Here is a 171,656-nt window from a genome sequence, read left to right as displayed (position 1 = left end):
CGAAGTCGGTGTACCCGTCGTCGAAGGTGAGCCCGACCAGGCGCCGGCCCTCGCCCCGGGCGCGGGCGGCGAGCAGGTCGGCCACGGACACGCCGCGCAGCCCGCGCCGGCGCAGCCAGGCCAGCTGCTCCTCGAGCCGTTCGGGCGTGACCGTGATGCGGTACGGATCGTCGGAGCAGTCACCCACCGAGTGGTACATCGCCACCCACGGGACGGGGCCCGGGGGCGCGGCGGGAAGTCTGCCGGTGCCGACGGAATCAACAGAGCCGGCCGAACCAGCGGAACCGGCGGAGCCAACGGAATCAACGGAAACGGTCATGAGTGAGCTTTCGGGTGATGGTGCGTACGGAGCGCACCGCGGATGCGGAGCCCTGGACGCCCAGGGCCAGGGAGAGCGCGACGAAGACGGCGGTCACGGTGAGACAGCCGGCCGCGAGGCCCGTCAGGGGGGAGTCGGCCCGGCTCGCGGCGAACGCCCCGGCGACGGTGGCGCCGGCCGAGGCGAGCACCGGCCGGCTCAACTCGGCCAGCACCTGACGGACACGGAGACGGACACCGCCGGCGCCGCCGCGCCGGGCCGTCCGCAGACCGGCCAGCATCAGGGCGGCCGTGACGGTGATGCCGACGGCGTTGGCGGCGGCGATCCCCGCCACCCCCCAGGGGCGCACGGCGACGGCGCCGATCAACGACGTCGCGGCGATGCCCACGCCCATCGCCGCGAGGGGGTACCAGCTGGGCCGGCCCGCCGAGAAGTACGAGCGGATCAGCGTGCCCACCAGGGTCTGCCCCAGCAGCCCGAGGGCGTACACCCGCATGACGTCGGAGGTCGCCGCGGTGTCGCTCGCGGTGAACGCGCCGCGCTGGAAGAGCAGTTCGATCATCTGCGGGGCACAGGCGATCACCGCGCACATGCCCAGCAGCACCACACAGGAGGACAGCACCAGATCCCGCTCCACGCGGTCGCGGGCCCGTTCGGTGTCACCGTCGGCGAGCGCCCGCGCCACCACGGGGAAGGTGACCGTGCACACCATCAGCGACAGGGTCATCGGGATCTGGGCGACCTTCTGCGCGTAGTTCAGGTGCGAGATGGCCCCGGCCGGCAGGGAGGAGGCGAGGAAGCGTTCGACCAGGACCTGCGACTGGCGGCACAGGGCGAACAGGAGGACGGCGGCGATCAGGGCGAGCCGCACCGGCCGTTCCTCGCCGCCGGCCTGCGTCCCGCCGACCGTCGGCGCGCGTGATGCCAGTTGCCGCCACAGCGACGGCAGTTGCACCGCCACCATCAGGCAGCCGCCCACCGCGACCCCGACCGCCGCGGCACGCACGCCCCACTCACCGCCGAGCAGGAACATCGCGGCGATGATGCCCGTGTTGTACGCGATGTAGATCGCCCCGGGCGCGAAGAACCGGCGGTGGGCCCGCAGGGCGGCGCTGCAGTACCCGGCGAGCCCGAAGGCCAGCAGGCTGATCGCGGTGAGCCGGGTGCAGTCGACGGCGAGCCGGGGGTCGGGCAGGCCGGGCGCCAGCACCTCGACCAGGAAGGGAGCCGTCCCGGCGACCAGCGCGGCGACCGCGGCGAAGGCGAGGCACAGACGCGGCAGGGTGGCGGCGACCAGCTCGCGGACCGGATCGCCCGGGACGCCCCGGGCGCGACGGGCCAACGCCATGCTGAACGCCGGGATCAGCGCGATCGCCAGCCCGTCCTCGATCAGCAGCGTGGCGGCCAGCTCGGGCACGGTCCACGCGACCAGGAAGGCGTCCGTGTCGCTCCCGGCACCGAACAGCCGCGCCAGCGACTGGTCGCGCACCAGGCCGAGCAGGGAGCCGCCGATGGACAGCGCCGCCGTGACGAGCGTGGCTCTGGCGAGGAACTTCCGGGAGGCCGAGGGCGACGACGGGTCGGTGCCGTCCCCGGCCGAAGGCGCGGCACGCGCCGCGGGGACGGTCGAGGCCCGGTCGGTTCCGCGTCCGGGAGTCTGTGAAGGAACCACTGTCATCGCGCCGTGGCCTCCTCGAGGCGCTCTTGCGGGCCACCCCTCGGCACGAGGCGTCCCCGCTCACCGTCGCCCAGCGCCCACCACGCGGCGAGCCCCAGGGCCAGGGCGGTCAGCACCGTCGAGGGGCCGCCGATGTCTCCGTACACGTAGTCGGTCAGCAGCCAGACCAGCAGCCCGCAGGCGACGAGCCCGCAGTCCGGTCCCGGTCCGCGACGACGGACGCGCAGCAGCCCGCGCAGCCCGAGCACGAGCAGCGCCAGCCAGCTTCCGGCGAGGGTGAGCAGCCCGATCAGGCCCTGCTCGCTCAGCACCAGCAGGTACATGCTGTGCGGCGAGAGCAGCGCCTGCTTGTGGTACTCCGATCCCGCGCCCGCGATGTCGCTGCCCGAGGACAGCGCCAGGGTGGCGTGCCCGTCGCGATGCTCGGGAAAGCCCTTCAGACCGACACCGGTCAGCGGGTGCTCGCGCCACATGTCGCCGGCGGACGCCCACAGGGCGTACCGGTCCACCACGGACTGGTCGGGGTCGTCGGCGACCTGCGTGATGCTGTCGATCCGCTCGGTCAGCTGCGTCGTGCCGACGCCGAACCCGCCCATCAGGACCACCCCCGCGGCGGCCACGGCCGCGGCCGCCTTCAGCGCGCGCCGCAGCCCGGCCAGCGCCAGCTGCACGGCGCACGCCAGGACGGTCGCGATCCAGGCACCCCGGCTGAAGGAGAGCGCGAGCGGCAGCAGCAGCGCGAGCGCGCAGCCGGTGGCCGCCGCCCGTTGCCGTACCGGCGCCCGGCCCAGCGCGATCCCCACCGCGCACACCAGACCGAGGGCGACGGCCGACGCCATGCCCATCACGTCCTGCGCCCCGAAGGTGCCGACCGCGCGGATCGGCTCACCCTGGTAGGAGGCGCCGGTCCCGGTGGCGTACTGGTGCACGCCGATGGCCCCCTGCCACAGCGCGAGCCCCACGAACGACCAGGCCAGCACCCGGAAGTCGGCCCGGCCGCGGAGCAGCGTCAGCACGGCCGCCGGGACGAGCACGAAGACCTGCAGATAGCGGCCGAAGCCGGTGAGCGAGGCCTCGGGCGAGGACGCCCCCATGGCGGACAGCGCGAGCCCCACCACCGGCAGGCCCAGCACCACCGCCGCGGCGGGCGACAGCGGGCGTCGCCGCTCGCGCAGCAGACGGATCACGCAGTACACCACCAGCAGCCCCGAGACCACGTCGGCGGGCCCCGCCCCTTCGTACGTCAGGGGCAGGGCCAGGAGCGCGAGCACCGCCACCAGGGGCAGGACCGGCGCGAACGCGGCGGCCTGGCGCGGCAGGGGTGCGAGAGCAAGGCTCACGTCGGTCAGCTCCCCGTCGGGCGTACCAGCGACGCCGCGGTGCGCAGCAGGATGCAGACGTCCTGCCACAGCGACCAGTCGTCGATGTAGGCGCAGTCGAACCGGGAGCGGTCCTCGATCGAGGTGTCGCCGCGCAGCCCGTGGACCTGGGCGAGGCCGGTGATCCCGGTCCGCATGCGGTGGCGGGCCGCGTAGCCCTGGTAGGTGTGCGAGAACTGCGCGACGAAGTAGGGGCGTTCGGGACGCGGTCCGACCAGGCTCATGTCGCCCCGGAGCACGTTCCACAGCTGGAGCAGCTCGTCGAGCGAGGTGCGCCGCAGCATCCGGCAGAACCGGCGCATCTCGTTCTCGTCGGCCACGCTCCACCGGGTCGCCGACTCGTGCTCGTCGGCGGGGCGGTAGGTGCGGAACTTCAGCAGGGTGAACGGCTTTCCGTTCCGGCCGATGCGCTCCTGCCGGAACACCACGCCCGGCCCGTCGCTGATCCGCAGGACCGCCGCGCACATCAGCAGCAGCGGGCCGATCAGCATCAGCAGCGTCCCCGACACGAGGATGTCGAGCAGCCGTTTGCCCACGCTGTCGCGGCGCACCGGAGACAGGTCCAGCCGTCGGCAGGCGAACCCGGCCAGCCGCTGTCGCGCCGTGTACGAGGGGGAGTCGGCGTCGAGCTCCCAGATCACGCAGCCCGACTCGGCCAGGGTGCGCAGCAGCGGCCCCTGTTCGGCGCGGACCGAGGGGTGAACGGCCAGCACGGCCCGCACCCCGTTCTGGATGACCGCACGCTCGACCTCCTCACCGGTCCGCAGCACCGGGACGCCCTCGGCGTCGTCGGGCTGCTCGGCGACGACCCCCACCGGCCGTACGCCGCACCGCGGGTGGCGCAGCACGGCGGCGGCCACGCGCTGCGCGGTCGCCGCCGGGCCGATGACGAGTGCGGCGCGCGGGTGGCGCAGCAGTGCGGCACGGCGCCGTCCGTGCACGGCCGCGCGCAGCGCACAGGCCGCCGCCGTCTGCACGGCGAGGCCGGTCAGCACGGTGCCGACGGACAGCGCGTGCTCCGGCCGGTACGCCGCCCACAGCGCGGCGGGTGCCAGCCAGGCCACGGCGATACGGCCGCACACGGCGGGCAGTTCGTCCAGCAGCCCCGGCACCGGCGGCCGGCCGTCGCGCGGGCGCAGCAGCAGCGACGCGGCGACCAGCATGAGGACCAGCGACGGGTGGCGCTGGGCGCCGGTGAGGGCCAGCGTGCCCAACAGGACGGCGGCACCGTCCGCGAGGAACAGCGGGACCGGGGAGGGGGGCCGGGCCGGGGGCCGCCTGGCGGGGGACCGCTCCCCGGCGGCGGGGCCGCGCGGCGGCACGACGGAGACGGTTGAGGGGCCGTGCTCCCCCAGCGGTACGCCGGGGGAGGGCACGGTACGTTCGGCAGTCACGAGCGGATGGGCTCCCTGTGCTTGGTGGGCTCGACGCGTTGTGTCGTCCGGTTCGCCCCGGCGCCACAGCCCGCGTCGAGCGGCTGTCCGGGTCCGGCGAGATGGGCCTCGCCGTGCTCGACGGCCCCGGACGGACGCGTCCTTTTCCTGGCGGGCCATGTGCCGAGCAGGTCGCGGTAGACGTCTGCGACCTGCTCGGCGGTGTGCCGTACGTCGTGGCGGGTCAGCACGTGCCGACGGCCCCGGTCGCCGAGGGACTCGCGCAGCGGCGGGTCGAGCAGCAGCTTGGACAGGGCCTCGGCCAGCGCCGCCGGGTTCTCCGGCGGGACCAGGCACCGGGCGGCGAAGGAGGAGGGCAGGCTCTCGCGGGCGCCGTCGACGTCGGTGACCACCACGGGGCGCCCGCAGGCCATCGCCTCCAGCGGGGCCAGGGCCATGCCCTCCCAGCGGGAGGGCAGGACGACGAGATCGGCGGCCTGGTACCAGGGCGAGGCGTCGGGCACGGCTCCCGCGAACAGCACGGACGGCGGGGCGGCTTCGCGCAGCCGGTCGTGGTCCGGGCCGTCGCCGACCAGGACCAGCCGGGCGTCCGGCACCCTGCGCACGACGGCGTCCCAGGCCCGCAGCAGGACGTCCTGCCCCTTCTGCCGGCACAGCCGCCCCACGCAGACCGCGAGCGGCGTCGCCGGGTGCAGTCCGACGAGCGGTGCGAGCCCGGCCCGTACGGTGTCGGCGCCGGCCGGGTGGAAGTGCTCGGGGTCGATGCCGTTGGGGACGACGGTCCACCGGCCGGCGATCCCGGCGTGCACCCCGGTCGCCCGTTCCGCCTCGCTCACACACACCACCCGCGCGGCCCAACGCGCACCCCAGCGCTCCCACCTGAGGGCGAGGGCACCGGTCCGTCCGCCCACCGCCTCGAACGACCAGGCGTGCGGCTGGAAGACCGTCGGGATCCGCCCGCGCACCGCGAGCCGCCCGGCGAGCCCGGCCTTCGCGCTGTGCGCGTGCACCAGATCGGGGCGCACCTCGTCGATGAGCCGCGCGAGGTGCCGCACCTCCCGCACGAGCGACGGACCCGGCGAGCGCGTCGCCCGCCAGTTCCGTACCTGCGCGCCGAGCACCCGCAGTTGGGTGGTGAGGGCGCTGTCGGGGCAGACCGCGGTGACGTCCAGGCCGTCCGCCAGCTGGGTGCGGACCAGGTCCGTCACGACGCGCGCGACCCCGCCCTCCACCGGCTGGGTGAGATGCAGTACCCGCGGCCGGCGGCCGGAGGGAGACAGCTCCATGTACACGGTTTCCTCACTGGCGAAGGCGTTCGGGACGGGGGACGGCGCGTTCACGGCCGCGCGTCGGCGGCGAGGAAGAACACGCCGGCCCACGCCGCGTTCCGTTCGGAGCTGAGCCGGAGGGTCGCCCGGTCACCTGCGTGCAGCAGGCCCCGGCCGAGAGTGAACACGTCGGAGTCGTAGCCGAGGGTGTTGGCGTGCGCCGGCACCCGTGCCGGGACAGCCCCTCCGGGCCCGCTGATGGTGGAGTTCAGGACGTCGTCGGCGGGGTTGGCGGCGTCGGCGAGGACGACGGTGGAGGCGGGCGCGCCGGTGGTCAGGGTGAGCGAGTCACCGGTGGTGCCGCGGTCGCCGTTGTACGCCACCATCCCCACCTCGCCCTCCACCCCCGCGGGGAGGTTCAGGCCGCTCAGACCGATCTCCGCCCCGGCGGTGGACGCCAGCGGTGTGAAGCCGTCCCAGAGCGAGAGGTGCCGCAGCGGTTCCGCCGGATTCTCGTACGCCACCACCAGCGTCCAGCCGCCCCACGCGCCGGCCGTCGACCGGCCGGAGGCCACGTTGACATCCGCCACGGTGTACAGACCCGGCCCGCTGTCCCGCACCAGCGAGGTCACGTCCGCCGAGGCCTGGAAGGCGTCCGCGCCGTCCGCCACCCGGTGTCCGACGACCGTGTCGGCGAGGAGCTCCTTGTACTCCCCGCCGGGTTCGGCGATCAGGACCCGTCCGTTGGCCTCCCACGGTTTCTGCTCGCCCACGAGCAGGTTGCCGCCCCAGTAGAGGCGTGCGTAGGTCACCCGGGAGCCCGAGGGCAGCCGGACCTCCGCGCGGGAGGAGTTGTAGGTGTTCGGGTCGCGGTCGACGTCGACGTAGAACATGTCGAAGTCGCCGTTCACCCCGAGCGCGCCCGCCTGCACGTCCGCGCACGCCGGGTGGCTCGCGCGGCAGGTGGCCGAGGAGTTGGCGGCGCGCACGATGCCGCCGTGCTGGAGTGCGCGGTACCGCTCCACGAACGCGAGGCTGCTCGCCTCCGGCGCGGGCGGCGCGGTCGGCGCGGCGGCTGAGGGTCCGCAGGGGGCCCACGCCGTGACCAGGGTGAGGACGCCCACCGTTGCATGACGAAGCAACTGGCCCAGGGAATGACGCATGACCGACGAAGCCTTTCGGGAAGGTGGCGGTGAACAGGTAGCGCGAAGAGCGCGGTGCGTCCGCCCAGGGGGTACGTCCGGAGGGTCGCAACTCTAGCTATCTAACGGACAAAATCCCTGAAACTCCTTTAAGTCGGACAAGTGTGTTGGAATCGTGAAGCCCCTTCTCAGCGGGCGACGCCCACGTGATGCCGGTCCGCCGCGGGGCCCGGGGTTCGAGCGCCCGACCTGTGGCCTCATCAGGCAGGACGGGGCAACGGGGGGAGAGGGGACCCCGAAGGGCCCATGCCCGGTTGCGGGACGCCGGGGGCGCTCTCACGGTGGGCTCAAGATCCGAGGTCCGTGGAAAGGAACTCCCATGCGCGCTCTGCCTGTACGGCGCATCGCATTCGGCGCACTGTGCGCCGTCCTCCTGGTCGGGGTCACCGGCCCCACCGCCCTGGCCGCCGACTCGGCCGGTGGGCGCAGCCAGGTGGCGTCGCCCGGCACGCCGCTCGTGCAGATCAGGAACTCCGACGTGCGCAGGGACGAACTCACCCCGGTCGTCGACCTGCTGACCGCCGTGACCCGGGCGGACGACGGCCGGCTGTCCGCGGCCGAGACGAGGACACTGGGCAAGGCCGCGAAGGACGCGCTGAAGGAGGCCGAGGCGAAGCAACAGGCCACCAGGGCCATGCCGTTCGCCTCGGCCCCCGCGCCGGGCGTACTGCTGCCCATGGCCGAGACCGACCCCATGGGCGACGCGCTGGACGCCCTGTGGGACGCGGTCGACCGCCTCCTGGACCTGTTCCTCCCCGGTGACGACGCGATCGGCGACGCAACCGAAGAGGAAGCCGCCGACGAGGAAACCACCGACGCGAACACCGGCGCGAACACCGACGTGGTCGACGACGAGACCACCGAAGAGATCGACGAGATCTTGGGCGAGAGCGCGGACGGGGCCGACGACGCAGTCGATGACGCAGCCGACCCGACGCTTTCGTGGCTCGACGACCTGTTGACCGAGATGGGGAAGCTCATCGACGAGCTGTCCGCCGGCGACCCGCAGGTGTCGGTCGTGACCACGCAGACGACGCCGTCCACCACGACGTCCTCCAGCGTGGCCTCGTCGAGCATCACGCTGTTGACGCCCTCGCCCTCGACCTCGCCTGCGGTCCCGGCCGCCACATCGCCTGTGGTCACGCTGCCCGCGACCACTCCACCGGCGCCGGCGGCGGTGCTGTCGGCTGATTGATCTCATATGAGGACTCGTCAATCCGTGGTCCCCCGGTTTCCGGTCCGGCCAGGGATCGTTAGGCACGGCGACAGAAACCCTCCGGCGACCCGCGTTGCCGAAGAAAGGAACACGATGAAGTCCCTGAAGGCTGCCGCCGTCCTTGCCGGGTCCTTGATCGCCGCCGCCATGGCCGCGCCTGCTTCCGCCCAGGAACTCGACCTGGCGTCCACCGGCCTCGACACCGGTCTGAACACGCGCACTGCGGTCCCCTTCGAACTGATGCCGCTGCACGACGCGTCGGACGGTGAGGAGCACGACACCTCGGTGTTCGGCACGGCGCACGAGGCCGCGGCCGTGGTGAACGAGGCCAAGCCGGTGCACGGCGACCTGGGGCTCCACGCCTGAGGCATGCCATACGAGAGTCGGCCCCCGGTGGAGACCGGGGGCCGACTCTCGTATGCCCACTCTCCCGAGTACGCGCGGGGGACGCGGGTTCTCGACGTTCATGCCGAGAGCCCCGGCACTCGGGGGTGCCGGGGCTCTCGGGTCACGACGACGGATGTCAGTAGCCGTATCCCTTGTGCTGCTTCTTGTGGCTGTTGTTCACGCAGGTGTTGCCGACGGCCGAGTTGAGGGCGCCGATCCCGTCGACGGTGTTTCCGCACACGTTGACCGGTACGTGGATCGGGGCCTGGACCACATTGCCGGACAGGACGCCGGGCGAGCCGACCGCCGCGCCCTGGGCGCCGGCGTCCGCCGTGGCGATACCGGCCCCGCCGAGCATCACGGCGCCCGTGCCGAGAGCGACGGTGGCCGCCTTCGCGATGCGAGACATCACGTTCTCCTTAACTGGTCTGGTGAGCGCGGCAGCATGACGCGCGGCCGCACACCCCGCTCAACGCGGCGATCTCACCCTGGTCACGGCGATCCTCCCGGGATCACCCGTTAGAAAAGGGACTTCACCGGACGAGTAGGGGTTTTCAGTCGCGGAAGCTGACTTTCCGGCGTCTCGGGCGCGCCCGGGCGGAGGGTGGCCGACGTCCGGTTCGGGCTGTCCGAGGTGTGCGGCTGGGCCGCAACCGACATCTTCGCGAGAAACTTACGCGTTTCGGCGTTTTGCCTACCCAAAGCCGCAAAACCTCGCTTAAGTTAACCACTGACGGTGACCAACCCGACACGGGTTGTGTCCACTCGAGAAACGGAGAGGTAATGCGCAAGTACCAGAAGGCTGCTGTCGTCATGGCCATGCTCGGCAGCGTCGGCTTCCTCGGCGCCGGTGTCAGCCACGCCGGTGGCGAGCCCGAGTTCGAGCTGAACAACAAGCAGAGCACGACCTGTGCCCAGGACAACTCGACCAAGGGCCTCGTCAACGTCGACGACGTCAACGTGGGCATCAGTGCCCTGCTGGGCTTCACCAAGCAGGAGGCCAACGACGCCAACTCCGTGGCCTGCGCCACCAGCTTCAACCTCGGCGGCAAGAAGCACTGATCACTGTCAAGTGATCTGGGTGGGTCCCGGGGTTCGGAGGCACGTGTTCGAGCCCCGGGCCTGCCCGGCCGGTGTGGCCGGTCCGATCGTTTGGAACGGCTTCGCCGCTCAGCGGCGGGTCGACCGTCAAGGAAACAGGTAGATGTTCAAGTCGAAGAAGATCGCAGCGGTGGCGGGAGTCCTGGGGGGCTTCGCCCTGATCGGTGCCGTCCAGGCCGTGGCTGCCGAGGACCCGGGCAACTGCGTCAAGGACGGCAAGGGCGCCGTTCGCTGTGAGCAGGTGAGGCAGTATCAGCCCCCGTCGGACGGGAGCGGAGAGGCCCGCTTCGTCAACGAGTCGACGATGACCTGCTCCGGCTCGACGGCCCGGCTCTCCTGCGTGAACAGCGTCGATCGGTGACGGGAAGTCCTGACGTCCTCACCGGCGATGCGCGATGAACCCCCTTTCAGAAAAAAGCGCGTTTCGGCGTTTCGCCTAACAACTGCCGCAAAACGTCGCCTAGATTTGCGACTGTCAGTGACTCGGTCAACACGGACCGTGTCCGGATGAATGGAGAGGTAATGCGCAAGTACCAGAAGGCTGCTGTCGTCATGGCCATGCTCGGCAGCGTCGGCTTCCTCGGCGCCGGTGTCAGCCACGCCGGTGGCGAGCCGGAGGTTCTGCTGAACAACAAGCAGACCACGACCTGCGCCCAGGACAACTCCACCGAGGGTCTCATCAACATCCAGGACGTCAACGTCGGAGTCTCCATCCTGGGCATCACCAAGCAGGAGGCCAACGACGCCAACTCCGTGGCCTGCGCCACCAGCTTCAACGTCGGCGGCAAGCACTGATCACTGTTAGGTGATCCGGGCAGGTCCCGGGGCTCGGACCAGGTGGTCGAGTCCCGGGCCTGCCCCGTTTGTTGGCCGGTGTGTCCGATCCAGGTGTCAGGAACGGCTTCGCCGCTCGGCGGCGGGTCGACCGTCAAGGAAACAGGTAGATGTTCAAGTCGAAGAAGATCGCAGCGGTGGCGGGAGTCCTGGGGGGCTTCGCCCTGATCGGTGCCGGTGCCGTCCAGGCCGTGGCTGCCGAGGACCCGGGCAACTGCGTCAAGGACAGCAACGGCACCGTTCGCTGCGCGCAGGTGACCAAGCACGAGGCCACGTCGGAGGAGTACGGAAAGATCCGCTTCGTCAACGACTCGAGGCAGACCTGCTCCGGCGGGCCCGGGGTTTCCTGCACGAGCAGCGTCACCCTCCCGGGCCGGAAGTCCTGACGTCCGTACCGCGAAGACGCTCGCACAGCGGAGAGTGGCCGGAACCCGATATCGGGTTCCGGCCACTCTCCGTATGTCCTTCATCGGCTCGGCGTCACGTCGACGAGTTCGGCGCCCGGTGACTCCACGGGGGTGCAGTACGGCAGGTCGTCGATGGGGAGGTCGGTGCAGAACCGGCCGATCAGCTCCGACGACTCCTCCCTGCGTTCGACGGTGACCAGGTGGTCCGCCTCCCTGACGGTCGTGAACCGCGCCGCGGGCATCGTCGCGGCGAGCTCGCGGCCCATCTCGGGGGTGCACAGGGTGTCGTACTCCCCCGTGAACACCAGGGTCGGCACGTCGGGGACGGGCAGGGGCTCGTAGCAGCCGTGCGTCATCAATCTCGTGTTGTGCTCGAGCGCCTTCTTGATCTCGTCCGGCGTCTGGTTCATGAACTGCCGCTGGAGGAGGCGTGTCACGGCCGCGTGCCTGCGGACCTTGCCGGCGCCCGGGTTCGACATGAACAACCGCACCAGTCCGCCGACGGCCGCATCGGTGTCGCCCCGTTCGAAGGCGTGCGACAGGCGCGGTACGACGTCGGTGTAGATCTCGGGGAGGCGCTTCGCCGCGCCGCAGAAGACGATGCGGCGGACGAACTCGGGATGCAGTTGCGCGAAGCGGAGGCCGACCACTTCGCCGAAGCAGCCGCCGAAGAGGTTCACTTGCGGCATCCCGGTCTCCACCAGCATGTGCTTGACCGCGGCGGCGAGGAAGTCGATGCCGTACCGGGAGGGCAGGAAGTCCGCGCTGCCGTATCCCGGAAGATCCACGGTGATCAGCGTGCAGAGCGGAGCCAGCCACTTCTCGTGTGCCTGCCAGGAGTACCGGTCCTGGGAGGAGCCGCCGAGCAGCAGCAGCGGCGCCGTTCGTGGGGCGCTCTGATGGACGATCCGGCACCCGTACGCGAAACCCTCGAAACTGAGGCTCCGCTCCTCCACCCGCTCCGACGGCTCCGACGGCTTCGAGGGTGGGGGAGTGGACCCGTGGCGCTGTGCGTTCAGTGGAATCTGGGCGGTGGGGGCAGTGCGCATGGACGGCTCCGGTACAGGGGAATGAGGGCGAACCAGTCCATGATTACCAGCAATCGCGCCTTTTCCCCGCAATCATTCGTTTATGGGCGATCCCGGCAATGGGGCATATTCAGCCCGAACGGCCCTGATAAGTTCCCCCGACTGCCCGGTCAGGTGGACGTGACGGGGCGGTAGCGCACGTTCACCGGGGCCGAGGGGGGCGTCGCCGTTCAGCAGTGCGAGCCGGACGGGAGCGCTGCCGGGGCGGCCGAGCAACCGGATCCCGTCACCCAGCAGTACCGGCGCGACGTGCAGGTTCACCTCGTCGACCACTCCGAGTTCCAGCAGTTGCCGGCCGATGGAGGGCGAGAAGACCTCGAGGTTCTTGCCGTCCGCGGCCTCCAGCCCGATCCGGACCGCCTCGGCGATGTCGCAGCTCAGGAACGTCACACCCGCGGCGGGCTGCGCGTCCTGCGGGTGGTGGGTGAGCACGAACACCGGTCCCCGTCACGCGCCCCCGTAGATCGCCCCGGTGTCCGGGTGGAAGTCCCAGCCGTCCCGGCCTCCCAGAGCGAAGCCAGAATGAAGCCAGAATGAAGCCAGAATGAAGAAGGACCAGCGTTTCCGCTGGTCAGAAGGTACTTGCGCCCCCGGCAGGACTCGAACCTGCGGCCAAGCGCTTAGAAGGCGCCTGCTCTATCCACTGAGCTACGGGGGCCCGGGTGTGGTGGCCACTGTCGTGGTGCCCGGGTGTGGCCGGTTCCTGACGTTGCCGGGGACAAGGATAGGGCTCCCGTGCCCTTGCCCCTGTCGCTTCGCCTCCGCGGCTCGATGTGGAGGTCCGGTGAAGCGGTCCCGATAATCGCAGGCGGGTACGAATCGTGCACCGCTTTCGGCCTCTCGCGCATCGGGTGTTGTGCACTCGTTATGCCTCGACCGCACCCGCGCCCCAGTCGTCCCTTCCATCCCTTGTGTCCGACCGGCGCGCAGACATGCTCATATGCTTCAGAATTCCCCTGAAATTGGGCATTCTTCGCATGTGGTGACCTTGGACGTACGGCCTCAGCTGCTCGACGCACTCTCCGCCCTGCGCGACCGTGTCGCCGCCGCACGCTTCCCGCTGCCCCTGGCGGGGGCCCCACGCGCGCGTGCCAACCGCGACGAACTGCTCGCGCAGCTCGATGACTATCTGGTGCCCCGCCTGAGAGAGCCCCAAGCGCCGTTGCTGGCCGTCGTCGGGGGATCCACCGGGGCCGGAAAGTCCACCCTGGTGAACTCTCTCGTCGGGCGGCGGGTCAGTGAGGCGGGGGTGCTGCGGCCGACGACACGCACACCGGTGCTTGTCTGCCATCCGGAGGACCACCACTGGTTCAGCGGGATGCGGGTGCTGCCCGACCTCACCCGCGTGTGGGTGCCCCAGCAGGAGGCCGAGGACCACCTGCTCCCCGGCGAGAACCCCGCACGCGTGCTGCGCATCGAGACCACCGACAGCCTCCCGCCCGGCCTCGCCCTGCTCGACGCCCCCGACATCGACTCCCTCGTCTCCGACAACCGCGTCCTCGCCGCCGAACTCATCTGCGCGGCGGACATCTGGGTCATGGTCACCACCGCCGCCCGCTACGCCGACGCCGTCCCCTGGCACATGCTGCGCGCCGCCAAGGAGTACGACGTCAGCCTCGTGACCGTCCTGGACCGGGTGCCCCACCAGGTCGTGTCCGAGGTGTCGCGGCAGTACGGCGCCCTGCTCACCAAGGCCGGACTCGGCCACGTACCGCGCTTCACCGTGCCGGAGCTGCCCGAGTCGGCCTGGGGCGGCGGGCTGCTGCCGGCCTCCGCGGTGGCGTCGCTGCGGACCTGGCTCGTCCACCAGACGCAGGACCCCGCCGCCCGCGAGCACGTCATGGCACGGACCGCCCAGGGCATCCTCGACTCCCTCGACTCCCGCATGCCGGAACTCGCCGGTGCCGCCGCCGCGCAGCACGCCGCCGCGCTGCGGCTCACCTCCGCCGTCGACGGGGCGTACGACAGCGAGCACTCGCGGCTGCGCGGCCGACTGCAGGCCGGGGCCGTGCTCGCCGGTGACGCGCTCAAGCGGTGGCGCGCCTTCCCGCTCGACTGCACTCCCGCTGAACTCCTCGACACCCTCGTGGAGAGCCTGGGAGCCCTGCTGCTGTGCGCCGTCACCGCCGCCGACGAGCGGGTCGACACCGCCTGGCGGCGCGAACCGGCCGCGAACGCCCCCGAGTTCACCGACCGTGACGGGGCGGTGGAGGGCGCCGAGCACCGGATCGGGCTGGCCGTACGGCGGTGGCGGCGCGAACTGGAGGAGTACGCCGAGGAAGAGGTACGCGAACTCGACCGTGCCGCAGCGCCGGACCCCGAGACGGTCGCCGCCCTGGCCGCCACCGCGTTGCTGAGCGGGCGCCGGGAGTGGGCCGCGGGGGAGAAGCTCGCCGAACGGATCGGCGCGCACGGGGCGTTGCGGCTGCGCGACCGGGGCGGGCGGATGCTTCTCCAGCACGTGAACCGGATCATGCACACCGAACGCGAGCGTCGGCTCGCGCCGCTCGACGCGCTCGAGGTGCACCCCGAGCCCCAGGCCGAACTCATCGCCGCGTTGTCCGTACTGCAGAAGGAGAGGTGACCGGTGACCGCCGTCACTGACCAGGACCACACCGAGCACCCCGAGCGTTTCGACCGCCCGGACGCAGAGGCCGGGTCCCCCGGGGCCCAGGAGGCGAAGGACGAGTACGGGGACGAGGGAGGCGACGGGTACGGGGACGACGAGCACGGGGGCGACAGGGGCGGGGGGCCCTCGGAGGGGCCGGCCTCGCAGGCCCCCTGGGACGACGGGCTGATCGCGCGGCGGGGGACCGGGACCGCCGGGACCGGGACCGCCGGGATCGAGCGGTCCACCGTGCTGGAGGCCCGGAAGCCCGCGCCGCAGACCGTGACCCCCCTGACGTACGACCCGCCGCTGCTCTCGCGGCTGGACGCGTTGCACGAGCTGGTGGGACTGTCCCGGGCCAGGCTCGACAACCGGACGCTGGCCGGGGCGAGCCGGGTCCTCGACGCGGCCGCCGCGCGACGACGGCTCTCCGGGCAGCACACCGTGGTCGCCATCGCGGGCGCGACGGGCAGTGGCAAGTCGCAGCTGTTCAACGCGCTGGCCGGGGTCGCCATCTCGGAGACCGGCGTACGGCGGCCGACCACCGCCGCGCCCGTCGCGTGCAGTTGGAGCGACGGCGCCGCGAGCCTCATCGAACGGCTCGGCATCCCGCCCCGGTTGCGCCGCCGCCCGCTGCAGGCGATGGCGGACGCGGACGACCAGCTGCGCGGACTCGTCCTCGTCGACCTGCCGGACCACGACTCGGCGGCCGTGCAGCACCGCGAACAGGTGGACCGGGTGCTGGCCATGGTCGACGCGGTCATCTGGGTCGTCGACCCCGAGAAGTACGCCGACGCGATGCTGCACGAGCGCTATCTGCGGCCCATGTCCGCCCACGCGGAGGTCATGTTCGTCGTCCTCAACCAGATCGACCGGCTCCCCGGGGAGGCCGCCGAGCAGGTCCTGGACGATCTGCGGCGGCTGCTCGACGAGGACGGCATCGCCCTGGGCGAGTACGGGGAACCCGGCACGACGGTGCTCGCGCTGTCCGCGCTCACCGGCGAGGGGGTCGACGAGCTGCGGGAGGCGCTCGGCCGGTTCGTGGCCGAACGCGGAGCCGCGGGCCGCCGTATCGGCGCGGACGTCGACGTCGCCGCCGCCCGGCTGTGGCCCGTCTACGCCAACCGCCGGCGGGCCGGGCTGAGCGAGGAGGCGCGGGAGGAGTTCTCGGACCGGCTCGCGGACGCCGTGGGCGCCGGCGCGGCGGGCGAGGCGGCCGAACGCGCGTGGCTGCGCAACGCCAACCGCGCGTGCGGCACCCCGTGGCTGCGGCTGTGGCGCTGGTGCCAGGGCCGGGGAGGGCCGCCCACCGGGAAGTTCCCGCAGCGGACGCAGCCCGATCAGGAGGTCACGGCCCGGCAGCGGGTGGAACAGGCGGTGCGCACGGTGTCCGACCGTGCCTCGGACGGCCTGCCCGCGCCCTGGGCGCAGGCGGTGCGCGAGGCCGCCGTACGGGGCTCCCAGGGGCTGCCCGAGACGCTGGACGCCCTCGCCGTGCGCGCGAGCCTGCCGCCGGGGCGGCCGCCGCGGCCCGGGTGGTGGCCGGTGGCCGTGCTCGCCCAGGCGTCCATGACGATCCTCCAGTTCGTCGGCGGGCTGTGGCTGCTGGGCCAGATCATCGGATTCATGTCGCCGAACCTGGGGGTACCGGTGCTGCTGATGGTGAGCGGCATCGTCGGCGGGCCGCTCATCGAGTGGAGCTGCCGGATGGCCGCCCGCGGTCCGGCCCGGCGGCACGGGCAGGAGGCGGAGAGACGGTTGCGGGAGGCGGCCGCGGGGTGCGGACGGGCCCGCGTCCTGGACCCGGTGGCGGCGGAGCTGCTGCGGTACCGGGAGGTACGGGAGCAGTACGGGCGGGTGGTGGGGGCGGGTGCCGGGGTGAACTGAGGCCTCCGGCATCGCGACTCGTACGGGTGGCGGAGTTGTCCACAGTGCGGTGGTGGTCCACAGGCCTCAGCGGGACCGGCCCGAAGGAGGCAGTCTGACTCGCATCCGTACGGGGCGGGCCCGTACGCGTATCCGCCCGGCGCCGGTGCCGGCGTCAGGACGGGGGAGGCAGGCACGATGAACGAGACGACGATCTGCGCGGTGGGCAACGTGGCGACGCGGCCGGTGTACCGGGAGACGGCGTCCGGACCGGTGGCGAGGTTCCGGCTGGCGGTCACCTCGCGGTACTGGAGCCGGGAGAAGAGCGCGTGGGCGGACGGCCACACCAACTTCTTCACGGTGTGGGCCAACCGGCAGCTCGCCACCAACACCATGGCCTCGCTGTCGGTGGGCGAACCCGTGCTGGTGCGGGGGCGGCTGAAGGTCCGCACGGAGACCCGCGAGGGGCAGCAGGGCCGCACCTCGGCGGACATCGAGGCGGTGGCGATCGGCCATGACCTGGCCCGGGGCACGTCGGCGTTCCGGCGCTCGGGCCGGCCGGAGCAGCAGGCATCCCCGGACCGGCCGGAGCCCGCCTGGGAGACCGGAGCGGGCGACACGGCCGCCTCCGGTGGGGGAGCCGAGACGGCCGAAGCCGCGGGTGCGGTCGCCGGGTCCGGGACCGTCGCCGCCCAACGAACACCGGAACCGGCCATGGTGACGTGATGTCACCGGTCGGGCCCCGGCGACGCGGCTGACCGAAGTGCGGCTTATCGACGGTTGGATGAGGAACGGTCCCGGGTGGATTTGTCGACAAGCCCTGTTCGTGCCCGCGTCGGCGATAACGATTGCGAGTCGGATCATGCCTCCGAGCTGATCATCGACAGGCGTGCTCCGAGGCGTACTTAGGATGCCGGGCATGGCTCCCGGGGCTCTCGGGGCCGGTGATTCTGCTGGTGGGGCCCGTCCCCCCACGTCTAACGGGTCCCGCTCGGAGGGGAAATCGGTGTTTGCGGCGTTCTCTGAGTTGTCTGCGTGCTCTGTGTTCTCTGCGTGCTCTGTGTCGTCCGTGCTTCGGCGTGCGACGGTGACCCGTCTCGCCGCCGGGACGCTGGTGTCCGGACTCGTCGCCGCCGGTGTGCTGGCCGGCGCCGGGACGGCTGCCGCCACTCCTGGCGCTCCCGGCGTGGCGCGCGGTGAGGGCGGGGCGGCCGCGACGGTGGAGGGCCTGAAGACGTACGGCGAGGCCGTGATCCACGGCGCCGTCGGGGACCAGCGGGTGTCGGCGGGACTGTTCGAGATGTCCGTCGAGGGCGGCGGCATGCTGCAGACCTACTGCGTCGACATCCACACCCCCACGCAGACGGACGCGAAGTACTACGAGACCGCGTGGAACGGCACCTCGCTGGGCGCCAACGAGGACGCCGGCCGGATCCGCTGGATCCTGCGCAACTCCTACCCCCAGGTGAACGACCTCGCGGCGCTCGCCGACCGGGCGGGCGTCCGGGGCCAGCTCACCGAGCAGGACGCGGCGGCCGGTACGCAGGTGGCGATCTGGCGCTACTCCGACGACGTGGACGTGGAGGCCGTGGACCCCCAGGCGGAGCAGCTCGCGGACTACCTGGAGAAGAGCGCCCGGAACCAGCCGGAGCCGAGGGCGTCGCTGACCCTGGAGCCGCCGGCCGTCTCCGGCCGTCCGGGTGAGCTGCTCGGCCCGGTGACGGTGCGCACGGACGCGGACAGCGTGACGGTGTCACCGCCGGCGGACGCCGCCACGAGCGGGGTGCGGATCGTCGACCGGGACGGTGAGCCCGTCACCACGGCGACGGACGGCGGCAAGGTGTTCTTCGAGATACCCGAGGACGCGCCGGCGGACACGGTCGAGCTGACCGCGCAGGCATCGACCACCGTGCCGGTCGGCCGGGCCTTCGCCTCCGACAGCCGCAGCCAGACCCAGATCCTGGCCGGCTCCAGCACCTCGACGGTCTCCGCGACGGCGAGCGCGACCTGGGCGGAGCGGGGCGCGATACCGGCGGTGTCCGCCCGGACGAACTGCGCCGAGGGCGGCGTCGACGTCACCGCTGTCAACCAGGACGACGAGCCCTTCACCTTCGAGCTCGCGGAGCGCGAGTACACCGTCGAGCCGGGCGAGTCCCGCACGGTGACGGTCCCGCTGGCCGAGGACCGGGCGTACGACTTCACGGTCCGGGGCTCGGACGGCTTCGAGAAGCGGTTCACCGGCATGCTCGACTGCCGGACCCGGGCCGCCGAGACCGGCGTGGACGTCCAGACCCTCAGCGGGCCCACCCCCACCCCCGTGGGCGGCACGGCCACCGACGTCAACCTCGCCGAGACCGGCGCCTCGGGCATCACCCCCTGGATCGTCGGCACCGCCATCACCCTGGTCGTCCTCGGCGGCGCGGCCCTGGTCATCACCCGCCAGCGCGAGACGGCCCGGGAGAGCTGAACCGGCACGGGCGGTGTCCGTCCACAGTCGGACCGGAGACGGCACCCACTTCGAAGGCCGGGGCGCGGCCGTGAACGACGAATCGGTCACGCCCCGACGAACGGCACCGCGAGCGCTGCTCCGTCCCGGTGAGCTCCGGGGCAGGAGCAGCCCGGTCAACACACCTGGACGGTGCCGACGGCTCACAGCCGTCCCCCGCGTCAGGTGAACGGTGAGCGGTGGGCTCAGGTGGAGTTCTCGTCGAGCGTCAACATGATGTGCTCATGCTCTCCGTACCAAACCGTCCCGGTACGCCGGAAGCCGTGTTTCTCCAGCAGTCGCACCGAGCCGGTGTTCCCGACGAAGGGGTCGGCGTGCAGGGGGCGGGCCTTCTCCCGTTCCAGGAACAGCGCCAGTGCCCGCGTACCGATGCCCCGCCCCCAGTACCGCCTGCCGAGCCAGTATCCGATGAAGCGCCGTCCCTCGCCCCACCACGCCACCACGTTGCCCGCCAGTTCCCCGTCGACGGTGACGGCCTGCACGAAGACGGTGGGGTCCCCGAGGACCTTCGTCGTCCAGTGGGTCATGAAGGCTTCCCGTTCCCGGGGCGGGAAATTCGACCGCTGGACGGCCTCGGGATCGTGCTCCTGCGCGAAGAACTCCTCCAGACCGGCCTGTCCGACGTCTCGTAAACGCACCTGATCGCCCATGCCGAGGGAGTCTGCCACCAGCCACTGACACTCCCGGGAGGAGGAAGCCGGCCGGCTGACGCCGACGACGCCGGACGGCAGTACACGGCAGCGCCCCTGAGCGACCGTCGGACCAGCCGATGTCGATCGGTACGGCGACCGCTGGTCGCGGCCGCCGACGATCAGTCGTGGCTGTGGTGAAGGGGCGCCCTCGGGTTCACCAGGAGTGAGAGCGCGTTCGGCCACGGCCGAGAAGTCTCCGGATCAGCAGGAACGCGGCCACAGCGATCAGGGCCATCCCCATGAGGGTCAAGGCAGCCCCGAGGACGATCAGAAATGTTCCGACAAGGATCAGAAGTACCCCCATCAGGACCAGGAGTGCCCCGATGATGAGGAGAAAGATCGCGAGGACGGTCACAGTTGCCTCCTGTCCTCCCTCCCGCTCTGACCCCTTCCCCGCTCCCGCGCAAACACTCTGCTCCACGATCAGCGACGGCTCGCCGCGGCCGGGAGGCCGGCCCGCGGTCCGCTGGTTTCCCTCAGGACCGGCGTCGGGCCGTCCGCGGGCCGTGCGAGGTTGCCCGGGGCCGACCGACGGCGACCGACAGTGACGGTCGAGCCGCGGTCGCCAGTGGCGAAACCGCAGGTCAGCGCCCCCCGGCCAGATGGGTTTCCCCTGGGGGTGGCGGTCGGGCAAGATGGGGTGTATCTGCCCACTGCCAGATTTCAAGCTGCCGGACGGTTTCTCTTGGCTGAGTTCATTTACACCATGCGCAAGGCGCGCAAAGCGCACGGCGACAAGGTGATCCTCGACGACGTCACCCTGAGCTTCTACCCCGGGGCGAAGATCGGTGTCGTCGGTCCGAACGGTGCCGGTAAGTCGACCGTTCTGAAGATCATGGCGGGGCTGGAGCAGCCGTCCAACGGCGACGCCTTCCTCACTCCCGGTTACACCGTGGGCATCCTGCTCCAGGAGCCCCCGCTGAACGAGGAGAAGACCGTCCTGGAGAACGTCCAGGAAGGTGTCGCCGAGGTCAAGGGCAAGCTCGACCGGTTCAACGAGATCGCCGAGCAGATGGCGACCGAGTACACCGACGAGCTCATGGACGAGATGGGCAAGCTGCAGGAGCAGCTCGACCACGCCAACGCCTGGGACCTCGACGCCCAGCTGGAGCAGGCCATGGACGCCCTGGGCTGCCCGCCCGGCGACTGGCCCGTGGCCAACCTCTCCGGTGGTGAGAAGCGCCGCGTCGCGCTCTGCAAGCTGCTGCTCGAGGCGCCCGACCTGCTGCTCCTCGACGAGCCCACCAACCACCTCGACGCCGAGTCCGTGAACTGGCTGGAGCAGCACCTCGCCAAGTACGAGGGCACCGTCGTCGCCGTCACCCACGACCGGTACTTCCTGGACAACGTCGCCGGGTGGATCTGCGAGGTGGACCGCGGCCGGCTGCACGGCTACGAGGGCAACTACTCCAAGTACCTCGAGTCCAAGGCCGCCCGCCTCAAGGTCGAGGGTGCCAAGGACGCCAAGCGGCAGAAGCGCCTCAAGGACGAGCTGGAGTGGGTGCGGTCCAACGCCAAGGGACGCCAGGCCAAGTCCAAGGCGCGTCTGGCCCGCTACGAGGAGATGGCCGCCGAGGCCGACAAGATGCGGAAGCTGGACTTCGAGGAGATCCAGATCCCGCCGGGCCCGCGGCTGGGCAGTGTCGTCGTCGAGGTGAACAACCTCAGCAAGGGCTTCGGCGACAAGCTGCTGATCGACGACCTCAGCTTCACGCTGCCGCGCAACGGCATCGTCGGCGTCATCGGCCCGAACGGCGCCGGCAAGACCACGCTGTTCAAGATGCTCCAGGGCCTCGAGGAGCCCGACTCCGGGTCGGTCAAGGTCGGCGAGACGGTCAAGATCTCCTACGTGGACCAGACCCGCGCGAACATCGACCCCAAGAAGACGCTGTGGGCCGTCGTCTCCGACGAGCTGGACTACATCAACGTGGGCCAGGTCGAGATGCCCTCGCGCGCCTACGTCTCCGCCTTCGGGTTCAAGGGGCCGGACCAGCAGAAGCCCGCCGGTGTCCTCTCCGGCGGTGAGCGCAACCGACTGAACCTCGCGCTCACCCTCAAGCAGGGCGGCAACCTGCTGCTCCTCGACGAGCCGACCAACGACCTCGACGTCGAGACGCTGTCGAGCCTGGAGAACGCGCTGCTCGAGTTCCCGGGGTGCGCCGTGGTCATCTCCCACGACCGGTGGTTCCTGGACCGCGTCGCCACGCACATCCTCGCCTACGAGGGCGAGTCCAAGTGGTTCTGGTTCGAGGGCAACTTCGAGTCGTACGAGAAGAACAAGATCGAGCGGCTCGGCCCGGACGCCGCCCGCCCGCACCGCGCCACCTACAAGAAGCTGACCCGGGGCTGATCTCTTGCGGCACATCTACCGCTGCCCGCTGCGCTGGGCGGACATGGACGCGTACGGCCACGTCAACAACGTGGTCTTCCTCCGCTACCTGGAGGAAGCCCGTATCGACTTCCTGTTCCGCCCGGACAAGGACTTCCAGCAGGGGTCCGTGGTGGCACGCCATGAGATCGACTACAAGCGGCAGCTCGTCCACCGGCACACGCCGGTGGACATCGAGCTGTGGGTCACGGAGATCCGGGCGGCGTCCTTCACCCTCACCTACGAGGTGAAGGACGGCGACCAGCTCTACGTCCGGGCCTCCACGGTGATCGTGCCGTTCGACTTCGAGGCCCAGCGTCCGCGCCGTATCACCCGGGAGGAGAAGGAGTTCCTCCAGGAGTACACGGACAGCACGGACAACGGGGACGGCGAGGACGACGGGAACGCCGACGCCGATCAGGAGGAGGCCGTCGCGGCATGACGGTGCTCCACCTCGCCGACGAGGGGGAGGCGGCGGATCTCGCGGCCTTCCTCTCCCGGCTGCTCCACTACGATCGTGCGGCCGCCGTGCGCCTTCAGGCGTCGGGCACCGCACTGGCCGTGTTCGGCCGCCCTCCCTCCTTCGAGGTGCTGGCGATCCGCGCCGTGCGGCTGGCCAAGCCGTACGAGAACGGTCTCGACGTCACCCTGGACGTGACCGTGTCCGCCGGTGAGCTGCTGGAGTCGGTGGACGAGTCCGCCGGCACCGCCACGGTGCCGGGCGCGGTGACCGGGCCGCCGTGGGCCGGCGTGCTGCCCCCGCGCGGGGGCTGGCAGGCCGAACCGGGGCTGCCAGCACCGGACGCCCTGCGCGCACTCGTCGCCGCCGCGGTCACCGAGTTCCGGGCGCGTACCGAGGCGTTGACCGCCGAGTCGCGCACCCGGGCCGAACTCGACCGGATCGGGCGGGAGATCTGGTCCCGCACGGTCGGCCGGACCGACCTCCCGGTGCGGGCCGTGCACGCGGCCCAGTCACTGGGCTTTCTCCGGCCCCTCCAGCCTGCCGACGCGGACGGCGCGCCGGTGCTGCTCGTCTCCGGGCCCTGGCTCCGGCTGCGGACACCGTACGGGTCCGTCGCCCTGCGGCGCGCGGGGCTCGGGGCGCTCGGCCTCAGCGTGCGCTGAGGCGGCCCCGCCGGCCCTCGGTCCTCAACCCTCGGCGCGCTCACTGTCGTCCGGGCGGACGGCTATGTGATCCGGTTCCAGTTCCAGGGCGACGCGGTCGCGCATGCCCAGGGTCCGGGTGTAGTCGGCGGGGAGCTGGAGGCGGCCGGCCCGGTCGAGCATGGCGTACTCGCGGGCGACGACGGTCTCGTGACCGGTGGCGGCGTCGACCTCGCTGCGGCGCAGGACCTCGGTGGAGGTGCGGCCGTCGCGGATGGCGACCGTGCGGCGGACCTCGCTCGCCACCGCCTGGTCGTGGGTGACGATCACGATGGTCGTGCCGAGCCGCTCGTTCGCGGTGCGGAACGCGGCGAAGATCTGTTCCGCGGTGTGCGAGTCCAGCTCGCCGGTCGGCTCGTCGGCGAGCAGGACCGACGGATCGTTGGCGAGGGCCACGGCGATGGCGACGCGCTGCTGCTGGCCGCCGGACATCTGGTGCGGGTGCCGGTCACGGCAGTCGGCGGCCTCCAGCAACTCCAGCAGTTCCACGACGCGTTCGGCGCGGGCCCGGCGGGCGGACCGCCCCCGGGCGGCGGCGCGCAGACGCATCGGCAGGGCGACGTTCTGCGCCGAGGTCAGATACGGCAGCAGGTTGCGGGAGGTCTGCTGCCAGACGAAGCCGACGACCTCGCGGCGGTAGGCGAGGCGGTCCTTCGCGGTCATCGCGAGCAGGTCGCGGCCCGCGACCCGGGCCGCGCCGGCGGTGGGGGTGTCCAGCCCGGCCAGGATGTTCATCAGGGTCGACTTGCCGCTGCCGGACGCGCCCACGAGAGCCATCAACTCGCCCTCGCGCACCAGGAGGTCGAGGCCCTGCAGGGCCTGCACCTCCACGCCGTCCGCGGTGAAGACCCGGACGAGACGGTCGCAGGTGATGAGCGCGTCATGGCCGAAGGCGGGACGCTCGCGGTCGGCGGCGACACGGTGGGCCAGCTCGGCCAGCGTGGGATTCGGGGTCAACGGGGTCAACGGGGTCTTCGGGGTCGTCGGGGTCATCGTGCAGCACCTCCTGGAAGGGGCCGGGTTCGTCGGGAGCAGGGCCGTACGGTCAACGGGCGTCACCCGCCCGCAGTTCGCGCACCGCGTCCCGGCGGCCCGTCCACCAGGCCTGTGCCGCCGCGATCCCGACGGTGAGCACGACCACCGTCAGGGCGGGTACCAGCAGCGACACCGGGTCGGTGAGCAGTGTGGCCCGTCCCGCCGGGGACCTGGTCGCCGGGAGGGCGACGGTCGTCAGGTCGATGCCGGGGGCGAGCAGCCGGATCGTCGCCCACGCCGTGAGGGTGCCGCCGGCCGCCGCGAGCAGGGCCAGGGGGAGGGACTCCAGGACGAGCAGGCGGCGGCCCTGGGCGCGGGTGAGGCCCATGGTGCGCAGGCGGGCCAGGAGCGCGGCCCGTTCGGGGGCGGCACGCACCAGGGTCAGCAGCAGGGCGAGCACGGCGTACCCGGCGCCTGCCGCCACCGCCGCGGTGTAGACGCGTTCGGCGCCGGACTGGAGGGGCGATTCGACGTATCCGGCGCGTTCCTCGGCGCGCACCTGGACCGACGTCCCGCTGCCCGCCGCCCGGCGCAGCGCGGCCCCGTCCACCCGGTCGCCGGTCACCAGCAGCGCGGTCGGGCGGGCGGCACGGGCCGAGAGCGCGGACCGGTCCACGACCAGGAACTCCTCGCCGACGACGGCCGGGGTCCGCTCCCGCACCAGCACGATCCGCACGGTGATCGAGCTGCCGTCCTCCATGCGCACCGCGAAGGGCCGGGTGCCGTGGCGGTCGGCGACCTCGGGGGAGGCCACGGCGGGCAGGGTGTCCGACCCGCCCGGCGCCAGGACGTCCCGGTCGAAGGCGCCGATGCCGGTGTGCCGGGTGAGGGCCGCGTAGCCGGCCGGGTCGACGCCGGCCACCGGAACCGTGTCCTTGGGGGACTGGGCGTGATGGGCGACGCTGACGGCGGTGACCTCCTGGACGCCGGGTGCCCGGCGGACCCGGTCGGGCAGGTTGGCGGGAAGTACGTGGAGCGCCCCCACGCGGGCGTCGGCGCCGACGGTGAGCAGGGCCGCCCGGTCCCGGGCGTCGGCCACGCCGCTGAGCACGGAACCACCGAAGGCGGCCGTGGTCAGCGCGGTGAGCAGGGCCAGCAGGGGCAGCACCGCGGAGCCGGAGGCACGGCCCGCGCGGGCCAGGGCCAGCGGACCGACCACGCCCCGCAGCCGTGCCGCGGGGCGGGCCAGCCCGCGCAGGGGCAGCGGGTACAGCCGTGCCAGCACCAGCGCGGCGATCACGCCCACCAGCACCGGGGCCAGGGACACCAGATGGTCCCCGGAGGCATTCGGCCCGTCCGACGTGCCGCGGGTGCGCAGCGCCACGACCGCGCCCACCGCCAGTGCGAGCAGGGTGAGTTCGGCGACCGTGCGGCGCCGTGCGGGGCGGGCCGTGGCGACGTCCCGGCGCTCGGTGTGCGCGCGGACGGCGCGGTGCGCGACGAGGGCCCGCAGGGGCAGGGCCAGGCAGGCGAGGAGCGCGACGGCGCCGGCGGCGGCCACGGAGTACGCCGGCCGGGCCTCGCGGACCGTGAGCCAGGCCGCGGCCAGTCCGAGGACGGCCGCGGGCACGGCGACCACCGCGGTCTCGGCCAGCAGCCGGCCGGTGACGCCGCGCAGGGAGCCGCCGCGGGCGCGCAGCAGCGTGAGTTCGCCGCCGCGCCGGTCGGCGGCGAGGCCGCCCGCCATGAGCAGGACGACGACGGCGACCGTGCCGGTGCCGAAGGCGGCGACGGCGACCAGCGGACCGATGGCGGTGCGCAGCCCGGTGTGGGCGGTGAGCACGTCGTCCAGCTCGCTGCGCGCCCTGATGTCGAGTGCGGTGGCCTCCCGCATCCGCTGGAGGACCGGACCGGACTCCACGGAGACGACGGCGGACGTCAGCCGGGGTACGGCATAGCCGTGCAGGTCGGGGACGGACGGGGCGAGCCCCCAGTACCGCAAGGGCTCCCCGGCCGTGCTCAGCAGGGCGGGGGCCGCGTCCGGCGGCAGCAGCAGCGCGCCCATCCAGTACTGCCGGACGTCGGGGTCGCCGGGGAGGATCGTCAGGCCCGGGGTGCGCATCAGGGGGTCGGCCGACCAGTACGCGCCCCGGGGATCGCGCGGTTCGACGATGCCGGTGATCCGCACCACGAGGGGAGCGCGTGCCACGCCGGGGAACGTCAGGACGGAGCCCACCTCGATGTTCAGGTCCCTGGCCGTGTCGGTGGAGACGGCGCCCTCGACCCGGGTCGTCGCCGCGGTCACGGTGTCCGGGACCTTCGGCAGCCGGCCCTCGCGCAGCCGAGAGTGGTCGGCGAGCCCGTCCTGCGCGAGGAGGTGGAGGTGTGCGGGCAGCCCGTCCGGACGGGGCAGCCAGGGCTCGGACATCTTCTGGGGCTCGAAGGTGCGCACGCCGGAGGAGGACTGGTGCGGGTCGAGGGGCAGGGACCGTCCGGCCAGGGCGAGGAACTCGGACCGGTGGGCGCGGAGCGCGTCCCCGCGCACGGCCGCCTCCCGTTCCTCCTGGGGCAGGCCGGCGTCGGGCGCCGGCGCGGCCAGCTGCACGCCGGTGCTGTCCGGGCCGGCCGACTCGAGGGCCCGGTGCAGGCCCGCGTCGCCGTACCGGTCGACCGCGCGCGGCAGCACGGCGGCCAGGAACGCGGTCACGGCCACCAGCAGCGCCAGCGCGAGCGCGGCCCCGGGCGCGGCCCGCAGGCGGGTGCGTACCCAGGGGGCGGCCACGCGCGAGCCCCGGACGTCGCGCCTGCCGCGCGATGCGGGGGTCGGCCGGACGGTCACCTGAACTCCTTCGGGGGATGCCCCGGCCTTCAGGCCGGGGGGGGTACGTGATCGGGCGAGGTCCCTGCCGTGCGGTGCGAGAACCAAGCGCGCACACCGTGCCGATCGGGGACCAGGACGGCACACCCGAGCTTCGCTCGACGAACCGGGCAGGTCCCGTCCCGGCCGGTGTCGAGGGAGCAGGACCTCACAGGTCGCCGGCCTGCGGGGCTTCCTGAGCCAGGAATCCCCCTGCTCCAGCCGGGGGAGGGTTCAATCACCTCCCCGTTCCCGCAGCGAGGTCACCGGGTCGACCCGGCGCACCGCCAGTACGGCCGTGACCAGCAGCGGAGTGACGGCCACCGCGGCCAGCAGCACGGCCACCCGGCCCACGGGCAGCTCCACCAGCACCCGGGGCACCGGACGGGCGGCGTCCGACGTCAGCATGATCAGCGGGATCACGGCCCGCGCCAGCACCGTGCCCCACAGCACGCCCACCGCCGAGGCCAGAGCGACCAGCACCCCGTGCTCGACGACCACCACCCGGGCCAGCCGCCGCCGTGAGGCGCCCAGGGCGCGCAGCACCGCGAACTCGGCGGACCGCTCCCGCAGCGCCCCGGCCGCGCTCACCGCGAACCCCACCGCCGTCAGCGCCGCCGCCGCGAGGGCCGCCGCGGTGAACGCCGCCTCGGGCCCCGCGCCGAACGGGTCGGCGCGCAGCCGGTCGGCGATCTCGTCCCGCACCACCACCCGGGACGGTTCGACGTCGGGCCGGTCCCGCAGCGCCGCTGCCACCCGCGCCGACGCGCCCGGCGCGGTCCGCAGCCACCACTCGGTGGGCAGCACGTTCTCGCCGTTGCTGCTCTGGAGCACCCGGTTGACGGCCGGCAGGTCCAGCAGCAGGGCCCCGCCGTCGCCGCTCCCCCCGGTCGGTGCGGACGGCAGCGCCCGCACCGCGCGGACGATCCGCACCGGCACGGTGGAACCGTCGATCGTCACGTCCACGCGCTGTCCGGGGCGGGCGCTCGTCGAGGCCAGATAGCGGTCGGTGGCGATCGCGCTGATCTCGGCCACCCCCTGCTGCGGGATCTGCAGCCGGACGGTGAGCAGCGGGGGGTTCCAGAAGCCGTCCCCCGGGACGTGGCCGGTGCCGTAGGCGAAGGTCGGCGGGTCGGTGGCGGTGAGCCGGGGGCGGGTCGGGCCGGTGCTCGCGTCGGGGGCGGACTCCCCGGCCGTGAGCTGCGAGGACAACGCCCAGTCGGTGGGCAGGGCGAGGCGCCGGGCCCGGCCCTCGGTGTCCGTGGCGGTCAGCCCGGCCAGGGTGAGCCGGTGGTTCTCGGTCTCCCCGACCGGCTGGACCAGGTCGAGCTGCAGCCCGGTCAGGGTCAGTTCCCCCGGGGGCGCCTCGGTGGCCGCGGCGAGGTCGAGGGTCAGCGGGTGAGTCCGCCCGTCGGCGCGGAGCCGGCCGAGGCCGAGCTTGTACGGGGTTCCGTAGGGGTCGGTCAGGGTGGTCCTGACATCGGCCGTGGTCCCGGGGCCCGCGCCCCGGATGCGGGCCGTCAGCGTCAGGCGCGCGGTGCCCTCGGGTATCCGTACACCCGCTGTCCCGCCCTTCGGGGCCAGGCCGTCCAGGAGCGGGCGGACCGGCTCGGGGGCGAGGTCGGAACGCATCAGCACGGTGTCCGCCGCACGCTCGGTGTCCAGCGCGAGCACGGTCGCCGTCCGGTTGCCGGACAGCGGCACCGACGTACGGTACGCGGGCGCGGCGGTCTCGACGCCGGGGACGGCCGCGTACGCCTGGGTGCGGCCCGGCTCGCTCTCCCCGGCGCCCAGGAGGCGCACCGGGGCGCCGGCCCGGAAGTCCGCCTGGTCGTCCTGCGAGCGCTGCCACGAGGAGCCCTGGCCGATCGCCAGCATGCCCAGCGCCACCGCGAGCACCAGCAGCAGGACCGGGCCCGCGCCCCGCATCGGCCGGCGGCTGAACTGCCAGCCCGCCAGCGCCCCCGGCAGCCCCCGGCCGCGGGCCGCCCCGCGCTCCGCCAGCCTCGCCAGCGGCGGCAGCAGCCGCAGCGTGAGCACGGTGCCGGCCAGCAGGGCCAGCGCGGGGGCCGTGACGAGCAGCGGATCGACGCCGAGGTGTGCGCCGACCACCCCGGAGGGCTGACGGCTCAGCTGCCAGTACGCCACGGCGGCCACCGCCAGCAGCCCGACGTCCGCGCCCGCCCGGACCACGCCGGGCAGCGGCCGGGCCCGGCCGGCCGTGAAGGAGGAGGTGAGGGCGGGCACCGTGACGGCCAGTGCGCAGCCCACCGCCACGCCCGCCGCCACCAGCCACACGGAGCCGCGTCCGGCGACCGAACCGACCGAGGTCTCCAGGTGCAGCCCGATCCGGGCGAGCGCGCCCCACCCGGCGAGCAGCCCGGTGAGCGGTCCCGCCAGCAGCGGCGCACAGGCCGCCGCGGGCACCGCCAGCAGCAGTGCCTCCAGGGCGGCGAGCCGGGCCACCTGGGCGCGGGAACCGCCGCGCGCCCGCAGCACCCGGGTCTCGCCCGCGCGTTCGGCGCTCAGCAGCCGGGCCACCAGGAACAGGGTGCAGCCGGCCAGCAGGACGAGCTGGAGGGCGATGATCAGCAGGGTCGAGCGGGAGACGAGCAGTGAGCGTTCGACCCGGTCCAGGGCGGTGGGCAGGGCACTCGTCGCGTTCGCCGAACCACCCAGCGCCGGGTCCTCGCGCAGGGCGGCGACGCCGTCCCGGACCGCCTCGCGCAGCGCGCCGATCCGCCCGGTTTCCACCGCCTCGAAGCCGGCCGACGCGAGCCACGCCGAGGTACCGGCGCTGACCCGGTCGCCGCTGAGCACCGAGGGGTCGGCGAGCAGCGGGCCGTACGTCGTGAAGTCCACCTCGACGACGCCGCGGCCGTGCAGGTCGTCCAGTTGCCAGTAGGGCGCGGTGGCGTCCACGGGCCGGTACAGACCGGTGATCCGCACCTGGACGGCGGGGCCGCCGAGCCGGTCGGTGAGGGTGAGCCGGGCGCCGGGCGCCAGGCCGAGGCGGCGGGCGGCGGCTTCGGGCAGCGCGGTCTCGATCACCGGGCCGCCGGACGCCCCGGGCGGCCGGCCCGCGAAGACCCGCACCTGGGTGCGGTCCAGGGCGGCGAGGTGGGTGAGGCCGGAGGTGTCGGAGGCGCCCCGGTCGCCGGCGGGGGCACCCGGGTCCTCGCCACCCGCACCCGGGTCCGCACGGCCGTCCGCGGGGTGTACGGACGCGGGCAGGGCGTACGGGCCGGAGCGGGACAGGGTGCGCAGGGTCACCGGCAGCCCGTCGAAGGCGGCACGGGCGCCGTCCCGTACGGCGGTGCCGGCCGCGGCACGCTCCCGCGCGGGGACGTCCGCCTTGACGACGAGGGTGGTGTCGGCCGCGCCCCGCGGGTCGCGCAGGGCGTGCCGCAGGGCCGCGTCGCCGATCGTGCCGGAGTACGCCGTGAGGGTCGCCAGCACCGCCGTGGTCAGCAGGACCGTGAGCAGCGCGGCGGCGAGCAGCGGCCGGTACGCCCGGGCACGCGCCAGGACGAACCTCACCGTCCCCGCAGCGCTTCCCACCCGAGACTCCCCCTGTCGTCCGGACCTCCGGGCGATCGTGTCAGAGGGAGTCCGTCACGGGGTAGCGCTTGCGGCCCGGACTTGACCGGATCGTGATCGGATTCCGGCGACGGGCGACCGGAATGCGCACGTCCGCGAGGTGCCGGGCCGGTGGGTCAGTCCGGGGAGTTGATCATCGTGGCGGCGGCGTACGTCAGGTACTTCCACATCGTGTGGTCGTGTTCCTCGGACAGGCCGAGCTCGTCGAGGGCGTCGCGCATGTGCTTGAGCCAGGCGTCGTGCGCGGCCCGGTCGACCTTGAACGGCACGTGCCGCATCCGCAGCCGCGGATGGCCCCGGTTCTGGCTGTACGTCGTCGGACCGCCCCAGTACTGGATCAGGAACAGCCTCAGCCGCTCCTCGGCCGGACCCAGGTCCTCCTCCGGGTACATGGGCCGCAGCAGCGGATCGTCCGCCACCCCCACGTAGAAACGGTGGACGAGCCGGCGGAAGGTCTCCTCCCCGCCGACCTGCTCGTAGAACGTCTGCTCCTGAAGCGTGCCGCGCCGAATCTCTGTCACGCCGTCCATGGTCTCAGACACCGCGGCATAGGCCTCAGGACCTAGGTCTTCGAGGTCTCCGGGGCTCCGGCGTTCCCGCCCCTGCCCGTCGGGGGCAGGGGCGGGAACGCCACGGGTGTGCCTTCTCAGCCCCGGTGGATGGTGATCGTCGTCCAGGCGCCCACGTGGACCCGGTCGCCGTCCTGCAACGGGACCGGGACGAAGGGCTGGATCGGTTCCTCCGAGCCGTTGACCGTCGTGCCGTTCGTCGAGTTCTGGTCGACGACCGCCCAACTGCCGTCCGGTTGCTGCACCAGCACCGCGTGCTGGTGGGAGACGCCCGGGTCCTCCGGGGGTGTCGACAGGTCGATGTCGGGGGTGTCACCGGTGGAGTGGCGCCGGCGGCCGATCGTGAGCTGGTTGCCGGTGAGGGTGCGCTGCTGCTCGGGCGAGTACGCGGGCAGGTTCAGGCCCGTGGCCTCGGGGCCGGAGCGGTGCATCATCGCCATGAAGTAGTCACGGTCCGGACCGATCGTCGCGGTCCAGGTCGCCGGAGCCTGGGGCTGCTGCGGGAATCCGCCGGGGCCGGGCGGCGCCTGGGTCGCACCGGGCTGCGGGTAGCCGTAACCACCGGGAGCACCCGGACCACCGGGACCGTTCGGGCCGCCGGGGCCGCCGGAGGGCGGGGGGATCACCCAGTCGTCGTCACCGCCGCCGAAGGCGGGGCCGCCCTGGTGCGGCGGACGGCCGGTCTCCTGCGGGAATCCGGGCGGGGCCGGCGGGCCGCCGAACGCCTGCGGACCACCCGGAGCACCCGGAGCGCCGGGGCCACCGGGACCGCCGTAGCCACCCTGGCCACCGGGACCGCCGTGACCACCCGGGCCGGGCGACGGGGGGACCGGGCGGGAGGGGTCGCCACCGAAACCGGGCGGGCCCGGCGGGATCGGCTCGGCGGGCCGGTTCACCTGGGACGGACGGGAGCCCTGGTACTCGTAGGGGTCACCGCCGTACGCCGGGCCGGGCGGCTGCCGGTACTGCCCTCCGGGACCACCCGGTCCACCGGGACCACCCGGTCCACCGGGTCCGCCCGGTCCGGGGGGCACCGGGCGCGGGGCGGCCGGCGTGTACGAGGTGGCCGTGTTCGTCAGGAAGTTCCACCGGCACTCCTCGCAGAACGGCGCGCCGCCCTCACGCGGCGTGCGGCACTGCGGGCACAGCTCCGCCCGGCCGCCGGGGCCGGCCGGGTCGCCGAAACCGCCGGGGCCACCCGGGCCGCCGGGTCCGGACTGACCGCCGGGAGGCGGGAACCCGTAGCCGCCGCCGGGTGGCGGTGGGGGAGGAGGCGGCGGGGGCACGGACCCCGCCATGCGGTGACCGCACACCTCGCACCAGTCGTCGGAACCCGACTGGTGTCCGTTCGGGCAGGTCGGCATGTCGGCGCTTCCTCCTCTCCTTTTCGGTCGCTTCCGACCGAAGTTCTCCGGCTTGGAGGCCGGGCTCGTTCACTTCAGGTTCACTTTTTTACACGAACAGTCTTGGTGGACCGGGTTTCGAGTGTCATCTCGTCGGCCTCCTCGACCCTCGCTTTCAGTCGCACAGTACCTGTCGAGGCGTCGACCACGTCCACCACCTTCGCAAGCAGTTTCGCGGTATCCGCGTTGCCGGAGGCGCTCGCGAGCTGAACGGCGCGGCCCAGTTTGGACGTTGCTCCATCGAAATCGCCAGCTTTGCGCAAGTCGAGACCTTGTTGGATGACTTGTGCCAGTTCGGCCTGCCCGGTGTAGTGGGCGACTTGGGGGTTCAACGATGTGGAGGCGGCCATGTCGTCCGTCCACACCGCCCGCACGAGACCTTGCGCGCCGAGCTTCTGAACACCCTCCCCAGGCTGCGGGATGACCAGTGAGAGCCGGGCGGCGAGCATCTCCTGCCCGATGCCGGCGGGCGGGACCTCGACGCAGAGGTGGTAGTCACGGGACTCGTCGCCCCAGGAACCCAGCGGGTAGTCGCCCGCCCGCGGGCCGGCTTCGGTACGGCGGCCGGTCAGTTCCTCGACCGTCGGCGCGACCTGTTTGACGAACTTCACAGTCGTGCCCACCGGGGTCCACAGCCGCAGGCAGACGTCCGCGACCTCCTTGCCCATCGCCGTCTCCATCATCCGCGTGAAGTCGGCGGCGAGTCCGGCCGGGTCGGCGACGATGTCGGCGCTGCCGAGGAGGCCGGAGGCGATGGCTGTGACTTCTTTCACTTCCCAGTCGGTGCCCACGCCGCGGGCGTCACAGGTGAACCGCCCGGCGCACGCCTCCAGGGCCGCCTTCAGATCCTCCGGCGACTCGTGCTCGTTGCGTCCGTCGGTCAGCAGGATGCCGTGCCGGATCGCCACGTCCGCCGACGACAGCAGCCGGTCGGCCAGCCGGAGCCAGGTGCCGATGGCCGTGCCCCCGCCGGAACTCAGTGCCCGCAGCGCCTGCTTGGCCTGCCCGCGAGTGGCCGCGTCGGCGACCGCGAGCCGCCCGGCACCGGGATAGACCTCCCGCGCCACATGCGTGCCGCCGACCACCGCGAAGTGCACGCCGTCGCGCAGGGCGTCGATCGCGGCGGCCGTGGCGTCCCGGGCGTTGCGCATCTTGGTCGGCGGATAGTCCATCGAGCCGGAGCAGTCGACCATGAGCACCACGGCCGCCGACGGACCCTCACCGGGTGCGTAGAGGTGGGGTGCCGCCACCGCGCTGCCGATGGTGCCGCCGCCGGTCGCGGTCACCGTGACGATGGCGTTGACCTCGCGGCCGCCCTCCGGCAGGTACTCGTTCTGGTACACGTCCACCGAGAACTGCGGCACGTTGGATTTCGAGAAGTTGGCCATGCCTGTTTCTCTCCCCCTGGAGAACCCCGCGACGGTGCGGGGCGACGACAGATGACGGACCGGTCCCCTCCGGTTCGTTGGCACCTTCCCGCGGCTTCCCGCGGCTTCCCCGTAGTTTCCCCGCGAGGGCCCGCCGTACGCGGCCTCAGGCCGATCCTGCCCCCTGCGGCACGGCCGGGAACGGGACGAGGGCCACCGTCACGTTGTCGTGGCCCCCGCCGTCGAGGGCGTGACCGACCAGGACCCGGGCGGCGTGCAGCGGGCGGACGGCGGCGTCGACGGGGACGACCCGGGCCATCTCCTCGGCCGACTCCGCGTAGTTCCACAGCCCGTCGGTGCAGACCACGACCACACCGGGCCGGTCCGGCTTGAACGACGCGGTGTGCGGCTCCAGTTCGTAGGCGTCCGCGCCGAGCCAGCCGGTGATCGCGTGGGCGCGCTGGTCGGCGTACGCCTCGGCCTCGCCCATCAGTCCCGCGGCGACCATCTGCGCGGCCCAGGAGTCGTCCTCGGTGAGCCGGGCCGGGGGCGCGGCGCGGTCGACCGGCACCCAGTACACGCGGCTGTCGCCGACCCAGCCGACGACCAGCAGGCCGTCGGTCACCACACTGCCGACGAAGGTGCAGGCGGGGGCGTTCTGGTGCGGGGACCGTTCGCGGTCCGTGGCGGGCTCGTCGGCCAGCGCGTTGACCGCGTCCGCCGCGACGACGATCGCGTCGTGCATCGCCTGCTGCGGGTGCGTGCCGCGCGGCAGGGCCGCGAGCAGCGACTCGTTCGCCGCCCGGGACGCGGCCAGCGAGGCCTCGTCGGGCCGGGTCGCGGAGGAGACGCCGTCGCAGACGACCGCGACCGAGGCGGGGGAGCCGTCGGGCAGCGTGGTGGTGCCGATCCCGAAGGCGTCCTCGTTGCGGTGGTGGCGCAGGCCGCGGTCGCTGACCGCGGCCAGCGGGCCGCATTCCTGTTCCATGTGGTCCCGTTCACGTGGCTGGGCGTGGCCGCAGTTCTCGCAGTAGCCGTCGTCGTCCACCCTGCCCGCGCGGCAGGCCACGCACACCGTGGTGTCCGGGACGCTTGCGGTCTCCGGGGTGCCTGTGGTCTCCGGGGCGGGCTGTCCGCGTTCGGCGGACACGCGCGGGTCCGGGGCCTGGAGCAGGTACTCGTCGGGCTGCGCGACCGGCTGGGCGGGGCGATCGAAGCGCACACCGGAGGACCGGGCCGCGCCGGCGGCGGGAGGCGCGGCGGGCGGGGGCGCGGGCGGGGCGGCGGGGCGCGGTGGCACGACTGCCGGTGCCGCGGGTGCGGGGTGGGGGGCGGGGCCGGACAGCGGCAGGCCGGCCGAGTCCGTGCCCGCCAGGTCCGTCGGCCGGTGCGTCGGGGCGGACGCGCCGGAGCCCTCCGGACCGGCGGCGGGCCAGCCCGGTCCGGCCGGCGGCGCGGGCGGCGCCGGGGGCGCCACGGGAGGCGTCTGCGGGGGCCGGACCGCGGCCCCGCGCTCCGCCGGGCTCGGCGCGGGCACCGAACCGTTCATGACGATCGTCGGATGGTCCGTCGGCGGTGCCGGGACCGCCGCCAGGTCGTATCCGCACGCACCGCAGAAACGATCACCCGGCTCGAGGGGTTCCTCGCAGCTCGGGCACTTCGACAGAGCGGCCTGCTGGGGCATTTGCGACATCAACTACACCCATGTCCGGGGGCGGTAACGGTTGGCACGTTCCACCAGGTCGATCCTCTCCTCACCGCTCCGCGCCAGCCGGGCCAGCGTGCGGTACGAACGCTCCAGCCCGAAGCGCAGGTTCCGCTCGTCCAGTCCGCTGCCGAGCAGGGTCCGTCCCCCGGCAGCGCTGACGGCGTTTCGGTTCCCCCGGCCCGGCGGGGCCGGAAGCGGAACGGAACCCTGGCCCCCGGAGAGTACCCAGTCCAGCGCGCAGCCGAGGACCTCGGCCGACAACTGCTCCCGGCGCGCCGGGTCCAGCCCGTACGACTCCAGGGCCTCGACCTGGGACGCGGCGGTGCTCAGGTCGTCCAGGAACGGTACGTCACCGGCGGTGGCGGCCCGCCCCCGCAGTCGGGCGCGTACGGCCGCCACCCGCGCGGCCGTGTAGTGGATGGAGGACTCCGGCACCGACTCCAGCGTCCGTACGGCGCCGCGCCGGTCACCGGTGGCGAGCCGCACGCGGGCCAGGCCGAACGCCGCGCTCACATGGCTCGGGTCGGTCGACCACACCAGGCGGTAGTACTCGGCGGCGTTGTCGAGCTGGCCCAGCACCTCCGCGCACAGGCCGAGCGCCAGCTTGGGCGCGATCTCGCCGGGGAAGGCGTCGTAGATCGCGTCGAAGGCGAGCGCGGCGCCCTCGTGGTCGCCGGTGACCAGGGCGGCGACCCCGCGGTACCAGACCACCCGCCAGTCGTCGGGGTCCTGCTCCTCCAGGGCCCGCAGCGCGTCCAGCGCGGTGTCCGACTCGCCGGTCTCCAGCCAGGCGCGGATCTGCCGCAGCCGGGTCTCGGCCGACGGCGCGGGCGCCGCCGCCAGGGCGTGGACCAGCTCGGCGGGCGCGGAGGCCAGCAGGCCCGCCAGGAAACCGGCGTTGGGGTCGGTGGGGTCGACGTGCGGGACGGGCAGGGCGAGGGCCGCCGCGGGAGCGTCGACGGGCCTGACGATGTCCGCCGGGCCGGAGGCGGCGGTGGTGCCGATGGTGGGGGAGGGGGCGGTGGCGGTTCCTTCGGCGAGCTGCTTCCGTCCCGGCGTCCGTCGTGATCCGGCGCGCTGTACCGCCCGCACTCCGAGGCGGGACACGTCGCCCCGCGACCGGGGGAACAACTCCGTGTCCGTCACCCGCGGTTCCGGGCCGAACAGGGTCGACAGGGCGGGGCGGGCACGGCCCGACCGGAGCGAGACGACCTCGCGCAGGACACCGGTGAGCTGCTCGCTCATCTCCTGCGCGGAGGCGAACCTGCGGGCCGGATCGGGGTCGGTGGCGCGGACCAGCAGCCGGTAGAACGACTCGTACTGCCGGAAGACCTCGATGTGGTCGGGGTCGGGCAGCGAGTCCGCGTAGACGTTCGTGTAGCCCTGGAAGTCGAAGGTGAGGACGGCGAGCGTCCGGGCGACCGTGTAGAGGTCGGAGGCGACCGAGGGGCCGACGTCGGCGACCTCGGGGGCCTGGTAGCCGACCGTGCCGTAGACGGCCGACTCGTCGTCGTCCGCCCTGCGCACCGCGCCCATGTCGATCAGCTTGAGCTCGTCCTCGGTCTGGATCGCGTTGTCGACCTTGAAGTCGCAGTACAGCAGGTTGCGGCTGTGCAGGTGCCCCAGCGCCTCGAGCGCCTCGATGCCGTACGCGCACGCCTGCTCCACCGGCAGCGGGTCCCGTCTGCCGTCCGGCGTCCGGCGGCCGTTGGCGATCTCCTTCAGGGCCTTGCCGCCGACGTACTCCATGACGATGTAGCCGTCGAGGGAACCGGTGCGTGGGTCGAGGTGCTCCACGAAGTTGTAGATCCGCACGATGTTGGCGTGCTCGATCTCCGCGAGGAAGCGCCGCTCGGAGATCGCCGCGGCCATCGCGTCCTGGTCGCCCGTGTCCAGCAGGCCCTTGAGGACCACCCAGCGGTCCGAGACGGCCCGGTCCACGGCGAGGTAGATCCAGCCCAGTCCGCCGTGCGCCAGACAGCCGACCACCTCGTACTGGCCGTGCACCACGTCGCCGGCCCGCAGCTTCGGGACGAACGAGTACGGGTGGCCGCACTTGGTGCAGAAGCCCTCCGTACGACCCGGCCGGCCCGCCCGCGCACGGCCCACCTGAGTCCCGCAGTCCGAACGGGAGCAGAATCGCTTCCGCTCGGGCACTTCGGGGTTGTCCAGCACCATCGCGCGCGGGTCGGGGCGCGGGATCGGCGGGACCTGGACCAGCCCCGCGCCCAGCCGGCCGCGGCCGGAGGAGCCCGCCGACGAGCCGGAGCCGCGCACCGACACCGAGCGTTCGGCACCGCCTCCCGGCAGGGAACGGGAGAGCCGCCCGGACACCGAGCGCCGGGACCGGGACGACCGCGATGGCCGCGACGACTGTGACGGCTGTGACGACGCGCGCGAACCGCGGCCGCCGGACCGGGAGCCGTGGCCACCGGCGGTGAGACCGGTGGGGACCGAGCCGACCATGCCTTCCCCAAGCTCTCGGCTGCGCTCGAGCAGGGGAGACCCCAATGGTGACACGACCGGAGCCAGACCGCAGGTGTCGCAGTACAGCTCGCCGCCGCCGACGTCCTCGTAGACACCCTCGCAGCCGGGACGCTGACACGCCCGGGGAGCGGCGGCCTGCTCCTGCGGCTCCTGCTGTTCCGCCCGCGCTCCCTGCCCGTTCCGCCCCTGGCTGTGCGTCCGGTTCTCCGCCTGACTCATGCCGCTGCCTCCCCGTTGTCGCTCATGCGCCGGGCCTTTCGCCCTCCTCGGGCGTGCCCTGACCGGGCACCCGGGGTGCGGGGCCGAGGAGTTCGGCGGCCGCGTGCTGGTAGCGCAGCACCGCCTCCCGGGCGACGCGCAGATCGCAGGGCGCGCTCCACAGCATGCGGCGCGCCCTCTCGTACCGCTCGACCAGCACGGTGTCCTCCGCGAGACCGTGCCGGGCGACCTTCGCCCGGTACGCGTCGAGCCGGCCGCGCAGCTCGGCGCGGATCGCCAGCGGTGCGGTGACCGCGGTCAACGACTCGCGGGCGCGCTCCAGTTCGTCCTCCGCCTTCTGCTCCAGGGACTCCAGGAGCGGGGACAGGCGGTGCCACTGGGCGTGCCTGCGGTACTCGGCGGCCGTCGCCAGCTGCTCCTGCAGCGCGGTCGGCGGCCCGCTGACGACCGGCACCTCCGTCGCGGCGATCTTCGCGAGCACCTCGCCGCGCGCGATGCGCGCCTCGGCGAGGGTGCGGTCGGCGCGCGACAGGACGTCCCGCAGGCGCACGATCCGTTTCTCGGAGTCCTGACGGACCGCCAGCACCGCGTCGATCTCGCGGCGCACCTCCTCCAGGGCCCGTGCCTCGCGGTCGTACACCGTCGTGTCCGGTCTGCCGCCGCCCGGCGCCGAACTTCCCTCCGCGGGCTTCCAGAACGCCAGCGGGTCGGACACCACCTGTTCGCGCAGCGCGGTCAGGGAGTGGGTGATCCGCTCCAGGTCGTCGCCCGCCGGATGCTCGCCGGGGCGCACACCGACCGGGTGCGCGAGCCGGCGGGTGCGCCGGAGCTCGGCGGCCAGTAGATCGATCCGGGCGGGCAGCGCCGACCACACCGCGTCCGCGGCGACGACCATGTCCAGCGACGACGCGTACAGCTCGTTCATCCGCTCGACCAGCGTGGCCAGCGAGTAGCGCTCGCTGAGCCGGTTCCCCGGCCGGCCTGGGGGCGTCGGCGCGTTCGCGGCGGCGGTGGCCGAGCCCGGGACCGTGACGCACTCGCCGCGCAGCAGCTCCGTCAGCTCCACCAGGTCCTCACGGCTGGACCAGCGGCGCCGGGCACGGATCTCGCGGGCGGTGCGCAGGGCGCCCGTGTACGCGTCGAAGTACGTCCACAGCAGGGTGATCGACGCCTCGGTGGCCGCCCAGCGCTCCTCGGTGCGGCCGGTGAGGCGGGCGCCCTCCAGGAGCCTGCGGCCCGCGTGGTCCTGCAGGGCCAGGAGCGAGGTCTCGACCGCCTCGTGCTCCGCGCCGAGCCGCGCGAGCGCACGGTCCACCTCGTCCCGGTCCATCACCGGCCCGGTGGGGTCCGTGTCGCCCATCGATCACCTTTCGCTGCGGGTCGGTCGTTGAAGGTCGTTGACGGTTCGTCTTCGGCGGTTCGTCTTCGGTGGTCGGTTTTTGACGGCTGGTCAGTCCGTGCGCAGGTACTGCGGAGCGGGTGGCCTCGACTTCGCGGGATCACTGCCCAGTGTCGCCGACAGCCATGTCTCGTAAGCCTTTTGCCACCCGTCCTCGGTGTCCTCGCGGAAGTCCACCAGGATCTGGTTGACCCGGCGCAGCAGGTCCTTCGCGTTCTTCTCCATCGCCACGCCGTAGTACTCGGTCGTGAAGGCGTCGCCCTTGAGTTCGACCGTCGGGTCCTGGGCGGCCTGGCTGGCGGCGAGCGCGCCGTCGGTGACCACCGCGTCGACCTCGCCGAGCTGCAGCCGCACCAGGCAGTCGAGCTGGTTGGGGACGGTGGTGCGGATGTCCGCGGACTTCGGGAGCCTGCCCGCCGCCTTGTCCTCCTCCAGCTTCGCGTACGCGGTGGAACCGGCCGCCGTGCAGATCTTCCGGTCCGCGAGCGTCTTGTCGTATCCCGTGACCGACGACGCCTTCGGGGCCAGGACCTGCTGTCCCGTCCTGAAGTACGGGGCGGAGAACGCCACGTCCCGGAGGCGTTCGCAGTTGATCGTCATCGTGCGGACGACCATGTCGACCCGGCCGTCCTTGATCGCCGGGATGCGCTGGTCGGTGGGGATCGCCTTGAACTGGACCGCGTCCCGGTCGCCGAGTATGTCCTCGGCGATGCGGTGCGCCAGGTCGATGTCGAAACCCTCGAGCTGTGCGCCGCCCCCGCCGTTGGGGTCCCGGTAGCCCCAGCGGTAGCTGTTCTGGTCGATGCCGACGATCAGCTTGCGCTTCTCGCCCGGCCGGTTCTTGATCGCGTCGATGGTGTCGCCGTCCGCGTCGGAGGGGGACAGGGTCTGCTTCTCCGGATCGGTGCACTCCGCGTCCGCACCGACGGCGTCCGTCACGGTGTGCCCCGCGGCCTTCGGGGCCTTGACGGCGGGGGACCCGGCGCGGGTCAGCACCAGCGCGAAGATCAGCGCGAGCACGCACACGGTGGCCATCGCGCCCACCCCGCCCCAGCCCCGCAGACCGGCCCGCAGGCGTCGTGCGTTCCTCATCACGCCCCCTTTCACCGGTACTCCGACAGCCTGCGGCCGATGCCCAGCACCGCGCCGGCCGCGCCCAGCACGGCGAGGCCCGCCGCGCCCTCAGGCAGCCCCTTCAGCGCGTCCCGGCCACCGCCGGCCGCCTCCGTGAACTCGGCCTCCTCGTGGGCGAGCGCGGCCGCCAGGCTGTCGTCGACACCGTCGAAGCACTCGCCGGTCGCGCCCTTGCCGCCGATCACCAGGTCCAGCGCCCGCTGGTAGTTGCCCTTCTCGTCCTGCTCCCGGGCGGCCCCGTGGCGCTTCTTCCACTCCGTCATGTTGCTCACTGCGGCGGTGACCGGCTTCTTGCCGCCGCTGTCGTCCGCGAGCTCTCCGGCCCGGGTCAGGCCCTTGCCGAGGGCGTCCATGTCGCGTTCGAAGTCGTAGTCGTAGGCGTCGTGCGTCTCGTCGCCGACCTTCTTCGTCTCGGCGCCGCGCGACACCAGCGTCAGGTTCTCGTTGCCCCGGGCCCTCAGGGAGGCGATACGGGCGTCGTGCAGCACGTTGAGCGAGCGGACGCCGTGGTCGTAGGAGTCGTTCAGCCCCGAGCGGGCGATGCTGTGGCCGGCGACCAGCCAGAGCAGGACCACCGTGGACGCCGCCGTGGCCGCGACCAGGCCGTGGTTGAGCACGCGGTGGGTGCGCAGGTAGGTGCGGCGCTGCGTCCAGGCGAGCGCGGCGAGGGCGACGGTGCCGAGCGCGATGGCCGCCCACGGGTAGGGGGTCGCGTCCGCGTAGTCGGCCTGCAGGCGCTGGTTCTCCTTCTTGTAGAGGTCCTCCGCCGCCGGGAGCATCTCCTGCTGCATCTTCTCGTTCGCGTACCGCAGGTAGGCGCCGCCCACGGGGTAGCCCTGGCGGTTGTAGGTGCGGGCGCGCTCCACCAGGCCCTTGTACTCGGGCAGCAGCCGGTTCAGTTCGGCGATGGTCGCCGCCGAGGAGGAGTCGGGGTCGGAGTTGGCCGCGGCGTTGACCAGTTTGGCGGCGGCGGTGCGGATGTCCTTCTCGTAGCGGTCCCGGGAGGCGGCGGTCTCCTGACCGCCGGCCAGGAAGCCGCTGGAGGCCGCGGTGTTGGCGTCCGCGAGGGAGCGGTAGATGTCGGCGGCGTCGGAGGTGAGGGGCTGGCTGCTGGTGAGGACGGCGTCGGCCGCCGCGGCCCTGTCGGTCATCTGCCAGGCGGTGACGGCGCCGAAGGCCACGACCAGGGTGGCGAGGACCGCGCCGATGATCCTCAGACGGCCGGGTTCGGTGGTGGCGGCCTCGCGCAGGCGCACGGCGCCCTCGACGAACGCCGTGCGCCGGGGTGCTTCCGGCGGTCTGGGCGCGGGGAGCCGGGAGCCGTCGGGTGTGTGACGGGGAGTCGCCGGCGCGCTGCCGGGCCCGGACTGCGAGGGTACGGCGGGCACGGTGGGCGCGGCCCCGCCCGGCGGTGCCGCGTTGCCGCTCGGCGTGTGTGTCACCCGACCTCCCCCGTGGTCATCCGTCCCGCCAAGTATCGCCGCATGGACCGACATGTGCACCGGCTTTGGCGTGATCTTGAACTGCCCGCCGGTTCGTCTGCCGATCCGACTGTCCGCCGATCCGACCGGCCGACGGCCCGCCGATCCGGCTGTCGGTTCGGTGGTGATCCGGCTGCCGGTTCGACTGCCGGATCGACTACTGGTTCGACTGCCGTGCGGTCGCCGGGAGTTCCGGCTGCCGCGGCGCCCCGGCCCTCCCCGCGGACCGGCCCCCGCACGCCCCCCCGCACGACCCCTGCCCATGAACACGCCGGTGGAATCCGGTTGGTTCCGGGCGCCGGTGAGGGGCCGTCACCGGTGTGTGGCCGACCGGACCGGCAGGGGCCGCCGGACCTGCTTCCCGGGCTGTTCCCGCGAGCGGTCCTCGCGCCGGTCGTCAGGCCCGCTGCCCGGCCTTCGGGCCTGTCCGGCGGATCAGGCCGGGGAAACGGACGGCGCCCACCCGACGAGGGCGAGACGTGTCGGTCGGCCGCGCCGCACCGGCCTGATCCGCCGGACAGGCGGCTAACGCCGCTCGTAGTGGGCCCTCAGCCGGGCGTGGGCCTCCGGTGGGGCCGCCAGGCGGTCCAGGCCCAGCAGGGCCGCGCCCAGGACCGGTGCGGCGGTGACGACTCGGGGGACGGCCTTGGGGGCGCGCTCGGCGAGCAGGGCGCGGATCCGGTCGTCCAGCAGGGCGTGCCGTGCGGCCAGGACGCTGCCGCCCAGCAGGACGGGTGTCTCCTCGGTGAGCAGGTCCAGGCGGGTCAGCGCCACGACGGCCATCGCCACCACCTCGTCGGCCTGGCGGTCGACGATCGCACCGGCGACCGCGTCGCCCCCGGCCGCCGTGGCGAACAGGACCGGGGCGAGTTCGTGACGGCGGGCCGACGGGAGGTGCCCCAGGTGCAGGGCCTCGATGAGGGCCGGCATGCCGGACAGGCCGAAGTGGGCCGGGAGCGTGTCGGCGAGGGCGGTGGCGGCGCCGCGGCCGTCCCGGGCGCGGGCCGCGTGCCACAGGGCCTCCTCGGCCAGCGCCCAACCGCCGCCCCAGTCACCGGAGATGCGGCCGAGCGCCGGGAAGCGGGCGGTACGTCCGTCGGGGCGCATGCCGACGCAGTTGATGCCCGCGCCGCAGACGACGGCGACCCCGCGGGGTTCGGTGACACCGGCGCGCAGGATCGCGAACGTGTCGTTGCGGACCTGCACGGTGGCGCCCCAGCCGCGTGCCGTCAGGGCCGCCGTCAACCGCTCCTCCTCCACGGGGAGATCGGCGTTGGCCAGACAGGCCGAGACGTGGGAGACGGCGGTGACGCCGGCGGCGGTGAGGGCGGTGGCGACGGTCTCGGCGAGGGCGTCCACGGCCGGCGTCACGCCGACGGCGGGCGGCCGGAAACCGGCGCCGCGGACCGTGGCCAGGACCTCGCCGTGCCGGTCGACCACGGCGACGTCCGTCTTGCTGTTGCCGGCGTCGACGGCGAGGACGCCCGCGGTCACGCCCACGTCAGGTACTCCCGGTTGTGCGCGAGGAGCTGGTCGGCGAGCCGCTCGGCGTACTCGTACTGGCCGATCAGCGGGTGGGCGAGGAGGGCGCGGAAAACCCGCTCGCGGCTGCCGTGCAGGGCCGCTTCGAGGGCGAGGTCCTCGTAGGCGGTGACGTTCGCCATCAGGCCCGCGAAGAGGGGGTCCACCCGGGGCACGGGCAGCGGGCTCGCGCCCTTCGGGCCCACGGCGGCCTGGACCTCGATCACCGCGTCCTCGGGGAGGAAGGGGAGCGTGGAGCCGTTGCGGGTGTTCACCACCTGGTACGGGCTGCCGGCGCCGTGCAGCAGGGCCGCCGCCAGGTCCACGGCCGCCTCCGAGTAGTAGGCGCCGCCGCGCTCGGCCAGCAGGGCCGGTTTCTCGTCGAGGGCGGGGTCGGCGTAGAGGTCGAGCAGCCGGCGTTCCATGTCGGCCACCTCGGCGGCCCGGGACGGCTTGGTGCGCAGGTCCCGTACGACCTCGTCGTGGGCGTAGTAGTAGCGCAGGTAGTACGAGGGGACCACACCCAGCCGGTCCAGGACGGCGCGGGGCAGCCGGAGGTCCGCGGCGACGGCGTCGCCGTGGTCCCGCAGCAGGGCGGGCAGGACGTCCTCGCCGTCGGGGCCGCCCCGGCGCACCGCGGTCTCCCAGGTGAGGTGGTTCAGGCCCACGTGGTCGAGGTGGAGGTCGGCGGGGTCGGTGCCGAGGCGGGCGGCGAACTTGCGCTGGAGGCCGATGGCGACGTTGCACAGCCCCACCGCCCGGTGCCCGGCCCGCAGCAGCGCCCGGGTGACGATGCCGACGGGGTTGGTGAAGTCGATGATCCAGGCGTCGGGGTTGCTCCGCCGGACCCGGTCGGCGATGTCGAGCACCACCGGGACCGTGCGCAGCGCCTTGGCGAGGCCGCCGGCACCGGTGGTCTCCTGGCCGACGCAGCCGCACTCCAGCGGCCAGGTCTCGTCCTGCTGCCGGGCCGCCTGACCGCCCACCCGCAACTGGAGCAGCACCGCGTCGGCGCCGTCCACGGCCGCGTCCAGGTCGGAGGTGGTGACGACGCGTCCCGCATGTCCCTGCCGGGCGAAGATGCGCCGGGCCAGCCCACCCACCAACTCCAGCCGGTCCGCGGCCGGATCGACCAGGACCAGCTCCTCGACGGGCAAGGTGTCCCGCAACCGGGCGAAGCCGTCGACGAGTTCGGGCGTGTAGGTCGAACCGCCCCCGACCACGGTGAGTTTCATGTCGTCAACCCTCTGCTCCGGTGGGCGTGACACCCTCGACGAACGCCTCCTGCGCGAGAGGCATATCAGGATCACGGGCGTCATGACCAGAGTGGGCGCGACCACGGCGGAGGGCGGCACCCGGAACTCCCGGGTGCCGCCCTCCGCCGTGGCTCTCCGTGCCGCCGGTCTACTTCGTGGTGTTCGGCGGGGGCAGCGGGGACGCCGCGACGGACTGCGGCGAGACACTGCTCGCGTAGGCGGACGGGGGCGCGACGGCCGCCGCCGGATCGGGGCCCTCCATCTCCACCGGAGCCGTGGCGCCGCCGACGATGCGGATGCCGGCCGCGTCGAAGGCCCGCTTGACGCGCCAGCGCAGCTCGCGCTCCACGGTCAGCGACTTGCCGGGCATCGTCTTCGCCGAGACCCGGACCACCATCGAGTCCAGCAGGACGGAGTCGAGGCCGAGGACCTCGATGGAGCTCCACAGGAGCTCGTTCCAGGGCTCCTCCTTGCTCATCCTCTCCGCGACGGCGACGAGCGTGTCCTTCACCTGGTCGAGATCCTCGTCCGAGCGGACCGTGACGTCGACGTTGGCGGTCGCCCAGCCCTGGGAGAGGTTGCCTATGCGCTTGACCTCGCCGTTGCGGACGTACCAGATCTCGCCGTGGTCGCCGCGCAGCTTGGTCACCCGCAGACCGACCTCGATGACCTCGCCGGAGGCGACGCCCGCGTCGATGGTGTCACCGACGCCGTACTGGTCCTCGAGGATCATGAAAACGCCGGAGAGGAAGTCCGTGACCAGGTTGCGGGCGCCGAAACCGATCGCGACACCGGCGACACCGGCCGAGGCCAGCAGCGGGGCCAGATTGATCTGGAACGTGCCCAGGACCATCAGCGCGGCCGTACCGAGGATCACGAACGACGCGACCGACCGCAGCACCGAGCCGATCGCCTGCGAGCGCTGACGCCGCCGCTCGGCGTTGACCAGCAGACCCCCGAGGCCGGTGCCGTCCACGGTCGTACCGGTCCGGGACATCCGGTCGACGAGCTTGGTGATCGCCCGCCGCACGACCACTCTCAGTACTGCCGCTATCACCACGATGAGCAGGACCCTGAGGCCGATCGCGAGCCACGTCGCCCAGTTCTCCTCCACCCAGCCGGCGGCGTTGGTGGCGCTCTCGTGGGCGTCCTTGAGGCTGGGCACCATCGGGGTCCCGGAATCCGAGGGCGTCGGCGACGACCCCTCGGCCAGTAGGACGGCGGGCAAGGACACGGCAGGTACCTCCAGGTGCAGGTTCTGCCCCCGGTGCGGCGGTCAAGGTCTTCAAGGTCACGAAAAGGTCAGGGGAAGGTCACCGGTGCGGGCAGAAGCACCACACTAACGGTGCATTGTGGGGGGACCGGCGCGATACGTGAAGAAGAGATGCCTCTCACCTGCACCCGGACAGGCCGTGATCCCGAGGCCGGAGGGGGTGTGGTCGAAAACACTTTCAGCCCGTTACCGGGACATGGTGGCGCTACGACCAGGCATGAGGGGAGACTGACTACGGATCGTCCCGGCGCGAGCCACGCGTCGCCGGCGTACAAGGAGGCATCCGTGCCGCATGTCCTGGTTCTCAACGCGTCGTACGAGCCGCTCGGCGTCGTACCGCTCCGCCGCGCGCTCGTCCTCGTCCTCGAGAACAAGGCCGTGTGCCTCGAGGAGTCCGGCGCCTACCTGCACAGCGCGACCGTCACAGTCCCCGCACCCAGCGTGGTCCGGCTCAAGAGATTCGTGCGGGTCCCCTACCGGGGGCCCGTTCCACTGACCCGCCGCGCGCTGTTCGCCCGCGACGGGGGCCGGTGCATGTACTGCGGTGGCGTCGCAACCAGCGTCGACCACGTCATCCCGCGCAGCCGCGGGGGCAAGCACGTCTGGGACAACGTGGTGGCGTCCTGCCGCCGCTGCAACCACGTGAAGGCCGACCGGCACCTGTTCGAGCTGGGCTGGCGGCTGCGCCACAAACCGGCCCCGCCCACCGGCCTGGCCTGGCGCATCATCGGCACCGGCCACCGCGACCCGCGCTGGCTGCCGTACCTCCAGCCGTACGGCGCGGATGACGCGATGGCCCGCATCGACGGCCTGACCCGAGTGGACGGCATCTCCGCCTGACCGGCGGGCCCCGGCCTTCGCGCCGGTCCGGGGCCCGCTGTGCATCGGGTGGGGCGATGGGTCGGCTGGACCCGTTCTGACGGCCTCGCTCGTGCGGTCTCTCCCGCCTCTCCCGTTCCGTGGGAGTCCCGCAGGGGGCGGCGGGAATCGTGGGCCTCCCACTCGGCGTACACCGTTCTGCCCACGGTCCGAGGTCCCCGGCCCCACCGCGTGGTCAGGGCGCCGACCAGGAGGAGCCCGCGCCCGATTGCGGGCTCGAACAGGCCCGGGGCCCGTCCGAGTGTGTGCGGACGGGCCCCGGGCCGCGAAGAGTCGCCGGAGGCGGGGGGTGGTTACTTGAGGTAGACCAGGCCGTCGGTGGTGATGGCCGGGCGGCCGCCGGTGCCGACGACGACGATCTTGACGGTGTGTTTGGCGCTGCTGCTCCAGGTCTTGGTCCAGAGCGCGTCGCGGTACTTGGTGGTGGACGACTTCAGGTCCACGGTGGTGAGCTTCTTGCCGTCGACGTAGATGTGCGCCTGGCCGGAGGTGGCGGCGCGGGAGACGACCCAGGCGACGGAGCGGCCGGTGAAGGTCCAGCTCAGGGAGGCGTTCTTGGTGGAGCTGGTGTACGACTTGCCGCCGAGGTAGCTGGTGGAGGACTTGGTCGTCCACGTCCCGGACTTCGTGGCGGAGCTCTCCTGGAGGATGACCGGGGTGCCGGCGACCGAGGCGGTGGCGGTGTTGCCGGCCTGGTCGTAGGCCTTCATCGACCAGGTGGTGGCGGCGCCGGACTTGGCGGTGTGCTGGGCGCTGGTGACCGTGGGTCCGTAGGTCTTGGCGGTCGGGGCGGTGAGCCGGACCTCCTTCAGTGCGGCGCCGTCGGTGGCCTTCCACTTCAGGGTGAGGGGGACGGCGGCGGTGTTGACGGTGCCGGTGCGCAGGGCCAGGTTCGGCTTGGTGGTGAAGGTGGGGGCGGTGGTCTCGGCGACGACGGTCGCGGCGGCCGTGGTGGCCGTCTTGCCGGACTGGTGGACGGCGCGGACGGCCACCTTGTGGGTGCCCGCGGTCAGGGTGGCCTTGGCGGAGGTGGCGGTGCCGGCGGCGGTGGCGGCGACCTTGCCGTTCACCAGCAGTTCGTACTTCGTGATGAGGGCGGCCGGGGTGGTGGCCGACCAGTTCACGGTCACCGAGCTCTTGGTGTAGGTGGTCGAGCCGGACGCCCCGGTGCCGGTGACCGACTTCAGGGTGAGGCCGGAGACCGGGCCGCCCGCCCAGGCGCGGACGGTGGCGAGCTTGTTGTAGAAGGCGTCGCCCGGGCACTGGGTGTTGTAGCCGTCGCGGTGGCCGTGGATGGCGGGCAGGGACAGTTGGGCGCCCTTGGCCCAGGTCTTCCCGTAGTAGCTGCGTCCGCCGTCGCCCGCGGTGAGGGTGGCGGTGCCGGTGGGGTCGACGCCGTACTGGCCGAGCTTCCAGGCGGCGATGCGGGCGACGGAGGTCATGGCCGCCGTGGAGGGAGCGGTGGAGGTGTAGGTGCCGAGGACGGAGATACCGGTGGTCTCGGCGTTGAAGCCGTAGGCGTGGGCGCCCATCACCGGCCGGTCCACCCCGCCCTTGCGGCCCTCGTAGACCGTGCCGCACTTGTCGACCAGGAAGTTGTAGCCCAGGTCTTTCCAGCCGAGCTGCTTGACGTGGTAGGCGTAGATGCCGCGGACCACGGCCGGGCCCTGGGCGCAGGTGTAGTCGTTGGACTCGGCGGTGTGGTGCACCACGACCGCCTTGACCCGGTCGCCGGGCAGATAGCCGGGCTCCTCCGGGCTGATCGACTCGTCCGCACCCCAGCCGGCGCGGTCGGTGATCGGCGGACGCGGCGCGGTGGAGGGCGGTGCGGGCGGCACGCTCACCGAGGGGCTGGGTGAGGCGGTGGGCGAGGAGGAGGCGGACGGCTCGGACGCCGAGGGCTCCGGCGCCGGGGGCTCAGAGGGGTCGGAGGGGTCGGAGGAGGACGGTGCGGGCACCGTCGGCTCGGGGGCGGGTGGCTCGGAGACGGTCTCGTCCGGCTGCGGAACGGTGCCCGGGTCCGTACCGGGGTCCGTGCCCGGGTCCGTGCCGGGCTCGGTGTCCGGATCGGAGGCCGAGGGGTCGGGCGTCTCGGTCTCCTCGGCCGCGTACGCCGCCGGCTCCAGCGCCGTGACCTTGCCGCTGCCGGGGTCGACCATGTCCAGGCGCAGCCCCTTCGGCAGCCGCGTGGTGCCCTTGCCGTCGACCCGTACCTCGACGCCGTCGGACGGGCCCACCCAGGCCGGTTCGGTGCCGCCGCGCAGGGCTCCGCTCTCGCCCTGACCGCTGTCGCCGTCCAGCCTCAGCCACCGCGACCAGGTCTGCGTACCGGCCTGCCGGGTGCGGACCTCGACCGTGCCGCCGACGCGGGCGGACGGGTCGGACCAGGTCACGCCGAGCATGCTGAACGGTCCGGTGTCCCGCTTGCCCAGAGAGGCGGAGGTGCCGTCCCCGGACATCCGCAGTTCGGTCGTCTCCGCCTTGCTGGTGACGGGCCCCGGTGCGCCGTCGGAGGGATCGCTGCTGGTCTGCTGCCCCGTCATGCTCTGCAGGACGAGTGCTCCGGACAGTCCGGCCGCGACGACGGCGGCCGTCTTCCAGAAGTGACGTGGAGTGCGCATGTCAGTTCGCAGGTCCTTCTTCAGGGGGGAGGAGCAGAGCGGAAGTCGACCATCCGAACGGATGGTCGCACAGGAGACCGACAGCACCGGGTGAAGGTTGCACGAGCGGATCGACGCATCGGCGGGAAGAGCGAAAACCGGCCACGTACGGCACGACGACCAGGCCGTTTCGAGTGATCAAGATCACTTCATCCTGTCGGCGGGGCTGGTTCCGCTTGTGGGTGTCTGGGGCGATTACCTGGGCTTTTTCCTCACGGTAGCTTCGCCGCAACGTCACACCTGTGACGTTGTATGGCAGGCAGAGAAGAACCGGAGATCAGATGATGCGCAAGCCTGCGCCATGGCGACGCAGACGTGCTGGAACTGGCAGAACCACCCGCTGGATAGCGGGAAGCCTGTCTCTCGCATTAGCCGTCACATTGCTCGACGGGGCCCATATGGCATTTGCCGCCCCGCAGGACCGCGAGAAGCCGAAGAGCGCGGCAGCCACGCAAGCCGCCGACATCCCCTCCGCCCGAGTGGCCGCCCGCCTGTCCGGGAAGCGGGTCGAGGCGCTGTCCGAGCGCACCGAGACCTCCACGACGTGGGCGAACAAGGACGGCTCGCTCACCACGGAACTCACCGCCGGGCCCGTACGGTTCGAGGACGGAGCCACCGGAGAGTGGCGCGATGTCGACCTGGACCTCGTCCGGGGCGACGACGGGACGGTCGAGCCCATGGCGCATCCGGGCGGGCTGCGCCTGGCCGGGAGGTCCGGGACCCCGGCGAAGTCACTGAAGGCCGCTCAGCAGGCCAAGGCCACCGACCTGGTGACCCTGGGCGAGGGTGATCAGCAGATCACGCTGCAGTGGAAGGGCGGCCTGCCCGAGCCGAAGCTGGACGGCACCCGGGCGGAGTACGTCAACGCCGTACCGGGCGCGGACGTGGTCGTCGAGGCCACCCGGACCGGCTTCGAGCAGTTCGTCGAACTCAAGCAGCGCCCCGGAACCGGTGACTACTCCTACACGCTGCCGCTGAAGGCCAAGGGCCTGAAGGCGAAGCAACTCGCCGACGGCAGCGTGCTGTTCACCGACAAGAAGAACAAGAAGCGGGCGGTGATGCCCGCGCCGGTGATGTGGGACTCCACCGTCGACCAGCGCTCCGGCGAGCACACCCGCAAGGCCAGGGTCGGCATGAAGGTGGTCCAGCAGGGCGCCTCCGTCGACCTGCTGATCACCCCGGACGCGGACTTCCTCACCGACCCGGACACCAAGTACCCGGTCACCATCGACCCGTCCACCTCCTCACTGTCCAACGTCTTCGACACCTACGTGCAGCAAGGCGAGACCGTCGACTGGTCCACCGACGTCGAGCTGGACTTCGGCAACCCGGGCACCAAGAACGCCGACGGCACCCCGCGCACCGCGCAGTCCTTCATCTCCTGGAACACCACACCCGTCCAGGACGCGCTGGTCCTGGACGCCAAGCTGAGCCTGTGGAACTTCCACTCCGGCAACAACCTCGACTGCAAGGCCTACCCGTGGGAGGTCTGGTCCTCGCCCGCGGCATCCACCTCCAGCCGGTGGACCAACCGGCCGGTCATGACGGCGAAGAAGGCCACCTCCACCGAGACCCGCGGCAACACCTCGTGCACCAGCCAGCCCGACGGCTGGATCAACGCCAACGTGACCACGCTGGTGCAGGAGTGGGCCTCGGCCAAGGCCACCCGCGGCCACATGGGCATCCGCGCCACCGACGAGTCGGTCGTGGCACAGTGGAAGCGCGTCAACTCCGCCAACGCGGCCACGAACCCGCCGAAGCTGGTCGTCACCTACAACTACCGGCCGCGCACCGGCACCAAGCAGGAGGCCGGCCCGCCGTACTTCTCCTACGGCGGCGCCTACACGGTGAACACCCTCACCCCGACGCTGCGGGACACCTTCGTCGACGCCGACGGTGACAAGGTCAACGGCACCTTCCAGATCTTCGACAACGCCACCGACACCCAGGTCGGCAACGTCCTCGTCTCGAAGTACGTGCCGTCCGGGCAGGTCGCCTCCGTCACCGTCCCCTCGGGAGTGCTGACGAACGGCAAGACCTACAAGTTCCGCACCTCCCCCTATGACGGCACGCACTACAACAACGGCTGGTCGGCGTGGAAGACCTTCACGGTCGACACCACGGCGCCTTCCGCTCCCACGAAGATCGTCTCCACGGACTACCCGGCTGATCAGTGGGTCAAGGGCGCCGGCCAGGCCGGCACCTTCACCGTCACCCCGCCCTCCGGCACCGACCACAACTGGCTCGAGTGGTCGCTGGACGACGTGACCTGGACCAAGGTCACTACTGGGGGTGCGAGCACGGCCAAGGCCCTGTCGATCACCCCGCCCAAGGACGGCACCCACACCCTCCAGGTCCGAGCTGTGGACAAGGCGGACAACAAGTCCACGGTGGTCGAGTACACCTTCCACGCGGGTCCCGGCGGCTTCGTGCAGCCCAGCGAGGGCGAGCGCACCGCGCGCCGGCTGTCACTCGTCGGTGAGGGAGACTCCGCCAAGTACGACAAGGTGTCCTTCTCCTGGCGGCGCTCCGCGGCCGACGACTGGACGAGGATTCCGCCCGGCGACGTGACCTCCGGCGACAACGCGCTCACGGCCTGGCCGGTCGCGCTGACCGGCGGCCGGAACGCCCCGCTGGTGTGGGACGCGGCCAAGACCGTCGATCCCGACGGCAGTATCCAGATCAAGGCAGACTTCACCGGCCCCAACAATGCCTCCGGCAGCACCGAGCCGCTGTCCGTCGTCGTCAACGAGGACGGTGACGACGCCGCCGGTACGGAGATCGGTCCGGGTTCGGTCAACCTCCTGACCGGCGACTACACCCTGTCGGCGTCGGACGCCTCGGGTTTCGGCCTGTCCGTGGCCCGAAGTGCCTCCTCGCGCGACCCACAGGCCGCGGCGAAGCTCATCGGTGACGAGGGCGGCCAGGTCGCGGTCTTCGGCAAGGAGTGGCTCTACGGGGCCGCCTCCAGCCAGGTGGCCATTCCTTACGACAGCCTGGTGAAGACGTCTGCCACCTCACTCAGCATCGGGACCACCGCGGGCGACACCGAGTACCACTTCACCGCGAACAAGGACAAGACCGGCTGGGTGCCGGAGGCGTGGCTGTCCGACTACACACTGACCGGCAACTTCTCCGGGAACTTCACCCTGCGGGACACCGAGGGACGCGTCACCACCTTCGCCCCGGTCCCCTCGTCGTCGCCGCCGACCTGGCGTGCGTCGCGGTCCTTCGTGGACGGACTGGACAACTCCACCACCACGACGGTCACCGAGTCGGTGCCCACCGGTGGCAAGAGTCTCGTCCGGCCCAAGATGATCATTGCCCCGACCTCGGCGGTGACAGCCACGGCCTGTGAGTCCGCTCCCGCGACGAAGGGGTGCCGCGTCCTGGAGTTCGTCTACGCCGACAGCACCACGGCGACCGGCTCCGCCATGGGCGACTACTCCGGTCAGGTCAAGGAACTGCGGCTGTGGTCGACCGCAGCCGGCGCGTCCGCGGCGACCGCGGTGGCCGTGGCGACCTACCGGTACGACACCGACGGCCGTCTGCGCCAGCAGTGGGACCCCCGGCTCTCCGCCGACTCCCGCACGGAGTACACCTACGACAGCGCGGGCCGGGTCGTGACCTACCGGGCCAAGGGTGAGAAGCCGTGGACCTTCACCTACGGCAAGGTCGGCTCCGCCAGTAGTGACGGCATGCTGCTCAGCGTCCGCCGTGCCGCCCTCTCCCCGGGCAGCACGGACACCGAGCAGGGCGAGGCAGTCACCACCGTCGTCTACGACGTGCCGGGCACGGGCGCGACGGCGCCGTACGCCATGGGCGGTTCGGACGTGCGCAAGTGGGGGCAGACCAGCGCCCCGGTCGACGCCACCGCCGTGTTTCCCGCGGACGTGGTGCCGGTGTCCAACTCCGGTGCCTCGCTGGCGGCGAGCAACTACAAGCGGGCCACTGTCCACTATCTGGGTATCTCCGGACAGCCGGTGAACACGGCGGCGCCCGGCGGCTCCATCACCGCCACCGAGTACGACCGTTACGGCAACACGGTGCGGGAGCTCTCCGCGACGAACCGCGCTCTCGCACTCGGCACCTCCGGGAGCGACACCGCGACCCTCGCCGAACTGGGCATCGAGGGCCTGTCGACCGCCGAACGCGCGGAACTGCTCTCCACGCGTTCCGTCTACAACTCCGAAGGGACCCGGCAGCTGGAGGAACTCGGCCCGCTCAAGCGCATCGACCTGACGGCGGACCTGAAGTCCGGTTCCACCACCCTGGTGGCGGCCGGCACTTCCGTCACGGCCCGCCCGTGGACCGTCAACACGTATGACGAGGGCCGCCCGACGGACGGCTCCGCCCAGGTGGAGGGACAGCTCACCACCGTCACGTCCGGCGCCCAGGTCCGCGAGCACCCGGCCGTGCAGGGCGAGAAGCAGGTGACCAGGACGGTCATCGACTGGGCGAAAGGGCTGCCCCTGAAGTCCGTCGAGGACCCGGACGGTCTGGCGCTGACCACGACCACCGAGTACGACGCGCAGGGCCGGGTCAGCAAGCAGATCCTGCCCGGGGCCACACCGTCCGAGGCCACCACCCGGGTCTCCGTGTACTGGTCCGGCACCGGCACCGGCACCTGTCAGGGCCGGCCCGAGTGGGCCGACCTCCTGTGTTCCGTCGGCCCGGCCGGGGCGATCACCGGCGGCGGCTCGAACCCCTCCCAGTCGGCCACCAGCAGCTTCGAGTACGACCGCTGGGGCAACCTCACCAAGACCGTCGAGACGGCGAACGGCGTCACCCGCACCAGCACCACGGAGTACGACGGGGCGGGACGTCCGGTCACGGTCAAGGTCGCCGGAGGCCTCGGCCAGGCCGTGCCCGAGGTCACCACCGAGTACGACGCGGCCTCCGGCCGGGTCCTCAAGTCGGTCTCGGCGACCGGCGGCACCATCACCCGCGCCTACGACGCGCTGGGCCGTCAGACCTCCTACACCGACGCCGACGGCGGTACGACGACCTCCGAGTACGACCTGCTCGACCGGCCCACCAGGGTCAGTGACAGCGTGCCGTCCTCGGTGACGTACACCTACGACCACTCGGCCGAACCCCGGGGTCTGGCGACCAGGGTGACGGACTCGGTGGCGGGTTCGTTCAGTGCCACGTACAACGCGGACGGGGCCATCGTCAGCGAGAAGCTCCCCGGCGGCTACACCATGGAGCAGACGCGCGACGACGACGGCGACGTCACCCGGCGCACCTACACGCGGGACAGCGACGGCCTGGTCGTCTACTCGGACAGCGTCGCCCGCTCCGTGCAGGGCCGGGTCACCCGGCACTCCGGGTGGTCCGACCAGTCGTACGGTTACGATGCCGCCGGCCGTCTTACGAAGGTCGAGGACACCGCGGGCACCGTCTGCACGGTCCGCGGCTACACCTACGACGCCCGCGCCAACCGCAAGTCCCTGACCAGCGCCGCGGGCACGTCCGGCGCGGACTGCCCCACGACGGGAGGAACGACCACCAGCCAGACGTACGACTCAGCCGACCGGCTGATCGCCGCCGGCCACACCTACGACGCCTTCGGCCGCACCACGGCCCGGCCCGGCGGTACCACGATCGGTTACTACGCCAACGACCTGGCCCACCAGCAGACTGCGGGCGGGACGCGTCAGACCTGGAAGCTCGACGCCGCCCTGCGCTTCCGCTCCTGGACGGTGGAGACCGGCAGCGGTTCCACCTGGACCCAGACACAGGCGAAGGTCAACCACTACGACAGCGACTCCGACAGCCCGCGCTGGGTCACGGAGAACAGCGGCGGGGCGGTCAGCCGGATCGTCGAGTCCGCGGCCGGCTCGATGGGCGCCGTCACCAGCAAGACCGGTGACGTGGTGCTCCAACTGGCGAGCATCCACGGAGACATCGCCTTGCAGCTCCCCCTGGATGCCTCCGTCGCACCCGTCGCGCTCGACAACGACGAGTACGGCAACCCTCGCGCCGGGCAGGCGGCGACCCGCTACAACTGGCTCGGTGAGAAGCAGCGGTCGAGCGAGACGCCCACCGGGTCGATCCTCATGGGCTCGCGGCTCTATGACCCGGCCATCGGACGCTTCCTGTCGGCCGACCCGGTCTACGGCGGCAGCTCCAACGCCTACGAGTACTGCTCCGGGGACCCCGTCAACTGCACCGACCTCGACGGACGGTGGAGTCGGTCGAAAACCCGCTCCTACTCGTGGGGCCGGGTCACCGCCAAGTTCTGGGCACCGGGCGGCTGGGGAACCGGATGGGGCGGCGTCTCGGTGAAGCTCGTGGTCAACAAGAGGTGGACCTACCGCATCGGCAACTACGGCTGGTACACCTACACCATCATCGGGGCCGTCGCAGGCCTTCTGTCGGTGATCTTCATTCCGGCAGCGCCCATCATCATAGGCGTGGCATCGGTGCTGACCATCTATCTGGCGACGATCCAGGTGATCGCGAACTGGGCCGCCAACCGTGGTCAGTGTCTGCACATCAACATGGGGACCAGCGTCTGGATGAAGTGGTACGTCCCCCGCTACCGCTCGGGAACCTGGGCATACCCCTGGCGTGGCCGCTGCTGATCCTCCTTCCCACCCGTCGCACAGCAAATGAGGTATCCCCCCATGAACAAGTACGGACGTGCCGCACTCGCCTTCGCCTGTATGGGAACGCTCTACGTTCTCATCGGCATCCCGATGTCCGTCATCGGCGGCAGAGCCTTCGGCTCCCCCCTTTTCTGGCTGGCCGCCGCCAGCTTCGCCGTTGCCTGGGGCATGGAGCGCAAGGCGGCGCACACCCGCTAGCCGGATGAGAAGAGGAGCCTGAGCCCGTCCCGCCCCGTCCCGTGAGGGACGGGGCGGCGCGGGGTAGGGGGGCCCGCTCGAAGATGTCGAGAGGCACTTCGAGGCGGGCCGTGAGGCCGCCCGTATCGACGTCTGGGATCGGGCGCGGCGCCGACTCACCTGAGTGGGTCGGCGCCGTTCCGTTTGCCTTCGGTACGACCCCGGCGGGCGCGTTGTCATGGCCGTAGTCGAAGGCCGCTGGCCCGCACCGCGTGCGCGGCCGTCCCGGCGGGGACCCGTCAGCCGGTGGAGGGCGATCGGGCGCGCACGGCCCCGGACCGCTTCCGGGCGCGACGGCCGTGATCCGGCCGGCCTCGGGGAACCCCCGTTCCCCCGGGGCCGGTCGTGTTCGGGTGGGCGAGCGGTGGTCAGGCGTGGCGCAGTTCTGCCGGGTGGGTCGAGCGGTGGAGGAGGGGGAGGGCCGTCGCCGAGGCCAGGAGGCAGGCCGTGTAGGCCGTCGGGGGGATCAGCAGGGCGGCCCAGGGGAGGGACGAGGTGGCCGTCAGGGTGCTGTAGGCGGTGCCGGCCGTCATGCCGCCCAGGCCTGCCAGGAGCAGGGACGGTGCCAGGGGGAGCGCGGTCTCCAGCAGCAGCGCCCGGTTCAGCACCGGGCGCGGTACACCGGCCGCGACCTGCGCGGACAGCCCTCGTCGGCGGGTGGCCAGCGACTCTGCGGTGCCGACGGCGAGGCCGGTCAGGGTGATCAGCAGGGCCACGGCGATCGCCGCGGCGGTCAGGTTCAGCCCGGTCGTGTAGTACGACATGTCGGCGGCCAGGTGCGCATCGGCGCGCAGGGACACGAGCATCGAGTGGCGCACCCCCATGAACGCGGTGCCGACGACCGTCACCAGCAGCACCGCCGCATGCGTACGGGCCGGTGCCCACGGGTCGGCACGCAGCCGTTCCGCCGCGATCAGCACCGCCGCCGACCGGGCTCGGGCCGCGAGCACCCGCCCCACGAACCTGGAGGTGGCCCCGGCCAGCCACACCGCGCCCGCGCCCACCGCGAGCAGCGCGGCGAACAGCGTCAACGGCTTCTGCCAGTCCGCTTGGCGGCCGGGCCCGTTCGCGGACATCGCGGTCGCCAGGCCCATCGCCGCCACCAGGATCGCCGAGCCCAGGAACAGCCTGCCCGGTCCGCGGGCCGAACGGACACCCGTCACCCGGCGCACCCAGCCCAGTGGCGAGGCCACCACGCGGCGCAGCGCCAGCACGCTCGCCACCGCGCCCAGCACGGGCACGGCCACCGCGACCAGGACGACCACCACCCAGGCGAGCGGGGTCGGCCGGTCCCACAGGCGCAGCAGGAGCAGCACCGAGAAGACGGTCGCCGCCGCCGAACCGAGCAGGCAGGCGAGTCCGGTCTCCAGCGCGGCGATCCGCCGCACCTGCCAGGGCGTTGCCCCCGCCAGCCGCAGTCCGGCCAGCCGCCGGTCCCGGTGCACGGCCCCGACACGGGCGCACTGCCCGAGGAACCCGAGCACCGGAATCAGCAGGAGCAGCAGGCCGAAGACCGCCCCGGCGCGCGTTCCGGGCTCGTCGAGCAGGCCCTCGGCGACGGGCGCGGCGTAGGAACCGTTGCCCAGGGACAGCAGGACCCCGGCGGCGAGCGCGAACCCGGTGGCGAGCGCGGCGCCGGTCGCGGTGAGCGTGATGCGCCACCACTCCCGCCGGTCGGACCCGCGGGTGAGCTGCCAGGCCAGGCGGAGATCGGAGCGCAGCGAGGGGGCGGGAGGGGCGGAGAGCGAGGTGCTCACGCGGGCACCTCCAGCGGGGTCACGGTCCCGTCGCGCAGCTGCACCTCGCGGTCCGCGTACGCGGCCACCTGGGCGTCGTGCGTGATCAGCAGGACTGCTGTGCCCGCCTCGCGGGCCGTGTGGGCCAAGGCCGTCATCACCTGTTCGCCCGCGAGCGAGTCCAGGGCGCCGGTCGGCTCGTCGGCGAAGACCACCTTCGGGCCGGTGACCAGGGCCCGTGCCAGCGCCGCCCGTTGGGCCTGCCCGCCGCTCATCTCGCCCGGCCGCAGGTCCCCCTGCCCGCGCACCCCGAACCGCTCCAGCCACTCCCCGGCCCGCTCCCGCGCCTCCGCGCGGTCGGTGCCCGCCAGCATCAGCGGCAGCGCCACGTTGTCGAGCGCGGTCAGCTCCGGTACCAGCTGCCCGAACTGGAACACCACCCCGAAGTCGGTACGGCGCAGCTCGCTCAGCCGCTTCTCCGGCAGCTCCTCCAGCCGCAGCCCCGCATACGTCACCGAGCCGGCGTCGGGGCGGACGATCCCGGCGAGGCAGTGCAGCAGCGTCGACTTGCCGCTGCCGCTGGCGCCGGTCACCGCGAGGATCTCGCCGGCGCGCAGCTCGGCGGAGGCGCCGCGCAGGGCCTGGGTCCTGCCGTGTGTCTTGACCAGGTCGCGGGCCGCGAGCAGCGGCTCCGTCGACGGTCCTCCTGTGTTCCTGTCACTCACGTTGCGTCGACCTCCGCGGTCAGGGTGGTGAGCCGGGCCGCCGTGGTGGTCATCCAACGGAGGTCGGCATCCAGGTGGTTGAGGGCGTAGTCCGCCGAGAGCACGGTCGCCGGGCCGGCGCCGCCCGCGGACTTCACCGCGGTCAGCTCCCGCATCCGCCGCATATGGGCGGCGCGTTGGGCGCGCAGGTACGCGGCCGGGTCGCCGCCGGACAGGATCGACACCACGACCTTGGCGAAGATCTCGTTCGTCACGAAGGGCGCGGGCGGGGCGATCTCTCCGGCCCAGCGGGCCAGTTCACGCGTTCCCTCGTCCGTCGTGCGGTACGCCGTCCGCTCCGGGCCGCCGTCGGACGCGGTGCCGTCGACCTCGGCGAGGCCGTCGCGGACCAGGCGTTGCAGGGTCGTGTAGACCTGGCCGTAGGCCAGCGGGCGGGCTTCGGGGAAACGTTCGTCATGGCGTCGCTTGAGGTCGTAGCCATGGCTCGGCCCCGAGGCGAGCAGCCCCAGCAGGATGTGACGGGTGCTCATGGCGATCATTATGCACTCGGTATATGTACTGAGTGAATAGTGGGCACGAAAAAAGCTCCGCCGCCCGATCGACCAGTCGGCCGGGCGGCGGAGCCGTCGGCTCAGTCCGCGACCGCGTACGCCTCCACCGACCACAGGGAGTAGCCGTACCGGGTGGCGCGGGTCTCGCCCTGGACGCGGACGTGGCGCACGTCGGGTTCGTCCATGCGGACGGTCTCGCGGCCGCCGCCGCTGTCCGGCACCGCCGCCGCCGTGCGCCAGGTGCGGCCGTCCGCCGAGACCTCGACGCGGTACGCCGACGGGTGCGCCTCCTGCCAGTGCAGCGCGACCTTCCCGAGCCGCACCGGGCGTTCCAGCTCGACCTGCCAGAAAGCGTCGTCCTCGACGGGTGACGACCAGCGCGTCTCAGGATCACCGTCGTTGGCCGCCGAGGCGGGGAAGTCGGGCGTCTCGTCGGCCGAGGAGGTCGCCCGGCCGGTGCGGGCCAGGTCGGGGCCGGCGGTGCGGGGGACGGCGTTCACCGTGAGCGTGCGGGTCGCCCCGCCGAAGCCGAGCCGGACCTCGTACGACCGGGTCGGTGTCCCCGGCTCCACCGTCACTTCGACCGGAACCTCCACGGGCGTGCCGCGCGGAACGGTCAGCGGCTCCTTCGGAACCCGTACCTTCACGCCCTTCGGCGCCTCGACGGTCACCTTGCCGCGCACCTCCTCGGGACGCAGCGAGCCGAGGGTGGCCGTCAGCCGCCGGGTGCCGCCGATGTCGGTGTCCGCGGGGGCGTCCGGCAGCTGCAGCGTGGCGGCGGGCGCGTCCGTGAACCACGGGACGACGTGCCGTACCCGGGAGGCGTCCGCGCCGGTGATCCGTACGGCGCCGGCCGGGCCGTCCGCCCGGAACTCGGTGGCGCCGGACGGGGAGAGCGTGCCGAGGCGGCGCCAGCCCGCGCCCGGTACGTGGATCTCGGCCGTCCCCGTGGTGCCGGGCTCGGCCAGCACCGTCACCGTGCTCAGGTCGCGGACCCGCGGCAGGTGCAGGACGCCGTCCTCCGTCCTGCCGCCGGACCCTTCGGTCGGCCTGTGGTCGATGCCGGCCCAGTCCTCGTACGCGTCCCGCGCCCGGTCCAGGAACGGGTCGAGGACGCCCTTGCCGACCGTCACCCGGGCCGTCTTCAGCCCGGCCCGCTGCTCGCTCAGCTTCCGGTACGCGGTCCAGGCGGCGCCCGCGTCGCCGGACTCCTGTGCCCGCAGCATCTCCAGCGCGGTGCCGCCGGCCTCGCCGTAACGGGCCAACTGGCCGGTCCAGGGGGCGACTTCGGTGGCGAGGGCGGCGGAGCGCGGGTTGCCGGACAGGCGCTCGGGCAGCTCACGCAGCACCGTGAAGGCCGCGCGCAGCCGGTCGTCCGCCGCGCGGCCGGCGTCCGTGCCGGCGGTTGCGCGGGTGCGCCAGAACTCCGCCAGCAGCGGCCGCAGGTACGCCGACTCCTCGGCGCCGAGCACCGAGGAGGCGTCGTTGCCCGCCAGCGCGGACAGGGACTTCTCGAGTTCGGCGTCGCCGCCCGCGAGGTCGGCGATCGCGGCCCGCCAGGACTCCTGGGGGCGGTAGTCGCGCGGGTTCCAGGCGAAGTCGGCGGCGGTGAACAGCGGGATGCGGGACGCCTCGGGCTGTTCCATCGCGTTGGCGAGCAGGGCCGCCGAACCGGCGGCGACGGCGGGTTCCCGGCCCTGGTAAGGGCCGAGGAAGATCCGGCCGGGGGCGAAGTCGTTGACCGGGTAGTTGTCCATGGTCACCAGCGGACGCCCGAACACCTCCCGCGCCTTCGCCAGATCACCGCCCGAGATGGTGCGCGGCACCACCCCGACGCCGGTCCACGCCACCTCGACACCCGAGTCCAGAGCGTGCGAGAGGGCCCGCCGGTACGCGGTCGACCCGTCCTCGTAGTACTCGGTCGGCATCAACGACAGGGCGGCGGAGCCCGGATGACGTTCCGCCAGGTGCCGGGCCACCTCGTTCGCCACGTACGCCTGGGCGCGCGCGGCCGCGTCGGGGCCGGAGCCGAAGCGGCGGGCGTCCGCGCGGCAGTGCCACTCGCTGTAGCTGACGTCCTGGAACTGCAGTTGGAAGGTGCGGAAGCCCAGCGCCCACATCGCGTCCAGCTTGCGCGTCAGCGCGCGCAGATCGTCGTCCGAGGCGAAGCACATGGCCTGGCCGGGCGCCACCGCCCAGCCGAGCGTGACGTGGTTGTCCCGGGCCCGCTCGGCCAGCTCCCGGAACTCCGCGCGCCGCCGGTCCGGGTACGGCTCGCGCCAGCGGGCCTGCCGGTACAGGTCGTCACCGGGTGCGTACAGGTACCGGTTCTGCTTGGTGCGGCCCATGAAGTCCACCTGGGCCAGGCGCTGTTCGTGCGTCCACGGGGTGCCGTAGAAGCCCTCGGTGATTCCGCGCACCGCCGTGCCCGGCCAGTCGCGCACGACGACCGCGGTGAAGCTGCCGTCCGGGCGCAGGAGTTGACGCAGCGTCTGGACGCCGTGGAACAGGCCGTCCTCGCCCGAGCCGGTGAGGGCGACGGTGCCGTCGCCGACGGTCAGAGTGTAGCCGCCGGACGGGAGGGAGCGCTGGGGGTCGCTCGTCGGCCGATGCGCGCCCACCCGCACCACGAGCGCCCCCGCGGGCGCCTGTTCGCCGGTGGCGGTGAACCGGCGCGCCCCGGCCTCCCGCAGCAGCGTGCGCAGGGCGTCGAGGGCACGGGGGTCGGCCGTCGCGTCGGCGGTCAGGGCGACCTCGTCGGTCACCGCGACCGGGGCGCCGTTCGCCCGCAGGGAGTGCGGGCGGGGCCAGACGGCCAGGTCCGTCCCGGCCCGGTCGGGTACGGGAGACGTGGTCGTCCCGGGAACGGGCGGCGCCGCCACGGAGGCGGGCGCCGCGCCCAGGGTTCCGGCGACGACTGCGAACGCGAGGGCGGCCGCCCTCTTCCCAGGCCGCAGTTGCAAGGCTTCTCCTTGAGGAGACGAAGACAGACCGAGACAGACACAGAAACGCAGGGAACACGCAGAACACGGAGCCTCTCATTCTGCGCCCCGCCTGCCAACGGGAGGGACCGTTGTGACAGGTTTGTCCTGGTGTGAGACATGGGAACGGGAACAGAATGTGAGCAGGGGCACGTTGTGGGCACGGGTGCGTCTGGTCTCGCGTCCTCTGGGTAGGGGCTGCGGGGAACCCGACCGAGCGACTTGCCTCGATGCCCAATGATCAGTGATCTCGACGAGGAGGCCACCTGTGGCTGCCGCACCGGCTTATGTCCTGTCCCCGGCCCTGTCCAAACCCGTGGCGGAGCTGTCCGCCGGACCCGAAGGGCTGCACGCCTGCGTCTTCAGCGCGGAGGGGCCCCGCGCCGAGGTCCCGCTCACCAGCGAGCCCCCGCTGCCCGACGCCGAACCCCTCACCAGCGAGCCCCCGCTCGCCGACACCGCCCCGCTGACCAGTGAGTCCGACGCCGCCATGGACCCCACCGGACTCGACTCCTTCCCGGCCCAGTACGTCCCGGAGCCCTAGATGGCCGCGCCCGGTCCGGCCGAGCCGCCGACCGAACCGTCGTCCGCCGAGCTTCCGTCCGGGCTCCCGTCCTCCGGGCCCCCGTCCGAGGACCTGGCCCTGCTCGCCGCCCTGCACGGCGTCGCCACCTCCTACAACCCCTCCCCGGACCGTACGGTCGCCGCCTCCGCCACCGCCGTCACCCTCGCCCTGGCCGCGCTCGGCGTGGACGCGAGCACGCCGGAGGCCGTCCGTGACGCGCTCGCCGCCGGCGAGCGGGAGCGGGCCGAGCGGCTGCTGCCGCCCACCGTGGTCGGCTGGGGCCCCGGCGTGCCGCCCGCCCTGGCCGCGCTCCCCGAGGGCACCAGCCTGCTGGTGAGCACCGAGCAGGGCGAGACCCGTGCCTCGGCCGCGCACCTCCCGCCCGGAGTGCACCGGGTCACCGCCACCGCGCCCGACGGCCGCACCGCCGAGGCCCACCTGATCGTCGCCCCGGCCGCGTTACCGGCGCCCCCGGCCCGCTCGTACGGGCTCCTCGTCCAGCTCTACTCGCTGCTCTCCCGCCGCTCCTGGGGCATGGGCGACCTCGGTGACCTCGGCGAGCTGGCCGCCTGGGCGGGCCGTACGCTCGGCGCCGGATTCGTCCAGATCAACCCCCTGCACGCGGCCGTCCCGGGCGCTCCGACCGACCCCTCCCCCTACCGGCCCTCCTCGCGCCGCTTCCCCGACCCGGTCCACCTGCGGATCGAGGACGTCCCCGAGTTCGCGTACGTCGGGGACCACGGTCGGCTGCGGGCCCTTTGCGGACGCGCCGCGCGGCTGCGCGAGGCGGTGCTGGACAAGGGCGCCCTGATCGACCGGGACGCCGTGTGGGAGGCCAAGAAGGCCGCGCTCGAACTGGTGAACGAGGTGCCGCTCGGGCCCGGCCGACTCGCCGCCTACCGCGACTTCCTCGCCGAGCAGGGCCCGGCCCTGGAGGACCACGCCACCTGGTGCGCGCTCGCCGAGGTGCACGGCCCCGACTGGCAGACCTGGCCGGACGGCCTGCGCGACCCGCGCTCACCCGAGACCCGCCGGGCCCGCCGCGAGCTGACGGACCGCGTCGACTTCCACTCCCGGCTGGCCTGGCTCACCGACACCCAGCTCACCGCCGCCCAGCGGGCCGCCCGCGAGGCCGGGATGCCGGTCGGGATCGTCCACGACCTCGCGGTCGGCGTGCACCCCGGCGGCTCCGACGCCTGGGCGCAGCAGGACACCCTCGCCGCCGGCATGTCGGCCGGCGCGCCACCCGACGCCTTCAACGCCCGCGGCCAGGACTGGGGCCTGCCGCCCTGGCGCCCCGACCGGCTCGCCGCCTGTGGTTACGCGCCCTTCCGCGCTCTGCTCCGGGCCCTCTTCCGGTACGCGGGCGCCCTGCGCATCGACCACGTGATGGGCCTGTTCCGGCTCTGGTGGGTCCCCCGGGGCCACCCGCCCACCGAAGGCACGTACGTCCGCCACGACGCCGAGGCCATGCTCGCCGTCCTCGTCCTGGAGGCGTCCCGCGCCGGTGCGGTGGTGATCGGCGAGGACCTGGGCACGGTGGAGCCCGGGGTGCGCGAGGCACTGCGCGCACGCGGGGTGCTCGGCACCTCGGTGCTCTGGTTCGAACGGGACTGGGAGGGCGACCGCCGACCGCTGCCGCCCGGTGCCTGGCGTGCCGACTGCCTGGCCACCGCCACCACCCACGACCTGCCGCCCACCGCGGCCCGCCTCACCGGCGAGCACGTCGAGCTCCGCGACGGCCTCGGCCTGCTCACCCGCCCCCTGGCCGAGGAGCGCGCGGAGGCCGCCGCCGACACCGGGGAGTGGCTGGAGCTGCTGGCCCGGCTCGGCCTGCTGCACGGCACCGGCGGTACCGCCGCCTCCGAGGAGGAGGCGCGGATCCAGGCCGTCCACCGCTATCTGCTGCGCACCCCCGCCCGGATGATCGGCGTCTGGCTCCCCGACGGTGTCGGCGACCGGCGCCCGCAGAACCTCCCCGGCACCTGGGACCAGTACCCGAACTGGCGCCTGCCGATCGCCGACGCGCAGGGCCGTCCGATGCCGCTGGAGGACCTGACGGCATCCCCGCGGCTGCACGCGCTGCTCGACGTCGTCCGCACCCGCACCGCCCCCGCCGCCCGGCCGAGCGGTGCGGGTGGCGACATCTGAGGGCAAACCCGGCCGGATCGGGGTACATCCGGTCCGACCGGGGTCCCGCACGGTACCCCGGGCGCGCGGGCCCCCCGGGCGTTCGCTAGTTTGGGCACCGTGGACAAGACGAACGCCCTGCGCGCCGGCGCCCTGGCAGCCGGTACGACGCTGATGATGCTGCTCATGACGTCCCCCGCGCTCGCGCTCACCCGCGACCACGGGGACGACCCCGGTACGGGCCTGAGCGTCGGCGAGACGCTGGGTCTCTACGTCGTGGCCCCGATCGTGCTCTTCCTGGTCATCACCGGTCTGGTGATGGTCCTCGACAAGTCGCACAAGAAGAAGGACACGACCAGCTCCAACATCGGGACCAAGGCCGACGCCAAGGCCTGACCCGGCGGCCCGCGCGCTTTCCGAGGGCGCCGCACCCACCGTCCGTACCCGCGTCGCGCGGTACGGGGGAGGGGCGGCGCCCTCGACGTATGCACGGCCGGTACGGATGCCCGCCCTGCCCGTCGGCCGAGGGCGGGACGGACACCCGTGGTCCACCGGGCACTGCGGGGGCGGGCGGCGCAGCGGGCCGACGGTTCCGTGGGTCCGCGACGCGCCTGACGCGAGGGGCGCCCGGCGTGACTCGTGCCGGGCGCCCCTGATGCGTACGCGTACGGGTTACGCCCGTTCGGCCGCCGCGTCCGCGGCCTGGGCGCGCAGGGCCCGCTCGATGCCCGCGCGGGACTCGGAGACCAGACGGCGCAGGGCCGGGCTCGGGTCGGCCGAGGCGAGCCAGGCGTCGGTGCGGTCCAGGGTCTCGCCGGTGACCTGGATCGCCGGGTAGAGACCGACCGCGATCTGCTGGGCCATCTCGTGCGAGCGGGACTCCCAGACGTCCTTGAGCACCTCGAAGTACCGCTCCGTGTACGGCGCCAGCAGCTCACGCTGGTCGGTCTGGACGAAGCCGGTGATCACCGCCTCCTGGAGCGCGTTCGGCAGCTTGTCGGACTCGACGACCGACGCCCACGCCTCCGCCTTGGCCTCCTCGGTCGGCCGGGCGGCGCGCGCGGTGGCGGCGTGCCGCTCACCCGCGGCGGTCTTGTCGCGCTCGTACTCGCCCGTGATCTCGGCCTCGTCGTACCGGCCCACCGCCGCGAGCCGCTGCACGAACGCCCAGCGCAGCTCCGTGTCGACGGCCAGGCCCTCGACCGTCTGCGTGCCGTCCAGCAGGCCGTCCAGGAGGTCCAGCTGCTCCGGCGTCCTCGCCGTCGCGGCGAAGGCGCGCGCCCACGCCAGCTGGTGGTCGCTGCCCGCCTCGGCGGCCCGCAGATGGGCCAGGGTGGCCTCCGTCCAGCGGGTGAGCAGGGCCTCGCGGGCGGCCGGGGCGGCGTACAGGTCGATCGCCAGCTTCACCTGGCGGTGCAGCGACTGCACCACGCCGATGTCCGACTCCTTGCCGATGCCCGACAGCACCAGGGACAGGTAGTCGCGGGTGGCGAGTTCGGCGTCCCGGGTCATGTCCCAGGCCGACGCCCAGCTCAGCGCGCGCGGCAGGGACGCCTCGAAGTCGCCGAGGTGCTCGGTGACGAAGGCCAGCGACCGCTCGTCCAGGCGGACCTTGGCGTACGACAGGTCGTCGTCGTTGAGCAGGATCACGTCGGGGCGGGCCTTGCCGACGAGCTGCGGTACGGCGGTCAGCTCGCCGTCGACGTCCAGCTCGACCCGGTCGCCGCGCACCAGCTTGCCGCTCGCCTCGTCCAGGTCGTACAGGCCGACGGCGATGCGGTGCGGGCGCAGGGTGGCCTCGCCCTTGGCGCCGGCGGGCAGCGCCGGGGCCTCCTGGCGGATGGCGAAGGAGGTGATGACGCCCGTACCGTCGGTCTCGATCTCCGGGCGCAGCACGTTGATGCCGGCCGTCTCCAGCCACTTCTTCGACCAGGTGCTCAGATCGCGGCCGGAGGTCTCCTCCAGGGCGCCCAGCAGGTCGGACAGGCGAGTGTTGCCGTACGCGTGACGCTTGAAGTACGCCTGCACGCCCCGGAAGAACGCGTCCTCGCCGACGTAGGCCACCAGCTGCTTCAGGACGGACGCGCCCTTGGCGTACGTGATGCCGTCGAAGTTGACCAGCACGTCGTCCAGGTCACGGATGTCGGCCATGATCGGGTGCGTGGACGGCAGCTGGTCCTGGCGGTAGGCCCAGGTCTTCATGGAGTTCGCGAACGTCGTCCACGAGTGCGGCCACTTCGAACCCGGCGCGTCCGCCTGGCAGGCGGCCTCGGCGTAGGTGGCGAACGACTCGTTCAGCCACAGGTCGTTCCACCACTCCATGGTGACCAGGTCGCCGAACCACATGTGGGCCAGCTCGTGCAGGATCGTCGAGGCCCGCACCTCGTAGGCGGCGTCCGTCACCTTCGACCGGAAGACGTACTGGTCCCGGATGGTCACGGCACCGGCGTTCTCCATCGCGCCCGCGTTGAACTCCGGCACGAACAGCTGGTCGTACTTCCCGAAGGGGTACGCGTAGTCGAACTTCTCCTGGAACCACTCGAAGCCCTGCCGCGTGACGTCGAAGATGGCGTCCGCGTCGAGGAACTCGGCGAGCGAGGGCCGGCAGTAGATGCCGAGCGGCACCGACTGGCCGTCCTTCTCGTACACGCTGTGCACGGAGTGGTACGGGCCGACGATCAGCGCGGTGATGTACGTCGAGATCCGTGGCGTCGGCTCGAACTCCCAGACGTCGCCCCGGGGCTCGGGCGTCGGCGAGTTGGAGATGACGGTCCAGCCCTCCGGGGCCTTCACGGTGAACTGGAAGGTCGCCTTGAGGTCCGGCTGCTCGAAGCTCGCGAACACCCGGCGGGCGTCCGGCACCTCGAACTGGGTGTAGAGGTAGGCCTGGTCGTCGACCGGGTCGACGAACCGGTGCAGGCCCTCGCCGGTGTTGGTGTAGGCGCAGTCGGCGCTCACCCGCAGGACGTTGCGGCCCGGGAGCAGACCCGGCAGGGCGATCCTGGAGTCCGCGAACACCTCGGCGGGGTCGAGGGAGTCCCCGTTGAGGGTCACCTCGTGGACGGTGGGAGCCACCAGGTCGATGAACGACTCCGCCCCGTCCCCGTCCTCGGAGACGTCGAAGCGCACCGTGGTCACGGACCGGTAGGTGCCGCCCTCCTGCGCGCCGGAGAGATCGAGGTCGATCTCGTACGAGTCAACGGTCAGCAGCTTCGCCCGCTGCTGCGCCTCTTCGCGAGTCAGGTTTGTGCCAGGCACGCGGTCATCTCCTCGTTATGTGTGGGTTGTGTCATCCTTCCACGTGACCGGCACGGAACGCGATGACCATTTCCCGCCGGTGGCGCGCCCGCCCCGGCGCGAGCATGGAACCATGACGACGACCCCCACTCCCCGCCCCGTCCCGGCACCGGTCCTGAAGGAACTGCGCGCCGTGGACGACGCGGGCCGCCCCGCGGTTTCCCGCACCGACGACGAGGGCGGCGCCCCGCTCCGCTGCTGCCTGCGCCGCAGCGCGCCCGGCGAGACGATTGCCCTGGTGTCGTATGCGCCGCTGCGCCGCTGGGCGGCACGGACGGGCGCCGACCCGGGCGCGTACGACGAGCAGGGCCCGGTCTTCATCCACGCCGAGCAGTGCGCGGGGCCGGCGCCCGACGCCGGCCTGCCCTTCACCGACGCCCACCGCACCCTCCGCCGCTACTCCGCCGACGGCCGCATCCTGGGCGGCCGCCTGGTGGAGACCCCGGACGCCTTCGCCCCCGCCCTCACGGAGGCCTTCACCGACCCGGAGGTCGCCCTCGTCCACGTCCGTGCGGTGGAGTACGGCTGCTTCTTGTATGAGGTACGACGCGACGACCGTAGTGACCCGGCTCCAGAAGGTCGATGATCCGCCGGTCCGCCCGTAGGTCGCCGCAGCCAGGTGCCGCGTGCGGCGCGAAGCAGACGGCGGGGCACCCGGCCCGCACGTCAAGGGCCGGATCACCCGGCTGAGGAGCGTCGCACCACCACCCGGCAACGCCCCGGCTACCGGATCAGGCCGAGCCAGTGGCGGTACGCCGAGGCGGACGGCAGCCCACCGCGCGCTCAGGCTGCCGTCGTGCTTGCGCACGTCGACCGGCACGGAGCGAGTTCTGCGACCGACTCGCCCAGGTGTCGGCGCGACAGCCCGCAGAAGGAAGGACGGGACATGGCCGCGCGGGCCTGTTCGATCGTCACACACCGGACAGCTCGCGCAGGGGTCTCTCCGTCCCCGCACTCACCGACCAAGATCAGCCGCAGGTCGGTTCGTTAGGGTCGGGGGCATGACGACACCTCTTGCCGGAAGTGCCTTCGACTCGCTCCGCCTCGACGCCGTGTCCGACCGGGAGGCGCTGCGCCGGGTGTACGCACTCCCCGGCGACGCGGCCGTGCGCAAGCAGATGACCGAACTCACCGAGCAGACACGGAAGTTGATCGGATGCTCATCGTTGGTCCTGGTCGCCAGCGCGGACGCCGAGGGCAACTGTGACGTCTCCCCGCGCGGAGGCCCCGCCGGGTTCGTCGCCGTCCTGGACGCACGGACGGTGGCGATACCGGACGCGACCGGCAACAAGCGTCTGGACACCCTGCAGAACGTCATCGCCACCGGACGGGCCGGGCTGCTGTTCGTCGTCCCGGGGCGCACCACGACGCTCAGGGTGAACGGCCGGGCCTGCGTCTCCACCCGCCCGGAGCTGCTGTCGCAGCTGACCGCCGTGGGCAAGCCGCCGGCCAGTGCGCTGGTGCTGGGGATCGAGGAGGTCTACCCGCACTGCCCCAAGTCGCTGCTGCGCAGCGGGGCCTGGAAGCCGGAGCAGTGGCTGCCGGCGGACGCCCAGCCGACCTCGGCCGAGGTGACGCTGGCCCAGCTGCGGATGCCGGAGCTGACGATCGCCGACATCGAGCAGGCGGAGGCGGATTCCCTGAAGTACCGGTACGAGTAACGGCCCGACCGGCGATTGCTGGACCACCGGCCCGCCGAATCCCCGGACCGGCACGCCCCGAGATCAATCGCGGGGCAGCCCGTGACCCGACGGCGCCGACCATGCCGTCCGGCCGCCCGGAACTCGCGATCCCGAAAGTGCGGGGCCCGGTCCGGAGGCCGAGTCCCGGTCGGCCGTCATACGTGCCGCCGGCGAGCTGCTCAGGCAGGCACAGCTGGAGCAGGCCGACACAGAAGCGTTCGCCGAGTGGGACTGCGGTGGGGGAGCCGGTCCGTGGCACCGGGTGAGCGGGGACGGGGTCACCGACGGGGCCTGGTGAACGGAATTCCTGTGCGTGACCCCCGCCTTTTGGTCAGGGGTGTCGCGTTACGGCGGCATCCGGCGCTCTGAACATGCCGAAAGGGGTCCACCCGGCTGGGTGGACCCCCGCGCGGCGAGCGGGTCTGTGGTTACCGCTTCAGCTCGGCCGCCACCAGTTCCGCGATCTGGACGGTGTTCAGGGCCGCGCCCTTGCGGAGGTTGTCGTTGGAGACGAAGAGGGCCAGGCCGTTGTCGACCGTCTCGTCGCGGCGGATGCGGCCGACGTAGGACGGGTCCTGGCCGGCGGCCTGGAGCGGGGTGGGGATGTCGGTGAGGACGACACCGGGGGCGTCGGCCAGCAGCTCGGTCGCGCGCTCCGCGCTGATCGGGCGGGCGAACCGGGCGTTGATCTGGAGGGAGTGGCCGGAGAAGACCGGGACGCGCACGCAGGTGCCGGAGACCTTGAGCTCCGGGATGTCCAGGATCTTGCGGGACTCGTTGCGCAGCTTCTGCTCCTCGTCGGTCTCGTTCAGACCGTCGTCCACGAGGTTGCCGGCGAAGGGCAGCACGTTGAAGGCGATGGGGCGCTTGTAGACGCCGGGCTCGGGGAAGTCGACCGCCGCGCCGTCGTGGGCCAGCTTGTCGGCGTCGGCCACGACCTTCTGTGTCTGGCCGTGCAGCTCGGCCACGCCCGCGAGGCCGGAGCCGGACACCGCCTGGTACGTGGCGACGACCAGCGCCTCGAGGCCCGCCTCGGCGTGCAGCGGACGCAGGACCGGCATCGCGGCCATCGTGGTGCAGTTCGGGTTGGCGATGATGCCCTTGGGGCGGTTCGCGATCGCCTCCGGGTTCACCTCGGAGACGACCAGCGGGACCTCGGGGTCCTTGCGCCAGGCCGAGGAGTTGTCGATCACGACGGCGCCCTGCGAGGCGACCTTCTCGGCCAGCGCCTTCGACGTCGCGCCGCCCGCGGAGAACAGCACGATGTCCAGGCCGGTGTAGTCCGCGGTGGACGCGTCCTCCACCGTGACCCCGTCCAGGACCGTCCCCGCCGAGCGGGCCGAGGCGAACAGGCGCAGCTCGGTCAGCGGAAACTTCCTCTCTTCGAGGATGCTGCGCATGACCGTGCCCACCTGACCGGTGGCTCCGACGATTCCGACCCTCACGGCGTCTCCCTACTGCGTCTCTTCGCGTTCCTGTTACCTGGCCGAGGCTTTTCCATCATGCGGCCGACCACGGCCCGCCTGTCCAATTGTTAACGCCTTCTGCCCGAACAGTGGGACGCCCCGGCGCCGGGCACCGGTCGCGGACCTGCGGTCGCCACCCCTGTGAGCCGCAGGAAATCAGCCGTCGGGGGCCACCGGCCGCAAGGTCCCCTGCCCCGCCCCGCCCCACCCACACGGCGGTGTGACGTACGCCTCTGCCCGGTCCGCGGCACCCGGGCGAACGTTCCGGGCCCGGCCTGCGTCGTAGGGGAAACAGTGCGAGGGGGTGGGCAGTGCTGCGCGGAAGGATCCGGCGTGGCCGGCCGACGTACGGCGCCGCGGACGACGACCCGCTGGACGCGGCGCAGGAACGCCGGGTGCGGGCGGTGCTCGCGCTCGGCGGGGTGCCGCAGGCGGACCTGCCGGACGGGGTGCAGCAGGTCCGCCTGCGGCTGCTGGAACGCGCCGCGAGCGGGCAGGAGGCGCCCCGGGACGTCTCCGCGTGGGCGGCGGTGGTCGCCTCCAACCTCGCCATGGACTGGCACCGGGCCAAGCGCCGCCAGGAGCGGCTCGGCGAACGCCTCGCCGCGCTGCGCCCGGCGGAGCAGCTCCCCGCCGACGAGGAGACCCGCCTGCTCTCCCTCGCCGTCGCCCGCGGCCTGGACGGGCTGCCCGACGCCCAGCGCCAGGTCGTCGTACTGCGGTTCTACGCCGACCTTCCGGTGCGCTCGATAGCCGACCAGCTCGGCGTCCCCGAGGGCACGGTCAAGAGCCGGCTGCACACGGCCGTACGGGCCCTGCGCGCCCGCCTGCACGAGGACGAGGTGGTATGACGTGGCCGCCGCCCACGACCCCCAGGACGACGGCACGCCTCAGGGTGACGGCATGGACGCCCTGATGGCCGCGCTCCTCGACGAGCCGCTGCCCGCGCAGGCCCGGCAGGACCCGGCGTTCACGGCCGCGCGGGACGCGGCCGCCGCCGATGTCGCCGTGCTGAGGGAGCAGCTGGGGCTGATCGGAGACGCGCTGGCCGACGCCGGTGATGAGCTCCAGGAGGCCGAGTCCAGGTCCCCTACGACCCCTCTCGCACCGGAGCGGCCCCTGCCCCTCCGCCCCCGCCGTGCCCGCCGCCCTCTGCGGATCGCCCTCGGGACGCTCGCCGCGGCGGCGGCCGCCGCGGTGGTCGTCGGCACGGGCTGGCTCGTGGCACAGTCCGGGGGAGGAGCGTCCGAGGCGTCGGGTGCCAAGGCCGCCGACGAGGCGGCGAGCAGCGGGCAGGACGGCGGTGTCGCCTTCGGCAGCCCCCGCTACCTCGCCTGCGCCCGACTCGTCGCCGAGGGCACGGTCGCGGCGGTGGAGCCGGTACCGGGCACGGGCGCGGGCGCCGGACAGGAGCGCGTCACGCTGACGGCGACCCGCGTCCACAAGCCGGAGAAGGGAACCCAAGGCGGCGATGACGAGATCGTTCTCCTGCGAGAGGTCGCCGGCCACCCCCCGCTGCACGAGGGCGACCGGGTCCTGGTCGGCCTGCCTCGCGAGGGCGCCGTCCCGGACACCGTGATCGTCGGTGAGGAGGACATCGCCCCCGAACGGGCGCGGATCGCCGCCGCGCTGCCCGTGTCGCGCACCCTGACCTGTGAGTGACCGGCGGAGGGTGCGTACGAGGAAGAGGCGGGCGCCCTGGTGGACGCCCGCCCCTCGGTGGTGGCCGTCGGTTACGGCACGACCTTCTCGATCGTCACGCTGCCGGTGCCCGCGACCGTGCCGCGCGCGTTGACCAGCTGGACCCGTCCGAAGAACTCACGTCCCTCGGGAGCCGCCGCGACCGCCGTGGCGCTGCCGGAGACGGTGGCCGAGTCGCCCGTGCCGAGCTTCACCGACGTGGCCCCGTCGACCGTGACCTCGCCGAGCGTGGCGGAGAAGAACACGTCCCGGTAGTCGTACTCGGCGGAACCGGCCGGGACGGAGTAGCCCACGACCTGGACGGTGTACGTACCGGCGGCCGGCTTGGCGATGGAGACCGACTCCTCCGAGTCGCCGTCGGCGGACTGGGCGACGCGGGTGCCGTTCTTGTCGTAGACCGCCAGGTCCAGGTCGGCGGCGGTGTCGGTGACGTTGCCGATGGCCACGTCGAGCGACGCGGCGCCCGCGGGCACCTCGACCGTGGTGGTGTGGACGTCGCCCGTGCTGATGGTCGGCCGGTCGGTCTTGGCCGAGCCGAGCGGGCCGCCGACCAGCTTGCCGTCCAGGGCGGCGGCCTGGTTGGTCACCTTCCAGGAGACGTCGGCCGGAGTACCCACCTTGGCCTCCGGCACGGTCACGGTCTCCGGGTCGAAGACCGCGCCGAGCACGGCGACGTCCAGCTTGTACGGGTTGTCGAGCAGCGGCGAGGTGCGGCGCGACTCGACCTCGATCTCCCAGACGCCCGGCTGCGGGTCCGCGTACGAACGCACGTCGGGGCGGCAGGTGTTGGCCGGGTTGTTGTAGTTCGGGTAGCAGTTGACCGTCGACGTCGGGTCGGACGGGACGCCGTACGGGTGGATGGCGATGAACCGGGTCTGGCTCGTGGCCTTCAGCCCGCCGAGCGCGATCTCCAGCGTCTTCGCGCCCTCGGGCACGGTGACGAAGTAGGAGGTGGTGCTGTTGCGCTGGGCCGTACCGGAGGCGGAGAAGGTGTGCTTCAGCGGCGCCGAGACGACCACGGTGTTCAGGATCTGCCGGTCGACGCCCTCGGTGCGCGGGTCGTCGACCTCGAGGATCGCGCTCTTCAGGCCGGCCGAGCCGGGCGAGGCCTGCACCTTGACGGTCACCGGCTTGTTCAGCGACAGCTGCACGTCGCGGTCGCCGAGGATGCGGAAGGTGTTGCCGGCGTTGTTCTCGAGGCCGAGCTTGTGCCGGATCGCGCGGTCGGGGCCGGACGTACGGGTGATGGTGATGTCGTACGTCTTCTTCTGACCGGCCTTGAGGCCGCCCTCACGGTCGTAGAGGCCGGTGCCGAAGCCCGGGGTCTTCAGGAACTGGTCGATCGCGGTGTCGACCGGTGCCTTGACCGTGTACTCGTGCGCGGTGGCCCCGTCGCGGATCGCGTCCCAGGCGTCCTCGATGTCGATGAGGCCGGCGCCCTCCTCGTAGGCCTGCACGTCCTTGATGTGCTCGGCGGTGGAGGTGAGGGCGGTGCGCAGCTTCGCGGGCGTCAGGTCGACGCGCTTCTGCTTCGCGGCCGACAGCAGCAGCGCGGCGGCACCGGCGGCCTGCGGGGAGGCCATCGAGGTGCCCTGGAGCATGCCGTAACCGGCGGGCAGGCCGTAGCCCGCCTCGGCGACCGGCGCGCCCGGCGACCAGGTCTGGATGGTGTTGATCGCCGCGCCGGGCGCGACGAGCGTCGGCGTGAAGCCGCCGTCCTCACGCGGACCGCGCGAGGAGAACGGCATCATGGCGTACTTCTTCTTCACCTCGGAGCCGTAGTTGGCGGCCCAGGTCTCCTTGGAGATGGTCGCGCCGACCGAGATGACCTTGTCGGCCAGGGCGGGGTCGCCGATGGTGTTGGCGCCGGGGCCGGAGTTGCCCGCGGAGATCACCAGCTGGACGCCGTAGGTGTCGATGAGGCGGTTGTAGAGCTCGGCGCGGGCGTTGTTGCCGTCGTTCAGCGCCGGCAGACCGCCGATGGACATGTTGACGATGTCGACACCGCGGTTGGCGACGAGGTCGATCATGCCCTCGGTGAGCGCCACGCTGGTGCAGCCGCCGGACCAGGTGCAGGCGCGGGAGGAGACGATCTTCGCGCCGGGGGCGGCGCCGTTCATCTTGCCGCCGAACAGGCCGTTGGCCGCGGTGATGCCGGCCACGTGCGAGCCGTGCGAGCCCTGGATGAGGCCGATGTTGACGAAGTCGGCCTTGGCGCCGGCCGCGTTGTAGACGACGTCCTTGCGGATCTCCACGACGAACGGCTGGCGCTCGGCGACCTCGGTGGCCGGGTCGTCGGTGCCGAAGTACCCGATCTGGAAGCCGTCCTTGTACGGCTTCATCGGGGTGTCGTCGGAGAAGTCCTGGTTGTTGTTCAGGTCGACGCGGACCGTGCCGGCCGCCGCGTCGTACAGCACACCCCAGGAGTCGGTGGTGTCACCGTCGCGGTTGGCGTCGCCGCCCGCGTCACCGCCGATGGTGTAGGACTCCTTGAACGTGCTGATCCGGTACGAGCCCTCGGGCGCCGTCCAGGTCGTGCCCTCGTGGGTGAAGGTGGGGCCGGACACCGATTCGGTCATCTGGCGCCAGGTCTTGTCGCCGTCGACGAGCGGGTCGGTCGCCGTCACCCAGTCGACGATCTTCCGCTCGCCGGTGGTGGTCTTCTGCAGCGCCGGGTGGGCGAGGTCCACACCCGTGTCGAGGACGCCGATGGTGACGCCGCGGCCGTCCGCCTTCGGGTTGTCCTTGACGAAGTCGACGGCGCCGGTCTCGAAGGACGGGTTGTACGGGTTCTTGGCGGGGGTCCGCTTGTCGGGAGCCGAGTAGCCGCCCTTGCCGCCCTTGCCTGCGGCGCCCTTCGTGGTGTCCGCGCCGGGCGTCGGGTCGTCCAGCGGGATCTCCTCGCGCAGGTCGATGCCGTGCACGGTGGAGAGCTTGGCGGCGGCGGCGATGGCCGAGTCCGCCTTGGCGGTGGGGACGGTGGCACGGACGTAGCCGAGCTCGTCGTGGGTCCGGCCGACCGAACCGCCCTTGATCGCGTCCAGCTGCTCGGCGACCTGCTCGGTCTTGCCGGGAGCGGTGGCGATCATCATCGTGACGTTCTTGACGCCGTCCGCCTTGGCCTCGGCGAGCAGGTCCGCGTCCTTCGAACCGAGCTTGTCGGGCCCGGGCTTGACGTCACCGTCGACGGGTGAGGCGGCCGGCGCGGCGGCGGCGACCGCCAGGGGTATCGGTCCGACCGCGCTGAGCGCGGCGACGAGACCGGCGGCCAGGGCGATACGGGCGACGCGTCTCGCGCCCGATACCGCTTCGCGCTGGGAGGAATGGGTCATCGGCATCCCTTGCAGGTAAAGGCACCATCGTGGAGCGACCGGAGCTGATCGACCCTGGCCGCGGTCGTCCGGAATGCGATCCCGGACGATCGCTGAGCTTTACGCAAGGGACAGGTGTTTGGGGAGGGTTGGCCGAATCGAAATGGATGTGTGGGGAAAACCCGCTATGCGCGTATCGGGTGTCGGGTGACGAACCAGGCAAGTCGTGCGTGCGGTCGCGTCGTACGGCGGCGGCCCGTTGTCGGTCACTCGCCTGCCGGTCCGGCGGTCATCGGGGTAACGTCCCCGGGTGCGAGAGAAGTTGCGGGTGGCGGCCTACGCCGTGGTGGTGCGCGACGGGCAGTTGCTGCTGGCCCGGTCCCCGGTGCCCGGAGGCGCCCCCGAGTGGGTCCTGCCGGGCGGCGGCATGGAGCACGGTGAGGACCCCTACGACACCGTGCGGCGGGAGGTCGAGGAGGAGACCGGCTACCGCATCGAGGTCACCGGACTGCTCGGCGTGAACTCCAGTCGGCGCACCTTCCCCGGCGGCCGCCTGAGCCGCCCCGTCGACCACCACGGCGTACGGCTGGTCTACGAGGGGCGGATCATCGGCGGCGAACTGCGCAACGAGATCGGCGGCTCCACCGAACTGGCCGCCTGGCAGCCCCTGGACGCCGTCCCGGAACTGGTCCGGGTCCGCATGGTCGACATCGCGCTGCGGCTGTGGCGGGAGCGGCCGGCCGCGGGGCGGGTCGCGGAGCGCGCGGAGGGCTGACCGCCGGGGGCGACCGGTCGAGGCCTCCGACCTCGACCGGGCAGTTGTGCCGATCATCGCCGTCAGGTTCACATTCTGTGACCTGGCTCTCCCGTGAAGTGAACGCGGAGTGACCGGGTTCGGGCCGGTGCGGAAGCGGGTGCCGACACGCGGGGTGGTCCAAGATCCACGTACGGCGATCGGCGTCGCGCGTTGCCGCCGCGTTCACACGCAGGCCATTCCCGCTGCCAAGCATCCAGTACGAGCGGGACGTTCGCCCGGCGAGCACCCCGCGACCACTGCCGACGCGTTCGCACCCGGGGAGAGAAGCGCCATGCCGCGCATACGCCCAGTCGCCGACTCCACTGGACTCCACCGCCGTTCCGTCCTCGCCGCCACCGGCGCGGTGGCCCTCTCCGCCGGCGTCGGTTACGCCCTGCGGCCCGGCGGCGAGGCCGTCGCGGCGGACGCCGCCACGGGCGGGACCGTGCACGCCTCCTCCCGGCCGGCACCGGCCGCCCCGCTCGCCCCGTACACCCGGGGCACCACCCTCGAAGGGGTGTCCGCCCCGCGCGGTGCATCCGGCTACCGGCGCCTCGACGAAGGGCAGGGCTGGGGGCGGGTGGTGCGCGGCGAACTGGCCGCGGCCCGCCCCGGCCGGGACGACCGCCGCACCACGCTGGCGGCGTTCGTGCAGCTCACCGACCTGCACCTGCTCGACACGCAGCATCCGCTGCGCCTGGAGTACCTGCGCTCCACCGATGTGCGCGCCTGGCGGCCCCAGGAGGCGCTCACCGTGCACGGCGCGGTCGCGCTCGTCGAGCGGATCAACGCACTGCGCGGCGCCCCCGTCACCGGTTCCCCGCTGCACTTCGCGATGACCACCGGCGACAACACGGACAACAACACCCGCACCGAACTGGACTGGTTCCTGACGGTGCTCAGCGGTGGCCGCGTCACCCCCAACTCCGGGGACCCGCGCCACTACGAAGGCGTCCAGAACAGCGGTCTGCGGCAGTACTGGCAGCCGGACACCGCCGTCCGCGACGCCGACAAGCAGCTCGGCTTCCCGCACCTGGACGGTTTCCTCGCGGCGGCCGTCCGCGAGGTCAACAGCCCCGGCCTCAACCTTCCCTGGTACTCCACCGTCGGCAACCACGACACGATGCCGCTCGGCTGCTACGCCTCCCACGGCGACTCCCACCTCACCGAACTCGCCGTCGGCGGCCGGAAGCTGATGGAGATACCGGCGGCCGAGGCGAAGAAGCTCCAGCAGACCATCAAGAAGGCTGCCGACCCCCGGGGCGTCCAGTACGGCGAGTTCCTGAAGTCCCACTCCCGCGCGATGCGTTCGGTCACCCCCGACGAGGCACGCGCCCCGTTCACCCCCGCCGATTACCTGAAGGCGCACCTGGACCCCGCGCACCGCGGATTCGGTCCGGTGGGCCACGGCTACACCGCCGCCAACCTCGACGAGGGCACCCAGTACTACGCGTTCCGCGTCTCCGACGACGTCATCGGGATCAGCCTCGACACCACCGACCCGGGCGGCCACTACACGGGTTCCCTCGGAACGGCCCAACTGCGCTGGCTGGAGCGGACCCTGCGGACCCACAAGGACTCCCGCGCGATCATCTTCAGCCACCACACCAGCGCATCGATGACGAACACGCACCGCGACCCGGCCCGTCCCGACGAACGGCGCCACGACGGCGGGGAACTCCTCGCGCTCCTCGGCCGGCACCGCAACGTGGTGGCCTGGGTCAACGGTCACATCCACCGCAACGCCATCACCCCGCACACCGGTTCCGCCGGCTCCTTCTGGGAGATCTCCACCGCCTCCCACATCGACTTCCCCCACCTCGCCCGCGTCATCGAGCTGGTGGACAACGAGGACGGCACACTGTCCCTCTTCACCACCCTGGTCGAGTCCGCGGCCCCGTCCCGCACGGACCACGACGACCTCACCCAGACCGGCCTGGCCGCCCTCTACCGCGAACTGTCCTACAACGCCCCGGGCGCCCGCACCGACCTCGGCGGTGACCCGGGGGACCGCAACACGGAACTGCTGCTCAAGGCGTAGGAAGCGGGGCCGGATCAGCGGGGCAGCACCACGACGTAGGCGGCGGGCTCGCGGTCGTCCGCGGCCATCAGTGCCGTACGGACCACCGCCGCCTGCTGCTCCGCCGCGTCCCGCAGCTTGCCCGGGGTGACGTGCACGACGGTGATGCCGAGCCGCTCCAGGAGCTCACGCTTGCGGGCGTACTCGAACCACACGTCCTCCTGACGGGGACCTGGCCGGGACGCCCGGGTGTCCAGCTCGAGCGCCACGGCCTGGTCGGGCCAGTAGGCGTCCAGACCGCCGAGGTGGGGGCCGCCCGGCAGGCGCAGGTCGACGTTCCACACCGGGTCGGGCAGACCGTGCTCCCGCACCATCCGGTACAGCCGGTCCTCCGCGACCGCGCGGCCCTCGGCCACCAGTGCGTCCACCGCGTTCACCACGTGCGGCCGGTTCAGGAGCTTCGCGCCGGTCAGCTCCCGCACCACCGTGGCCGCGTCGCAGTGGCCGCCGGCCACCGCCTCCGTCAGCAGCCGGCGCACCGTGGCCGCGTCGTCCAACGTGGCCACCGCGTCGGCCAGCGCCCGCGGGACCGGCGCCACCGGCACGCCCGTCACCTGAGTGGGGACCGGCAGCACCGGCGTGCGGACGATGCGGACACAGCCCGTGGAGCGCAGTCGGCGCAGCCGCGGCACCAGCACGTCGAAGGCGTCCAGGGAGGGCAGCGGGGGAGCGGAGGAGAAACCGTGCAGGGTCAGCGCGGCCAGCCCGGTGATCATCGCCTCCTCGTAGCGGGGCGCCGTCGAGTCGGCCGGACCGGGCTGGTCGGGGACCCGCACGGACCGCTCCCGCGCCGTGTACATCAGCACCGCGTGCAGCCGCTCCTCGCTGGTCGGCGGGCCCGGGTGGAGCAGGACGACGCCGGGGAGGAGCTGTCGCCAGGTGCCGCCGGGACGGCACCGGTCGTCGGCCTCCGCGGCGGAGACGCCGTGCGAGCGGAGCTGGGCGGTCGTCAGCACGCGCCGGGTGCCGGCGGCCAGGTGGTGCAGGGAGCGGGGGAAGAGCGGGGTCTCGTGGTTCATGTCCGGCAATGTCCCCGCGTCGCGTCCGCCCCCGAACCCCTGTTACAGAGCCGTCGACAATCAGGGACAAGACCGTCCTAAAGGACGCTTGTTCGGATGCCGAAAACCCCTGGCCCGTTCGGGTGGGACCAGGGGTTACGGTTCTCATTGACCGAATTCCGTAACGGTCACGGAGCGTGTATCCCAGGGGTGGGATCAAGCCGGGAGCGGGTGGGTGTCAGCCGGTCGCCGCAGCGGGTGTCAGCCCGCCGCCGCGTCGCACGCCTGGCCGCGCAGCGCCCGCGCCAGGTCGTCCCGGGCCTCCAGCACCAGACGGCGCAGCGCCGGGGCCGCGTCCTCGTGGGCCGCGAGCCAGGCGTCCGTCGCGTCCAGCGTCCGGGGCGAGTCCCGCAGATCGGGGAACAGGCCCCGCACCACGTCCATGCCGATCTGGATCGACCGCTCGGTCCACACCCGCTCGATCACCGCGAAGTACTTCTCCGCGTACGGCGCGAGCAGCTCCCGCTGCGAGGGCTGGGCGAAGCCCGCGATCGTCGCCTCCACCAGCGCGTTGGACAGCTCGTCCGACTCCACGACTTGCTCCCACGCCCGCGCCTTCACCTCCGCCGACGGGCGGGCGGCCAGGCAGCGGACCTGGTGGCGCTTGCCGGAGGCGGTGTCGTCCCGGGCCAGCTCCTCGGCCAGTGCCTTCTCGTCGGCGAACCCGTGCGCGGCCAGCGGCTCCAGGAACACCCAGCGCAGCTCCTGGTCGACGTCGAGCCCGTCGACCGTCACGGTGCCCGACAGCAGCTCCTGGAGCAGCCGGAAGTCGCCCGGCGCACCGGCCGACCGGGCGAAGAAGCGGGCCCAGGCCAACTGCTGCTCGCTGCCCGGCGCGGCGGCCTCCAGCTCGCGCCGGGCTCCCTCGGCGAGCAGCCGGCCACCCGTCTCCCGCCAGGCGGGCGCCGCGTAGTGGACGAGCGCCGACTCGGCCCAGGCGTGCAGCATCTGGAGCACACCGATGTCGGACTCGCGTCCGCCGAACCGCAGCACCAGGTCCACGAACTCCCGGGCCGGCAGCAGCGCGTCCCGCGTCATGTTCCACAGCGCCGACCAGCACAGGGCGCGGGCCAGGGGGTCGGTCAGCGCGCCCAGGTGCGCGCGGAGCGTGGCCAGCGAGGTCTCGTCGAAGCGGATCTTGCAGTACGTCAGGTCGTCGTCGTTGACCAGCACCAGCTCGGGTGCCTCGGCACCCGCCAGCTCGGCGACCACCGTACGCGCCCCGTCGACGTCCGCCTCGGCGCGCGCGTACCGCTCGAGCGCGCCGTCGCCCGTACGCCGGTACAGGCCCACCGCGACCCGGTGCGGGCGCAGTTCGGGGTGCGATTCCGCGGCCTCCTGCACCACCGCGAGCTCCTCGACCCTGCCGTCCGCGTCCAACAGCACCTGGGGCGTCAGGGAGTTGACCCCTGCCGTCTGCAGCCAGGACCGCGTCCAGGCCGCCATGTCCCGCCCGCTGGTCTCCTCGAGGACCGACAGCAGGTCACCGAGGCGGGTGTTGCCGTACGCGTGCCGCTTGAAGTAGCGGCGGGCGCCCTCCAGGAAGGCGTCCTGGCCGACGTACGCCACCAGTTGCTTCAGTACGGAGGCGCCCTTGGCGTAGGTGATGCCGTCGAAGTTGAGCTTGGCGTCCTGGAGGTCGCGGATGTCGGCGGTGATCGGGTGCGTGGACGGCAGCTGGTCCGCGCGGTACGCCCAGGCCTTGCGGCGGTTGGCGAAGGTGATCCAGCCGTCGGTGAAACGGGTGGCGCTCACGAGCGAGAAAGCGCCCATGAAGTCGGCGAAGGACTCCTTGAGCCACAGGTCGTCCCACCACTCCATGGTGACCAGGTCGCCGAACCACATGTGCGCCATCTCGTGCAAGATCACGTTGGCCCGGCCCTCGTAGGACGCCTGCGTGACCTTGCCGCGGAAGATGAACTCCTCCCGGAACGTGACGAGTCCGGGGTTCTCCATCGCACCCAGGTTGTACTCGGGCACGAACGCCTGGTCGTACTTCCCGAAGGGGTACGGGTAGTCGACGTGGTCGTGGAAGAAGTCCAGGCCCTGCTTGGTCACCAGGAACACGTCGTCGGCGTCGAAGTGCGGCGCGAGACCCTTGCGGCACATCGCGCCGAGCGGGATCTCCAGCCTCGTGCCGTCGGGCAGTTCACGCTCGTAGGTGTCCGTGACGTAGTGGTACGGCCCGGCGACCACGCACGTGATGTACGTCGAGATCGGCTTGGTCTCCGCGAACCGCCAGACACCGTCGGCGAGTTCACCGGCACCGTTGCTCCACACCGTCCAGCCCTCGGGGGCCCGCACCTCGAAGCGGTAGGGGGCCTTGAGGTCGGGCTGCTCGAAGTTGGCGAAGACGCGCCGGGCGTCGGCCGGCTCGTACTGGGTGTAGAGGTACACCTCGCCGTCCTCGGGGTCGACGAAGCGGTGCATGCCCTCGCCGGTACGGGAGTACGCGCACCGGGCGTCGACGATCAGCTCGTTGTCGGCGGCCAGGTCCTCCAGCAGGATCTGGGAGCCGTCGAACACCTCCCCGGGGTCGAGGTCCCGCCCGTTGAGGGAGACGGCCGTCACGCTCGGCGCGATCAGGTCCGCGAAGCTGCTCGCGCCCGGCTCCGCGCAGCGGAACCGGAGGGTCGTCACCGAGCGGAAGGTGTGCGGCCCGGCCCCGCTGTCCCTTTCGTCCCCGCCGTTCCCTCCGCCGATCGCGGAGCGCAGGTCGAGGGACACCTCGTACCCGTCCACCGACAGCAGTGCGGCCCGCTCCCGGGCCTCGTCACGGGTCAGGTTCTCACCGGGCACGGGCGGACTCCTCATACGTCGTCGTCGACAGGGCTGGACAGCACCGATCCTGCCATGCGCCCCTGACCAGGGGCAGCCGGGAATGACCGGGGGGAGTTCGGGTGTTTCCCCGGGGGAAACACCCGCCCCGAACTTCCCTCCCGAGGAGCGACATGCCCGACACGTCCCCTGCCGCCGCCCCCGCCACCCCTGTTGACTTCTGGTTCGACCCGCTGTGCCCCTGGGCCTGGATGACCTCCCGCTGGATGCTGGAGGTGGAGAAGGTGCGGGACGTCAAGGTCCGCTGGCACCTGATGAGCCTCGCGGTCCTCAACGAGGACAAGCTCGACGAGCTGCCCGAGGAGTACCGCGAGATGCTCGAGACCAAGGCCTGGGGGCCCGTCCGTGTCGCCGCCGCGGCCGAGCAGGAGCACGGCGCCGAGGTGCTCGGCGACCTCTACACCGCGCTCGGCACCCGCATCCACAACCAGGGCGAGGGTCCGGAGAAGGAGGCCGTCGCGGCCGCCCTGAAGGAGGTCGGCCTGCCCGACTCCCTCATGGAGCACTGGGACTCCACCCCGTACGAGCCCCAGCTGCGCGCCTCCCACCAGGAGGGCATCGACAAGGTCGGCCAGGAGGTCGGCACCCCGGTCATCGCCGTGCCCGGCGCGGACGGCGAGCAGATCGCCTTCTTCGGCCCGGTCGTCACTCCCGCGCCCCAGGGCGAGGAGGCGGCCCGCCTCTGGGACGGCACCCTCGCCGTGGCCTCCGTCCCCGGTTTCTACGAGATCAAGCGCACCCGCACGAAGGGCCCGGACTTCAGCAACCTGTGACGGCGACGGGTCGCTCCGGGGCGGGTCACTCGGGGACGGGCACGCGGACGGCCTTGGGGAACGGCTTCATGACGAACCCCGTGCGCAGGTTGCGGCACTGTTTGCCGGTGTCCGGGTCCAGCACGTTCTCGCAGAGCCAGAACTCGTTCACGCCCGTGCGGCCCAGCCGCTCCTTGAGCCAGTCCTGCTCGGCCTTGTTCAGCTGACGATGCTGCTGGTCGGCGTCGCACGTCCAGCAGGGCAGCTTCATGGTCCTGGGTGTCGTCATGTGACACTTTGACCCGGAACGCCGCATACCGGAAGCCCCCGCGAGTCCTGTCCTCGCGGGGGCTTCCCTTTTTCCGCCTGCCGGGTGAACGGTGAGAAGACGATCACGAGGCAGGACGCTCATCGGGGCCTTGCGGGCCCCTGGAGTGCCGGGTCTCACGAACCTCTTACTGCCATGGTGTTGCAACTGCACGCTAGCAGCAGAAGGGGGTGGATCGTGTGCCCGGGACGCACGTGGGCATGGGAAAGGCCCTCGGCCGGACGATGCGTCCTGTCGAGGGCCTTCGCCGCCGCGGGAGGGGGCTTCGGGGAGGGCTTCAGTCCCCGGTGCCGGCTCGTTTCCGAGCCCGCTGCCAGGCGTAGCCCACGGCCGCCAGGACCAGGACCATGCCGCCCGTCGAGTACAGCTGCACGCGCGTGCCCGGTTCCCGCGCCATGAGGACGAAGACGCCCGCCATCCCGGCCAGCGCGATCCACGTCAGCCACGGGAACGCCCACATCCGCACCACCAGCTTCTCCGGGGCCTCGCGCTCCAGGATGCGCCGCAGCCGCAGCTGTGAGACGGCGATGAAGATCCAGACGACCAGGATCACCGCGCCGATCATGTTCAGCAGCCAGGAGAAGACGTCGTCAGGCCGCCAGTAGCTCAGCAGCACGCACAGGAACCCGAAGACCGAGGAGGCCAGCACGGCGAGCCGCGGCACCCCGCCCGAGACCCGGCTCAGCGCCTTCGGGCCCGGCCCGCGCTCCACCAGGGAGTAGGCGATGCGCGAGGCGCCGTAGATGTTGGCGTTCATCGCGGACAGCAGCGCCACCAGCACCACGACGTTCATCAGCTGACCGGCGCCCGGGATGCCGAGCCGGTCCAGGGCGGCGACGTACGGGCCGCTCTCGACCACCGCCGTCGAGTCCCACGGGACCAGGGCCACGATGACCGCCATCGAACCGATGTAGAACAGCGCGATCCGCCACATCGCGGTGCGGACCGCGACGGCGACGCCCTTGACCGGGTTCTCCGACTCGGCCGCGGCGATGGTGACCGTCTCCAGACCGCCGTACGCGAAGACGGAGGCGAGCAGCCCGATCACCAGCCCCTCGCCGCCGTTCGGAAACAGATCGGTGAGGTTCGAGGCGCCCGGGGAGTCGGTGCCCGGCAGCACGCCCGTGAGGGCCAGCACCCCGAGCACCAGGAACAGGGAGATCGCGCCGACCTTCAGTGCCGCGAACCAGAACTCGAACTCGCCGAAGTTCTTCACGGCCGCGAGGTTCGTGCCGCAGAACACCACCATGAACAGCGCCACCCACGCCCACTCGGGCGTGCCCGGGAGCCAGCCGGTGACGATCTTCGCGGCGCCGATGCCCTCCAGGCCGACGGCCGTGCACAGCAGCACCCAGAACGCCCAGCCCACCGTGAAGCCCGCCCAGGGCCCGATGGCCCGCTCGGCGTGCGCCGAGAAGGAGCCGGACGACGGATGCGCGGCCGACATCTCGCCGAGCATCCGCATCACCAGCATGACCAGCAGGCCGGAGAGGGTGTAGGCGAGGACGATCGACGGCCCGGCGGCCGCGATGCCCGCGCCGGAGCCGACGAACAGGCCGGCCCCGATCACCCCGCCCAGGGCGATCATCGACAGATGGCGTTGCTTCAGGCCGTGGGAGAGGGAGGACTCCTCCCGCTGCGGCGGTGTCTCGACGGAGGTGCTGGGAACGGGCACGGCTCGTCCAATGCGGGAGACGATGAAACCCCGTCAGTTTGGGCGGCCGCTCCCGCCCGGCGGAGAGGCTGCCCGCCATGTGGACACGCACCATACGGAGGGTGGCAATCCGGTTACCGGTGGGTGGCCGACGGGTCGCCCGGCGAGGGGCCGGGCGTGGGGCGCGGACGGCCGGTTTGGCGGGACCCTACAGACGCCGGCCGGGCGGCCCTTGTGGGAGGGGCCATGTCACCCCCGTGACCGGTATCACTCCGTTGCCCGGATTGGGCACGTTCTTTGTCCGGAGCCCACCATCCGTGTGGCGGCGCCTTTGTCGAGCGCTGACGGTGATCGGCTCGAGGGCGCTGGGATAGCGTCGCTGTCGTCCCCAGCCTCCTCACCCCGCGGAGTCCCCATGAGCACCGCTGCCGCCTCGTCCGCCCTGCCCCAGGAAGGCGGGGCCCGCGTCGGTCTGGTCCTCGCCGACCTCGTCCCGGCCTCCCGTGTGCGGGACGTGGCCCTCGTGGTCGGCGGTGCCGCGCTCACCGGCGTCGCCGCCCAGCTCGCCGTCCCGGTCCCCGGGTCCCCGGTGCCGGTGACCGGCCAGACCTTCGCCGCGCTGCTCGTCGGCACCACCCTCGGCGCCCGCCGCGGTCTCCTCTCCCTCGCGCTGTACGCGGTGGCGGGCGTCGCGGGTGTGCCGTGGTTCGCCGAGGGCGCGTCGGGCTACGGGGCGCCGTCGTTCGGCTACATCCTGGGCATGCTGCTGGCCGCGGTCGTCGTGGGCTCCCTGGCCCGTCGCGGCGCCGACCGCTCCGCGTGGCGGATGGCGAGCACCATGCTGCTGGGCTCGGCGGTCATCTACGCCGTCGGCGTGCCCTACCTGGCGCTGGCCACCGGCATGTCCGCCTCCGCCGCGATCGCGGCGGGTCTCACCCCGTTCCTCATCGGTGACGCCCTGAAGGCGGCCCTGGCGATGGGCGTGCTGCCGACCGCCTGGCGGTTCGTCAACAAGCGGTGACTTCTCGATCGTCCCCGGAAGGGGGCCGTCCGGGCGCACGTACAGCGCCCGGACGGCCCCCTTCTGCGTCGGTGACGGCCGTGAAGCCGTGTCTCGGAGCTGTGTCTGGGAGCCGTGTCACACGCCCCCGCGCGCCTGCCCGCGATCCCGCGTGTCACACTCGGACCATGCGCGTGTACCTCGGTTCCGACCATGCCGGATACGAACTCAAGAACCACCTCGCCGAGTGGCTCAAGGACGCGGGTCACGAGCCCGTCGACTGCGGGCCCCACATCTACGACGCCCAGGACGACTACCCGCCCTTCTGCCTCCGCGCCGCCGAGCGGACCGCCGCCGACCCCGACGCCCTCGGCATCGTGATCGGTGGCTCCGGCAACGGCGAGCAGATCGCCGCGAACAAGGTGAAGGGTGTACGAGCGGCCCTGGCGTGGAGCGAGGAGACCGCGGCGCTGGGCCGCCAGCACAACAACGCCAACGTGGTCGCGATCGGTGCGCGCATGCACACCTCGGACGAGGCGACGAAGTTCGTCGAGGTCTTCCTGGGCACCCCGTTCTCGGGCGACGAGCGCCACACCCGTCGCATCGACATGCTCGCGGACTACGAGACCACCGGCGACCTCCCCCCGATCCCGCCCCACCACCCCCAGCAGTGACCCGGCCAGGAGGCGGGAGAAACCGGGCGGGGGGCGGGAGGAACCGAGCGGGCTGAGAGAGTCGAGAGGGAGGGGAGCGAACCCGTGCCGGAGGGCCACACCATTCACCGGCTGGCCGAGGATTACGCCGGGGCCTTCTCCGACGGCACCCCTCTTCGGGTCTCCAGCCCCCAGGGCAAGTTCAGCGACGCCGCCGCCCTCCTGGACCGCACCGTCCTGCACACCGCCGAAGCCCACGGCAAGCACCTCTTCCTCGGCTTCCGCGACCCCGACCCCGAGCACACCGACTGGGTCCACATCCACCTCGGCCTCTTCGGCAAGGTCGCCCTGGGCCCGGCCCCCGCGCCCCCGCCCACGGACACCGTCCGGCTGCGCCTCACGCACCACGCGTCGTACGCCGATCTCCGCGGGCCCACCACCTGCGCCCTGATCACGGACACCGAGAAGCGGGCGATACACGACCGTCTCGGTCCCGACCCGCTGCGCCCGGACGCCGACCCGGACGCCGCGTACCGCAGGATCAGCCGCAGCCGTACGACGATCGCCGCGCTCCTCATGGACCAGAAGCTCATCGCCGGCGTGGGGAACGTCTACCGCGCCGAGGTCCTCTTCCGGCACGGTATCGACCCGTACCGCGCGGGCCGGGACATCACCCCCGCCGAGTGGGACGCCCTGTGGACCGACCTGGTCGGGCTCATGCGGGAGGGCGTCCGCAACAACCGGATCGACACCGTCCGCCCGGAACACACTCCGGAGGCGATGGGCCGCCCGCCACGTGTCGACGACCACGGCGGTGAGGTGTATGTCTACCGCAGGGCCCATCAGCCCTGCCACATCTGCGGCGAGGAGATCCGCACCGCCGGCCTCGCCGCCCGCAACCTCTTCTGGTGCCCGGCCTGCCAGCACCGGTGAGACCGGCCCGGCGGGGCGGGGCCGGTGCGCGGCGGGCGGGCGGAGCGGGACGTCCGGCACAATTTCCGCCGGACGACCACACGAGGGCGCCCGGTGAAGTTCACTGTGAAGTCGGTCCCCGGACGGGGGACAACCAGGACCTCCCGTGCCAAGTGGTCGCTCCGATGGATAGGGTCCCGAACTGATGGCAGCAGGACGAGAGAGGCGCGCAGCAGCCGACACGCTCACGGCCCGGGTGAAGAAGCAGTGGCACCGGGCCCGCGTCGGCGTGCGCCGGGCCGCCGTCGACTACTTCCGCGGGGACGGCTCCGACTGGATAGCCCTTGCCGGGCTGCTGCTGACGATCCCGCTCATCTCGGCCGCGACGCTCGCCAACTCCGTCTGGTTCGCACCGTCCGCACTGGTGCTGCCGATCGTCGCCGGCGGGCTGCTGCTCCGCCCGGCGAGTCTGCTCGGCCTGTACGCGGCGGCGGCGACGGCACTGATCGTGGAGGCCGTCCGACTCGGCCCGTACACCGAGGGAGCGTCCAGGGTGACTCCGGGCGTCGTCCTCACCGTGGCCGCCTGCGGCTTCTTCGGACTGGTCGTCGCCCAGTTCCGCAGCCGGGTGGGCGTGCCCTGGCGGCGCGGCGGCACCATGCTCTTCGACCTGCGTGAACGCATCAGGGTGCAGAGCCAGTTGCCGGCCCTGCCGAGCGGATGGCACCGGGAGATGGCCCTGCGTCCGGCCGGCGGCCAGTCCTTCTCCGGCGACTTCGTGGTCGCGGCCCGCACCAACGGCGGGCGCACGCTGGAGGTCGTCCTGACCGACGTGTCGGGCAAGGGCATGGACGCGGGCTCGCGCGCCCTGCTGCTGTCCGGCGCCTTCGGCGGCCTGCTCGGCAGCCTCCCGCCGCACGCCTTCCTGCCGGCCGCCAACGGCTACCTGCTCCGCCAGGAGTGGCAGGAGGGCTTCGCCACCTCCATCCACCTCGTCCTCGACCTGGACTCCGGCGACTACGAGTTGTACTCCGCGGGGCATCCGCCGGGTCTCCAACTCAGCGCGGGCAGCGGCCGCTGGGAGGAGAAGTCGGGCGACGGCCCGCTGCTGGGCGTGTACGACGGCGCACAGTTCGACCCGGTGAAAGGCTCGTTGCGTCCCGGGGACGTGCTGATGCTGTTCACCGACGGCCTGGTGGAGACGTCGGACCGGGACATCGTCGAGGGCATCGACCGCCTCACCGGCGAGGCCGACCGCTATGTCGCCGGTGGCTTCCACGGAGCGGCCTGGCACCTCATCGAAGCGGTCGCCAAGGACGTCAACGACGACCGGGCGCTGCTGCTGATCTGCCGCGAGGGCAGCACGGCCGCCCTGCCCCGCTGACCCCGGCTCCCCGCGCCCGGACCGGCGGCCTCCACCACTCTCCTGCCCCGCCCGGACCGTGCGGCACGGCGGGGGCGGGGACACTGGAGGGGTGACCGAGACACCGCGCAACCTGCTGACCCCCGCCCAGGTCGAGGCCATCGCCCGTGCCGTGCACGAGGGCCAGACCGACAAGGCGGGCGTGCCGTACGCCGAGCACCTCCGGGCCGTCGCCGAGGGCGTCCGGGACCGCGGCGGCGACGAGGAGCAGATCGCGGCGGCCTGGCTGCACGACGCCGTCGAGGACGGCAAGCTCTCGGAGCAGTGGCTCAGGGAGGCGGCACTGAGCCGGCGGACCCGGGACATCGTCCTCGCGGTCACCAAGCGGTCCGGGGAGCCTCCCGAGGTCTACGCGGCCCGTATCCTCGCGACCCCGGGCGCCCTGCTGGTGAAGGAGGCGGACCTGGCGCACAACGCCGATCCGGCGCGGCTGGCGGTGCTGGACGAGGCGACCCGCGGCCGACTGGCCGAGAAGTACGCGCGGATGCGCACACTCCTCGGCCTCGTGGCGGGGACGCGACCCGACCGCCCCGCGCCGGCCGACTAGGCGGAGACCGTCTCCTGCGTCTCCTGTTTTTCCCGGCCGTCCCGCTCCTCGTGGCCGTCCCGCTTCTCACGGGGTTCGCGCTCGCGGTCGCGGGCCGACTGCGCGGCATCCCGCTTGAAGGCCCATTCCATCTTCGGCTCCATCGCGAACCGGAAGACCCGCTGCACCGGCCTGGAGCACAGGAACGTCACCAGGACGGCCGCGAAGACGGTCACGGCGACCGCGCCGATCGGCTCGTGCAGCACGGAGGGCTCGAACCAGCCCCGGTAGTCACCGGCCTTCACCACGAAGCCGTGCAGCAGGTAGCCGTAGAGCGTGCCCGCGCCGAGCGCGGTGAACCACATGTGGCGGCCCGGCACCCAGGCGAAGAAGCAGGCAGTCAGCAGCACGGAGCAGCCGAACATCGCCAGCATCATGACGGGACCGGCCCACCACGGGGCACCCAACTCCTGTGCGGAGTCACGGTGGTAGAACCACCCGGTGTGCATCCGCGGCACCGCCCACCAGCCGAAGGCCAGCGCCGCCGCGAAGACCGGCACCGCCGCGATCCGTACCGACCGGCGGCGCACCAGCTGGAAGTGCTCGGGCTTCATGCACAGGCCGAGCACGAAGTACGGCAGGAACTGCAGGACCCGCTGGAGATCGAGGTCGTCGCCGATCTGGGGGGAGACGCTCGCCAGCATGGCGATGCCGAGCGCGAGCGGCAGCGGGTGGCGCACCGCCTTCCAGATCGGTGTGGTCAGCCGCCAGACGAACAGCGCGCACAGGAACCAGGTGAGGTACCAGGGGTCGAGGAGGCTGATCTCCTGCTGCGGGTCGTTGTCGATGACGCGCTTGAAGAGCGGATACGTCGTCTCGAAGATGATGTACGGCACGGCGACGCCGGTGATCAGTCGCCGCAGCCGGTCGGGACGCATGTCGAAACTGCGCGAGAAGTAGCCGGAGATGATGATGAAGGCCGGCATGTGGAACGAGTACACGACGGTGTACGCGGCTTCCATGGCCCGGTTGTCACCCTTGATGGGCTCCCAGAAGTGGCCCACGGCCACCAGCACGATCGCCAGGTACTTGGCGTTGTCGAAGAACGCGTCCCGCCGCTTGCCGGAGGCGGCCTTCGCCTTCTGCGTGCTCTGTGTGTCCTCCGTGCGCGGGCCCGGCGCTCCGGGGTCCGGCGGTTCGGCCGGGGGAAATGGCGTCCTGCGGTTGCCGTTCGGTTGCAGCGAGTCCGTCACCGAACCACCCGCCAGGAACTCGGGGAGGGGATCGGTGTGCTCGCTGCGCTTGCGGGTGACGAGGCAGCGTGGAACATCTGAGGCACCCTAGCGTTCGGCGTGGGTATTCGTAAAACTCCCACGTCATTCCTGGTCGTCGAATCCGGATACCCGCGATCCGCGAATGCAGACGGCTTTCTGGGAGTGACGGCCGACACATCGCGCGGGCAAGGGTTCCCCGTGCTCCATGGGCCCCTTTTGTCGTCATTGTTCCGGGCGAAGTGGCGCATATGCCCGCCGGGCAGGTCCGGTTGGATGTCCGTTTCGAGTCGCTTCGCGGGCTGCCGGGGGGCTCGTCGGGGTACGCGTGGGGGTAATTCGAAATAGCTGAGAAAGTGTTGTGCGAGGACGGCAACGATACGGTCGAATTCCCCGTGCGGGGGTCACGCCGAATTACTGTGCGATGCCGCGGCGTCGGCTCCGCGCGTGCTCCGCGCGGGCCGGTGCGGGTGCTTCGCGGGGAGGGTGCGCACGCGAGGCGCGGCCGAAGGGGAACGAACGGTGCGTCACTCGCCGCATAGGACGGCCCTGTTGGTGGCACGATGGTTCTGGCGGGGTGCGCGGGGATGCGTCGCCCGGGCCGGCGAAGCGGACCGACCGAGGGTGTGATCAGTTGTGGCCATTTCACTGTCTGTCGTGGTGCTGTTGGCGATCGTCCTTGTGGTGCTGATCAGAGGGGGGTCCATCAAGGCCGGACCCGCGATCGTCGCGATCCTCTTCGGCTTCTTCCTCGCCTCGACCGGCATGGCCCCGTCGATCAACCGCTTCCTGGACTCGATAGCGGACACGATCAGCTCGATCAGCTTCTGACCCCCGAGGGCGTTCGCGCGATGGCGAGGCCGGTGCGTGCGGTACTGGGCGATGTCCGGCTCGACTGCCGGATCTGCCGAGGAGACCTGTCCCGGGACCGGGAGGTCCTGCTCGACAGCTCCGGCATGGAGTTCATGAAGCCGGCCCGGGCCGACGAGAGCGCCACCGGTCTGATCTGCCGACGCTGCGGCTACGTCCACCTCTTCGCCGACAAGGACATCAAGCTCTACCGCGCCGACAAGTGACGAAGGCCGCGGAGGCGGCGGGAACGCGATCAGGGTCGGGCCGGAGGAAAAGTCCTCCGGCCCGACCCTGAGCCGTGTGGAGCGGGCGACGGGAATCGAACCCGCGTAGCTAGTTTGGAAGATCGGGTACACGCTCGCCGCACGACCTGGGAAGTTGCTGACCTGCGTGTTCTTGGTCAGTTCCCCGTGAGTCCCCGCCGTGCCCCGTCTCTTGCCAGCCTGACAGGCACGGGAGGGACACGGCGGGGCACGCTCACATCAGCGTGTTAACCCACGGGTAGGCCACTGCGGCTAGGCTCGCGGCCGCAGCAAGGCACCTCATGACCGTTGTGGCTGACTCCATCCGAGTCTTCCACGTCCGTCGTGCGGGCTTGCAGGCTGGCAGCGGGTGAGTGCACTTCCGCATCACGCGATACGCATTGCATTGCCATGCGTAGCACGGTACGGTGGGCCCCAGCTCGGGCATCGAGACTCCTATGGGTCGATGTTGCTCGGACTAGTTCTGTAGAAGCCGTGCTGCGCGGCCCTTTCCCCAAAGTGCGCGCAGGCACGGCTACAGACGTTCCCTATGAGGGACACCTGTCAGGAGTGTACCTGAGGGACCGTTGGCACTGCTTCGCATGCCTGTTGGCCAACCGCCCACTTCTACCCACCACTTGACCCAGCTCCCATCCCGTCCGCCGTCGACCCACACACCGTGGAGCGGGCGTGGTTCAGGGGCGTCAAGGTGGAGCGCGCCACTGTACGAACGACCTTGACGCCCCTGGGCCGCGTCTGCTCGGCTCTGCCTGGGTCGACGGCGGACGGGATGGGAGCACCCCGCGCACGCCACTACGTGCCCGCGCTCGGCAACGGCGCCCCCTCCATCCCGGTGCCGGCCGATCCCCCGCCGGAGGCATCGTCTTTGACCGCGGGCCGCCCTCTGCGGTGCTCGCCTCATGGCCTCCGGCCCTATCCACCAGTGGGCGCGCGTCGGCGCAGCGCGGGCGGAGCGGGCCGAAGGCAGGAGCGGCGCCCGGAGCGGAGCCGGGAGCGCGCCCGGCGGAGCGGAGCGCAGCCGGGGCTTGATGAGGTAGAGAAACCTGTAACTGGCCTAGCTGGCGCGGCTGAGCGCGGTCAAGTGATCGAGGTACTCCCGGCCCGTCGTCTCGTTGGCGAAGTCTCGGTTGATGATGGCTGCCAGTTCGCGGCTGACCATGAGCAGGGACGGCAGGGACTGCCGGTCGCCCTTCAACGCCCACTCGCCGTATTTCACGGCCTGGTCCAAGTCGCCCTGCCTGGCTGCCACCACACCGAGCGTGATCCTCGCCTCTGCCATGCGCATCGGCGATCGCTCGGACCCGTCGAAGTCTGTGCCCGCCCGGATGACCTCGCGGGCAAGGTTCTCTGCGAACCGGTCCTCTCCGAGCAGCCGGTAGCAGTCCATCGCGTAGAAGTCGAACTTCGCTGGGTCCACCACAAAGTGGTGATCCAGGTTTTCGGGGTACGGCATCCCTTCGAGGAGCTTGCGCCCTCGGTCCAACGCCACCTCGGTCTGTCGCCGGTCACCCAGCCTCGCCCAACCCTTCGCCTCTTGGGCGGCGAGCTGCACGGCCACGCCATGCGAGGGAGCCGACTCCGTCCCGGCCTGGGACGCTGCGAGGATTCCGCGGTAGTCGCCGGTCGTCAGTGCGAACCAGGCCCGCATCTCGTGGGCCCAACCGGAGATCTCCGCGTTGCCGGACTCACGAGCTAAAGACAGGGCCGCCTTCCGGGTGCTCTCGGCTGCGGCCCGGTCGCCCATGTCGTACTCGACGCATCCGATCAGGAGCGCCAGCCACCCGGACAGAGTGAGCACTTCCCGGTGCTGCGCGAGCGTGAGCCGCTGGGACTGGAGCCCTGCAACCCGCTTGAGCCACTGCCTGCCCTCGGCGGCGAGCTGCCCGCTGGGCAGATACGGGTACTCGGAGCACAGCCGGTCGGTGGTGATCCGGAGGGCATCAAGCGTGGCGTTGTCGACGTCGGACGCCTGCAACCTACTGATGATGTCCAGCGTCTCCATGCCGCTGACGGCGGCGATCTCGGCGTTCCCGTCTCGCTGCCCGGCTACCGGGAAGATCGCGTGGGTGACGGTGCCGAAGGTGGCCGCGATGATCGGTTGGTAGAAGTCACTCGGCATCACTTCGCCGGACTCCCACCGCTTCCACTGGCGGACCATGCTGGAACCCTCGGGCAGTGGCTTCGGTGCGTGGGCGCGCAAGGCGGCGACCACCTCCGCTTGTGACCACTGTCGGGCTTCTCGCTCTGAGGCGATCCGTCGCGCCCATGCCGGCCGTTCGTCGCTCATGTGCTGCCCTCCCGTCGGGGTGCTTGCTTCGAGTCTGGCACTCGGGGAGCTGGTGACACGGGGGGTGACAGGGGGTTGGCACCAAGGCTGTCCCCCAGTGACACCATGCCTGTCCCTAGTTACCCGATCGCGCTGACCGCATGGTGGATCACTGTCAGGCACTGCTCGGGGACTGGGAGCGCTTCTCCAACTCGGCTACTCGGGCAGCAAGTTGCTGAATCTCGGAGCGGATGGCGTTGATCTCGTCTCGGTTAACAGGCTCGCTGGAATCCTTCCCGGCCCCAGTCGTGCCCGTCGGGGTCTGTACGAAGTACCCCCGTGTCGGCACCGAGACGATCACGCCTTCATCGGTGAGCACCTTGAGCGCGTTGCCCACGGTCACGGTGGTGACCTTGAACCGCTCCGCCAACTCCCGTAGTGAAGCAAGGCGGTGCCCCGCTGGGAGCGCTGCGATCTCGTCGCGCAAGGCGTCGGCGATCTGGACCTTCTTCGGCCTGGGGTCGTGGGCTTCAACCGTCATGTGGCGAGCGTACCGACTAGCGCGACATAGCACAGCCTATGCCGCGCTACCTCTTGTGCTCTACTCTGCTCTATAGCAAGCTAGGTCATGCGGCTGTCATCGGCCGCGAACCCGGAGGGCGACGCATCTACCGCCAAGCAGTCCGCCGCCCTCCTTCGTCCCTCGAAGGGAGCTTCCATCATGCCTGCGACGTTGACCGCTTCGCACCCTGCGCCCGTGCTGCCCGTGTCGGAGACCGTTTCGCTGTCGGACCTGTCGAATGGTGAGCGGGCCGTGGCGCTATACGCCTCGGATCTGCCGGACGGCTACCGCTACAAGCGCGGGGACGACGCGCAGTTGGTCGCCTGGATCATCCAGGGCGCCACCCGCCTGGGCCTGGACCGGCTTTGCCGCATGGCCGCACTGGAGGCCGGATACCGGCGCCTCCGCGCGCTGAAGCGGGTCACGGCCGAGCAGAAGCGGGCCCACGCCGAGCGGTTCCCCGACCCCAAGCGCGACCGGCGGGCCGGGGAGCTGGCGGCGCTGGTCACGCACCTCGCCTCCATGAGCGATGAGGCCCAGGAGCGGGGCGGCCGGTTCCTGCTGGACGGGCCGTGCCCCGAGTGCAACGACACCCGGCAGGTGTGGGCGTGCTGGGCCGTCGACGTGGACGCGGAATGGTACGAGGAGGGCTACGGCCCGTGCCCGCTGTGCGGGGGTGCCGCGTGACGGTGCTCCCCGTCCCCCCGGAGGCCGTGGCCGGTGCTGCGGCCTCCATGGGCGTTGACCCCCTGACCCTGGCCGACCTGCTCCGGGTCGCCAACACGCCCGGCTTCGACCGCTGGCAGGAACAGGTACGCCGTACCGGCGGCTGCTCCAACCCGATCCACCTGCAAGGATCAACGGTCACCCGCGACGCCAAGTCGGGCGACGTCCTGTACGCGTACTCGACCGAGCAGGAGCCGGGCGGACGGCTCCGGGTGGCCTGCGGCAACCGCCGTGCCTCCCGCTGCCCGGCCTGCGCCTGGACCTACGCGGGCGACACCTACCACCTGATCCGGGCCGGGATCACCGGCGACGAACGCAAGGACGTGCCCGCGACCGTGCGGGATCACCCCCGGGTGTTCGCCACCCTGACCGCCCCCTCGTTCGGCCCGGTCCACAACCGCCCCGACTCCGGGCGCTGCCGCTGCGGTGCCCAGCACGCCGAGGATGATCCGGCGCTCGGCACCGCCCTCGACCCGGAGCGCTACGACTACGCGGGCTCGGTGCTGTTCAACAACTTCGCCGGGGACCTGTGGCGGCGCTTCACCATCTACCTGCGCCGGGAGATCGCCGCCCGCGCGGGCATCACCCAAACCGCCCTGCGGGAGGCGTGCCGGGTCTCCTTCGGCAAGGTCGCCGAGTTCCAAAAGCGCGGGGCCGTGCACTTCCACGCCGTGGTGCGGCTCGACGGCCCGGCCGGTCCCGACACCTCCCCGCCGGCCTGGGCCACGGTGGCTCTGCTGGACGGGGCGATCCGGGCTGCTGCCGGACGGGTCTCGGTGCCGGTGCCCGCAGCCGGTGACTTCCCCGCCCGGGTCCTGCGCTGGGGCTCCCAGGTCGACGTGCAGACCATCGGCGCCCTGGGCCGCGAGGAACTGACCGAACAGGCGGTCGCCTCCTACGTCGCCAAGTACGCCACCAAGGCCGCCGAGACCACCGGCACCGTGGACCGCCGGATCGGGGAGCTCTCCGAGCTGGACAAGCTACCCCTGCCCGCGCACACCCGCCGCCTGATCGAAGCGTGCTGGGCGCTCGATGACGCCTACCCGGATCGGCTGCTGGCCCGGTGGGCTCACATGCTCGGCTTCCGCGGGCACTTCTCCACCAAGTCCCGCAGCTACTCCACCACCCTGGGCGCGCTGCGCCAGGTGCGGGCCGACTACCGGGCCCGGCAGGAACGCCGCGAACGCGGGCTCTCCGAGGACCTCGACGACCCGGAGGGCTCCACGCTCGTGCTCGCCCACTGGACCTACGCCGGGCAGGGCCACACCCCCGGCGAATCCTGGCTCGCCTCATCCATCGCAAGGGAGATCCGACTGAACCGAGAGACAGCACGCGAAGCACTCGCCGACCTGCAAGACCAAGAGACCACGGGGGAGTGGTGATCGTGGAACGCCTTCTCGATGTGCACCAGGTGGCCGAACTGCTCGGCACGACCGTCCGCTTCCCTCGGCGTCTGATCGAAGAGCGGCGGATCGCCTTCGTCAAGATCGGTCGGCACGTCCGCATCCCGGAGAGCGCCGTGTCCGCCTTCATCGCCGAGAACACCGTCCAGCCGGTCACCGCTCGTCCGGGAACGCTCAGGAGGGCTGCCTGATGGCTGCGAAGCGCCGACAGTTCGGCCGTGTGCGCAAGCTCCCGTCCGGCCGCTACCAGGCCCGCTACGTCGGCCCTGACGGGCTACTGCGGCCTGCCCCGGACACCTTCCGCACGAAAAAGGACGCGGACGCCTGGCTGGCCGACAAGCAGACTGAGATGCGGCGCGGCGACTGGCACGACCCGGACGCCGGGAAGGTGCCGTTTGGCCCGTACGCCGCTGCCTGGATCGAGGAGCGGGAACTGACCGCTACCACGCGCCAGCTCTACGGCTCGTTGCTACGGCACCACCTGGAGCCGGTCTTCGGGAGCGTCAACGTCGCGGAGATCTCGCCCCCGTTCGTGCGGCGCTGGCGTGCGGACAAGCTCGCTGCTGGTACCGGCCCGACGACGGTCGCGAAGGCGTACGCCCTGTTACGCGCCATCCTGGGCACTGCGGTCGCTGACCAGATGATCCGGCGCAACCCCTGCACGATCAAGGGCGCCAGTACGGTGCACACTCCGGAGCGACCGACCGCCACAGTGCAGGAGGTCTACGACCTGGCCGACGCCATACAGCCTCGTTACCGGGCGCTCGTGCTCATGGCCGGGTTCCTCGGCCTGCGTTGGGGCGAGTTGATCGGACTGCACCGCCGGGACATCGACCTGGATGCTGGCGCCTTGCGTGTCCGCCGGGCGGTTGCCGAGTTGAACAACGGCGCGCGTGAGATCAAGGCGCCCAAGAGCGCTGCGGGCAAGCGCACGGTGTCGATCCCGGCCGCCATCGTGCCGGACATCCGTGACCACCTGGAGCAGTACGCCGAACCTGGAGCGGGCGGCCGGGTTTTCATCGGCGGCAAGGGAGCGACACCGCGTCGGAACCACTTCAACCGGCTGTGGCACAAGGCGTGCGAGGCCGCGGGGATCAAGGGCCTGCACTTCCATGATCTTCGGCACACAGGGAACACCCTGGCCGCGTCCACGGGGGCCAGCACACGGGAGCTGATGTCGCGGATGGGTCACAGCACCGCCCGTGCCGCGCTGATCTATCAGCACGCGAGCGCCGAGCGGGACCGGCTGATCGCTGACGCGCTGAGCGGCCTGGTCGACAGAGGCCGGAAGCCGAAGGGGCACGCGGGGGACACGGTGGACTGAACGCAGCCCCAGAAACGATCAGGGCCAGGTGGAGGAAAAGTCCTCAGACCTGGCCCTGAGCCGTGTGGAGCGGGCGACGGGAATCGAACCCGCGTAGCTAGTTTGGAAGACTAGGGCTCTACCATTGAGCTACGCCCGCAGGAGCGCACCGCAGGTCGGGAGGACCGCGGCACTGACAGGCATCGTAGCGGGTGGTGCGCCCTCGGCGCACACCCCGTGCCCACTCGGGCCCCGCCGCCGCACCGCGCCCGCGATATGCGGAGGCCGGAGTACGCGGCGGCATGTACCCTACGTGTCGCACCAGACGGGGTGTGGCGCAGCTTGGTAGCGCGTCCGCTTTGGGAGCGGAAGGCCGTGGGTTCAAATCCCGCCACCCCGACCACTCACCCGATCACCGATAGTGATCGGCTTTTGGGCGCTGTAGTCGCTGCCGTTACTATGCAAGTTGCACGCCCGTGTGTCTCAGGTCTGAAGTCTCCGGGCGGCGAATCCGCCGGACCACTCTGGTCCCGGCAGAATCCGAGAAGTCAGCCACAAGGAGACCGAACCGTGAAGAGCGCCGTGGAGACCCTGAACCCGACCCGGGTTCGGCTCACTGTCGAGGTGCCCTTCGAGGAGCTCAAGGACAGCCTCGACGCGGCGTACAAGAAGATCAACCAGCAGGTCACGGTGAAGGGCTTCCGCAAGGGCAAGGTCCCGGCCCGGGTCATCGACCAGCGCTTCGGCCGCGGTGCGGTGCTGGAGGAGGCGGTCAACGACGCCCTCCCGAAGTTCTACACCGACGCGGTCAACGAGGCCGAGCTGAACCCGCTGGGCCAGCCCGAGGTCGACATCACGGAGCTGAAGGACGGCGAGACGCTGAACTTCACCGCCGAGGTCGACATCCGCCCGACCATCGAGATCCCGGACTACTCCGGCATCGAGGTCGAGGTCGACGCCGTCGAGGTCACCGACGAGGACGTCGACAAGGCCGTCGAGGAGCTGCGCGGGCGCTTCGCCTCCACCTCCCCGGTCGAGCGTGCCGCCGAGGACGGCGACGTCGTCACCATCGACCTGGAGGCCAAGGTCGACGGCGAGGTGCTGGAGGACGGCATCGCCAACGGCGTCTCCTACACCATCGGCTCCGGTGAGCTGCTGGACGGCGTCGACGCCGCCGTGACGGGCCTGTCGGCCGACCAGGAGGCCACTTTCACCTCCGAGCTCAAGGGCGGCTCCGCGGCGGGCAAGGAGGCCGAGGTCACCGTCAAGGTCACCCAGGTCGCCAAGCGTGAGCTGCCCGAGCTGGACGACGAGTTCGCGCAGCTCGCCTCCGAGTTCGACACCCTCGAGGAGCTGCGCGCGGACAGCCGCAAGCGCCTGGAGAACATGAAGCAGTACGACCAGGCCACGCAGGCCCAGGAGCGCGTCCTGGACAAGCTGCTCGAGCTGGTCGAGGTGCCCGTCCCCGAGAAGCTGCTCGAGGACGAGATCAACACCCGTAAGCACAACCTCGAGCACCACCAGCTCGGTCAGATGGGCCTCGACCTCGAGAAGTACCTGGAGATCCAGGGCAAGACGGCCGAGGAGTTCGACACCGAGACCCGCGAGGCCGCGATCAAGGGCATCAAGACCCAGTTCGTGCTCGACCAGCTCGTCAACCAGGAGAAGCTGAACGTCAACCAGGAGGAGCTCACCGAGCACCTCATGCGTCGTGCGGCCTCCTCCGGCATGTCCCCCGACCAGTTCGCCCAGGCCGTCGTCGAGCAGGGCCAGGTTCCGCTCCTGGTCGGCGAGGTCGCCCGCGGCAAGGCCCTGGCCGCCGTGGTCGAGAAGGCCACGGTCAAGGACACCAACGGCGAGATCATCGACCTCGAGGACGAGGAAGAGGAGGACGAGACGGAGGCCGGCGAGGCCGCCGCCGAGTCCACCGACGCCGCCGAGGACAAGGCTGAGGCCAAGGCCGACAAGGCTGAGGACAAGACCGACGCCAAGGCCGACGAGGCCGAGGAGAAGACCGAGGGCTGACCCTCGCGCCGCCTCTGACGGACGTACGACGGGCCCCGGACCATCATGGCCGGGGCCCGTCTGCCGTACGGCGGGGCGGGCCCCACCGGCCGGACCGCCCGCGGCGCGAGGAACCCCGTCCCGCCCCGCGGAGCCACCTGCGCTCACAGCGAACACCCCCCGCTGCGGGATTCCCCGAAGGGGCCCGCGCGTTAGGGTCCATGAATACGAGGGCAGGGGAGTCCGCGAGTACGGCCGGACGGCCCCACACCCCGGCAGAACACGTGAGACGGCCCGGCGCCGTCGTAAGACGAGCAGGTGGATACGTGACGAATCTGATGCCTTCAGCCGCCGGCGAGCCTTCCATCGGTGGTGGCCTCGGCGACCAGGTCTACAACCGGCTGCTCAACGAGCGGATCATCTTCCTCGGCCAGCCGGTGGACGACGACATCGCCAACAAGATCACCGCACAGCTGCTGCTCCTTGCCGCCGATCCGGACAAGGACATCTACCTCTACATCAACAGCCCCGGCGGCTCGATCACGGCCGGTATGGCGATCTACGACACCATGCAGTTCATCAAGAACGACGTGGTGACCATCGCCATGGGCCTCGCGGCCTCGATGGGTCAGTTCCTGCTCAGCGCGGGCACGCCCGGCAAGCGCTTCGCGCTGCCGAACGCGGAGATCCTGATCCACCAGCCCTCCGCCGGCCTGGCCGGCTCGGCCTCGGACATCAAGATCCACGCCGAGCGGCTGCTGCACACCAAGAAGCGCATGGCCGAGCTCACCTCCCAGCACACGGGCCAGTCGGTCGAGCAGATCACCCGCGACTCGGACCGCGACCGCTGGTTCGACGCCTTCGAGGCCAAGAACTACGGCCTCATCGACGACGTCATCCCCACGGCCGCGGGCATGCCGGGCGGCGGCGGCACCGGGGCGGCCTGAGCGGCCCACGGGAGCCCCAGCGGCCCCGTAGGACCCCGTCGGACCCGCCCCAGGGTCCGACGGCAGCCCCAGCAGCCCCGGCCGACCGCCTCAGCCCCTTTCCAGGAGACACTGTGAACGACTTCCCCGGCAGCGGCCTGTACGACCGCGCCCGTGCCGAGTACACCGGCCCCGCGGCCGAATCCCGCTACGTCATCCCGCGCTTCGTCGAGCGCACCTCCCAGGGCATCCGCGAGTACGACCCGTACGCGAAGCTCTTCGAGGAGCGCGTGATCTTCCTCGGCGTGCAGATCGACGACGCCTCCGCCAACGACGTCATGGCGCAGCTGCTGTGCCTGGAGTCGATGGACCCCGACCGGGACATCTCGGTCTACATCAACAGCCCCGGCGGCTCCTTCACCGCGCTCACGGCGATCTACGACACCATGCAGTACGTGAAGCCGGACATCCAGACGGTCTGCATGGGCCAGGCGGCCTCCGCCGCCGCCGTGCTGCTCGCCGCCGGTACGCCCGGCAAGCGCATGGCCCTGCCGAACGCGCGCGTGCTGATCCACCAGCCGTACAGCGAGACCGGCCGCGGCCAGGTCTCCGACCTGGAGATCGCCGCCAACGAGATCCTCCGGATGCGTTCGCAGCTGGAGGAGATGCTGGCCAAGCACTCCACCACGCCGGTCGAGAAGATCCGCGAGGACATCGAGCGGGACAAGATCCTCACGGCCGAGGACGCGCTGAGCTACGGTCTGATCGACCAGATCATCACCACCCGGAAGATGGACAACACCAGCCTGCGCTGACGCGTGGGATCCGGGAGGCTGTATTGTCTGCCGCTCCTTGGCATGGTCGCGGACGGTCCACGTCGAAGCGAACCGTGCCAAGGGGGGCCCGGACGGGGGGCCCGGCAAGGTACCGTCGGACATAAGGCAGCACCAGGAGTCGATGGACGTTGACGTCCAGGTGGCTCCCAGGCGAAGGGGAAGCACACCGTGGCACGCATCGGTGACGGCGGCGATCTGCTCAAGTGCTCGTTCTGCGGCAAGAGCCAGAAGCAGGTCAAGAAGCTCATCGCAGGGCCCGGTGTGTACATCTGCGACGAGTGCATCGACCTCTGCAACGAGATCATCGAGGAAGAGCTCGCCGAGAGCAGCGAGGTCCGCTGGGAGGAACTGCCCAAGCCCCGCGAGATCTACGAGTTCCTCGAGGGGTACGTGGTCGGCCAGGAATCGGCCAAGAAAGCTCTCTCCGTCGCGGTGTACAACCACTACAAGCGGGTCCAGGCGGGGGAGAACGGCGGCGCCCAAGGCCGCGAGGACGCCATCGAGTTGGCGAAGTCCAACATCCTGCTGCTGGGCCCCACCGGCTCCGGCAAGACCCTCCTCGCCCAGACCCTCGCCCGCATGCTGAACGTCCCGTTCGCGATCGCCGACGCCACCGCCCTCACCGAGGCCGGGTACGTCGGCGAGGACGTCGAGAACATCCTGCTCAAGCTGATCCAGGCCGCCGACTACGACGTCAAGAAGGCCGAGACCGGCATCATCTACATCGACGAGATCGACAAGGTCGCCCGCAAGAGCGAGAACCCGTCGATCACGCGCGACGTGAGCGGCGAGGGCGTCCAGCAGGCCCTGCTGAAGATCCTCGAGGGCACCACGGCGTCCGTCCCGCCGCAGGGCGGCCGCAAGCACCCGCACCAGGAGTTCATCCAGATCGACACGACGAACGTCCTGTTCATCGTGGGCGGCGCCTTCGCCGGCCTGGAGAAGATCATCGAGGGCCGCGCGGGAGCCAAGGGCATCGGCTTCGGCGCCACCATCCGCTCCAAGCGGGAACTGGAGTCCAAGGACCAGTTCGAGCAGGTCATGCCGGAGGACCTGGTCAAGTTCGGCATGATCCCCGAGTTCATCGGCCGGCTCCCGGTCATCACCTCGGTCCACAACCTCGACCGCGAGGCCCTGCTGCAGATCCTGGTCGAGCCGCGCAACGCGCTCGTCAAGCAGTACCAGCGCCTCTTCGAACTCGACGGCGTCGAGCTGGACTTCGAGCGCGAGGCGCTGGAAGCCATCGCCGACCAGGCCATCCTCCGCCAGACCGGCGCCCGCGGTCTGCGCGCCATCATGGAGGAAGTCCTCCAGGGCGTCATGTACGAGGTCCCGTCCCGCAAGGACGTCGCCCGGGTGGTCATCACCGCGGACGTGGTCCTCTCCAACGTCAACCCGACCCTGATCCCGCGCGACGCCCGCGGCCGCGGACCGGGCGAGCAGAAGACGGCGTAGCGGCAACAGCCGTCCCCGGCACGGGTGAAGGGCCCCGGTCACTCGACCGGGGCCCTTCACGCGTTGCGTACCCCTACGCCGGGACGCGCACCTCGTCGCGGAGCTTCGTGGCGATGTCCGCGGCTGCGTCCTTCGTGATGTCCTTGGTGTTGTCACCGGGGGAGACCACCGCGACCGTGCTGTAGTCCGCCCAGATGCAGAACCAGTTGGTGGTGTCCTGCTGGGTGAGGTTGTTCTTGCCCTTGCCGGCCTGGCACTTCATGACCGCACCGTCGAGGTCGACCGCCTCGGGCTCGCCCACCAGCTCGGACAGGAGCGGGTTGTCCGAGCCCTTGCTCTTGCCGGTCTCCTTCTTGATGTTGGCGAAGAGCTTGTCCACGGCCGCCTCGGGGTCCTCGACCTCGCCGTAGGCGCCGAGGAACGTCACGCCCTTCGCCGTGAGCAGCTCTTCCTTGCTGGGCAGGTCGGCCGGGTCGGGGTTCTTGAGGTCGTACCGGCTGAAGTCGGCCGTCGAGTACTGGGCACCCACCGACTTGCCGTTCTTCACGCCGCCCTCGGCCAGGTCCTTCGTGGTGCTGGAGCTCGAGTCCTCGCCGCCCTCACCGACCCGCGTGTACTCGCCCATCACCTTCTCCGGCGCCGAGAGCTTGTGCGGGCCGTCGTCCTCCAGGCCGCCACCGCCTCCGCCGACCACGAAGTACACGCCGACACCGATCGCCACCACGACCGCCACCGCGCCGACGATCCAGCCGGCCTTCTTGGAGCCGCCGTCCGGTGCCGGGGGCTGCGGGGCGCCGTACGGGGCCTGGCCGTACGGGGGCTGCTGGGGCGGGACGCCCTGGCCGGGCTGGCCGGGCGGGGGCGCCTGCTGGGGGTAGCCGTAGCCGGGCTGCGGAGCCTGCGGCTGCTGGCCGTAGGGACCCGGCTGGCCGTAGGGACCCGGCTGACCGTACGGTCCGGGCTGCTGGGGCTGCCCGCCGTACGGGCCCGGCTGGTTGTGGCTCATCTTCTGGGTTCCCCTCCAGATGTTTACGTGTCGTTGACATCCTGGCGCAGAGGGGACGCGATCAAGCCGGCGGGGGGTGCACCGTTACAAAGGAATCGCGTTTCGGGACTGGGCCGTGACACCCGTAAACTGACGCTCGTGACCGAGAACACTCAGCAGCCGCAGCCAGCGTCCACCCCCGAACTGCCGACCCAGTACGCGCCGGCCGACGTAGAGGGGCCGCTGTACGAGCGCTGGGTGGAGCGGGGCTACTTCGAGGCCGACGCGAAGAGCGACAAGCCTCCGTACACGATCGTCATCCCGCCGCCGAACGTCACGGGCAGCCTGCACCTCGGGCACGCCTTCGAACACACGATCATCGACACCCTCACCCGCCGTGCGCGCATGCAGGGGTACGAGACGCTGTGGCAGCCCGGCATGGACCACGCCGGCATCGCCACGCAGAACGTCGTCGAGCGGGAACTCGCCAAGGAGGGCAAGTCCCGGCACGACCTCGGCCGGGAGGCCTTCGTCGAGCGGGTCTGGCAGTGGAAGGGCGAGTCCGGCGGACAGATCTCCGGCCAGATGCGGCGCCTCGGTGACGGCGTCGCCTGGTCGCGTGAGCGCTTCACCATGGACGAGGGGCTGTCCAAGGCCGTCCAGACCATCTTCAAGCGGCTCCACGACGACGAGCTGATCTACCGCGCCGAGCGCATCATCAACTGGTGCCCGCGCTGCCTGACCGCGATCTCCGACATCGAGGTCGAGTACCAGGACGACGACGGCGAACTCGTCTCCATGAAGTACGGCGACGGGGACGAGACGATCGTCGTCGCCACGACCCGTGCCGAGACGATGCTCGGCGACACCGCCGTCGCCGTCCACCCCGACGACGAGCGCTACAAGCACCTGGTCGGCAAGCTCATCAAGCTGCCGCTGACCGACCGCTCCATCCCGGTCGTCGCCGACGAGCACGTCGACCCCGAGTTCGGCACCGGCGCCGTCAAGGTGACCCCGGCGCACGACCCGAACGACTTCGAGATCGGCCGGCGGCACGACCTGCCCGCCATCGCCGTCATGGACGAGCACGCCGTCATCACCGCCCACGGCCCCTTCCAGGGCCTGGACCGGCTCGAGGCCCGCTCCGCCATCGTCGCCGCGCTGCGCGCCGAAGGCAGGATCGTCACCGAGAAGCGGCCGTACGTCCACAGCGTCGGCCACTGCTCGCGCTGCAAGACCACCATCGAGCCCCGGCTGTCCATGCAGTGGTGGGTCAAGGTCGGCCCGCTGGCCAAGGCCGCCGGTGACGCCGTCCGCGACGGCCGCGTCACCATCCACCCGCAGGAGATGGAGAAGCGGTACTTCGACTGGGTCGACAACCTGCACGACTGGTGCATCTCCCGCCAGCTGTGGTGGGGCCACCGCATCCCCGTCTGGTACGGGCCGGACGGCGAGGTCGTCTGCGTCGGGCCGGACGAGGAACCGCCCAGCGGCGAGGGCTGGCACCAGGACACCGACGTCCTCGACACCTGGTTCTCCTCCGGCCTGTGGCCGTTCTCCACCCTGGGCTGGCCGGAACAGACGGAATCGCTCGCGAAGTTCTACCCGAACTCCGTCCTGGTCACCGGCTACGACATCCTCTTCTTCTGGGTCGCCCGGATGATGATGTTCGGCCTGTACGCGATGGACGGCACCCCGCCGTTCCGCACCATCGCCCTGCACGGCATGGTCCGCGACCAGTTCGGCAAGAAGATGTCGAAGTCCTTCGGCAACGCGGTCAACCCGCTGGACTGGATGGACAAGTACGGCAGCGACGCCCTGCGCTTCACCCTCGCGCGCGGCGCCAACCCGGGCGTCGACGTGCCGATCGGCGAGGACTGGGTCCAGGGCTCGCGCAACTTCGCCAACAAGATCTGGAACGCCACGCGCTTCGCGCTGATGAACGGCGCCACGGTCGAGGGTCCGCTGCCGGACGCCTCGAAGATGTCGTCCACCGACCGCTGGATCCTGTCCCGGCTGAACTCCGTCGTCGCCGAAGTCGACGCGCTCTACGACGACTTCCAGTTCGCCAAGTTGTCCGACGCGCTGTTCCACTTCGCCTGGGACGAGGTCTTCGACTGGTACGTCGAGCTGTCCAAGACGACGTTCCAGGCGGGCGGTGAGCCGGCCGAGGTCAGCAAGCGGGTCCTCGGCGAGGTCCTCGACGTCACGCTGCGGCTGCTGCACCCGGTGGTCCCGTTCGTCACCGAGACGCTGTGGACGACGCTGACCGGCGGCGAGTCGGTCGTCATCGCCGACTGGCCCGAGGACAGTGGCTTCCGGGACGCCGACGCCGAGCGGGAGATCGAGACCCTCCAGTCGGTCATCACCGAGGTCCGCCGCTTCCGCGCCGACCAGGGCCTGCAGCCCGGCCAGCGGGTCCCCGCCCGGCTGACCCTGGACGGTTCGGCCCTCGCCCCGCACGAGGCGGCGATCCGGCAGCTGCTCCGGCTGCAGCCGGAGAGTGAGGCGTTCACCGCGACGGCGACCCTGCCGGTGGCGGGCGTCGAGGTCGCCCTGGACCTCTCCGGGGTGATCGACTTCGCGGCGGAGCGCAAGCGCCTCGCCAAGGACCTGGCCGCGGCGCAGAAGGAGCGCCAGCAGGCGGAGGCCAAGCTGGGCAACGAGGCGTTCCTGGCGAAGGCCCCCGACCACGTGGTCGACAAGATCCGTACGCGGCTGGCCAAGGCGGACGAGGACATCGCCCGCATCCAGACCCAGCTGGACCGGCTGCCCCCGGCGTAACCGCGGACCGCGGACCGCGCATCACTTACGGCGACCGACGGCCCCCGGAGCCCGAGCACGGCTCCGGGGGCCGTCGGCTGCCGTGGGAGGGGGCGCGGACCGGGTACGTAGACTGGGCTCCGTGAGTGAGCTCCCCCCGAACGACAGTGAGCGGTCCGGCTCCGGTGACCCCCTCGATTCCTTCGAGGAGATCATCGAGGCCGAGACGCAACGAGACCCCGACCTCGCGGTGATCGAGGCCGGCAGCCGTACCCTGCGCACGCAGGGCGGCCCGCCGCAGGCCGAGGTGCCCGCGCGGCCGGCCGACCCCGAGGTCGACAAGGCGCTGCGGGAGGTCGAGGGGGAGCTGGCGTCCCGCTGGGGCGAGACCAAGCTGGAGCCGTCGGTCAGCCGTATCGCCGCGCTGATGGACGTGCTGGGCGAGCCGCAGCGCGCGTACCCCTCGATCCACATCACCGGCACCAACGGCAAGACGTCCACCGCCCGCATGATCGAGGCCCTCCTCGGCGCCTTCGAACTGCGCACGGGCCGGTACACCTCGCCGCACGTCCAGTCGGTCACCGAGCGGATCAGCCTCGACAGGGCGCCGATCTCCGCCGAGCGGTTCGTGGAGACGTACCAGGACATCAAGCCCTACATCGAGATGGTCGACTCCCAGCAGGAGTACCGGCTGTCCTTCTTCGAGGTGCTCACGGGCATGGCGTACGCGGCGTTCGCCGACGCGCCGGTGGACGTCGCCGTCGTCGAGGTCGGCATGGGCGGCACCTGGGACGCCACCAACGTGATCGACGGGAGCGTCGCCGTCGTGACGCCCATAGACCTCGACCACACCGACCGGCTCGGCGCCACGCCCGCCGAGATCGCCACCGAGAAGGCCGGCGTCATCAAGCCGGACGCGACGGTGATCATGGCCCAGCAGCCGGTCGACGCGGCCCAGGTGCTGCTGAAGAAGGCCGTGGAGGTCGACGCGACGGTGGCCCGGGAAGGGCTCGAGTTCGGCGTCGTCGACCGGCAGGTCGCCGTCGGCGGCCAGCAGGTGACCCTGCGCGGCCTCGGCGGGGAGTACCCCGACCTCTATCTGCCGCTGCACGGAGCCCACCAGGCGCACAACGCGGCCGTGGCGCTCGCCGCCGTGGAGGCGTTCTTCGGCGTCGGCGCCCAGCGGGCCGAACCGCTCGACCTCGACACCGTGCGGGGGGCGTTCGCCGCCGTCGCCTCACCGGGCCGGCTGGAGGTCGTACGCCGCTCGCCCACCGTCGTGCTGGACGCCGCCCACAACCCGGCGGGCGCGCGGGCCGCGGCCGCGGCGATCGGGGAGGCGTTCCAGTTCAGCCGGCTCATCGGCGTGGTGGGCGCCAGCGGCGACAAGAACGTGCGCGGGCTGCTCGAGGCCTTCGAGCCGGTCTTCGCCGAGGTCGTCGTCACCCAGAACTCCAGTCACCGCGCGATGGACGCCGACGAACTGGCGGGGATCGCCGTCGAGGTGTTCGGCGAGGACCGCGTCCAGGTCGAACCCCGGTTGCCCGACGCGCTGGAGGCCGCGATCACGCTGGCCGAGGAGGAGGGCGAGTTCACCGGTGGTGGTGTGCTCGTCACCGGTTCCGTCATCACCGTCGGCGAGGCCCGACTGCTCCTGGGGAGGGGCTGAGAAACCGTGCGTACGCTCTGCGCTTCGACCCTGATCAGCGAGGTCCTCGTCATCGGCTTCGCCGGACTGGTCGCGATGAAGGACCCGGACCTCTCCGTCGCCACCGTGTGGACGGTGTGCGGCGTCGCCATGTTCCTGTGCGTGGCGCTGTGCGGGATGATCACCCGGCCCGGCGGCCTCACCCTCGGCTGGGCCCTGCAGTTCGCCCTGCTCGCCTCCGGCTTCTTCGTCCCGACGATGTTCTTCCTGGGCGCGCTGTTCGCGGTGCTGTGGTGGGCCTCGGTGCACTACGGGCGGAAGATCGACGAGGCGAAGGCCCGGTTCGCCGCGCAACAGTCGGCGTAGCAGGTGTTGCCGGTGCCGGGTGCCTCATGGTGCTCGGCACCCGGTCCCTCTCCACCGAATTGTGCTCGGCGTACTGCTGATCGTGCTTCCCGCGGTGGCGGGGCTGTCGGACGGGGTCCAGGTGCCGACCCAGCTGCCCCACCGGGTAGCCTCGGGCCCATCCGACTTCCTGGCCTGCAAGGAGCCGCACACCATGACCCAGCGCACCCTCGTCCTCCTGAAGCCGGACACCGTCCGCCGCTCACTGGTCGGCGAGATCATCAGCCGTATCGAGCGCAAGGCCGGCTGGCGGATCACCGCGCTGGAACTGCGCACCCTGGACCGTGCCACTCTGGAGCAGCACTACGAGGAGCACGTCGGCCGCCCGTTCTACGAGCCGCTGGTGGAGTTCATGGCCTCCGGTCCGGTCGTGGCGATGATCGTCGAGGGTGAGCGGGTCATCGAGGGAGTGCGCCAACTGGCCGGTCCGACCGACCCGGTCGCCGCGGCCCCGGGATCGATCCGCGGCGACTTCGGCGTGATCGTCCGGGAGAACCTGATCCACGCCTCCGACTCCGAGGAGTCCGCCGAGCGCGAGGTCAAGATCTTCTTCCCCGGCCACGCGTGACGTCCCGCCCCTCGAGACCGCGCATAACAATCGCATAGCGGCCGTGCGCCGCGCTTCGGCCGTTTGGCGGCTGGTCTGGGGGCTTTGCCCCCAGACCTTTTTGACATATGCGCGGCGTTCGGGGGAACGCATGCCCCCGATGGCCCGTCTCCACAAGCAACCGGACCCGCCATCTGCTGACAATGGCGAAGACCCTCGCGCAGTGTTCGCGAAGGCGCGTCTACGATGGAAGCCTTCGCGTCACCGCACCCACCTCGCCGACCTGAAAAGCCCTCAAAAGCCAGTGGGAAGGCCAGACGAATCCTCATGGGGAACTCTATGTCGTTCATCGGCCGTGACATGGCTGTCGACCTCGGGACCGCCAACACGCTGGTGTACGTGAGAGGTCGCGGAATCGTACTCAACGAGCCGTCCGTCGTCGCGATCAACACCAATACCGGTGGCATCCTCGCGGTCGGGGCCGAAGCGAAGAAGATGATCGGGCGCACCCCCGGCAACATCGTTGCCGTACGTCCGCTGAAGGACGGCGTCATCGCCGACTTCGAGATCACCGAGCGGATGCTCCGCTACTTCATCCTGAAGATCCACAAGCGGCGTTACCTGGCCCGTCCGCGGGTCGTCGTCTGTGTCCCCTCGGGCATCACCGGCGTCGAGCGCCGTGCCGTCATCGAGGCGTCGTCCCAGGCCGGCGCCCGCCAGGTGCACATCATCGAGGAGCCCATGGCCGCCGCCATCGGCTCCGGCCTGCCGGTCCACGAGGCCACGGGCAACATGGTGGTGGACATCGGCGGCGGCACCACGGAGGTCGCGGTCATCTCCCTCGGCGGCATCGTCACCGCCCAGTCCATCCGGGTCGCGGGCGACGAACTGGACAACGCGATCATCCAGCACATCAAGAAGGAGTACTCCCTCCTGCTGGGTGAGCGCTCGGCCGAGCAGATCAAGCTCACGATCGGTTCGGCGTACGACCTCGACTCCGACGAACACACCGAGATCCGCGGCCGGGACCTGGTCTCCGGGCTGCCCAAGACCGTGGTCATCTCCGCCGACGAGGTGCGCAAGGCGATCGAGGAGCCGGTCAACGCCATTGTGGACGCCGTCAAGACCACCCTGGACAAGTGCCCGCCGGAGCTGTCCGGCGACATCATGGACCGGGGCATCGTGCTGACCGGCGGCGGAGCGCTGCTGCGCGGTCTGGACGAGCGGCTGCGCCGCGAGACGGGCATGCCCATCCACATCGCCGAGGACCCGCTGGACAGCGTGGCGCTCGGCTCCGGAAAGTGCGTCGAGGAGTTCGAGGCGCTCCAGCAGGTGCTGGACGCCCAGCCGCGCAGATGACGCGGCTCTTCGATTCCGCCGTACGGGACGATCTCCTCTCGTACGGCGGATCGTTGATATAGAGACATAAGCTGACCCCCCGTAGTTCCCAGGCCCGTAGATCTGCAGAACCGTGGATCTGTAGATCGTCAGATCCGCTGTTCCCGTAATTCCCCACAGTTTCCGACCACTTCGGTACCACCCCCGTTTTCGCTACCCGTTCTCGACGAGGAAGGCACGGCCGTCGCACGTGAGGGACACACGAGAGAGCCGGCTGCTCCTGGTGCTGCTGATCACCACCGCTTTCGCACTGATCACGGTGGACATCCGCGGCGGAGAGGATTCACCGGTCGACGGTGCCCGGCAGGCCGCGGCGACGGTCTTCGGTCCGATCGAGAACGGAGTGGCTGGCGCGGTCGACCCGATCGGCAACGCCGTCTCCGCGGTCCGCGGCTCCGGTGACCGGTACGACCGGCTCGCCGAACTGGAGCGGGAGAACGCCGCGCTCAAGGCCGAACTCGGCAGCGACGACCGCAACCGCAGCAGAGCCAAGCAGCTCGACAAGTTGCTGAAGGTCGCCGGCCAGGGCCAGTACGGCATCAAGGGCGCCCAGGTCATCGCCATAGGAGCGGCCCAGGGCTTCTCCTGGACCATCACCATCGACGTCGGCGCCAACGACGGCGTCAAGCGCGACATGACCGTCCTCAACGGCGACGGACTCGTCGGCCGGGTCACCACCGTCGGTCCGAACACCGCCACCGTGCTGCTCGCCAGCGACCCCGACTTCACCGTGGGCACCCGCATGGAGGCCGGTGACGAACTCGGCTTCGCCTCCGGCCAGGGCGACCGGCCCCTGCGCGTCGAACTCCTCAACGGCAAGGCCGAGATCAAGAAGGGCGACCGGCTGGTCACCTTCGGCTCACAGGCCGACAAGCCGTTCGTGCCCGGAGTCCCCGTCGGCACAGTCTCCCGCGTCGACCCCTCCGGCGGTGACCTCACCCGCACCCTCTACGTCACGCCGTTCGTCGGCTTCACCAAGCTCGACGTCGTCGGTGTGGTCGTCCAGGCCCCCGAGAAGGACCCGCGCGACACGGTGCTGCCCGAGAAACCGAAGCCCACGCCCACGCCGACCGTCACGGTGACCGTCACCCCGTCAGCCCCGGCCGACGGCCAGGACCAGCAAGAGCAGTAGGAGCTGTCACCCCATGCGCGTCAACCGGATCCTGCTCTCCAGCTCACTGGTCGTCGTGGCCCTGGTGATCCAGGTGAGCGTCCTCGCCCGCCTCCATCTCCCGGGCGCCGTCCCCGACCTGCTCCTCCTGACGGTCCTCGGCCTCGCCCTGGTCTACGGCCATGTCGGCGGCTCCCTCGTCGGCTTCGCCGCCGGACTCCTCGCCGACCTGGCCCCGCCCGCCGACCACGCCGTCGGCCGCTACGCCCTCGTGCTGTGCGTCGTCGGCTACCTCGCCGGGCTGGTCAAGCCCGAGAGCGGCCAGGTGAGATCGGCGACCGGCCCGATGGCCGTGGTGGTCGCCGCGGCCATCGGCACCACCCTGCTCTACGCCGGTGTCGGCGCCCTCGTCGGCGACACCGCGGCCCGCAACGTCGGCCTCGGCGGACTGCTCTTCAGCGCCGCCCTGTACGACCTGCTGCTCGCCCCCTTCGTCGTCCCCGGGGTCATGGCCCTGGCCCGGCGCGCCGAGAACGATCCACTCGCCGAGAACAGCTCCGCCAAGTCCGGTGACATCGCCTCCGGCTGGAGCTCGGGCGGCACCGGGCTGCGCATCGGCGCCCAGCGGGGCCTGAGGGCGAAGGCGGCGCGGGCGCGGGTGGCGCGGGCCGGCCGCATCAAGGGGGTAAAGCGCCTGTGACACCGCAGAACCTCACCGAGGGGGAGGAAACCGCGTGACCTCCCACCCGTCTCCCACCACCACCCTCAACGGAATGGGCTGCGCCCATGACTAACATCCCCGAGACCGGGCGCAGTCCACGGGTCCAGATCCGGCTCGTCGTCATCCAGGTCCTCGTCCTCTCCCTCCTCGGCACCCTGGGCGGGCGCCTGTGGTACCTCCAGATCCGCGAGGGCGCCGAGTACGCGAAGAAGGCCTCCGGCAACCACGTGCAGCAGGTCGTCCAGCCCGCGGTCCGCGGCTCCATCCTGGACGCCCGCGGAGTGGCCCTCGCCGACAACGAGACCCGGCTGGTCGTCTCCGCCTCCCGCACCGAACTCCTGAAGATGAGGGACGACGGCGAGGCCGTCCTCACCAAGCTCGCCGGCGTCCTCGGCATGCCCACCAAGGAGGTCATGGAGAAGGTCCGGCTGTGTGACGCCAAGACCCCCCGGCCCTGCTGGAACGGATCGCCGTACCAGCCCATCCCCATCACCGACGAGGCCACCGCCAAGCAGGCCCTGCAGATCCGCGAGCGTGCCGAGGAATTCCCCGGCATCAGCGCCGAGCCCCAGGCCGTACGCCGGTACGCGGCCCCCGGGCAGGCCAACACCGCCCAGGTCCTCGGCTACCTCTCGCCCGTCACCGACGAGGAACTCCAGGAGGCCAAGGACACCGACTCGCCCTACCTGCGCTCCGACCAGGTCGGCCGTTCCGGCCTGGAACGCGAGTACGACAAGCAGTTGCGCGGCAAGGCGGGCGTCACCCGCTACGAGGTCGACAACCTCGGCCGCGTCATCGGCGAGGCCCAGGCCGATTCCGCCCAGCCCGGCGCCAACCTCGTCACCAGCATCGACGCCCGCGTCCAGCGGGTCGCCGAGTACGAGCTGAACGAGGCGATGAAGCAGGCCCGCAAGGAGATGGACCGCAACACCAACCGCCTCTACGAGGCCGACTCCGGGGCCATCGTCGTCATGGAGGCCAAGACCGGCCGCGTCGTCGCCATGGCCTCCAACCCGAGCTACGACCCCAACGCCTGGGTGGGCGGCATCTCCGGCAAGGACTACGCCAAGCTCACCGGCAAGAAGTCCAACTACCCGCTGCTGAACCGCGCCATCCAGGGCGTGTCGGCACCCGGCTCCATCTTCAAGGTCATCCCGACGGCCGCCGCGATCAACGCCGGCTACTCCTTCGAAGGCCCCTACGAGTGCTCCAGCTCGTACTCCATCGGCGGCCAGGTCTTCAAGAACTTCGAATCCCAGAACCACGGCGGGATCAGCCTCGGCCGAGCCCTCGAAGTCTCCTGCGACACCGTCTTCTACCGGCTCGCCCACGAGGAGTGGAAGCGCGACGGCGGCAACAAGCCGAAGAAGAACGCCAAGGACTGGTTCTACAAGACCTCCCACCAGTTCGGCCTCGGTGAGCTGACCGGCATCGACCTGCCCAACGAGGTCACCGGCCGCGTCCCCGACCGCCAGTGGAAGGCCGACTACTGGAAGGCCAACAAGGACGCCTGGTGCAAGTCCGGCAAGAAAGACGGCAGCTACGTCGAGCGCATCGCCTACGAGAACTGCCTCGAAGGCAACCGACTGCGCGCCGGTGACTCCGTCAACTACTCCATCGGCCAGGGCGACACCCTCGTCACCCCCATCCAGATGGCCGCCGTCTACGCGGCCCTCTCCAACGGCGGCACCCTCTACCACCCCACCGTCGGCAAGGCCGTCATCAGCCCCGACGGCAAGCAGGTCACGGAGATCGAGCCCAAGGCGCACAGCAAGCTGCCGGTGACGAAGAAGACCCTCAAGGCCATAGACGGAGCCCTCGAGGGAGTCGCCACCCGCGGTACGGCCGCCTGGCGGTTCGGCGGCTGGCCGCAGGACAAGATCCCGATGCACGCCAAGACCGGTACCGCCGAGGTCCACGGCAAGCAGACCACCTCGTGGTTCGCGACCTACACCAAGGACTACTCGATCGTCATGACGATCTCCCAGGGCGGCACCGGCTCCGGCGCCTCGGGCCCCGCCGTGCGCAACGTCTACAACGCGCTGTACGGCGTCTCCCCGGACGGCGAGATCGACAAGAAGAAGGCACTGCTGCCCACCCCGCAGAAGACGCTGCCCAAGGTCAGGACGGACGGCACCATCATCTCCCCGAAGATCTCCAAGGACCCGGCCAAGGACCTGCGGACCACCGAGGAGGCCAGGACCGAGGAGGGCGGGACGACGCCCGACGGCCAGGACCAGGGCGCGACCGTGAACACGCCCCCGCCCGCCAACCGCGACACCCGCCGCCGAGACGCACGACGGAGCGCCGGCCGGGCGCGCCGCACAGCAGACCGGAGGACGGCGCCATGACCGGCGGAGTCAACAGCTTCCACGTCTCCGGCTACGGACCCGAGCGGGCCGGCTGGACGCGGCTCCTCGCCCGCGACTCCCCGGCCCGGCGACTCGACTGGCCGATACTGCTGTCGGCGATCGCCCTGTCGCTGCTCGGCTCCCTCCTGGTCTACTCGGCGACCCGCAACCGCACCGAACTCAACCAGGGCGACCCGTACTACTTCCTGGTCCGGCACTGGCTGAACACCGGCATCGGCCTGGCCCTGATGATCGCCATGCTCTGGCTCGGCCACCGCGCCCTGCGCACCGCCGTACCGGTCCTCTACGGCGCCTCGGTCTTCCTGATCCTGCTGGTGCTCACCCCGCTGGGCTCCACCATCAACGGCGCCCACTCCTGGATCAAGCTCGGCGGAGGCTTCTCGCTCCAGCCCTCGGAGTTCGTGAAGCTCACCATCATCCTGGGCATGGCCATGCTGCTCGCGGCCCGGGTCGACGCCGGCGACAAGCCCTACCCCGACCACCGCACGGTCCTCCAGGCCCTGGGGCTGGCCGTCGTCCCCATGCTGATCGTGATGCTGATGCCCGACCTCGGCTCGGTCATGGTCATGGTCGTCATCGTGCTCGGCGTACTGCTCGCCTCCGGCGCCTCCAACCGGTGGATCTTCGGCCTGATCGGCGCCGGAGCCATCGGCGCCGTCACCGTCTGGCAGCTCGGAATCCTCGACGAGTACCAGATCAACCGCTTCGCCGCCTTCGCCAACCCCGAACTCGACCCCGCCGGCGTCGGCTACAACACCAACCAGGCCCGCATCGCCATCGGCTCCGGCGGCCTCACCGGCTCCGGCCTCTTCGAAGGCTCGCAGACCACCGGCCAGTTCGTGCCCGAGCAGCAGACCGACTTCGTCTTCACCGTCGCCGGGGAGGAACTCGGCTTCATCGGCGGCGGACTCATCATCGTCCTGCTCGGCGTCATCCTGTGGCGCGCCTGCCGCATCGCCCGCGACACCACCGACCTGTACGGCACCATCGTCGCCGCCGGCATCGTCGCCTGGTTCGCCTTCCAGACCTTCGAGAACATCGGCATGACCCTCGGCATCATGCCGGTCACCGGCCTGCCCCTGCCCTTCGTGTCCTACGGCGGCTCGTCGATGTTCGCGGTGTGGCTGGCCGTGGGACTCCTGCAGTCGATCAGACTGCAGCGCCCGCTGTCCGCGAGCGTGGCCGGCCGTACGACCGGTGCGGACCGGCCCCGCCGTTCCGCACCGGTCACGACTAGATTCAGGTCTGGCGGATAGGTTCAGTTCATGGCGGACACCACACGCGAAATCGAGCGAAAGTACGAGTCCGGCGACAGCGGACTCCCCGACCTGACCGGCGTCCCCGGCGTGGCGTCCCTCGTCGACCAGGGCGTCGTCCACCTCGACGCCACCTACTACGACACCGCCGACCACCGCCTCGCCGCCGCCTCCCTCACCCTGCGCCGCCGCACCGGCGGCTCCGACGCCGGCTGGCACCTGAAGTTCCCCGTCGCCCCCGGAGTGCGCGACGAGATCCGCGCCCCGCTCTCCGACACCGTCCCGGAGGACCTCGCCCGGCTCGTCCGCTCCCGCGTCCGCGGCGCCGCACTGAGCCCCGTGGTCCGGCTGCGCTCCGACCGCGACGTACGCCACCTCCTCGACGCCACCGGCCGGCTCCTCGCCGAGATCAGCGTCGACACCGTGCACGCCGAACGCCTCACCGGCGACGGCACCGCCCAGTGGACCGAGATCGAGGTCGAACTCGCCGACGACGGCGACCCCGCCTTCCTCGACAAGGTCGACAAACGGCTCCGCAAGGCGGGCCTGCGCCCCTCGAAGGCGCCCTCCAAGCTCGCCAGGGCCCTCGCCGAGACGGCGCCCCCCACGCACACGCCCGAGGCCGCCCCCGCGCCCGCGGCCGCCCCGGCCGCGGCACCGAAGCGCAAGCACCGCAGCCGGCCGGTGGGGAAACCCGTCACCGCCGGCGACCACGTCCTCGCCTACGTCCGCGCCCAGCGGGACGCCCTCGTCGAACTCGACCCCGCCGTACGCCAGGACGTACCCGACTCCGTGCACCGCATGCGCGTCGCCACCCGCCGCCTGCGCAGCACCTTCCGCTCCTTCCGCAGCGTCCTCGACCGGAAGACCACCGACCCCGTCGGCGTCGACCTGAAATGGCTGGCCGGAGAACTCGGCCTGGACCGCGACCAGGAAGTCCTCGCCGGGCGCCTCATCACGGCCCTGGACGACCTGCCCGACACCCTCGTCCACGGCCCCGTGCGCGACAGGCTGACCACCTGGTCCGAGACCGGCCACCGCGGAGCCCACGGCAAGGTCACCGGAGTCCTCGACTCCCACCGCTACCTCACCCTGCTCGACACCCTCGACGCCCTGCTGGCCGACCCGCCCCTGCGGAAGAAGGCCGCGGCCGGCCCGGACAAGGTGCTCGCCAAGGCCGTGAGCAAGGACCTCGACAAGCTGTCCGGCCTCGTCACCCGGGCCCTGGACCTCCCGCCCGGCCACGAACGCGACCTCGCCCTGCACGAGGCCCGCAAGAAGACCAAGCGCACCCGCTACGCCGCCGAGGCCGCCACCCCGGCCCTCGACGACCCCGCCAAGGACCTGGTCAAGAGCATGAAGTCGCTCCAGGGCCTGCTCGGCGACCACCAGGACAGCATCATGGCCCGCAAGACCCTGCGCGAACTCGCCGCCGTCGCCCACGCGGCGGGGGAGAGCGACTTCACGTACGGGGTGCTGTACGGACGCGAGGAACGGCGCGCGGAGATCACCGAGAACGCCCTCCCGGAAACCTGGAAGCCGATCAGAAAATCCGCCGCCTTCTGAAGCGGTTAGGCTGGATGGTCACCCGCCCCCAGCCTCCGGCCGGGGGAGCCCCAGCCAGCACACAAAGGTTCCCGAGATGCCTGCCGAAGCCGCCGTGGCCGCCGAGTCTGTGTTCCCGCAGCTCGAAGCGCTGCTCCCGCATGTGCAGAAGCCGATCCAGTACGTCGGCGGAGAGCTCAACTCCACGGTCAAGCCTTGGGACAGCTGTGATGTCCGCTGGGCCCTCATGTACCCCGACGCGTACGAGGTCGGACTGCCCAACCAGGGCGTCATGATCCTCTACGAGGTGCTCAACGAACAGGACGGCGTCCTCGCCGAGCGCACCTACAGCGTCTGGCCGGACCTGGAGGAACTGATGCGGGAGCACGCCGTCCCGCAGTTCACGGTCGACAGCCACCGCCCGGTCAAGGCCTTCGACGTGTTCGGCCTGAGCTTCTCCACGGAGCTCGGCTACACCAACATGCTCACCGCCCTGGACCTGTCCGGCATCCCGCTCGAGGCCAAGGACCGCGGCCTCGACGACCCGATCGTCGTGGCCGGCGGCCACGCCGCCTTCAACCCCGAGCCGATCGCCGACTTCATCGACTGCGCCGTCATCGGCGACGGCGAGCAGGCCGTCCTCGAGGTCACCCGGATCATCCGCGCCTGGAAGGAGGAGGGCCGCCCCGGCGGCCGCGAGGAACTCCTCTTCCGCCTGGCCCGGACCGGCGGCGTGTACGTCCCCGCCTTCTACGACGTCGAGTACCTCCCCGACGGCCGGATCGCCCGCGTCGTACCGAACAAGTCGGGCGTCCCGTGGCGCGTCTCCAAGCACACGGTGATGGACCTCGACGAGTGGCCCTACCCCAAGCAGCCCCTCGTCCCGCTCGCCGAGACGGTGCACGAGCGCATGTCGGTGGAGATCTTCCGCGGCTGCACCCGCGGCTGCCGCTTCTGCCAGGCCGGCATGATCACCCGCCCGGTGCGCGAGCGCTCCATCACGGGCATCGGCGACATGGTCGAGAAGGGCCTGAAGGCCACCGGCTTCGAAGAGGTCGGCCTGCTCTCCCTCTCCTCCGCCGACCACTCGGAGATCGGCGACATCGCCAAGGGCCTCGCCGACCGCTACGAAGAGGACAAGATCGGCCTCTCCCTCCCCTCCACCCGCGTCGACGCCTTCAACGTCGACCTGGCCAACGAACTGACCCGCAACGGCCGCCGCTCCGGCCTGACCTTCGCCCCCGAGGGCGGCTCGGAGCGCATGCGCAAGGTCATCAACAAGATGGTCTCCGAGGACGACCTGATCAGGACCGTCGCCACGGCCTACGGCAACGGCTGGCGCCAGGTGAAGCTCTACTTCATGTGCGGCCTGCCCACCGAGACCGACGACGACGTCCTCCAGATCGCCGACATGGCGATGAACGTCATCCAGAAGGGCCGTGAGGTCTCCGGCTCGGGCGACATCCGCTGCACGGTCTCCATCGGCGGCTTCGTCCCCAAGCCGCACACCCCCTTCCAGTGGGCACCGCAGCTGTCGGCCGAGGAGACGGACGCCCGCCTGACCAAGCTGCGCGACAAGATCCGCGGCGACAAGAAGTACGGCCGCTCCATCGGCTTCCGCTACCACGACGGCAAGCCCGGCATCGTCGAAGGCCTCCTCTCCCGCGGTGACCGCCGCGTCGGCGCGGTCATCCGCGCGGTCTACGAGGACGGCGGCCGCTTCGACGGCTGGCGCGAGCACTTCTCCTACGACCGCTGGATGGGCTGCGCCGACAAGGCCCTGGCGCAGTACGGCGTGGACGTCGACTGGTACACCACCCGCGAACGCTCCTACGAGGAGGTCCTCCCCTGGGACCACCTCGACTCCGGCCTCGACAAGGACTGGCTCTGGGAGGACTGGCAGGACGCCCTCGACGAGACAGAGGTCGAGGACTGCCGCTGGACCCCCTGCTTCGACTGCGGGGTGTGCCCTCAGATGGACACCAATATTCAAATCGGACCGACTGGTAAGAAGCTGCTTCCCCTGACGGTGAAGAACACGGCCTGACCGTGCGGCACACGGCGCCCGCTTCCCGCGGTGCTTCGTCCTGAGCCGTCGTCCCGGGATGTTCGGTGGGCCCACTCCGGAACACGGAGTGGGCCCACCGGCGTTCGCGGCCTGCGACGGGGGCGGTGTTACGACCGGGCCGTGTCAGGGGTGGGTGCGGGGGTGGGTTCGGGTTGGTGGGGGGTGAGGAGCGGTGGGAGGACGGCTTCCAGGTCGTCCAGGGCCTTTCTGGCGATGGCGATGCGGGTGCGCAGGTCCGGGGCGGGGTCCGGGACGGGGACCTCGGGGGAGTGTTCGCGTTCCAGTTCGCGAGCTTCCTCCAGGGAGCTGATGACGACCCCGATGAGGACGTTGACCAGGACGAACGAGGCGAACAGTACGTAGGAGGCGTAGTAGACGATGCTCCAGCGGGAGATCTCCAGGCCCGCGTGGACGGCGTCACCGAGGCCGTCCAGGGTCATCAGCAGGAAGAGGGTGAGGACGGCGCGGCCGATGGAGCCGAACTGGCCGGGGTCCGCCTCGCCGAAGAAGACCCAGCCGACCATGGCGTAGACGTAGAGCAGGAGCGCGCCCACCAGGAGGAAGCTGACGGTGCCCGGCAGGCTGCGGGCCACCGCGACGAAGACGATCCGCAGTTGGGGGAGGAAGCGGGCGGTGCGCAGGACGCGGGAGAGGCGCAGGAGCCGCAGAACGGTGGTGTTCTCGCGGACGAGGGGCAGGAAGGCGCAGGCGACGACGGCCAGGTCGAAGAGGTTCCAGGGGTCGCGGAAGAAGTCGCGGGGGCGGTCCGCGTGGGCGCAGGCGCGCAGGGCTATCTCGACGGTGAAGGCGGCGAGGCAGAGGTGCTCGGCGAGGCGTAACCCGTGGTGCCAGTCCCTGGAGAGTCCGCTGTAGGTCTCGGCTCCCAGCAGGGCCGCGTTGGTGAGGATCAGGAGGAAGACGGTGAGGGCGAACCAGCGGGCTTCGGTGACGGTGCGGGCTCTCTCCGCCAAGGCGTGACGGAGGGGCCGGGGGGTGGTGCCCGTGAGGGCAGGGTGGTCGTTCACGTGCTTGTATCTACTCCTTCGTGCTGCGCGCCATGCCCGCCGTTCGAAGGAGCCGGCGGATCGTGCAGCGGTGACACTTCCGGGCAGATTTCTACAGCACTGTAGATGTGGGGATTCCCTCCGGTGTGCGGTCGGCGCATCCGAACGTTCCGCAGGGGCGTCCTCATCCGTATGGAGCAGGAGAAGACGGGTGTCGAGCGGCCGGTGGCGCCCGCGGGTGAGGGGTGTCTGGTCACGGCGGTTCGCCTGCCGGTGCGGATCGTCGTGTTCGTCCTGGTGCTGCCGGTGCGGATGGTGTGGGACGGGTGTGTTGCCGCCGGGCGGTGGCTGGGGCGTGCCGTGTTCCGGCCGCTCGGGCGGGCGCTGTGGTGGGTAGGGCGAGCGGTGTTCGTGTGGCCGCTGGTGGGGCTGTGGCGATACGGCCTCGTGCCGCTCGGCAAGGTGCTCACCCGGCTCGGGAACCTGGTGATCGTCGTTCCCGCCGGGTGGCTGTACCGGTATGTGCTCGTGCCGCTCGGGCACGCGCTGGTGTGGCTGTACGGGCGCGTGCTGACGCCCTTCGGACATGGCGTGATGTGGGTGCTGCGCGGGATCGCGGCCGTCTGCGCCGCGATCGGGCTCGGGGTGTTCGCGGTCCTCGCTCGGCTCACGCGGTATTTGGTCGTCGTGCCCTGCGCGTGGCTGTACAGGTGGGTGCTCACACCCGTCGGACAGGCCGTCGCCTGGTGCGTGAAGGGGCTGGTACGGCTGGCGGGCATGCTCGTCACCGGTATCGGTACGGGGCTGTACTGGATCACCCGAATCCTGCTCGTGCTGCCCCTGCTCGCCGTGTGGCGATGGGTTCTGGTGCCGGTCGGGCGGGTGCTCGCCGTCGTCGCGAGAGAGATCGGCAATGCCCTCGGGCATGCCTGGCGGGTCGCCGGGCACGTCTCGCTCGCGGTGGGGCGGTTCCTGGGCGCCCTGGTGCGGTGGATCCTCGTGGAGCCCGCGCGGTGGATGTACACGCGTGTGCTGACACCGGTGGGGCACATGGTGCGGGACGCGGTGCTGCGGCCCGCCGCCGAGGCCGGGCGCGCCGTGGGGAGGGCCGTACGGCAGTCCCTCGCCGTCGCCCGCGCGTCGGTGCGGCGGGCCCGTGCCGACGTCCGCCGGATGTTCCTCGGAGAGCAGGGGGAGCCGGTGCGCACGAACCGACGGGAACCTATCGGCGGTGAGGCGCGTACTCTTGATAGCAGTACAACCGCTCTCACGAAGGACTGAACGACACTGGGCAAGCGACAGCCCGAAGGTCCGCCGCCCGCACCCGCGGTACAGCGCATTCGACTGCGCTACACCAAGCGCGGCCGCCTCCGGTTCACCAGCCACCGTGACTTCCAGCGTGCTTTCGAGCGCGCGTTGCGCCGTGCCGAGGTGCCGATGGCGTACTCGGCGGGGTTCACGCCGCACCCGAAGGTGTCGTACGCCAATGCCGCACCCACCGGCACGGGCAGTGAGGCGGAGTACCTGGAGATCGCGCTCACCCGGGCGCGGGATCCGGAGCGGATCAGAGCCCTCCTCGACGAGTCGCTGCCCCCCGGGCTCGACATCATCGAGGCGGCCGAGGCCCGTACCTCGGGGCTCGCCGACCGGCTCACGGCCTCGGTGTGGGAGCTGCGGCTGGCCGGTGTCGACCACGAGGAGGCCCGCCGAGCGGTGGACGCCTTCAACGCGGCCGGTACCGTCGAGGTGCAGCGCCGGACGAAGAACGGGGTGCGTACGTTCGACACCCGTTCCGCGGTCGTGGCTCTGGAAAGCCCGGAAACGCCCCCTTCGTCGGCTGATAGGCCGACCGACCAGCCCTGTGCGATACTGCGGCTGGTTGTTCGGCACGTGACGCCTGCCGTTCGACCCGACGACGTCCTGTCCGGTCTCCGCGCCGTGGCCGATCTGGCGCCGCCGGTCCCCGCAGCGGTGACCAGGCTGGCGCAGGGGCTGCTCGATGAAGAGACCGGCACGGTGACCGACCCGCTCGCGCCCGACCGCGAGGCAGCAGCGACCGAGCCGCATCCGGCCGGTGCCACTGCCACCGCGACGGCGCCGGTGTAAGGAAGGTCCCGCGTAGGGACGGACGTCGTAGCGCCGCCCTCGTACCTCGGGAGCCACCTGGGTCGGGCAGCGCACCGATCACAAGACTTTCGCCAGGCCGTGCGCATTCGGTGTACGGAACCGGTGAGACAGGACACAGAGAGTTCCCGTGCGGCGCCCGCGCCCCGGACGGCGGCAACCGCGCTTCGCGCGAGCCGCGGACGTCACCGGCATCGCCGGACCGGGTGCGGCGCCCGGGAGCCTGACGGGAGAAACCCCCGCATGCTCGAACCGACCGAGCCCACAGAGGGCTCCGAACCGAACAGCCCCAGCGACACCCTGCCGCCGCGTCGGCGGCGACGGGCCGCGTCCCGTCCGGCTGGTCCGCCCACGGCGGGCACCGGCACGAAGGCCGAGACGGTCACGTCGGCCATACCGGCCGCCGAGTTCCCCGAGTCTCCTGAACCCGCGGAGCCGCTCGACGAGAACGACGAGCTCGCGGCCGAGGAGAGCACCGAGGCCGAGGCCGCCGCGCAGCCGGCGGCCGCCCGGGAGGAGGCACCGGTCGCCACGGACACCGCCGCTCCGCCCCGGCGTCGCCGTGTGGTGCGCCGCTCGACCTCGCCCGCCGGGACACCGGCGTCGGCGGAGGCCGCCGAGACCGTCGTGCCGACGGCCGAGGCCCCCGCTGCTCAGGCCACTCCGGCCGCCGAGCCCGCCGTGGAGGCGGCGCCGGCCGAGCCCGCCGGGGACGCCGCCCCGCCGCGCGCGCGCCGTCGTGCGACGCGCCGTGTGACCTCGCCGACGGCCACCGTCATCGAGGCCACCGAACCGGCGGAGAGCGCCGTGCCCGCGAGCGCGGCCCAGGCCGCCGACACGGCTGTCACCGCCGACAACATCACCGACACCGCCGACAACATCACCGACACCGCCGAGGACGCGGCTCCCCGCCGCACCCGGCGCCGCGCCTCGCGCAGCGTCTCCGCGCCCGCGACCGCCGAGGCCGCCGCCTCCCCCGCCGAGGAGGCGCAGGCTCCCGTGACCGAGTCCACCGGGCAGACCGCGGTCTCCGAGACGCCCGCCGAGCCCGCCGCGGACGACGCCGCTCCGCGCCGCCGTCGCCGTACGGTCCGCAAGGCCGCCGCCGGGTTCGCGGAGCCCGCCCGGCCGGCCACCGGATCCGCCGCGACCGAGGCCGAGGCCGGGACGTCGAGGCGCCCCGCCCGCCCCGCCGTCGCCGTCTTCCAGGCTCCCGTGTTCACCGAGCCCCAGTTCCAGACGCCGGAGCGGGCCGCCGCCGAAGCGGCCGCCGAGGCCGTCGGCAGGCCGGAGCCCGAGCAGCCGGAGGAGACCGAGGAACTCCCGGAGGAGCAGCCCACCGCCTCGCGCCGCCGCCGTCGCCGTCGGGGTGCGGCGGACGAGACCGACGCGGCTCCGGCCGCTGCCGCCGTCCGTGTCGAGGATGCCGAGGACGGCCCGGCCCGGTCCGCCGACGACGCGGAGACCGACGAGTCGGCGGAGGGCCTCTCCGACGACGACCACGACGACCACGATGACCACGACGAGAGCGAAGGGGCCGGTTCCCGCCGGCGCCGTCGCCGCGGTGGCCGTCGCCGCAGGCGCGGCGAGTCCGCCGAGGCGGAGGCCGAGGGCGGCGAACCCGGGGACGACACCGAGAGCACCGGCACCGAACACGACACCGAGGACGGAGCGGACCGGTCCGCCGACGAGGCGGAGCACGCCGACGAGTCGGCCGAGGACCACGACGAGGAGGGCACCGCGGGCGGCTCCAGCAGCAGCCGGCGTCGTCGTCGCCGGCGCCGCCGGGCCGGGGACAGCGGCGGCGAGGCCGAGACCTCCACCGACGACCCCGAGCGCACCGTCGTCAAGGTCCGCGAACCGCGCAGGCCCGCCGAGCCGTCGGACGAGGTGCAGTCCATCAAGGGCTCCACCCGCCTGGAGGCGAAGAAGCAGCGCCGCCGGGAAGGCCGTGAGCAGGGCCGTCGGCGCGTCCCGATCATCACCGAGGCCGAGTTCCTGGCCCGCCGTGAGGCCGTCGAGCGCGTCATGGTGGTCCGGCAGTACGGCGACCGTACGCAGATCGGCGTCCTGGAGGACGGGGTGCTCGTCGAGCACTACGTCAACAAGGAGCAGGCGACCTCGTACGTCGGCAACGTGTACCTCGGCAAGGTGCAGAACGTGCTGCCGTCGATGGAGGCCGCGTTCATCGACATCGGCAAGGGCCGCAACGCCGTGCTCTACGCCGGTGAGGTCAACTTCGAGGCGCTGGGCATGGCCAACGGCCCGCGTCGGATCGAGGCCGCGCTGAAGTCGGGCCAGTCGGTCCTCGCCCAGGTGACGAAGGACCCGATCGGGCACAAGGGTGCCCGTCTGACCAGCCAGGTCTCCCTCCCGGGCCGCTACCTCGTGTACGTCCCCGAGGGTTCGATGACCGGCATCAGCCGCAAGCTGCCCGACACCGAGCGGGCCCGGCTGAAGAGCATCCTCAAGAAGGTCGTCCCCGAGGACGCGGGTGTCATCGTGCGCACCGCCGCCGAGGGCGCGAGCGAGGACGAGCTGCGCCGTGACGTCGAGCGGCTGCAGGCGCAGTGGGAGGAGATCAAGAAGAAGTCCAAGAGCGGTGGCAGCTCGAACGCGCCGTCGCTGCTGTACGGCGAGCCGGACATGACCGTCCGGGTCGTGCGGGACATCTTCAACGAGGACTTCTCCAAGGTCGTCGTCAGCGGCGACGAGGCATGGGAGACCATCCACGGGTACGTCGCGCACGTCGCGCCCGACCTGGCCGGCCGGCTGCAGAGGTGGACCAGCGAGGTCGACGTCTTCGCCACGTACCGGATCGACGAGCAGCTCGCCAAGGCGCTCGACCGCAAGGTCTGGCTGCCCAGCGGCGGTTCGCTGGTGATCGACCGGACCGAGGCGATGGTCGTCATCGACGTCAACACCGGAAAGTTCACCGGTCAGGGCGGCAACCTCGAGGAGACGGTCACCAGGAACAACCTGGAGGCGGCCGAGGAGATCGTGCGCCAGCTGCGGCTGCGCGACCTCGGCGGCATCATCGTCATCGACTTCATCGACATGGTCCTGGAGTCCAACCGGGACCTGGTGCTGCGGCGCCTGCTGGAGTGCCTGGGCCGGGACCGTACGAAGCACCAGGTCGCCGAGGTGACCTCGCTGGGTCTGGTGCAGATGACCCGCAAGCGGGTCGGCCAGGGCCTGCTGGAGTCGTTCTCGGAGACCTGCGTCCACTGCAACGGGCGCGGTGTCGTCGTCCACCTGGACCAGCCCACCTCCGCCGGAGGCGGCGGCAAGCGCAGGAAGCGGGCGCGGGCCGGTGCCGGGGAGCACCTCCACGAGCACGAGGCCGACGCCGTCCCGACGGCGGAGCAGGAGGCGGAAGCGGAGTCGGAGTCGGAGACGGCGGCCGAGGTGGCCGCCGAGGTCGCCGCGCCGGTCGCGCTTCCCGCTCCGGAGTACACGCCGGACGAGGAGCTGTACAGCAGCGCCGCCGAGGCGGAGGCCGCGGCCACTCGCGGACGTACCCGCCGCCGGGTGAGCCGCAGGGCCTCGGCCCCGGCGGGTGCGCCGAGGCGCGAGCAGCCCCGGCGCGAGCCGGCTGCCGCCGCGGCCGCCGATGGGTCCGGGCCCGACGGGTCCGGCGCGGAGGTGCCGACGGCTCAGGAGACGACGGTCGCCGAGGAGACCGCACGCCCGGTCCAGCCGGAGCCGGCCGCCGAGGCGCACGCCGTACCGGCCGCCGCCGAGGACCCGGTCGTCGAGGCGCCCGCCGCTGCGGCAGCGCCCGCCGAGGACGCCGCTCCCCAGGGCCGTACGCGTCGCCGGGCCACCCGCAAGGTGTCCGCGCCGGCCGGTTCTCCGGCGGGTGCGCAGGCCGCGGTGGTGACGATCGCGGACACGGCAGCTACAGCCCCCGCGGCGCCTGAGCAGACGCCGGAGCCGGTGGCCGAGGAGTCCCCGGCCGAGGCGCCCGAGCCGGCCGCCGAGACCGCCGCCCCGCCCCGCCCGCGCCGCCGTGCGGTGCGCAAGCCCACCGTGTCCACCGCGTCCGAGGAGGCGGCCGTCGTGGTCGTCCCGTCGGCCCCGGTGGTGGAGACGGCCCCGGCGGACGAGGCGGCGGCCGTCGAGGAAGCCGACGAGGCGGTCGCCGACGAGGCGGCTCCGGCCAAGAAGACCGCCCGCGCGGCGGCCAAGAAGGCCACGGCGAAGAAGGCCGCCACGAAGAAGACGGTGGCCAAGAAGACGACGGCCGCGAAGAAGACGACGGCGGCGAAGAAGACCGCCGTCAAGAAGACGACGGCGAAGAAGGCCGCGGCCAAGACCACCAAGACGGCCGCGAAGAAGACGACGGCGAAGAAGGCCGCGGCAGCGGCCCAGCAGCCCTCGCCCTCGGTCACGGCGTCGACGGAGGACTGATCAGGAGCCGCCCTCAGGGGCGGCACACAGAGAGGCGCGGGGCACCGGTGACAGCCGGTGCCCCGCGCCTCTCTGCGTCTCCGCCGGGTCGCGGCCTCCGCCGGGTCGCGCCGTGAACGGCGTCAGGCCGTGCAGTCCGGACAGACTCCGCGGTAGGTCAGTTCGACGTCGGCGAGCGTGTATCCGAAGCGTTCCGACTCCGGAAGGTCCGAGAGGGGGTCGCCCACCGGGTGCACGTCGCGGATGGTGCCGCAGCGGTCGCAGAGCAGGTGGTGATGGGGCCGGTGCGCGTTCGGGTCGTAGCGCGTGGCGCGGTGGTCGGTCGAGACCTCGACGAGCTCGCCCAGCGTCACCAGTTCGCCCAGGGTGTTGTAGACCGTAGCCCGGGAGATCTCGGGCAGCCGCTCCACCGCGCGCGCGTGCACCTCGTCGGCGGTCAGATGGATGTGATCCCCGCCGAGAACCTCGGCGACGACGCGTCGCTGCGCGGTCAGGCGCCAGCCGCGTTCCCGAAGCCTCTTCAAGAGATCACTCATGTACGTCACCCTAACCAGCGATTGATCCCATCTCAAGAACAGATATGGTTCTGAATGTCGCCTTGACTTAGACCATGTCTAACATAGGGTGGGTCCTGATGCGGGCTGCGGAGCAGCACGCGCGGACACTCGGACGGCCAGGACCGCCAGGCCTTGACCCCCCGCGAAGAACCACACACCGAGGAGCGAGCTTTGACCGAGAACAACCAGAAGCCGTTGACCACGGCTGCCGGCGCGCCGGTCGCCGACAACCAGAACTCCCTGACGGCCGGTCCGCGCGGTCCGATGCTCCTGCAGGACGTGTGGTTCCTGGAGAAGCTCGCACACTTCGACCGCGAGGTCATCCCGGAGCGCCGGATGCACGCCAAGGGCTCGGGCGCGTTCGGCACCTTCACGGTGACCCACGACATCACGCAGTACACGAGCGCGAAGATCTTCTCCGAGATCGGCAAGAAGACCGAGATGTTCGCCCGGTTCTCCACCGTCGCCGGTGAGCGCGGTGCGGCCGACGCCGAGCGCGACATCCGCGGCTTCGCCCTGAAGTTCTACACGGACGAGGGCAACTGGGACCTGGTCGGGAACAACACCCCGGTCTTCTTCTTCCGCGACCCGCTGAGGTTCCCGGACCTCAACCGCGCGGTGAAGCGCGACCCGCGCACCAACCTCCGCGACGCCGAGAACAACTGGGACTTCTGGACCAACCTCCCCGAGGCCCTGCACCAGGTCACGATCGTGATGTCCGACCGCGGCATCCCCGCCTCGTACCGGCACATGCACGGCTTCGGCTCGCACACCTACAGCCTGATCAACGCCGAGGGCGAGCGGTTCTGGGTCAAGTTCCACCACCGCACCCAGCAGGGCATCAAGAACCTCACCGACGCCGAGGCCGAGGCCCTGGTCGGCAAGGACCGCGAGTCCCACCAGCGCGACCTCTACGAGGCGATCGAGAACGGCGACTTCCCGAAGTGGAAGCTGTTCATCCAGGTCATGCCGGAGGCCGACGCGGAGAACTACCGCTTCCACCCCTTCGACCTCACCAAGGTCTGGTCGAAGAAGGACTACCCGCTGATCGAGGTCGGCGAGTGGGAGCTCAACCGCAATCCCGCGAACTACTTCGCGGACGTCGAGCAGGCCGCCTTCACCCCGGCGAACGTGGTTCCGGGCATCAGCTACTCGCCCGACAGGATGCTGCAGGGCCGCCTCTTCTCCTACGGCGACGCCCAGCGCTACCGCCTCGGTGTGAACCACCACCAGATCCCGGTCAACGCCGCGAAGAACCCGGTGAACACCTACCACCGCGACGGCGCCATGCGGGTCGACGGCAACCAGGGCTCCACCCCGGGCATCGAGCCCAACTCCTACGGCCGCTGGGCCGACCAGCCGGCCTACCGCGAGCCGAGCCTGGCTGTGGGTGCCGTCGCCGACCGGTTCAATTTCCGTGAGGACGACGACAACTACTTCGAGCAGCCCGGGAACTTGTTCCGCCTGATGAGCCCCGAGCAGCAGAAGGTTCTCTTCGAGAACACGGCGCGTGCCATCAACGGCGCCTCGGAGCAGACCGTCGAGCGGCACATCGCCAACTGCACCCAGGCCGACCCGGCCTACGGCGAAGGCGTCCGCAAGGCGATCGAGGCCCTGGCCGCCGGCAACCTCTGAGCCTCGCCGTTCGAGGGAACCGCGGTACATGCCGCACCGCGCCCGGGCGCGGGCCACTCGGTGGCCCGCGCCCGGGCGTGCGCCGTCACCGCCCGGTGTCCTCACAGACATGACCAGCACAACCGCGTGATCAGGAGGGATTCACATGAGCAGGGGCGGTCTGACTCCTGAGCAGACGGAACGCGTCGTGGCCATCGCCATGGACCTGGCCCGGGAGGGCGGCACCGAGGAGCTCGCGGGGTTCGTGGAGCACGGGCTGCCGGTCGACGTGACCGACGCGGCCGGCAACACCCTGCTCATGCTCGCCGCCTATCACGGCCACGCCGACACCGTACGGGCTCTGCTCCGGCTCGGCGCCGACCCCGACCTGCGCAACGCCCGGGACCAGACGCCCATCGCCGGCGCCCTGTTCAAGGGCGCGGACGAGGTGGTCGAGGTGCTGCGGGAGGCCGGTGCGGATCTGGACTCCGGTACGCCGACCGCTCGGGTCGCGGCGGCCATGTTCGGGCGCGCCCACCTGCTCGCGAGCTGATCCACCGGGTGGGGCCGCCCCCGTCCGGCACGGTGTCCACCGATCGACCGGGCCCGGTTTGACCGGTCGGGGCATGTCCTCGTAACCTTGACCGTCGGCGTGTCCATCGGGACGCCACATCCCCGTAAACCTCTTCCTCCCGGGCGCGGGTCGGCTCGGGAGAGGTTGCCCGTGTGTCTGTCGGGCGGCTGGCCTGCGGGGTGCCGTTCATCGAGTGAGAGAGAGATCCGCGTGTACGCCATCGTGCGCAGCGGTGGTCGCCAGCACAAGGTTGCTGTCGGCGACATCGTTGAGGTTGACAAGATTTCCACCGCCAAGGTCGGCGACACGGTCGAGCTCTCGACCCTGCTCCTCGTCGACGGCGAGGCCGTGACCAGCGACCCGTGGGTGCTAGCCGGTGTCAAGGTCCAGGCCGAGGTCGTGGACCACCACAAGGGCCAGAAGATCGACATTCTGCGCTACAAGAACAAGACCGGCTACCGCCGTCGTCAGGGCCACCGCCAGCAGTACACGGCGATCAAGGTCACTGAGATCCCCACGGCTGCGAAGTAAGGGACTGAGGAGAGATGGCACACAAGAAGGGCGCATCGTCCACCCGGAACGGTCGCGACTCCAATGCCCAGCGGCTCGGCGTGAAGCGCTTCGGCGGTCAGGTCGTCAACGCGGGTGAGATCCTCGTCCGCCAGCGCGGCACCCACTTCCACCCCGGCGCCGGCGTCGGTCGTGGCGGCGACGACACGCTGTTCGCCCTGGAGGCCGGTTCGGTGCAGTTCGGCACCAGCCGTGGCCGCAAGGTCGTGAACATCGTTCCGGTCGCCTGATCGGAAACTTTCGCGAGGCGGACCTCACTTCCCTGGCGGGAAGGCGGGTCCGCCTTTCGCGTGTTGACCAGGAAACACGTACACACGTACACCGCACTGTCTCTGGAGGCACCCCCCATGACCACCTTCGTGGACCGCGTCGAACTGCATGTCGCCGCGGGTAACGGAGGCCACGGCTGTGCCTCCGTCCACCGCGAGAAGTTCAAGCCGCTGGGCGGACCGGACGGCGGGAACGGCGGGCGGGGCGGCGATGTCATCTTGACCGTCGACCAGTCCGTGACCACGCTCCTCGAGTACCACCACTCCCCGCACCGCAAGGCCACCAACGGCAAGCCCGGCGAGGGCGGCCACCGCAGCGGCAAGGACGGTCAGGACCTGGTCCTGCCGGTGCCGGACGGAACCGTCGTCCTCGACAAGGCGGGCAACGTGCTCGCCGACCTGGTCGGGAACGGGACCTCGTACGTCGCCGCCCAGGGCGGCCGGGGCGGGCTCGGGAACGCCGCCCTCGCCTCCGCGCGGCGCAAGGCGCCCGGGTTCGCGCTGCTCGGTGTGCCGGGGGAGCTGCAGGACATCGTCCTGGAGCTGAAGACCGTCGCCGACGTGGCACTGGTCGGGTATCCGAGCGCGGGGAAGTCCTCGCTGATCTCCGTGCTCTCCGCGGCCAAGCCCAAGATCGCCGACTATCCGTTCACCACCCTCGTGCCCAACCTGGGCGTCGTCACCGCCGGGTCGACCGTCTACACCATCGCCGACGTGCCGGGGCTCATCCCGGGCGCCAGCCGGGGCAAGGGCCTGGGGCTCGAGTTCCTGCGGCACGTGGAGCGGTGCAGCGTGCTCGTGCACGTGCTGGACACCGCGACGCTGGAGTCGGACCGCGACCCCCTCTCCGACCTCGACATCATCGAGGAGGAACTGCGGCAGTACGGCGGCCTCGACGACCGCCCCCGCATCGTCGTCCTCAACAAGACCGACGTACCGGACGGCAAGGACCTCGCCGAGATGGTCCGGCCCGACCTGGAGGCGCGCGGCTACCGCGTCTTCGAGGTGTCCGCCGTCGCCCACCTCGGGCTGCGGGAGCTGTCGTTCGCGCTCGCCGAGTCGGTGGCCCGGGCGCGGGCCGCCAGGCCGCAGGAGGAGGCGACCCGCATCGTCATCCGGCCCAAGGCCGTGGACGACTCCGGGTTCACCGTCACCCGCGAGGACGACGGACTGTTCCGGGTGCGCGGCGAGAAGCCCGAACGCTGGGTCCGCCAGACCGACTTCAACAACGACGAGGCCGTCGGCTACCTCGCCGACCGGCTCAACCGGGTCGGTGTGGAGGACGCGTTGGTGAAGGCCGGCGCCCGGTCCGGCGACGGTGTCGCCATCGGCCCCGAGGACAACGCGGTCGTCTTCGACTGGGAGCCGACGGTGACCGCCGGTGCGGAGATGCTCGGCCGGCGCGGCGAGGACCACCGCTTGGAGGCGCCCCGCCCGGCTGCCCAGCGACGCCGCGAGCGGCAGGCCGAACGGGACGAGGCCGAGCGGGAGTACGGCGACTTCAAGCCGTTCTAGTGCCTGTCGAGGCACTGGGCCGGACAGGTCCCAGGGCCTGTCGTGTGGAGCGTGCCGGGCTCGCGGCACGCTCCTGACGGATCACGGTGCCCGAACCGGGCGGCCGGCGCCGCGGCCCCGTCGTCCGCCGCTCACCTTCAGGACCTGCCCGGGCAACGCGATGTTCCCGTGCCGGGGCGGGTCTTCCGTTGTCTTTCTTTTTGTCATGCACGTGCACCGTCGTGTTCAGTGCCCCGACCTCCCGGACGGCGAGCTTCCCCGTGTCCAAGACGCTTGCGAGGCAGGGGAGTTCACTGATGTCCGGAACAGTTTCGCCCGACCGCCGACGCGTTCTGACCACCGGCGCCGCCGTACTCGGCGCCGCGGCCTCCGCCCAGCTGTGGCTGCCGGCCACCGCTCGGGCCGCGGGGCGGAAACCGTTGCCCGACGGGGTGTTCAGCCTCGGTGTCGCCTCCGGCGATCCACTGCCCGACGGGATCGTGCTGTGGACCCGGCTCGCTCCCGAGCCCCTGAACGGCGGGGGCATGCCGGACCTCCCGGTGCCCGTGGAGTGGCAGCTCGCCCAGGACGCCCGCTTCAAGAAGGTCGTCCGCCGGGGCACCGCCTGGGCCAGGCCCGCCCACGGGCACAGCGTCCACGTCGACGTGCGCGGTCTGCGTCCCGACACCCGGTACTGGTACCGCTTCCGTGTCGAAGGGCAGCTCTCGCGCACCGGCCGCACCCGTACCGCGCCCCCGGCGCACAGCGCGGGCGGCAGGCTGCGGATCGCGCTCGCCTCCTGCCAGAACTGGCAGCACGGCTACTTCACGCCGTACGCCGACATGCTGGAACAGGACCCGGACGTCGTCCTGTTCGTCGGCGACTACATCTACGAGTCCAACCCGTCGGCGACCGGCGTGCGCCGCCACGAGGGGTCCGGGGAGCCGTACGGCCTGACCCAGTACCGCAACCGGTACGCCCAGTACCGCTCCGACCCGGACCTCGCGGCCATGCACGCGAACGCGCCCTTCGTGGTCACCTTCGACGACCACGAGATCGACAACGACTTCGCCGGCGAGATCCCGCAGGACCCCGACAAGCAGTCGCACGACGCGTTCACGGCCCGGCTGACGGCGGGCTACCAGGCGTACTACGAGCACATGCCGGTACGCGCGAGCGCCGTCCCGAACGGTCCGCACATCCGGATGTACCGCCGGCTGGAGTTCGGTCGGCTGGCCCGGCTCAACGTGCTGGACACCCGGCAGTACCGCAGCGACCAGGCGACCAGCCAGGAAGGCGCCCAGGACCCCGCGCTGACCATGCTCGGCGCCGCCCAGAAGCGGTGGCTGGTCGACGGGCTGCGCCACTCGCCCGCCCGCTGGAACCTGATCGCCTCCCAGATCATGATGGCCGAGACGGACCTCCAGGTCGGTCCCGGCAAGCTCTGGTTCTACGACGCCTGGGACGGCTACCAGGCCGAACGAAACACGCTGCTGCAGGAGTTCCGGCGGGTGAGCAACCCCGTCGTGCTCACCGGCGACCGCCACCTCACGATGGTCAGCGACCTCAAGGCGGACTTCGCCGACCCGAAGTCCGCCGTCGTGGGCGCCGAGTTCGTCGGCACCTCCATCTCCAGCAACGGCGACCAGGACCAGGCCGCCTTCCGCGAGCAGTGGGACCCGCGGCGCGCGGACAACCCGCACTGGAAGCTGCTCGACGCCCACCGCGGCTACCACCTGTTCGACGTGCGCCGCGAGGGCATCGACGCACGGGTGCGGGTGGTGGACACCGTGGTGCAGCCGCGGGCCACACCGCGCACGCTGGCCCGGCTGCGGGTGGAGGCGGGCCGCCCCGGCGTCCACCTGGTGTGACCACCGGCCGTCGTCCCGCTCCCGCCGATACCGAAAAACCGCCGGATCTTCATATGGAATTCCCCCGCAAAGAGCGGGCGGACCAGACGAATTTCGGGTTGTCGGGCGCTTCATCCTTTGCGGTGCTCCCGAATATGAAGAAATGGTGCAGTCCCGCCCTCGGCGGGTGAAGATCCGCGGTTCCCGGGCCGGGGCGCGGCCGCCGGCCGCGCCCCGGCCCGCCGCCGCGCCCGCCCGGGACACCCGCCGCGGCGGGCCGGTGACCTGTGCAGTTACTCACAGAGATTTCCGGGGCGTCCGGGGGAACCGGTGCCGACCACCTGGGGATCCCAGGTGAATGACAGGTGGCGCGCACATATGCGACGGAGGTCGCTCACCTTGCATTGCGGTAACCACAAGTGGGACCATTTTGCAGTTCCCTGATGCCCAAGGTAGGTCACCTGTGTCACAGCACATAGCCAAGCCCCGTACCACCGCAGTGATTCTGGCCGGTGGCACCGGCCAGCGGGTGGGTCTGTCGATCCCCAAGCAACTGCTGAAGATCGCCGGCAAGGCAGTCATCGAGCACACCCTGACCACCTTCGAGAACGCCGACTCGATCGACGACATCATCGTGCTGATGGCGCCGGGCTACGTGTCCGACGTCGAGAAGATCGTCGCCAAGGCGGGTTTCACGAAGGTCACCCGGGTCATCGAGGGCGGCTCGACACGAAACGAGACCACCGAGCGGGCCATCTCGGTCCTCGGCGAGGGCCTGGCCGAGGGGGAGGACCGCAACGTCCTCTTCCACGACGCCGTCCGCCCCCTGCTGTCACAGCGCGTCATCGACGACTGCGTGAGCGCCCTGGAGCGCTACCAGGCCGTCGACGTGGCCATCCCGTCCGCGGACACCATCATCGTCACGCGGACGCACGGCGACGACGGCGAGTTCATCACCGAGATCCCGGACCGCTCCCGGCTGCGCCGCGGCCAGACCCCGCAGGCCTTCAAGCTGTCCACGATCCGCCGCGCCTACGAGGTCGCCGCCGGCGACCCCAACTTCCAGGCCACGGACGACTGCTCCGTCGTGCTCAAGTACCTGCCCGACGTGCCGATCCACGTCGTCGCGGGTGACGAGTACAACATGAAGGTCACCCAGCCCGTCGACGTCTTCATCGCCGACAAGCTGTTCCAGCTCGCCTCCACGGCGGCGCCCGAGCAGATCGGCGAAGAGGCCTACCGCGAGCTGCTCACCGGCAAGACCCTCGTCGTCTTCGGCGGTTCCTACGGCATCGGCAAGGACGTCTGCGACCTCGCCGAGTCCTACGGTGCCACCGTGTACCCGCTCGGGCGGTCCACCACCGGCACCCACGTCGAGAACCCGGAGGAGGTCGACGACGCGCTGTCCAAGGCGTACGCGGAGACCGGCCGCATCGACTACGTCGTCAACACGGCGGGCGTGCTGCGCATCGGGAAGCTGGCCGAGACCGACAACGCCACCATCGAGGAGGCGCTGAAGGTCAACTACCTGGCCCCGGTGCAGATCGCCCGGTCCGCGTACAAGTACCTCGCCGAGACGAAGGGGCAGTTGCTGCTCTACACCTCCAGCAGCTACACCCGCGGACGCGCCGAGTACAGCCTCTACTCCTCGACCAAGGCCGCGATGGTGAACCTCACCCAGGCCCTGTCCGACGAGTGGGCCGGCGACGGAGTGCGCGTCAACTGCGTCAACCCGGAGCGCACCGCCACGCCGATGCGCACCAAGGCCTTCGGCCAGGAGCCCGCGGGCAGCCTGCTGTCCTCCGAGGCGGTGGCCCGCACCTCCCTGGACGTGCTGCTCTCCGAGCTCACCGGCCATGTCATCGACGTACGGCAGCAGGACCCGACCGCGGGCGCGGCCCGTGCCACCGGATTCGAGCAGGCACTCGCGTCGGTGCTGGATCGTCAGGACGGCGTGTAATAATTGGCGGCAAATAGACTCCGGTAATTCAGGCCTCTGCGGCCCCCCGTTCACGCAGTTCGCGCGCGGGTGTTCGCGGGGGCCTGAATCCTTCGCCCACGCGTTACCCATAGGCACAAACCGGCACTCACCCTCCAAGAGCAGGTTTATCCGTTGATATCCACCGCTATTCGCGTCGCCCGGGTGGGCAGCGCGGCCGAACTGGTCGCAGCGGTCGTCATGATGCTGGCCTTCCCCTGCCTCATGCTGGCCGCGCTCGTCCCGAGCGTCCCCGCCTTCGCGGCAGCGGCCGCCGTGACGTACCTGGCGGACCACTACCTGCACCACAGGGGCAGCTACCTGGTCAACCGCCTCAGCAAGGTGCGGGCGGGCCTGTCGATCCGCTTCCTGATCCGGCAGCTGCTGCTGATCCTGCTGCTGGCCCGCCTGTCGCTCGCGGACAACCTGATCTACTACGGGGCGATCGCCTGCTTCATCGCCTTCTACGGTCTTCAGGCCCCGCACGGCGCGCTGACCACGCTGATCCGCAACCGCCGACGCATGCCGGTGGCCACCCGCAACATCGACCTGGCCTCCCGCGTCCGCATCCCGGACGCGCCGCCGCGCGCACTGATGCACCGCGCCGCCGAGAAGATGCTCCACCTCGACCTCGCGGCGGTCGTCGGCATACTGGTCGCCGCGGCGCTGGACTCGGCCGTCATCGGTTTCGCCGGCATCGGAGCCACGGTGCTCCTGGGCGTCCTGTACGTGCTGGCCCTGGTGCCCTACGTGCGGGGCCGGCGGACACCGCCGAACGCCGAGAAGGTGCTGGAAGCGGTCGACGGCTGGCTGAGCGACTACCGGCCGGAGACCGTGCTGTACTTCTCCGGCTCCAAGGACTCCGCCTACCAGGTCAACATGTGGCTGGAGACCATGGAGCAGCTGGACACCCGTCCGCTGATCATCCTGCGTGAGCGGGTCATACTGAGCAACCTGGCCCCCACCACGGTCCCCGTCATCTGCGTGCCCGGAGGGGTGCACCTGATGAACCTGGACCTGTCCACGGTGCGCGTCGCGCTGTACGCGGCGAACGTCGGCAAGAACATCCACCTGCTGCGCGTTCCCACCATGAAGCACGTCTTCATCGGCCACGGCGACAGCGACAAGATCGCCAGCGTGAACCCGTACAGCAAGGTCTACGACGAGGTGTGGACGGCCGGCCGCGCGGGCCGCGACCGCTATGCCATCGCCGACGTCGGTGTCCGCGACGACGACATCGTCGAGGTCGGCCGCCCCCAGCTGGCCCCCATCGAGAGCGCCCGCGGCGAAGCCGCCGACGGGCACCGTCCGACGGTCCTGTACGCCCCCACCTGGGAGGGCTGGGACGACAACCCCGGCAACACCTCGATCCTGCTGGCCGGCGAGAACATCGTGAAGCGGCTGGTCGCGGCCGACCCCGCGGTCCGTGTGCTCTACAAGCCGCACCCGTTCACCGGAACCCGCAGCGCGCAGGCCAAGGCCGCCCACCAGCGGATCACCGCGCTGATCGAGAAGGCCACCGCCGAGCGCGCCGCCGACCCCCGCTACACCGCGGACACGGCGGCCCAGGAGCGGGCCGCGGCCGAGCTGACGCGCATCGAGGCCCGGTTGGCCGAGCTGACCGACGGCGCCGGGGGCGGCGACGAGGCGGAGACCAGCCGCGACGGCCTGGTCGACGCGGCCCGGCACGAGGAGGCCGCCCGGCTGCGCACCGAGTGGAACACCGCGTACTGGCGTTCCTTCCCCGACTGGGAGCACCGCGTCATCACGGGCCCCCAGCCGCGCCTGTACGACTGCTTCAACGTCTCCGACGCGATGGTCTCCGACATCTCCAGTGTCGTCTCCGACTTCATCGCCAGCGGCAAGCCGTACGCGGTGACCGACTCCGCCGGGCTGGGGGCGGAGGAGTTCAAGCGGCAGAACACGGCGGTGCGCGCCGCGGTGATCCTGTCCAACGACGCGGCCGGACTCGACGAGCTGCTCGCCGCCGTCCGGGCGCCCGAGAGCGATCCGCTGGCCGCGGAGCGGGGCGAGCTCAAGCGCTACCTGCTGGGCCCGGACGAGCCGAAGTCCATCGACCAGTTCAACAGCGCGGTGGGCCGACTCGCCCAGAAGGCCGAGACGCGCAACCTCGGTCAGGAGTCCCGGACCGCGGTCGGCGGACCGGACGTGGAGCCGGCGGACGCGCTGCCCGTGCAGGCGGCGTCGGTGACCGGCGAGACGGAGGGCGCCGGGGCGGGCTGACCCGCTCCGGGCACCCGCCCGGCACCCACTCGAACACCCCACAGGCTCGGCCCCCGAGGAGCAACTCCTCGGGGGCCGAGCCTTTCGTGTCGGCCCGCAGTTGGCCGAACTCCCTTATGACATAGGTCACTTGAAGGGCCGTTCGAGGCAACCCCCTACCTCGAACGCCCGTCTAACAAGTAGCGAATGAGGCGATACGAGGGAAATATCCTGCAACAAGGGGGAAACGTGACCGTGGCGCAGCCTGATGTCACCGTGGTCATCGGGGCGTACGAGGCGATGCCGTATCTGGTCGAGTGCCTCGCCTCGCTGGAGGCACAGACCATCGACCCGGAGCGCATAGAGGTCATCGCCGTCGACGACGGCTCGACGGACGGCACGGGGGAGTTCCTGGAGGAGTTCGCGGGCCGTGCTCCCATGCCGGTCACCGTGATCCGGCAGGCGAACTCGGGCGGTCCCAGCGGCCCGCGCAACATCGGCCTGGGCAAGGCCACCGGGCGGTACGTCTTCTTCCTGGACGCCGACGACCGGCTGGGCCACGAGGCCCTGCAGCGGATGGTCGCCATGGCCGACCGGGCCGGCACCGATGTGGTCCTCGGCCGGGTCGAAGGCGTCAACCGGGGCGCCCCGAAGTCCATGTGGGGCCGCACACTGGAGCGTACGGACGTCCACTCCTCCAACATCAAGTACACGCTCAGCGCGCAGAAGCTGTTCCGCCGCGAGTTACTCGTCCGGCACGGCATACGGTTCGACGAGTCGCTGTTCACCGGCGAGGACGCGCTGTTCACCATGGAGGCGTACCTCAGGGCGAACGGCGTCTCCGTGATCGCCGATTACACCTGCTACTACCTGGTGGGCCGCGACGACGGCAAGCACGTGACCAAGAGCGGGAGTTACACCCTGCGCTTCGAGTCGGCCCGCCGCCTGACGGACCTGATCGCCGACCTCGTCCCCGAGGGCCCCCGGCGCGACCGGCTCATGTTGCGGCCCTTGACCGTCACCCTGCTCCCGCAGTTCGGCCCCCGCTTCCTCAAGGACAGCGACCGGGTGCGGCGGCACAAGCTGGAGCTGGCGAGGCCCCTGATGGACGCCCACTGGAGCGACGACGTCGCCCGGCACCTGAAGGTCGAGGAACGGCTGAGGCTGCACCTGGTGGCCGAACAGCGGCTCGAACTCCTCCTCGACGCCGTGAAGTTCACGGCGTCGAGGAAGCAGGCTCCGGCCCTGCTGGAGCGGCGGGGCCGACGCGTCTACCTCGTGTATCCGCACTTCCGTGACCGTGCGGCGGGCATCCCCGACTCCGTCTACCTCGCCTCGTCCCGGGAGGCCCGCGCCTTCCCCGGCTACCGCGAGGGCGGCACGGCCACCGTCCTGCGCCGCGCCGCCCGTCGGGCCCGCCACCTGCTGACCTCGCCCGGGAGACCCGCCCCGGAGCCGAAGACCCCGACGGCGGCATGACACCGCCCTAGGGCCTGTCCGGCGGGTCATGCCACAGACGCGGGATCCGGCACGCCCTCCCCCAAGCTCTTCGAGCAGGGGGCCCCAGCGGCGTTGTCGTCACTCTTCCCCACTCTCGACTTCTCCCCCACTCTCGACTTCGCTCGAGCGGGAGGGACCCCCATGAGCGGGAGGGGACCCATCGCTCCTGCTCACCCGCGCCGATGAGGCACCGTCGATTTCCTGCGGCCTGGTCCGCCGGACAGGCCCTACCCCTGACCGCCCCGGGCTCCGGTGTCGGCTCCGGCTCCGGGGCCGGCTCCCGGGTGGGTTTCGGGGTTCTGGCGTGGGGCGGGGAGCAGGGCCTCCGGGGGGAGAGGGGACACGCGCGTCCTGTGGTGCAGCGCGGCCGTGGACAGGGCGCGCAGGGCCGCGTTGCAGCGGTCCTGGGCCGTCGGCTCGTCGGGGCCCAGCAGCCTCAGTTTCAACTCCGCTCGGGCATCCGCCAGTTCGTCCTTCTCCGGATTCCGGACCGATTCCAGCAGGGCCGGCACCCCGCCCGCGTCCGGCGTCAGTACGGTCGCCGCCGCCACCGTCGGGAACTCCGTTCGGAACGCCTCCTCGGACAGCCCGCCGGTGTTCGCCACCGCGTACGGCTTGCCGCTGGCCAGGAAGTCGCTGATGACGCTCGACACATCGCTGATCAGCAGGTCGGCGACGTCGAAGCAGGCGTACAGGGCGGGTCGTACGCCGGTGACGATCTGGTGCTCCCCCTCCGGCAGCGACGCCCAGTACGCCTGCTCCCAGGCCGCCGTGGCCCCCCTCACCGCCTCGGCCCGGCCCGGCGGCGGGGCGGACTGCGCCAGCATCCGCTCGACCTGGTCGGCACTCGGGCGGACGTCGGCCGCGGTGAGCCGGTCCAGCTCCGCGGTGAGCCGGTCCAGTTCCGAGGTGGAACGCGTGGGCCGGGCGGCTCCCGCGGACCGTTCCCGGTTCGCCGCCCGGATCAGCTCCCGGACGCGCCGGTCGGCGGCGCCCGTCCGCGGATCCACCGAGCCGGTCAGCGGGTGCGGCTTGTACAGCAGCCGTACGCCCGGGTCCGCGAGCAGCGCCCGTACGATGTTCTCCCCGGCCGCGAGCACCGAGGTGTTGCCCGGGTTGCCGTCCCAGCCCTCCCAGGTCGGCGCGTACAGCACCGTGGTGTACGTACCGGCCGGTGGGCCCGCGTACGGGCGCACGGCGTCCAGTTGGGGACGGCCGATCTCCACCACGTCCTTGTCCTCGACTCCCACCTCGGCCCGCGCGTACCGCTCACGCGCCTCGGGACCGGCCACCCACACCTCGTCGTAGGCCTTCGCGTACGGATTGCAGGACGACAGCTTGTCGCTCTCGCCGTGGTTGACGAAGGCGTGCTTGATCGTGGGGATGCGCAGCACCTGTGAGGTCTTGCCGGAGTTCGACGGGTGGATGAGGACCCGCAGTGAGGAGCGCTCGAGCCGCATCAGGGTGGACACCTTCGGCAGGCACACGACCGGGATGTCGGTCGCCGCGAGCTTCGCCACCATGAACCGCTCGCGCAGGACGATCACCGGCCGGCCGTCGAGCCCGCTCATCGTCTCCAGCCACATGTTCGCCTGGTAGGCGGAGGAGACCCCGCCGGAGAAGTACAGGCCGACCGTGGGCCGGTAGTCGGCCAGCCAGGCGTCGAACCAGTCGAGTACCTCCTGTTCGCCCGCCGGGCGCCGGGAGGGCAGCAGACGCAGCAGCAGTGCGCCCAGGCCCGCCGCCGCGAGTACCAGCGACAACGCGATCCCGGCCGCTGCGGGCAGGGGGGTCCGGGTCACCGCCGTCGAGGCCAGGCCGGCCGTCGTGGGCAGACCGAGGAGCAGCAGCCGGTGGCCGGGGTGGCGCAGCAGCGCGGCCGGGGCGCGGGTCAGGCGCAGGGCCGAGGCGTCGATGTTCCGGGTCACCACGGGCAGTGTGCGGGTGCGGCGGACCAGCACGGAGACCGCCTGGATCGCGCAGTGCAGCGCGTAGAAGGCGAGCAGGCCGGCGACGAGCCACGCGTACTGCGGCTCCCGGTCGTTCTCCCCGAGTCGCAGCAGACCCACTACCAGGAGCAGATCCCGCAGTACGTGGCGGACGGTGATGTCCGCGTGCGACTTGGCCAGCAGTGACAGCGTGCCGGGCTGCCACCGGTACAGCACGCCCTCGACCGCCAGGCAGACGGCGGTCGCGGCGAGCAGCAGCGGGATGTTCGGGAGCAGGGCCGCCGCGGCCTGCGCCACGAAGGCGCCGACCAGCACGGCCGCCACCGTCACCTTGGCGACGGCCGGGCCGCCGGGCGGACGCCCGGAGGCGGGGCCGGGGGTGCGGGGCGAGGCACGGTGTGGGCGGATCCCCGCCGGGAACCACCGGCGGGACAGGGACAGGGGCACGCGGTCACTCCAAAGCGCGTCGCGGAGACGGACGCACGGGTTAACGCGTACCGACGTCCGGACGACACGCGCGTGTCCACGAAGGGTGGAGTGACCGTTGGATGTATGGGCCCGTCCGGCGGGATCCACCCGGACGGGCCCCAAGGGCGGCCCGGGTGGCTTTCCCGGGCCGCCGCCGTCAGTTCCGCCCGCCCTGCAGGGCTCGGCGCAGGGGACGGCCCACCACCCGGCGGGCCCTGCGGTACACCGAGCCGGACGCGGGGGCGACCACGGCGGTCTTCCCGGCGCCGGTCTTGGTCCCGGTCTTCGTCCTGGCCTTGACGCCGGCCAGTTCCTTCTTCAACTTGGCGTTGTCCGCGGTCAGTTCGCTGACCCGGGTGTGCAGCCAGCCGAAACGCGCGACGAGCGCGGCCGGGTCGGTGTCGAGCCACGGGCGGACGCCGCCGGGGAAGTCCAGCGAGCGCATCCGCTCCTCGTGGGCCGTGCCGCCGTCGCCGTGCGAGAACGTGTTGTCCAGCCCGTTGCGGTCCAGGAACGAGGTGAACCGCTCGAACCGCTCGTGGTGGTTGCCGGTCAGCCCGCTGAGGTCGGTCTCCTCGTACAGCCGAGCCGGGTCGGTTTCCTCGGGGGCCCCGGAGAGCTTGTCGAGCGTGCGGTGCGGGATCTCGAAGTAGCGGCACAGCTCCAGCGTGCGCGAGTCCGAGCAGAGCACGGTCGCGGGCGTACCGGCGAGCAGCGCCGCGATGTTGCCGTGGATGCGGGAACCGAAGGAGAAGTCGAAGTCCCGCAGATCGTCGATCCAGGTCACCGGGTCGATGTAGACGCGGACCTTGTCCTCCCGGTACATCGGGTGGTCGGGATGCGTCGGCATCCCGGTGACCTTCCCGTTCGGGTCGGACAGGTCCCGCCAGTGCAACTGCAGTGCGTCGCTGAGGTTCTGGCCTATGAACCGCAGGTTCGGGTAGCGGGCGTGGGCCCGGGTGATGACCCGGCCCAGCCCCTGGCTGCGCACCGCGCTGTGCGAGCCGTTGATCGCGATCCGGGAGTCGGCGGTCAGCTCCTGCGTCCGCTTCTGCACGGCGAGTTCCTTGCCGTACATGAACAGCGAGGGACAGCCGATGACCTCGACGTCCTTGAAACCGAGGCCGTTGAGGTACTTCTCGGTGAACTCGCCGCGCACACCGATCGAGGCGCTGCGGTCCAGCACGGCGGAGACGAACTCGCGTACCGCAGGCTCCATCGGCTTCAGCCGCGCCGGGTCGTAGTCGAGTCCCGCCTGGGCGCCGACGCCGACGACGACCACGGGAATCTTCAACTGGCTGATGAGCCGGGTCAGTCGGCGCAGGCTTGCCTCGAACGACGGCCGGAAGGCGTTGGCGAGCGGCACGACGAACGCGTCGTACTCCTCGTTGATGCGGCCCGGAGGGGTGCCGTCGGTTCGAATACCGTTGGACACCACCGTGGTCTGCGGCGTCTCGAGGATCTTGTGCGTGGCGTCGCTGAAGATCAGGTTGCCTGCGTTGCTGGCGAAGACGTCGCGATGGAGGGCCTCCTCCACCGGTACGACGTCGTAGGGGCTCTTCCCCGATCTGAGGAGGATGCGCTGTATGCGGCGAGCGTTGGGTGACACGCCGTTCACAATATGTTTCCGGAAGCTTTAATTTCTACGGGCAACCAAAGCAACCTTTTTCACATCAGCGCTCCGTGAGCGAGCGGTTACGTGGGGGTGTCCGGAACCTGGACCGGCAGGCGTGCCCCGCCCCGTCTCGCGTAGATTGCCGAACGGGCCCCATGGCCGGCACGAGACGGGCCCCATGGCCGACACGAGGGGACGGAACACCAGGTGGCACGGGCAAGGCAGGCCGTGGGCGAGGCCCGCAGGATCGTGGTCAAGGTCGGATCCTCCTCGCTGACCACCGCGGCGGGCGGTCTGGACGCCGACCGGGTCGACGCACTCGTCGACGTGCTCGCCAAAGTGCGATCCGGAGGGGAGCGCGAACTCGTCCTCGTCTCCTCCGGTGCCATCGCCGCCGGCCTCGCCCCGCTGGGCCTCGCCCGGCGCCCCAGGGACCTCGCCCGCCAGCAGGCCGCCGCCAGCGTCGGCCAGGGCCTGCTGGTGGCCCGCTACACGGCCTCCTTCGCCCGCTACGGCGTCCGCGTCGGCCAGGTGCTGCTGACCTCCGACGACATGAGCCGCCGCGCCCACCACCGCAACGCCTCCCGCACCCTCGACAAGCTGCTCGCGATGGGCGCCTTCCCGGTCGTCAACGAGAACGACACCGTCGCCACCGACGAGATCCGCTTCGGCGACAACGACCGCCTCGCCGCCCTCGTCGCCCACCTGGTCCACGCCGATCTGCTCGTCCTGCTGTCCGACGTGGACGGCGTGTACGACGGTGACCCCGCGCGGCCCGGCACCTCGCGGATCGCCGAGGTGTGGGGGCCCGAGGACCTCGCCCACGTCGACATCGGCAGCGCGGGGAAGGCCGGTGTCGGCACCGGCGGCATGGTCACCAAGGTCGAGGCCGCCCGGATCGCCGCCGCCGCGGGCGTCCCGGTCGTGCTGACCAGCGCCATCCACGCGGGCGACGCCCTCGCCGGCGCGGACACCGGAACGTACTTCCACCCCACCGGCCGGCGCTCCGCCGACCGGCTGCTCTGGCTCCAGCACGCGTCCACCCCGCAGGGCGCGCTCACCCTCGACGACGGCGCGGTGCGCGCGGTCGTGGAGCGCCGCATGTCGCTGCTGCCGGCCGGGATCGCGGGCGTCGAGGGCGAGTTCAGCGCGGGTGACCCGGTCGAGCTGCGGGACCGCGCGGGGCGACCGGTGGCCCGCGGCCTGGTCAACTTCGACGCCAAGGAGATCCCCCGGCTGATCGGCCGTTCCACCCACGATCTCGCCCGCGATCTCGGACCCGCGTACGAGCGCGAGGTCGTACACAGGGACGATCTGGTGGTCCTGCACCCGTAATGTCCAGGATCGTTCGCCCCTCGCGGTGGACGTTCCGCAAAACCGCCCCATGACGCCCGGCGGCCTGCTCAACTTTCCTCCAGGGACACATCCGCCCGGCCCGAGAGCCGGTCTGTGCGTGAAGGAGGCCGTCGTGAGACGAGTACGCCCTGGGACGACGGCGTCCCGCGGTGGTGCCGGCTCCCGGGCGGCCGGCGAGGAGCGCGCCCTGACCAGTGTCGCGGCGGGGGACCGGTTCCAGGGCGGCGAGCACCGGGACCTCCCCCGCCTGTGGCACGTCACCCTCAGCGTCTCCGGCAGCCGGGTCCCGGTCGCCGAGGTCCGCCGAGCCCTGGAGCAGCTCGCCCACGACCACCCCTTCCTGCTGACCAGCCGGTACGCCGACGACCACGCGGAGATCCGTTACTGGGAGGAGGCCCGGGACCTGCACGACGCGGCCGCCGTGGCGCTGCGGCTGTGGGGCGAGCACCGGCAGACCGCGGGCCTGCCGCCCTGGGAGATCGTCGGCCTGGAGGTCATCGACCGGGCCACCTACCACCAGCGCATCGCCGCGGGCCACGGCCCGGCCCCGGCGACCCCGGTGGGGGTACACCCGTTCTGAACCCCACCACGCACCGCAGCCGCTCATGACGACCACGCACCGCAACCATCGATGGGGCAACCGCCACGGTGCGCCACCACGTCCGCGAGAGCGGCGCCGGTTCGGGCGCAAAGGGGCGACTGCCCCGCCCCCGGCCCTCTCCGGCCGCATTATCCTTCCCCCATGACCACGCTTTCGCCTTATGACTCGATGTCCCCGGTCAACCAGGCCGCCTACCGGGCCAAGGGCGCCGCCGCCACCCTCGCGCCGTTGCCGCGTGCCGCCAAGGACGACGCGCTGCTCGCCATCGCGGACGCGCTGGAGGTCCGGGCGGGCGAGATCGTCGAGGCCAACGCCCAGGACGTGGCCAAGGCACGCGAGGCGGGCATCGGCGAGGGCATGATCGACCGGCTCACCCTCACCCCGGAGCGGGTGCGCGCGATCGCCTCGGACGTACGGGACGTGGCCGCGCTGCCCGACCCGGTCGGCGAGGTCGTCCGCGGCTCCACCCTGCCCAACGGCATCGACCTGCGTCAGGTCCGGGTGCCGCTCGGCGTCGTCGGGATCGTCTACGAGGGCCGCCCCAACGTCACGGTCGACGCCGCCGCCCTGTGCCTGAAGTCCGGCAACGCGGTCCTGCTGCGCGGCTCGTCCTCCGCGTACCGGTCGAACACCGCACTGGTGCGGGTGCTGCGCGACGCGGTGGGCGGCGCCGGGCTGCCCGCCGACGCCGTGCAGATGGTGCCCGGCGAGAGCCGGGACAGCGTGCGCGAGCTGATGCGCGCCCGCGGCCTGGTCGACGTGCTCATCCCGCGCGGCGGCGCCTCCCTGATCAACACGATCGTCCAGGAGTCGATCGTCCCGGTCATCGAGACCGGCACCGGCAACTGCCACGTCTACGTCGACGCCGACGCCGACATCGAGACCGCCGTGGAGATCCTGGTCAACTCCAAGGCCCAGCGGGTCGGCGTCTGCAACGCCGCCGAGACCCTCCTGGTCCACCAGGACATCGCCCCCGTGTTCCTGCCGCGCGCCCTGGACGCCCTGGCGGAGGCAGGGGTCACCGTGCACGCCGACGAGCGGGTGATGGCGTACGCCAAGGATTCCAAGGCGACCGTGGTGGAAGCCACCACGGAGGACTGGGAGACCGAGTACCTCTCCTACGACATCGCCGCGGCGGTCGTCGACTCCCTGGACCGGGCCGTGGAGCACATCCGGTTGTGGACCTCCGGCCACACCGAGGCCATCGTCACCACCTCGCAGCAGGCCGCCCGCCGGTTCACCCAGTTGGTGGATTCCACCACCGTCGCCGTCAACGCCTCCACCCGGTTCACCGACGGCGGTCAGTTCGGCTTCGGCGCGGAGATCGGCATCTCCACGCAGAAGCTGCACGCCCGGGGGCCGATGGGCCTGCCGGAGCTGACCAGCACCAAGTACATCGTGACCGGCGACGGACACGTACGCCGCTGAACCACGGTGGCTCGGGCAGACGGATGAATTTCCATACCGTCTGCCCAAATTGACCCCTCAGGTCTACCCTGGAGATGTGCCGGAGGACGTGGGGGGCATGCCGTTCCCTGACGGCGGGGAGCCCGACGACGACCACGACCGCGGAATGTCGGACGACGCGTTCGACTCCGTGGTCTTCGACGAGGCGTTCATCGGTGCGGCCGTGGTGCACGAGCCGACCGCCGTCGAGCGCCTCCTGGCGGCCGCCCAGGCCAGAGCCGAGGCGTCCGAGGCCGAGGCCCGCCGCACCCGCTCGAAGACCGAGCGGTACGACGAGGGGTACGCGGACGGGTACGGCGGATACGACCGCCACCGCCGCGGTGACGCCTTCGACGACGTGGGCGAGAACCCCGACGAACCCGATGTGCTGGAGGACGGGTACGGCTCCCCGGGGCCGTACGGCAGACAGGTCCGCTGGCACCGCCCGGTCGCCTGGATGCTCGCCCTCGTGATGGGCATCGGCATGGTGGCGCTCGCCTTCTCGGCCGTCTACCGGGGGGCCTCCTCCAACCGCCAGGACCCGGCTCCGACGCCCGCCTCGACCGGCCCGGAACAGGGCGGCGGCGTGACACCGTCCGCCTCCGCCGACTTCTCCCGGCCGACCGTCCCGGTGATCCCGCCCAGCCCCTGACAGCGGAGGTCGGACCTGGTGAGAACCTGTCAGAACTTGTCGTGCGGCAGGGCGTTTACGGGGACTCCCCGCGACCTACTCTGAAGATATGGCAGGGCCAGCGGACCCCCCTGGAGGGACTCCTGAGGGCGCCCCCTCGGGCGGCGAGGACGAGTACCGGTCCGTCGTCTTCGACGAGTCCTTCGTCCGCGCTGCCCGCCTCCAGGAGTTCTCCGCCGAGGAGCGCATCACCGACCACGCCCCCGCGGTACGCCGCCGTCCGCGGCGCCGCCGGGGCCTGCCCCGGCAGGCGCTGATGCTCGTGGTCCTGATCGCCCTGGCCTTCGGCACCGCGGTCTACATGGGTGTACAGCACCCCTACCGGGCGACCACCGCCGGGGAGACGGTCGAACCCCTGCGCATGACCGTGCTCCCGCTCGAGCCCGAGGGCAAGGTGCCCGGCACCACCAGCGCCGAACAGTTGTACGCCAGGAGTCCGGCGGCGCAGTTCCGCGTCGGTGCCGAGGGGGTGCCGCTCCCGGCGTCCCGGCGCACCGCGCACTTCTCGGACGGGCAGGTCGTGGCCGCGCTGGTCACCGCGAAGGACTACATCGTCCGGTCCGCGCTCGATCCCGCGGTGCTCACCGGCGGGGAGACCCACTCGGTACGTGTCCTGCTCGACGCCGACCAGCAGGAGCAGTTCGACCGGAGCTTCACGCGGCCGGCCGCCGACGGGCGGCACGCGCCCACCGGATGGCTCGTCCGCTTCGACCCCTCCCGCGCGGAGCTGGCCGACCGCAGGATCCGCGTCCAGGGCACCCTGCAGGCAGCCGAGACCGACCCCTCCACCCTCGAGGTCACCGCGGACCACACCTCCGTGTACGCGCTGCGGCCGGCCGGTGCGGGGAAGGGCGCGGAGGCGTCGCTGTTCACGGTCCGGCGCGAGCTGCACTTCCGCTTCGACCGCGAGGACCTGCGCCTGCACCAGGCGCAGCTCGCCGTCTCGTACGTCCAGGCCGGCCCGCTGTCCTGCGCCGAGGACTCGGCCGGCCGGCTGCACCCCCTGCTGGCGGGCGCCACGGCCGAGGAGGGCGGCCCCGCCGGTACCGACCCCTACGCCGTGGGCGGCACCGCGGCCCTGTGCGGCTCGCTGGCGGCGGGGGCGCAGCCCAGGCTGTGACGCGACGCCCCCGTGGCTCCGGGGCCGCCCCCGTCGTGGTTCCTGCGCCGCAGGTGTGCCTCACGTGCCGTCGCGCGGCGGGCGGTCGTCCCCGGAACCGGAGTCCGGGCCGGAGCCCGGCGAGGCACCCGGCCCCTGCGAGGGCTTCGACCCCGAGGATCCCGACGACCCCGACGACGTGAAGCCGCCGAAGCCGCGGCGGACCCGGCCGCCCAGATCACCGGCGCCGCCCGCGATGTCGCTGACCAGCTTCATCAGCGGATCCTTGGAGTTCTTCACGTCACCGACGTAGCTGCTCGCCGACTCGCGCCAGGAGTCCCGTACCGAGGCGTCCTTGTCCTCGTCGCGGCGCGGGTAGTGGCCGTCCATGAGCCGCTGGTAGTCGCGGGACTCCGCCCACTTCTTCAGCTCGGCCGCCCGCACGGTGGTGAACGGGTGGGAGCGGGGCAGCACGTTGAGGATCTTCAGCACGGAGTCGCGCAGATCGCCCCCGGCGTCGTACTCCTCGGCCTGCTCCAGGAACGCGTCGACGTTCATCTCGTGCAGGTGGTTGCCACCGGCGATCTTCATCAGGCCGCGCATCGAGGCCTGGAGGTCCTGGCCGACCAGCAGCCCCGCACGGTCCGCGGACAGCTCCGACTTGCGGAACCACTCGCGCAGCGCCGTCACGATCGCCATGATCGCGACATTGCCCAGCGGAATCCAGGCCACCCGCACCGCGAGGGACGTCAGGAACAGCAGGATGGTCCGGTACACCGAGTGCCCGGACAGCGCGTGCCCGACCTCGTGTCCGACGACGGCCCGCATCTCCTCCTCGTCGAGCAGCTCGACCAGTCCCGTGGTGACCACGATGATCGGCTCGTCCAGGCCGATGCACATGGCGTTCGGCGTCGGGTCCTGGTTCACGTACATCGGCGGGACCTTCTCCAGGTCCAGGATGTAGCAGGCGTCCCGCAGCATGACGTTGAGGTGCGCGAACTGCCGGTCCGAGACACGCACCGAGTCGGACAGGAAGAGCAGCCGCAGGCTGCGCTCGGGCAGCAGGCCGCTCAGCGCCTTGAAGACCGTGTCGAAACCGGTCAGCTTGCGCAGCGCCACCAGGGCGGAGCGGTCGGCGGGGTGTTCGTACGCACGCGAGGAGATTCCGGGGAAGCGCCTGCGCTGCCTGCTCGGCACGTTCTCGTGCCCGTTGTGCTGATGGCCGTCGGACATGTGTCCCCCATGTGCGTCTGTGTGACCTTCGCGGTTTCCTTGCCGGTCCTCTGTGCGGTCCCTGCTTCGCCCGCTGCCCGCCCCGGGGCGAAGCCCAGCCTAGGCGGAGACGGCGTGGACCGGCAGACCGGATGTGAGCCGTGCGGCTCCCCGGGAAGGACGGCCCGGGCGGCGGGATGGTTGCCTGCCGGGGCGCCCGCCGTGGACGGCCCGGCGCCCGCCAGGGAAGCGCCCGGGAAGGCAGCATGGCCCGCAACGACGGAGTCGGGGTGATCGTCGAGAAGGTGCCCGCTTACGATGAGCCGAAGTCTTTATCCCGCCCACACGCGATAGGTACTGCCGAAGATGAGCCTCCCCAGCGCCGCTGCCCAGTTGGTCACCCTCGCCGCCGAGGGCGGAGCGAACAGTAGCAACCACGAGAGCCTCAACCCCTACCTCGTCGGCGGCTGCGTCCTGGCCGCCCTGCTGGTCCTGCTGTGGATCACCACCCGCTTCAACCGCGACCGCTAGATCATTCCGGCATGAGCCGCCGGACCGGCCCCGGGCCGTCCGGGGCCGGCCGGAGGGCACACCTGGCCGTCGGGGTCGCCATGTTGGGCCGGTAGGGTCTGCACGCATGGAAGAGCAGGACATGCCTGTCGGTCCGGCGAAGGACACGGGCGGGGAGTCGACCGAGGCGACCACCGAGGTCACGACCGGGTCCGGGGCCGAAGGCACGGCCGCGCGACCGGCGAGCGGCGCCGAGCACCGTCCGGCGCCGCGCCGGGGCGGCGGCATGGTGCGACCGGGCAAGCGCCGGCTCGGCGTCATGGGCGGCACCTTCGACCCGATCCACCACGGGCACCTGGTGGCGGCCAGCGAGGTCGCCGCGCGGTTCCACCTCGACGAGGTGGTCTTCGTCCCCACCGGGCAGCCGTGGCAGAAGAGCCACCGGGTGGTCTCCGCGGCGGAGGACCGCTATCTGATGACGGTCGTCGCGACCGTCGAGAACCCGCAGTTCTCGGTGAGCCGCATCGACATCGACCGCGGCGGGCCCACCTACACCGTGGACACCCTGCGCGACCTGCGCGCACTCAATCCCGACACGGACCTGTTCTTCATCACCGGCGCCGACGCCCTCGCCCAGATCCTCACCTGGCGGGACAGCGAGGAACTGTTCTCCCTGGCGCACTTCATCGGCGTCACCAGGCCCGGCCACCATCTGACCGACGCGGGCCTGCCCGAGGGGGGCGTGTCGCTCGTCGAGGTCCCCGCCCTGGCCATTTCCTCGACGGACTGCCGTGCGAGAGTCGCCAAGGGGGATCCCGTCTGGTACCTGGTGCCGGACGGGGTCGTGCGCTACATCGCCAAGCGCGAGCTGTACCGCGGCGAGTGAGCCGAGAGGGGCACCGGTGAACGACCGATACGAGGCGGGATACGGCGACGGTGGGGACGACCCGTACGGGCTCGTCGGCTACGACGAGTACGGACGGCCCGTCTACCGCCAGGACCAGGCCCAGCAGGCCCCGCGGCAGCCGTACGACCCGTACGGGCAGCAGGGGCACCAGGACCAGTACCAGCAGTACCAGGGCCAGGACCAGTACGGGGACGGACAGGGGCAGCAGGGCTACGGCTACGACCCGTACGCCACGGGCGGCCCGCAGCAGCCCCAGCCGCCGTACGACCCCTACGGGGCCCAGGACACCCCCGCCCCCGGCGCTCCCGGCACCTACGACTCGTACGACCCCTACGGCACCCCGCAGAACGGCGGGACGGCACCGTCGTACGACCCCTACGGGGACTCCTACGGGCAGACCGCGCACGGCGGCACCGGCGGGCAGCCCCGGACCGCCGAACACACCGCGCAGACCGCACAGACCGCGCACATCCCGCACCAGCCCGGCCCCGCCGACGACGAGACCGGCCGGACCGACGACCGGACCGACGACCGGACTGGTCCCGCCGACTCCGAGGCGCCCGAACCGGATTACCGCACCGAGCAGTTCGCCTTCGTCGAGGAACCGGACGGTGACTCCGAGGACGTCATCGACTGGCTGAAGTTCACCGAGAACCGCACCGAGCGCCGCGAGGAGGCCAAGCGCCGCGCACGCAGCCGGATCGTCGCCCTCGTCGTGGTCTTCGCGCTGGTCGCGGCCGGCGGCGTCGGCTACCTCTGGTACGCCGGGAAGCTGCCCGGCACCGGCTCCGACGCCGGCACCGGCACCACGACGGCCGCGGGCGCCCAGAAGCGGGACGTCATCGTCGTCCACCTGCACGACACCAAGGGCGGCGGCACCGCCACCGCGCTGCTCGTCGACAACACCACCACCAAGCAGGGCACCACCGTCCTGCTGCCCAACTCCCTGGCCCTCGCCGCCGAGGACGGCACCACCACCACGCTCGCCAAGTCGGTCGAGGACGACGGCTCCGGCGGGACCCGGACCGCGCTCGACACGGTCCTCGGCACCGACATCGAGGGCACCTGGCGGCTGGACACGCCCTATCTGCAGAACCTCGTCGACCTGGTCGGCAACATCGACATCGACACCGACGCCGACGTGCCGGACCCGGGCGCCAAGAAGAAGGGCGAGGCCCCTCTCGTCAAGAAGGGGAAGAGCCAGACCCTCTCCGGCAAGATGGCCGTCGCCTACGCCACCCACCGCGGCTCCGGCGAGGCGCAGGACGCCCAGCTGGAGCGGTTCGGGCAGGTCATGCAGGGGGTGCTGCGGAAGATGACCTCCGACGCGGGCGCCGCGACGACCACCATCCAGACCCTGGGGCAGATCATCGAGCCGCCCCTGACCGACAAGGACCTCGGCTCCTTCCTCGCCCGGCTCGCCGACCTCGCCAAGGGCGGCGACCACAGGACCGCGCTGCTGCCCGTGCAGGAGGACGGCACGCTCACCGCCGAGACGAGCGCCAGCGTGGTCAAGGAGGTGCTCGGCGGCACGGCGAAGAGCCCCGACAAGGACGCCGCGGTCAGCGTCTCGGTGCGCAACGCCACCGGTGTGGAGGACAACACCGAGAAGGCCCGCGTGGTGCTCCTCAACGGCGGCTTCACCTTCCTGAAGGGCGGCACGGCCACCGCGGAGGCGACCTCCGAGGTCGTCTACGCCGACGCCGCCGACAAGGAGAACGCCGACGAGGTGGCCAAGACCCTGGGACTGCCCGCCTCCTCCGTCGCCAAGGGCGAGGTCTCCGGGAACGCCAGGGTCTCGGTGCTCCTCGGCCAGGACTACGAGCCCGGCAGCTGACCGGGCGGGGGCGCCGACGGCGCCCCCGCCCGGGCGCGCCCCCGAAACGCGTGGGGCGTGCCCGGCGGTCCGTGAGACCCTTGGAGGCAACCGACCTCCGAGCGAAAGCCTTGCAGTGACCGCAACCGACCGTTCCATCGAGCTCGTCACCACCGCCGCCCAGGCGGCCGCCGACAAGCTCGCGCACGACATCGTCGCCTACGACGTCAGTGACGTGCTGTCCATCACCGACGCCTTCCTGCTGGCCTCCGCGCCCAACGACCGCCAGGTCAAGTCGATCGTCGACGAGATCGAGGAGCGGCTCAGCAAGGAGCTCGGTGCCAAGCCGGTGCGCCGCGAGGGCGACCGCGAGGCCCGCTGGGTCCTGCTCGACTACGTCGACATCGTCGTCCACGTCCAGCACAGCGAGGAGCGGGTCTTCTACGCCCTGGAGCGGCTGTGGAAGGACTGCCCCGAGCTGGAGCTGCCCGCGGACGCCGTGGCGACCCGCGGCAAGGCCGCGGAGCACGCCCGGCAGCTGGAGGCCGAGGAGGCCGCCGCGCAGACCGCGGAGCCGGGTGGTGAGTGGCGGTGAGCGCCTCCGGTGAGGTGCTCGGGTCCGGTCGCCGGGGCCGCCGCATCATCCTGTGGCGCCACGGCCAGACCTCCTGGAACGTGGAGCGCCGCTTCCAGGGCAGCACCGACGTGGAGCTCACCGAGACCGGCGTCGCCCAGGCGCGCCGGGCCGCGCGCCTCCTCGCGGGCCTCAAACCGGACGCGATCATCGCCTCCGACCTGAAGCGGGCCGCGCGCACCGCCGCGGAACTCGCCGCGCTCACCGGTCTGGAGCCGGTCCACGACGAGGCCCTGCGGGAGACCTACGCGGGCGTCTGGCAGGGCCTGACGCACGACGAGATCATCGCCAGGTACGGCGACGAGTACACCGCGTGGAAGCGCGGTGAGCCGGTGCGCAGGGGCGGCGGCGAACTGGAGACCGAGGTCGCCGACCGCGCCGCTCCCGTGGTGCTCCGGCACACCGAGAAGCTCCCGGACGACGGCACGCTCGTGGTGGTCAGCCACGGCGGCACGATCCGCACCACCATCGGCCGGCTGCTCGGGCTGGACCCGCGCAACTGGGAGGGCCTCGGCGGGCTCACCAACTGCTGCTGGTCCGTCCTCGGTGAGGGCGCCCGCGGCTGGCGGCTGCTGGAGCACAACGCCGGCACCCTGCCGGAGCCGGTGCTCGGCGACGACGACTGACCGACGGACGACCGGCGGACGACCGACCGGGGACCGGATTTCACTTTCCGGCAGGTCGCAGGCTAAAGTTCTTCTTGTTCGCCCGCCGAGCGGGAAGAACACCCGGGGCTATAGCTCAGTTGGTAGAGCGCCTGCATGGCATGCAGGAGGTCAGGAGTTCAATTCTCCTTAGCTCCACAGATGGGGTGCTGGGTCGAGAGATCCACCGCTTCACATGACGAAGATCCCGTCCTCGGTACGAGGGCGGGTTTTTTCGTTGTCCCTGGTTGAGCACTCCGGGGTCGACGGTCGTATACCTCCACGAGGCGCCGATCCGTGTCCCGAACGGTACCCAGGCGTCGCTGACCGCGATGGCCCGGCCGTGGCAGAATCAAACGGCCGGAAGGGGGCGCGGCCCGACGGGAGGGAGTTGTGATGCCTGCGAGCATCCACGGGGAGGTCGACCACCTCCTCGGCGGGGTGTCGACACGACGGACCTCGATCCGCCACCGCTGCCCTTCCCGCGGCTTCGCGCACGTCGCCCGAGTCTTCGACATCCTGGGCGTCCTCGGCGGCAACGACGGTGTCTCCTACGGGTGTACGGCCTGCGGCCACAGCTGGAGCTGAGTGATGGGTGCGCACAGGCGAAGGTGTGACTGGTGCGGCAGCGGGACGCCGATCGTCCGGGACATGGAACCGGTCAATCCCGACTACCAGTACTGGTGCGAGGAGTGCGCGCGGGCGCTGATCATAAAGGGCGACCCGATCGAGACGTACCGCGAACTCGAGGGTGAACCGATCTACGGCCGGCTCCTGGAGGAGCACTGCACGCTCAAGCGCTTCTATTCGTTCGTGACCGCGTGACAATGCGGACGGAACCGGGCGCAACGGAATCGATTTGGTGTTGGGCCCCGATGACCGTGTAAAGTTGGCGTCGCCGCCGGGGAAACCGGGCGGGAGCAGGACCTGGGGCTATAGCTCAGTTGGTAGAGCGCCTGCATGGCATGCAGGAGGTCAGGAGTTCAATTCTCCTTAGCTCCACAGTAGTCGAGGGCGGATCATCCGAATGGATGGTCCGCCCTCGACGCGTTGTTGGGGACGGTGGGCCGTGGGGACGGTGTGCGGCGGCTCGGAGAGGGGCCCGTGCGGATCACCCCGAGGGGTGCCCCGCACGGGCCTGTCTCAGCGGCCCAGTGCGCGCCGACCGCGCCCCTGGGAGAGGACCGGCAGATTACGAGAGGGCGCCTTGGACGAAGCCCCCTCCTCGATGCGCAGGGCCAGTGCCGGGCAGCGGCGCACCGCGCGCAGCGCCTTGTCCTCGGCGCGGCGCGGCACCTGGGCCTGAGCGACCGTCGGGAAGCCGTCCGCGCCGAGCTGGAAGACCTCCGGGAGGAGGTCCGCGCACAGCCCGTGGCCCCGGCACAGCGTCCAGTCGACGAAGATCTTCTGGCGGCTGGGGCCGTTCTCCTCGCCGCCGCCGCCCGGGATGCCCGTAGGGATCTGGCCGCCCTCGAAGAGCGGCAGGACGCCCTCCACGGGCCGCCCGCAGCCGTTGCCCATGACGTGGGCGGTGAGGTCGTCGGTGAACGCCTTGATGGTCGACTCCAGGAACATCGCGGAGCCGTCCGGATGCGAACACGCGCCGCGCCGCTTCACGTTCTTGGCGACCTGCTTGACCGCCTCCAGGGCGGCCGGTCCGCCGCCGTTGAGGATGTCCTCCAGGCCGCGCGCGGCGGCCGGCAGGCCCAGGTAGCACGGGCCGCACTGGTTGGCGCTCTCCTCGGCCAGCCACTTCGCCACCATCAGCGACTCGCCCAGCGGGCAGGTGTTCTGACTGATCGGCAGGATCGCCCCCGCACCGAGGGCGCCGCCCACCGCGTCCAGGGAGTTGCGGGAGACGATCGCCTCGTTGACGGTCGCCGCGTCGATCCACTTGCCGTGGTAGCCGCCGGTCAGCACGCCCTGCGGCACCGGTGGCGCACCGGCGAGCTGCAGGACGTAGCGCAGCGGTACGCCCGTCGGGACCTCGACCACCATGGGGCGGGCGACCGCCCCGGACACCGTGAGCATGACGGTGCCCGGTTCGTCGTACAGGCCGGTGTTGCCGTAGCGCTCCGGGCCGATGCGGGCGGCGATGGCGAGCTGGGCGAACGTCTCGGCGTTGGACAGCAGGGTGGGCGCGCCGCCGACGCCGTTCTTCGAGGCGCTGGTCTTGCGGCCCGGCGGAATCGCCGGACCGCCGTCGATGGAGCGGATCAGTGAGGCCGCGGCGCCCGTGACCATCCGCACCGGGTTGCGCTGCACGCGGGCGCGCAGCACGGACCGGCGCCCGTTGTTGAGGCCGCGTTCGGCCAGCGCGGCCTCCATGGAGCGCTGGGTGGACTCCCGGGTGACCCCCACCACGAGCGTGCGGGCACCCATGGCCTCGGCGCACAGCAGCGCGCCGTCCAGGATGAGATGCGGAGCACGGTTGATCAGCACCGTGTCCTTGCGGCAGGCCGGTTCGTCCTCGCTGCCGTTGACGACGACGACCGGCCGGACACCGCGCTTGATCGCCGTTTCGGCGACCGAGCGCAGCTTCTTGTGGAAGGGGAAGCCCGCGCCGCCGCGGCCCCTGAGGTTGATGCGTTCAGCCAGCTGGGCGAGCTGTTCGCCGCCCAGGGGTTCGAGCGGCCCGTGCACCTTGAGGTGCATGGGGAGATCGAGCCGGTCGACAAGGTCGAAGCCCGACGTGAGCTGGGGAAGTCCGACGACGCGGACTTCGGGTACGTCGGGCAGAGCCTCGTTCACCTGACCTCCTTCGAGGATGCCCCGGCCTTCAGGACGGGGCGGGAGTACCGCCCGCTTGCGGAGGAGATTCGAACCCTTGCGGAGCAAGGCGAGAACGGTATTCCGCCTCTACGGCGGAATACCGCCCATGTGATCGGGTAAAGGGCTTGCCGTGCGGTGCGGGGACCGAGCGGGCACACCGTGTCGATCGGGAACCGGGACGGCACACCCGAGCTTCGCTCGACGAACCGGGCAGGTTCCGTCCCGGCTGGTGTTGAGGGAGCAGGGCCTCTCAGGTCGTCGGCCTGCGAGGCGTCCTGAGCCGGGAATCCCCCTGCTTCAGCTGGGGGAGGGTTCAATTGAAGCCTCCGGAAGGCGTGTTCCAAGGTTCGGCCGAACCCGGTGCGTCGAAGTCGTACGACGCACCGGGGGATGGATCAGTGGCGGGACCGCTGTTGTACGTGTCACTCGGGTTGTACGTGCCGTAGAGGGGGTTCGACTCACCGGTGTCGCGCACATCACTCGCGCCGTAGCCCGGTGCGGTCGAATTGTCGTAGGTCGGGATGTTGTATCCGGTGTCCTGGAGCGGGTCGTAGGCCGACGGCGGGGCCTCGCCGACCGGTGGCGGGGAGGGGATGGGCCAGTTGCCCGAGGTGCTGGAGGGGCCGTCCACGCGTGCCGCGTCCATGAGGGGTGCGTCCACGCGCGGGACGGCCTGCGTGGGCTGCATGTCCAGGGGCAGTTCCATGCGGGCGGTCTGGTCGGCGTAGAGGGGCTGCTGAGGCTGGGACGGGACGGACGGGGGCGAGACCGCGCGGTAGGCGGCCGCGAAGCCGTTCGCGGGCTCCGGGGCCGGTGTGACGCGTTCGGCGGCCTCGTACCGCGGCCGTGCCGCCGGCTCGGGGCGCTCGGAACGGGACCGGGAGGCCTGTCTGCCGCCGTTCCCGTAGCCGGGGAGCGACGCCTCGGCCGACCGGGAGCGGCTCTTCTCCAGGACGTCGCGGCCCGACTGGTCGGTGATGCCGAGCAGGCCGGTGACCTGGTCGGCGACCTTGCGCTTGACCGAGGGCGGGGAGACGCGCAGCACCAGGACGGCCATGACGCCGAGCACGGACAGGCCGTACAGGATCAGGAAGATCGGCTTGGCCGCTCGACCCGCGTAGAGCCCGTGCACCAGCGCGGCGCACCAGGCCGGGTAGGCCAGCATGTGCATGGCGCGCCAGCGTGCCGCGACGGGGGCGGGCGAGGCGAAGCGGTTGCGCAGGATGCCGGTGATGGCCACGAAGATCATCAGCAGGCCGGCCAGCGTGCCCAGGCCGATCAGGAAGCTCCGGCCGGCGACCACCTCGTCGTCCGTGAGGAGCAGTCCGAAGGGCAGTACCGCGGCGATCCAGGTGGTGTGGTCCAGGACCAGCTTGATGACCATGTGCACCAGCAGGAAGACGACCGAACCGACCGCCGTGGTGCGGTGCACGGCCTGCGCCAGGATGCGCTCGCGCGGGCCGAGCAGAACCCGGTCCTGGGCGACGAGCCCCCAGATCACCGAGCAGCTCAGGCAGACGAGCGACAGGACGCCCGCGCCGAAGTTGAGGAACTCGAGGAACCAGTCGTCCGCCGTGCTGTCGTCCGGCCTCACGCCCTACCTCCCCACGTCACGACGGAAAGCACGACGGCGAGCGGGTACGACTGACCGGCAGCCGACCGGCCCTGAACGGGCGGTGGGCTGCTGTCTGGACGAGGGTTCATGGGGGAACTCCGAACGTTCGGGAGAAGCGGTCCCGGGCCGCACTCTAAACCTCCTGCGTACCGGGGAGTACAGGTTTGAGTTATTGCGCTGTTATCAAAGGACGATCCGGCCGGAGGGATGCCCCATAGGGGGTGTTACGCGAAGTAATCTTTGACCGGAATTCAGGGGTGCCGGTGGGCGGGAGCGCTCTCTGCGGGCTCTCCACCGGTTCTCGGCGGCCTCGTGGGCCCGGAAAGCGCGTCGCGGCGCGCCGCGGGCCTGCGGTACCCTGGCGCCATGCGTGCCGTACGCCTTCTGCTTAGCGAGCCGCGCTGATCAGTCCCGACCACGGTCGAACCAGGTGGTCGGAATCGGCGCGGCGTCCCCTCCTGTGCGAGGGGATTTTTCATTTCCGGAAGTCCGGAGGCCCGAAGGCCTGAAATGCCGCAGCCGAAGGCGCAGACGATCGATGGAGCTTTGAGGACCATGAGCGAGACGAACCCCGCGGCCACCGCCCCTGTGTCGGCGGAGGCCGCGCCGCACCGCTACACGGCCGCCCTGGCGGCCGAGATCGAGGCACGCTGGCAGGACTTCTGGGACGCCGAGGGCACCTACGACGCGCCCAACCCGAGCGGTGACCTGGCGGGCGACCCGGAGCTGGTCGCTCGGCCCAAGAAGTTCATCATGGACATGTTCCCCTACCCCTCCGGTGCGGGACTGCACGTCGGCCACCCCCTGGGGTACATCGCCACCGACGTCTCCGCCCGGTTCCAGCGCATGACCGGCCACAACGTCCTGCACACCCTGGGCTTCGACGCCTTCGGACTGCCCGCCGAGCAGTACGCCGTGCAGACCGGCACGCACCCGCGCGTGTCCACCGAGGCCAACATTGAGAACATGAAGTCCCAGCTGCGCCGGCTGGGCCTGGGCCACGACAGGCGCCGGTCGTTCGCCACGATCGACCCGGAGTACCACAAGTGGACCCAGTGGATCTTCCTGCAGATCTTCAACTCCTGGTACGACGACGAGGCCGACCGGGCCCGCCCCATCACCGAGCTGATCGCCCGCTTCGAGTCCGGTGAGCGCCCCGTGCCGGGCCACACGCGTGCGTGGAGCGAGCTGAGCGAGGCCGAGCGCGCCGACGTCCTGGGCGAGTTCCGGCTGGCCTACGCCTCCGACGCGCCGGTCAACTGGTGCCCCGGCCTGGGCACCGTGCTGGCCAACGAGGAGGTCACCGCCGAAGGCCGCTCCGAGCGCGGCAACTTCCCGGTCTTCAAGGCGAAGCTGCGCCAGTGGAACATGCGCATCACCGCCTACGCCGAGCGGCTGCTGGCCGACCTGGACGCCCTGGACTGGCCCGAGGCCATCAAGCTGCAGCAGCGCAACTGGATCGGCCGCTCCGAGGGCGCCCGCGTCGACTTCCCCATCGACGGCGAGCGGATCACCGTCTTCACCACCCGCCCCGACACCCTGTTCGGCGCCACCTACATGGTGCTGGCGCCCGAGCACCCGCTGGTCGAGAAGTTCACCCCGGCCACCTGGCCCGAGGGCACCCACGACATCTGGACCGGCGGCCACGCCACCCCGGCCGAGGCCGTCGCCGCCTACCGCGCGCAGGCCGCGTCCAAGTCCGACGTGGAGCGGCAGGCCGAGGCCAAGGACAAGACCGGTGTCTTCATCGGCTCCTACGCGACCAACCCGGTCAACGGCGAGCAGGTGCCCGTCTTCATCGCCGACTACGTCCTGATGGGCTACGGCACCGGCGCGATCATGGCCGTACCGGCCGGTGACCAGCGCGACTTCGAGTTCGCGCGCGCCTTCGAACTGCCGATCCACTGCATCGTCGAGCCGACGGACGGCCGCGGCACGGACACCGCCACCTGGGAGGACGCCTTCGCGTCGTACGACGCGAAGATCATCAACTCGTCCAACGACGAGGTGAGCCTGGACGGCCTGGGCGTCGTCGAGGCCAAGGCACGCATCACCGAGTGGCTGGAGCGCCGGGGCATCGGCGAGGGCACCGTCAACTTCCGGCTGCGCGACTGGCTGTTCAGCCGCCAGCGCTACTGGGGCGAGCCCTTCCCGATCGTCTACGACGAGGACGGCATCGCCCACGCGCTGCCCGAGTCGATGCTGCCGCTGGAACTGCCCGAGGTCGAGGACTACTCCCCGCGCACCTTCGACCCCGACGACGCCGACAGCCGGCCCGAGACGCCGCTGTCGCGCAACGAGGACTGGGTCCACGTCACCCTGGACCTGGGAGACGGCCGCGGTCCGCGCCGGTACCGGCGCGAGACCAACACCATGCCCAACTGGGCCGGCTCCTGCTGGTACGAGCTGCGCTACCTGGACCCGCGCAACAGCGAGAAGCTGGTCGACCCGGAGATCGAGCGGTACTGGATGGGCCCGCGCGAGGGCATGCCGCACGGCGGCGTCGACCTGTACGTCGGCGGCGCCGAGCACGCCGTCCTGCACCTGCTGTACGCGCGCTTCTGGTCCAAGGTGCTGCACGACCTGGGGCACGTGTCGTCGGCGGAGCCGTTCCACAAGCTGTTCAACCAGGGCATGATCCAGGCCTACGTCTACCGCGACAGCCGCGGCATCGCGGTACCGGCCGCCGAGGTCGAGGAGCGCGAGGGCGCCTACTACTACCAGGGCGAGCGGGTCTCCCGGCTGCTGGGCAAGATGGGCAAGTCCCTGAAGAACGCGGTCACCCCGGACGAGATCTGCGCCGAGTACGGGGCCGACACCCTGCGCCTGTACGAGATGGCGATGGGCCCGCTGGACGTGTCGCGGCCGTGGGACACTCGCGCGGTGGTCGGTCAGTTCCGGCTGCTGCAGCGGCTGTGGCGCAACATCGTCGACGAGAACACCGGCGAGGTGACCGTCGTCGACGCGGGGGACTCCGGTATCGGCGAGGACACCCTGCGTGCCCTGCACAAGGCGATCGACGGGGTGCGCCAGGACCTGGAGGGCATGCGCTTCAACACCGCCATCGCCAAGGTCACCGAGCTGAACAACCACCTGACCAAGCAGGGGGGTGCGGTGCCGCGTCCGGTCGCCGAGTCCCTGGTGCTGCTGGTGGCGCCGCTGGCCCCGCACATCGCGGAGGAGCTGTGGCGCGCGCTGGGCCACACCGACTCGGTCGTCCACCAGGACTTCCCGGTCGCCGACCCGGCGTACGTGGTCGACGAGGCCGTCACCTGCGTGGTTCAGGTCAAGGGCAAGGTCAAGGCCCGCCTGGAGGTGTCGCCGTCGATCTCCGAGGAGGAGCTGGAGAAGGTGGCGCTGGCCGACGAGAGGGTCGTCGCGGCGCTGGGCGGGGCCGGGATCCGCAAGGTGATCGTGCGGGCACCGAAGCTGGTGAACATCGTTCCGGCGTGACGCCGTGGTGTCGTGTCGCCGTCACGCTGTGAAGCCGTAGCACTGCGGGCCGACCGGGCTGCTGAGCTGCTGGACCGCCGGGCCGCCGGGCTGCGGAACGGCGGGCTCGGGGTACTCCCCTACGGGCAGGTTCGGGGTTCTTCCGGAACTCCGGGCCTGCCCGTTGCGTTTACCTTTGAAGAGCGGCGCGGTGTGTGGCGGCAGGCCCCAGGGCCCGGAGGAGGAGTCTCGTGGAAGCAGTGATCGCAGTGTTGGCCCTGCTCTTCGTGCTCTTCGTCGTGCTCGGCGCGTATGCCACCGTGAAGGTCGTCGGCGCCGCCAAGCGCAGCGCGGACCGTCGCCTCACCCAGGCCCGCCGCACGGTCGAGGACCACACCCTGAAGGTCAAGTCCTTCGCCCAGTCCGGCCCGGCCGGCGAGATCGCCCAACTCCGGCTCACACTGCGTACCTCCATGCGCGCCACCCAGGACGCGCTGGAGGCCGGCGCCGCCGAGGACCAGTCCCTCAAGGAGTCCCTCGCCCTCTTCGAGCGGCTCAGCGCGCACGGGCACGAACTGGAGGGCGAACTCAGGCGCCTGGAGTCCGAGCCGGACCGCGGCACCCTCGGCAAGCGGCTGCCCGAACTGCGTGAGCGCACCAACCGCATCACACGGTCCGCGGACTCCCTGCGCTGGGCGGCCCGCGACCGAGCCCGCCACTTCGCGGACGACGACCTGGACTCCCTCAGCACCCAGATCGACATGGAGACCGGAGCCCTGCGGCACTGGACGACCACCGAGCAGCAGTCCGCCTCCGCACCCCGGTCCGCAGCGCCGGCCGAGGACGCCCCGGCAGCCGAACCGGCCCGCCCCGCCATCACACCGCCCGGACCGCGCCTCACCTATCCCTGGCAGAAGAAGCCCCGTCCGGAGAGCACCACTTGATCCGGTCGTTCCGGTCGTCGTGATCCGGACACGGTCCCGTCCGGCGCGCCGGTCCGGGCTGCAGCGGAGGCCGTACGCCAGGTAACCTCCAGCCCATGTCCCGCCATGTCGCCATCGTCACCGATTCAACGGCCTACCTTCCGGCCCGGACGATGGAGCGGCACGGCATCACCGCGGTACCCCTGACCGTGGTCCTGGGGGACCGCGCGCTGGAAGAGGGCACCGAGATCTCCACCCGCTCCCTCGCCGAGGCGCTGCAGAAACGGCGTCCGGTGACGACGTCCCGTCCCGGCCCCGAGGTCTTCGCCGAGACCTACCGCAAAGCCGCCGGGTCCGGCGCCACCGGCATCGTCTCCCTCCACCTCTCCGCCGAGCTCTCCGGCACCTACGACGCGGCGGTCGTCGCGGCCCGCGAGGCGCCGGTGCCGGTGCGGGTGGTGGACACCGGCATGATCGCCATGGCGCTCGGATTCTGCGCCCTCGCCGCGGCACAGGCCGCGGAGGCGGGCGGCACCGTGGACGACGCGGTCACGGCCGCGGAGAAGCGGGCGGCGAGCACCTCCGCGTACTTCTACGTCGACACCCTGGACTATCTGCGCCGCGGCGGACGCATCGGAGCCGCGCAGGCCCTGCTGGGATCGGCACTCGCCGTGAAGCCGCTGCTCCAGCTGGCGGGCGGCCGTATCGAACCCCTGGAGAAGGTGCGCACGGCATCGAAGGCCATCGCCCGCCTGGAGGAGATCGCGGCCGAGCGGGCGGGCGTCGCCGAGGTCGACGTCGCCGTCCACCACCTCGCCGCGCCGGACCGCGCGTCGGCCCTCGCGGACCGGCTGCGCACGCGGCTGCCCGGCCTGGCCGACCTGCATGTCAGCGAGGTCGGCGCGGTGATCGGCGCGCACACGGGACCCGGCCTGCTGGGGGTCGTGGTCTCGGCCCGATGAGGGGCTGCTGCCGAACTGGCGCGTCAGGGTGACGGAGTTGTCCACAACCAGCCGGTAATCCACGGAAAACGAGCAAGATCATCGCGAATGCGGTGATCTGCCCGATCATGCCGGCATGGCACTTCGATCACGTTCACACACAGCGACCGCGACCAGCGGGCCGGGCCGTGCACCCGCCTCAGACGGCCGCGCCCGTCACCGCCGACCGTCCGCCGCCGGGCCGGGGCCCGGGACAGACGGCCGGGTACGGCGCGGGTACCGGCACGAGCACCGGCACCGTGACGCCTCGGCGGAAGAGCTTCGGCGCCGGGCGGAGGTGCTGTTCGGTGAGCGGGGCGGGGGCGTCAGGGACATCAGGGGCGCCAGGGCCGTGCCGCGCTGGGCTGTGGGCGGCACGGATCCGGACCCGGCGGCGGAGCCGGACCCATCGGCTCCGGGGGAGCAGCGGCCGGCCGGTCGGACGGTGCTCGCACTGCGGGAGCGGTTGCCGCTGTGGGTGCGGACGCGGTGCGGGCTGGAGCGGCGGAGCGTGATCGTGTTGTCGGTGGTGCTCGTGGTGGCCGTGGGGTTCGCCGTACAGCACTTCTGGGGCGGGCGGGCCCAGCCGGTGCGGGTGCCGGAGGTGGTGGGGGCGGCCGTGCCCCACGACGAGAGCCGGTCGGCCGCCCCGGCCGGGGTCGGCGAACCCGCCGACACGGGTACTGCGGGGACGGCGGCCCCCGAGATCGTGGTCGATGTCGGCGGCAAGGTGCGTGACCCGGGCGTCCACCGTCTCCCGGCCGGCTCACGGGTCGCGGACGCGTTGCGGGCGGCGGGCGGAGTACGCCCCGGGACCAAGACCGACGGCCTCAACCGGGCCCGCTTCCTCGTGGACGGCGAGCAGGTGATCGTCGGCGGCCCGCCACCGGTGGCGGGCCCGGAGCCCGTGGCGGACGGCCCGGCCGGCACGGCGGCGGGAGCCGGGCCCACGGCACCGGTGTCCCTCAACACCGCCACCTCGGACCAGCTCGAGACCCTCCCGGGCGTCGGCCCCGTGCTGGCCCGGCACATCATCGAGTACCGCACCCGGAACGGCGGTTTCCGCTCAGTGGACGAACTGCGGGAAGTGAACGGCATCGGCGACCGCCGCTTCGCGGACCTGCGGAATCTCGTACGGCCATGAGGAGCCGGACGGTGGCGCCCGCCCTCACGGAACCCACCGCCGAGGGGCCCGCCACCCGGCTGTCCGTGCACGCCTCCTCCGGGAAGCGGCTCGGGGCCGCCCATCCGAGGCAGGAGGGACCGGCCGACCTGCGGCTCGTCCCACCCGCGCTGGCGGCCTGGGCCACGGCGGCGGTCATGCTGCACGCCCCGCCCGCCCGGGTGCTGGGCGCCGTGATCGCGTCCTTGGCGCTGGCCGCCGTCCTCCTCGCCCTGCGAAACCGCCGGGCGGGGCCGGGGCGTGCGCGTCTCTCCGGAGCCGCGGTACTGCTCTGCGTCGCCGCTGCCGCCTGTTCGGCGGGTCTGCACGGCGCGGATCTGCGGCGCGGCCCGGTGCCGGAGCTGGCGCGGGAGTACGCCGCCGTGACGGCCGAGGTCGAGATCACCTCCGACCCCCGCCTGACCCGGCCCAGGGCCGGCGGCAGCCGGCCGGTCCCGACGACGGTGCTCATCGAGGCCGAGGTGCGGCGGGTGGAGCGGGCAGGGCGGGGAGCCGCGGTGGCGACCCGGGCCCCGGTGCTGATGATGGTCGACGCCCGTCCGGCCGGGGACGGTGCGCCGGACGGACGGGTGCGCCCTGCCGAGGAACGCTCACCGTGGCTCGGACTGCTGCCGTCCACCCGGCTGCGGATCGAGGCCCGGCTCGCGCCCGCGACGGCGGGCGGTGACCGGTTCGCGGCCGTGCTGCGGGTCAAGGGCCGGGACGGACCGGAGACGGTGGGGGAGCCGTCGGGGCCGCAGCGGCTGGCGGGGCGGCTACGGGCCGGACTGCGGGCGGCGACCGACGGGCTGTCGACGGACGCGCGGGCCCTGCTGCCGGGGCTGGTCGTCGGCGACACCGCACGCGTCACCCCGGAACTCGAAGAGGCGTTCAAGGAGACCGACCTCACGCACACTTTGGCTGTTTCCGGGGCGAACTTCACCATCCTCCTCGCCCTGCTCCTCGGCCCGCCGGGCCTCGCCCAGTACGCCGAGCGCCGTGGTCTCGCCGCGCGCCTGGGCATCCCCCTGCGGACGACTGCGCTGCTCGGCGGGGTGATCTCGCTCGGGTTCGTCGTCGTGTGCCGGCCGGATCCGAGTGTGCTGCGGGCCGCGGCCTGCGGATCCGTCGCGCTGCTCGCGCTCGCCACCGGCCGCCGCAGATCGCTGATCCCGGCGCTGGCGACGGCCGTTCTGCTGCTGGTGCTCTACGACCCGTGGCTGGCCCGCACCTACGGCTTCCTGCTCTCCGTGCTGGCCACCGGCGCCCTGCTCACACTCGCCCCGCGCTGGAGCGCAGGCCTGCGACGGCGCGGAGTGCCGCCACGGCTCGCGGAGGCGCTGGCCGCCGCGGGTGCAGCGCAGGCGGTGTGCGCGCCGGTGGTCGTCGTCCTGTCGGCGCGGGTGAGCCTGGTGGCGGTGCCGTGCAATCTCCTCGCGGAGTTCGCGCTCGCACCGGCCACCGTGCTGGGCTTCCTGGCGCTGGCCACCGCCCTGCTGGCGATACCGCTGGCGAAGGCGCTCGCCTGGTGCGCGAGTTGGCCCGTGGAGTGGATCGCACAGATCGCCCGGACCGGGGCCGCGCTGCCCGGCGCCGGAGTCGACTGGCCGGGCAGCTGGGCCGGGGCGGCACTGCTCGGGGCGCTCACCCCGGTCGCGCTGCTGGCCGGCCGGAGGCTGCTGGGACACCCCTGGTGGTGCGCGATCTGCGCGCTGCTCCTGGCCCTCCTGGTGGTGCGGCCACCGCCGCTGACCCGGGTGATCACGGGCTGGCCGCCGCCGGGCTGGCGGCTGGTGATGTGCGACGTGGGCCAGGGCGACGCGATGGTGCTGGCGGCGGGCGAGGACGCGGGGGTGGTCGTGGACGCCGGCCCGGACCCGGCACTGGTGGACCGCTGCCTGCGCTCCCTCGGCATCACCCGCGTCCCGCTGGTCGTGCTGACCCACTTCCACGCCGACCATGTGGCGGGCCTGCCCGGCGTACTGCGCGGACGCTCGGTGGGCGCGATCACGACCACGGGGCTGGAGGAGCCCGCCGACCAGGCCCGCTTCGTACGAAGACTCGCGACCGACCGGCGCCTGCCGATGACGCGCGCCGCCGCCGGGGAGCGGCGGCGCACGGGAGACCTGTCCTGGGAGGTGGTGTGGCCACCACCGAGCCCCCGGCAGCCCGCAGCGCCCACGACCCCGCAGTCCTGGGCCCCGCAGCCGGAGGGCCCGAACGACGCCAGCGTGGCCATGCTCGTCCGGACGGCCGGCCTGCGCCTGCTGCTGCTCGGCGACCTGGAACCGCCCGCCCAGCGGGCCCTGGCCAGGTCACCCGTGGCGGGGCGACTGGCCGACGTCGACATCCTGAAGGTCGCCCACCACGGCTCTGCCTTCCAGGACCCCGGCCTCCTGCACCGGATGTCACCCCGGCTGGCCCTGATCTCCGCAGGCCGCGACAACACCTACGGCCACCCGGCCCCGACCACACTCGCCGCCCTGCGCAACACCGGCACCGCGGTCCTGCGAACCGACCGCGACGGCACGATCGCGGTCCTCGGCGACGAGGACGGCAAGGACGGCAGGAGGGGCCTGCGCGTGGCCCGACACTGAGGAACTGACACTTCCCGACGTCGGCTGCCGGCCGTGGGGAGTACCTGGCCGAGTGCGCCCCTGCACGTCGGCGGCCGTCCGGCCACTGATGCGTTCCCCTCCGGGACCTTTGTCCCTGATGACCAGGTCCTGTCCGGCGGATCTTGTGCCCGGTTCACAGCCGGGCTTGGCGCAGGGCGGAGCTCATGGCCATGCGCAGCCGAAAAAGGTGGCGACAGCCGGAAACCGGGCACGCTAGCGTCCGCAGGCATGTCTCCTTCACTCGAACGTCCCCCTTTTCAGGCCGACGAGCGAACCGCGCTCCTTGGCTGGCTGAACCTCCAGCGGCAGATTCTGCGATGGAAGTGCGAGGGACTGAGCGAGGCGGACGCGCACCGCTCCGTCATCCCGACCTCGCCGGCGATGACGATGGCCGGGCTCATCAGCCATATGCGGTGGGTCGAGCACACCTGGCTGGAGGTGCTGTTCCTCGGTGGTGACGAGACGCAGAACCCGTCCTTCGGCGAGACGGACGAGGACGCCGACTGGCGCACCGACGGCGCCACGCTGAAGCAGCTGCTCGCGGGTTACGAGGCCCAGTGCGCCCGAAGCGACGAGATCGTTGCCGCGGCCTCCCTGGACGACGTCGGTCGCCACCCCGGCTACCGCTCGGGCAAGGCCAACCTCCGCTGGATGCTCATCCACCTGGTCGAGGAGACCGGACGGCACGCAGGGCATGCGGACATCGTGCGGGAGCTGCTCGACGGGGCGAAGGGGTACTACTAGCTCTCCGCAGATCGAGACCGGAGCCGGAGCCGGACCGTGGCAGCGGTGACGGTGCCGGGGAAGACATGGGCGGGCTTGTCGGATCTTGTCGTCACTGCCCGGAAGTTCTCGACTGCCACGAGCGTGCACGGTGGAGCACGGGCCCTTCCCCGGTCTGCCCGAAGGCAGGCCGGTGGGAGTTGAACAAGGCGTGCGCCGTCAGCGTCGCGACTCGATCAGGACCTCGATCCCGTCGAGCACCCGGTCGAGCCCGAAGTCGAACTCGGTGTCGGCCTCGTCCCCGTACTCGAGCACGCCCGAGGCGAGGAGCCGTGTGATGGCGGGG

At 71.7% G+C, this 171,656-nt stretch carries 129 protein-coding genes, 5 tRNA genes and 2 pseudogenes (1 of these 136 only partly in view); 85 read left to right on the top strand and 51 right to left on the bottom strand.

Going from position 1 to position 171,656, the window contains the following annotated elements; translation table 11 throughout:
• From DIZ27_RS16520 to DIZ27_RS16495, 6 genes and pseudogenes are all read right to left on the bottom strand, one after another.
• Window positions 1-319: pseudogene (locus DIZ27_RS16520) on the bottom strand (polysaccharide deacetylase family protein); the annotation flags it as partial.
• Window positions 303-1,997, bottom strand: coding sequence for a murein biosynthesis integral membrane protein MurJ (gene murJ, locus DIZ27_RS16515; RefSeq protein ID WP_109379159.1), 1,695 nt, complete (start codon window positions 1,995-1,997; stop codon window positions 303-305). The pseudogene DIZ27_RS16520 and the gene murJ, both read right to left, overlap by 17 nt.
• Window positions 1,994-3,337 carry an O-antigen ligase gene (locus DIZ27_RS16510; protein WP_109379158.1) on the bottom strand — a complete coding sequence of 448 codons (1,344 nt, stop codon included), beginning with the start codon at window positions 3,335-3,337 and terminating at the stop codon, window positions 1,994-1,996. Before DIZ27_RS16510 ends, murJ begins: the two co-directional genes overlap by 4 nt.
• Before the next feature lie 5 nt (window positions 3,338-3,342).
• Complete coding sequence (locus DIZ27_RS16505) at window positions 3,343-4,770, bottom strand: exopolysaccharide biosynthesis polyprenyl glycosylphosphotransferase (protein ID WP_109379157.1); 1,428 nt, start codon at window positions 4,768-4,770, stop codon at window positions 3,343-3,345.
• Complete coding sequence (locus tag DIZ27_RS16500; RefSeq protein ID WP_109379188.1) at window positions 4,767-6,056, bottom strand: glycosyltransferase; 1,290 nt, start codon at window positions 6,054-6,056, stop codon at window positions 4,767-4,769. Before DIZ27_RS16500 ends, DIZ27_RS16505 begins: the two co-directional genes overlap by 4 nt.
• 50 nt (window positions 6,057-6,106) lie before the next feature.
• Window positions 6,107-7,201, bottom strand: coding sequence for a DUF3344 domain-containing protein (locus DIZ27_RS16495; protein WP_109379156.1), 1,095 nt, complete (start codon window positions 7,199-7,201; stop codon window positions 6,107-6,109).
• Between the two features lie 358 nt (window positions 7,202-7,559).
• Between DIZ27_RS16495 and DIZ27_RS16490 the strand changes: the two genes are divergently transcribed.
• Both DIZ27_RS16490 and DIZ27_RS16485 read left to right on the top strand, forming a co-directional pair.
• Complete coding sequence (locus DIZ27_RS16490) at window positions 7,560-8,435, top strand: hypothetical protein (protein WP_109379155.1); 876 nt, start codon at window positions 7,560-7,562, stop codon at window positions 8,433-8,435.
• A 114-nt stretch (window positions 8,436-8,549) separates the two neighbouring features.
• Complete coding sequence (locus DIZ27_RS16485; protein ID WP_109379154.1) at window positions 8,550-8,822, top strand: hypothetical protein; 273 nt, start codon at window positions 8,550-8,552, stop codon at window positions 8,820-8,822.
• Window positions 8,823-8,979: 157 nt separating this feature from the next.
• Here DIZ27_RS16485 and DIZ27_RS16480 read toward each other — a convergent pair whose 3' ends face one another.
• Window positions 8,980-9,252 carry a chaplin gene (locus tag DIZ27_RS16480; protein WP_109379153.1) on the bottom strand — a complete coding sequence of 91 codons (273 nt, stop codon included), beginning with the start codon at window positions 9,250-9,252 and terminating at the stop codon, window positions 8,980-8,982.
• A 374-nt stretch (window positions 9,253-9,626) separates the two neighbouring features.
• On the opposite strand from DIZ27_RS16480, the gene DIZ27_RS16475 reads away from it, so the two are divergent.
• The 4 genes from DIZ27_RS16475 to DIZ27_RS16460 all read left to right on the top strand — a co-directional run bounded on the left by DIZ27_RS16475 (window position 9,627) and on the right by DIZ27_RS16460 (window position 11,164).
• Window positions 9,627-9,905 carry a hypothetical protein gene (locus DIZ27_RS16475; RefSeq protein WP_109379152.1) on the top strand — a complete coding sequence of 93 codons (279 nt, stop codon included), beginning with the start codon at window positions 9,627-9,629 and terminating at the stop codon, window positions 9,903-9,905.
• A gap of 142 nt (window positions 9,906-10,047) precedes the next feature.
• Window positions 10,048-10,305: a hypothetical protein gene (locus DIZ27_RS16470; protein ID WP_109379151.1), complete on the top strand. Its 258-nt coding sequence runs from the start codon at window positions 10,048-10,050 to the stop codon at window positions 10,303-10,305.
• 161 nt (window positions 10,306-10,466) lie between these two features.
• The gene (locus DIZ27_RS16465) at window positions 10,467-10,739 is read left to right on the top strand and encodes a hypothetical protein (protein WP_109379150.1); all 273 of its coding nucleotides are present in this window, start codon (window positions 10,467-10,469) and stop codon (window positions 10,737-10,739) included.
• A 149-nt stretch (window positions 10,740-10,888) separates the two neighbouring features.
• Entirely contained in the window at window positions 10,889-11,164 is a 276-nt protein-coding gene (locus DIZ27_RS16460) for a hypothetical protein (protein WP_109379149.1), read from the top strand.
• A gap of 80 nt (window positions 11,165-11,244) precedes the next feature.
• Here DIZ27_RS16460 and DIZ27_RS16455 read toward each other — a convergent pair whose 3' ends face one another.
• The 3 genes from DIZ27_RS16455 to DIZ27_RS16445 all read right to left on the bottom strand — a co-directional run bounded on the left by DIZ27_RS16455 (window position 11,245) and on the right by DIZ27_RS16445 (window position 12,931).
• Window positions 11,245-12,234 (bottom strand): alpha/beta fold hydrolase, encoded by a 990-nt coding sequence (locus DIZ27_RS16455; RefSeq protein ID WP_109379148.1) that lies wholly within the window; start codon window positions 12,232-12,234, stop codon window positions 11,245-11,247.
• Window positions 12,235-12,306: 72 nt separating this feature from the next.
• Window positions 12,307-12,705, bottom strand: a complete 399-nt coding sequence (locus tag DIZ27_RS16450; protein WP_258308402.1) for a dihydrofolate reductase family protein — start codon at window positions 12,703-12,705, stop codon at window positions 12,307-12,309.
• 153 nt (window positions 12,706-12,858) lie between these two features.
• A tRNA-Arg gene (locus DIZ27_RS16445) sits at window positions 12,859-12,931 on the bottom strand.
• A gap of 321 nt (window positions 12,932-13,252) precedes the next feature.
• Here DIZ27_RS16445 and DIZ27_RS16440 point away from each other — a divergent pair.
• The 4 genes from DIZ27_RS16440 to DIZ27_RS16425 all read left to right on the top strand — a co-directional run bounded on the left by DIZ27_RS16440 (window position 13,253) and on the right by DIZ27_RS16425 (window position 19,214).
• On the top strand, window positions 13,253-14,857 hold the full coding sequence (locus DIZ27_RS16440; protein WP_109379147.1) for a dynamin family protein: 1,605 nt from the start codon (window positions 13,253-13,255) through the stop codon (window positions 14,855-14,857).
• A gap of 3 nt (window positions 14,858-14,860) precedes the next feature.
• Window positions 14,861-16,768 (top strand): YfjP family GTPase, encoded by a 1,908-nt coding sequence (locus DIZ27_RS16435; RefSeq protein ID WP_109379146.1) that lies wholly within the window; start codon window positions 14,861-14,863, stop codon window positions 16,766-16,768.
• Window positions 16,769-16,945: 177 nt separating this feature from the next.
• Complete coding sequence (locus DIZ27_RS16430) at window positions 16,946-17,473, top strand: single-stranded DNA-binding protein (RefSeq protein WP_109379145.1); 528 nt, start codon at window positions 16,946-16,948, stop codon at window positions 17,471-17,473.
• A 361-nt stretch (window positions 17,474-17,834) separates the two neighbouring features.
• Complete coding sequence (locus DIZ27_RS16425) at window positions 17,835-19,214, top strand: Cys-Gln thioester bond-forming surface protein (RefSeq protein ID WP_258308401.1); 1,380 nt, start codon at window positions 17,835-17,837, stop codon at window positions 19,212-19,214.
• A gap of 224 nt (window positions 19,215-19,438) precedes the next feature.
• On the opposite strand, the gene DIZ27_RS16420 is transcribed toward DIZ27_RS16425, so the two are convergent.
• Together DIZ27_RS16420 and DIZ27_RS16415 are read right to left on the bottom strand one after the other, a co-directional pair.
• Window positions 19,439-19,903 carry a GNAT family N-acetyltransferase gene (locus DIZ27_RS16420; protein WP_109379187.1) on the bottom strand — a complete coding sequence of 155 codons (465 nt, stop codon included), beginning with the start codon at window positions 19,901-19,903 and terminating at the stop codon, window positions 19,439-19,441.
• A gap of 196 nt (window positions 19,904-20,099) precedes the next feature.
• On the bottom strand, window positions 20,100-20,300 hold the full coding sequence (locus DIZ27_RS16415; RefSeq protein WP_109379186.1) for a hypothetical protein: 201 nt from the start codon (window positions 20,298-20,300) through the stop codon (window positions 20,100-20,102).
• A gap of 330 nt (window positions 20,301-20,630) precedes the next feature.
• On the opposite strand from DIZ27_RS16415, the gene ettA reads away from it, so the two are divergent.
• From ettA to DIZ27_RS16400, 3 genes are read left to right on the top strand one after another with little or no spacing between them, the layout of a single operon-like run.
• Window positions 20,631-22,295 (top strand): energy-dependent translational throttle protein EttA, encoded by a 1,665-nt coding sequence (gene ettA, locus DIZ27_RS16410; protein WP_109379143.1) that lies wholly within the window; start codon window positions 20,631-20,633, stop codon window positions 22,293-22,295.
• Between the two features lie 4 nt (window positions 22,296-22,299).
• Window positions 22,300-22,755: a thioesterase family protein gene (locus DIZ27_RS16405; protein WP_109379142.1), complete on the top strand. Its 456-nt coding sequence runs from the start codon at window positions 22,300-22,302 to the stop codon at window positions 22,753-22,755.
• Window positions 22,752-23,438, top strand: coding sequence for a hypothetical protein (locus tag DIZ27_RS16400; protein WP_181383550.1), 687 nt, complete (start codon window positions 22,752-22,754; stop codon window positions 23,436-23,438). Before DIZ27_RS16405 ends, DIZ27_RS16400 begins: the two co-directional genes overlap by 4 nt.
• Before the next feature lie 24 nt (window positions 23,439-23,462).
• Here the strand turns inward: DIZ27_RS16400 and DIZ27_RS16395 are convergent, their stop codons facing one another.
• The 14 genes from DIZ27_RS16395 to DIZ27_RS16330 all read right to left on the bottom strand — a co-directional run bounded on the left by DIZ27_RS16395 (window position 23,463) and on the right by DIZ27_RS16330 (window position 46,687).
• On the bottom strand, window positions 23,463-24,434 hold the full coding sequence (locus tag DIZ27_RS16395; protein WP_109379184.1) for an ABC transporter ATP-binding protein: 972 nt from the start codon (window positions 24,432-24,434) through the stop codon (window positions 23,463-23,465).
• An 88-nt stretch (window positions 24,435-24,522) separates the two neighbouring features.
• A complete protein-coding gene (locus DIZ27_RS16390) occupies window positions 24,523-27,291 on the bottom strand; it encodes an FtsX-like permease family protein (protein WP_258308400.1) in 2,769 nt (922 codons plus the stop codon).
• Window positions 27,292-27,543: 252 nt separating this feature from the next.
• Window positions 27,544-30,870 (bottom strand): FtsX-like permease family protein, encoded by a 3,327-nt coding sequence (locus DIZ27_RS16385; RefSeq protein ID WP_109379141.1) that lies wholly within the window; start codon window positions 30,868-30,870, stop codon window positions 27,544-27,546.
• Window positions 30,871-31,025: 155 nt separating this feature from the next.
• Complete coding sequence (locus DIZ27_RS16380; protein ID WP_109379140.1) at window positions 31,026-31,439, bottom strand: globin; 414 nt, start codon at window positions 31,437-31,439, stop codon at window positions 31,026-31,028.
• Between the two features lie 116 nt (window positions 31,440-31,555).
• Window positions 31,556-32,842 (bottom strand): FHA domain-containing protein, encoded by a 1,287-nt coding sequence (locus DIZ27_RS16375; protein WP_109379139.1) that lies wholly within the window; start codon window positions 32,840-32,842, stop codon window positions 31,556-31,558.
• A gap of 80 nt (window positions 32,843-32,922) precedes the next feature.
• Window positions 32,923-34,269 (bottom strand): VWA domain-containing protein, encoded by a 1,347-nt coding sequence (locus DIZ27_RS16370; RefSeq protein ID WP_109379138.1) that lies wholly within the window; start codon window positions 34,267-34,269, stop codon window positions 32,923-32,925.
• A gap of 145 nt (window positions 34,270-34,414) precedes the next feature.
• Complete coding sequence (locus DIZ27_RS16365) at window positions 34,415-35,941, bottom strand: PP2C family serine/threonine-protein phosphatase (protein ID WP_109379182.1); 1,527 nt, start codon at window positions 35,939-35,941, stop codon at window positions 34,415-34,417.
• Between the two features lie 3 nt (window positions 35,942-35,944).
• Window positions 35,945-38,662, bottom strand: coding sequence for a serine/threonine-protein kinase (locus tag DIZ27_RS16360; RefSeq protein ID WP_109379137.1), 2,718 nt, complete (start codon window positions 38,660-38,662; stop codon window positions 35,945-35,947).
• Window positions 38,663-38,684: 22 nt separating this feature from the next.
• Complete coding sequence (locus DIZ27_RS16355) at window positions 38,685-40,022, bottom strand: hypothetical protein (protein WP_109379136.1); 1,338 nt, start codon at window positions 40,020-40,022, stop codon at window positions 38,685-38,687.
• A gap of 90 nt (window positions 40,023-40,112) precedes the next feature.
• Complete coding sequence (locus tag DIZ27_RS16350; protein ID WP_181383549.1) at window positions 40,113-41,153, bottom strand: glutamate ABC transporter substrate-binding protein; 1,041 nt, start codon at window positions 41,151-41,153, stop codon at window positions 40,113-40,115.
• 11 nt (window positions 41,154-41,164) lie between these two features.
• Entirely contained in the window at window positions 41,165-42,637 is a 1,473-nt protein-coding gene (locus tag DIZ27_RS16345) for a hypothetical protein (RefSeq protein WP_109379135.1), read from the bottom strand.
• A gap of 564 nt (window positions 42,638-43,201) precedes the next feature.
• The gene (locus tag DIZ27_RS16340; protein WP_109379134.1) at window positions 43,202-44,176 is read right to left on the bottom strand and encodes an N-acetylglucosamine kinase; all 975 of its coding nucleotides are present in this window, start codon (window positions 44,174-44,176) and stop codon (window positions 43,202-43,204) included.
• The gene (locus tag DIZ27_RS16335) at window positions 44,167-45,432 is read right to left on the bottom strand and encodes a 6-phospho-beta-glucosidase (RefSeq protein WP_109379133.1); all 1,266 of its coding nucleotides are present in this window, start codon (window positions 45,430-45,432) and stop codon (window positions 44,167-44,169) included. The genes DIZ27_RS16340 and DIZ27_RS16335 overlap by 10 nt, the downstream gene beginning before the upstream one ends.
• 169 nt (window positions 45,433-45,601) lie before the next feature.
• Complete coding sequence (locus DIZ27_RS16330) at window positions 45,602-46,687, bottom strand: mechanosensitive ion channel family protein (RefSeq protein ID WP_109379132.1); 1,086 nt, start codon at window positions 46,685-46,687, stop codon at window positions 45,602-45,604.
• 324 nt (window positions 46,688-47,011) lie between these two features.
• Here DIZ27_RS16330 and DIZ27_RS16325 point away from each other — a divergent pair, with 324 nt between their 5' ends.
• Window positions 47,012-47,566, top strand: coding sequence for an HNH endonuclease (locus DIZ27_RS16325; RefSeq protein WP_109379131.1), 555 nt, complete (start codon window positions 47,012-47,014; stop codon window positions 47,564-47,566).
• Window positions 47,567-47,898: 332 nt separating this feature from the next.
• Here the strand turns inward: DIZ27_RS16325 and DIZ27_RS16320 are convergent, their stop codons facing one another.
• On the bottom strand, window positions 47,899-50,226 hold the full coding sequence (locus DIZ27_RS16320) for a peptidoglycan recognition protein (protein WP_181383548.1): 2,328 nt from the start codon (window positions 50,224-50,226) through the stop codon (window positions 47,899-47,901).
• Between the two features lie 437 nt (window positions 50,227-50,663).
• On the opposite strand from DIZ27_RS16320, the gene DIZ27_RS16315 reads away from it, so the two are divergent.
• A complete protein-coding gene (locus DIZ27_RS16315; protein WP_181383547.1) occupies window positions 50,664-56,855 on the top strand; it encodes a DNRLRE domain-containing protein in 6,192 nt (2,063 codons plus the stop codon).
• Window positions 56,856-56,897: 42 nt separating this feature from the next.
• Entirely contained in the window at window positions 56,898-57,077 is a 180-nt protein-coding gene (locus DIZ27_RS16310) for a hypothetical protein (protein WP_109379130.1), read from the top strand.
• 407 nt (window positions 57,078-57,484) lie between these two features.
• Here DIZ27_RS16310 and DIZ27_RS16305 read toward each other — a convergent pair whose 3' ends face one another.
• The 4 genes from DIZ27_RS16305 to DIZ27_RS16290 all read right to left on the bottom strand — a co-directional run bounded on the left by DIZ27_RS16305 (window position 57,485) and on the right by DIZ27_RS16290 (window position 63,091).
• Window positions 57,485-58,873, bottom strand: a complete 1,389-nt coding sequence (locus tag DIZ27_RS16305; RefSeq protein ID WP_109379129.1) for an FtsX-like permease family protein — start codon at window positions 58,871-58,873, stop codon at window positions 57,485-57,487.
• Entirely contained in the window at window positions 58,870-59,577 is a 708-nt protein-coding gene (locus tag DIZ27_RS16300; protein ID WP_109379128.1) for an ABC transporter ATP-binding protein, read from the bottom strand. The genes DIZ27_RS16305 and DIZ27_RS16300 overlap by 4 nt, the downstream gene beginning before the upstream one ends.
• Window positions 59,574-60,107, bottom strand: a complete 534-nt coding sequence (locus DIZ27_RS16295) for a PadR family transcriptional regulator (RefSeq protein WP_109379178.1) — start codon at window positions 60,105-60,107, stop codon at window positions 59,574-59,576. The genes DIZ27_RS16300 and DIZ27_RS16295 overlap by 4 nt, the downstream gene beginning before the upstream one ends.
• A gap of 101 nt (window positions 60,108-60,208) precedes the next feature.
• Complete coding sequence (locus tag DIZ27_RS16290) at window positions 60,209-63,091, bottom strand: beta-N-acetylglucosaminidase domain-containing protein (protein WP_109379127.1); 2,883 nt, start codon at window positions 63,089-63,091, stop codon at window positions 60,209-60,211.
• A 286-nt stretch (window positions 63,092-63,377) separates the two neighbouring features.
• Between DIZ27_RS16290 and DIZ27_RS16285 the strand changes: the two genes are divergently transcribed.
• The 3 genes from DIZ27_RS16285 to DIZ27_RS16275 all read left to right on the top strand — a co-directional run bounded on the left by DIZ27_RS16285 (window position 63,378) and on the right by DIZ27_RS16275 (window position 66,200).
• Complete coding sequence (locus DIZ27_RS16285; RefSeq protein ID WP_109379126.1) at window positions 63,378-63,653, top strand: hypothetical protein; 276 nt, start codon at window positions 63,378-63,380, stop codon at window positions 63,651-63,653.
• Window positions 63,654-65,825 carry a 4-alpha-glucanotransferase gene (gene malQ / locus DIZ27_RS16280; RefSeq protein WP_109379125.1) on the top strand — a complete coding sequence of 724 codons (2,172 nt, stop codon included), beginning with the start codon at window positions 63,654-63,656 and terminating at the stop codon, window positions 65,823-65,825.
• Between the two features lie 99 nt (window positions 65,826-65,924).
• Entirely contained in the window at window positions 65,925-66,200 is a 276-nt protein-coding gene (locus DIZ27_RS16275; RefSeq protein WP_109379177.1) for a hypothetical protein, read from the top strand.
• Window positions 66,201-66,476: 276 nt separating this feature from the next.
• Here DIZ27_RS16275 and pepN (DIZ27_RS16270) read toward each other — a convergent pair whose 3' ends face one another.
• Window positions 66,477-69,062, bottom strand: coding sequence for an aminopeptidase N (gene pepN, locus DIZ27_RS16270; RefSeq protein ID WP_109379124.1), 2,586 nt, complete (start codon window positions 69,060-69,062; stop codon window positions 66,477-66,479).
• A gap of 112 nt (window positions 69,063-69,174) precedes the next feature.
• Here pepN (DIZ27_RS16270) and DIZ27_RS16265 point away from each other — a divergent pair, with 112 nt between their 5' ends.
• Both DIZ27_RS16265 and DIZ27_RS16260 read left to right on the top strand, forming a co-directional pair.
• The gene (locus DIZ27_RS16265) at window positions 69,175-69,687 is read left to right on the top strand and encodes a DUF1203 domain-containing protein (RefSeq protein ID WP_109379123.1); all 513 of its coding nucleotides are present in this window, start codon (window positions 69,175-69,177) and stop codon (window positions 69,685-69,687) included.
• 415 nt (window positions 69,688-70,102) lie between these two features.
• On the top strand, window positions 70,103-70,762 hold the full coding sequence (locus tag DIZ27_RS16260) for an MSMEG_1061 family FMN-dependent PPOX-type flavoprotein (RefSeq protein WP_109379122.1): 660 nt from the start codon (window positions 70,103-70,105) through the stop codon (window positions 70,760-70,762).
• 449 nt (window positions 70,763-71,211) lie between these two features.
• Here the strand turns inward: DIZ27_RS16260 and DIZ27_RS16250 are convergent, their stop codons facing one another.
• A complete protein-coding gene (locus DIZ27_RS16250) occupies window positions 71,212-72,228 on the bottom strand; it encodes an aspartate-semialdehyde dehydrogenase (protein ID WP_109379121.1) in 1,017 nt (338 codons plus the stop codon).
• A gap of 332 nt (window positions 72,229-72,560) precedes the next feature.
• Between DIZ27_RS16250 and DIZ27_RS16245 the strand changes: the two genes are divergently transcribed.
• A complete protein-coding gene (locus tag DIZ27_RS16245) occupies window positions 72,561-73,100 on the top strand; it encodes an RNA polymerase sigma factor (protein ID WP_109379120.1) in 540 nt (179 codons plus the stop codon).
• 1 nt (window position 73,101) lies between these two features.
• Window positions 73,102-73,911: a hypothetical protein gene (locus DIZ27_RS16240; RefSeq protein ID WP_258308399.1), complete on the top strand. Its 810-nt coding sequence runs from the start codon at window positions 73,102-73,104 to the stop codon at window positions 73,909-73,911.
• A 71-nt stretch (window positions 73,912-73,982) separates the two neighbouring features.
• On the opposite strand, the gene DIZ27_RS16235 is transcribed toward DIZ27_RS16240, so the two are convergent.
• Window positions 73,983-77,282, bottom strand: coding sequence for a S8 family serine peptidase (locus tag DIZ27_RS16235; RefSeq protein WP_109379119.1), 3,300 nt, complete (start codon window positions 77,280-77,282; stop codon window positions 73,983-73,985).
• 289 nt (window positions 77,283-77,571) lie between these two features.
• On the opposite strand from DIZ27_RS16235, the gene DIZ27_RS16230 reads away from it, so the two are divergent.
• Together DIZ27_RS16230 and DIZ27_RS16225 are read left to right on the top strand one after the other, a co-directional pair.
• Window positions 77,572-78,036, top strand: a complete 465-nt coding sequence (locus tag DIZ27_RS16230) for an NUDIX hydrolase (RefSeq protein ID WP_258308398.1) — start codon at window positions 77,572-77,574, stop codon at window positions 78,034-78,036.
• 313 nt (window positions 78,037-78,349) lie between these two features.
• Window positions 78,350-80,098 (top strand): TIGR03767 family metallophosphoesterase, encoded by a 1,749-nt coding sequence (locus DIZ27_RS16225; RefSeq protein WP_109379117.1) that lies wholly within the window; start codon window positions 78,350-78,352, stop codon window positions 80,096-80,098.
• Between the two features lie 14 nt (window positions 80,099-80,112).
• On the opposite strand, the gene DIZ27_RS16220 is transcribed toward DIZ27_RS16225, so the two are convergent.
• Both DIZ27_RS16220 and pepN (DIZ27_RS16215) read right to left on the bottom strand, forming a co-directional pair.
• Window positions 80,113-81,156, bottom strand: coding sequence for a hypothetical protein (locus DIZ27_RS16220; RefSeq protein WP_109379116.1), 1,044 nt, complete (start codon window positions 81,154-81,156; stop codon window positions 80,113-80,115).
• A 240-nt stretch (window positions 81,157-81,396) separates the two neighbouring features.
• Window positions 81,397-83,994 carry an aminopeptidase N gene (pepN, locus tag DIZ27_RS16215; RefSeq protein WP_109379115.1) on the bottom strand — a complete coding sequence of 866 codons (2,598 nt, stop codon included), beginning with the start codon at window positions 83,992-83,994 and terminating at the stop codon, window positions 81,397-81,399.
• A gap of 152 nt (window positions 83,995-84,146) precedes the next feature.
• Here pepN (DIZ27_RS16215) and DIZ27_RS16210 point away from each other — a divergent pair, with 152 nt between their 5' ends.
• Window positions 84,147-84,806: a DsbA family protein gene (locus DIZ27_RS16210; protein ID WP_109379114.1), complete on the top strand. Its 660-nt coding sequence runs from the start codon at window positions 84,147-84,149 to the stop codon at window positions 84,804-84,806.
• A 25-nt stretch (window positions 84,807-84,831) separates the two neighbouring features.
• On the opposite strand, the gene DIZ27_RS16205 is transcribed toward DIZ27_RS16210, so the two are convergent.
• Together DIZ27_RS16205 and DIZ27_RS16200 are read right to left on the bottom strand one after the other, a co-directional pair.
• Complete coding sequence (locus DIZ27_RS16205) at window positions 84,832-85,074, bottom strand: hypothetical protein (RefSeq protein ID WP_109379113.1); 243 nt, start codon at window positions 85,072-85,074, stop codon at window positions 84,832-84,834.
• A 316-nt stretch (window positions 85,075-85,390) separates the two neighbouring features.
• A complete protein-coding gene (locus DIZ27_RS16200) occupies window positions 85,391-86,788 on the bottom strand; it encodes an amino acid permease (RefSeq protein WP_109379112.1) in 1,398 nt (465 codons plus the stop codon).
• A 394-nt stretch (window positions 86,789-87,182) separates the two neighbouring features.
• On the opposite strand from DIZ27_RS16200, the gene DIZ27_RS16195 reads away from it, so the two are divergent.
• The 5 genes from DIZ27_RS16195 to DIZ27_RS16175 all read left to right on the top strand — a co-directional run bounded on the left by DIZ27_RS16195 (window position 87,183) and on the right by DIZ27_RS16175 (window position 91,302).
• Window positions 87,183-87,788: a biotin transporter BioY gene (locus DIZ27_RS16195; RefSeq protein ID WP_109379111.1), complete on the top strand. Its 606-nt coding sequence runs from the start codon at window positions 87,183-87,185 to the stop codon at window positions 87,786-87,788.
• Window positions 87,789-87,955: 167 nt separating this feature from the next.
• The gene (locus DIZ27_RS16190) at window positions 87,956-88,441 is read left to right on the top strand and encodes a ribose-5-phosphate isomerase (protein WP_109379110.1); all 486 of its coding nucleotides are present in this window, start codon (window positions 87,956-87,958) and stop codon (window positions 88,439-88,441) included.
• Window positions 88,442-88,525: 84 nt separating this feature from the next.
• Window positions 88,526-89,353, top strand: a complete 828-nt coding sequence (locus tag DIZ27_RS16185; protein ID WP_109379109.1) for an Fpg/Nei family DNA glycosylase — start codon at window positions 88,526-88,528, stop codon at window positions 89,351-89,353.
• A gap of 184 nt (window positions 89,354-89,537) precedes the next feature.
• Window positions 89,538-90,716 (top strand): PP2C family protein-serine/threonine phosphatase, encoded by a 1,179-nt coding sequence (locus DIZ27_RS16180; protein WP_109379108.1) that lies wholly within the window; start codon window positions 89,538-89,540, stop codon window positions 90,714-90,716.
• 91 nt (window positions 90,717-90,807) lie between these two features.
• Entirely contained in the window at window positions 90,808-91,302 is a 495-nt protein-coding gene (locus DIZ27_RS16175) for an HD domain-containing protein (RefSeq protein WP_109379107.1), read from the top strand.
• On the opposite strand, the gene DIZ27_RS16170 is transcribed toward DIZ27_RS16175, so the two are convergent.
• On the bottom strand, window positions 91,299-92,534 hold the full coding sequence (locus DIZ27_RS16170; protein WP_109379106.1) for an acyltransferase family protein: 1,236 nt from the start codon (window positions 92,532-92,534) through the stop codon (window positions 91,299-91,301). The genes DIZ27_RS16175 and DIZ27_RS16170 overlap by 4 nt on opposite strands.
• A 654-nt stretch (window positions 92,535-93,188) precedes the next feature.
• Here DIZ27_RS16170 and DIZ27_RS16165 point away from each other — a divergent pair.
• Together DIZ27_RS16165 and DIZ27_RS16160 are read left to right on the top strand one after the other, a co-directional pair.
• A complete protein-coding gene (locus tag DIZ27_RS16165; RefSeq protein WP_109379105.1) occupies window positions 93,189-93,383 on the top strand; it encodes a hypothetical protein in 195 nt (64 codons plus the stop codon).
• Window positions 93,384-93,403: 20 nt separating this feature from the next.
• On the top strand, window positions 93,404-93,628 hold the full coding sequence (locus tag DIZ27_RS16160; RefSeq protein WP_109379104.1) for a hypothetical protein: 225 nt from the start codon (window positions 93,404-93,406) through the stop codon (window positions 93,626-93,628).
• Between the two features lie 1,093 nt (window positions 93,629-94,721).
• Here DIZ27_RS16160 and DIZ27_RS16155 read toward each other — a convergent pair.
• Together DIZ27_RS16155 and DIZ27_RS16150 are read right to left on the bottom strand one after the other, a co-directional pair.
• Entirely contained in the window at window positions 94,722-95,825 is a 1,104-nt protein-coding gene (locus DIZ27_RS16155; RefSeq protein WP_258308397.1) for an XRE family transcriptional regulator, read from the bottom strand.
• A 283-nt stretch (window positions 95,826-96,108) separates the two neighbouring features.
• Complete coding sequence (locus tag DIZ27_RS16150) at window positions 96,109-96,474, bottom strand: GntR family transcriptional regulator (protein WP_109379102.1); 366 nt, start codon at window positions 96,472-96,474, stop codon at window positions 96,109-96,111.
• Between the two features lie 180 nt (window positions 96,475-96,654).
• Here DIZ27_RS16150 and DIZ27_RS16145 point away from each other — a divergent pair, with 180 nt between their 5' ends.
• From DIZ27_RS16145 to DIZ27_RS16130, 4 genes are read left to right on the top strand one after another with little or no spacing between them, the layout of a single operon-like run.
• Window positions 96,655-97,182 (top strand): hypothetical protein, encoded by a 528-nt coding sequence (locus DIZ27_RS16145; protein WP_146228953.1) that lies wholly within the window; start codon window positions 96,655-96,657, stop codon window positions 97,180-97,182.
• 47 nt (window positions 97,183-97,229) lie between these two features.
• Complete coding sequence (gene repSA / locus DIZ27_RS16140; protein WP_109379175.1) at window positions 97,230-98,603, top strand: replication initiator protein RepSA; 1,374 nt, start codon at window positions 97,230-97,232, stop codon at window positions 98,601-98,603.
• The gene (locus tag DIZ27_RS16135) at window positions 98,603-98,815 is read left to right on the top strand and encodes an excisionase family DNA-binding protein (RefSeq protein ID WP_109379174.1); all 213 of its coding nucleotides are present in this window, start codon (window positions 98,603-98,605) and stop codon (window positions 98,813-98,815) included. Before repSA ends, DIZ27_RS16135 begins: the two co-directional genes overlap by 1 nt.
• A complete protein-coding gene (locus DIZ27_RS16130) occupies window positions 98,815-99,948 on the top strand; it encodes a site-specific integrase (protein ID WP_109379100.1) in 1,134 nt (377 codons plus the stop codon). The genes DIZ27_RS16135 and DIZ27_RS16130 overlap by 1 nt, the downstream gene beginning before the upstream one ends.
• 65 nt (window positions 99,949-100,013) lie before the next feature.
• Here the strand turns inward: DIZ27_RS16130 and DIZ27_RS16125 are convergent.
• A tRNA-Gly gene (locus DIZ27_RS16125) sits at window positions 100,014-100,087 on the bottom strand.
• Window positions 100,088-100,253: 166 nt separating this feature from the next.
• Between DIZ27_RS16125 and DIZ27_RS16120 the strand changes: the two genes are divergently transcribed.
• The 5 genes from DIZ27_RS16120 (at window position 100,254) to clpX (ending at window position 105,148) form a co-directional block, all read left to right on the top strand.
• Window positions 100,254-100,330, top strand: a tRNA-Pro gene (locus tag DIZ27_RS16120).
• Window positions 100,331-100,497: 167 nt separating this feature from the next.
• Window positions 100,498-101,952: a trigger factor gene (gene tig / locus DIZ27_RS16115; protein WP_109379099.1), complete on the top strand. Its 1,455-nt coding sequence runs from the start codon at window positions 100,498-100,500 to the stop codon at window positions 101,950-101,952.
• A gap of 317 nt (window positions 101,953-102,269) precedes the next feature.
• Window positions 102,270-102,878, top strand: coding sequence for an ATP-dependent Clp protease proteolytic subunit (locus tag DIZ27_RS16110; RefSeq protein WP_181383553.1), 609 nt, complete (start codon window positions 102,270-102,272; stop codon window positions 102,876-102,878).
• A 113-nt stretch (window positions 102,879-102,991) separates the two neighbouring features.
• On the top strand, window positions 102,992-103,672 hold the full coding sequence (locus DIZ27_RS16105) for an ATP-dependent Clp protease proteolytic subunit (protein WP_109379097.1): 681 nt from the start codon (window positions 102,992-102,994) through the stop codon (window positions 103,670-103,672).
• 189 nt (window positions 103,673-103,861) lie between these two features.
• Window positions 103,862-105,148, top strand: coding sequence for an ATP-dependent Clp protease ATP-binding subunit ClpX (clpX, locus tag DIZ27_RS16100; protein WP_109379096.1), 1,287 nt, complete (start codon window positions 103,862-103,864; stop codon window positions 105,146-105,148).
• Window positions 105,149-105,221: 73 nt separating this feature from the next.
• Here clpX and DIZ27_RS16095 read toward each other — a convergent pair whose 3' ends face one another.
• On the bottom strand, window positions 105,222-106,154 hold the full coding sequence (locus DIZ27_RS16095; RefSeq protein WP_109379095.1) for a hypothetical protein: 933 nt from the start codon (window positions 106,152-106,154) through the stop codon (window positions 105,222-105,224).
• A 138-nt stretch (window positions 106,155-106,292) separates the two neighbouring features.
• Here DIZ27_RS16095 and DIZ27_RS16090 point away from each other — a divergent pair, with 138 nt between their 5' ends.
• From DIZ27_RS16090 to DIZ27_RS16040, 11 genes and pseudogenes are all read left to right on the top strand, one after another.
• Complete coding sequence (locus tag DIZ27_RS16090; RefSeq protein ID WP_109379094.1) at window positions 106,293-108,917, top strand: valine--tRNA ligase; 2,625 nt, start codon at window positions 106,293-106,295, stop codon at window positions 108,915-108,917.
• A gap of 121 nt (window positions 108,918-109,038) precedes the next feature.
• On the top strand, window positions 109,039-110,565 hold the full coding sequence (locus DIZ27_RS16085; RefSeq protein ID WP_109379093.1) for a folylpolyglutamate synthase/dihydrofolate synthase family protein: 1,527 nt from the start codon (window positions 109,039-109,041) through the stop codon (window positions 110,563-110,565).
• Window positions 110,566-110,571: 6 nt separating this feature from the next.
• On the top strand, window positions 110,572-110,910 hold the full coding sequence (locus DIZ27_RS16080; protein WP_109379092.1) for a DUF4233 domain-containing protein: 339 nt from the start codon (window positions 110,572-110,574) through the stop codon (window positions 110,908-110,910).
• Window positions 110,911-111,103: 193 nt separating this feature from the next.
• On the top strand, window positions 111,104-111,517 hold the full coding sequence (ndk, locus tag DIZ27_RS16075; protein WP_109379173.1) for a nucleoside-diphosphate kinase: 414 nt from the start codon (window positions 111,104-111,106) through the stop codon (window positions 111,515-111,517).
• Between the two features lie 318 nt (window positions 111,518-111,835).
• A complete protein-coding gene (locus tag DIZ27_RS16070) occupies window positions 111,836-112,855 on the top strand; it encodes a rod shape-determining protein (RefSeq protein WP_109379091.1) in 1,020 nt (339 codons plus the stop codon).
• Window positions 112,856-113,084: 229 nt separating this feature from the next.
• Window positions 113,085-114,026: a rod shape-determining protein MreC gene (gene mreC / locus DIZ27_RS16065; protein WP_109379090.1), complete on the top strand. Its 942-nt coding sequence runs from the start codon at window positions 113,085-113,087 to the stop codon at window positions 114,024-114,026.
• Window positions 114,027-114,039: 13 nt separating this feature from the next.
• Window positions 114,040-114,705, top strand: a complete 666-nt coding sequence (gene mreD, locus DIZ27_RS16060; RefSeq protein ID WP_109379089.1) for a rod shape-determining protein MreD — start codon at window positions 114,040-114,042, stop codon at window positions 114,703-114,705.
• An 86-nt stretch (window positions 114,706-114,791) separates the two neighbouring features.
• Complete coding sequence (mrdA, locus tag DIZ27_RS16055; RefSeq protein WP_109379088.1) at window positions 114,792-117,077, top strand: penicillin-binding protein 2; 2,286 nt, start codon at window positions 114,792-114,794, stop codon at window positions 117,075-117,077.
• Window positions 117,074-118,273, top strand: a pseudogene (gene rodA, locus DIZ27_RS16050) (rod shape-determining protein RodA); the annotation flags it as partial. The gene mrdA and the pseudogene rodA, both read left to right, overlap by 4 nt.
• Window positions 118,274-118,363: 90 nt before the next feature.
• Window positions 118,364-119,920: a CYTH and CHAD domain-containing protein gene (locus DIZ27_RS16045; protein ID WP_109379087.1), complete on the top strand. Its 1,557-nt coding sequence runs from the start codon at window positions 118,364-118,366 to the stop codon at window positions 119,918-119,920.
• Between the two features lie 76 nt (window positions 119,921-119,996).
• Complete coding sequence (locus tag DIZ27_RS16040) at window positions 119,997-121,946, top strand: TIGR03960 family B12-binding radical SAM protein (RefSeq protein ID WP_109379086.1); 1,950 nt, start codon at window positions 119,997-119,999, stop codon at window positions 121,944-121,946.
• A gap of 128 nt (window positions 121,947-122,074) precedes the next feature.
• Here DIZ27_RS16040 and DIZ27_RS16035 read toward each other — a convergent pair whose 3' ends face one another.
• Complete coding sequence (locus tag DIZ27_RS16035; protein WP_109379085.1) at window positions 122,075-122,992, bottom strand: ion transporter; 918 nt, start codon at window positions 122,990-122,992, stop codon at window positions 122,075-122,077.
• A gap of 171 nt (window positions 122,993-123,163) precedes the next feature.
• On the opposite strand from DIZ27_RS16035, the gene DIZ27_RS16030 reads away from it, so the two are divergent.
• The 3 genes from DIZ27_RS16030 to DIZ27_RS16020 all read left to right on the top strand — a co-directional run bounded on the left by DIZ27_RS16030 (window position 123,164) and on the right by DIZ27_RS16020 (window position 129,508).
• On the top strand, window positions 123,164-124,252 hold the full coding sequence (locus DIZ27_RS16030) for a hypothetical protein (RefSeq protein ID WP_109379084.1): 1,089 nt from the start codon (window positions 123,164-123,166) through the stop codon (window positions 124,250-124,252).
• A gap of 6 nt (window positions 124,253-124,258) precedes the next feature.
• Complete coding sequence (locus tag DIZ27_RS16025) at window positions 124,259-125,077, top strand: TIGR03936 family radical SAM-associated protein (protein WP_109379083.1); 819 nt, start codon at window positions 124,259-124,261, stop codon at window positions 125,075-125,077.
• Between the two features lie 261 nt (window positions 125,078-125,338).
• Window positions 125,339-129,508 carry an Rne/Rng family ribonuclease gene (locus DIZ27_RS16020; RefSeq protein ID WP_109379082.1) on the top strand — a complete coding sequence of 1,390 codons (4,170 nt, stop codon included), beginning with the start codon at window positions 125,339-125,341 and terminating at the stop codon, window positions 129,506-129,508.
• 122 nt (window positions 129,509-129,630) lie between these two features.
• On the opposite strand, the gene DIZ27_RS16015 is transcribed toward DIZ27_RS16020, so the two are convergent.
• Window positions 129,631-130,044: a Fur family transcriptional regulator gene (locus tag DIZ27_RS16015; RefSeq protein WP_109379172.1), complete on the bottom strand. Its 414-nt coding sequence runs from the start codon at window positions 130,042-130,044 to the stop codon at window positions 129,631-129,633.
• 192 nt (window positions 130,045-130,236) lie between these two features.
• Between DIZ27_RS16015 and DIZ27_RS16010 the strand changes: the two genes are divergently transcribed.
• The 9 genes from DIZ27_RS16010 to DIZ27_RS15970 all read left to right on the top strand — a co-directional run bounded on the left by DIZ27_RS16010 (window position 130,237) and on the right by DIZ27_RS15970 (window position 142,116).
• Window positions 130,237-131,700 carry a catalase gene (locus tag DIZ27_RS16010; protein ID WP_109379081.1) on the top strand — a complete coding sequence of 488 codons (1,464 nt, stop codon included), beginning with the start codon at window positions 130,237-130,239 and terminating at the stop codon, window positions 131,698-131,700.
• A gap of 145 nt (window positions 131,701-131,845) precedes the next feature.
• Window positions 131,846-132,232: an ankyrin repeat domain-containing protein gene (locus DIZ27_RS16005; RefSeq protein ID WP_109379080.1), complete on the top strand. Its 387-nt coding sequence runs from the start codon at window positions 131,846-131,848 to the stop codon at window positions 132,230-132,232.
• Window positions 132,233-132,463: 231 nt separating this feature from the next.
• On the top strand, window positions 132,464-132,784 hold the full coding sequence (rplU, locus tag DIZ27_RS16000) for a 50S ribosomal protein L21 (protein WP_109379079.1): 321 nt from the start codon (window positions 132,464-132,466) through the stop codon (window positions 132,782-132,784).
• 14 nt (window positions 132,785-132,798) lie between these two features.
• Entirely contained in the window at window positions 132,799-133,053 is a 255-nt protein-coding gene (rpmA, locus tag DIZ27_RS15995; RefSeq protein ID WP_057615924.1) for a 50S ribosomal protein L27, read from the top strand.
• 117 nt (window positions 133,054-133,170) lie between these two features.
• Complete coding sequence (obgE, locus tag DIZ27_RS15990; protein WP_109379078.1) at window positions 133,171-134,607, top strand: GTPase ObgE; 1,437 nt, start codon at window positions 133,171-133,173, stop codon at window positions 134,605-134,607.
• 296 nt (window positions 134,608-134,903) lie between these two features.
• The gene (locus tag DIZ27_RS15985; RefSeq protein WP_109379077.1) at window positions 134,904-136,457 is read left to right on the top strand and encodes an alkaline phosphatase; all 1,554 of its coding nucleotides are present in this window, start codon (window positions 134,904-134,906) and stop codon (window positions 136,455-136,457) included.
• A 442-nt stretch (window positions 136,458-136,899) separates the two neighbouring features.
• Window positions 136,900-138,396 carry a bifunctional cytidylyltransferase/SDR family oxidoreductase gene (locus DIZ27_RS15980; protein WP_109379076.1) on the top strand — a complete coding sequence of 499 codons (1,497 nt, stop codon included), beginning with the start codon at window positions 136,900-136,902 and terminating at the stop codon, window positions 138,394-138,396.
• Between the two features lie 153 nt (window positions 138,397-138,549).
• On the top strand, window positions 138,550-140,658 hold the full coding sequence (locus DIZ27_RS15975) for a hypothetical protein (RefSeq protein ID WP_258308396.1): 2,109 nt from the start codon (window positions 138,550-138,552) through the stop codon (window positions 140,656-140,658).
• 228 nt (window positions 140,659-140,886) lie between these two features.
• Window positions 140,887-142,116, top strand: a complete 1,230-nt coding sequence (locus tag DIZ27_RS15970) for a glycosyltransferase family 2 protein (protein ID WP_109379074.1) — start codon at window positions 140,887-140,889, stop codon at window positions 142,114-142,116.
• A gap of 248 nt (window positions 142,117-142,364) precedes the next feature.
• On the opposite strand, the gene DIZ27_RS15965 is transcribed toward DIZ27_RS15970, so the two are convergent.
• On the bottom strand, window positions 142,365-144,410 hold the full coding sequence (locus tag DIZ27_RS15965; RefSeq protein WP_258308406.1) for a CDP-glycerol glycerophosphotransferase family protein: 2,046 nt from the start codon (window positions 144,408-144,410) through the stop codon (window positions 142,365-142,367).
• 301 nt (window positions 144,411-144,711) lie between these two features.
• On the bottom strand, window positions 144,712-146,142 hold the full coding sequence (locus DIZ27_RS15960) for a polysaccharide pyruvyl transferase family protein (RefSeq protein ID WP_109379171.1): 1,431 nt from the start codon (window positions 146,140-146,142) through the stop codon (window positions 144,712-144,714).
• Window positions 146,143-146,397: 255 nt separating this feature from the next.
• On the opposite strand from DIZ27_RS15960, the gene proB reads away from it, so the two are divergent.
• The 5 genes from proB (at window position 146,398) to DIZ27_RS15935 (ending at window position 151,383) form a co-directional block, all read left to right on the top strand.
• On the top strand, window positions 146,398-147,504 hold the full coding sequence (gene proB / locus DIZ27_RS15955) for a glutamate 5-kinase (protein WP_109379073.1): 1,107 nt from the start codon (window positions 146,398-146,400) through the stop codon (window positions 147,502-147,504).
• A 133-nt stretch (window positions 147,505-147,637) separates the two neighbouring features.
• A complete protein-coding gene (locus DIZ27_RS15950; protein WP_109379170.1) occupies window positions 147,638-148,105 on the top strand; it encodes a hypothetical protein in 468 nt (155 codons plus the stop codon).
• Between the two features lie 162 nt (window positions 148,106-148,267).
• Window positions 148,268-149,554, top strand: coding sequence for a glutamate-5-semialdehyde dehydrogenase (locus DIZ27_RS15945; RefSeq protein WP_109379072.1), 1,287 nt, complete (start codon window positions 148,268-148,270; stop codon window positions 149,552-149,554).
• A 49-nt stretch (window positions 149,555-149,603) separates the two neighbouring features.
• Entirely contained in the window at window positions 149,604-150,224 is a 621-nt protein-coding gene (locus tag DIZ27_RS15940) for a hypothetical protein (protein WP_109379071.1), read from the top strand.
• 88 nt (window positions 150,225-150,312) lie between these two features.
• On the top strand, window positions 150,313-151,383 hold the full coding sequence (locus DIZ27_RS15935; protein WP_109379070.1) for a hypothetical protein: 1,071 nt from the start codon (window positions 150,313-150,315) through the stop codon (window positions 151,381-151,383).
• Window positions 151,384-151,443: 60 nt separating this feature from the next.
• Here DIZ27_RS15935 and DIZ27_RS15930 read toward each other — a convergent pair whose 3' ends face one another.
• Window positions 151,444-152,595: a M48 family metallopeptidase gene (locus DIZ27_RS15930; RefSeq protein ID WP_109379069.1), complete on the bottom strand. Its 1,152-nt coding sequence runs from the start codon at window positions 152,593-152,595 to the stop codon at window positions 151,444-151,446.
• A gap of 345 nt (window positions 152,596-152,940) precedes the next feature.
• Here DIZ27_RS15930 and DIZ27_RS45750 point away from each other — a divergent pair, with 345 nt between their 5' ends.
• The 9 genes from DIZ27_RS45750 to DIZ27_RS15890 all read left to right on the top strand — a co-directional run bounded on the left by DIZ27_RS45750 (window position 152,941) and on the right by DIZ27_RS15890 (window position 158,087).
• On the top strand, window positions 152,941-153,105 hold the full coding sequence (locus tag DIZ27_RS45750; protein WP_181383546.1) for a hypothetical protein: 165 nt from the start codon (window positions 152,941-152,943) through the stop codon (window positions 153,103-153,105).
• Window positions 153,106-153,370: 265 nt separating this feature from the next.
• Window positions 153,371-153,970, top strand: coding sequence for a nicotinate-nucleotide adenylyltransferase (gene nadD, locus DIZ27_RS15925; protein WP_375231975.1), 600 nt, complete (start codon window positions 153,371-153,373; stop codon window positions 153,968-153,970).
• A gap of 16 nt (window positions 153,971-153,986) precedes the next feature.
• Window positions 153,987-155,828 (top strand): LCP family protein, encoded by a 1,842-nt coding sequence (locus DIZ27_RS15920; RefSeq protein WP_109379067.1) that lies wholly within the window; start codon window positions 153,987-153,989, stop codon window positions 155,826-155,828.
• 115 nt (window positions 155,829-155,943) lie between these two features.
• Window positions 155,944-156,402: a ribosome silencing factor gene (rsfS, locus tag DIZ27_RS15915; protein ID WP_109379066.1), complete on the top strand. Its 459-nt coding sequence runs from the start codon at window positions 155,944-155,946 to the stop codon at window positions 156,400-156,402.
• Window positions 156,393-157,067 carry a histidine phosphatase family protein gene (locus DIZ27_RS15910; protein WP_181383545.1) on the top strand — a complete coding sequence of 225 codons (675 nt, stop codon included), beginning with the start codon at window positions 156,393-156,395 and terminating at the stop codon, window positions 157,065-157,067. The genes rsfS and DIZ27_RS15910 overlap by 10 nt, the downstream gene beginning before the upstream one ends.
• Before the next feature lie 104 nt (window positions 157,068-157,171).
• Window positions 157,172-157,244 (top strand) — tRNA-Ala (locus DIZ27_RS15905).
• Between the two features lie 237 nt (window positions 157,245-157,481).
• Window positions 157,482-157,673, top strand: coding sequence for a hypothetical protein (locus DIZ27_RS15900; RefSeq protein WP_109379065.1), 192 nt, complete (start codon window positions 157,482-157,484; stop codon window positions 157,671-157,673).
• Window positions 157,674-157,676: 3 nt separating this feature from the next.
• Window positions 157,677-157,910, top strand: coding sequence for a hypothetical protein (locus tag DIZ27_RS15895; RefSeq protein WP_015660434.1), 234 nt, complete (start codon window positions 157,677-157,679; stop codon window positions 157,908-157,910).
• A 104-nt stretch (window positions 157,911-158,014) separates the two neighbouring features.
• A tRNA-Ala gene (locus tag DIZ27_RS15890) sits at window positions 158,015-158,087 on the top strand.
• Between the two features lie 141 nt (window positions 158,088-158,228).
• On the opposite strand, the gene DIZ27_RS15885 is transcribed toward DIZ27_RS15890, so the two are convergent.
• Complete coding sequence (locus tag DIZ27_RS15885) at window positions 158,229-159,836, bottom strand: NADH-quinone oxidoreductase subunit NuoF family protein (RefSeq protein WP_109379064.1); 1,608 nt, start codon at window positions 159,834-159,836, stop codon at window positions 158,229-158,231.
• Between the two features lie 334 nt (window positions 159,837-160,170).
• Entirely contained in the window at window positions 160,171-161,451 is a 1,281-nt protein-coding gene (locus tag DIZ27_RS15880; protein WP_109379063.1) for a ferric reductase-like transmembrane domain-containing protein, read from the bottom strand.
• 576 nt (window positions 161,452-162,027) lie between these two features.
• Between DIZ27_RS15880 and leuS the strand changes: the two genes are divergently transcribed.
• The 6 genes from leuS to DIZ27_RS15845 all read left to right on the top strand — a co-directional run bounded on the left by leuS (window position 162,028) and on the right by DIZ27_RS15845 (window position 171,331).
• The gene (gene leuS / locus DIZ27_RS15870; protein ID WP_109379062.1) at window positions 162,028-164,925 is read left to right on the top strand and encodes a leucine--tRNA ligase; all 2,898 of its coding nucleotides are present in this window, start codon (window positions 162,028-162,030) and stop codon (window positions 164,923-164,925) included.
• 230 nt (window positions 164,926-165,155) lie between these two features.
• Window positions 165,156-165,848: a hypothetical protein gene (locus DIZ27_RS15865; protein ID WP_109379061.1), complete on the top strand. Its 693-nt coding sequence runs from the start codon at window positions 165,156-165,158 to the stop codon at window positions 165,846-165,848.
• 95 nt (window positions 165,849-165,943) lie between these two features.
• Complete coding sequence (locus DIZ27_RS15860) at window positions 165,944-166,789, top strand: DegV family protein (protein WP_109379060.1); 846 nt, start codon at window positions 165,944-165,946, stop codon at window positions 166,787-166,789.
• 115 nt (window positions 166,790-166,904) lie between these two features.
• Window positions 166,905-167,951, top strand: a complete 1,047-nt coding sequence (locus DIZ27_RS15855; protein ID WP_109379059.1) for a ComEA family DNA-binding protein — start codon at window positions 166,905-166,907, stop codon at window positions 167,949-167,951.
• On the top strand, window positions 167,948-170,566 hold the full coding sequence (locus DIZ27_RS15850; RefSeq protein ID WP_109379058.1) for a ComEC/Rec2 family competence protein: 2,619 nt from the start codon (window positions 167,948-167,950) through the stop codon (window positions 170,564-170,566). Before DIZ27_RS15855 ends, DIZ27_RS15850 begins: the two co-directional genes overlap by 4 nt.
• A gap of 249 nt (window positions 170,567-170,815) precedes the next feature.
• Window positions 170,816-171,331: a DinB family protein gene (locus DIZ27_RS15845; protein WP_109379057.1), complete on the top strand. Its 516-nt coding sequence runs from the start codon at window positions 170,816-170,818 to the stop codon at window positions 171,329-171,331.
• Between the two features lie 198 nt (window positions 171,332-171,529).
• Here the strand turns inward: DIZ27_RS15845 and DIZ27_RS15840 are convergent, their stop codons facing one another.
• Window positions 171,530-171,656, bottom strand: partial view of a TetR/AcrR family transcriptional regulator gene (locus tag DIZ27_RS15840; RefSeq protein ID WP_258308394.1) — the 3' end only. Its footprint extends 626 nt past the window's final position; only the last 127 of its 753 coding nucleotides appear in the window; its start codon lies beyond the right edge, outside the window — the gene reads right to left on this strand; the stop codon is at window positions 171,530-171,532.

The sequence above is a fragment of the Streptomyces sp. NWU339 genome, assembly GCF_003143855.1.
Taxonomy (GTDB): domain Bacteria; phylum Actinomycetota; class Actinomycetes; order Streptomycetales; family Streptomycetaceae; genus Streptomyces.
This window is presented reverse-complemented; position numbering and strand designations above follow the sequence as displayed.

What these genes read in the sequence shown, in the direction of transcription:
- DIZ27_RS15930 (WP_109379069.1), bottom strand. Translation starts at nt 152,595, where the DNA reads ATGTCCGACGGCCATCAGCACAACGGGCACGAGAACGTGCCGAGCAGG.
- obgE (WP_109379078.1), top strand. Translation starts at nt 133,171, where the DNA reads ATGACCACCTTCGTGGACCGCGTCGAACTGCATGTCGCCGCGGGTAAC.
- DIZ27_RS16480 (WP_109379153.1), bottom strand. Translation starts at nt 9,252, where the DNA reads ATGTCTCGCATCGCGAAGGCGGCCACCGTCGCTCTCGGCACGGGCGCC.
- DIZ27_RS16490 (WP_109379155.1), top strand. Translation starts at nt 7,560, where the DNA reads ATGCGCGCTCTGCCTGTACGGCGCATCGCATTCGGCGCACTGTGCGCC.
- repSA (WP_109379175.1), top strand. Translation starts at nt 97,230, where the DNA reads ATGGGCGTTGACCCCCTGACCCTGGCCGACCTGCTCCGGGTCGCCAAC.
- DIZ27_RS16220 (WP_109379116.1), bottom strand. Translation starts at nt 81,156, where the DNA reads ATGAACCACGAGACCCCGCTCTTCCCCCGCTCCCTGCACCACCTGGCC.
- DIZ27_RS15985 (WP_109379077.1), top strand. Translation starts at nt 134,904, where the DNA reads ATGTCCGGAACAGTTTCGCCCGACCGCCGACGCGTTCTGACCACCGGC.
- nadD (WP_375231975.1), top strand. Translation starts at nt 153,371, where the DNA reads ATGGTGCGACCGGGCAAGCGCCGGCTCGGCGTCATGGGCGGCACCTTC.
- DIZ27_RS16145 (WP_146228953.1), top strand. Translation starts at nt 96,655, where the DNA reads ATGCCTGCGACGTTGACCGCTTCGCACCCTGCGCCCGTGCTGCCCGTG.
- DIZ27_RS16130 (WP_109379100.1), top strand. Translation starts at nt 98,815, where the DNA reads ATGGCTGCGAAGCGCCGACAGTTCGGCCGTGTGCGCAAGCTCCCGTCC.
- DIZ27_RS16195 (WP_109379111.1), top strand. Translation starts at nt 87,183, where the DNA reads ATGAGCACCGCTGCCGCCTCGTCCGCCCTGCCCCAGGAAGGCGGGGCC.
- DIZ27_RS16235 (WP_109379119.1), bottom strand. Translation starts at nt 77,282, where the DNA reads ATGACCCATTCCTCCCAGCGCGAAGCGGTATCGGGCGCGAGACGCGTC.
- DIZ27_RS16315 (WP_181383547.1), top strand. Translation starts at nt 50,664, where the DNA reads ATGGCATTTGCCGCCCCGCAGGACCGCGAGAAGCCGAAGAGCGCGGCA.
- DIZ27_RS15860 (WP_109379060.1), top strand. Translation starts at nt 165,944, where the DNA reads ATGTCCCGCCATGTCGCCATCGTCACCGATTCAACGGCCTACCTTCCG.
- DIZ27_RS16295 (WP_109379178.1), bottom strand. Translation starts at nt 60,107, where the DNA reads ATGAGCACCCGTCACATCCTGCTGGGGCTGCTCGCCTCGGGGCCGAGC.
- DIZ27_RS16380 (WP_109379140.1), bottom strand. Translation starts at nt 31,439, where the DNA reads ATGGACGGCGTGACAGAGATTCGGCGCGGCACGCTTCAGGAGCAGACG.
- DIZ27_RS16335 (WP_109379133.1), bottom strand. Translation starts at nt 45,432, where the DNA reads ATGAAACTCACCGTGGTCGGGGGCGGTTCGACCTACACGCCCGAACTC.
- DIZ27_RS16465 (WP_109379150.1), top strand. Translation starts at nt 10,467, where the DNA reads ATGCGCAAGTACCAGAAGGCTGCTGTCGTCATGGCCATGCTCGGCAGC.
- DIZ27_RS16470 (WP_109379151.1), top strand. Translation starts at nt 10,048, where the DNA reads ATGTTCAAGTCGAAGAAGATCGCAGCGGTGGCGGGAGTCCTGGGGGGC.
- DIZ27_RS15895 (WP_015660434.1), top strand. Translation starts at nt 157,677, where the DNA reads ATGGGTGCGCACAGGCGAAGGTGTGACTGGTGCGGCAGCGGGACGCCG.
- DIZ27_RS15855 (WP_109379059.1), top strand. Translation starts at nt 166,905, where the DNA reads ATGGCACTTCGATCACGTTCACACACAGCGACCGCGACCAGCGGGCCG.
- ndk (WP_109379173.1), top strand. Translation starts at nt 111,104, where the DNA reads ATGACCCAGCGCACCCTCGTCCTCCTGAAGCCGGACACCGTCCGCCGC.
- DIZ27_RS16365 (WP_109379182.1), bottom strand. Translation starts at nt 35,941, where the DNA reads ATGTCGCAAATGCCCCAGCAGGCCGCTCTGTCGAAGTGCCCGAGCTGC.
- mrdA (WP_109379088.1), top strand. Translation starts at nt 114,792, where the DNA reads ATGACTAACATCCCCGAGACCGGGCGCAGTCCACGGGTCCAGATCCGG.
- DIZ27_RS16095 (WP_109379095.1), bottom strand. Translation starts at nt 106,154, where the DNA reads ATGAGCCACAACCAGCCGGGCCCGTACGGCGGGCAGCCCCAGCAGCCC.
- DIZ27_RS15845 (WP_109379057.1), top strand. Translation starts at nt 170,816, where the DNA reads ATGTCTCCTTCACTCGAACGTCCCCCTTTTCAGGCCGACGAGCGAACC.
- DIZ27_RS16260 (WP_109379122.1), top strand. Translation starts at nt 70,103, where the DNA reads ATGACGACACCTCTTGCCGGAAGTGCCTTCGACTCGCTCCGCCTCGAC.
- mreD (WP_109379089.1), top strand. Translation starts at nt 114,040, where the DNA reads ATGCGCGTCAACCGGATCCTGCTCTCCAGCTCACTGGTCGTCGTGGCC.
- DIZ27_RS16460 (WP_109379149.1), top strand. Translation starts at nt 10,889, where the DNA reads ATGTTCAAGTCGAAGAAGATCGCAGCGGTGGCGGGAGTCCTGGGGGGC.
- DIZ27_RS16430 (WP_109379145.1), top strand. Translation starts at nt 16,946, where the DNA reads ATGAACGAGACGACGATCTGCGCGGTGGGCAACGTGGCGACGCGGCCG.
- DIZ27_RS16110 (WP_181383553.1), top strand. Translation starts at nt 102,270, where the DNA reads ATGCCTTCAGCCGCCGGCGAGCCTTCCATCGGTGGTGGCCTCGGCGAC.
- DIZ27_RS16020 (WP_109379082.1), top strand. Translation starts at nt 125,339, where the DNA reads ATGCTCGAACCGACCGAGCCCACAGAGGGCTCCGAACCGAACAGCCCC.
- DIZ27_RS16190 (WP_109379110.1), top strand. Translation starts at nt 87,956, where the DNA reads ATGCGCGTGTACCTCGGTTCCGACCATGCCGGATACGAACTCAAGAAC.
- DIZ27_RS16210 (WP_109379114.1), top strand. Translation starts at nt 84,147, where the DNA reads ATGCCCGACACGTCCCCTGCCGCCGCCCCCGCCACCCCTGTTGACTTC.
- DIZ27_RS16355 (WP_109379136.1), bottom strand. Translation starts at nt 40,022, where the DNA reads ATGGGCGACACGGACCCCACCGGGCCGGTGATGGACCGGGACGAGGTG.
- DIZ27_RS16160 (WP_109379104.1), top strand. Translation starts at nt 93,404, where the DNA reads ATGGCGAGGCCGGTGCGTGCGGTACTGGGCGATGTCCGGCTCGACTGC.
- murJ (WP_109379159.1), bottom strand. Translation starts at nt 1,997, where the DNA reads ATGACAGTGGTTCCTTCACAGACTCCCGGACGCGGAACCGACCGGGCC.
- DIZ27_RS16420 (WP_109379187.1), bottom strand. Translation starts at nt 19,903, where the DNA reads ATGGGCGATCAGGTGCGTTTACGAGACGTCGGACAGGCCGGTCTGGAG.
- DIZ27_RS45750 (WP_181383546.1), top strand. Translation starts at nt 152,941, where the DNA reads ATGAGCCTCCCCAGCGCCGCTGCCCAGTTGGTCACCCTCGCCGCCGAG.
- DIZ27_RS15850 (WP_109379058.1), top strand. Translation starts at nt 167,948, where the DNA reads ATGAGGAGCCGGACGGTGGCGCCCGCCCTCACGGAACCCACCGCCGAG.
- DIZ27_RS16045 (WP_109379087.1), top strand. Translation starts at nt 118,364, where the DNA reads ATGGCGGACACCACACGCGAAATCGAGCGAAAGTACGAGTCCGGCGAC.
- DIZ27_RS16015 (WP_109379172.1), bottom strand. Translation starts at nt 130,044, where the DNA reads ATGAGTGATCTCTTGAAGAGGCTTCGGGAACGCGGCTGGCGCCTGACC.
- DIZ27_RS16150 (WP_109379102.1), bottom strand. Translation starts at nt 96,474, where the DNA reads ATGACGGTTGAAGCCCACGACCCCAGGCCGAAGAAGGTCCAGATCGCC.
- DIZ27_RS16485 (WP_109379154.1), top strand. Translation starts at nt 8,550, where the DNA reads ATGAAGTCCCTGAAGGCTGCCGCCGTCCTTGCCGGGTCCTTGATCGCC.
- DIZ27_RS16455 (WP_109379148.1), bottom strand. Translation starts at nt 12,234, where the DNA reads ATGCGCACTGCCCCCACCGCCCAGATTCCACTGAACGCACAGCGCCAC.
- DIZ27_RS16205 (WP_109379113.1), bottom strand. Translation starts at nt 85,074, where the DNA reads ATGACGACACCCAGGACCATGAAGCTGCCCTGCTGGACGTGCGACGCC.
- leuS (WP_109379062.1), top strand. Translation starts at nt 162,028, where the DNA reads ATGAGCGAGACGAACCCCGCGGCCACCGCCCCTGTGTCGGCGGAGGCC.
- DIZ27_RS16500 (WP_109379188.1), bottom strand. Translation starts at nt 6,056, where the DNA reads ATGGAGCTGTCTCCCTCCGGCCGCCGGCCGCGGGTACTGCATCTCACC.
- DIZ27_RS16225 (WP_109379117.1), top strand. Translation starts at nt 78,350, where the DNA reads ATGCCGCGCATACGCCCAGTCGCCGACTCCACTGGACTCCACCGCCGT.
- DIZ27_RS16180 (WP_109379108.1), top strand. Translation starts at nt 89,538, where the DNA reads ATGGCAGCAGGACGAGAGAGGCGCGCAGCAGCCGACACGCTCACGGCC.
- DIZ27_RS16360 (WP_109379137.1), bottom strand. Translation starts at nt 38,662, where the DNA reads ATGAGTCAGGCGGAGAACCGGACGCACAGCCAGGGGCGGAACGGGCAG.
- malQ (WP_109379125.1), top strand. Translation starts at nt 63,654, where the DNA reads ATGGCCGCGCCCGGTCCGGCCGAGCCGCCGACCGAACCGTCGTCCGCC.
- rpmA (WP_057615924.1), top strand. Translation starts at nt 132,799, where the DNA reads ATGGCACACAAGAAGGGCGCATCGTCCACCCGGAACGGTCGCGACTCC.
- DIZ27_RS15900 (WP_109379065.1), top strand. Translation starts at nt 157,482, where the DNA reads ATGCCTGCGAGCATCCACGGGGAGGTCGACCACCTCCTCGGCGGGGTG.
- DIZ27_RS16030 (WP_109379084.1), top strand. Translation starts at nt 123,164, where the DNA reads ATGGAGCAGGAGAAGACGGGTGTCGAGCGGCCGGTGGCGCCCGCGGGT.
- DIZ27_RS16495 (WP_109379156.1), bottom strand. Translation starts at nt 7,201, where the DNA reads ATGCGTCATTCCCTGGGCCAGTTGCTTCGTCATGCAACGGTGGGCGTC.
- DIZ27_RS16070 (WP_109379091.1), top strand. Translation starts at nt 111,836, where the DNA reads ATGTCGTTCATCGGCCGTGACATGGCTGTCGACCTCGGGACCGCCAAC.
- DIZ27_RS16475 (WP_109379152.1), top strand. Translation starts at nt 9,627, where the DNA reads ATGCGCAAGTACCAGAAGGCTGCTGTCGTCATGGCCATGCTCGGCAGC.
- DIZ27_RS16320 (WP_181383548.1), bottom strand. Translation starts at nt 50,226, where the DNA reads ATGCGCACTCCACGTCACTTCTGGAAGACGGCCGCCGTCGTCGCGGCC.
- DIZ27_RS16265 (WP_109379123.1), top strand. Translation starts at nt 69,175, where the DNA reads ATGACGACGACCCCCACTCCCCGCCCCGTCCCGGCACCGGTCCTGAAG.
- DIZ27_RS15945 (WP_109379072.1), top strand. Translation starts at nt 148,268, where the DNA reads ATGACCACGCTTTCGCCTTATGACTCGATGTCCCCGGTCAACCAGGCC.
- DIZ27_RS16155 (WP_258308397.1), bottom strand. Translation starts at nt 95,825, where the DNA reads ATGGTCCGCCAGTGGAAGCGGTGGGAGTCCGGCGAAGTGATGCCGAGT.
- DIZ27_RS16370 (WP_109379138.1), bottom strand. Translation starts at nt 34,269, where the DNA reads ATGGCCAACTTCTCGAAATCCAACGTGCCGCAGTTCTCGGTGGACGTG.
- DIZ27_RS16040 (WP_109379086.1), top strand. Translation starts at nt 119,997, where the DNA reads ATGCCTGCCGAAGCCGCCGTGGCCGCCGAGTCTGTGTTCCCGCAGCTC.
- DIZ27_RS16375 (WP_109379139.1), bottom strand. Translation starts at nt 32,842, where the DNA reads ATGCCGACCTGCCCGAACGGACACCAGTCGGGTTCCGACGACTGGTGC.
- DIZ27_RS16400 (WP_181383550.1), top strand. Translation starts at nt 22,752, where the DNA reads ATGACGGTGCTCCACCTCGCCGACGAGGGGGAGGCGGCGGATCTCGCG.
- DIZ27_RS16310 (WP_109379130.1), top strand. Translation starts at nt 56,898, where the DNA reads ATGAACAAGTACGGACGTGCCGCACTCGCCTTCGCCTGTATGGGAACG.
- DIZ27_RS16005 (WP_109379080.1), top strand. Translation starts at nt 131,846, where the DNA reads ATGAGCAGGGGCGGTCTGACTCCTGAGCAGACGGAACGCGTCGTGGCC.
- DIZ27_RS16350 (WP_181383549.1), bottom strand. Translation starts at nt 41,153, where the DNA reads ATGAGGAACGCACGACGCCTGCGGGCCGGTCTGCGGGGCTGGGGCGGG.
- DIZ27_RS15935 (WP_109379070.1), top strand. Translation starts at nt 150,313, where the DNA reads ATGGCAGGGCCAGCGGACCCCCCTGGAGGGACTCCTGAGGGCGCCCCC.